This is a genomic window from Streptomyces sp. NPDC028722, from assembly GCF_040637655.1.
Taxonomy (GTDB): Bacteria; Actinomycetota; Actinomycetes; order Streptomycetales; family Streptomycetaceae; genus Streptomyces.
This window is the reverse complement of the sequence record NZ_JBEZWU010000005.1, coordinates 1-226,645: the sequence shown is the minus strand read 5'-3', so window position 1 is coordinate 226,645 and position 226,645 is coordinate 1. Positions and strand designations below refer to the sequence as shown.

203 protein-coding genes, 2 tRNA genes, 3 pseudogenes and 1 riboswitch (1 of these 209 cut by a window edge) are annotated in these 226,645 nt (G+C 72.2%); of the genes and pseudogenes, 127 read left to right on the top strand and 81 right to left on the bottom strand.

Going from position 1 to position 226,645, the window contains the following annotated elements; translation table 11 throughout:
* The 10 genes from AB0F03_RS10700 to AB0F03_RS10655 form a co-directional block, all read left to right on the top strand.
* A protein-coding gene (locus tag AB0F03_RS10700) for a TadE/TadG family type IV pilus assembly protein (protein ID WP_361988707.1) crosses the window boundary here: on the top strand, positions 1-225 show its 3' portion. 150 nt of this gene lie to the left of the window's left edge; only the last 225 of its 375 coding nucleotides appear in the window; its start codon lies beyond the left edge, outside the window; it ends in the stop codon at positions 223-225.
* Complete coding sequence (locus tag AB0F03_RS10695) at positions 222-1,559, top strand: CpaF family protein (RefSeq protein ID WP_361988705.1); 1,338 nt, start codon at positions 222-224, stop codon at positions 1,557-1,559. Before AB0F03_RS10700 ends, AB0F03_RS10695 begins: the two co-directional genes overlap by 4 nt.
* 4 nt (positions 1,560-1,563) lie before the next feature.
* A complete protein-coding gene (locus AB0F03_RS10690; RefSeq protein WP_361988701.1) occupies positions 1,564-2,508 on the top strand; it encodes a type II secretion system F family protein in 945 nt (314 codons plus the stop codon).
* Positions 2,509-2,518: 10 nt separating this feature from the next.
* Positions 2,519-3,406, top strand: a complete 888-nt coding sequence (locus tag AB0F03_RS10685) for a DUF5936 domain-containing protein (RefSeq protein ID WP_361988698.1) — start codon at positions 2,519-2,521, stop codon at positions 3,404-3,406.
* 602 nt (positions 3,407-4,008) lie between these two features.
* Positions 4,009-5,235 carry a histidine kinase gene (locus AB0F03_RS10680; protein ID WP_361989123.1) on the top strand — a complete coding sequence of 409 codons (1,227 nt, stop codon included), beginning with the start codon at positions 4,009-4,011 and terminating at the stop codon, positions 5,233-5,235.
* An 11-nt stretch (positions 5,236-5,246) separates the two neighbouring features.
* Positions 5,247-6,011, top strand: coding sequence for a response regulator transcription factor (locus tag AB0F03_RS10675; protein WP_361988695.1), 765 nt, complete (start codon positions 5,247-5,249; stop codon positions 6,009-6,011).
* Positions 6,012-6,136: 125 nt separating this feature from the next.
* Positions 6,137-6,334, top strand: a complete 198-nt coding sequence (locus AB0F03_RS10670; RefSeq protein ID WP_361988692.1) for a hypothetical protein — start codon at positions 6,137-6,139, stop codon at positions 6,332-6,334.
* Complete coding sequence (locus AB0F03_RS10665; RefSeq protein WP_361989121.1) at positions 6,331-6,939, top strand: pilus assembly protein TadG-related protein; 609 nt, start codon at positions 6,331-6,333, stop codon at positions 6,937-6,939. The genes AB0F03_RS10670 and AB0F03_RS10665 overlap by 4 nt, the downstream gene beginning before the upstream one ends.
* 20 nt (positions 6,940-6,959) lie before the next feature.
* Entirely contained in the window at positions 6,960-7,541 is a 582-nt protein-coding gene (locus tag AB0F03_RS10660) for a hypothetical protein (RefSeq protein WP_361988689.1), read from the top strand.
* Positions 7,542-7,548: 7 nt separating this feature from the next.
* Positions 7,549-8,169 (top strand): OmpA family protein, encoded by a 621-nt coding sequence (locus tag AB0F03_RS10655; RefSeq protein WP_361988686.1) that lies wholly within the window; start codon positions 7,549-7,551, stop codon positions 8,167-8,169.
* A gap of 46 nt (positions 8,170-8,215) precedes the next feature.
* On the opposite strand, the pseudogene AB0F03_RS10650 reads toward AB0F03_RS10655, so the two are convergent.
* Positions 8,216-8,644: pseudogene (locus AB0F03_RS10650) on the bottom strand (DUF192 domain-containing protein); the annotation flags it as partial.
* 89 nt (positions 8,645-8,733) lie between these two features.
* Here AB0F03_RS10650 and AB0F03_RS10645 point away from each other — a divergent pair.
* The 7 genes from AB0F03_RS10645 to AB0F03_RS10615 all read left to right on the top strand — a co-directional run bounded on the left by AB0F03_RS10645 (position 8,734) and on the right by AB0F03_RS10615 (position 16,704).
* Complete coding sequence (locus tag AB0F03_RS10645; RefSeq protein WP_361988683.1) at positions 8,734-9,606, top strand: LLM class flavin-dependent oxidoreductase; 873 nt, start codon at positions 8,734-8,736, stop codon at positions 9,604-9,606.
* A 40-nt stretch (positions 9,607-9,646) separates the two neighbouring features.
* On the top strand, positions 9,647-10,126 hold the full coding sequence (locus AB0F03_RS10640; protein ID WP_361988680.1) for a GNAT family protein: 480 nt from the start codon (positions 9,647-9,649) through the stop codon (positions 10,124-10,126).
* Positions 10,127-10,204: 78 nt separating this feature from the next.
* Entirely contained in the window at positions 10,205-10,993 is a 789-nt protein-coding gene (locus tag AB0F03_RS10635) for a methyltransferase domain-containing protein (RefSeq protein ID WP_361988677.1), read from the top strand.
* 563 nt (positions 10,994-11,556) lie between these two features.
* Positions 11,557-12,330 (top strand): isoprenyl transferase, encoded by a 774-nt coding sequence (locus AB0F03_RS10630; RefSeq protein ID WP_361988674.1) that lies wholly within the window; start codon positions 11,557-11,559, stop codon positions 12,328-12,330.
* A 401-nt stretch (positions 12,331-12,731) separates the two neighbouring features.
* Entirely contained in the window at positions 12,732-14,054 is a 1,323-nt protein-coding gene (locus AB0F03_RS10625; protein ID WP_361988671.1) for a PhoH family protein, read from the top strand.
* Positions 14,055-14,451: 397 nt separating this feature from the next.
* The gene (locus AB0F03_RS10620; protein ID WP_361988668.1) at positions 14,452-15,162 is read left to right on the top strand and encodes a transglycosylase SLT domain-containing protein; all 711 of its coding nucleotides are present in this window, start codon (positions 14,452-14,454) and stop codon (positions 15,160-15,162) included.
* A gap of 138 nt (positions 15,163-15,300) precedes the next feature.
* Positions 15,301-16,704, top strand: coding sequence for an AI-2E family transporter (locus tag AB0F03_RS10615; protein ID WP_361988665.1), 1,404 nt, complete (start codon positions 15,301-15,303; stop codon positions 16,702-16,704).
* A 24-nt stretch (positions 16,705-16,728) separates the two neighbouring features.
* On the opposite strand, the gene AB0F03_RS10610 is transcribed toward AB0F03_RS10615, so the two are convergent.
* Together AB0F03_RS10610 and AB0F03_RS10605 are read right to left on the bottom strand one after the other, a co-directional pair.
* The gene (locus AB0F03_RS10610; RefSeq protein ID WP_356818321.1) at positions 16,729-17,262 is read right to left on the bottom strand and encodes an alkyl hydroperoxide reductase; all 534 of its coding nucleotides are present in this window, start codon (positions 17,260-17,262) and stop codon (positions 16,729-16,731) included.
* Positions 17,263-17,265: 3 nt separating this feature from the next.
* Positions 17,266-17,820 (bottom strand): peroxiredoxin, encoded by a 555-nt coding sequence (locus tag AB0F03_RS10605; protein ID WP_121787155.1) that lies wholly within the window; start codon positions 17,818-17,820, stop codon positions 17,266-17,268.
* Positions 17,821-17,953: 133 nt separating this feature from the next.
* Here AB0F03_RS10605 and AB0F03_RS10600 point away from each other — a divergent pair, with 133 nt between their 5' ends.
* Positions 17,954-18,910, top strand: a complete 957-nt coding sequence (locus AB0F03_RS10600) for a LysR substrate-binding domain-containing protein (RefSeq protein WP_356818319.1) — start codon at positions 17,954-17,956, stop codon at positions 18,908-18,910.
* A gap of 67 nt (positions 18,911-18,977) precedes the next feature.
* Here the strand turns inward: AB0F03_RS10600 and AB0F03_RS10595 are convergent, their stop codons facing one another.
* The 5 genes from AB0F03_RS10595 to AB0F03_RS10575 form a co-directional block, all read right to left on the bottom strand.
* Positions 18,978-21,311: an FtsX-like permease family protein gene (locus tag AB0F03_RS10595; RefSeq protein ID WP_361988660.1), complete on the bottom strand. Its 2,334-nt coding sequence runs from the start codon at positions 21,309-21,311 to the stop codon at positions 18,978-18,980.
* A complete protein-coding gene (locus tag AB0F03_RS10590) occupies positions 21,308-21,997 on the bottom strand; it encodes an ABC transporter ATP-binding protein (protein ID WP_361988657.1) in 690 nt (229 codons plus the stop codon). The genes AB0F03_RS10595 and AB0F03_RS10590 overlap by 4 nt, the downstream gene beginning before the upstream one ends.
* On the bottom strand, positions 21,994-22,518 hold the full coding sequence (locus AB0F03_RS10585) for a PadR family transcriptional regulator (RefSeq protein ID WP_361988655.1): 525 nt from the start codon (positions 22,516-22,518) through the stop codon (positions 21,994-21,996). The genes AB0F03_RS10590 and AB0F03_RS10585 overlap by 4 nt, the downstream gene beginning before the upstream one ends.
* Positions 22,519-22,612: 94 nt before the next feature.
* Entirely contained in the window at positions 22,613-22,939 is a 327-nt protein-coding gene (locus tag AB0F03_RS10580) for a hypothetical protein (protein ID WP_361988652.1), read from the bottom strand.
* A complete protein-coding gene (locus AB0F03_RS10575) occupies positions 22,885-23,778 on the bottom strand; it encodes an SPFH domain-containing protein (protein WP_361989118.1) in 894 nt (297 codons plus the stop codon). The genes AB0F03_RS10580 and AB0F03_RS10575 overlap by 55 nt, the downstream gene beginning before the upstream one ends.
* Positions 23,779-24,049: 271 nt before the next feature.
* Between AB0F03_RS10575 and AB0F03_RS10570 the strand changes: the two genes are divergently transcribed.
* Positions 24,050-26,392, top strand: coding sequence for a transglycosylase domain-containing protein (locus AB0F03_RS10570; RefSeq protein ID WP_361988649.1), 2,343 nt, complete (start codon positions 24,050-24,052; stop codon positions 26,390-26,392).
* A gap of 77 nt (positions 26,393-26,469) precedes the next feature.
* On the opposite strand, the gene AB0F03_RS10565 is transcribed toward AB0F03_RS10570, so the two are convergent.
* The 4 genes from AB0F03_RS10565 to AB0F03_RS10550 all read right to left on the bottom strand — a co-directional run bounded on the left by AB0F03_RS10565 (position 26,470) and on the right by AB0F03_RS10550 (position 32,877).
* The gene (locus AB0F03_RS10565; protein ID WP_361988646.1) at positions 26,470-28,563 is read right to left on the bottom strand and encodes a SpoIIE family protein phosphatase; all 2,094 of its coding nucleotides are present in this window, start codon (positions 28,561-28,563) and stop codon (positions 26,470-26,472) included.
* Between the two features lie 307 nt (positions 28,564-28,870).
* Positions 28,871-29,560, bottom strand: coding sequence for a DUF402 domain-containing protein (locus AB0F03_RS10560; RefSeq protein WP_361988643.1), 690 nt, complete (start codon positions 29,558-29,560; stop codon positions 28,871-28,873).
* An 84-nt stretch (positions 29,561-29,644) separates the two neighbouring features.
* Positions 29,645-31,042, bottom strand: coding sequence for a class II fumarate hydratase (locus AB0F03_RS10555; RefSeq protein WP_361988640.1), 1,398 nt, complete (start codon positions 31,040-31,042; stop codon positions 29,645-29,647).
* A gap of 164 nt (positions 31,043-31,206) precedes the next feature.
* On the bottom strand, positions 31,207-32,877 hold the full coding sequence (locus AB0F03_RS10550; protein ID WP_361988637.1) for a fumarate hydratase: 1,671 nt from the start codon (positions 32,875-32,877) through the stop codon (positions 31,207-31,209).
* A gap of 212 nt (positions 32,878-33,089) precedes the next feature.
* Here AB0F03_RS10550 and AB0F03_RS10545 point away from each other — a divergent pair, with 212 nt between their 5' ends.
* Entirely contained in the window at positions 33,090-33,782 is a 693-nt protein-coding gene (locus tag AB0F03_RS10545) for a DUF1707 domain-containing protein (protein WP_361988634.1), read from the top strand.
* A gap of 122 nt (positions 33,783-33,904) precedes the next feature.
* A complete protein-coding gene (locus AB0F03_RS10540) occupies positions 33,905-34,279 on the top strand; it encodes a WhiB family transcriptional regulator (RefSeq protein ID WP_361988631.1) in 375 nt (124 codons plus the stop codon).
* 809 nt (positions 34,280-35,088) lie between these two features.
* Here AB0F03_RS10540 and glpX read toward each other — a convergent pair.
* On the bottom strand, positions 35,089-36,123 hold the full coding sequence (gene glpX, locus AB0F03_RS10535; protein WP_356818298.1) for a class II fructose-bisphosphatase: 1,035 nt from the start codon (positions 36,121-36,123) through the stop codon (positions 35,089-35,091).
* Between the two features lie 128 nt (positions 36,124-36,251).
* On the opposite strand from glpX, the gene AB0F03_RS10530 reads away from it, so the two are divergent.
* Complete coding sequence (locus AB0F03_RS10530; RefSeq protein ID WP_361988628.1) at positions 36,252-36,782, top strand: DUF4245 domain-containing protein; 531 nt, start codon at positions 36,252-36,254, stop codon at positions 36,780-36,782.
* A gap of 61 nt (positions 36,783-36,843) precedes the next feature.
* On the opposite strand, the gene AB0F03_RS10525 is transcribed toward AB0F03_RS10530, so the two are convergent.
* The 3 genes from AB0F03_RS10525 to xseA form a co-directional block, all read right to left on the bottom strand.
* Entirely contained in the window at positions 36,844-37,434 is a 591-nt protein-coding gene (locus tag AB0F03_RS10525) for a malonic semialdehyde reductase (RefSeq protein ID WP_361988625.1), read from the bottom strand.
* Between the two features lie 206 nt (positions 37,435-37,640).
* Positions 37,641-37,886, bottom strand: a complete 246-nt coding sequence (locus AB0F03_RS10520) for an exodeoxyribonuclease VII small subunit (protein WP_361988622.1) — start codon at positions 37,884-37,886, stop codon at positions 37,641-37,643.
* Positions 37,883-39,091, bottom strand: a complete 1,209-nt coding sequence (gene xseA / locus AB0F03_RS10515) for an exodeoxyribonuclease VII large subunit (protein WP_361988619.1) — start codon at positions 39,089-39,091, stop codon at positions 37,883-37,885. Before xseA ends, AB0F03_RS10520 begins: the two co-directional genes overlap by 4 nt.
* 244 nt (positions 39,092-39,335) lie before the next feature.
* Between xseA and AB0F03_RS10510 the strand changes: the two genes are divergently transcribed.
* Positions 39,336-40,352, top strand: coding sequence for a 4-hydroxy-3-methylbut-2-enyl diphosphate reductase (locus tag AB0F03_RS10510; RefSeq protein ID WP_361988616.1), 1,017 nt, complete (start codon positions 39,336-39,338; stop codon positions 40,350-40,352).
* A 29-nt stretch (positions 40,353-40,381) separates the two neighbouring features.
* Entirely contained in the window at positions 40,382-41,128 is a 747-nt protein-coding gene (gene ppgK, locus AB0F03_RS10505) for a polyphosphate--glucose phosphotransferase (RefSeq protein ID WP_361988614.1), read from the top strand.
* Between the two features lie 43 nt (positions 41,129-41,171).
* Here ppgK and AB0F03_RS10500 read toward each other — a convergent pair whose 3' ends face one another.
* Positions 41,172-41,543, bottom strand: a complete 372-nt coding sequence (locus tag AB0F03_RS10500; protein WP_361988611.1) for a DUF6542 domain-containing protein — start codon at positions 41,541-41,543, stop codon at positions 41,172-41,174.
* Between the two features lie 378 nt (positions 41,544-41,921).
* Here AB0F03_RS10500 and ychF point away from each other — a divergent pair, with 378 nt between their 5' ends.
* Positions 41,922-43,010: a redox-regulated ATPase YchF gene (ychF, locus tag AB0F03_RS10495; RefSeq protein WP_361988609.1), complete on the top strand. Its 1,089-nt coding sequence runs from the start codon at positions 41,922-41,924 to the stop codon at positions 43,008-43,010.
* 123 nt (positions 43,011-43,133) lie between these two features.
* Here ychF and AB0F03_RS10490 read toward each other — a convergent pair whose 3' ends face one another.
* The 4 genes from AB0F03_RS10490 to AB0F03_RS10475 form a co-directional block, all read right to left on the bottom strand.
* The gene (locus AB0F03_RS10490; protein ID WP_361988606.1) at positions 43,134-43,397 is read right to left on the bottom strand and encodes a type II toxin-antitoxin system RelE/ParE family toxin; all 264 of its coding nucleotides are present in this window, start codon (positions 43,395-43,397) and stop codon (positions 43,134-43,136) included.
* Positions 43,390-43,659, bottom strand: a complete 270-nt coding sequence (locus AB0F03_RS10485; RefSeq protein ID WP_361988603.1) for a type II toxin-antitoxin system prevent-host-death family antitoxin — start codon at positions 43,657-43,659, stop codon at positions 43,390-43,392. The genes AB0F03_RS10490 and AB0F03_RS10485 overlap by 8 nt, the downstream gene beginning before the upstream one ends.
* Positions 43,660-43,741: 82 nt before the next feature.
* Positions 43,742-44,059: a hypothetical protein gene (locus AB0F03_RS10480; protein WP_361988600.1), complete on the bottom strand. Its 318-nt coding sequence runs from the start codon at positions 44,057-44,059 to the stop codon at positions 43,742-43,744.
* A 202-nt stretch (positions 44,060-44,261) separates the two neighbouring features.
* The gene (locus AB0F03_RS10475; RefSeq protein ID WP_361988598.1) at positions 44,262-45,494 is read right to left on the bottom strand and encodes a serpin family protein; all 1,233 of its coding nucleotides are present in this window, start codon (positions 45,492-45,494) and stop codon (positions 44,262-44,264) included.
* Between the two features lie 474 nt (positions 45,495-45,968).
* On the opposite strand from AB0F03_RS10475, the gene AB0F03_RS10470 reads away from it, so the two are divergent.
* The 5 genes and pseudogenes from AB0F03_RS10470 to AB0F03_RS10450 all read left to right on the top strand — a co-directional run bounded on the left by AB0F03_RS10470 (position 45,969) and on the right by AB0F03_RS10450 (position 51,887).
* Positions 45,969-46,721, top strand: coding sequence for a GntR family transcriptional regulator (locus AB0F03_RS10470; protein WP_361988596.1), 753 nt, complete (start codon positions 45,969-45,971; stop codon positions 46,719-46,721).
* 461 nt (positions 46,722-47,182) lie between these two features.
* Positions 47,183-47,374 (top strand): SPOR domain-containing protein, encoded by a 192-nt coding sequence (locus AB0F03_RS10465; protein WP_356818250.1) that lies wholly within the window; start codon positions 47,183-47,185, stop codon positions 47,372-47,374.
* Positions 47,375-47,404: 30 nt separating this feature from the next.
* Positions 47,405-47,800: pseudogene (locus tag AB0F03_RS10460) on the top strand ((deoxy)nucleoside triphosphate pyrophosphohydrolase); the annotation flags it as partial.
* 823 nt (positions 47,801-48,623) lie between these two features.
* The gene (locus AB0F03_RS10455; RefSeq protein WP_361989115.1) at positions 48,624-49,031 is read left to right on the top strand and encodes an ATP-binding protein; all 408 of its coding nucleotides are present in this window, start codon (positions 48,624-48,626) and stop codon (positions 49,029-49,031) included.
* A 267-nt stretch (positions 49,032-49,298) separates the two neighbouring features.
* Positions 49,299-51,887 (top strand): SpoIIE family protein phosphatase, encoded by a 2,589-nt coding sequence (locus AB0F03_RS10450; protein WP_361988593.1) that lies wholly within the window; start codon positions 49,299-49,301, stop codon positions 51,885-51,887.
* 511 nt (positions 51,888-52,398) lie between these two features.
* Here the strand turns inward: AB0F03_RS10450 and AB0F03_RS10445 are convergent.
* Entirely contained in the window at positions 52,399-54,027 is a 1,629-nt protein-coding gene (locus AB0F03_RS10445; protein ID WP_361988590.1) for a hypothetical protein, read from the bottom strand.
* 80 nt (positions 54,028-54,107) lie between these two features.
* Between AB0F03_RS10445 and AB0F03_RS10440 the strand changes: the two genes are divergently transcribed.
* Positions 54,108-55,421, top strand: a complete 1,314-nt coding sequence (locus tag AB0F03_RS10440; protein WP_361988587.1) for a hypothetical protein — start codon at positions 54,108-54,110, stop codon at positions 55,419-55,421.
* A gap of 27 nt (positions 55,422-55,448) precedes the next feature.
* Here AB0F03_RS10440 and AB0F03_RS10435 read toward each other — a convergent pair whose 3' ends face one another.
* From AB0F03_RS10435 to AB0F03_RS10420, 4 genes are read right to left on the bottom strand one after another with little or no spacing between them, the layout of a single operon-like run.
* Positions 55,449-56,219, bottom strand: a complete 771-nt coding sequence (locus AB0F03_RS10435; RefSeq protein WP_361988584.1) for a succinate dehydrogenase/fumarate reductase iron-sulfur subunit — start codon at positions 56,217-56,219, stop codon at positions 55,449-55,451.
* Positions 56,216-58,147: a fumarate reductase/succinate dehydrogenase flavoprotein subunit gene (locus AB0F03_RS10430; RefSeq protein WP_361988581.1), complete on the bottom strand. Its 1,932-nt coding sequence runs from the start codon at positions 58,145-58,147 to the stop codon at positions 56,216-56,218. The genes AB0F03_RS10435 and AB0F03_RS10430 overlap by 4 nt, the downstream gene beginning before the upstream one ends.
* Positions 58,148-58,172: 25 nt before the next feature.
* Entirely contained in the window at positions 58,173-59,000 is an 828-nt protein-coding gene (locus tag AB0F03_RS10425) for a hypothetical protein (RefSeq protein WP_361988578.1), read from the bottom strand.
* A gap of 28 nt (positions 59,001-59,028) precedes the next feature.
* A complete protein-coding gene (locus tag AB0F03_RS10420) occupies positions 59,029-59,319 on the bottom strand; it encodes a hypothetical protein (RefSeq protein WP_361988576.1) in 291 nt (96 codons plus the stop codon).
* 314 nt (positions 59,320-59,633) lie between these two features.
* Here AB0F03_RS10420 and AB0F03_RS10415 point away from each other — a divergent pair, with 314 nt between their 5' ends.
* The 7 genes from AB0F03_RS10415 to AB0F03_RS10385 all read left to right on the top strand — a co-directional run bounded on the left by AB0F03_RS10415 (position 59,634) and on the right by AB0F03_RS10385 (position 70,690).
* A complete protein-coding gene (locus tag AB0F03_RS10415) occupies positions 59,634-61,808 on the top strand; it encodes an ABC transporter family substrate-binding protein (protein WP_361988573.1) in 2,175 nt (724 codons plus the stop codon).
* 193 nt (positions 61,809-62,001) lie between these two features.
* A complete protein-coding gene (gene typA / locus AB0F03_RS10410) occupies positions 62,002-63,909 on the top strand; it encodes a translational GTPase TypA (protein WP_361988570.1) in 1,908 nt (635 codons plus the stop codon).
* Positions 63,910-64,473: 564 nt separating this feature from the next.
* Positions 64,474-65,508 carry an ABC transporter permease gene (locus tag AB0F03_RS10405; protein ID WP_361988567.1) on the top strand — a complete coding sequence of 345 codons (1,035 nt, stop codon included), beginning with the start codon at positions 64,474-64,476 and terminating at the stop codon, positions 65,506-65,508.
* A gap of 75 nt (positions 65,509-65,583) precedes the next feature.
* Positions 65,584-67,392 (top strand): ABC transporter substrate-binding protein, encoded by a 1,809-nt coding sequence (locus AB0F03_RS10400; RefSeq protein WP_361988564.1) that lies wholly within the window; start codon positions 65,584-65,586, stop codon positions 67,390-67,392.
* A gap of 85 nt (positions 67,393-67,477) precedes the next feature.
* The gene (locus AB0F03_RS10395) at positions 67,478-68,458 is read left to right on the top strand and encodes an ABC transporter permease (protein ID WP_361988561.1); all 981 of its coding nucleotides are present in this window, start codon (positions 67,478-67,480) and stop codon (positions 68,456-68,458) included.
* Positions 68,459-68,468: 10 nt separating this feature from the next.
* Complete coding sequence (locus AB0F03_RS10390) at positions 68,469-69,533, top strand: ABC transporter ATP-binding protein (RefSeq protein ID WP_361988558.1); 1,065 nt, start codon at positions 68,469-68,471, stop codon at positions 69,531-69,533.
* Between the two features lie 29 nt (positions 69,534-69,562).
* The gene (locus AB0F03_RS10385; RefSeq protein WP_361988555.1) at positions 69,563-70,690 is read left to right on the top strand and encodes an oligopeptide/dipeptide ABC transporter ATP-binding protein; all 1,128 of its coding nucleotides are present in this window, start codon (positions 69,563-69,565) and stop codon (positions 70,688-70,690) included.
* Between the two features lie 73 nt (positions 70,691-70,763).
* On the opposite strand, the gene AB0F03_RS10380 is transcribed toward AB0F03_RS10385, so the two are convergent.
* From AB0F03_RS10380 to AB0F03_RS10345, 8 genes are all read right to left on the bottom strand, one after another.
* Positions 70,764-71,306: a DUF1707 domain-containing protein gene (locus AB0F03_RS10380; protein ID WP_361988554.1), complete on the bottom strand. Its 543-nt coding sequence runs from the start codon at positions 71,304-71,306 to the stop codon at positions 70,764-70,766.
* A complete protein-coding gene (locus tag AB0F03_RS10375; protein WP_361988551.1) occupies positions 71,303-72,067 on the bottom strand; it encodes a methyltransferase domain-containing protein in 765 nt (254 codons plus the stop codon). Before AB0F03_RS10375 ends, AB0F03_RS10380 begins: the two co-directional genes overlap by 4 nt.
* 161 nt (positions 72,068-72,228) lie before the next feature.
* A complete protein-coding gene (locus tag AB0F03_RS10370) occupies positions 72,229-72,708 on the bottom strand; it encodes a hypothetical protein (RefSeq protein ID WP_361988549.1) in 480 nt (159 codons plus the stop codon).
* 259 nt (positions 72,709-72,967) lie between these two features.
* A complete protein-coding gene (locus tag AB0F03_RS10365; RefSeq protein WP_361988546.1) occupies positions 72,968-74,011 on the bottom strand; it encodes a dipeptide ABC transporter ATP-binding protein in 1,044 nt (347 codons plus the stop codon).
* 26 nt (positions 74,012-74,037) lie between these two features.
* A complete protein-coding gene (locus tag AB0F03_RS10360) occupies positions 74,038-75,075 on the bottom strand; it encodes an ABC transporter ATP-binding protein (protein ID WP_361988543.1) in 1,038 nt (345 codons plus the stop codon).
* A 67-nt stretch (positions 75,076-75,142) separates the two neighbouring features.
* Positions 75,143-76,123, bottom strand: a complete 981-nt coding sequence (locus AB0F03_RS10355) for an ABC transporter permease (protein ID WP_361988541.1) — start codon at positions 76,121-76,123, stop codon at positions 75,143-75,145.
* 101 nt (positions 76,124-76,224) lie between these two features.
* On the bottom strand, positions 76,225-77,979 hold the full coding sequence (locus tag AB0F03_RS10350; RefSeq protein WP_361988539.1) for an ABC transporter substrate-binding protein: 1,755 nt from the start codon (positions 77,977-77,979) through the stop codon (positions 76,225-76,227).
* Between the two features lie 79 nt (positions 77,980-78,058).
* Positions 78,059-79,087, bottom strand: coding sequence for an ABC transporter permease (locus AB0F03_RS10345; protein WP_361988536.1), 1,029 nt, complete (start codon positions 79,085-79,087; stop codon positions 78,059-78,061).
* Positions 79,088-79,560: 473 nt separating this feature from the next.
* On the opposite strand from AB0F03_RS10345, the gene AB0F03_RS10340 reads away from it, so the two are divergent.
* The 5 genes from AB0F03_RS10340 to AB0F03_RS10320 are packed head-to-tail and all read left to right on the top strand — an operon-like array spanning position 79,561 to position 85,158.
* A complete protein-coding gene (locus AB0F03_RS10340; RefSeq protein ID WP_361988533.1) occupies positions 79,561-81,192 on the top strand; it encodes an ABC transporter substrate-binding protein in 1,632 nt (543 codons plus the stop codon).
* 6 nt (positions 81,193-81,198) lie between these two features.
* Positions 81,199-82,125 carry an ABC transporter permease gene (locus AB0F03_RS10335; RefSeq protein ID WP_361988530.1) on the top strand — a complete coding sequence of 309 codons (927 nt, stop codon included), beginning with the start codon at positions 81,199-81,201 and terminating at the stop codon, positions 82,123-82,125.
* Positions 82,118-83,107 (top strand): ABC transporter permease, encoded by a 990-nt coding sequence (locus AB0F03_RS10330; protein ID WP_361988527.1) that lies wholly within the window; start codon positions 82,118-82,120, stop codon positions 83,105-83,107. The genes AB0F03_RS10335 and AB0F03_RS10330 overlap by 8 nt, the downstream gene beginning before the upstream one ends.
* Positions 83,108-83,114: 7 nt before the next feature.
* On the top strand, positions 83,115-84,089 hold the full coding sequence (locus AB0F03_RS10325) for an ABC transporter ATP-binding protein (protein WP_361988524.1): 975 nt from the start codon (positions 83,115-83,117) through the stop codon (positions 84,087-84,089).
* Positions 84,082-85,158 carry a dipeptide ABC transporter ATP-binding protein gene (locus AB0F03_RS10320; RefSeq protein WP_361988522.1) on the top strand — a complete coding sequence of 359 codons (1,077 nt, stop codon included), beginning with the start codon at positions 84,082-84,084 and terminating at the stop codon, positions 85,156-85,158. The genes AB0F03_RS10325 and AB0F03_RS10320 overlap by 8 nt, the downstream gene beginning before the upstream one ends.
* A gap of 110 nt (positions 85,159-85,268) precedes the next feature.
* On the opposite strand, the gene AB0F03_RS10315 is transcribed toward AB0F03_RS10320, so the two are convergent.
* A complete protein-coding gene (locus AB0F03_RS10315) occupies positions 85,269-87,401 on the bottom strand; it encodes a prolyl oligopeptidase family serine peptidase (RefSeq protein WP_361988519.1) in 2,133 nt (710 codons plus the stop codon).
* Between the two features lie 166 nt (positions 87,402-87,567).
* On the opposite strand from AB0F03_RS10315, the gene AB0F03_RS10310 reads away from it, so the two are divergent.
* The 8 genes from AB0F03_RS10310 to AB0F03_RS10275 all read left to right on the top strand — a co-directional run bounded on the left by AB0F03_RS10310 (position 87,568) and on the right by AB0F03_RS10275 (position 95,373).
* Positions 87,568-87,762 (top strand): hypothetical protein, encoded by a 195-nt coding sequence (locus AB0F03_RS10310; RefSeq protein WP_361447744.1) that lies wholly within the window; start codon positions 87,568-87,570, stop codon positions 87,760-87,762.
* A gap of 46 nt (positions 87,763-87,808) precedes the next feature.
* Entirely contained in the window at positions 87,809-88,663 is an 855-nt protein-coding gene (gene mshB, locus AB0F03_RS10305; protein ID WP_361988516.1) for an N-acetyl-1-D-myo-inositol-2-amino-2-deoxy-alpha-D-glucopyranoside deacetylase, read from the top strand.
* Positions 88,660-89,076, top strand: a complete 417-nt coding sequence (locus AB0F03_RS10300; RefSeq protein WP_361988513.1) for a DUF6113 family protein — start codon at positions 88,660-88,662, stop codon at positions 89,074-89,076. Before mshB ends, AB0F03_RS10300 begins: the two co-directional genes overlap by 4 nt.
* 198 nt (positions 89,077-89,274) lie before the next feature.
* A complete protein-coding gene (locus AB0F03_RS10295; RefSeq protein WP_361988510.1) occupies positions 89,275-91,770 on the top strand; it encodes a hypothetical protein in 2,496 nt (831 codons plus the stop codon).
* A 135-nt stretch (positions 91,771-91,905) separates the two neighbouring features.
* Positions 91,906-92,835 (top strand): ABC transporter ATP-binding protein, encoded by a 930-nt coding sequence (locus tag AB0F03_RS10290; RefSeq protein WP_361988507.1) that lies wholly within the window; start codon positions 91,906-91,908, stop codon positions 92,833-92,835.
* On the top strand, positions 92,832-93,572 hold the full coding sequence (locus AB0F03_RS10285) for an ABC transporter permease (protein WP_361988504.1): 741 nt from the start codon (positions 92,832-92,834) through the stop codon (positions 93,570-93,572). Before AB0F03_RS10290 ends, AB0F03_RS10285 begins: the two co-directional genes overlap by 4 nt.
* A gap of 5 nt (positions 93,573-93,577) precedes the next feature.
* Positions 93,578-94,762, top strand: a complete 1,185-nt coding sequence (locus AB0F03_RS10280; protein WP_361989112.1) for a histidine kinase — start codon at positions 93,578-93,580, stop codon at positions 94,760-94,762.
* Positions 94,759-95,373 (top strand): response regulator transcription factor, encoded by a 615-nt coding sequence (locus AB0F03_RS10275; RefSeq protein ID WP_361988501.1) that lies wholly within the window; start codon positions 94,759-94,761, stop codon positions 95,371-95,373. Before AB0F03_RS10280 ends, AB0F03_RS10275 begins: the two co-directional genes overlap by 4 nt.
* Before the next feature lie 35 nt (positions 95,374-95,408).
* Here the strand turns inward: AB0F03_RS10275 and AB0F03_RS10270 are convergent, their stop codons facing one another.
* A complete protein-coding gene (locus AB0F03_RS10270) occupies positions 95,409-96,275 on the bottom strand; it encodes a transglutaminase-like domain-containing protein (protein ID WP_361988498.1) in 867 nt (288 codons plus the stop codon).
* A gap of 54 nt (positions 96,276-96,329) precedes the next feature.
* Positions 96,330-97,499, bottom strand: a complete 1,170-nt coding sequence (locus tag AB0F03_RS10265) for a GNAT family N-acetyltransferase (RefSeq protein ID WP_361988495.1) — start codon at positions 97,497-97,499, stop codon at positions 96,330-96,332.
* Between the two features lie 140 nt (positions 97,500-97,639).
* Here AB0F03_RS10265 and fdxA point away from each other — a divergent pair, with 140 nt between their 5' ends.
* Both fdxA and AB0F03_RS10255 read left to right on the top strand, forming a co-directional pair.
* Entirely contained in the window at positions 97,640-97,960 is a 321-nt protein-coding gene (gene fdxA / locus AB0F03_RS10260; protein ID WP_121787075.1) for a ferredoxin, read from the top strand.
* A gap of 130 nt (positions 97,961-98,090) precedes the next feature.
* Positions 98,091-99,188, top strand: coding sequence for a bifunctional succinyldiaminopimelate transaminase/glutamate-prephenate aminotransferase (locus AB0F03_RS10255; RefSeq protein ID WP_361988492.1), 1,098 nt, complete (start codon positions 98,091-98,093; stop codon positions 99,186-99,188).
* 99 nt (positions 99,189-99,287) lie between these two features.
* On the opposite strand, the gene AB0F03_RS10250 is transcribed toward AB0F03_RS10255, so the two are convergent.
* Both AB0F03_RS10250 and AB0F03_RS10245 read right to left on the bottom strand, forming a co-directional pair.
* On the bottom strand, positions 99,288-99,704 hold the full coding sequence (locus AB0F03_RS10250) for an ATP-binding protein (RefSeq protein WP_361988490.1): 417 nt from the start codon (positions 99,702-99,704) through the stop codon (positions 99,288-99,290).
* 287 nt (positions 99,705-99,991) lie between these two features.
* Entirely contained in the window at positions 99,992-100,981 is a 990-nt protein-coding gene (locus AB0F03_RS10245; protein WP_361988487.1) for a heavy metal transporter, read from the bottom strand.
* 93 nt (positions 100,982-101,074) lie between these two features.
* On the opposite strand from AB0F03_RS10245, the gene dapE reads away from it, so the two are divergent.
* Together dapE and AB0F03_RS10235 are read left to right on the top strand one after the other, a co-directional pair.
* Entirely contained in the window at positions 101,075-102,154 is a 1,080-nt protein-coding gene (dapE, locus tag AB0F03_RS10240; RefSeq protein WP_361988484.1) for a succinyl-diaminopimelate desuccinylase, read from the top strand.
* 100 nt (positions 102,155-102,254) lie between these two features.
* Positions 102,255-103,013 (top strand): TIGR00730 family Rossman fold protein, encoded by a 759-nt coding sequence (locus AB0F03_RS10235; RefSeq protein WP_361988481.1) that lies wholly within the window; start codon positions 102,255-102,257, stop codon positions 103,011-103,013.
* 196 nt (positions 103,014-103,209) lie between these two features.
* On the opposite strand, the gene uvrA is transcribed toward AB0F03_RS10235, so the two are convergent.
* Positions 103,210-105,678: an excinuclease ABC subunit UvrA gene (gene uvrA, locus AB0F03_RS10230; RefSeq protein ID WP_361988479.1), complete on the bottom strand. Its 2,469-nt coding sequence runs from the start codon at positions 105,676-105,678 to the stop codon at positions 103,210-103,212.
* A gap of 100 nt (positions 105,679-105,778) precedes the next feature.
* Positions 105,779-106,639 carry a dihydropteroate synthase gene (gene folP / locus AB0F03_RS10225; RefSeq protein WP_361988476.1) on the bottom strand — a complete coding sequence of 287 codons (861 nt, stop codon included), beginning with the start codon at positions 106,637-106,639 and terminating at the stop codon, positions 105,779-105,781.
* Between the two features lie 137 nt (positions 106,640-106,776).
* Here folP and AB0F03_RS10220 point away from each other — a divergent pair, with 137 nt between their 5' ends.
* Together AB0F03_RS10220 and AB0F03_RS10215 are read left to right on the top strand one after the other, a co-directional pair.
* The gene (locus tag AB0F03_RS10220; RefSeq protein ID WP_361988473.1) at positions 106,777-107,133 is read left to right on the top strand and encodes a DivIVA domain-containing protein; all 357 of its coding nucleotides are present in this window, start codon (positions 106,777-106,779) and stop codon (positions 107,131-107,133) included.
* Positions 107,130-107,717: a DNA-3-methyladenine glycosylase I gene (locus tag AB0F03_RS10215; RefSeq protein ID WP_361988470.1), complete on the top strand. Its 588-nt coding sequence runs from the start codon at positions 107,130-107,132 to the stop codon at positions 107,715-107,717. Before AB0F03_RS10220 ends, AB0F03_RS10215 begins: the two co-directional genes overlap by 4 nt.
* Before the next feature lie 21 nt (positions 107,718-107,738).
* Here the strand turns inward: AB0F03_RS10215 and AB0F03_RS10210 are convergent, their stop codons facing one another.
* Entirely contained in the window at positions 107,739-108,542 is an 804-nt protein-coding gene (locus AB0F03_RS10210; protein ID WP_361988467.1) for an enoyl-CoA hydratase-related protein, read from the bottom strand.
* Between the two features lie 375 nt (positions 108,543-108,917).
* Here AB0F03_RS10210 and AB0F03_RS10205 point away from each other — a divergent pair, with 375 nt between their 5' ends.
* Positions 108,918-109,085 carry a DUF3117 domain-containing protein gene (locus AB0F03_RS10205; RefSeq protein ID WP_018544333.1) on the top strand — a complete coding sequence of 56 codons (168 nt, stop codon included), beginning with the start codon at positions 108,918-108,920 and terminating at the stop codon, positions 109,083-109,085.
* A 148-nt stretch (positions 109,086-109,233) separates the two neighbouring features.
* Here the strand turns inward: AB0F03_RS10205 and AB0F03_RS10200 are convergent, their stop codons facing one another.
* Positions 109,234-109,929, bottom strand: coding sequence for an O-methyltransferase (locus AB0F03_RS10200; protein WP_356825875.1), 696 nt, complete (start codon positions 109,927-109,929; stop codon positions 109,234-109,236).
* 235 nt (positions 109,930-110,164) lie between these two features.
* Between AB0F03_RS10200 and sigE the strand changes: the two genes are divergently transcribed.
* The 4 genes from sigE (at position 110,165) to AB0F03_RS10180 (ending at position 113,385) form a co-directional block, all read left to right on the top strand.
* On the top strand, positions 110,165-110,875 hold the full coding sequence (gene sigE, locus AB0F03_RS10195) for an RNA polymerase sigma factor SigE (protein WP_361988464.1): 711 nt from the start codon (positions 110,165-110,167) through the stop codon (positions 110,873-110,875).
* The gene (locus AB0F03_RS10190; RefSeq protein WP_361988461.1) at positions 110,872-111,909 is read left to right on the top strand and encodes a zf-HC2 domain-containing protein; all 1,038 of its coding nucleotides are present in this window, start codon (positions 110,872-110,874) and stop codon (positions 111,907-111,909) included. The genes sigE and AB0F03_RS10190 overlap by 4 nt, the downstream gene beginning before the upstream one ends.
* Before the next feature lie 113 nt (positions 111,910-112,022).
* Positions 112,023-112,478 carry a sec-independent translocase gene (locus AB0F03_RS10185; RefSeq protein ID WP_361988458.1) on the top strand — a complete coding sequence of 152 codons (456 nt, stop codon included), beginning with the start codon at positions 112,023-112,025 and terminating at the stop codon, positions 112,476-112,478.
* 241 nt (positions 112,479-112,719) lie between these two features.
* The gene (locus tag AB0F03_RS10180) at positions 112,720-113,385 is read left to right on the top strand and encodes a hypothetical protein (protein WP_361988455.1); all 666 of its coding nucleotides are present in this window, start codon (positions 112,720-112,722) and stop codon (positions 113,383-113,385) included.
* 76 nt (positions 113,386-113,461) lie between these two features.
* On the opposite strand, the gene AB0F03_RS10175 is transcribed toward AB0F03_RS10180, so the two are convergent.
* From AB0F03_RS10175 to AB0F03_RS10165, 3 genes are read right to left on the bottom strand one after another with little or no spacing between them, the layout of a single operon-like run.
* Positions 113,462-114,595 carry an Mrp/NBP35 family ATP-binding protein gene (locus AB0F03_RS10175; protein ID WP_361988452.1) on the bottom strand — a complete coding sequence of 378 codons (1,134 nt, stop codon included), beginning with the start codon at positions 114,593-114,595 and terminating at the stop codon, positions 113,462-113,464.
* A 43-nt stretch (positions 114,596-114,638) separates the two neighbouring features.
* Positions 114,639-115,244: a DUF1003 domain-containing protein gene (locus AB0F03_RS10170; protein ID WP_361988449.1), complete on the bottom strand. Its 606-nt coding sequence runs from the start codon at positions 115,242-115,244 to the stop codon at positions 114,639-114,641.
* Positions 115,234-116,523, bottom strand: coding sequence for a CBS domain-containing protein (locus AB0F03_RS10165; protein ID WP_361988446.1), 1,290 nt, complete (start codon positions 116,521-116,523; stop codon positions 115,234-115,236). Before AB0F03_RS10165 ends, AB0F03_RS10170 begins: the two co-directional genes overlap by 11 nt.
* Before the next feature lie 208 nt (positions 116,524-116,731).
* Here AB0F03_RS10165 and AB0F03_RS10160 point away from each other — a divergent pair, with 208 nt between their 5' ends.
* Positions 116,732-117,496 (top strand): hypothetical protein, encoded by a 765-nt coding sequence (locus AB0F03_RS10160; protein WP_361988443.1) that lies wholly within the window; start codon positions 116,732-116,734, stop codon positions 117,494-117,496.
* A 274-nt stretch (positions 117,497-117,770) separates the two neighbouring features.
* On the opposite strand, the gene AB0F03_RS10155 is transcribed toward AB0F03_RS10160, so the two are convergent.
* Positions 117,771-118,286, bottom strand: coding sequence for a hypothetical protein (locus AB0F03_RS10155; RefSeq protein ID WP_361988440.1), 516 nt, complete (start codon positions 118,284-118,286; stop codon positions 117,771-117,773).
* Between the two features lie 33 nt (positions 118,287-118,319).
* A complete protein-coding gene (locus AB0F03_RS10150; protein ID WP_361988437.1) occupies positions 118,320-119,444 on the bottom strand; it encodes a magnesium and cobalt transport protein CorA in 1,125 nt (374 codons plus the stop codon).
* 490 nt (positions 119,445-119,934) lie between these two features.
* Between AB0F03_RS10150 and AB0F03_RS10145 the strand changes: the two genes are divergently transcribed.
* Positions 119,935-120,519 (top strand): suppressor of fused domain protein, encoded by a 585-nt coding sequence (locus AB0F03_RS10145; RefSeq protein ID WP_361988434.1) that lies wholly within the window; start codon positions 119,935-119,937, stop codon positions 120,517-120,519.
* A gap of 40 nt (positions 120,520-120,559) precedes the next feature.
* On the opposite strand, the gene AB0F03_RS10140 is transcribed toward AB0F03_RS10145, so the two are convergent.
* Positions 120,560-121,783 (bottom strand): MFS transporter, encoded by a 1,224-nt coding sequence (locus AB0F03_RS10140; RefSeq protein WP_361988431.1) that lies wholly within the window; start codon positions 121,781-121,783, stop codon positions 120,560-120,562.
* 171 nt (positions 121,784-121,954) lie between these two features.
* Between AB0F03_RS10140 and AB0F03_RS10135 the strand changes: the two genes are divergently transcribed.
* The 3 genes from AB0F03_RS10135 to AB0F03_RS10125 all read left to right on the top strand — a co-directional run bounded on the left by AB0F03_RS10135 (position 121,955) and on the right by AB0F03_RS10125 (position 124,333).
* Positions 121,955-122,596: a DUF6758 family protein gene (locus AB0F03_RS10135; RefSeq protein WP_361988428.1), complete on the top strand. Its 642-nt coding sequence runs from the start codon at positions 121,955-121,957 to the stop codon at positions 122,594-122,596.
* Between the two features lie 203 nt (positions 122,597-122,799).
* Entirely contained in the window at positions 122,800-123,657 is an 858-nt protein-coding gene (locus tag AB0F03_RS10130) for a PHP domain-containing protein (RefSeq protein ID WP_361988426.1), read from the top strand.
* Between the two features lie 70 nt (positions 123,658-123,727).
* The gene (locus AB0F03_RS10125; protein ID WP_361988423.1) at positions 123,728-124,333 is read left to right on the top strand and encodes a MarC family protein; all 606 of its coding nucleotides are present in this window, start codon (positions 123,728-123,730) and stop codon (positions 124,331-124,333) included.
* A 76-nt stretch (positions 124,334-124,409) separates the two neighbouring features.
* On the opposite strand, the gene AB0F03_RS10120 is transcribed toward AB0F03_RS10125, so the two are convergent.
* Complete coding sequence (locus AB0F03_RS10120; protein WP_099054875.1) at positions 124,410-124,562, bottom strand: hypothetical protein; 153 nt, start codon at positions 124,560-124,562, stop codon at positions 124,410-124,412.
* A gap of 218 nt (positions 124,563-124,780) precedes the next feature.
* On the opposite strand from AB0F03_RS10120, the gene AB0F03_RS10115 reads away from it, so the two are divergent.
* Positions 124,781-125,677, top strand: a complete 897-nt coding sequence (locus tag AB0F03_RS10115; RefSeq protein ID WP_361988420.1) for an NYN domain-containing protein — start codon at positions 124,781-124,783, stop codon at positions 125,675-125,677.
* A gap of 37 nt (positions 125,678-125,714) precedes the next feature.
* On the opposite strand, the gene AB0F03_RS10110 is transcribed toward AB0F03_RS10115, so the two are convergent.
* Together AB0F03_RS10110 and AB0F03_RS10105 are read right to left on the bottom strand one after the other, a co-directional pair.
* The gene (locus AB0F03_RS10110) at positions 125,715-126,605 is read right to left on the bottom strand and encodes an alpha/beta hydrolase (protein ID WP_361988417.1); all 891 of its coding nucleotides are present in this window, start codon (positions 126,603-126,605) and stop codon (positions 125,715-125,717) included.
* Positions 126,606-126,753: 148 nt separating this feature from the next.
* Entirely contained in the window at positions 126,754-129,462 is a 2,709-nt protein-coding gene (locus AB0F03_RS10105; RefSeq protein WP_361988414.1) for a DEAD/DEAH box helicase, read from the bottom strand.
* Between the two features lie 501 nt (positions 129,463-129,963).
* On the opposite strand from AB0F03_RS10105, the gene AB0F03_RS10100 reads away from it, so the two are divergent.
* Positions 129,964-130,710: a ferritin-like fold-containing protein gene (locus AB0F03_RS10100; RefSeq protein ID WP_361988411.1), complete on the top strand. Its 747-nt coding sequence runs from the start codon at positions 129,964-129,966 to the stop codon at positions 130,708-130,710.
* A gap of 97 nt (positions 130,711-130,807) precedes the next feature.
* On the opposite strand, the gene AB0F03_RS10095 is transcribed toward AB0F03_RS10100, so the two are convergent.
* The 4 genes from AB0F03_RS10095 to AB0F03_RS10080 form a co-directional block, all read right to left on the bottom strand.
* On the bottom strand, positions 130,808-131,077 hold the full coding sequence (locus AB0F03_RS10095; RefSeq protein WP_361988408.1) for a hypothetical protein: 270 nt from the start codon (positions 131,075-131,077) through the stop codon (positions 130,808-130,810).
* A gap of 169 nt (positions 131,078-131,246) precedes the next feature.
* Positions 131,247-131,474 (bottom strand): DUF3107 domain-containing protein, encoded by a 228-nt coding sequence (locus tag AB0F03_RS10090; RefSeq protein ID WP_353602052.1) that lies wholly within the window; start codon positions 131,472-131,474, stop codon positions 131,247-131,249.
* Positions 131,475-131,640: 166 nt separating this feature from the next.
* Positions 131,641-132,282 carry a TetR/AcrR family transcriptional regulator gene (locus AB0F03_RS10085; RefSeq protein ID WP_361988405.1) on the bottom strand — a complete coding sequence of 214 codons (642 nt, stop codon included), beginning with the start codon at positions 132,280-132,282 and terminating at the stop codon, positions 131,641-131,643.
* A 156-nt stretch (positions 132,283-132,438) separates the two neighbouring features.
* Positions 132,439-132,663: a hypothetical protein gene (locus AB0F03_RS10080; protein ID WP_361988402.1), complete on the bottom strand. Its 225-nt coding sequence runs from the start codon at positions 132,661-132,663 to the stop codon at positions 132,439-132,441.
* A gap of 197 nt (positions 132,664-132,860) precedes the next feature.
* On the opposite strand from AB0F03_RS10080, the gene AB0F03_RS10075 reads away from it, so the two are divergent.
* From AB0F03_RS10075 to moeZ, 11 genes are all read left to right on the top strand, one after another.
* On the top strand, positions 132,861-133,907 hold the full coding sequence (locus tag AB0F03_RS10075; protein ID WP_361988399.1) for an alpha/beta hydrolase: 1,047 nt from the start codon (positions 132,861-132,863) through the stop codon (positions 133,905-133,907).
* Between the two features lie 632 nt (positions 133,908-134,539).
* A complete protein-coding gene (locus AB0F03_RS10070) occupies positions 134,540-135,829 on the top strand; it encodes a DUF3152 domain-containing protein (RefSeq protein ID WP_361989109.1) in 1,290 nt (429 codons plus the stop codon).
* 56 nt (positions 135,830-135,885) lie between these two features.
* Positions 135,886-135,981 carry an Ms4533A family Cys-rich leader peptide gene (locus AB0F03_RS10065; protein ID WP_356825865.1) on the top strand — a complete coding sequence of 32 codons (96 nt, stop codon included), beginning with the start codon at positions 135,886-135,888 and terminating at the stop codon, positions 135,979-135,981.
* Positions 135,982-136,160: 179 nt separating this feature from the next.
* Positions 136,161-137,879, top strand: coding sequence for an ABC transporter substrate-binding protein (locus AB0F03_RS10060; RefSeq protein ID WP_361988395.1), 1,719 nt, complete (start codon positions 136,161-136,163; stop codon positions 137,877-137,879).
* A gap of 4 nt (positions 137,880-137,883) precedes the next feature.
* Positions 137,884-139,068 (top strand): ABC transporter permease, encoded by a 1,185-nt coding sequence (locus AB0F03_RS10055; protein ID WP_361988392.1) that lies wholly within the window; start codon positions 137,884-137,886, stop codon positions 139,066-139,068.
* Positions 139,065-140,063, top strand: a complete 999-nt coding sequence (locus tag AB0F03_RS10050) for an ABC transporter permease (protein WP_361988389.1) — start codon at positions 139,065-139,067, stop codon at positions 140,061-140,063. Before AB0F03_RS10055 ends, AB0F03_RS10050 begins: the two co-directional genes overlap by 4 nt.
* The gene (locus tag AB0F03_RS10045; RefSeq protein WP_361988387.1) at positions 140,060-141,670 is read left to right on the top strand and encodes an ABC transporter ATP-binding protein; all 1,611 of its coding nucleotides are present in this window, start codon (positions 140,060-140,062) and stop codon (positions 141,668-141,670) included. Before AB0F03_RS10050 ends, AB0F03_RS10045 begins: the two co-directional genes overlap by 4 nt.
* A gap of 273 nt (positions 141,671-141,943) precedes the next feature.
* On the top strand, positions 141,944-143,701 hold the full coding sequence (locus tag AB0F03_RS10040; RefSeq protein WP_361988384.1) for a DUF3492 domain-containing protein: 1,758 nt from the start codon (positions 141,944-141,946) through the stop codon (positions 143,699-143,701).
* A gap of 647 nt (positions 143,702-144,348) precedes the next feature.
* Positions 144,349-145,491 carry a hypothetical protein gene (locus AB0F03_RS10035; protein WP_361989106.1) on the top strand — a complete coding sequence of 381 codons (1,143 nt, stop codon included), beginning with the start codon at positions 144,349-144,351 and terminating at the stop codon, positions 145,489-145,491.
* Between the two features lie 187 nt (positions 145,492-145,678).
* Positions 145,679-146,638 carry an NAD-dependent epimerase/dehydratase gene (locus tag AB0F03_RS10030; protein WP_361988381.1) on the top strand — a complete coding sequence of 320 codons (960 nt, stop codon included), beginning with the start codon at positions 145,679-145,681 and terminating at the stop codon, positions 146,636-146,638.
* A 149-nt stretch (positions 146,639-146,787) separates the two neighbouring features.
* On the top strand, positions 146,788-147,966 hold the full coding sequence (gene moeZ, locus AB0F03_RS10025; RefSeq protein WP_361988378.1) for an adenylyltransferase/sulfurtransferase MoeZ: 1,179 nt from the start codon (positions 146,788-146,790) through the stop codon (positions 147,964-147,966).
* 611 nt (positions 147,967-148,577) lie between these two features.
* Here the strand turns inward: moeZ and AB0F03_RS10020 are convergent.
* The 3 genes from AB0F03_RS10020 to AB0F03_RS10010 form a co-directional block, all read right to left on the bottom strand.
* Positions 148,578-150,137, bottom strand: coding sequence for an alpha/beta hydrolase (locus tag AB0F03_RS10020; RefSeq protein ID WP_361988375.1), 1,560 nt, complete (start codon positions 150,135-150,137; stop codon positions 148,578-148,580).
* Positions 150,138-150,286: 149 nt separating this feature from the next.
* Positions 150,287-151,831 (bottom strand): alpha/beta hydrolase, encoded by a 1,545-nt coding sequence (locus AB0F03_RS10015; protein WP_361988372.1) that lies wholly within the window; start codon positions 151,829-151,831, stop codon positions 150,287-150,289.
* A 96-nt stretch (positions 151,832-151,927) separates the two neighbouring features.
* Positions 151,928-154,777 (bottom strand): lysylphosphatidylglycerol synthase domain-containing protein, encoded by a 2,850-nt coding sequence (locus tag AB0F03_RS10010; RefSeq protein ID WP_361988369.1) that lies wholly within the window; start codon positions 154,775-154,777, stop codon positions 151,928-151,930.
* Positions 154,778-154,939: 162 nt separating this feature from the next.
* Between AB0F03_RS10010 and AB0F03_RS10005 the strand changes: the two genes are divergently transcribed.
* The 5 genes from AB0F03_RS10005 (at position 154,940) to nudC (ending at position 165,488) form a co-directional block, all read left to right on the top strand.
* Positions 154,940-155,326: an MGMT family protein gene (locus AB0F03_RS10005; protein WP_361988367.1), complete on the top strand. Its 387-nt coding sequence runs from the start codon at positions 154,940-154,942 to the stop codon at positions 155,324-155,326.
* Between the two features lie 257 nt (positions 155,327-155,583).
* Positions 155,584-159,198: a UvrD-helicase domain-containing protein gene (locus tag AB0F03_RS10000; RefSeq protein WP_361988364.1), complete on the top strand. Its 3,615-nt coding sequence runs from the start codon at positions 155,584-155,586 to the stop codon at positions 159,196-159,198.
* Between the two features lie 113 nt (positions 159,199-159,311).
* Positions 159,312-162,929, top strand: a complete 3,618-nt coding sequence (locus AB0F03_RS09995; protein WP_361988361.1) for an ATP-dependent DNA helicase — start codon at positions 159,312-159,314, stop codon at positions 162,927-162,929.
* A gap of 52 nt (positions 162,930-162,981) precedes the next feature.
* Positions 162,982-164,385 carry a dipeptidase gene (locus tag AB0F03_RS09990; protein WP_361988358.1) on the top strand — a complete coding sequence of 468 codons (1,404 nt, stop codon included), beginning with the start codon at positions 162,982-162,984 and terminating at the stop codon, positions 164,383-164,385.
* A gap of 158 nt (positions 164,386-164,543) precedes the next feature.
* Positions 164,544-165,488: an NAD(+) diphosphatase gene (gene nudC / locus AB0F03_RS09985; RefSeq protein WP_361988355.1), complete on the top strand. Its 945-nt coding sequence runs from the start codon at positions 164,544-164,546 to the stop codon at positions 165,486-165,488.
* Positions 165,489-165,584: 96 nt separating this feature from the next.
* On the opposite strand, the gene AB0F03_RS09980 is transcribed toward nudC, so the two are convergent.
* A complete protein-coding gene (locus AB0F03_RS09980) occupies positions 165,585-165,827 on the bottom strand; it encodes a mycoredoxin (protein WP_356819894.1) in 243 nt (80 codons plus the stop codon).
* A 347-nt stretch (positions 165,828-166,174) separates the two neighbouring features.
* Here AB0F03_RS09980 and AB0F03_RS09975 point away from each other — a divergent pair, with 347 nt between their 5' ends.
* The 5 genes from AB0F03_RS09975 to AB0F03_RS09955 all read left to right on the top strand — a co-directional run bounded on the left by AB0F03_RS09975 (position 166,175) and on the right by AB0F03_RS09955 (position 170,072).
* Positions 166,175-168,370, top strand: coding sequence for an ATP-dependent DNA helicase UvrD2 (locus AB0F03_RS09975; RefSeq protein WP_361988352.1), 2,196 nt, complete (start codon positions 166,175-166,177; stop codon positions 168,368-168,370).
* Between the two features lie 166 nt (positions 168,371-168,536).
* Entirely contained in the window at positions 168,537-168,860 is a 324-nt protein-coding gene (locus AB0F03_RS09970; RefSeq protein WP_361988349.1) for a hypothetical protein, read from the top strand.
* Between the two features lie 173 nt (positions 168,861-169,033).
* The gene (locus AB0F03_RS09965) at positions 169,034-169,402 is read left to right on the top strand and encodes a WhiB family transcriptional regulator (protein WP_121787029.1); all 369 of its coding nucleotides are present in this window, start codon (positions 169,034-169,036) and stop codon (positions 169,400-169,402) included.
* The gene (locus AB0F03_RS09960; protein ID WP_361988346.1) at positions 169,399-169,722 is read left to right on the top strand and encodes a hypothetical protein; all 324 of its coding nucleotides are present in this window, start codon (positions 169,399-169,401) and stop codon (positions 169,720-169,722) included. The genes AB0F03_RS09965 and AB0F03_RS09960 overlap by 4 nt, the downstream gene beginning before the upstream one ends.
* Before the next feature lie 137 nt (positions 169,723-169,859).
* Positions 169,860-170,072, top strand: a complete 213-nt coding sequence (locus tag AB0F03_RS09955; RefSeq protein ID WP_361988344.1) for a hypothetical protein — start codon at positions 169,860-169,862, stop codon at positions 170,070-170,072.
* Positions 170,073-170,247: 175 nt separating this feature from the next.
* On the opposite strand, the gene AB0F03_RS09950 is transcribed toward AB0F03_RS09955, so the two are convergent.
* On the bottom strand, positions 170,248-171,618 hold the full coding sequence (locus AB0F03_RS09950; protein WP_361988341.1) for an AarF/ABC1/UbiB kinase family protein: 1,371 nt from the start codon (positions 171,616-171,618) through the stop codon (positions 170,248-170,250).
* Entirely contained in the window at positions 171,611-172,825 is a 1,215-nt protein-coding gene (locus tag AB0F03_RS09945) for a TOMM precursor leader peptide-binding protein (RefSeq protein ID WP_361988338.1), read from the bottom strand. Before AB0F03_RS09945 ends, AB0F03_RS09950 begins: the two co-directional genes overlap by 8 nt.
* A gap of 383 nt (positions 172,826-173,208) precedes the next feature.
* Here AB0F03_RS09945 and AB0F03_RS09940 point away from each other — a divergent pair, with 383 nt between their 5' ends.
* The 4 genes from AB0F03_RS09940 to AB0F03_RS09925 all read left to right on the top strand — a co-directional run bounded on the left by AB0F03_RS09940 (position 173,209) and on the right by AB0F03_RS09925 (position 177,078).
* The gene (locus AB0F03_RS09940) at positions 173,209-173,814 is read left to right on the top strand and encodes a M48 family metallopeptidase (RefSeq protein WP_361988335.1); all 606 of its coding nucleotides are present in this window, start codon (positions 173,209-173,211) and stop codon (positions 173,812-173,814) included.
* Between the two features lie 135 nt (positions 173,815-173,949).
* Positions 173,950-175,611, top strand: a complete 1,662-nt coding sequence (locus tag AB0F03_RS09935; RefSeq protein ID WP_361988333.1) for a TerD family protein — start codon at positions 173,950-173,952, stop codon at positions 175,609-175,611.
* Between the two features lie 11 nt (positions 175,612-175,622).
* Positions 175,623-176,303, top strand: a complete 681-nt coding sequence (locus AB0F03_RS09930; RefSeq protein WP_361988330.1) for an AIM24 family protein — start codon at positions 175,623-175,625, stop codon at positions 176,301-176,303.
* Positions 176,304-176,322: 19 nt separating this feature from the next.
* Positions 176,323-177,078, top strand: a complete 756-nt coding sequence (locus AB0F03_RS09925; protein ID WP_361988327.1) for an AIM24 family protein — start codon at positions 176,323-176,325, stop codon at positions 177,076-177,078.
* 52 nt (positions 177,079-177,130) lie between these two features.
* Here the strand turns inward: AB0F03_RS09925 and AB0F03_RS09920 are convergent, their stop codons facing one another.
* Both AB0F03_RS09920 and AB0F03_RS09915 read right to left on the bottom strand, forming a co-directional pair.
* The gene (locus tag AB0F03_RS09920) at positions 177,131-177,652 is read right to left on the bottom strand and encodes an NUDIX hydrolase (protein WP_361988325.1); all 522 of its coding nucleotides are present in this window, start codon (positions 177,650-177,652) and stop codon (positions 177,131-177,133) included.
* The gene (locus tag AB0F03_RS09915) at positions 177,649-179,118 is read right to left on the bottom strand and encodes a zinc-dependent metalloprotease (protein WP_361988323.1); all 1,470 of its coding nucleotides are present in this window, start codon (positions 179,116-179,118) and stop codon (positions 177,649-177,651) included. Before AB0F03_RS09915 ends, AB0F03_RS09920 begins: the two co-directional genes overlap by 4 nt.
* Positions 179,119-179,310: 192 nt before the next feature.
* On the opposite strand from AB0F03_RS09915, the gene AB0F03_RS09910 reads away from it, so the two are divergent.
* The 4 genes from AB0F03_RS09910 to AB0F03_RS09895 all read left to right on the top strand — a co-directional run bounded on the left by AB0F03_RS09910 (position 179,311) and on the right by AB0F03_RS09895 (position 182,763).
* On the top strand, positions 179,311-180,423 hold the full coding sequence (locus AB0F03_RS09910) for an SDR family oxidoreductase (protein WP_361988320.1): 1,113 nt from the start codon (positions 179,311-179,313) through the stop codon (positions 180,421-180,423).
* Between the two features lie 409 nt (positions 180,424-180,832).
* Positions 180,833-181,294: a molybdenum cofactor biosynthesis protein MoaE gene (locus tag AB0F03_RS09905; protein ID WP_361988318.1), complete on the top strand. Its 462-nt coding sequence runs from the start codon at positions 180,833-180,835 to the stop codon at positions 181,292-181,294.
* Between the two features lie 147 nt (positions 181,295-181,441).
* Positions 181,442-181,615, top strand: a complete 174-nt coding sequence (locus AB0F03_RS09900) for a hypothetical protein (protein WP_361988315.1) — start codon at positions 181,442-181,444, stop codon at positions 181,613-181,615.
* A gap of 50 nt (positions 181,616-181,665) precedes the next feature.
* The gene (locus AB0F03_RS09895; protein ID WP_361988312.1) at positions 181,666-182,763 is read left to right on the top strand and encodes a PDZ domain-containing protein; all 1,098 of its coding nucleotides are present in this window, start codon (positions 181,666-181,668) and stop codon (positions 182,761-182,763) included.
* A 66-nt stretch (positions 182,764-182,829) separates the two neighbouring features.
* On the opposite strand, the gene AB0F03_RS09890 is transcribed toward AB0F03_RS09895, so the two are convergent.
* Positions 182,830-183,372, bottom strand: coding sequence for a PPA1309 family protein (locus tag AB0F03_RS09890; protein WP_356819925.1), 543 nt, complete (start codon positions 183,370-183,372; stop codon positions 182,830-182,832).
* A 163-nt stretch (positions 183,373-183,535) separates the two neighbouring features.
* On the opposite strand from AB0F03_RS09890, the gene AB0F03_RS09885 reads away from it, so the two are divergent.
* The 4 genes from AB0F03_RS09885 to AB0F03_RS09870 all read left to right on the top strand — a co-directional run bounded on the left by AB0F03_RS09885 (position 183,536) and on the right by AB0F03_RS09870 (position 189,183).
* Entirely contained in the window at positions 183,536-186,427 is a 2,892-nt protein-coding gene (locus tag AB0F03_RS09885; protein ID WP_361989103.1) for a UPF0182 family protein, read from the top strand.
* Positions 186,428-186,480: 53 nt separating this feature from the next.
* Positions 186,481-186,554 (top strand) — tRNA-Met (locus AB0F03_RS09880).
* Positions 186,555-186,760: 206 nt separating this feature from the next.
* Positions 186,761-188,572 carry a tetratricopeptide repeat protein gene (locus AB0F03_RS09875; protein ID WP_361988308.1) on the top strand — a complete coding sequence of 604 codons (1,812 nt, stop codon included), beginning with the start codon at positions 186,761-186,763 and terminating at the stop codon, positions 188,570-188,572.
* A 537-nt stretch (positions 188,573-189,109) separates the two neighbouring features.
* Positions 189,110-189,183, top strand: a tRNA-Met gene (locus tag AB0F03_RS09870).
* 114 nt (positions 189,184-189,297) lie between these two features.
* Here the strand turns inward: AB0F03_RS09870 and AB0F03_RS09865 are convergent.
* Complete coding sequence (locus AB0F03_RS09865) at positions 189,298-189,714, bottom strand: Fur family transcriptional regulator (protein WP_361988305.1); 417 nt, start codon at positions 189,712-189,714, stop codon at positions 189,298-189,300.
* 146 nt (positions 189,715-189,860) lie between these two features.
* Here AB0F03_RS09865 and AB0F03_RS09860 point away from each other — a divergent pair, with 146 nt between their 5' ends.
* Positions 189,861-191,315, top strand: a complete 1,455-nt coding sequence (locus AB0F03_RS09860; protein ID WP_361988302.1) for a catalase — start codon at positions 189,861-189,863, stop codon at positions 191,313-191,315.
* 67 nt (positions 191,316-191,382) lie between these two features.
* Here AB0F03_RS09860 and AB0F03_RS09855 read toward each other — a convergent pair whose 3' ends face one another.
* Both AB0F03_RS09855 and hisN read right to left on the bottom strand, forming a co-directional pair.
* Positions 191,383-191,778, bottom strand: a complete 396-nt coding sequence (locus AB0F03_RS09855; RefSeq protein ID WP_361988299.1) for a CBS domain-containing protein — start codon at positions 191,776-191,778, stop codon at positions 191,383-191,385.
* Positions 191,779-191,952: 174 nt separating this feature from the next.
* The gene (gene hisN, locus AB0F03_RS09850; protein WP_361988297.1) at positions 191,953-192,753 is read right to left on the bottom strand and encodes a histidinol-phosphatase; all 801 of its coding nucleotides are present in this window, start codon (positions 192,751-192,753) and stop codon (positions 191,953-191,955) included.
* A 232-nt stretch (positions 192,754-192,985) separates the two neighbouring features.
* On the opposite strand from hisN, the gene AB0F03_RS09845 reads away from it, so the two are divergent.
* Positions 192,986-193,591: a TetR/AcrR family transcriptional regulator gene (locus AB0F03_RS09845; protein ID WP_361988296.1), complete on the top strand. Its 606-nt coding sequence runs from the start codon at positions 192,986-192,988 to the stop codon at positions 193,589-193,591.
* A 511-nt stretch (positions 193,592-194,102) separates the two neighbouring features.
* Here AB0F03_RS09845 and AB0F03_RS09840 read toward each other — a convergent pair.
* From AB0F03_RS09840 to AB0F03_RS09820, 5 genes are all read right to left on the bottom strand, one after another.
* Positions 194,103-194,528, bottom strand: a complete 426-nt coding sequence (locus tag AB0F03_RS09840; protein ID WP_361988294.1) for a multidrug efflux SMR transporter — start codon at positions 194,526-194,528, stop codon at positions 194,103-194,105.
* A 49-nt stretch (positions 194,529-194,577) separates the two neighbouring features.
* Positions 194,578-194,898, bottom strand: coding sequence for an SMR family transporter (locus AB0F03_RS09835; RefSeq protein WP_121790555.1), 321 nt, complete (start codon positions 194,896-194,898; stop codon positions 194,578-194,580).
* 156 nt (positions 194,899-195,054) lie between these two features.
* Entirely contained in the window at positions 195,055-195,717 is a 663-nt protein-coding gene (locus AB0F03_RS09830; protein WP_361988292.1) for a DsbA family oxidoreductase, read from the bottom strand.
* On the bottom strand, positions 195,714-196,202 hold the full coding sequence (locus AB0F03_RS09825; protein WP_361988291.1) for a nucleoside deaminase: 489 nt from the start codon (positions 196,200-196,202) through the stop codon (positions 195,714-195,716). Before AB0F03_RS09825 ends, AB0F03_RS09830 begins: the two co-directional genes overlap by 4 nt.
* Positions 196,203-196,215: 13 nt before the next feature.
* Positions 196,216-196,500, bottom strand: coding sequence for a hypothetical protein (locus AB0F03_RS09820; RefSeq protein WP_361988289.1), 285 nt, complete (start codon positions 196,498-196,500; stop codon positions 196,216-196,218).
* Between the two features lie 134 nt (positions 196,501-196,634).
* Between AB0F03_RS09820 and AB0F03_RS09815 the strand changes: the two genes are divergently transcribed.
* The 12 genes from AB0F03_RS09815 to AB0F03_RS09760 all read left to right on the top strand — a co-directional run bounded on the left by AB0F03_RS09815 (position 196,635) and on the right by AB0F03_RS09760 (position 207,260).
* Entirely contained in the window at positions 196,635-197,081 is a 447-nt protein-coding gene (locus AB0F03_RS09815; RefSeq protein ID WP_361988287.1) for a MarR family transcriptional regulator, read from the top strand.
* Positions 197,082-197,554: 473 nt separating this feature from the next.
* Positions 197,555-199,009, top strand: coding sequence for an AMP-binding protein (locus tag AB0F03_RS09810; RefSeq protein WP_361988285.1), 1,455 nt, complete (start codon positions 197,555-197,557; stop codon positions 199,007-199,009).
* Complete coding sequence (locus tag AB0F03_RS09805) at positions 199,006-199,263, top strand: acyl carrier protein (RefSeq protein WP_356819948.1); 258 nt, start codon at positions 199,006-199,008, stop codon at positions 199,261-199,263. The genes AB0F03_RS09810 and AB0F03_RS09805 overlap by 4 nt, the downstream gene beginning before the upstream one ends.
* 153 nt (positions 199,264-199,416) lie before the next feature.
* Positions 199,417-199,791, top strand: a complete 375-nt coding sequence (locus AB0F03_RS09800) for an ectoine synthase (RefSeq protein ID WP_361988283.1) — start codon at positions 199,417-199,419, stop codon at positions 199,789-199,791.
* An 82-nt stretch (positions 199,792-199,873) separates the two neighbouring features.
* Positions 199,874-201,019, top strand: a complete 1,146-nt coding sequence (locus AB0F03_RS09795) for an acyl-CoA dehydrogenase family protein (RefSeq protein WP_361988282.1) — start codon at positions 199,874-199,876, stop codon at positions 201,017-201,019.
* A gap of 25 nt (positions 201,020-201,044) precedes the next feature.
* Complete coding sequence (locus tag AB0F03_RS09790; RefSeq protein WP_361988281.1) at positions 201,045-201,731, top strand: transglutaminase-like domain-containing protein; 687 nt, start codon at positions 201,045-201,047, stop codon at positions 201,729-201,731.
* Positions 201,732-201,779: 48 nt separating this feature from the next.
* The gene (locus AB0F03_RS09785) at positions 201,780-202,589 is read left to right on the top strand and encodes a maleate cis-trans isomerase (RefSeq protein WP_361988280.1); all 810 of its coding nucleotides are present in this window, start codon (positions 201,780-201,782) and stop codon (positions 202,587-202,589) included.
* The gene (locus AB0F03_RS09780) at positions 202,586-202,831 is read left to right on the top strand and encodes a DUF6253 family protein (protein WP_361988279.1); all 246 of its coding nucleotides are present in this window, start codon (positions 202,586-202,588) and stop codon (positions 202,829-202,831) included. The genes AB0F03_RS09785 and AB0F03_RS09780 overlap by 4 nt, the downstream gene beginning before the upstream one ends.
* Positions 202,828-203,844, top strand: a complete 1,017-nt coding sequence (locus AB0F03_RS09775) for an FkbO/Hyg5 family chorismatase (RefSeq protein WP_361988277.1) — start codon at positions 202,828-202,830, stop codon at positions 203,842-203,844. The genes AB0F03_RS09780 and AB0F03_RS09775 overlap by 4 nt, the downstream gene beginning before the upstream one ends.
* On the top strand, positions 203,841-205,034 hold the full coding sequence (locus AB0F03_RS09770) for a 3-deoxy-7-phosphoheptulonate synthase (protein ID WP_361988275.1): 1,194 nt from the start codon (positions 203,841-203,843) through the stop codon (positions 205,032-205,034). The genes AB0F03_RS09775 and AB0F03_RS09770 overlap by 4 nt, the downstream gene beginning before the upstream one ends.
* 43 nt (positions 205,035-205,077) lie before the next feature.
* The gene (locus tag AB0F03_RS09765; protein WP_361988273.1) at positions 205,078-206,064 is read left to right on the top strand and encodes an LLM class flavin-dependent oxidoreductase; all 987 of its coding nucleotides are present in this window, start codon (positions 205,078-205,080) and stop codon (positions 206,062-206,064) included.
* 17 nt (positions 206,065-206,081) lie between these two features.
* Positions 206,082-207,260 carry an MFS transporter gene (locus tag AB0F03_RS09760; protein ID WP_361988271.1) on the top strand — a complete coding sequence of 393 codons (1,179 nt, stop codon included), beginning with the start codon at positions 206,082-206,084 and terminating at the stop codon, positions 207,258-207,260.
* A 308-nt stretch (positions 207,261-207,568) separates the two neighbouring features.
* Here the strand turns inward: AB0F03_RS09760 and AB0F03_RS09755 are convergent, their stop codons facing one another.
* The 4 genes from AB0F03_RS09755 to AB0F03_RS09740 all read right to left on the bottom strand — a co-directional run bounded on the left by AB0F03_RS09755 (position 207,569) and on the right by AB0F03_RS09740 (position 211,068).
* The gene (locus AB0F03_RS09755) at positions 207,569-207,892 is read right to left on the bottom strand and encodes a multidrug efflux SMR transporter (protein ID WP_356819966.1); all 324 of its coding nucleotides are present in this window, start codon (positions 207,890-207,892) and stop codon (positions 207,569-207,571) included.
* Between the two features lie 84 nt (positions 207,893-207,976).
* On the bottom strand, positions 207,977-208,987 hold the full coding sequence (gene rsgA / locus AB0F03_RS09750) for a ribosome small subunit-dependent GTPase A (RefSeq protein ID WP_361988269.1): 1,011 nt from the start codon (positions 208,985-208,987) through the stop codon (positions 207,977-207,979).
* A gap of 13 nt (positions 208,988-209,000) precedes the next feature.
* Positions 209,001-210,317, bottom strand: coding sequence for a 3-phosphoshikimate 1-carboxyvinyltransferase (aroA, locus tag AB0F03_RS09745; protein ID WP_361988267.1), 1,317 nt, complete (start codon positions 210,315-210,317; stop codon positions 209,001-209,003).
* A 28-nt stretch (positions 210,318-210,345) separates the two neighbouring features.
* Entirely contained in the window at positions 210,346-211,068 is a 723-nt protein-coding gene (locus AB0F03_RS09740; RefSeq protein WP_361988266.1) for a M50 family metallopeptidase, read from the bottom strand.
* Between the two features lie 105 nt (positions 211,069-211,173).
* On the opposite strand from AB0F03_RS09740, the gene AB0F03_RS09735 reads away from it, so the two are divergent.
* From AB0F03_RS09735 to AB0F03_RS09690, 10 genes are all read left to right on the top strand, one after another.
* Positions 211,174-211,989 (top strand): SOS response-associated peptidase, encoded by an 816-nt coding sequence (locus AB0F03_RS09735; protein ID WP_361988264.1) that lies wholly within the window; start codon positions 211,174-211,176, stop codon positions 211,987-211,989.
* Between the two features lies 1 nt (position 211,990).
* The gene (locus AB0F03_RS09730; RefSeq protein ID WP_361988262.1) at positions 211,991-212,620 is read left to right on the top strand and encodes an alpha/beta family hydrolase; all 630 of its coding nucleotides are present in this window, start codon (positions 211,991-211,993) and stop codon (positions 212,618-212,620) included.
* Positions 212,621-212,876: 256 nt separating this feature from the next.
* Positions 212,877-213,566 carry a sigma-70 family RNA polymerase sigma factor gene (locus tag AB0F03_RS09725; RefSeq protein ID WP_356819976.1) on the top strand — a complete coding sequence of 230 codons (690 nt, stop codon included), beginning with the start codon at positions 212,877-212,879 and terminating at the stop codon, positions 213,564-213,566.
* Complete coding sequence (gene rsrA / locus AB0F03_RS09720) at positions 213,563-213,874, top strand: mycothiol system anti-sigma-R factor (protein ID WP_361988260.1); 312 nt, start codon at positions 213,563-213,565, stop codon at positions 213,872-213,874. Before AB0F03_RS09725 ends, rsrA begins: the two co-directional genes overlap by 4 nt.
* A gap of 110 nt (positions 213,875-213,984) precedes the next feature.
* Positions 213,985-215,289 carry an HD-GYP domain-containing protein gene (locus AB0F03_RS09715; protein ID WP_361988258.1) on the top strand — a complete coding sequence of 435 codons (1,305 nt, stop codon included), beginning with the start codon at positions 213,985-213,987 and terminating at the stop codon, positions 215,287-215,289.
* On the top strand, positions 215,286-216,581 hold the full coding sequence (locus AB0F03_RS09710; protein WP_361988256.1) for a metal-dependent phosphohydrolase: 1,296 nt from the start codon (positions 215,286-215,288) through the stop codon (positions 216,579-216,581). The genes AB0F03_RS09715 and AB0F03_RS09710 overlap by 4 nt, the downstream gene beginning before the upstream one ends.
* Before the next feature lie 99 nt (positions 216,582-216,680).
* On the top strand, positions 216,681-217,661 hold the full coding sequence (locus AB0F03_RS09705; protein WP_361988254.1) for a hypothetical protein: 981 nt from the start codon (positions 216,681-216,683) through the stop codon (positions 217,659-217,661).
* A gap of 64 nt (positions 217,662-217,725) precedes the next feature.
* Complete coding sequence (def, locus tag AB0F03_RS09700; RefSeq protein WP_361988252.1) at positions 217,726-218,376, top strand: peptide deformylase; 651 nt, start codon at positions 217,726-217,728, stop codon at positions 218,374-218,376.
* A 286-nt stretch (positions 218,377-218,662) separates the two neighbouring features.
* A complete protein-coding gene (gene cyc1 / locus AB0F03_RS09695) occupies positions 218,663-219,748 on the top strand; it encodes an epi-isozizaene synthase (protein WP_361988250.1) in 1,086 nt (361 codons plus the stop codon).
* Positions 219,745-221,115 carry a cytochrome P450 gene (locus AB0F03_RS09690; protein WP_361988248.1) on the top strand — a complete coding sequence of 457 codons (1,371 nt, stop codon included), beginning with the start codon at positions 219,745-219,747 and terminating at the stop codon, positions 221,113-221,115. Before cyc1 ends, AB0F03_RS09690 begins: the two co-directional genes overlap by 4 nt.
* A 21-nt stretch (positions 221,116-221,136) precedes the next feature.
* On the opposite strand, the gene AB0F03_RS09685 is transcribed toward AB0F03_RS09690, so the two are convergent.
* On the bottom strand, positions 221,137-222,099 hold the full coding sequence (locus tag AB0F03_RS09685; RefSeq protein ID WP_361988246.1) for a helix-turn-helix domain-containing protein: 963 nt from the start codon (positions 222,097-222,099) through the stop codon (positions 221,137-221,139).
* 93 nt (positions 222,100-222,192) lie between these two features.
* Here AB0F03_RS09685 and AB0F03_RS09680 point away from each other — a divergent pair, with 93 nt between their 5' ends.
* On the top strand, positions 222,193-222,432 hold the full coding sequence (locus AB0F03_RS09680; protein WP_361988244.1) for a hypothetical protein: 240 nt from the start codon (positions 222,193-222,195) through the stop codon (positions 222,430-222,432).
* Here the strand turns inward: AB0F03_RS09680 and AB0F03_RS09675 are convergent.
* The 3 genes and pseudogenes from AB0F03_RS09675 to AB0F03_RS09665 form a co-directional block, all read right to left on the bottom strand.
* A complete protein-coding gene (locus AB0F03_RS09675; RefSeq protein WP_356819991.1) occupies positions 222,345-223,358 on the bottom strand; it encodes a ribonucleotide-diphosphate reductase subunit beta in 1,014 nt (337 codons plus the stop codon). The two genes, AB0F03_RS09680 and AB0F03_RS09675, sit on opposite strands and share 88 nt — an antisense overlap.
* Complete coding sequence (locus AB0F03_RS09670; RefSeq protein ID WP_361988242.1) at positions 223,358-225,715, bottom strand: ribonucleoside-diphosphate reductase subunit alpha; 2,358 nt, start codon at positions 225,713-225,715, stop codon at positions 223,358-223,360. The genes AB0F03_RS09675 and AB0F03_RS09670 overlap by 1 nt, the downstream gene beginning before the upstream one ends.
* Positions 225,716-225,858: 143 nt before the next feature.
* A riboswitch (cobalamin riboswitch) is annotated at positions 225,859-225,937 on the bottom strand.
* Positions 225,938-226,246: 309 nt separating this feature from the next.
* A pseudogene (locus tag AB0F03_RS09665) lies at positions 226,247-226,645 on the bottom strand (sodium:solute symporter); the annotation flags it as partial.

Below are 226,645 nucleotides of genomic sequence, written 5' to 3'. Positions count from 1 at the left end.
GGGGCGCGGGCGGCGTCCCTGGGGCAGGACGCGCAGCAGGCGTGCGCGCAGGCGGTCAGCGGCGCGCTCTCGGTGTCGTGCGGCCCGGACGGCGGTGGCGCCGGCTCGGTGACCGTCACCGCCACCGTGTCCATCCCGCAGATCGTCCCCGGCTGGCACTTCGACCCCGCCCGGAAAGCCGCCACCATGCCGCTCGACCACCAGGCGAGGAGCAGCACCCCATGAGCCTGCGGGCACGCATCAGCACCCCCGAGGACCACGGCAACCGGGGCGGGGACGGGCACCTCGTCGCCTCCTACCGGGCCAAACTCCTCGAGGAGATCGACCTCGCCGAGATGAGCGCGCTGGCCGCCGCCGAACGCCGGGCCCGGCTGGAACGCGTCCTCGGGCACATCATCAGCCGCGAGGGCCCGGTCCTGTCCACCGTCGAACGGGCCCAGCTGATCCGCCGGGTCGTGGACGAGGCGCTCGGCCTCGGCATCCTCGAACCGCTCCTGGAGGACACGTCGGTCACCGAGATCATGGTCAACGGCCCCGACGCGATCTTCGTGGAACGCGGCGGCCGGGTCGAACAGCTGCCGCTCCGCTTCGTCTCCACCGACCAGCTGATGCAGACCATCGAACGGATCGTGTCGACGGTCAACCGCCGCGTGGACGAGTCCAACCCGATGGTGGACGCCCGCCTGCCCTCCGGCGAACGCGTCAACGTCATCATCCCGCCGCTGTCCCTGACCGGGCCCATCCTCACCATCCGCCGCTTCCCGCGCTCCTTCACCCTCCAGGAGCTGATCGGCTTCGGCTCGCTCGACGAACACATGGTGTACCTGCTGGCCGGGCTGGTGCAGGCCAAGTTCAACATCATCGTCTCCGGCGCGACCGGCACCGGGAAGACGACCCTGCTGAACTCCCTGTCCGGGCTGATCCCCCCGCACGAGCGCATCATCACCATCGAGGACTCCGCCGAACTCCAGCTCCAGCAGACCCACGTGGTCCGCCTGGAGTCGCGCCCGCCGAACGTGGAGGGCAAGGGGCAGATCACCATCCGCGACCTGGTCCGCAACTCCCTGCGCATGCGCCCCGACCGGATCGTGGTCGGCGAGGTCCGCGGCGGCGAGTCCCTGGACATGCTCCAGGCCATGTCGACGGGCCACGACGGCTCCCTGGCCACCGTGCACGCCAACAGCGCCGAGGACGCCCTCACCCGGCTCCAGACCCTGGCCTCCATGTCCGACGTCGAGGTCCCCTTCGTCGCCCTGCACGACCAGATCAACAGCGCCGTCGACGTCATCGTCCAGCTCACCCGGTTCGCCGACGGAGCCCGCCGCATCACCGAGATCGCGCTGCTCGACAGCCACGGCGGGGAGCCGTACCGGCTGGCCACCGTCGCCCGGTTCGACGCCCGGCCCATGACGCCCGACGGCCGCGTCCACGGCACCTTCCAGTACTTCCCGCTGCCCCGCCGCACCGCCGACCGCCTCTACATGGCGAGCCAGCCCGTCCCCCAGGCCTTCGGCGTCGCCCACTCCGCGGACCAGCTCGCGACCCGAGAAGCCAGGTAGGCCCATGGAACTGCACACCCTCGTCCGGCTCACCATCGGTGTGACGCTGCTGACCTGCGTCCTGGCGGTGGCCGGCATCCACGCCTACGCCTCGGGCCGGGCCCGGCGCGCCGCCCTCGTGGACCGCCTCGCCCACACCGGCGCGCTCCCGGCGACCGGCCGCCGGCGCCACTTCCGCGACCTGGACCGGCGACTGCGCCGCACCCGCCCGGGCCGCCGGCTCGAACTGCGTCTCGCGGCGACCGGCCTCGACGTCACACCCGGCGAGTTCTTCGCCGGTGTCCTCTTCACGGTCGCCGCGCTCTGGCTGGTCGGCCAGGCCACCCTGGCCCCCTTCTTCGGCCCCCTCGCCGGACTCGTCGGCATCTGGGCGGCCGTCCAGTTCCTCAACTGGCAGCGCCGCAAACGCATCGAACGCTTCATCGGCCAACTCCCCGAACTCGCCCGCATCCTGGCCAACGCCACCCAGGCCGGCCTGGCCCTGCGCACCGCGATCGGCATGGCGGCCGAGGAACTGGAGGCCCCGGCGGGCGAGGAACTCGGCAAGGTCGCCGACCAGCTGGCCATCGGCCACTCGCTCGACGACGCCCTCGGTGAACTCGCCGACCGGCTGCCCTCCCGCGAACTGGTCGTCCTGGTCACCACGCTCGTCCTGTCCAACCGGGCGGGCGGCCAGGTGGTCTCCGCCCTGCGCAACCTCACCGACACCCTGGAGGAACGCAAGGAGACCCGGCGCGAGATCCGCACCCAGCTCTCCCAGGTGACCATGACCTCGTACGCCGTCCCCGTCCTCGGGATCGGCGCGCTGTTCCTGATGAACGGCGTCAAGGACGGCGCCCTGGACCGCATGACCGGCTCACCGGTCGGCCAGGCCAGCGTGATCATCGCGTTCGCCATGTACGCCGTCGGTTTCGTCCTCATCCGGCGCCTGAGCCGGATCGACGTCTGAGGAAGGCACCATGGCACTGCTGCTCGCCCTGCTGACGGGCCTCGGCGTCTGGGGCGCCTTCGCGGGCCTGCGCATGTACCGCGCGGACGCCCGCCTGCCCGCCGACCTCGCCGTCGCCCTGGAGGTCGGCGCCACCCGCACCGGCGCGGTGGGCTCGGCCGTCGACCGGATGGGCATGCGCTACGCCCCCACCGTCCTGCGCCTCATGGGCCCGCGACGCGTGGCCAGGTACCGCCGCAGGATCGACCTCGCGGGCAACCCCGGCGGCCTGACCATCGACCGCTACGCCGCCCGCCGCGCGGTCTACGGCGCGCTGGGCGGCGTGGGCTTCCTGGTCTTCCTGCTGCGTGGCCAGTGGTTCGTGGCCCTGCTCCTGCTGGCCTTCGGCGCGTTCTGGACGGAGGTCGGCATCTGGTCGGCGATCCGGGTCCGCCGGGACGTCATCGAGCGCACGCTGCCCGACTTCCTGGACGTCCTCGCGGTGGTGGTCAGCGCGGGGCTCGGCTTCCGCCAGGCCCTGGAACGGGTCGCCGCCCGCTACGAGGGCCCGTGGGCCGACGAACTGCACATCACCCTGCGCCAGATGGACCTCGGCATGAGCCGCCGCCAGGCCTTCACGGAACTCCGGCGCAGGAACGACTCCGAACAGGTGGCCATGTTCGTCACCGCACTCCAGCAGGGCGAGGAACTGGGCGCCCCGATCGTGGACACCCTGGTCTCCCTGGCCAGGGACATGCGCCGCACCGACGCCCAGAACGCCCGCCGCAAGGCCGCGCGCGCGGTGCCCAAGGCCACGCTGATGATCACCACGTTCATGGTGCCGGCCACGATGCTCCTGCTGGGCGCGGGCCTGCTGCTGGGCTCCGGGGTGGACTTCGGCTCGCTCACGGGGAAGTGAGGACGGCCATGACGGTGACACTGCCCGGCCACACCGGCCGCACCGGCTCCACCGCAGCCTGGCGCCGCTTCACCCACCGCGCCAGGAACACGACCGGGGGTACGGGAGCCGCCGGAGGTGAGGCGGTGGGCGGCGCGGGCCCCTCCGGGGACACACCCGACGGGGGCGAGGCGGACGGGGCCGGGCCCGGGGCCGCCGGAGGTGAGACCGGGGCTGCCGGAGGTGCGGGGGCGCGGGCGGACGGGGGCCGGGAGGCGGCTGCCGGGAGTGGGACGACCGGTGGCGCAGCCGCCGGGGGCAGGGGCGGCGGGGCTGGAGTCGTTGGCGGTGCGGCTGCCCGAGGTGCGGGGGCTGTGGCCGGTGGAGGTGAAACCGCCGGAGACGAGACGGCGGGGGCAGAGGCGGCTCGAACGGCCGACGGCGCTGCCTCGCCGGCCGAGGCGTTCGACGGCGCGGTGCCGCGGGCCGAGGAGGCCGGAGACGAGGCGCCGTGGGTCGAAGGGGCCGACGACGCGGCGCCGCGTGGTGAGGCGTTCGGCGGTGCCGAGGGGGCCTCGCCGGGGCAGGCGGTCGTACCCGCCGAGCCGTCCGAGAAGCTTCAGATCCGTGCCCTACAGGCGCTGTGCCGGCAGGTCTTCGGCTTCCGTCTGGCGATGACCGTCGTGTCGGCCCCCGCCGCCCTCCTCAACGCCGCCCCCGGCCTGGGCGCCCGCCTGGTCGGCGCGGCCGTCGTCGTCACCTTCATGGTGTCCTACGTCCTCTTCCGCGACTGGGAACGCTTCGGCCCCCTCCTCCTGCGCCACCCCAGCCTCCTCGCCGCCGACACCCTGTGCGGCGCCTTCCTCCTCGTCTCGGCGGGCCCGGACACCACCCTTGCCTACGTCAGCGTCTGCACCCCGCTCCTGGCCGGCCTGGTCTACGGCTGGCGCGGCGCGGCCGGCTTCGCCTCCCTGGAAGCCCTGATCCTGCTCCTCGTCCACACCACGCTGAAGGCCGGCCGGCACGCCCCCGTCGCCGAGGCCCTCCTCCTGCCCGGCCTGTGCGTCATCACCGGCGCGATGGGCTCCACCCTGCGCGGCCTGATGCTCCGCTTCGGCGCCGCGACCCAGGCCCTGACGACGGTCCAGGCCCGCCTCGCGGCGACGGAGGCGGTGGACGCGGAACGCGCCCGGCTGGCCCGCGAGATGCACGACTCCGTCGCCAAGACCCTGTACGGCGTGGCCCTCGCGGCGGACGGCCTGGCGGTCACGGCCGCGGCGGAGGCGCCCGACCCGGTCCGCGTCCGGGAGCAGGCGGCCCTGGTGTCCCGCTCGGCGCGCAGGGCGGCGGCGGAATCCCGGGAACTGCTGACGGACCTACGGCGGCACCAGCCGGACCCGACGGCACCCGTCCCCCTGTGGCACGCCCTGTCCGGCCATGCGCGGGCCTTCACCACGCGCACCGGCCTGCCGGTGACATGCCACTGGCCCGAGGACGCCGCCGCCCTGCCCTCCCTGCCCGCCGCCGTCGCCCGGCCCGTCCTCTCCATCGCCACGGAAGCGCTGGAGAACGCCCACCGCCACGCCTCCGCGACCCGGGTGGACATCCGTGCCACGGTCCACGGCGGCCTGCTCCGCCTCACCATCCACGACGACGGCACCGGCCTCCCGCCCGGCACCACCCTGGAACGCCTGCGGGACTCCGGCCACTTCGGGCTGCTCGGCATGGTCGAACGGGCCGCGCAGACGGGCACCCGCATCCGGATCGGGCCGGGCGGCCACGAACACGGCACGGAGGTACGCCTGGACCTCCGCCTGCCGGCAGCCGACCCCGTTTCCCAGGAAGCCTGAGAGGAGGCACCATGCGGGCCTCGCACAGCGAACCCCGGCCGGACTTCCCGCCGCCGGCACCGGCTCCACCGCCGCTGCGGCTGCTGGTCGCCGACGACAACCCCGTGGTCCGGGCGGGACTGACGGCCCTGCTGTCGGACCGTCCGGACACCACGGTGGTGGCGGAGGCCACGGACGGCCGTGAGGCGTACGAGGCGGCTCTGCGGCACCGGCCGGACGTCATCCTCCTCGACGTCCGGATGCCCGGAGTCGACGGAATCTCGGCGTTGCCCCACCTGGTACGGCTGGCCCCCGTCATGATGCTCACCTACAGCCACGAGACGGAGACCGTGCGAGAGGCGCTGCGGCTGGGAGCGGGGGGATACCTGGTGCACGGCGAGTTCACGACGGAGCAGCTGGTGACGGCGGTACGGGACGTACGGGAGGGACGGCCGCACGTCACGCCGGGCGCGGCACGCGCACTCCTCCTTGCCCTCAGCGAAGGTGCATCAGCACACGACCCCGATCAACCCTCCCCAAAATTAAACGATTTCTCGGCCGAATCGCTTTCGCAGTTGCAACGCCCTGTGGGACAGTCGTTCCGACGACGGTTCCGGCTGAGTGCGAGGGAGGCGGAGATCATGGACCTCATCGCGTCCGGCATGACCAACCAGCAGATCGCCGCAGCCTGCTTCATCAGCGAGAAGACGGTCAAGAACCACATCAACCACATCTTCGCCAAGCTCCACAGCACCACCCGCTCCCAGGCGACGGCGAAATGGCTGGGGGTGTCCTGACATGCCCCACCCGCCGAACACCCCCCGGCAGATTTGGGCCCACCCCTGGGCCCTGGGACCCTCCGGCCGGCCGGGGGAGGCGCCGTACGCTGCCGCCGTCCGAGGCCGAGCTGGAGGGGAAAACCGTGAGCAGATGGTTCAACACCACCGTCGCGTACCTGCGGTCCCGTACGGCCCGCGACGACCGGGGCCAGACCGCGGTGGAGTACCTCGGCATCATCGCCGTGGTGGTCGCGATCGTGCTGGCGATCACCGGTACGAGCATCGGTCAGTCGATCTACGACGCGATCACCCAGAAGATCGCCCAGGTCACCGGCGGCTGACTCCCCCACGACACGACTCGGGGCAGGCCTTCCCCATCTACCTCACGGTGGTGGCGGGCCTGCTCTTTCTTGCTCTGGCCTACCTCGCGGTCGGTCAGGGCGCGGTGAACCGCAGCGGTGCCCAGACGGCTGCCGACGCGGCGGCGCTCGCGGCGGCCCAGAACGCCCGGGCCCAGCTCACCGACGACTGGGTGCGGGTGCTGTCCGACCCGAAGAAGTGGCAGGACATCTTCGACGGCAGGGCCGCGATCGACGACCCGTGCTGGCGGGCCGGTCAGCTCGCCGCGCAGAACGACGCCCGTCTGAGTGCCTGCCGGTCCCCGGAGTCGCTGACCTTCCAGGTCGACGTGAAGACCAACAAGTCCGTCGGCCGTTCCGTCGTACCCGGCACGGAGGACGTCAGGTCCACGGCGTCCGCGACCGCCGTGGTGGACCCGCTCTGCATCGTCGACCTCCCCGCCGGGGGGGCCGAGGGCGACGCGCTGCCCCGGCTCAGCTGCGACGGCGGCACCACCTGGGATCCGGACCCGCACGACCCGTCGGGGCTGCCGAAGCCCGAAGACCTCTTCGACGTCCATCTGGGCCGGCTGACAAGCGAACGATGAGTGACGAAGGAAGCGGAGCGATGAGCATGCGGTTGACTGCGAAGGTCCGCAGGGGGGTGGTCGCGTGGTCGGTCGCGGCCGGCCTGGCCGTCGGTGCGGCCGGCTGCGGGGGGAGCGGCGGTGACGACGAGAAGCCGCACAGTTCGGCGTCCGCCTCCGAGGCGACCGGCTCCGGTCCGAGCGCCCAGGAGGGGCAGTCGGACGAGCCGCTGGCCGAACTGAAGGGCTCGGACGGTCTCCTCCTGCGCATCACCTCCGCGCAGCGGGATTCGGGGGGCTTCGTCACCGTCAACGGCACCCTGAAGAACGACGGCGCCGGCAGCGTCGTGGTCCCCTCCGCCCTGAGCGGCAACGAGACCGAGATCCTCAGGAACGGCAGATCTCTGGGCGGCGCCACGCTCATCGATCCCCAGGGCAAGAAGCGGTACTACGTCCTGCGGGACACCGAGGGCCGTCCCCTGACGACCACGGGCTTCTCCACACTCAGGGCGGGCGAGAGCCTGGCGGTCTTCATGCAGTTCCCGGCGCCCCCCGCGAACGCGACCGAGGTGGACTTCCAGCTGCCGACCTTCTCCTCCGCCACCATCAAGATCTCCGGGTGAGGCAGCCGTGACCCCCACACCCCGGCTCGCGCTGACGGCCGCTGTCCTTCTGCTCACGGTGTACGCGCACGGCGCCACGGCGGTCGCCGACGACGCCGGTCCCAGTTCCCCTCCCGGTGCCGCCCCCTCCGCCGCCGCCGTGAAGGTCGACCCCACCGATCCGGATCTGAAGCTTCCGGAGGGGGCCACGCTGGCGGGGGCCAAGGTGCTGGACATCAAGTCGGTCGTGGAGGACCAGAGCGGGGACGAACGGCGGGAGGACACCAACGCCGACGTGACCTTCGCGCTCCAGGCCGAGGTGCTGTTCGGCAAGGACAGCGCCGAACTCGGCGGTGAGGCGAAGGCCCGCGTCTCCGTCATCGTCGAGGAGATCAGGAAACAGCACGCGACCCGCGTCCGCGTCTTCGGCTTCACCGACGACCTCGGCTCCTCCGCCCACGGCGACATCCTCTCCAGGAAGCGCGCCGACGCCGTACAGGCCGTCCTCGACCAGGATCTGAACGATCCGGCCGTCACCTTCGACGTCCGCGGCTACGGCGAGCAGTACCCCATCGCCGACAACTCCACCGAGGCCGGCCGGAAGAAGAACCGCCGGGTCGAGGTGTCCTTCCCGCGCACCCAGCAGTGAGCCCGTCCGTCCCTCGGCGCGCCTCCTCCGGTCCCCTGTCCCTCTCCACGTCCACCCGCACCCCGGCCCGCAGCCCCCACCCCGCCATCGCCCCGGCCTCCGCCTCCAGTACGTGCCGTGCCCGCAGGCGGGGCAGGCCCAGGCGGCCCGGGGGCATCGTGCGGACGGCCAGGACGGTCAGACGGCGGTCCAGGTAGGCGACGTCGATCGGCATCCGCATCCCGAACGTGTGCACCCCGCTCGCCGGTGACAGCAGCAGCGCCCCGTCGACCGAGTCCCGGCCCAGGAGTCCCCGCGTCCGCGCCCGGTAGGAGGCGGCGATCTCCAGGGGGACGGGCGCGCCGAGCGCCTCCCCGGTCCCCGACCGCAGGACCAGCCGCCCGCGCCCGTCCCGCCGCCACCCTCCCCGCGCCCCGCCCCCGGCCGAGCTCCCGGTGCCCTGCGCGTCCCCGCCCCTGCCCGCGTCCGTGTTCATGCCGGGTTCCCCCCCTCCGCGGGGAGCGGCAAGTCCCCCCGCGCGTAATCGTGTTGTCTTTTCCTGTCCTCCCCACTACGAAGAGCCTCATGACTGCACTCGGTGTCGTGTTCCGTCCCCAGCTCCCGCCCGAGCGGCTGCGGGCCGTCGCCCGCCTCGCGGACGAGGTGGGGCTGGAGGAGCTGTGGCTGTGGGAGGACTGTTTCCTGGAGGGCGGGGTGTCCACGGCCGCCGCCGCGCTCGCCTGGACCGAGCGGGTGCGGATCGGGATCGGCCTGTTGCCCGTGCCGCTCAGGAACGTGGCCGTCACCGCCATGGAGGCCGCCACCCTGGAGCGCCTGTTCCCCGGCCGGGCCGTCCTGACCGTGGGTCACGGGGTGCAGGACTGGATGGGACAGGTCGGGGCCCGGGCCGGCTCGCCGCTCGGTCTGCTCGGTGAGCATCTCGACGCCCTGCGTGCCCTGCTGCGCGGGGAACGGGTCAGTGCGCGCGGCCGGTACGTCCGGCTGGACGACGTAGCCCTGGACTGGCCTCCGGAGCGCCCGGTCGACGTACTCGCCGGCGGCACCGGTCCCCGCACGCTCCGGCTCTCCGGGGAGAAGGCCGACGGCACCCTCCTCACGGCCGCCACCTCCGTGGACGGGGTACGGCGGGCCCGGCGGCTCGCCGAGGAAGGGCGGCGGGCGGCCGGGCGCGGCGGCCACCACCGGGTCGTCGTCTACCTCCTGGCCGCCACGGGGGCGGGCGCCGAAGCCCGGCTGCGTGCCGAACTCGACGCCGAGGGCGTGGCGTCGGTGCCGGACGTGGGGGTGGCGGGGGACGCCGCCGCGGTGGCCGCGGCCGTGCGGCGGCTGGCGGAGGCCGGAGCGGACACCGTCGTCCTCCAGCCGACGGCGGACGAGCCCGACCCGGAGGGCTTCGTGCGGTTCGCCGCCGAGCAGGTCCGGCCCCTGGTGCCCTGACCCGGGGGCGTTGTCAGTGGCGGCTGTCACACTGCGCCGCATGACCGACGTACACGACACGGTGGCCCTGCGGGACGTCCTGGACGAGGACCTGGAGGTCCTGTTCGCCTACGAGCACGACCCGGAGGCCGTCCGGCGCTCGACGTTCGTCCCCCGGCAGCGGGACGACTTCTTCCGGCACTGGCGGGAGCGGGTGCTCCCCGACCCCGACTGCCTGGTGCGGACGGTCACGGTCGGCGGGGAGGTGGCCGGGAGCGTCGTGTCGTGGACCGCCGACGGGCGCCGGTTCGTCGGGTACTGGCTCGGGCGGCCCTACTGGGGCCGCGGCATCGGCACCCACGCGCTCCGCCTCTTCCTGGAGCTGGAGCCCGTACGTCCGCTGTACGCCGACCCGTTCTCCGGCAACACCGCCTCCGTCCGGCTGCTGGAGAGACACGGCTTCGAGCGGGTCGGCACGGTCCGGCACGAGGAGCGGGAGTACGTGCTGCTGGTCCTCGGGGAGCCCGCCACGGCGACCTGAGGAACCCGCCGGCCCGCCCACCCGGCCGGCGACGGCGAGCGGCCGGTTCCGCCGGTCGTGGGCTGGGATCATGGCGGCATGACAGTGCACCGCTCGTTCGAGGACCTCGTGGCCGAAGGGGCCGCCGTGCCCACCGAGGGGTGGGACTTCTCCTGGTTCGAGGGGCGGGCCAGTGAGGCGCGGCCCTCGTGGGGGTATGCCCGGTCCGCGGGGGAGCGGCTGGCCGATGCCGAGGCCGCGCTGGACATCCAGACCGGCGGCGGGGAGGTGCTGGACTTCGCGCTGAGCCGGGCGGAACCGGCCCGGCCGGTCCTGGTCGCGGCGACGGAGGGCTGGCCGCCGAACGTGGCGAAGGCGACGGCGCTGCTGCGGCCACGCGGTGTCGTGGTGGTCGCCGCGCCGGACGACGCGCCGCTGCCCTTCACCGACGAGGCGTTCGACCTGGTGCTCAGCCGGCACCCGGTGCGCCCGGACTGGGCGCAGATCACCCGGGTGCTGCGGCCCGGCGGCACGTACTTCGCCCAGCACGTGGGTCCAGCGAGCGTCTTCGAACTGGTCGAGTACTTCCTCGGACCACAGCCGGCCCGGGTGCGGGCCGCGCGCGACCCGGAGCGGGAGCGGGCCGGGGCCGAGGCGGCGGGCCTGGAGGTGGTGGGGCTGCGGGCGGAGCGGCTGCGGATGGAGTTCCATGACATCGGCGCCGTCGTCCACTTCCTGCGCAAGGTGGTCTGGATGGTCCCCGGTTTCACCGTCGAGGCGTACGAGCCCCGCCTGCGGGAGCTGCACACGCTCATCCGGACGCGGGGTCCGTTCGTCGCGCACAGCACCCGGCACCTCCTCGACCTGCGCAAGCCGGTCCGCCGGTGAGAACACGCGCGGGCCGGCAGCGGAACCGTCAAGTCACCGCTCGCTGACGGCGTCGCCCGGCGGGGGGATCCCCGGGCAACGCCCCGACACACCCCCACAATGGCTCAATCCTTACGAATGCACGTGCATTCGGCTGGATTTCCCTGGGATTCCGCTGCGAATCGGCCACGCGACACCGCTGAATCCATCATTCCGCGGCCACCGGCCCGTTGCCGGGCGATTCCGGAGAGTAGTTGTTCCGCGTCGATGCACCCACCATCACTTACGAAGGGTTATGGTGGAAACCCCCCCTCGGGCCGGTCCGTCTCCCCCCCCACGGACCGGCCCGTTTTTTCTTCCCCACGCCGGAACCTCACCGCACCGGAACCTCCCGGCGCGGGTCCGGCGTCCTCACCGGCGGGCACCGCGCCGCGCGGCAGCGGCCGGCCCGGCCGACGCGCCCGGCGGCGAGACCGTACGAACGAACCCCGTCCCCCAAGCCCCGGGCCGGAACCAGGCCTTCGGCAGAGGTAGGCTCAACGGCTCCGGCACCCCTGCTCCGCGCCCAACCCCCGGAGGGTCACGTGAACCTGCGCGACAAGCTGCGCGGCCTGCTCGTCAGGCTCTACGCACGCCGGGTGGAAGGCCACCTGGACCACGCTCAGGTGCCCAAGCACATCGGCGTCATCATGGACGGCAACCGTCGCTGGGCGAAGGCGAGCGGCTCCAGCACCGTCCACGGGCACCGGGCCGGTGCCGAGAAGATCGAGGAGTTCCTCGGCTGGTGCTCCGAGACCGACGTCGAGGTCGTCACCCTGTGGCTGCTGTCCACCGACAACTTCGACCGGCCGCGGGACGAGCTGGTCCCCCTGCTCGGCATCATCGAGGACGTCGTCCGCACCCTCGCCGCCGACGGCCGCTGGCGCGTCCACCACGTGGGCACCCTGGACCTGCTGCCCGCGGGCATGCAGCGCACCCTGAAGGAGGCCCAGGAGGCCACCGCCCACATCGACGGCATAGTCGTCAACGTGGCCATCGGCTACGGCGGCCGGCAGGAGATCGCCGACGCCGTGCGCTCCATGCTGCTCGACGCCCAGGACAAGGGCGTGCCGCTGGCGGAACTCGCCGACTCCGTCGACGTCGACATGATCGGCCGGCACCTGTACACCGGCGCCCAGCCCGATCCCGACCTGGTGATCCGCACCAGCGGCGAGCAGCGGCTGTCCGGATTCATGCTCTGGCAGACCGCGCACTCCGAGTACTACTTCTGCGAGGTCTTCTGGCCGGCCTTCCGCAAGGTCGACTTCCTGCGCGCCCTGCGCGACTACGCCGCACGTCACCGCCGCTACGGCGGCTGACCCACCGGCCCCGCCCCGTCACCCTCGGTGACGGGGCGTTGTCGTGTGTTCCGGTTGGGGCGCGCGTAAGAAGGAGTTCACCGTCGCGCTGTTGGCCGCATTTGCATGGCGGCGCGCGTTCGAGGGCATAGTCCAGACAGGTCGACACCCGAACCACGGGTGTCGGATCTCAGCGGGCGGCTCGGGGCCGTCCGCCCGGGAGGCCCCTTGCACCAGCCCGATCGTGCGATCACGGCACGGACGAAGAGGCGGAGGGCCGGTCGCCGGCCCCACGCGGGGCGGCCGTGGACCGGCATGGATCCTTCCGCCCTGCCGGGCCGTATCTCCCCGCCTTCCCCGCCCTCCCGGCACTGCTCCCACTCCGTCGCTCCCCGACCTCATCCGAGGGGGTACGTCCTTCCGTGGTGACCAGCACAAAGCGCCACAAGCCAGACCGGCGCACCTATGTCCTCGACACCAGCGTCCTGCTGGCCGACCCGAACGCTCTGACCCGCTTCGACGAGCACGAGGTCGTGCTCCCCATCGTGGTGGTCACGGAACTGGAGGCCAAGCGGCACCATCCCGAACTCGGCTACTTCGCCCGCCAGGCGCTGCGCCTGCTGGACGACTACCGGGTGAAGCACGGCCGCCTCGACGCCCCCATCCCGATCGGGGAACTCGGCGGGACGGTCCGTGTCGAGCTGAACCACTCGGACCCCAGCGTGCTGCCCAGCGGCTACCGCCTGGGGGACAACGACTCGCGCATCCTCGCGGTCGCCCGCAACCTCCAGGCCGAGGGGTACGACGTCACCGTCGTGTCGAAGGACCTGCCGCTCAGGATCAAGGCATCCTCGGTCGGCCTCCTCGCCGAGGAGTACCGGGCCGAGCTCGCCATCACGGAGAACTCCGGCTGGACCGGGATGTCCGAACTCACCCTCCCCGGTGAGCAGGTGGACATCCTCTTCGAGGAAGGGCACGTGTACGTCCCGGAGACCGACCTCCCCGTGCACACCGGGCTGACCATCCAGTCCGAGCGCGGCAAGGCGCTCGGCCGGGTCACCGCCGACGGCAGCATCCGCCTGGTGCGCGGCGACCGGGAGGCGTTCGGCATCAAGGGCCGCAGCGCCGAGCAGCGCATCGCGCTCGACCTGCTGCTCGACCCGGACGTCGGCATCGTCTCGATGGGCGGCCGGGCCGGCACCGGCAAGTCGGCGCTGGCGCTGTGCGCGGGCCTGGAGGCGGTCCTGGAGCGCCGTCAGCACCAGAAGGTGATGGTCTTCCGTCCGCTGTACGCGGTCGGCGGTCAGGAGCTGGGCTATCTGCCGGGTTCCGAGGCCGAGAAGATGAGTCCCTGGGCGCAGGCCGTCTTCGACACCCTCTCGGCGGTCACCAGCCGCGAGGTCATCGAGGAGGTCACCGCGCGCGGGATGCTCGAGGTCCTCCCGCTCACCCACATCCGCGGACGCTCGCTGCACGACGCGTTCGTGATCGTGGACGAGGCGCAGTCGCTCGAACGGAACGTGCTGCTGACCGTCCTGTCGCGGATCGGCGCCAACTCGCGGGTGGTGCTGACCCACGACGTGGCGCAGCGGGACAACCTGCGCGTCGGCCGTTACGACGGCGTGGTCGCCGTGGTCGAGAAGCTGAAGGGGCACCCCCTCTTCGCGCACGTCACCCTCACACGCAGCGAGAGGTCCCAGATCGCGGCACTCGTGACCGAAATGCTGGAGGACGGTCACATCTGATCCGGTAACGCACACTTGGCGCCGTCCGGCAAAGGCATAGGAGCCTAGCCGGGCGGCGCCTTCGTGTGTGGCGGTTTCCTGAAATCACTGGGCGCAAACGGGATGTGAGCTTTCACACGCAACACAGAATTGCCACCCGCCCTGGGGTTACGGCAGAGTCTCAGTCCTGTCAGGCCCCGCATACGGCACACGTGTACCCCCAGCGGTATGGCACAACAGCAGCATCTCCAACTCCATAACGACGCCGTATGCCGCCCGAGCACCACGCGGCGCTCCCTTCCGGGGAGTTGCCCACCGGGCCCGCGCCTCCCGTGACCCCGCAGTTGGGAGGCCAGTGTCAGGGGCACGATCGCGTCCGCCAGGGTCACCGAAGCGGACGGTGCTGGAAGGAAACCGTGTGAGCCGGATTTCGGTCCGGGGATTCGCAGTGGCCTCGGCCACCGCGGTCACCGCTGTCGGAAGCGTCGTCGGTGTTGCCTCGGGCAGCACCGCGCAGACCAACGACGCCGAGGCGACGGCAGCCGACGCGACGCTCCTCGCGGACATCCCCGCGTCTCAGCAGGCGCAGGTGCAGACCGCGTCCCTCACGCAGCAGGCCGACGCACAGGCCATCGCCGCGGACACGAGCGCCAAGAAGGACGCGGAGGCAGCGGCCCGCAAGGCCGCCGCCGAGACCGCGATCGCGAAGAAGGAGGCCGCCGAGCAGGCGGCCAAGGCCGCTGAGAAGCAGGCCAAGGAGCGCGCCGAGACGAAGGCGGCGGCGGCCAGCCGCGACGACGTCCGCGACTCCTCCTCCTTCCCCACCCAGACCAGCTACAGCGCGGCGCAGATCCAGGCGATGGCGCGTCAGATGGTGGCCGGCGACCAGTTCCAGTGCTTCAGCAACATCGTGGACCACGAGTCCAGCTGGAACTACCAGGCGGTGAACGCCTCCTCCGGCGCCTACGGTCTCTTCCAGGCCCTGCCCGCCGGCAAGTACGCCTCCGCCGGTGCCGACTGGCGCACCAACCCGGCCACCCAGATCAAGTGGGGCCTCAACTACATGAACGAGCGCTACCACAGCCCCTGCCAGGCCTGGTCGTTCTGGCAGGCCAACCACTGGTACTAGGCCCGCCGGCACACGTTCTTCCCAGCGCAGCCCCTCCCCGTCCTCGGGGGAGGGGCTTTCGCCCTGTACGGTCGTACCCGGAACGACTCCAGGGGGGAGTGGTGGCTAGCACCCGGGGCGCGGGGGAAGAGGACGGACATGTCGCGAGTACCAGGGTGGCTGGGCCGGCTCGGAGCCGGCCTCACCGAGATGAGCGAGCGCCTCGACGAACGCCGCGCGGAGGTGGAGAAGGACGGCACCGGGTCCGCCCGGCGCAGGCGGGCCGAGGTGCCCGCCGAGGAGCCGGTCCCGGCCCCGCGCCGGCCCGTGGCTCCGTCGGGCCCGCGTCCCGACCCGGCGCAGGCCGTGCCCTGGGGGGTGCGGGTCGCCGCCGAGGCCGGCTGGCGGCTGCTGGTGCTGGCCGGCACCCTGTGGGTGCTGATGCGGGTCATCAGCGCCATCCAGCTGGTGGTGTTCGCCTTCGTCATCGCCCTGCTGGTCACCGCGCTGCTCCAGCCCACGGTCGCCCGGCTCAGACGCCGCGGGGTGCCGCGCGGCCCGGCCACCGCGATGACCGCCGTCGCCGGCTTCGTCGTGATCGGCCTGATGGGCTGGTTCGTGACCTGGCAGGTGATGGAGAACATCGACACGCTCTCCACCCAGATACAGAGCGGCATCGACGACCTGCGCAACTGGCTGCTGAAGAGCCCGTTCCACGTCACCGACAAGCAGATCAACCAGATCGCCAAGAACCTCCGTGAGGCGATCGGCGCCAACGCCGACCAGATCACGTCCGCGGGCCTAGAGGGCGTCCAGGTCATCGTGGAGGCCCTCACCGGCATACTGCTGGTGTTCTTCTCGACGCTGTTCCTGCTCTACGACGGCGAGCGCATCTGGCAGTGGTTCCTGAAGCTGGTGCCCTCCGCCGCCCGTCCGGGTGTGGCCGGCGCCGGTCCGCGCGCCTGGCGCACCCTGACCGCCTACGTCCGCGGCACGGTCCTGGTCGCCCTCATCGACGCCGTCTTCATCGGCATCGGCATCTACTTCCTCAACGTGCCGATGGCCGTTCCGCTGGCCGTCTTCATCTTCCTGTTCTCCTTCATCCCGCTGGTGGGCGCGGTGGCCTCCGGTGCGCTCGCGGTGATCGTGGCGCTGGTGACGCAGGGTGTCTTCGCCGCCGTCATGACTCTCGCCGTGGTCCTCGCGGTCCAGCAGATCGAGGGACACGTCCTCCAGCCGTTCATCCTCGGCCGCGCGGTCCGTGTCCATCCGCTGGCGGTCGTGCTGACCGTGGCGGCCGGTGGCATGGTGGCCGGCATCGGCGGTGCCGTGGTGGCCGTACCGCTGGTGGCGGTGACGAACACGGTGGTCGGATACCTGCGGACCTACGCCCAGGAGGTCCAGGACGGTCCGGCGTCCGAGGACCAGCCGGCCGAGTCCGCCGGGTCCGCCGAGCCCGCCGGGTCCGCCGAGCCCGGCGGGGAGTCCGGCGACGGGACGGCCGAGGTCTCCCCCGAGGACATCCCCCTCGAAGACGCGCAGAACCCCGCCCACCGAGGGTGAGCGGGGTTCCGGTGAGCGGCTGTCCTACTCGGACAGCACCGCTTCCGCGTCGAGGGTGACGCCGACGGCCTGCACCACGGAGGCGATCTTGAACGCCTCCTGGACGGTCTCGCGCTCCACGCCGGCCTTGCGCAGCACCTGCTCGTGAGAGTCCAGGCACATGCCACAGCCGTTGATCGCGGAGACCGCGAAGGACCACAGCTCGAAGTCGACCTTCTCCACGCCCGGGTTGCCGATGACGTTCATCCGCAGGCCCGCGCGCAGGGTGCCGTACTCGTGGTCGGACAGCAGGTGCCGGGTGCGGTAGAAGACGTTGTTCATCGCCATCACCGCGGCGGCGGCCTTGGCGGCCGTGTACGCCTCGGGCGACAGGTTGGCCTTCGCCTCGGGCTCCAGCTCACGCAGCACGATCGGGGAGCGGGAGGCGATGGCGGTGGCCAGCACCGTGCCCCACAGCTGCTGCGCGGGCAGCTCGGAGTTGCCGATGACCGAGCCCAGGTTGAGCTTCAGGTCCTTGGCGTAGTCCGGTACCCGGGACTTCAGGGAGTCGAGCGACATGGGTCACTCACCAGCCAGCAGCGCGACCGGGTCAAGGGTCTCCTCGCCCTTGCTCCAGTTGCACGGGCACAGCTCGTCGGTCTGGAGGGCGTCCAGGACCCGCAGGACCTCCTTGGGGTTACGCCCCACGGAGCCGGCGGTGACCATCGTGAACTGGATCTCGTGGTTCGGGTCGACGATGAAGACGGCACGCTGCGCGAAGCCGTCCTCGCCCTCGATGCCCAGCGCGCGCATCAGCTCGTGCTTGGAGTCGGCCATCATCGGGAACGGCAGGTCGGTCAGGTCCGGGTGGTCCTTGCGCCACGCGTGGTGGACGAACTCGGAGTCACCGGAGAAGCCGAGGATCTGGGTGTCGCGGTCGGCGAACTCGTCGTTCAGCTTCCCGAACGCGGCGATCTCGGTGGGGCACACGAACGTGAAGTCCTTGGGCCACGCGAAGACGACCAGCCACTTGCCCTCGTAGGACTTGTGGTGGATCTGCTCGAACTCCTGACCCTTCTCCAGCGAGACGCAGGAGGTCAGTTCGAACTCGGGGAACTTGTCACCGACAGTGAGCACACGCTCTCCTTGCAGCGAAGGAACTTCCCTTTTGGGGTCGTTTCCCATGGGTTGGACGTGATTGATGTTGGCACAGGGTGCATTGATTAGGGAAATAGCTACACTCGGTCGTGTTGATCGGAGGCGGCTATCAGTGACCATCAGTAACGGAACCAAGCGGCGGCAGCCCAGCCTGGCGCAGCTGCGGGCCTTCGCCGCCGTGGCGGAGCACCTGCACTTCCGGGACGCCGCGGCGGCCATCGGGATGAGCCAGCCCGCCCTGTCCGGCGCGGTCTCGGCGCTGGAGGAGACCCTCGGTGTGACCCTCCTCGAGCGTACGACCCGCAAGGTGCTGCTCTCGCCCGCGGGGGAGCGGCTGGCCGTACGGGCCAGAGCGGTGCTGGACGCGGTCGGGGCGCTGCTGGAGGAGGCCGAGGCGGTCCGGGCGCCCTTCACGGGCGTGCTGCGGCTCGGGGTGATCCCCACGGTCGCGCCGTACCTGCTGCCGGCCGTGCTGCGGCTCGTCCACGAACGCTACCCGCACCTCGACCTCCAGGTGCACGAGGAGCAGACCGCCAGCCTGGTCGACGGCCTGCATTCCGGCCGGCTCGACCTGCTGCTGCTGGCCGTGCCCCTCGGTGTCCCCGGGGTCGTCGAACTGCCCCTTTTCGACGAGGACTTCGTGCTCGTCACCCCGCTCGACCACGCGCTCGGCGGCCGGGAAGGCATCCCGCGCGAGGCACTGAGGGAGCTGAACCTGCTGCTCCTGGACGAGGGCCACTGCCTGCGCGACCAGGCCCTGGACATCTGCCGGGAGGCCGGCCGCGCGGACGCGCCGGTCACCACCACGGCCGCCGGACTGTCCACGCTGGTCCAGCTGGTGGCGGGCGGCCTGGGCTGCACCCTGCTGCCGCGCACCGCGCAGAAACTGGAGACCACCCGCAGCAGCCAGCTGCTGACCGGCTACTTCGCCGAACCCGCCCCCAGCCGCCGCGTCGCCTTCGCGATGCGGGCCGGCGCGGCCCGCGCCGCCGAGTACGAGGAGCTGGCCGCGGCCCTGCGCGAGGCGCTGCGCGCCCTGCCGGTGCGAGTCGTGGACGACGACGCCTGAGACACGGAAGGGCTCCTTCCCGGGGGAACGATCCCCCGGGAAGGAGCCCTGACGCGGTCCGGTGCGCCTACTCCGTCCGCAGCCCCTCCGGCCGCATCAGCCGTGCCAGCGGCGGCAGGCTCAGCAGAGTGACCGTGAGGACCACGGCCGCGCCGACACCGGTCATCGACAGCACGCTCGCCCAGTCGACCGACACCGGGGTGTCCGTCATCCTCAGCAGCACCGCGCCGAGACCCAGGCCCACCCCCGCGGCCAGCAGCAGGCCCAGCGTGATGGGCACCGCCGTCTGCCACAGCACCGACAGGCCCAGCGTGCGGCGCCGGGTGCCGAAGGCGACCAGCGACGACAGCAGCTTGCGCCGCTCGCGCAACTGCTCCAGCTGGGAGACCAGCAGGCTGGCCCCGATCAGCGCCAGCACCCCGGCCGCGCCGATGAACAGGCCGGTGCGCAGCGAGGTGTACTTCCGGGACTGCTGGGTCGAGGACCACTGCCACGCGTTGGCCAGGGGGTCCACCCGCGCGGCCGTGTTGCGCGCGTACTCCTCCGCGTCCGGCACCGACGGGTCGGTACGGATGTATACCTGGCTGTACAGCGTCGGGGTGGCCGCGGCGGGCAGGGCGGAGGGGGTGGCCAGCAGGCCCCCGACGCCGGTGTTCAGAGCGTCCTTGCGGACGGTGACCTGCGGCAGTCCGGCCGGCACCCTCCAGGGGATCTCGCGTCCGGGATCGGCGTCCGAGTAGGTGGGGTCGAGGAAGCCGCGCCCGCCCGACCGGCGCAGGGCGCGCAGGCCTTCGTCGCCGTTGCCGCCGTGCACGCTGAACAGGTCGCCGTCCCGGCAGGACGGCAGATGGGCCAGCTCGCGCAGCGCCGCGCAGTCGCCGACGGTGACAACCGTGGTGTCCTGGGGGTCGCGGCGCCGGTCGCCGAGCCCGCCGGTGGAGATCGCCACCGCCGCCCTGACGCCCTTGGTCCGCGCCAACTCCCGCCCGGCGACCCGCACCGGCGTCCGGCCGGAGAGGTCGACCTCCATCTGCACCCGCCCGGGGTCGCGGCCGGTCTCCTTCGTGTACTGGCCGTCCACGCCCGCGAACAGCATCTGGAGGGCGATCGCCCCGGCCACCGCCACGGCGATGCCGTTGACCATCCGGGCCGCCGAGCCGCTGCTCACCTGGAGCCGCCGGACGGCCAGCTGCCAGGACACCGAGCCCGGGCCGAGCCGGGCCACGACCGCCTCCACCAGCCAGGGCAGCAGCGCGGTCACGCCGACGAGGAGCAGCATCACCCCGCCGACGACCAGGTACTGGTTGAAGTCGCCGTGGGAGCGGCCGTTCCCGATCATCGGGTACAGCATCGCCAGGCCCGCCAGCGGCAGCAGCAGCCGCCACCACAGGCGCCGCCGGGCCGGCCTGGCCGCCCGCACCACGCCGAGCGGTTCGACGACCACCCCGCGCATCGCCAGCAGCGTCACCAGCACCGCGGACGCCGGGACCGCGACCGCCACCAGCGCGACCAGCGCGGGCGAGGGGTTCAGGTAGCTCGGGAAGAAGCTCTCGCCCAGCACCTCGACGGAGCCCGCCACCTGACGTCCGATCAGGAAGAACACCGTACCGACGACCAGTCCGAGCAGTGCTCCGGCCAGCGCCTCGCCGGCCGCGATCCGGCGGGTCATCCGGCTGTCGGAGCCCACCAGCCGCAGCGCGGCCAGCCGGCGGTCGCGCCGTTCGCCGCCGAACCGTACGGCCGCGGCGATGAACACGGCGACCGGCATCAGCAGCACCACGAACACGACCAGCATCAGCAGGATGAGCACCGGGTCGGCCCGCTCGGTCGTCGGGTGCGGGTCCCCGAACGCGGTCAGCCGCTGCACCTGCGAACTGTTCGGCTTCACCGCCAGGCCCTTCGCGCCGGCGTAGTAGGCCAGTTCGTGCGACCCGATCAGGCCGGGCTCGGTGATCGTGCCGGTGATCCGGTACGGGATCCGCTCCCGCAGCAGCTTCGCCCCGTCCGAGGCGAGCAGCTCCTTCAGCGCGGGGGAGGCGGCCATCTCACCCTTCGCCGGGAAGTGGTCCACCCCCGGCGGCAGCGGCGCCCGGGGGCCCTCGGCCTCCAGCAGCCGGCCCCGGATGTCCTTCGTTCGCCACTTGGTGTCGGTGGTGGCGACCAGGACGGTGTGCTCGCTCCTGGGCGGTACGGCCGCGTTGTAGGTGAGGTCCTGGCGGGCCTGCTCGCGCTGGTGGCGCACGGTCAGCACGTTCGGCAGCGCGGTCGTCAGCAGCAGCAGGGCCACGCCCAGGCCGACGCCGACCGCCGTCAGGAGCATCCGGACCCATCCCTCGCGCCCGCCGGTGCAGGCGAACCGGATACCCATGCCGAGGTCCCGGGCCCACTGCCGCACGTTCATACGGCGCGCTCCATGTCGCGTGACTTCCCGTCGCGTACGACGATCTCCCGGTCGGAGTAGGCGGCCACCCGGGCCTCGTGCGTGACCAGCACGACGGCCGCGTTGGTGGAGCGGGCGGCGTCGGTCAGCAGTTCCATGACGCGCTCGCCGTTCAGGGAGTCCAGCGCGCCGGTCGGCTCGTCGGCGAACAGCACCCGCGGCTGGGTGACCAGCGCCCGCGCGACCGCGACCCGCTGGCCCTGGCCGCCGGAGACCTCGCCGGGCCGCTTGCCCCCGAGGTCGTCGACCTCCAGGCGTTCCATCCAGGTCAGCGCGGCCCGCTCGGCGGCCTTGCGGGGGGTGCCGTTCAGGCGCAGCGGCAGCGCCACGTTCTCCACGCAGGTCAGTTCGGGCACGAGCTGGCCGAACTGGAAGACGAAGCCGAACTCGCTGCGGCGCAGCGCGCTGCGCCGGGCGTCGCTCAGGCCGGCCAGTTCACGGCCGTCGTAGGTGATGGAGCCGGAGTCGGGCGGCACGATGCCGGCGAGGCAGTGCAGCAGCGTCGACTTGCCGGACCCGGACGGGCCCATCACGGCGACGACCTCGCCGGGGTGGATGGAGAATTCGGCGCCGTCGAGCGCGACCGTGGGGCCGTAGGACTTGCGCAGGTTCTCGGCGGCGAGCAGGGAGCCGGGCGGCGGGGTCATCGGGCCACCTCCTCACGGAGCTTGTCCAGGCGTGCCGCGGTCAGCTCCAGCCAGCGCAGGTCGGCCTCCAGGTGGAACAGGGCGTGGTCGCAGATCAGCTGGTCGGCGAGGTCGCCCCGGCGCTTGCGGTCGGTCAGGATCCGCATGCTGCGCAGGTGCTCGGCGCGCTGGGTGTCGAGGACGGTGGAGGCGTCCCGGTGGGTGAGGAGGGCGAGGACGACCTTGGTGTAGAGGGTCGACTGGAGGTATTCCTCCGGCTTCTCCGGGGTGGCGAGCCAGTGCTCCACGTCGGTGACGCCGGCGTCGGTGACGGCGTACCGCTTGCGCTCGGGCCCGCCGCCCGCCTCGATCCCGTCGACTTCCACGAGGCCGTGCTTCAGCAGCCGCGACATCGTGGAGTAGACCTGGCCGTAGTGCAGCGGCCGGTCGTGACCGAACTTCTCGTCGAAGGCCCGCTTGAGGTCGTAACCATGGCGCGGGCCGGACTCCAGGAGTCCTAGGAGGGTGTGACCGATGGACATGTGGAGCACTGTACACACGGTGTATACGCGGGATGTATACACCGCGTGGACAGCTCGTGGCAGGCGGTACGGGGCCGCAGGTGGGGGGCGATTGTCACGGTTCTGACACAGGCGGCCGGCCCCGGCGGGGCAGCGGCCCGGTGTCCTTGGGCAGCCGCCCCGCGTCGGCCAGCGCCTGGCGCAGCAGGAACTCGATCTGCGCGTTGGCCGACCGCAGCTCGTCCCCGGCCCACCGGGCCAGCGCCTCGTACACCGACGGGTCCAGCCGCAGCAGCACCTGCTTGCGCTGTCGCGGCCGGCGCTTCGGGGTCTCCGGCGTCTCGGGGGAGTCCGGGGAGTCCGGGGGGTCCGGGGCCGTCCGGTCCGTCACTGGTAGAGCGTTCCGGTGTTGAGGACGGGCTGCGGGGCGCGGTCGCCGCACAGCACCACCATCAGGTTCGACACCATCGCCGCCTTCCGCTCGTCGTCCAGCTCCACGATGTCCGCCTCCGCGATCCGGGCCAGCGCCGCCTCGACCATGCCCACCGCGCCGTCGACGATCTGCCGCCGGGCCGCGACGACCGCTCCCGCCTGCTGCCGCTGGAGCATCGCCGAGGCGATCTCGGGGGCGTACGCGAGATGCGTGAAGCGCGACTCGATGACCCTCACCCCGGCCGCCTCCACCCGCGCCTGGAGCTCGACGGCCAGCTTCTCGGTGATCTCCTCGGCGTTGCCGCGCAGCGACAGGCCGTCCTCCTCGTGGGCGTCGTAGGGGTACTCGATCGCGATGTGCCGCACGGCCGTCTCGGTCTGCGTGGCGACGAACTCGGCGAAGTCGTCCACCTCGAAGGTGGCCTGCGCGGTGTCCTGGACCTTCCAGACCACGACCGCGGCCAGCTCGATCGGGTTGCCGTAGGCGTCGTTGACCTTCAGGACCGCCGTCTCGTGATTGCGCACCCGGGTGGAGATGCGGGTGCGGGAGGTGAAGGGGTTCACCCAGCGCAGGCCGTCCTGCCGGATCGTGCCCCGGTAGCGCCCGAAGAGCTGGACGACCCGGGCCTGGCCCGGCGCCACCGTGTTCAGGCCGCGCATCGCGACGAGGGCCGCCAGCAGGACGAGGACGCCGGCGGTGATCAGGCCGCCGCGGGTGCCGGGGGAGGAGGTCGCTCCGGAGGCGGCGAACAGGGCGACCGCGGCGCCGAGGCCGAGCAGCCCGAACAGCAGGGCGAGCCCGCCGCCGATGCTGTGGGCGGCGAACTCCCGCACCTTCGGGGCGGGCATCTCGGGGATGTCGGCGGTGGCGGCCGGCTCGGATATGGACACAGGGGACCCCCGGTTCTGGTGCGGCCGGGCACGGTGTGCGCCCAGACCTCTATCTAAGTGATAGCACTTTAAGTCGCCAGGCAACCCTGCACCACCCATTTGTCGTCGGTTCCTTGGGAGTGGGTGCTGATTGTCACGTCCGTAAAAGAACGGATCAGACGCCCTTTGTCATATAGAGGGGTGTTAGCTTTCGGAGCTGACCCCGAGACGGAAGCGAGCGTAGGGACCCATGGGACGAGCGGAAGAGAGACGAGCGCGACAGGGCGGCCACCGCGCGGCGCCCCGGCGCCGCCCCACGCCCGGCCCCACGCCCACCGACTCGACCCGCATCGGGCCCGCCCCCGGCGGCAAGCCCGCCCGGGGCCTCATACGCCGGATATTCACCTGGAAGAAGATCCTCGGGACCTTCTTCGGCATGTGCCTGCTGGTGATCGCGGGCTTCATCGGGCTCTACCTGTACGTGGACATCCCGGCCGGCAACGCCGCCGCCCAGCAGCAGAGCAACGTCTACAAGTTCAGTGACGGCACGGTCCTCGCCCGCGACGGACACGTCAACCGCGAGATCGTCAGCCTCGCCAAGGTGCCCCGCAAGGTCCAGCTCACCTTCGTCGCCGCCGAGAACAAGAGCTTCTACCACGACTCCGGCGTCGACTTCCGAGGCACCGCCCGCGCCCTGGTCAACACGCTCTCGGGCAAGGGCAGGCAGGGTGGTTCCACGATCACCCAGCAGTACGTCAAGAACTACTACCTCAACCAGGACCAGACCGCCACGCGCAAGCTGAAGGAACTGGTCATCGCGCTGAAGGTGGACCGCGAGAAGTCCAAGGACGACATCCTCGCCGGCTACATCAACACCAGCTACTACGGCCGCAACGCCTACGGCATCCAGGCCGCCGCCCAGGCCTACTACCGCGTGGACGCCCAGGACCTCACCGTCGAGCAGGGCGCCTACCTCGCCGCGCTGCTCCAGGCCCCGAGCCAGTACGACTGGGCGGTCGCCACACCCACCGGCAAGCGGCTGGTCACCGCGCGCTGGAACTACGTCCTGGACAACATGGTCGAGGAGGGCTGGCTGCCCAAGGCCAAGCGCGCCGCCCTGCACTTCCCCGTGCCGAAGGAACCCAAGGGCGCCCCCGGCCTCGGCGGACAGAAGGGCTACCTCGTCGAGCTGGCCAACCAGCAGCTGGAGCAGCAGCTCATGACGCAGCAGGGACTCACCCCGTCCCAGGCGGAGAACGCGGTCGTCCACAAGGGCTGGACCATCACCCTCAACGTCGACCGCAAGAGGCAGGCCGCGCTGGAGAGGGCCGTCAAGACCCAGCTCACCGGCAAGCTCGACAAGAAGAAGCGCAAGGTCGACGGCGCCATCCAGGCCGGCGCGGTCTCCGTCGACCCCGGGACGGGCAGGATCGTCGCGCTGTACGGCGGCAGGAACTACTACGACCACTACTTCGACAACGCCACCCGCCGGGACTACCAGCCCGCCTCGACGTTCAAGCCGGTCATCCTCGCCGCGGCCCTGGACGGCGCCGCCACCACGCAGGACGGCACGCGGATCAACGCCGACACCCTCTACGACGGCACCAGCCGCCGCCCGGTCGTGGACCACGGCTCCCGCGTCGGCTTCGCCCCGCCCAACGAGGACGACGTCAGTTACGGCAAGATCACCGTCCAGCAGGCCATGAACAAGTCCGTCAACTCCGTCTTCGCGCAGATGGGTGTGGACGTGGGCATGGAGAAGGTCATGAGCACGGCCGGCAGGCTCGGCATGGACACCAAGGGCATGCAGGCGGTGCCCGCACAGACCCTGGGCTCGATGGGCGCCAGCCCGGTGGAGATGGCCGGCATCTACGCCACCTTCGCCAACCACGGCCACAAGGTGACGCCGACGATCATCAAGGCGGCCGAGAACAGGGGCCGTCCGGTCCGGATACCGGACCCGCTCGGCGGCCCGGTGATCAGCCGTACGGCCGCCGACACGGTCACCTCGGTGCTCACCGGCGTGGTGGACGACGGCACGGCCAAGCGGTCCGTGGCGGACAACCCGCTGCGCGACGGCCAGGAGGTGGCGGGCAAGACCGGCACCTCCGACGAGAACAAGTCGGCCTGGTTCACCGGCTACACCCCGGACCTGGTCACCTCGGTCGGCTTGTTCGGCGAGGACCCGAAGACCCGGGCCCATGTGTCGATGACGGGCGCGACCGGCCTGCTCCCGGCGCCTGGCCGGATCAACGGCGGCGGCTACCCGGCGCAGATCTGGGCCGCCTACACCTTCGGCGTGACGGACAGGGCCACGTTCGACCTGGAGACCACCCAGGGCGCGGCCGTCGAGCCGACCCCGACGACGCCGACATGGACGCCCACCACCCCGACCCGGACGCCGTCGCAGACGCCGAGCAGCGCGCCCCCGACATCCTCGACGCCGTCGCACAGCCCGTCGCAGACGCCGTCCACGACCCCGTCGCAGACGCCGTCCGAGACCCCGAGCCGGACGCCGACGAGCCGGCCACCGACCACCCCCACCACACAGGACCCGCTCGACCCCGCCCCCGACGCCGGTCTCGGCGGATAGCGGCGCGGGACACGCGACGGCGAAGGGCGCCCGGAACTCTCCGGGCGCCCTTCGCCGTCAGCGGCGTCCGCGGGGCCTCAGCCCCGGTTCAGCTCGAACCACACCACCTTGCCGGTGCTCAGCCGGGTCGCACCCCAGCGCCGGGCCAGCCGGTTGACCAGGTACAGACCGCGCCCGTCCTCGTCCGTGGCCCGTGCCTGCCTCAGCCGCGGCAGCTGCGGCACGTCGTCGCCGACCTCGCAGCGCAGCACGTCCGTGCGCAGCAGCCGCAGGGTCACCGGCCGGGACGCGTACCGTACGGCGTTCGTCACGACCTCGCTGACCAGCAGCTCCACCGAGTCCGTCAGGTCCTCCAGGTCCCAGCGGGACAGCGCGCGCCGGGCCAGCCGGCGGGCCTGCCCGGGGGCGGAGTCCTCCGGCTGCAACGTCCAGTACGCGACATCGCTCGGCGCGATCCCGTCGAAGCGGGCGGCGAGCAGCGCGATGTCGTCGTCCCGGTCGCCCGGGCCGAGCATGTCCAGCACCTCGTCGCACAGCGCCTCAAGCGGCGGCGGATGGTCCGGGCCGGTCAGCTGCGCGGTCGCGGCCAGCTTCTCCCGCAGCTGCTCTATGCCGGTCCACACGTCCCGCAGCCGGGACTCCACCAGCCCGTCGGTGTACAGCAGCAGGGTCGCGCCCGCCGGCGCGTCCAGCTCGACCGCCTCGAAGTCCACCCCGCCGACACCGATCGGCGCGCCCGGCGGCACCCGCAGCACCTCGGCGCGCCCGCCCAGGTGCAGCAGCACGGGCGGCGGATGACCGGCGTTGGCGATGGTGATGCGGTGCGTGACCGGGTCGTATACCGCGTACAGGCAGGTCGCCATGCGGTCGGTGCCCAGCCGCTGCGCCTGCTCGTCCAGGTGGTGCAGCACCTCTTGCGGGGGCAGGTCCAGCCCGGCCAGCGTCTGCGCGGTCGTGCGCAGCTGGCCCATGATGGCCGCCGAGGTCATGGAGTGCCCCATCACGTCGCCGACGACCAGCGCGACCCGGCTGCCGGGCAGCGGGATCGCGTCGTACCAGTCGCCGCCGACCCGCGCGGTCTCCGCCGCCGGCAGATACCGGGAGGCCAGCCGGACACCGGTCGGGCGGGGCAGGGTCTCGGGCAGCATGGTGCGCTGGAGCTCGTCGGCGATGTACGCCTCACGGCCGTACAGCACCGCCTTGTCGATGCCGAGCGCGCTGTGGGTGGCCAGCTGCGCGGCCACCAACAGGTCGTCCGCCTCGAACGCCGGCCGGTCCGGGCGGCGCAGGAACAGGGCCGCCCCGATCACCCGGCGCCGGCCGCGCAGCGGCGCCAGGATCGCGCGCTGCCCGCCCGGCACAACCGCCTCGCCGCCCTCACCGAGCAGTTCCGGCAGCGCGGCCCGGGCGGCGGGCGCGTCCGCGAACACCGGGCGCACCCCGCGCAGCACCTCGTTCAGCGCGCCGCCCGGCCGCACCTCGCACAGCTCGGTGGTCAGCGACGACAGCTCCGCCAGCGCGGTCGGCTCCGGCTCCGGATCGAACGCGGGCGGCAGCAGCGCCCCTTCGGTGTCGCGCTCCTCCGGGATCCGGTCGGTGCGGCGCAGCCGCAGCACCACCGGGCCCGTGGGCCGCTCGTCACCGACCGGCAGCGGGTCGCGCAGATAGACCAGGATGGCGTCGGAGAACGTCGGCACGGTGGCCCGGCACAGGCCCATCACGATCTCGTCCAGGTCGAGTCCGCGGGCGATCCGCCGGGTGGCGGCGCCCACGAACCGCAGCCGGTCCCCGTCCCGCCGCATCGGCATCGGCCGCCCCGGCGGCAGCCCCCGTCCGGTACGGCGCTCCTCACCGGCCGGCGTCCGTTCCTGCTCGGCGCCGGGCTGCGCCGGGATGGCCTCCGGCGCGGGCCGCGGGCGATGGGCGCCGGGCTCGGCGGTGGCGGGCTGGGAGTGCTCGGGGCCGTTGACTGGGGGCTCCTTCCCCTTGCCGTCCTGTCCCTTGCCGCGGGGCGTGGCCGTGCCCGCGGCGGACGGCGTTCCGTCGGCCCGGGTCTGCACCGGTAACGCCGGGGCGCCGAGGGGCTCCGGGGAACGCAGGAGTGCCCCGCGGCGCTCCGCGGGGTCGACGCCCGGCTGGGGGCGTTCGAAGGAGGTGGGCTGCTCCGTCACGCGTGTCGCATCCATCCGTCCGGGGCCAAGGGCAGTTGGACCCGCCGAAATTCCGATACCCGCAATACGTGCCCCAGGAACGGAATTCCCGCGTGGTCGGGGGTGGTACCTGTGCCGGCGGCGAGGTCTGCGCGGCCCGCGGCGGTGTCGCCGCAGGTCCTCGCGGTGGTGCCGTGGTGCCCCTCGCTCACGTCCTGCCGCCCCTCGGTGACGTTCGGTCAAGCCCGGCGATCGTTCCGGGAATTGGTGTGGTGCGCCCTTGCGGAGGACGATCCTACGTTTCTTGCCGGGGGGCGCATCAAGGGTCTCATGAGGACACGTGCGCAGGCGTACGGTCCCAGTCCTCGGGGAGAGAAGGTACCGTCCAGGACGGGTCCGGGCGCCAGTGCTCCCAGCCGTCCGAGAACGGCGCCCCCCAGGCGCGGATCACCTCGACCGCCTGCCGGCCGGCCGCCCGCACCCGCTCGGCGGTCTCCGCGTCCATCAGCCCGTCGCGCTGGGCCTGCGCGAACTCGTCCTCGTCCCGCCAGTGCCAACCGCGGTCCGGGTGCACGGAGATGTCCAGGAAGTGGTCCTCGGAGTCCACCCCGTGCGCCCAGCGGGCCAGCGGCTGCTCCAGGTTCACGTACCAGTTCTTGAACCGCCAGCCCGGATCCCAGAACAGCCACACCGACCACGGCCGGCCGGGCTGGGCCAGCTTGAGCACGCCCGTGCCGAACCAGCGGTCCCGCTGGACCGTACGCGGCTTGGTGTAGCGGGACTCCAGCGGCTCCAGGTGCACGGGCGTACCGTCCGCCAGGACCGGCTTCACGCACTCGGTGCCGGGAGCCAGCCACACCGCGAGGAGTTCCGCGTCATCCCGTACGACGGTGACGGGCCGGGCGATGTGGACGTGTTCCCCGGCGTTCTCCCGGTACCGCCACAGGATCTGTGTCCCGGGTGTCCAGTACGCCGCAGGTTCCGCCGCCGCTCGTGTCATCGCTCCGTCGTCCGCCATGGACAGATATTAGGTGCCCCGCTCATGCGATGCTGCGGCGCACGTCACGGTGGTACGGCCGTGGCCGGAAAGGTGCGCCCGCGGTCAGGGGCGCGTCATCCGCAGCACGTCCAGCGCCTCGTCGAGCTGCTCCAGGGTGAGGTCGCCGCGCTCCACGTACCCGCCCTCCAGGACGACTTCGCGGATCGTCCTGCGTTCGGCGAGGGACTTCTTGGCGACCTTCGCGGCCTCCTCGTAGCCGATGTACTTGTTCAGCGGGGTCACCACGGACGGCGAGGACTCGGCGTACTCGCGGGTGCGTTCGCGGTCCGCGGTGATGCCGTCGACCGTCCGGTCGGCCAGCAGCCGCGAGGCGTTGGCGAGCAGCCGGATCGACTCCAGGACGTTCTTGGCGATGACCGGGAGCATCACGTTCAGCTCGAAGTTGCCGGCGGCCCCGGCGGTGGTGATGGTGACGTCGTTGCCGATGACCTGCGCGGCCACCATCAGCACGGCCTCGGGGACGACCGGGTTGACCTTCCCCGGCATGATCGAGGAGCCGGGCTGGAGGTCGGGCAGCCGGATCTCGGCGAGACCGGTGCGCGGCCCGGACGACATCCAGCGCAGATCGTTGGCGATCTTCGTCAGACCGACCGCGATGGTCCGCAGCTGCCCGCTGGTCTCGACGACCCCGTCCCGGGCACCCTGCGCCTCGAAGTGGTCGCGGGCCTCGGTCAGCGGCAGCCCGGTGACCCGCGCGACCTCCTCGATGACCGCGGCGGAGAAGCCGGGCGGGGTGTTGATGCCGGTGCCGACCGCCGTGCCGCCCAGCGGCAGTTCCGCCAGCCGGGGCAGCGAGGCGCGCAGCCGCTCGACGCCGTACCGCACCTGGGCCGCGTAACCGCCGAACTCCTGACCGAGCGTCACCGGCGTCGCGTCCATGAGGTGGGTGCGGCCCGACTTCACCACGTCGGCGTACTCCCCGGACTTGCGCTCCAGGGACGCGGCGAGGTGCTCCAGGGCCGGGATCAGGTCATGGGTGACGGCCGAGGTCGCCGCGATGTGCAGGGAGGACGGGAAGACGTCGTTGGACGACTGCGAGGCGTTGACGTGGTCGTTGGGGTGCACGTCCCGGCCGAGCCGCTCGCTCGCCAGCGTCGCGACGACCTCGTTGGTGTTCATGTTGGACGAGGTCCCCGAGCCCGTCTGGAAGACGTCCACCGGGAAATGCTCGTCCCACCGGCCGTCGGCGACCTCCCCGGCCGCCTCCTGGATCGCCTCCGCGACCTCCTTGTCCAGCACACCCAGCTCGGCGTTCACCTTCGCCGCCGCCGCCTTGATGCGGGCCAATGCCTCGATGTGCGCCCGCTCGATGCGCTGCCCGGAGACGGGGAAGTTCTCGACGGCACGCTGGGTCTGTGCCCGCCACTTGGCATGGGCCGGTACCCGGACCTCACCCATCGAGTCGTGCTCGGTCCGGTACTGCGGCTCTTCGCTCGTCATCGTCCTACCTCCGCACACGTGAGCAGCTGACGCGGAACCCGTATTCCCCGCCGGCCCCCACGAGTACACCCCGCCGGCGGCGACCGCTCCGCGAGACGCCGTACGGGACGCGGGGAGCCCCCGGCCGGCGGCCGGGGGCTCCCGTCACACGTCGCGTCACCGGGTCAGCCGAGGCCGGGCCCGCGCACCGGGATGGACGTGAAGGTCGGCTGCGGCGCCGGGTCCTGGAAGAAGTCGTTGCCCTTGTCGTCCACCACGACGAACGCCGGGAAGTCCTCGACCTCGATCTTCCAGACGGCCTCCATGCCCAGCTCCTCGTACTCCAGGACCTCGACCTTCTTGATGCAGTCCTGGGCGAGGCGGGCGGCGGGGCCGCCGATGGAGCCGAGGTAGAAGCCGCCGTGCGTGTGGCAGGCGTCGGTGACCTGCTTGCTGCGGTTGCCCTTGGCGAGCATCACCTTCGAGCCGCCCGCCGCCTGGAACTGCTCGACGTAGGAGTCCATGCGGCCGGCCGTCGTCGGGCCGAAGGAACCGGAGGCGTAGCCCTCGGGGGTCTTCGCCGGGCCCGCGTAGTACACCGGGTGGTCCTTCAGGTACTGCGGCATCTCCTCGCCCGCGTCCAGCCGCTCCTTGATCTTGGCGTGCGCGATGTCGCGGGCCACGACCAGCGGGCCGGTCAGGGACAGCCGGGTCTTCACCGGGTACTTGGACAGCTCGGCGAGGACCGTGTCCATCGGCTGGTTCAGGTCGATCCGCACGACGTCGCCGGCCTCGTCGAGGTGCTCGTCCGTCGTCTCCGGCAGGAAGCGCGCCGGGTCGGTCTCCAGCTGCTCCAGGAAGACGCCCTCGGCGGTGATCTTCGCGACGGCCTGGCGGTCGGCCGAGCAGGAGACGGCGATCGCGACCGGGCAGGACGCGCCGTGGCGGGGCAGGCGGACCACCCGCACGTCGTGGCAGAAGTACTTGCCGCCGAACTGCGCGCCGATGCCGATCCTCTGGGTCAGCTCGAAGACCTTCTCCTCCAGCTCCTTGTCCCGGAAGCCGTGGCCGAGCGGTGAGCCCTCGGTGGGCGCGTTGTCCAGGTAGTGCGCGGAGGCGTACTTCGCGGTCTTCAGCGCGTACTCGGCGCTGGTGCCGCCGACGACGATCGCCAGGTGGTACGGCGGGCAGGCGGCCGTACCGAGCGAACGGATCTTCTCCTCCAGGAACTTCATCATGGAGGCCTCGTTCAGGACGGCCTTCGTCTCCTGGTACAGGAAGGACTTGTTGGCCGAGCCGCCGCCCTTCGCCATGAACAGGAACTTGTAGGCGCCGCCGTCCGTCGCGTACAGCTCGATCTGGGCGGGCAGGTTGGAGCCGGTGTTCTTCTCCTCCCACATGGTGAGCGGAGCCATCTGCGAGTAGCGCAGGTTCAGCTTGGTGTAGGCGTCGTAGATGCCGTGCGAGAGGTGCTTCTCGTCCTCGCCCCGGGTGAGGACGTTCTGCCCGCGCTTGCCCATGACGATCGCCGTGCCGGTGTCCTGGCACATCGGCAGCACGCCGGCCGCCGCGATGTTCGCGTTCTTCAGCAGGTCCAGCGCCACGAACTTGTCGTTGCCCGACGCCTCGGGGTCGTCGATGATGCGGCGCAGCTGCGCGAGGTGGGCCGGGCGCAGGTAGTGCTGGATGTCGTGGATCGCCTCCTCGGCCAGCTTGCGCAGCGCCTGCGGCTCCACCGTGAGGAACGTCCGCCCGTCGGGCCCCTCCACCGTGGAGACGCCCTCGGACGTCACCAGCCGGTACGGAGTGGTGTCCTCTCCTTGCGGGAGCAGATCGGTGTACGCGAACTCAGGCATCTCTCAGCCCATTCCTCACTCTGACGGACGGCCGCCCGCCGACGCTGGCGGGCCTCACCAGCCTAGAACCTGCCGCCGGCACGGAACCTGTGAGGTGAGGCTCAGCGGCTGTGACCTGACGCTCACCGCGGCGACGTACGGCGCAGTCGCGACACAACCGGGGTCGTCCACACCCCTGGTCGCGATCTATCGCGTTTCGGTACGCTGCTGCCGTGGACCTTCAGAAGCAGGCTCAGCCCCGGGACACCGCGCCGCGCGTCGCCGAGCTGCGCGCCTCGGACGCCGACCGTGACCGCACCGCCGACATCCTCCGCGAGGGCCTCGCGGAGGGCCGGCTGACCGCCGAGGAGCACGCCGAGCGGGTGGAGGGCGTGCTGCACGCCAAGACGGTGGGTGAGCTGGAGGTCTTCGTCCGGGACCTGCCCGCAGCCCACGAGCGGCCCGCCGCCCCCGCCTACGCGCCCCGCCCCGTGCCGGGCGCGATACCGGAGGAGGCCGACGCCGGCGTGGTGGCGGTGTTCAGCAGCGCCGTGCGCCGGGGCCGCTGGCGCGCGGGGCGCCGGCTGCACGCGTACGCGGTCTTCGGCAGCGTCGAGATCGACCTCAGCGAGGCGATCTTCGAGTACCAGCAGGTGGTGATCAAGGCGGTCTCCGTCTTCGGTGACGTCCAGATCCGCGTCCCGGAGAACGTCTCGCTGCGCGGCACCGGGGGCGGCGTCCTCGGCAACTTCGAGGTGAGCCCGCTCGACTCGGCCGACTCCCGGGCACCGGTGGTCTACGTCGACGGCTGGGCCGTCCTCGGCAACGTGGAGGCGCGGCCCCGGCGGGGCAGGCTGGTCGCGGACATCCTGGAGCGCGTCCAGGACAAGGTCGACCGCAAGCTCCGCAGACACCTGGGGCATTGACCCGGGGGCGTGAAGGAGACGCCGCGCGCCCGCTGTCGGGAACTCTGTGCATAGGCGCGCGCACAGCGGGTAGGCCTTGCTGCATCGTCTCTCGCTCGCGAAGCCGTCGTCAGGAGTAGACCGTGCAGCAACCGCCGCATTCGTCTGTGCAAGTAGCTGCCGTCCCGGCGCAGCGGCTGCCGGCGCGGGACAGGGACCAAGACGCCGCCTGGCACACCGAGGCGGTGTGCCGGCGCGACGAGGCCGGCCTGTTCTTCGCCCCGTCGAAGGAGCCGACCGCCGCCCGGCTCTCCCGCGAGGACGCGGCCAAGCGCGTCTGTTCCCGCTGCCCGGTCATGGTCGAGTGCCGCGAACACGCACTCCTCCAGCCCGAGCCCTACGGCGTCTGGGGCGGCCTCACGGCGGCCGAACGCCGTGTGGTCCTCGCCCGGCGCCGCCGCCGCGACATGGACCTCAAAAAGACGGCCCGCCCCGCCCCCAACCGCATAGCAGGCTGACCGCCACCAACAGGGGCGCCCCCTCACCCAGGGGGCGCCTTGTCGTTCGCGCACGTGCTGGGGGCGGCTTCGGCGCGGAGCGGGGCGTTCAGGCGGGTGGCTGGGCGGCGCGGGGTGCGCGTGGCGCTGGGCCAGGGGCCGGGCCGGGCTGTGCCGGCAGGCGGCTGGGGGGCGGGGCGTGTGCGTCGCCGTTCCGCCCGGCGCCCGGTCCCGCCGACCGGGCGCGGCTGGGCCGTGGGTCGATCCCCGGTACGCGGTCGTGCGGTGGGCCGCGCCGAGGCCGCGGTTGGGGCGTGGCCGTAACCAGGTGACGGGCGACCGACGCCCGCCGGGCCGCACGGCCGGACCACAGTGCCGGCCCGCACCCGCCGGCCGACGCCCGCACGCGGCGGCCGGGGTGCGACATGTCCGGCCGCGCCCGGACCCTTCAGTTGGCGCGCGGCCCCTCCGGTCAGGTGTGGCCCCTGCGAGGCTGCGCCGGCACACGGCCGGGGCTTGGCCGCGGCCAGGCGATGGGCGGCCGACACCCGCCGGACCACAGTGCCGGCCCGCACCCGCCGGCCGACGCCCGCACGCGCCTGCCGGAGGGTGCGACTGCCCGGCCCGCACGCGCGCCCGCACCCTCCGGCAGGCGCGCGGCCACTCCAGCCCGGCGTGGCCACTCCGACGTGGCGCGGCCACTGCGACCCGGCGTGGTCAATCCGGCCAGGCGTGGCCGGTCGGGCCGGGGTGCGGGACGGCCGGGTGACTCGCGGCCCGTCGGACGGGCGCGGCTGTTCCCGGCCGCGGGGCGGCGTCCGGCCGGGGCTCTACTTCGCCCGGTCGAAGTCGATCGCGCTGTAGGCCCGCAGCTTGCGCAGCCGGTGCTCGGAGTCGATCCTGCGCACCGTCCCGGACTTCGACCGCATGACGATCGACTCGGTCAGCGCGGTCTCCGACCGGTACCGCACGCCCCGCAGCAGTTCACCGTCGGTGATGCCGGTCGCCACGAAGAAGACGTTCTCCCCGGAGACCAGGTCGTCGGTCGTGAGCACCCGGTCGAGGTCGTGCCCGGCGTCGATGGCCCGCTGCCGCTCCTCGTCGTCCTTGGGCCACAGCTTGCCCTGGATCGTCCCGCCCAGGCACTTCACGGCGCAGGCCGAGATGATGCCTTCGGGGGTGCCGCCGATGCCGAGCAGCAGGTCGACGCCGGTGCCCTCGCGCAGCGCGTACACCGAGCCGGCGACATCGCCGTCGGAGATGAGCTTGATACGGGCGCCGGCCTCCCGGACCTCCCGGATCAGGCCCTCGTGCCGCGGCCGGTCCAGGATGACGACGGTGACGTCCTCCGGCGCGGACCGCTTGGCCTTGGCGATCCGCCGGATGTTCACGCCCACGGGCGCGTCGATGTCGACGAAGTCCGCCGCCTCGGGGCCGGTGACCAGCTTGTCCATGTAGAACACGGCGGACGGGTCGAACATGGCGCCGCGCTCGGCGGCGGCGAGGACGGCGATCGCGTTCGGCATGCCCTTGGCCGTCAGCGTGGTGCCGTCGATCGGGTCGACGGCGATGTCGACCTCGGGGCCGGTGCCGTCACCCACGTGCTCCCCGTTGAAGAGCATCGGGGCTTCGTCCTTCTCGCCCTCGCCGATGACGACGACGCCGTTCATCGAGACGGTGGAGACGAGGGTCCGCATGGCGCGCACCGCGGCCCCGTCGGCGCCGTTCTTGTCACCGCGCCCCACCCAGCGGCCCGCCGCCATCGCGGCGGCTTCGGTCACCCTGACGAGTTCCAGGGCGAGGTTGCGGTCGGGAGCCTCCGAGGGAACGTCGAGTTCGGACGGCAATTGATGATTTTCGGTCATCGGAGCGCACCTTTCTGATACGACGACGGCCGGATGAGGGTATTGGACACTGACTCTATCGCCGACCAGACAATATGAGCAGGGGACCCCACGGATGAGCGCTTGGGGCACCTGCGACGATAGTGGGCGTGGCAGGTTCGAACGGCAAGCAGAAGACGGCCCGGGACATGATCATCTCCCTGGCCCTGATCGGTATCGCGGCGGCGGTCGTCTACTTCCTCGCCATCCCGCACAACGATCACTCTCCCGACCTCAAGCGGGTCGACTACCGGGTCGAGCTGATCACGGCCCGGCGCGCGGTGAGCTATCCGGTGGCCGCTCCCGAGGGCCTGCCGGACACCTGGAAGGCGACCTCCGTGCGCTTCCAGGGCCAGAACTCCGACCACTGGCACCTCGGCTTCCAGACTCCGGACGGCCAGTACGCGCAGGTCGAGCAGTCGTCCGCGGAGAAGCCCGCCGAGTTCATCGAGCAGGCCAGCCAGGGCGCGTCGGCGACGCGGCGGACCGAGACGGCCGGCGGCCGTACCTGGACCCGTTACACCGGCGGCCGCTACGACGCCCTCGTGCTCCAGGACACCCCTGGCTCCACGACGGTGGTGGCCGGCACCGCCTCGTTCAAGGAGCTGACGGCGATGGCGGCGGCGCTGCGGATGAAGTGACCGTCACCGCACGCGAAGAGGCCCCCGGCGCTTGCCGGGGGCCTCTTCGCGTGCGGGCCGCTCAGACGGTCGTGACGACGTCCTCGTACGCCAGGCGCGGCGAGCGCGGGTACCAGGCGTCCGGGCCGGGCCGGCCGATGTTGACGATCATCAGCGGGGTGTGGTCGTCGTCCAGGAACTCCTTGCGGACGCCCTCGAAGTCGAAGCCGGTCATCGGGCCGGCGGCCAGGCCGGCGGCGCGGACACCGACGACGAAGTAGGCGGCCTGCAACGCGGCGTTGAACGCGGCGGCGCTCTCACGGGCCGGACGCTCGGCGTAGAAGAGGTCCTTGGCCTGCGGGAAGGCCGGGAAGAGGGCCGGCAGCTCCTCGTGGAACTCGTTGTCCGCGGAGAGGATGGCGACCAGCGGGGCGGCGGCGGTCTTGGGCCGGTTGCCCTCGGCCATGTGCGGCAGCAGGCGCTCGCGGGCCTCGGCGGAACGGACCAGGGTGATGCGCAGCGGGGTCTGGTTGAAGGCGGTGGGGCCGTACTTGACCAGGTCGTAGATCGCCTGGACCTGCTCGTCGGTCACCGGCTCGTCGGTGAAGGTGTTCGCGGTGCGGGCCTCGCGGAACAGCAGGTCCTGGGCGGCGGGGTCAAGAACGAGAGACATGCGTGCCTTCCTCGGGTGTGCGACGGTCCGGGATCCGGACCGGCTGACAGCACGACCCTACGGCAGTTGAGGTTTAACATTCAACAAAAACCGGGGTGTGGTGACTTGCCTCACAGCCCCGGTGAGATCGCCCGGCCTGCTCGCGGCCCTCCGCTCGCCGGCCTGCCCCCGCTCCCTCGCCTACCGGCCCGCTCCCGCCGCGGCGGCTACCCGGCCCGCTCCCCGCCCTCCGCGGCCCCCTCCGCGTCCTCCTCCTCGGCCAGCGCCGCGTCCAGCCGGGCCCGGGCCCCCTCCAGCCAGCGCCGGCACACCCTGGCCAGCTCCTCGCCGCGCTCCCACAGCGCCAGGGACTCCTCCAGCGTCGTACCGCCCGCCTCCAGCCGCCGTACGACCTCGACCAGCTCGTCGCGCGCCTGCTCGTACGAGAGCGCCTCGTCCACCTTGCCCGTCATTCGCCCACCTTCACCGTGAATTCACCGTCGGCGACGCGAGCACGCAGCGTCTCGCCCTCCGCCACTTCTTCCGCGTCCCGCACCACATGCCCGTCGGCCCGCTGGAGCACCGCGTAACCGCGCTGGAGCGTCGCCGCGGGGGAGAGGGCCACCACGCGCGCGTGCGTGTGCGTCAGTTCCGAGTCCGCGCGGTCCAGCAGGTGCCCCACGGTCCGCCGGCTGCGGTCGACCAGCGAGCCGACCTGGTCCGCGCGCACGTCGATCATCCGGTGCGGGTCCTCCATCGAGGGCCGCGCCAGCGCGTGCGCCAGCCCCCGCTCCTCCCGCTCCACGGACGCGTTCACGCAGCGCCGCGCCCGGTCCCGCAGCATCCGCACCCGCTCCAGCTCCTCGCCCACGTCCGGTACGACCTTCTTGGCCGCGTCCGTCGGCGTCGAGGCACGCAGGTCGGCGACGTGGTCGAGGAGCGGGTTGTCCGGCTCGTGCCCGATCGCGGACACGACCGGCGTCCGGCACCCGGCCACGGCCCGCACGAGCTGCTCGTCGGAGAACGGCAGCAGGTCCTCCACGCTGCCCCCGCCCCGGGCGACGATGATGACGTCCACCTCGTCGGCCGCGTCCAGTTCCTTGACGGCCTGGACGACCTGGGGGACTGCGTGCACGCCCTGCACGGGGACGTTGCGCACCTCGAAGCGGACGGCGGGCCAGCGGTGCCGGGCGTTCTCCAGCACGTCCCGCTCCGCGGCTGAGGCCCGGCCGCACACCAGCCCGATCAGCTGCGGCAGGAACGGCAGCGGCTTCTTCCGCTCCGGCGCGAACAGGCCCTCGGCCGCGAGCGCCTTCTTCAGCTGCTCCAGCCGGGCCAGCAGCTCACCCACGCCCACGGGTCTTATCTCGGCGGCGCGCAGGGACAGCTGGCCCCGGGGGGCGTACCACTCGGGTTTCGCCAGGACGACGACGCGGGCGCCCTCGCCGACGACGTCCGCGACCGCGTCGAACACCTGGCGGTAGCAGGTCACGCCGACGGAGATGTCGTGCGAGGGGTCGCGCAGGGTGAGGAACACGACGCCGGCGCCCGGACGCCGCGACAGCTGGGTGATCTGTCCCTCGACCCACACGGCGCCCAGCCGGTCGATCCAGCCCCCGATCATGCGGGACACCGCGCCGACGGGGAGCGGGGCCTCGGGGGACGTGTTCACAGCCATGCGCCCGAGCGTAACGGTCGGTACCGACAACCCGGACGACCCGGACGACGCCGACGACCCCGGCAACCCGGAGACGACCCCGGCGACCCCGGCAACCCGGAGACGGCCCCGGCGACCCCGGCGAAGTGACGACACCGCCGACGCCGGCGGGCGACGGCTTCCCGCCCACCGGCCGGCGTCCGGCCGCCGGTTCTCCCGTGTGGCCCGGGCGCGTGATCTCCGGGCCACCGGACGCGGCCTTACGATGGGTCGCATGACCGCTTCGCCTGGCCGCCGTGTCCTGCTCGCCGCCCCCCGGGGCTACTGCGCCGGTGTGGACCGCGCCGTGATCGCCGTCGAGAAGGCCCTGGAGCAGTACGGGGCCCCGATCTACGTCCGGCACGAGATCGTCCACAATAAGTACGTCGTGCAGACCCTGGAGAAGAAGGGCGCCGTCTTCGTCGAGCGCACGGACGAGGTGCCGCCGGGCAACATCGTGATGTTCTCGGCGCACGGAGTCGCCCCCGCCGTGCACGACGAGGCCCGTCAGGGCCGGCTCGCCACGATCGACGCGACCTGCCCCCTGGTCACCAAGGTCCACAAGGAAGCCGTCCGCTACGCCAACGACGACTACGACATCCTCCTGATCGGGCACGAGGGCCACGAGGAGGTCATCGGCACCTCCGGCGAGGCGCCCGACCACATCCAGCTGGTCGACGGCCCCGAGGACGTCGCCAAGGTCGAGGTCCGCGACCCCTCCAAGGTGGTCTGGCTCTCCCAGACCACCCTCTCCGTCGACGAGACCATGGAGACCGTCGACGCCCTGACGGCGAAGTTCCCCGGTCTGGTCTCCCCGCCCAGCGACGACATCTGCTACGCCACGCAGAACCGTCAGCTCGCCGTGAAGCAGATGGGCGCCGAAGCCGAGCTGGTCATCGTCGTCGGCTCGCGCAACTCCTCCAACTCCAAGCGCCTGGTCGAGGTCGCCAAGCTGGCCGGCGCCCGCGAGGCCTACCTGGTGGACTTCGCCGACGAGATCGACGAGGCCTGGCTGGAGGGCGTCCGCACGGTCGGTGTCACCTCCGGCGCCTCCGTCCCGGAGGTCCTCGTCGAGCAGGTCCTGGAGTGGCTCGCCGGGCGCGGCTACGCCGACGTGGAGATCGTGAAGGCCGCCGAGGAGTCGATCACCTTCTCGCTGCCCAAGGAACTCCGCCGTGACCTGCGCGAGGAGGCGGCCACGCTGGCCGCCGAGCGCGGCGGGACCGGTACACCCGGGGTATGACTGTCAGTCGTCCGTCGTAACGTGGAGCCATGCAGATCTTCGGCGTGGACATCGGCGGATCCGGCATCAAGGGTGCCCCTGTGGATCTGGACCGGGGCGACCTGGTCCAGGAGCGCTGCAAGGTGCTCACCCCGCATCCGGCGACACCCGACGGCGTGGCCGACGGGGTCAAACAGGTCATCGAACACTTCGGCTGGACCGGCCCGGTCGGCCTGACCTTCCCGGGGGTGGTCACCGGCGGTGCCACGGTCCGTACGGCGGCGAACGTCGACAAGAGCTGGATCGACACGGACGCGCGCGCGTTGTTCAGCGGCAGACTCGGCGGCCTCCCGGTGACCGTGGTCAACGACGCGGACGCGGCGGGCGTCGCCGAGATGCAGTTCGGCGCCGGGCAGGGCCGCCGGGGCACCGTCATCCTGCTCACCTTCGGCACCGGCATCGGCAGCGCCCTCTTCGTGGACGGCGTCCTCGTCCCGAACACGGAGCTGGGCCACCTGGAGCTGCACGGCCACGACGCCGAGAAGCGGGCCTCCAGCAAGGCCAAGGAGGACCACGACCTCAGCTGGGAGGAGTGGGCGCAGCGCGTGCAGCAGTACCTGGCGCACGTGGAGATGCTGTTCTCGCCGGAGCTGTTCGTGATCGGCGGCGGGGTCAGCCGCAAGGCGCACAAGTTCCTGCACCTGATCGAGGGCGTCAAGGCGGAGATCGTCCCCGCGCAGCTCCAGAACAACGCGGGGATCGTGGGAGCGGCGATGAGAGCGGCCCAGCAGGCGTAGCCGTTCGGGCCGCCCGGAATTCACTTCCGGGCGGCCCGGCCGCTCAACTCTGCCGCCGGCGCTGCCCCGCCCACCGCATCCGGCGTACGAGCACGGTCACGCCGGCGGTGAGCGTCCCCGCGTACAGCCAGCCCGCCTGTGTGGCCAGCCCGGTGAACAGCCCCATCAGCCTGCCGGCGAGCCCTCCGGTGCCGTCGGTGACGGGCAGCAGCCCCACCGTGAACGCGATCGGCGCGACCACCGGGGCGGTCAGCACGTCCCCGTCGCGCACCCACAGGGCCGTGAGCAGGCACACCGGCAGGAACAGCAGCCCGTACACCGTGCCGGAGGCCCCGAAGAGCAGCTGGTCCAGATAGCCGAGCAGGAACATCGCCGCGATGCAGAACAGCCCGCTGCCGAGCCCGGTGAGCTTCATGTCGGCCGGCCGCCCGCCGGCTCCCGCCGGTCGGGCGGGCCGCGCCGTACGGCGTGTCCGCGCCGCGCGGGCGGTTCCCGGGGTGGGCCCGCGCTCACCGGCCGGCCCGCGCCGGGCCTGCGGTGGCAGCGGGGCGGGCGGTTGTGCGCCTCGTCGCGGCCGGTTGTGCGGATGTCGCGTCCTGCGTTGCTCCATCGGACCAACTTAGGTCTGTTTATGTGCCCAATCAGCCCTCAGACACGCCGACGGGGGACGGTCGGCCGGCCGTCCCCCGCTCCCGCGAGCCGGCCGCCCCGGACGCCGTAAACTGGTGGATCGGCCAGTGTCGGTCTCTGGCCTGGCAGCCCCTGGCCCACTCATTCAACGGGAAGTCGCAACGTGTCGCTCACGATCGGAATCGTCGGCCTGCCCAACGTCGGCAAGTCGACCCTGTTCAACGCCCTGACCAAGAACGACGTGCTCGCGGCCAACTACCCGTTCGCCACGATCGAGCCGAACGTCGGCGTCGTCGGCGTGCCCGACGCCCGCCTCGCGCAGCTGGCCTCGATCTTCAAGTCGGACCGCATCCTTCCGGCCACGGTCGACTTCGTCGACATCGCCGGCATCGTGCGCGGTGCCTCCGAGGGCGAGGGCCTCGGCAACAAGTTCCTCGCCAACATCCGCGAGTCGGACGCGGTCTGCCAGGTCATCCGCGCCTTCAAGGACGAGAACGTCGTCCACGTCGACGGCAAGGTCTCGCCGAAGGACGACATCGAGACGATCAACACCGAGCTGATCCTCGCCGACCTCCAGACCATCGAGAAGGTCCTGCCCCGCCTCCAGAAGGAGTCGCGGATCAAGAAGGACATCGCGCCCAAGGTCAAGGCGGTCGAGGAGGCCAAGGAGATCCTGGAGAAGGGCGACACGCTCTTCGCGCACGGCATCGTCCAGGGCAGCGAGCGTGCGGAACTCCTCCACGACCTGCACCTGCTCACCGCCAAGCCGTTCCTCTACGTCTTCAACGTCGACGAGGACGAACTGGTCGACGAGGACTTCAAGAACGACCAGCGCGCCCTGGTCGCCCCGGCCGAGGCGATCTTCCTCAACGCCAAGCTGGAGGCGGACCTCGCCGAGCTGGACGAGGACGAGGCCCTCGAACTCCTCCAGTCCGTCGGCCAGGAAGAGCCCGGCCTCGCCACCCTCGCCCGCGTCGGCTTCGCCACCCTCGGCCTCCAGACCTACCTGACGGCCGGCCCCAAGGAGTCCCGCGCCTGGACGATCAAGAAGGGCGCCACCGCCCCCGAGGCCGCCGGCGTGATCCACACCGACTTCCAGAAGGGCTTCATCAAGGCCGAGGTCATCTCCTTCGACGACCTCGTCGAAACCGGCTCGGTCACCGAGGCCCGCGCCAAGGGCAAGGCCCGCATGGAGGGCAAGGACTACGTCATGCAGGACGGGGACGTGGTGGAGTTCAGGTTCAACGTGTGACGCGTCCGGAGTCCGCCAGTGGACGCCGAGTGTGATGAAAGGGCCGGTTCCTTCGGGAGCCGGCCCCTTTGCCGTCACCGTGCTGCGGGGGAGCTGGAGGATCTGCCGTCGGTTCAGTCATGATCAGGTCTCGTAGACGGTGGAGCGATGTCCGACGTGCACGACCCACACCACCAGCTCTCCGTTGTCGAGCGTGTAGACGACTCGGTAGTCGCCGACTCGCAACCGACGGCGCTCCGGCTGTGACACGAGCGCGGTGGTGTTGAAGCCCAGGGGATCGCTCTCCAGCTCCGTCAGCTTGGCCAGGATGCGCAGTGCCGTGCCGCGGGGAATCTTCCGGAGTTCGGCCTGCGCCTCGGGTCGGAAGACGGTGCGGTACTCACTCACTGCGCGCCAGCGTCTCCCTCATGATGTCCTCGATCGGGATGCCGGGCGCCGGGCTGGCCATGCGCTCGTCGATGATCCGGTTGATCTCGCGCTCTTCCCACTCCTGGTACTTGCGCAGGACCTCGACGGAGACGACGGCGGCGACTTCCTTGCCTCTGCGTGTGATGACCGTGGGTACATCGTCACGGTCGGCGCGCTCCACGACCTCTGCCAGGTGGGCGCGCACCTCGCGGATGGACTCTATGGGCAGCGGCTGCGTCATGCGCTCAAGGGTACCGAGTGTCCCATGTGTACACCATTCGCCGAGGCGCCCTGCCGCAAGTTGATCGACGGAGCTCTCGTCTTCATGACCTCCCCAACAGCGGTCCAGTGGTTCGGCGAGGTCCGGCCCCCGAGATCGACCACGGGCCCCGGTGCGGTTCAGGCGTGTGGGCCCGCGCCAGCAGGAGGGTGTCGATCACGAGCGTGGCGAGCCTGTCGGGGTCCTGGGCGTCGGTGTCGTCGTCCGGGGCGGGGAGTCCGTCGTGCCGGGCCCGGATCAGCGAATCCTGGGTGCGGGCGTTGATGTCGGCCCAGACGGCCTCCGCGGCGGCGGTGTGCGCGGTGGCGTGGCTGAGGGTGAAGCGCCAGGTGCGCTTGACGCGGAGCACGTTCGCCGTCACCCGGTACAGCGCCACGAGGGCGGGCGCGGAGTCGGGCCGGGCGTCCTCGATGGCGTCGGGAAGTCGCCCGCCTCGCCGAAGGAGCGTACGAGATCCTCGCGGACGACCTCAGCCGCCAGGTCCGCTCGGGGCCGGCGGAAGGCGTCGCCGGGCTGTATCCGCAACCCGTGAGTGCGGGCGCGTGGCACGGGTCGCCCCGGTGTCACCGTGCGACCGGTCCGTAGCCCGGAGCCGGATACGGTGCCGGTTCCGTCACCCAGCCCGCCACCAGCACCAGCCGGGACTCGCGGTCGGTGGCGAGGAAGCCGAAGGGGCGGTCGAAGGCGACCCGGACGACCGTCGTCTCGTAGCGGTACGACGGGACCCCGCCGGCCGGTGCCGGCATGACCGCCGTGACCGCCGCCGCCCGGAAACCGAGCGCGCCGAACTGGGCCACCGCCGACTGGCGGGCCTCGCCGACGGCCAGCGGGTGGGGGCTCACGCCCGGGAAGTGGCCGGCCCGGGTGTCCATCGCCGTCGCGAGGCCGAACAGGGCGGGCCGGGCGAGCAGGTCGTGATCGGCCCGTACCTCGTACGACACGGTCGTCACGTCCAGCGTCCTCGGTTCCGGCTCGACGGCCGGCTGCTGTTCCACGTGCAGGCCGGGGCCCACGTGCCCGTGCGGCAGCCCGCCGCCCCCGGTGAGCGGCAGGCCGCGTTCCACCACGCCCACGCCGGCCGCCAGCACCTGACCCGGCGTCATCCGTTCCTCGCCGAGCACCAGGTGGACGTCGATGCCGTGGTCCCCGGGCACCGTCAGCGCGGTGACGAAGCCGTCCGGGGTGCCCGCCACCCCGACGCGGTCCGGCCGGACGCTGCGCCGGTGCAGTCCGCGCAGGGTACGGCCCTGCCAGGGCCCGGCGGCGGGCCGCAGCGGCAGCTCGGTGAACGGCTGGCGCCAGTTCGTGCGCAGGGTGAGCGCGGTGGCCAGCACCATCCGCGCCTCCCGGGTCAGCGTCACCGGCATGCGCTCGACCAGGCCGCCGGTCCGCTCGGCCGCCCAGCCGTCCAGCCGCTCCTGCGCGGTGACCAGGTCGTCCCCGAAGACGCCGTGGGTGCCGGCGGGCAGCCCGGCCCGCCACTCCTCGCGCAGGGGCAGGCCGTGGTGCGCCCACAGGCCGAGCGCCGCCTCCAGACCGGACACCGACGCGAGTCCCGCCAGCAGTTCCCGCGCCGCGCCGGCCGCCTGCTCGGCGGGGACGCCCAGCGCCCCGGCCAGTTCCGCCCGTGCCGGGCCGGCCGCGCCGTCGGCGAGGAAGGCCAGCAGGGGCCAGACCCCGGTCGCGGAGAAGACCGCGCCGTCGTGCGCGGTCGCCGCCCATCGGGCCGTGAGCCCGTTCACCGCGCGGACGACCTCGTCGCCCACCCGGCCGTCCGGCCTGGTCTCCACCCTCATTCCGCCCCCGTTCGTGTCCCGCTCATCATGCGTCCGGCTCCCGCGCCGGCCGGCCTCTGGCCGGCCACCGGTCGTGCGCTGTCGCCGCCCCCGCCCCAGGAGCACGGTACCGGTGTCCCCGTCCGCAGCTCCCGTCCCCCGCCGGTCGCACCGTCCGCGCGAGCGGGGCCGTACGTCCCCGTGGAAGCCGTGCTGGCGCCGACAACTGGCAGTCATCCAAGCATAGTTGACTGATTGTCAGCTGGGCTTGGGGTGCGCTGCGTCACCGGCTCCGGACTCGTCGTGCCGGCCCGGGTGATCGCCGTGCGGGCCGGTCTCCAGGTGTGAGTCCGGCCGTTCGGGGGAGGAAGTGCCTGGGTGAAGCGCTCCCCAGCCGTTTGTCATCACATCGAGTGATTCTCTGGCCTTTGCTTGCACGGTGGAACCCAGGGTTGCCAGGCTCTTGCTGTCTGTACAACCTGATGGGAGCGGCCAGTGACTTTCGGTGAGCAGCCGGCGTACCTGCGTGTCGCGGGTGATCTCCGCAAGAAGATCGTCGACGGTTCGCTCCCGCCCCACACCCGGCTCCCCTCCCAGGCCCGCATCCGCGAGGAGTACGGCGTCTCGGACACGGTCGCGCTGGAGGCACGCAAGGTGCTGATGGCCGAGGGGCTGGTCGAGGGCCGCTCCGGTTCGGGGACGTACGTGCGCGAGCGGCCCGTGCCCCGGCAGGTGGCCCGTTCCGGCTTCCGTCCGGCCGGCGGTGCCACGGCCTTCCGGCAGGAGCAGGCCGACGCCGCCGTGCGCGGCACCTGGGAGTCCAGCAGCGAACAGGCCGAGGCCGGCGTGGCGCTCGCCGAGCGGCTCGCGATCCAGCCCGGCGACCGGGTCATGCGCACCAAGTACCTCTTCCGGCAGGCCGGCGAGCCGATGATGCTCTCCACCTCCTGGGAGCCTCTCGCCGTCACCGGCCGCACCCCGGTGATGCTCCCCGAGGAGGGGCCGCTGGGCGGGATGGGCGTGGTCGAGCGCATGCGGGCCATCGACGTCATCGTGGACAACGTCACGGAGGAGGTCGGCGCCCGGCCCGGCCTCGCCGAGGAGCTGCACCTGCTCGGCGGTGTCCCCGGGCATGTCGTCCTGGTGGTCCAGCGCACGTACTACGCCTCGGGCCGCCCGGTCGAGACCGCCGACGTGGTGATCCCGGCCGACCGCTACCGGGTCGCGTACCACCTGCCCGTGAAGTGACCGCCGGAGTACGGCCGTTCCGGCGGTGGGCCGTCATGGTGACGGATCGCGTGACGGGCCGCGTGACGGGCCGCCGGGCGTATGGCGTGTGCGCCGCCGCGTGAGGTAGCGCACACTCCGGCGCGCCGGGTGGGCGGAAAACGCGCCCTCGCCGGCCGTCACCGGCGGCCGGGAGCCGCAGCGATCCGGCCGTTCTCGCAGGTGGCCCGGGTGAGTCCGGCACGACCCCGACCCGGTGTCGCCGTGTTCGCGACGGCGCGTTCGGCCCGGTGCGCCCCCGGCGGTCTGGCTGGTTGCGTACCTCTTTGTGAAAAGCCGTATGCGCAGCGTGAAGGTTGGGCGTACGCTCGGGCATATGCGGATTGCGGTTTCCTTAGGCGGTGCGCGACGGGGGCCCGAGAGCGCAGCCGAACGTGGGGGAGGGCGGGGCGGTGCGGGAAGGAACGCGGGCGGTGGGGGCCATGAGTGAGGGCACGGTCTCACTGCCCTGGATCGTGATACGGCAGGACGACAACGGCAACCGCTACCGCGTCGGCCGGTACGCGACCCGCGCGGAAGCGCAGAAGATCGCCGACAGCTTCGACGACCGGGGGCACAAGCAGCTGTACTGGGTCGAGCGCATCGGCCAGAACGGGGACGGCGCGCACAACTGACCGTCAGCGCGCTGACGTAGGCTCCCCTTCATGACGCGCACGCCGTCCGGGACGGAACGGATCGTCGTGGTGGGAGCCGCCCTGTTCGACGGCGGCCGGCTGCTCGCCGCGCGCCGCAGTGCGCCCGCCGACCTGGCCGGGCGCTGGGAGCTGCCCGGCGGCAAGGTGGAGCCGGGTGAACGGCCCGAGGATGCCCTGGTGCGCGAACTGCGCGAGGAACTCGGCATCGACGCCGAGCCCGTCCGGCGGGTGCCGGGGGAGTGGTCGCTGCGCGCGCCGTACGTCCTGTGGGTGTGGACCGCCCGCCTGCGCCCCGGTTCGCCCGGGCCGCGCCCCCTCCAGGACCACGACGAGCTGCGCTGGCTGACTCCCGCCCAACTCTGGGACGTCCCGTGGCTGGACCAGGACGTCCCGGCGGTCCGGGAGACCGCAAGACTCCGCCCGCCCGAGTTCACGGACGCGGCCACCTCCGGGCCGGCCGAGCCCGTCGACCCGGCCACCTTCCGCCCGCCCGAGTCCACGGACGCGGCCACCTCCGGGTCGGCTGAGTCCGCCGGTGCGGTCACCTCCGGGCCGGCGGGGCCTGCCGACGCGGCCACTTCCCAGCCGCCCGAGCCCGCCGATGGGGCCGCCTCCGGGTCGACGGACTTCGCCCATGGGCAAGCCTCCCCGCCGGCCGGGTCCATGGATGGGGCCTCCTGGTCGGCCGAGCCCGCGCACGGGACGGCCTCCCCGCCGGCCGGGTCCACGGACCGCCCCTCCCGACCGGACTGCTCCGCCTTCCGGCCCGACGGGTCCGCTGATGGGTCCGCCCTCCGGCCCGACGGGTCTGCCGATGGGTTCGTCTCCCCGTCGGGTAGGTCTGTCGATGGGGTCGTCTCCCCGTCGGACAAGTCCGTCGACCGGTCCGCCTAGCCCTCGGGCAAGTCTGTCGACGGGTCCGCCTCGGGCGGGTCCGTCGACTGGTCCGTTTCCACCGCGCGCAGGGCCGTCGACGGGCCCGCATCGTCGCCCGCCGGTTCCGCCGGTGGGTCCGGCTGTGCCGGGACCGCAGGGGGCGGAGTGCCCGCGCGGGGTCCCGGATGTCGCCGTTCTCGAGGCACGCGGCGCTCGCGCCGGTCCCGCGGAGCGCCGCATACGCCGTTCGTGCCACAGTGCGCCCTCACGCGCGGTACTGCCCGCCGGATATCGGGTATGTGCCCATTAACCCCATGAAAACGGACATGGGCGGGCTCTGTTGGCCGGGGAAGTGATCGGCGTGATCGACACCGACGGTGACTGCGCCGAGTGGTTCTTCCCCGCGGAACCGGGCGCCGTGCGCAACGCCCGCGCGGCCGTCCGGGGCCAGCTGCGCGGCTGGGACCTCGACTGTCTGGCCGACCTCGCGGCGCTACTGGTCAGTGAGCTGGTCACCAATTCCCTGCGGCATGCCACCGGCCCCATCGGGGTACGGCTGGTCCGTCCCGCCGCACTGGGCGACACGCTGCGGGTGGAGGTCTCCGACCCGCTTCCCGACCCGCCGCGTGAGCGTGTCGCGCGGCCGGAGGACGAGAGCGGGCGCGGCCTGCAACTCGTCGCCGGATCCTCACGCCGCTGGGGCACCCGGCCCGGCGCCGGCGGAAAGACCGTCTGGTTCGAACTGGCGGTGCCCGGGTGAGGCGGCGGCCGTGGGCGCACGGGGGTGTACAGCCGCCGGTGCGCCGTCCAGGTGCGCGCCGGGCACGCGCCCGGTCCCGAGTGGGTGATTCGGCGGCGTGTTCCCTGGTTAGAAGAGTGGGAGTGTTGTCACGGACCGGTCCGAAAAACACCTGGACCGTGCTGTGATCGTGAACACCGTGTCGTGCGGCGCCGTAGTGCTGGATACTGCGGGCAGCCGCCCCCGGTGACCGGTGCCGGGTGCGGTGAGCTGGAGGGGACGGTTCGCGTGAGCGAGATACCAGCGAAGGCCACGGAGTCCGAGGACCCGTCGGACGGCGCGAGGAACCAGGCCGCGGAGGCGGCCGCGGCACCCGGCGACGCCATGTGGCAGAGCAGTCCGCCCGGTTCGATCTACGACTACATCAAGGTCGCGTCCTTCTCCATCAGTGCCGGCGGGCTGGTCGAACAGTGGAGCCTGCGCGCCGAGCAGCTCTTCGGTATCCCCGCCGCACGCGCCGTCGGCATGGACCCCATCGAGGCGTTCATCGACCCCGACCTGCGCGACCGCGGCCAGCGGAAGATGGCCGAAATCCTCGACGGGCGCGAGTGGACCGGAGTGGTTCCCTTCCGGATGCCGGACCTGCCGGACGGGACGCGCGGCGAGGAGGGGCTGGCCGAGGTCTACGTCATGCCCACCCGCACCGCCGAGGGCGACAAGGCCGCCGTCTGTATCGTCGTGGACGTCCGCACGCTCCGCAGCATCGAGACCGACCTCGCCGCCTCGCAGGCGATATTCGGCCAGTCCCCGTTCGGTTTCCTGCTGATCGACGACGACCTGAGGGTCCGTCGGGCCAACCACCGTTTCGCCTCCATCTTCGGCGGAACCCCGGACGACCACCGGGGCAGGGGAGTTCACGACTATCTGCCGCGCGCCGAGGCCGAGCGGGTCTCGGCCACCCTGCGGCGGGTCCTGGAGACCGGCGAGTCGATCACCGACATGCACGTCTCCGGGTTCGTCCCGGGCTCCGAGGAACGCCGGCACTGGGCCATCAACCTCTACCGCGTGCAGAGCGGCAGCGGCCGGCCCATCGGCGTCGCCTGGCTCGGCACCGACATCACCGCCCGCCGTGAGGCCGCCCGTGAGGCCGCCGCCGCCCGGCGCAATCTCGCCCTGCTCAACGACGCCGGCGCGCGCATAGGCAACTCCCTCGACCTGGAGACGACGGCCCGTGAACTCCTCGACGTCGTCGTCCCCGGCTTCTGCGACCTCGCCACCGTCGACCTCTACCAGGGTCTGCTGACCGGGGACGAGGCCCCGCCCGGCCTCGCCGACGGCAGCGCCGAACTGCGGCGCGTCGCCTTCGCCAGTGCCGTCGCCGGTGCCCCCTTCACCAGCTCGGGGCAACCCGTCGAGGTCGGCGCGGTCCACCACTTCCCCTTCAGCTCGCCCTGCGCGGACGCCCTGCGCACCGCCCGCCCGCAGCGCGTGCCCGCGGAGGAGGGCGGACTCGTGCAGTCCACGCTGGCCGTGCCGATGGTCGCCCACGACACGGTCGTCGGCATCGCCCAGTTCGCCCGGACCAAGGGCAGCGAGCCGTTCGGCGACCGGGACCGGGACCTGGCGGTGGAACTGGCCGCACGGGCCGCGGTCTGCATCGATAACGCGCGCCTGTACCGGCGGGAGCACGAACGGGCGTTGATACTGCAACGGTCCCTGCTCCCGCCCGGCGACCCCGAGGCGTCCGGCCTGGACATCGCCTGCCGCTATCTGCCCGGCAACGCGGCCACCGAGGTGGGCGGCGACTGGTTCGACGTCATAGAACTGCCCGGTCACCGCACGGCACTGGTCGTCGGGGACGTGATGGGGCGGGGGCTGCGCGCGGCCGTGGCGATGGGCGAACTCCGTACGGCCGTACGCACTCTGGCCCTGCTGGACCTGGAACCGGCCGAGGTCCTCTCGGCGTTGGACGAGATCGCGCGGGGGCTCGGCACGCCGGGCGGGGTCCAGCAGGCCACCCGCACCGCCCGTCAGCCCCGGGACGCCGACCTCTCCGAGGTGTACCTCGCGACCTGCGTGTACGCCGTGTACGACTCCGTGACCCGGCGCTGCACGTTCGCCAACGCCGGCCACCTGCCGCCGGTCCTGGTCGAGCCCGGCGAGACGGCCCTGATGCTGGACGTGCCGCCGGGGATGCCGCTCGGTGTGGGCGGCGAGCCCTTCGAGGAGGTCGAGGTCGAACTTCCCGAGGGGGCGCTCCTCGCGCTGTACACCGACGGCCTCGTCGAGTCCCGCCACCACCCCCTGGACGAGGGCCTCCAGGCCTTCGTCGGCGCGCTCACCGACCCCTCCCGCCCTCTGGAGGACGTCTGCGACCACGTCCTCAACACGCTCGACACCCACCACGGCGAGGACGACATCGCGCTGCTGATGGCCCGGGTGCAGGGGCTGCCCGAGGAGTCCGTCGGCGACTGGACGCTGCCCCGCGAGCCGCGCAGCGTCGGACGGGCCCGGGAGTACGCCCGCGGGCAGCTCGCCGACTGGGGCCTGGAGCCGCTGATCGACACGACGGAACTCCTGGTGAGCGAGCTGGTGACGAACGCGCTGCGGTACGGCGAGGGGGACATCAGGCTGCGGCTCCTGCTGGACCGCACGCTGGTCTGCGAGGTCTGGGACTCCGGGCTGGTCCAGCCACGCAGACGGCGGGCCCGGGACACCGACGAGGGCGGACGGGGACTGCAACTCGTCGGGCTGCTCAGCGCGGCCTGGGGCTCCCGCCGGACGCCACGCGGCAAGACGGTGTGGTTCGAGCTGCCCCTGCCGGGCGGCGAGGGAACCCTCACGGACCCGGCGGAGGCGCTGCTGAGCCTCTTCTGACGACACCCCGGCCGGCCTGCCGATCCGGCACCGACCCACTCGGACCCGGACTTCACCGGGGCTCTGCCGGACGGCCGGGGACGGTCCCGAGGCGACGGAGCGGCCTTCTCGCCGGCGGTCGGGGCCCGTCAGGGGGTATCGGGTGCGCGGCCCGGTGGGGCCGGGGCCGGCTGCGCCGGTGGCAGGGGGCCTCGCAAGCATTCCGCCGACTGTGGAACGCACCCGCGGGAGGGCTCGGCGGCCAGCCGGCCGTGCAGTGAACGCGCGGGAGCTCTCGGCGGGTTCCGCCGACCGTGCAGTGAACGTGCTGGGTTCCTGGCCGTGTTCCACCGGTCGTGCAGTGAACGCGCGAGAGGCCTGGGCGGGTTCCGCCGGTCGTGCAGTGAACCCGCCGAAGGCTTGGACGGGTTGCGTCGGCCGGCGTTGGCGAACCCGCTGTCGGGCTTCGGTGGGTCTGACCCGGCGGACCGGGAAGGGGGCCGGGGCCGGGACCGGCGCTGCACCGGGTGGGTCACAGGTGGTGGCGGGAGCGGGTGAGGGGGCCGCCGTAGGCCGCCGGGGGTCCGCCGTCCGGGTCCTCGGCCAGGAGGACGCCGCCCAGCACGGCACCGGCGAGACCGGCCGCCTCCCCTTCGGCACCGGCGTACGGGCTGCCGTACGCCCGGACATCCCGCTCGCCCAGCTCCCGTGCCTCCCGGGCCACCGAGTCGGCCCGGGAGGCGCGGCCCGCGCCCAGCTCCCGCACCGCCTCCGCCAGCCGGGCCCGGGCCGGCGTGCCCACCGCTCCCCGGTGCGCCGCCACGAATTCCTCCGCCCCGGCGACGGAACACCGCGCCACGAGCAGCGTCGCGACGCCCAGCACACCGGACCGCGCTCCGCCCAGCCGCTCCACCGTCCGGCCGATCCGGCGCAGCGCGTCCAGCGGGTCGTACGGTCCGCCGGTCAGCTCCTCGCGGACCGCCGCCAGCACGCCGTCCGCGTGGGCGAGGCGGGCACGCGGCTCGTCCGGGGGCGGCGAGGCCCGCTCACCGCCCCGGACCGCCGCCAGCTCCGCCTCCGCGCCGGTCAGCGCCGCCGGCACCAGTCCGGCCGCCTCCCGCAGGTGCGCCGCGAGCCGCTCCACCGCGCCCACCAGGGTCTCCGCCTGAGCCACCGCGCCTTCCCCGGCACGCAGGTGCCGGGCGGTCCGTTCCCCGTCGTCCATGTCGGCGGCCTGGCGGGCCTCGTTGAGCCGGGCCGTGGCGAACACCAGCCGGTCCTTGGCCTGTTCGACGTACCCGGCGACGGGTGCCGAGGCGGTGGACGCGTAGCGCTCCCGGAGCGCGGCCAGGGTCTCCTGCGCGGTCACCGTCCGGGCCGCGGCCTCCCGGAACCGTCCCTCGGCCACCTCCAGCGCCGCGCTCGCGCCGCTGCGCCCGCCGGCTCCCGGCCCGTCCGCCTCCGTCCCCCGCACCACCGGCCGGGGGGCCGCCCCCGGCCCGCCGAGTCCGCGCAGCCCGTCCAGCGCCCCCGCCTCCGCGTCCAGGCGGCGGCCGGCCTCCGCGCAGCGGCCGATCACGCCCACCAGGGCCTGCCGCCGGGAGCCCGCGTCCTCCGGGACGCCCTCCTCGTACCGCCGCCAGATCGCGAACGCCGCCGACAGTTCGGTCTCGGCGGCCCGCAGCGCCCGCGTGAACGGTTCCGTCCGTTCCTGCCCGAACAGGTCCCGCACGAAGGACAGTTCCTCCCGGCTGGTCCGCACGCACTCGTCGGCCAGCAGCAGTGCCGCCCGGGCCTGCCGTTCGGAGTCGGCCCGGGTGGGCGCCGGCGGTTGCGCGGAGACCGTCCCCGGGGTCGTCCGGGTGCGGGCGCGCCGGGTGCGGCGCAGGTAGCCGTAGCCGGCCAGGGACACGGCCGTGGCACCGGCGACGAGCGGCAGCACGAGGTCGGCCGAGGACGTCTCGTCCTGACGCTCGGCGGCACCGGCCACCGGGCCGGCCGCGGCTGCGGCCGCGGGAACCGGATCGTGCGCCGTCATCGTCATCACCGGCAACATCAGCCACCCGGCCCCGGCCAGGCCGCCCAGTACCGCATGCGCCACCCGCACCCTGGTGCGCGCCGTGGCACGCCGGGGTCGGCCCCGCATCAGGGAGGACGTCACCTTTCGGAGCGTATGGGCAGGTCGGCGGCTCCGCGACCGGGACGGGGGCGGGTGGGGGACGAGGCGGACAGGGGGACGCGATGGACGAGCACCGGGACCGTCACGGTGGCGAGGACCGGCGTGATCAGGCCACGGACGGGGACTCCCGGGCCGACGCGGTCCAGGACGCGGCCCCTCAGGCCGGCCCACGCCAGGCGGACGAACCCCAGGCCGACGAAACCGGAACGCCAGACGCCCCCGGAATCCCCGACCCCTCTGAGGCCCCCGAGACCCCAGACGCGCCCCAGCTTCCCGACACCCCGGAGACCCCGGAAACCCCCGCCACCCCCGAAAACCCTGTCACCCCCGACCCCGCGCACCCCCCGGCGGCCCCGCGGAGCCCGTCCCGTTCGTGGCGGCGCCGGACGGTCCGCTGTGTCTCCGCCGCCCTCGTCCTCCTCCTGCTCCCGGTCCTCACCGCCGAGACCGCCCTGCGGCTCGACTACACCGGCGACCCGGCCCCCGGCACCCGCACCCGGCACCACGACGCGCTGTGGCTGGGGCACGCCTGGGTGGACGGGCGGAAGAGCGGGAAGGAGGTCACGGCGCTGGCCGCACGGCTGCGGAGCAGCGGAATCCGGGATCTGTACGTGCACTCGGGACCGCTGGAGCACGACGGCACCCTGCCATCGTCCGCCTACCGGAAGGCCCGGTGGCTGATCGGGGCCCTGCACCGGGAGCTGCCCGGCGTCCGGGTCCAGGCCTGGCTCGGCGACACGCTGGCCAGCGAGAGCCCGGACGGGCTGCGGCTGGAGCGGCCGGCGACGCGGGCCGCGATCGCCGCCTCCACCCGCCGGATCCTCGACGCCGGTTTCGAGGGCGCCCACTTCGACCTGGAGCCCCTCCACTCGGGCGACCGTGACTATCTGCGCCTCCTCGACGACCTGCGGGCCCTCACCCGCTCCCGGCACGCGCTGCTCTCCGTCGCCGCCCACCAGATCGACCCGCTGCCCGCCTTCCACTCCTTCTGGGGTGCGACGACCGGCCACCCCAAGTGGTGGTCGCAGTCGTACTTCGGGCAGGTGGCACGCCGGGTGGACCAGATCGCCGTGATGTCGTACGACACCATGCAGCCGCTGGCGAGCCTGTACGGCGGCTATGTGGCCCAGCAGACCGCTCTCGCCCTGGAGGTCACCCCGAAGACCACCGATCTCCTGATGGGTCTGCCCTTCTTCCACGAGAACCGTTTCGGCCACCGGGCCCGCGCGGAGACGGTCCCGGCCGCCGTACGGGGCGTCCGGCTCGGACTGTCCCGCACCGACGCCGGCCGGGCCCGTTTCGGCGTCGCCCTGTACGTCGACTTCGCGGCGACGGAGGCGGACTGGCGGGCCTACCAGGAGGGCTGGGCCGGCTGATCCGGGGGTCGGGGGGTCGCTCACGGCCTAGGGGGACCGCCTCCGGATCTTCGAGCCCAGCCACACCAGCGGGTCGTACTTGCGGTCGGCCGCCCGTTCCTTCAGCGGGATCAGGGCGTTGTCCGTGATCCGGATGCCCTCGGGGCAGACCTCCGTGCAGCACTTGGTGATGTTGCAGTAGCCGAGGCCGTGGTCGTCCTGGGCCGTGCGCGCGCGGTCCAGGCCGGTCCCGGCCGCCGCGTCCAGGGGATGCATGTCGAGTTCGGCGACGCGCATCAGGAAGCGCGGGCCGGCGAACGCCGTCTTGTTCTCCTCGTGGTCGCGCACGACGTGGCAGGTGTTCTGGCAGAGGAAGCACTCGATGCACTTGCGGAACTCCTGCGAGCGGTCCACGTCCTCCTGCATCATGCGGTACTCGCCGGGTCCCACCCCGGCGGGCGGCACGAAGGCGGGAACCTCCCAGGCCTTCTGGTAGTTGAAGCCGACGTCGGTCACCAGGTCCCGGATCACCGGGAACGCGCGGAGGGGGGTCACCGTGATCGTCTCCGAGCGGTCGAAGACCGACATGCGGGTCATGCACAGCAGCCGCGGCCGGCCGTTGATCTCCGCCGAGCACGAACCGCACTTGCCCGCCTTGCAGTTCCAGCGCACGGCCAGGTCGGGTGCCTGGGTGGCCTGGAGCCGGTGGACGATGTCCAGGACCACCTCGCCGTCGTTCACCTCGACCGTGTAGTCCGTCAGGCCGCCGCCCTGTTCGTCGCCCCGCCACACCCTGAAGCGGGCCTCGTAGCTGCTCACTCGTACAGCTCCTCCTCGGCGAGGTACTTGACCAGCTCCTCCTTCTCGAAGAGGGCGAGCAGGTCCGGGCGGATGGGGTCGGTTGTCTCGCGGGTCAGCCTGATCTGGCCCCGGGTGGGGTCGGCCGCCGCGAGACCGCCGGTGGGGTCGGCGAGGGCGCACAGCAGGTTCACGTTGCGCCAGGCGCGGTCCATCGCCGGGTGGTCCTCGCGGGTGTGCCCGCCGCGCGACTCGGTGCGTTCCAGCGCGGACCGGGCCACGCACTCGCTGACCAGCAGCATGTTCCTGAGGTCCAGGGCGAGGTGCCAGCCGGGGTTGAACTGGCGGTGGCCCTCGACGCCGGCCCGCCGGGCCCGGGCCCGCAGCTCGGCCAGCCGGTGGAGGGCCTGTTCCATCTCGCCCTCGCGGCGGATGATGCCGACCAGGTCGTTCATGGTCTGCTGGAGTTCCTGGTGCAGGGCGTACGGGTTCTCCGGCGCGTCCGTGCCGCCCTGGGCCTCCGCGGAGAAGGGGCGCAGGGCCTCCGCCGCGGCCGTGTCGACCTGGGCGTCGTCCACGGGCGGACGCCGGTGGGCCAGCCCCTGCGCGTACTGCGCCGCGTGCCGGCCCGCCCGGCGGCCGAACACCAGCAGGTCGGAGAGGGAGTTGCCGCCGAGCCGGTTGGAGCCGTGCATGCCGCCGGCCACCTCACCGGCCGCGTACAGCCCCGGCACCCCGCGGGCCGCCGCCGTGTCGGAGTCGACGGCGATGCCGCCCATCACGTAGTGGCAGGTCGGCCCGACCTCCATGGCCTCGGCCGTGATGTCGACGTCGGCCAGCTCCTTGAACTGGTGGTACATCGACGGCAGCCGGCGCCGGATCACCTCGGCGGGCATCCGGGTCGACACGTCCAGGAACACCCCGCCGTGCGGGGAGCCCCGGCCCGCCTTCACCTCGGCGTTGATCGCCCGGGCCACCTCGTCGCGGGGGAGCAGTTCGGGGGGCCGGCGGTTGTCGTCCGGGTTCTCGTACCACCGGTCGGCCTCGTCCTCCGCCTCGGCGTACTTGTCCTTGAAGACGTCCGGGACGTAGTCGAACATGAACCGTCTGCCGTCGGAGTTCCTGAGCACCCCGCCGTCCCCGCGCACGGACTCGGTGACGAGGATGCCCTTCACCGACGGCGGCCAGACCATGCCCGTCGGGTGGAACTGCACGAACTCCATGTTGAGCAGCGGAGCGCCCGCCAGGAGCGCCAGCGCGTGGCCGTCGCCGGTGTACTCCCAGGAGTTCGACGTGACTTTGAACGACTTGCCGATGCCGCCGGTCGCGAGGACCACGGCGGGCGCCCGCAGGACGAGGAAGCGGCCGGTCTCCCGCTCGTACGCGAAGACCCCCGAGACCCGGTCGCCGTCCTTGAGGATCCGGGTGACCGTGCACTCCTGGAAGACCTTCAGCCGGGACTCGTGGTCCCCGGTCGCCGCGAAGTCCTCCTGTTGCAGCGCGACGGTCTTCTGCTGGAGGGTGCGGATCAGCTCCAGGCCGGTGCGGTCGCCGACGTGCGCCAGCCGCGGGTACTCGTGCCCGCCGAAGTTGCGCTGCGAGATGCGGCCGTCCTTCGTCCGGTCGAACAGCGCGCCCCAGGTCTCCAGCTCCCACACCCGGTCCGGGGCCTCCTGCGCGTGCAGCTCGGCCATCCGCCACTGGTTGAGGAACTTGCCGCCGCGCATGGTGTCGCGGAAGTGGACCTGCCAGGTGTCGTGCTCGTTGGCGTTGGCCATCGCCGCCGCGATACCGCCCTCGGCCATCACCGTGTGCGCCTTGCCGAACAGGGATTTGCAGATCACGGCCGTACGGGCGCCCCGCTCGCGTGCCTCGATCGCGGCCCGCAGCCCGGCGCCGCCGGCACCGACCACGACGACGTCCCACTCCTGCCGGTCCACCACGGACATCAGTTCAGTTCCCTCACTGGAGTCTCTAGAAGAAGCGCGGGTCGTCGAAGACGCCGGACGCGACGAGATAGACGTAGAAGTCGGCGAGCGCCACGCTCAGCAGTGACGCCCAGGCCAGCTGCATGTGGCGGGCATTGAGCCGCCCGACGAACTGCCACGCCCGGTAGCGCGCGGGGTGCCGGGAGAAGTGCTTGAGCTTGCCGCCGACGATGTGCCGGCACGAGTGGCAGGAAAGGGTGTAGGCCCAGATGAGCGCGATGTTGGCCAGGAAGACCAGGGTGCCCAGGCCCATGTGGCCCCAGCGGTAGTGCGTGTCGCGGAAGGCCAGCGCGGTGTCGTAGGTCAGTACCCCGGCGACCAGCAGGGCGGCGTAGAAGAAGTACCGGTGGATGTTCTGGAGGACCAGCGGGAAGCGGGTCTCGCCGGTGTACCTGCGGTGCGGCTCGGCCACCGCGCAGGCGGGCGGGGACGCCCAGAACGCGCGGTAGTACGCCTTGCGGTAGTAGTAGCAGGTCAGGCGGAAGCCGAGCGGGAAGATCAGGATGATCAGCGCGGGGGAGAGGCCCCACCAGCCGCCGAGGAGGCCGGCGTTCGGCCCGGCGCGCATGGTCCGGCAGTTCTCCGCCAGACACGGCGAGTAGAACGGTGAGACGTAGGGCGCCGCGTAGTAGTGGGCGTTGGAGAAGGCCCGCCAGGTGGAGTAGACGACGAAGGCGAACAGGCCGGCCGCGGTGACGGCGGGCGCCAGCCACCAGCGGTCGGTCCGCAGGTGCGGGGCGGCGATCGCGGCGCGCGGACGGGCCCGCACGCCGCCGCTGTCTTCGTCCGGTCGGGGTTCCGTACCAGTGGCCAAGTCAGGACTCCGGTTCGGTAGGGGTTTCTCAGGGGGCGCGGCGGTCGCGGGCGCCCAGGCCCTCGTCGTCCGAGTCCGTCCACAGGCTGATGTCGTAGGGCGTGTCGGAGATGGTCACGAGGTCCGGCCTGCGGGCCGCGTCCGGGGCCGCGGCCGCCGCCCGCAGCAGTGCCAGGCTCTCCCGTAGATGATCGGCGTCCAGCCGGACCCGGCGCATCTCGAGGCTCCCGCGGTCGAGGTGGTGCTCCAGGCGTCCCAGCGACCGGAGCAGGTCGTCGAGGGAGCGCTGGGCCGAGGTGATGTCGTCGTGCACGGTCATGACTTGCCCCTCGCTGTGACGGGCCCGTGGGCCCTGGGCGGCAACGTTCATGCGCCTTGGAGTCTCGCGCGTCACACGTGCCGGTGGGAAGGCGTGTGCAGCGATTGACGGAGGCGCACGGATGCATCTCCGGGGGTGTTGCGCCGCACGGGTGGGGTTACCGCCCGTCGTCGCCGTGTCGCCTGCTGTGGCCGGAACCTTTCCTCTTCAGTGGCCGCATAGATCTGATCAGCTCCATATACCGCCGAAAGTGATCAGCTCCATAACGCTACAAAAGTGAGCATAAGCCCCGCGGCTTCCCGGAGGTAGCAGAGATGTCCCACCACGGCGTCGGCCCGCGCGCGGTCAAGCGCTCGGTCGCCTTCCTCACCGCGGGCGCGCTCGCGGTGCCGCTCCTGGCCGGCTGCGGCTCCGACGACGAACCCGCCGGTCCCCTCGCCGGGCAGGACATCGTCCCCGTCGCCCGCGCCCAGGTCGCCGACGGGGGCACCCTGAAATGGGCCGTGGACGCCGTCCCGGAGACCCTGAACACCTTCCAGGCCGACGCCGACGCCGGCACCACCCGCATCGCCCAGGCCGTGCTGCCCGCGATGTTCCGGTTCGACGCGAACGGCCGCCCGGTGGCCGATCCGGCCTATCTGGAGTCGGCCAAGGTCATCGAGACCGAGCCGCGCCAGGTCGTGCTGTACAAGCTGAACCAGCAGGCCGTCTGGAGCGACGGCCGGGAGATCGGCGCGGCCGACTTCGCCGCCCAGTGGCGCGCCCTGTCCGGCAAGGACAGCGCCTACTGGACCGCCCGCAACGCCGGCTACGACCGCATCGCCAAGATCGAGCGCGGCGCCAACGACCTCCAGGTCCGGGTCACCTTCTCCCGCCCCTACGCCGACTGGAAGTCGCTGTTCTCCCCGCTGTACCCGAAGGACGTCATGGGCACCCCCGACGCCTTCAACGACGGCGCCCGCCGCAAGCTGAAGGTCACCGCCGGGCCCTTCCGGGTGGAGAAGGTCGACACCGCCGAGAAGGACGTCGTCCTCGCCCGCAACCCGCGCTGGTGGGGCAAGCCGGCCAAGCTGAACCAGATCGTGCTGCACGCCGTGTCCCGCGACAAGCGGGCCGCCGCGCTCGCCGACGGCAGCGTCGACCTCGCCGAGGTCGACTCCGGCGATGCCCAGCGGATCGGCCTCGCCAACCGGCAGAAGGGCACCGGCACCCCGCTCCAGGGCTCCGGGAAGACGTCCGTGAAGAAGCTGCGCGCCTGGGCGCTCGCGCACGGCTTCGACTCCGACAAGGTGCCCAGGGGGCGGAAGAAGCTGAGCAAGGTCATCAAGCGGTACCTGGAGCAGCAGCAGGAACTGCGCGACTTCGACCTCCGCAAGTCCCTGGAACCCGCCTACACCCAGCTCGCCCTCAACGGCTCCTCGGGCCCCCTCGCCGACGAACGGGTCCGCCGGGCCGTCGCCCGCGCCCTGGACCGGGCCGAACTGGCCCGGCTGGTCCTCACCCCGCTGGGCCTGCCCGCCGTACCGGTCGGCAGTCACCTTGCCCTGTCCGGGCAGGCCGCCTATGCCGACAGCAGCGGCGCGATCGGCGACCAGGACACCAAGGAGGCGCAGGCGCTGCTCGCCGACGCCGGGTGGGTGGCCGGCGGCCCGGTCAAGGCGGAGAAGAAGACCGAGAAGGCGGCCGGTCCCCAGAAGCCCTCCCAGGACGTCTCGGGCGGCGGCCAGGACGGCCAGTACATCGTCGGCGAGGACGACAACGACGACAACAAGGAGCAGCGGCGCGCGTCCGGCGACGACAAGCGCGAGCACGGCGACAAGGACCTCGCGCGGGAGAGCAGGCACGGCGGCGCGCCCGGCGCGTACGCCCCCCGGGGCACGGCCGCCCCGGCCGCCGCGCCGGCCGGACCGCTCGCCAAGGACGGCAAGGCGCTCGCGCTCCGCTTCGTGCTGCCCTCCGGGCCCGGCTCGGACACCCTCGGCTCGGTCGCCGCGCGGATCTCCGCGATGCTGGAGCGGGTCGGCATCCGCACGACGATCACCAAGGTGTCGGACCAGAGCTACTTCAAGGACCACATCGCCTCCGGCGACTACGACCTCGCCCTGTACTCCTGGCCGTCCTCGGCCTTCCCCGCCACCGACGCCCGGCCGGTCTACGCCAAACCGGTCCCGGCGGCCGACGGCTCGGTGAACGTCGAGCAGAACTTCACCCGGGTGGGCACCGACCAGGTCGACCAGCTCTTCGACCGGGCCGCGACCACCCTGGACGAGGACGAGGAGCGGGACCTGATCAGGAAGGCCGACGCCCGCATCTGGGCGGCCGCCGGCTCGATCCCGCTCTACCAGCGGCCGCAACTGGTGGGGGTGCGCAAGAACCTCGTCAACGCGGGCGCGTTCGGATTCCAGACGCCGGTGTACGAGGACATGGGCTTCCTGAAGAAGGGCGTGAAGGTCTCCCCGAGCCCCGCGAGCGGCAGCCCGGACAAGTGACGGCGGAGGCGGGTGACGGCCCGCGGACGTGAGGGGGGCGACGCCGTCCTGCGCCCCTTACGTCGGCCCGGCGCGCCCCCGCCGCGAAGGACACGTACCATGGGGTGAGGCCGTGGCGTGTCAAGCCCGGCAGGCCCGCGTCACACGGACGTCAGAGCAGGGCCTTCTCACCACTCCGGGAGTAAGCCGCAATATGGCCACGCGCCACGACATCCGCAACGTCGCTATCGTCGCCCACGTCGACCACGGCAAGACCACCATCGTCGACGGCATGCTGAAGCAGGCGGGCGCGTTCGCCGCCCACCAGCTCGAGGGCGTCGACGACCGCATGATGGATTCGAACGACCTGGAGCGTGAGAAGGGCATCACGATCCTCGCCAAGAACACGGCGGTCAAGTACCACCCGAAGTCCGGCGGGGACCCGATCACCATCAACATCATCGACACCCCCGGCCACGCCGACTTCGGTGGCGAGGTCGAGCGTGGTCTGTCGATGGTGGACGGTGTCGTGCTGCTGGTGGACGCCTCCGAGGGCCCGCTGCCGCAGACCCGCTTCGTGCTGCGCAAGGCCCTCCAGGCCCGGCTGCCCGTCATCCTGTGCATCAACAAGACGGACCGCCCCGACGCCCGGATCGACGAGGTCGTCAACGAGACCTACGACCTCTTCCTCGACCTGGACGCCGACGAGGAGCAGATCGAGTTCCCGATCGTCTACGCCTGCGGCCGTGACGGCATCGCCTCGCTGACCAAGCCGGAGAACGGCACGGTCCCGGCCGACAGCGACAGCCTGGAGCCGTTCTTCTCCACGATCCTTGACCACATCCCGGCCCCGACGTACGAGGAGGACGCGCCGCTCCAGGCCCACGTCACCAACCTCGACGCCGACAACTTCCTCGGCCGTATCGCGCTGCTCCGCGTCGAGCAGGGCGAGCTGCGCAAGGGCCAGACGGTCGCCTGGATCAAGCGGGACGGCTCGATCGGCAACGTCCGCATCTCCGAGCTGATGATGACCGAGGCGCTCACCCGCAAGCCCGCCGAGAAGGCCGGCCCGGGTGACATCTGCGCGGTCGCCGGTATCCCCGACATCATGATCGGTGAGACCCTCGCCGACCCCGAGAACCCCATCCCGCTGCCGCTGATCACGGTCGACGAGCCCGCGATCTCGATGACGATCGGCACCAACACCTCGCCGCTGGTCGGCCGCGGCGGCACCGGCAAGGGCGCCGACGCCAAGGCCGCCGTGAAGGACCGCAAGGTCACCGCGCGCCAGGTCAAGGACCGGCTGGACCGCGAGCTGATCGGCAACGTCTCCCTGCGGGTCCTCGACACCGAGCGTCCGGACGCCTGGGAGGTGCAGGGCCGTGGTGAGCTGGCGCTGGCCATCCTGGTCGAGCAGATGCGCCGCGAGGGCTACGAACTGACCGTCGGCAAGCCGCAGGTGGTCACCAAGGACGTCGACGGCAAGGTCTACGAGCCGGTCGAGCGCATGACGATCGACGTGCCCGAGGAGCACATGGGCGCGGTCACCCAGCTCATGGGTGTCCGCAAGGGCCGCATGGACAACATGTCGAACCACGGTTCCGGCTGGGTCCGCATGGAGTTCGTCGTGCCCTCGCGCGGCCTCATCGGCTTCCGTACCGAGTTCCTGACCCAGACCCGGGGCACGGGCATCGGCCACTCCATCCACGAGGGCTTCGAGCCCTGGTTCGGCACCCTGACGACCCGTAACAACGGTTCGCTGGTCGCCGACCGCTCCGGCGCCGTCACTGCGTTCGCGATGACGAACCTTCAGGAGCGCGGCGTGCTCTTCGTGGACCCGGGCACCGAGGTGTACGAGGGCATGATCGTCGGCGAGAACTCCCGCGCCGACGACATGGACGTCAACATCACCAAGGAGAAGAAGCTCACGAACATGCGGTCGTCGTCGGCCGACTCGTTCGAGGCGATCGTCCCGCCGCGCAAGCTGTCGCTGGAGCAGTCGCTGGAGTTCTGCCGCGACGACGAGTGCGTCGAGGTGACCCCGGAGGCCGTTCGCATCCGCAAGGTCAAGCTCGACCAGCGGGAGCGCGCCCGCGCCGCGAGCCGCGCCAAGCACGGCTGATCCCAGGACAGTTGAGCCCGGGCATCCCCATGATGGGGGTGCCCGGGCTTTTTGCAACCCGTTTTTCGGGGGCCGGCGGGCGGTCACGGGCCCGCGGTGTCCGGATTGCGGAGATCCCGGACCGATACCCATGTAACACGTCCGTTTCGCGGCCTTCTCCCGGCGAACAGTTTGTCCAGTTATTGGAAGTTCTTCGCGTCAGCTGTGACTGAATTGAGATTTAAAGACAGTGGTCGCCACCTGCCTCATGGCAGATAGTTAGCCGCGTAGCGCTCGGGTCAATGGGTCACGCGCTGTGGGGACAGCGCCGACTCGCGAGCACCAGAGGGTGTCTGACCCTCCGTCAGGGGTGTCGGAGGGAAGACGGAAACCCTCTCCTGTTGGTGAACACGTGGAGTCATGAGGAGGAACCCCCATGCGTGGTGTCACGAACACCAAGTGGGTCAGTTCGTCGCTTCCAGCGGTGTGATTCGGCTGTAGAACTACGCGCGTCCGGCTGCGGTCACGCGCGTCCTCGGAGTACCCGGGCACCTCTCACACTCATACCTGTGAAACGGACGAACCGTGACAAGTCCTATCGACATCGAGGACGGCGGGACTTCGGTCGTCGTCGGCGGCGAACCAGGGCCGCCGGCGAAGAACGAACCCGTCCGGCTCGAAGGCCGGTCCCCCGGCCAGCTGATGTGGACGCGCTTCAAGCGCGACCGCACGGGAATCATCTCGGCCTACGTCGTGGGCTTCTTCTTCCTGATCGGCCTGCTCGCCCCGCTGATCTCCAAGGTGTACGGCAAGGACCCGTACACCGTGTACGCGGACGAGCGCCCCGAACTCTTCGACAGCGCCGGCGTACCGGTGCAGCCGAACGGCGGCATCAGCGGCGAGTTCTGGTTCGGTCTCGAACCCGGCAACGGCTACGACGTGTTCACCAAGCTGCTCTACGGCATCCGCACCTCGCTGATGATCTCGGTCGCCGTCACGGTCGCGGTCGTCGTGACCGGGATCCTGCTCGGTGTCAGCGCCGGCTACCTCGGCGGCAAGGCCGACTACGCCATCGGCCGGCTCACCGACTTCCTGCTCGCCTTCCCGGCCCAGCTGTTCTTCATCGCGAGCATGCCGGTCGTGGTCTCCCTGTTCGTCAGCCCGCGTGACGAGACACCCACGTACGTCCGCGTGGTGGCGCTGATCCTCGTCCAGTGGCTGCTGGGCTGGATGGGCCTCGGCCGCATCCTGCGCGGCACCGCACTCTCCCTGCGGGAAAGGGAGTTCATCGAGGCGGCCAGGGTCAGCGGGGCCTCGCCGTGGCGGATCATCCGCAAGGAGATCCTGCCGAACATCGTCACCCCGCTGCTGGTGCAGTCGACGTATCTGCTGCCCGGCTTCGTGACCGCCGAGGCCGGACTGTCCTTCCTCGGCGTGGGCATCGTCGAACCGACGCCGGACTGGGGGCAGATGTTCTCCAAGGCGTCCACCGAACTGGTGATGCAGAACGACATCACCTACATGTTCTTCCCCGGCATTTCGATGATCATCTTCGTCGTCGCGTTCAACCTGCTCGGGGACTCGGTCAGAGACGCCTTCGATCCCAAGACCGCGCGCTGACCTAAGCAGGCTCTCTTTCGCACTGGTGACACACAGATCGCACTGGTGACACACAGATGGGTGGGAATCTTCGTGATGAGTAGGGGCGGACGCCACGCCTACGGCGCACTCTCCGTGCTCGCGGCCGGGGCTCTTGTGCTCACCGGTTGCAGCAAGGGCGGCAGCGACGGCGGCGGTGACGACAAGAAGCAGCAGGAGAACGCCAAACGCCAGCAGGCGTCCATCGAGTTCGGCGACGCGGCGGCCTCCACGGGCCCCGCGGCCGACGTGCCCGGCGCCAAGCCCGGCGGCACCATGGAGGTACTCCAGCGCGACAGTTACGCCCACCTCGACCCGGGGCAGATATACGTCTCCAACGAGGGCTCCCTCGCCTCGCTGATCCACCGGGGCCTGACGGGTTACAAGGCCACCAGCAACGACGGCAGCAAGCACGAGGTGGTCGGCGACCTCGCCACCGACTCCGGCACCACCACCGACGGCGGCAAGACCTGGAAGTACACCCTCAAGGAGGGCGTCAAGTTCCAGGACGGCTCCCCGGTCACGGCCAAGGACGTACGGCACAGCATCGAGCGGCTCTTCGCGCCGTTCATCAACCAGGGCCCCACCTACCTCCAGCAGTGGCTGGCCGACCAGCCCGGCACCGCCTACCGCAACCTGCTCAAGGGCGGCCCCTACAAGGGCAAGCACCTGCCCGACTCCGTCTTGGAGACGCCGGACCAGAAGACCGTCGTCTTCCACTTCAAGACCCCGCACCCCGACCTGCCCTACGCACTGGCGATGGCCGGCTACGCGGTGGTCTCCGAGAAGGGCGACACCAAGCAGCGGTACGACAAGGCGCCCGTGGTGACCGGCCCGTACAAGATCCAGTCGTTCAAGTCCGGCAAGTCGATGGTGCTGGTCAAGAACACCAACTGGGACCCGAAGACGGACCCGATCCGCCACCAGTACGTGGACCGGTTCACCATCACGTTCAACCAGCAGTACGAGACCTCCACCAAGGCCCTGCTCGCCGACAGCGGCGCGGACAAGACCGGCCTCAGCCTCAACAACCAGGTCGACGCGGGCAACCTGTCCAAGGTGCTCAAGGACCCGAGCCTGAAGTCCCGCACGGTCTCCGGCTACCAGCCGTACGTGGGCCAGATGAACATCAACATGAGCCACCCGGCCATGAAGGACAAGACGGTCCGCGAGGCCATCGCCTACGCCCTGCCGATCACCCCGTTCGTGCGCGCCTACGGCGGCAACGACGCCATGGAGGTCGCGGGCGGAGTGATCTCCCCGACCGTCTCCGGCTACGACGCCGCCTTCGACCCGCGCGGCAAGAAGAAGAAGCCCTCCGGTGACCCGGACAAGGCCAGGGAACTGCTGAAGAAGGCCGGCAAGCTCAACCTGAAACTGACCTTCGGCTACATCAACACGCCCGAGGGCCAGCAGTACTCCACCGCCATGGCGGCGGGCCTGGAGAAGGCCGGCTTCAACGTCCAGCGCCAGGAGATCCCGGCCGAGACCTACTACGACCAGGTCTCCAAGCTGGACAACAACTACGACATCTTCCACACCGCCTGGGGCGCCGACTGGCCGTCCGCCTCGACCGTGATCCCGCCGCTGTACGACGGCCGCCTGATCGCCGAGGGCGCGCAGAACTACTCGCAGGTCAACGACCCGAAGGTCAACAGCGAGATCGACCGGATCAACAAGATCACCGATCCGGTCAAGTCCGCCGCCGCGTGGGAGAAGCTGGACCAGTACCTCGTCAAGGACGTCGTCAACGTCGTCCCCACCGGGTACTACAAGCAGACCCAGATCGCCGGTTCCAAGGTCGGCGGCCTCGTCTACGACGACGTGCTGGGCGGCATCGACCCGCGTCGCCTCTACATCAAGTAACCGTCCCTGCCCGGTGCCCGGCGTGCCGCACCCGCGGTGCGCCGGGTACCGCCCGGACCGCCGACGTCAGAGAGCTGCCCCTGCCATGCTGCGCTTCCTCATGCGCCGGACCCTCGGTGCCGTCGTCATCCTCTTCCTGCTGAGCATCGTCGCGTTCCTGCTGTTCTTCGGGGTGCCCCGGGACCCGGCGCTGCTGATGTGCGGCAAGACCTGCAACCCGGACAGCATCGCGAACATCCACCACGTGCTCGGCCTGGACAAGTCCATCCCCGAGCAGTACTGGATCTTCCTGCACAACCTCCTGGTCGGCAGCGACCAGTTCGCCCAGGGCCCCTGCCCGGCCCCCTGCTTCGGATACTCGTACCACACCAACGAGCAGGTCTGGGCCACCCTGATGGACCGTCTGCCCACCACCGTCTCGCTCACCCTCGGCGCGGCCGTGTGCTTCCTGATCGTCGGCCTCGGCACGGGACTCCTCGCCGCCTGGCGGCGGGGCACGCTGATCGACAAGGCGGCCACCGGAGGCGCCATGGTCGTCAGCTCGCTACAGATCTACTTCCTGGGCCCGCTGGCCCTGGCGATCCTCGTCTACCAGACGCACTGGTTCGACAAGCCGGCCTACAACGAGTTCACCCACGACCCGGGCACCTGGTTCACGGGCCTGATCATCCCCTGGGTGGTCCTCTCCACGATCTTCGCGGCGCAGTACACCCGTATGTCGCGGTCCTCGATGATCGAACAGTTGCAGGAGGAACACGTCCGCACCGCCCGCGCCAAGGGCATGTCCCGGCGGTACGTCTTCTTCCGCTACGCCTGGCGCGGCTCGCTGATCCCGATCGTCACCATCTTCGGCATCGACCTCGGCTCACTGCTCGGCGGCGCCATCATCACCGAGTTCACCTTCTCCCTGCCGGGGCTCGGACAACTCGCCGTACAGGCCGTCAGCTTCAGCGATCTGCCGCTCCTGCTCGGCGTGATGCTGTTCTCCGCCAGCATGATCCTGCTCTTCAACATCGTCGTCGACGCCGCGTACGCCTTCATCGACCCGCGCGTGCGGCTGTCCTAGGAGCACTGTCGTGACCACTGTGACCAAGGAAGCCGCCGCTGAGAACCCGGCCGGTGCCGGTCCCCTGCTCTCGGTGCGGGACCTGCACGTCAGCTTCACGACCGAGGACGGCGTCGTACGAGCCGTGGACGGGCTCTCCTTCGACGTGGAGCGCGGCAGGACGCTCGGCATCGTGGGGGAGTCCGGCTCGGGCAAGTCGGTGACCAACCTGACCATCCTCGGCCTGCACAACCCGATGTTCACCACGGTCGAGGGCGAGATCCTGCTCGACGGACGCGAGTTGACCTCCGCCCGGGAGCCGGAGCTGGAGAAGCTGCGCGGCAACAAGGTCGCCATGATCTTCCAGGACCCGCTCACCGCACTGTCCCCGTACTACACCGTCGGCCGCCAGATCGCCGAGCCGTACCGCAAGCACACCGGCGCCTCCAAGAAGGCGGCCTGGGACCGGGCCGTGGAGATGCTCGGAAAGGTCGGCATCCCCCACCCCCGGGAGCGGGCGAAGGACTACCCGCACCAGTTCTCCGGCGGGATGCGCCAGCGCGCGATGATCGCCATGGCGCTGATCTGCGACCCCGACCTGCTCATCGCCGACGAGCCCACCACCGCCCTGGACGTGACGGTCCAGGCGCAGATCCTCGACCTGCTGAAGAACCTCCAGCAGGAGTTCGGCTCGGGCATCGTCTTCATCACCCACGACCTCGGGGTGATCGCCGACATGGCCGACGACATCATGGTGATGTACGCGGGCGGCGCGGTGGAGCGCGGAACCACCGAGGAGGTGCTGCGGGCACCCCAGCACCCGTACACCTGGGGCCTGCTGAACTCGATGCCGCGGCTCGACTCCGACCTGGGCGCCCAGCTGTCGCCGATCCCGGGCGCCCCGCCCTCGCTGCTCACCCCGCCGTCCGGCTGCCGCTTCCATCCCCGCTGCACCTTCCAGGACCGGGTGGAGGGCACGGACCGCTGTGTGAACGAGCGCCCGGCGGCGGGCCCCGGCCGGGCGTCGGCGTGCCACCTCACCACCGACCAGAAGCGGACCATCTTCATCGAGGAGATCAAGCCCCGACTGGGCTAGGTCGTCAGTCGTCCTAGGAGGACACCGTCATGAAAGAGGACCTGGTCCTCCCGGCCCCCGCCGAGCGGAGCGCCGGCCCGGAGGGGGAGCCGCTGCTCCGGGTCTCGGGGCTGGCCAAGCACTTCCCCGTCAAGGGCGGCTTCCCGATCCGGCGCACCATCGGTGCGGTGCAGGCCGTCGACGGCGTCGACCTGACCGTGTACGAGGGCGAGAGCTTCGGCCTGGTCGGCGAGTCGGGCTGCGGCAAGTCGACCACGGGCCGGCTGATCACCCGTCTGATGGAGCCGACGAGCGGCACGATCACCTACCGCGGCCGGGACATCAGCCGTGCGACGCGCAGGCAACTGGCGCCGATCCGCTCCGAGATACAGATGATCTTCCAGGACCCGTACTCGTCGCTGAACCCGCGGCAGACGGTCGGCAAGATCATCGCGGGACCGATGGAGATCAACGGCATCGACCCGGCAGGCGGCCGTGAGGCGCGGGTCCGTGAGCTGCTGGAGATCGTCGGTCTCAACCCCGAGCACTACAACCGTTTCCCGCACGAGTTCTCCGGCGGCCAGCGCCAGCGCATCGGTGTCGCCCGCGCGCTCGCCCTGGAACCGAAGCTGATCGTCGCCGACGAGCCGGTCTCCGCCCTGGACGTCTCCATCCAGGCCCAGGTGGTCAACCTGCTCCAGAAGGTGCAGCGGGAACTGGGCATCGCGTTCGTCTTCATCGCCCACGACCTGGCCGTCGTGCGGCACTTCTCACAGCGCGTCGCGGTCATGTACCTCGGCAAGATCATCGAGGTGGGCGACCGGGACTCCATCTACGCCCGCCCGCGCCATCCCTACACCCACGCCCTGCTGTCCGCCGTCCCCGAGGTCAGCCTCACGGAGGGAGGGGCACCCCCGCGTGAGCGCATCCGCCTCGCCGGCGACGTGCCGTCCCCCATCTCCCCGCCCTCCGGCTGCCGCTTCCGCACCCGGTGCTGGAAGGCGCAGGACACGTGCGCGACCGAGGAACCCCCGCTCGTCCAGATCTCCGGCAACCACGACGGCCACCTGACGGCCTGCCACTTCCCGGAGGATCCGACGATCGAGGCCCGGGACGAGGACATCATCCTGGACCCGGCGCTGGCGGCACTGGAGGAGGGGAAGCCCGGACAGCCGTAGGGGAGTGGCCCGCGCCCGGCCTTGCCCCGACCGGGAGGCGGCGCAGATGACTGCCCGTCGGTCGTCGGCGGCCTCACTGCCGCGCGTGGCGGATCTTCAGTCGTCCGTAGCCCATGGTTCCGGTGATCCGGATCTTCGGCCCGCCGGGGCGGGGATGGGGGTGGGGCTTGTAGAGCGTGTCCTTCCACTCCGTCCGGAGGCCCTCGGCGTCGACGGTCGCGTCGCGCGGCAGCGTGATCCGGGCCCTGCCGGTGCCGAGTTGTAGCTCGATGTCGACCACCGCATGCTCGATGACCGCCCGGGACAGGTCCAGATGCACCCTGGCGAACGCGGACTCGACCTTCAGTGTCCGAGGTACCCGCCATGCGCCGCGCCGGCGGATCCGTCCGCCGGCGGCGGCGATCGTGGACGTGGTGCCCGCGTTCTCCTCCGGGAGCGAGGCCAGTGCCGACTTCAGCTCGCTGTGCGTCCTGACGGTGAGCACCTGGTGGAGTCGGCCGTCCAGATCGTCGTGCGCGATGTGCCCTTCGGCATACGCGTCCTGTAGGCGCCGCACGGCCGCGTCGCGGTCGTCCTCGCTGATCAGCGGCGTCCGGTCGTCCGGCAGAGGGCTCACCGATTCACCCCGCTGCCGGGCTGGGCGCGGCGGGCCACGGTGATGATCTCCGGGGCGGTGCCGGTGAGCGGCCCCCGCTCCCAGTCACCGTACCGTTCGGCCACCGTCAGGCCCGCCTCCGCGAGGAAGCCGTCCAGGGTCCCGGTGTCCAGGAAGCGCAGGACGCCGTGGTGGGCCTGGGGAGCCGGCCAGCGGGGGCCGGCGTAGGTCTCGGTGTAGTGCACCCGGTCCCGCCGGAGCCCGTCGCCCTGCACCTCGTGCCACACCCGTACGGGCGAGCCGTCGGCGGCGGTGACCTCACGCACCCGGTCCGGGGTCCACCGCTCCCAGGCACGGGCGCCGGGGTTGCGGGTCTCGAACACGAACCGCCCCCCGTCCCGCAGGGCCGCGCGCACGGCCCGCAGGCAGTGCCGGATCTCTTCGTCGGTCACCAGCTCCTGGAAGGCGTGGCCGGTCATGACGACGAGGTCGAACTCCTCCTGCCACTGCCGCACCCGTACGTCGCCGAGCACCCACTCGACGTCGGGCCGGGACCGCCGCGCCTGGACGAGCATGGCGGCGGCCGGATCGAGCCCCATCAGCCGGCCCCGGTGCCCCTCGCCCCGGGCCCGCCTCAGTAACTGCCCGGTGCCGCAGCCGATGTCCAGCACGGACCCGGCCTGCCGCACCAGGCCGAGGTAGAAGTCGTCACCCGGTCCCCAGGGGTTGAGGCTGTCGTACAGCGCGGCGAGCGAGAGATCGGCAAAGACGTGATCCACCACCGCGGCAGTGTGCCACACGATGCTGAACGGCGCGTCAGTTTTCACCTCACTTCGCGCACTCCCGTCTCCGGATCACGTTGGTGCTGCCCACGGGAGGACGCGCGAGACCCCGCCCGTGCGAGGGGCGGGGTCTCTATGCCTCGGGGTGAGAATGCGAAGGCTCAGTACTTGATGATCCACATCATCTTCGGTGAGTACTTGTGCCCGTGGTCGATCAGGATGCGCTTTCCGCACGAGACCTTACCGCTGACGACCTTGAAGTAGCCGCACTGCAGAGCCCCGATGGTGGTCTGCGCGTTCGGGTTCAGGCTGGAGAAGAAGAGCTGAGGCGCGTCGCTGTAGTGTCGGCCGTAAACAGGCTTCTCGCGGCCGGCGTCGCCCAGGCAGAAATCACCGCCGGGGGAGACGTAGTTACACAGCTTCGCGGACTTGTTGTTCCACCACTGCCACTGCGTCCTCTTGCACTTCTCCTGGGTGATCTTCTTGTTGTAGCCGTTCCATTCGAGGCACTTTCCGGTGTCCTTGTTCACGATGTAGAAGGTGTGTTGTGGTGCGGCCTGGGCCGGCGAGGCCGCGCCAAGGAACGAGAAGGCGAGCGCCAGAATGGCCGCGATGAGCCCCGATTTCTGCATGTGCTTCATTAACGAATACCCCCAACTCGCAGTGTGTGGTCAGTCACTGTGGGATCAAGTATTCCTTGACGCCATAAGCATGTACACGAACTTGAGCGAAAGTTGAGCCGGGTGATCGCGCTGCGGCCGACAGCTTGCCTCGGGGAATGAGAAAGGCCCGCACCTGGGAAGGTGCGGGCCTCATCCCCTGGAGCGGACGTTCATGGGCTCGGGTCAATGGGCCGGTGAAGGTCCGTCCGCAAGGGGGCGGCTGACGGAAAGGGGTGTGTCAGACCGCCGCCTCGGGGTCCTTGGAGAGGCGCGGGCCGGGGACGGTGTCGGCCGTCTCCGGGTAGTGACACGCCGTCAGGTGGCCCGGTTTGTTGCCCTCCACCTGCACCAGCGGCGGAGCCTCGGTGGCGCACTTCTCGGTCGCCTTCCAGCACCGGGTGCGGAAGCGGCAGCCGGAGGGCGGGTTGATCGGGGACGGCACGTCTCCGACCAGGCGTATGCGCTCCCGCGGCTCCTCGTCGACCGTCGCCTCGGGGACGGCGGAGAGCAGGGCCCGCGTGTAGGGGTGGCGGGGGTTGTCATACAGGTCCTCGCGGTCGGCGATCTCCACGATCTTGCCGAGGTACATGACCGCGACGCGCTGGGAGAAGTGCCGCACGATGGCGAGGTCGTGGGCGATGAAGACGAACGCGATGCCCAGCTCGCGCTGCACCTTCTGGAGCAGGTTGACCACCTGCGCCTGGATGGAGACGTCGAGGGCGGAGACCGGCTCGTCGGCGACGATCAGTTTCGGGTCCAGGGCGAGGGCGCGGGCGACACCGATGCGCTGGCGCTGGCCGCCGGAGAACTCGTGCGGGAAGCGGTTGTAGTGCTCGGGGTTGAGGCCGACGATCTCCAGCAGCTCACGGACCCGCGCCTCACGGCCGCCTGCCGGGTTGATGTCGTTGATCTCCATCGGACCCGAGATGATCTTGCCGACCGTCTGCCGCGGGTTCAGCGAGGCGTACGGGTCCTGGAAGATCATCTGTATCTCGGAGCGGATCGGGGCCAGGCCCCTGCGACCCGCGTGCGTGATGTCCTGGCCGCGGTAGGTGATCTTGCCGCTGGTCGGCTCCAGCAGGCGGGTGATCAGTCGGCCGGTGGTCGACTTGCCGCAGCCCGACTCGCCGACCAGGCCCAGGCTCTCGCCCTCGGCGACCTGGAAGTCCAGCCCGTCCACGGCCTGCACCGCGCCGACCGTGCGGCGGATCGGGAAGCCGCCCTTGATCGGGAAGTGCTTCGTCAGCCCCGAGACGTCCAGGAGGGGGTTCGTGTTGCTCATGTTCGTGAAGTCCGCTCTCGTGTCCGTCAGTTGTGCCGGGTCGCGGCGTAGTCGGGGAAGAGTTCCCGCTTCTGCTCCGTGGTGAGGTGGCAGGCCGAACCGCGGCCGTCGACCACTTCCAGCAGCGGGCGTTCACCCGAGCACCGCTCGCCGGCGACCTCGTCGGTGAAGGCGCACCGCGGGTGGAAGCGGCAGCCCGACGGCGGGTTGAGCAGCGAGGGCGGCGAGCCGGGGATCGGCGTCAGCGGCACGTCGACCGGCCCGGTCAGGCTCGGCATCGAGTTGAGCAGACCCACGGTGTAGGGGTGCTGCGGGTCGCGCAGGACCTCCTGCTTGGTGCCGCGCTCCACGCACCGGCCGCCGTACATCACCAGCACGTCGTCCGCGATGTCGGCGATGACGCCGAGGTCGTGGGTGATGAAGATGATGGCCGTGCCGAACTCCTGCTGGAGGTCCTTGAGCAGGTCCATGATCTGAGCCTGGACCGTCACGTCGAGCGCGGTGGTCGGCTCGTCGGCGACCAGCAGCTCGGGGTCGCAGACCAGCGCCATGGCGATCATCGCGCGCTGGCGCATACCGCCGGAGAACTGGTGCGGGTAGTCGTCCACCCGCATGTCCGGCTGCGGGATGCCCACCCGGCGCAGCATCTCCACCGCGCGCTTGCGGGCCTCGGACTTGGAGGCGCCGGTGTGCTTGCGGTACGTCTCGCTGATCTGCGCGCCGATGGTGTGGTACGGCGACAGCGAGGCCAGCGCGTCCTGGAAGATCATGGACATCTTGTTGCCGCGCAGCCGCTCCAAATCCTTCTCGGAGGCGGTGAGCAGCTCCTTGCCGTCCAGCACGATCTCGCCCTCGATCGCGGTGCGCTCGCGGTCGTGGAGGCCCAGGATCGTCAGGTTGGTGACGGACTTGCCCGAGCCCGACTCGCCGACGATGCCGAGCGTCTGGCCCTTGGCGAGGTCGAAGCTGAGTCCGTCGACGGCCTTGACGATGCCGTCCTCGGTGGAGAAGTGGACCTTGAGGTCCCTGATGGAGAGGAACGGCTGCTGATCGGTGCTCGTCACGGGGACGCTCCTGGGGGGTGATGCGAGGTCGCCGGGTGGGGCGGTGGGGAAGGGGGCGGGGCGGAGGTCAGGCGAGCCGGATCCGCGGGTCGATGAGGGCGTAGACGGCGTCCACGATGATGTTGAAGAAGACGATGGCGCCGGCCGACAGGACCGTTACGCCGAGCAGCATGGGCAGGTCGCTCTTGTTCACCGAGTCCACCGCGAGGCGGCCGACGCCCTGGATGCTGAAGGTCGATTCGGTGATGATCGCTCCGCCGATCAGCGTGCCCAGGTCGATGCCGAAGACCGTGACGATCGGGCCCATCGCACCGCGCCAGGCGAACCGGAAGAAAACGTTCGCACGGGACAGACCCTTGGCGCGGGCGGTACGGACGTAATCCTCGCTGAGCTGCTCGACCAGTTGGGAGCGGGTCATACGGGTGTAGTTGGCGGTGAAGATGATCGCCAGGGTCAGCCAGGGCAGCAGCAGCCCGGAGAACCACGCCGCCGGGTCCTCGGTGAGGGGCGTGTACGACGGCTGCGAGAACAGGTTCAGCTTCGAGACCAGGAAGAACATCGCGACGTAGCCGACGAAGTAGATCTGGAGCGAGGAGCCGAACAGCGAGGCCGAGCTGGCGAACTTGTCCAGGAATTTGCCCTGCTTCAGGGCGGCCACCATGCCCGCACCGACGCCGAAGATCAGGAAGACGATGGCCGCGCCGAAGGCGAGCGACAGGGTCGTCGGCAGCCGGTCCATGATCGTGCCGAGGACCGGTTCGCGGTTGGCGAAGGAGTAGCCGAGGCACGGCGCGTTGCAGTTCCCGAAGCCCGCGTAGTCACGCCCGACGAATACGCCCTTGAGCCAGTACCAGTACTGCACCGGGATCGGGTGGTCGATGCCCAGATTGTGCCGGATCTGCGCGAGCATGTCGGGCGTGCAGTTCTTGCCACAGGACATCATCGCCGGGTCACGCGGGATGGCGTAGAAGAGGCCGAAGGTGATGGCACTGATGATCAGCAGGATGACCAGTGCGCCGAGGACTCGGCGGATGAGAAAGCGGGGCATGGGGGCGTGACTTTCCGGACGGGGCGCCGTCGCCGGGGGCGTGAAGGGGAGAGAGCCGGAGGGGGCGGCCGGGCGAAACGGCCGCCCCCCTGGTCGTGCGGTTACTTCATTGCGTAGAGCTTGCAAAGCGCGACGCACGTGTTGCCGCTGTCGTACACGACGTTGCCGACCTTGGATCCGTGCATCCAGTTGCGGATCTTGTGGTAGTCGGGGACGACCGGCGCCAGTTCCATGATCTGACGATCGACGTTGCCCCAGGCCTTGTTGGCCGCGGCCGTGTCCGCGATCTTGGCGGCCGCGTCGATGGCCCTGTTGATGCTCGGGTCGTTCAGCTGAGCGTAGTTGCTGCGGCCGTCGCCGATGTTCTTGCCGCTCCAGCAGGGGTAGAAGACCGAGTAACCGTTCGGCCAGTCCGGGCTCCAGCCCGCGCCGAAGAGGTCGAAGTCGTTGTCGATCTTACCGATCTGGGTGTAGAAGGTCGACTTGTCGACCTGCTTGGTGACGACCTTGAAGCCGGCCGCCTCCAGGGCGTTCTTGACGGCGACGGCGACCTTCTGCTGTGTGTCCGACGCCTGGAAAGCGATGACCAGCTTCTGGCCGACCTTGCCGGCCTCCTTCAGCAGGGCCTTGGCCTTGACCGGGTCGCCACCGGGCTTCTTGGTGGTGCCGTAAAGGTCGAACTTCTGGTACCCGGGGGTCACCGGGGCGAGGATGGTGGTGGCGATCTCGGTGGTCGCGGTGCCGCCGTTGATGGTCTGAATCTGCTGGTGCGGCCACGCGTAGTTGATAGCCTGACGGACCTTGACGTCCTTGATGCGGGTCATGTTGATCGGCCAGTAGTAAGTGACCGTGTCGACCTCGGTGAGGACACGCTTCTTGAGCGTGGCGTTGGTGAGGACCTGGGCGATGCGCTCGGGGGCGACCTCGTTGAAGATCGACATCGCGTACTGGTCGTTGCCCCTGTCCGAGATGTAGCGGTCGGTCGAGGCCAGCAGTTCGAAACCGAACTGGAAAACGTACTTGTCCGGGTAGGCGTTCCGGATCGGGTCGGTCTTCGGGTCCCAGTGCTCGTTGCGCACGTAGGTCAGTGACTTGCCGATGCTACGGGCACCGATCTTGTACGGGCCACACGCGAAGGGTCGCTTGTCGTACTTTTCCTTGGTGTCATGCTTCTTGTTCACCAGGGCGTAGCCCCGCATGGCGAGGGTGAAGTTGAAGTCCGTTCGCGCCTCGGTGAGGTGGAACGTGATGGTCTTGCCGTCGACCTCGATGGAGTCGAGCTTCTTGCCGTCGTAGGGGCCCTTGTACTTGTCGCCACCGACCAGCCACTGCTGCACGTAGCGGGGGCCTTCGGTGATGAACGGGGCGAAGAGGCGCTCGAAGGTGTGGCGGAGGTCGTCGGAGGAGATCTCCGAACCGTCCTCCCACTTCAGGCCGTCCTTCAATGTGAAGGACCAGGTCTTGCCGCCGTCCTTCATGGTGCCCGCGTCCGTGGCCGCGTCGCCGACCAGCGTGGCGCCGCCCTTTTCGTCGATCTTGTAGCCGGTGAGGCCACGCAGGATCGGGACGGTGATGGCGGCCTCGGTGGAGACGTAGATCTGCGCCGGGTCCAGGTGGTCCATGTCGAACTGGTCGAGCGAGTAGATCGTTCCGCCCTTGACCGCTCCCTCGACCTCCGGCGCCGGCCCGGTCGAGTCGGCCTTGGTGCCGACCAGGATCTCCTGGGTCTTGGAACCGCTGACCGAGGGGGCCTTGCTGTTGGACTTGCTGTCGCTCCCGCCGCACGCGGTGAGCACCGACGACGAGGCAGCAGCCACGCCGGTGGCGATCAGGAAGTTTCTACGGGAGAAAGACATGGATGAACCTGCCTTAAGAGGACGATCGGGACGGATGGCCGGCCGCGAGACACTGCACGGGCCGGGTGGAACGTGATGGCTAGCGCCTGGACTTCGGGTCGAGCGCGTCGCGCACCGAGTCGCCGAGCAGGTTGAAGGCGAGAACGAAGATCACCATGGACAGGCCCGGGAAGAGCATGAAGGTGATGTCCTCGGTGTAGAACTTGGCGCCGCTCTGGATCATCACGCCCCAGTCCGGGGTCGGGTCGATGATGCCGACGCCGAGGAAGGCCAGGCCGGCCTCCGCGGTCACGTAGGCCGGGAGCATCAGCGTGGACTGGATGATGATCGGCGTCCACAGGTTGGGCAGCAGTTCCTTGAACACGATGCGCATCGGTGACGCGCCCGTGACCTTTGCCGCCTCGATGTACTCCCTCTCGCGCAGGCCGAGTACCTGACCGCGCAGCAGACGGGCGATGGAGGCCCAGCCGAAGGACGAGAGCACCAGGATCAGGGAGATGGCCCGCAGGGAGGTGGGGATTTCGTCGTCGGGGGCGACGAACAGTCCGTAGACGACCGGCATGAAGGCGATGAAGAAGAGCGTGGACGGGAACGACAGCAGGATGTCGATGACCCGGCCGACGAGGTAGTCGGCCTTGCCCCCCAGATAGCCGGCGGTGACGCCGATGATCACGCCGACGACGGTGGTCAGCAGGGTGGCGGCCACGGCGATGCCCAGCGAGGTACGGATGCCGTACAGCAGGAAGGTGAAGACGTCCCGGCCCAGTAGCGGCTCGACGCCGAACCAGAACTCCGAGTTCATCCCGCCGTTCGGGCCGGCCGGGTACGAGAAGGCGTCCAGGAGTTCCGGACGCTGGCTCGCGTAGGTGGTGTAAGGGTTCTTGCCGTACAGCTTGGCGATCAGCGGTGCCGCGATGCCGATCACGAAGAAGAAGATCACGATGAACGCGGATGTCACGCCCGTCTTGTCACGCTTGAAGCGCTTCCAGGCAAGCCGTCCCGGAGAGCGGCCTTCGCTGCCTTTCGAGACGCCCGAAGTGGTCGACTTCGCGACGGCCTCGTCGGTCACCTCTAGCGGGGCAGCCGCGGATGGAGTTGGGGGGGTCATGGTGCTCCTGGCCCACGGGAGGATCTGATGACTCCGCAGGGCGCTCCCCTACGGGCTACGCCGGACTTTTTCAACGCAATTCATTCAAGGTCAATAAATTCTCGGTCGGCTTGGGTTTCTCTTTACCTTCTTTGCCGGTACTTGGCCATTCCGTAGCTACGCGGGTAGCACGCCGTAATCAATCCGTGCTTCACATCGGACTAATGGGACCAAACGGCCAATGAGTTCGATATGCGGACGGTGGAGTGTCGAAATGCGTACATCGCCGCGTGCGAATCCAACGTTTCCGCATCGTTGCGCAGAGATCCGTTGCACTCCACACGCAAGATCATCAAGGCGGCGGACGGGGCGTGCCTGCATTCGGATGACCTGTACGGCCAAAGGGCCCTCAATCGGACTGAGGGTGTGCAATGGCGGTCATATCACCTGATATTTGCTTTTACCGGATCGGTGTTCATGGAGGAGGCACGCCCATGCGGGGAACCGCCCACACCCGAGGGGTCGCCTGCGCGACGGCGGTGGTGGTGGCGCTCGCCGCCGCGGGCTGCGGGGGCGGCGGCTCGGCCGGCGGCACCGGCGGCGCCGTGCTCAGCTCCTCCTGGGGAGACCCGCAGAACCCGCTGGAGCCCGCCAACACCAACGAAGTGCAGGGCGGCAAGGTGCTCGACATGATCTTCCGGGGGCTGAAGAAGTACGACCCGAGGACCGGCAGGGCCACCGACATGCTCGCCGAGTCCATCCGCACCGGCGACTCGCGCACCTTCACGATCAGAGTGAAGGACGGCTGGACCTTCTCCGACGGCGAGAAGGTGACCGCCCGCTCCTTCGTGGACGCCTGGAACTACGGGGCGAGCCTGCGCAACAGCCAGAAGAACGCCTTCTTCTTCGCCTACATCGACGGGTACGACAAGGTCCACCCCGCCCACGGCAAGCAGAGTGCCGACACCCTGGCGGGCCTGAAGGTCGTGGACGAGCGCACCTTCACCGTCCGGCTCAACCAGAAGTTCTCCGCCTTCCCCGACACCTTCGGCTACCCGGCCTTCGCCCCGCTGCCCCGGGCCTTCTTCACCGACCACGCGGCCTGGCTGGCGAAGCCCGTCGGCAACGGCCCCTACGCCGTCGAGTCCTACACGAAGGGCTCGCAGATGTTCCTGCGGAAGTGGGACGGCTACCCCGGGGCCGACAAGGCGCTCAACGGCGGGGTGACCCTGAAGGTGTACACGGACAACAACACCGCCTACACCGACTTGATGGCCGGCAACCTCGACCTGGTGGACGACGTGCCCGCCGCTCAGCTGAAGAACGTCGGCAGCGACCTCGGCGGCCGCTACCTCAACACCCCGGCCGGCATCATCCAGACCCTGTCCTTCCCCTACTACGACAAGGCGTGGAACCGGCCGGGCTCGGAGAAGGTCCGCACGGGCCTGTCCATGGCGATCAACCGCCGGCAGATCACCGAGACGATCTTCAACCGGACCCGCACCCCGGCCACCGACTGGACCTCCCCGGTGCTCGGCCCGGCCGGCGGCTACAAGGCCGGGCTGTGCGGCAGGGCCTGCGAGTACCACCCGGACGAGGCCAGGAAGCTCGTCGAGGAGGGCGGCGGCATCCCCGGCGGGCAGGTCAGGATCACCTACAACGCGGACACGGGCTCGCACAGGCAGTGGGTCGACGCGGTGTGCAACTCCATCAACAACGCCCTGGGCAACGGCAAGGCCTGCGTCGGCAACCCGGTCGGCACCTTCGCCGACTTCCGCAACCGGATCGGCCGGCACGAGATGACCGGCCCCTTCCGGGCGGGCTGGCAGATGGACTATCCGCTGATCCAGGACTTCCTCCAGCCGATGTACTACACCGACGCCCCCTCCAACGACGGCAAGTTCTCCGACCGGAACTTCGACAAGCTCGTCGACCGGGCCAACGCCGAGACGGACCAGGCCAGGGCCGTCCGGCTGTTCCAGCGGGCCGAGGAGGTCGTCCGGGACCACATGGCCGCCATCCCGCTCTGGTACCAGAACGGCAGCGCCGGCTACTCCCAGCGGCTGTCCGGCGTGACGCTGAACCCCTTCAGCGTCCCCGTGTACAACGAGATCAAGGTCAGCTGAGCCGCCATGGGACGCTACGTCGTCCGGCGACTGCTCCAGATGATCCCGGTGTTCATCGGCTCCACCCTGCTGATCTTCCTCATGGTGAACGTGATGGGCGATCCCGTCGCGGGCCTGTGCGGCGAACGGCAGTGCGATCCGGCGACGGCCGCCCAGCTTAAGCAGGAGTTCGGCCTCGACCAGCCGGTCTTCCCGCAGCAGTACCTCGCCTACATGGGCAGGGTCTTCACCGGCGACTTCGGTACCGCGTTCAACGGGCAGAAGGTCACCGAGCTGATGGCCACGGCGTTCCCCGTCACCATCCGGCTCACCGTCGTGGCGATCCTCCTCGAGGTCGTCGTCGGCATCACCCTCGGCGTGCTCAGCGGCCTGCGGCGCGGCCGGCCCGTCGACACCGGCGTGCTGCTGCTGACGCTGGTGGTGATCTCCGTCCCCACCTTCGTCACCGGCCTGGTGCTCCAACTGCTCCTCGGCGTCAAGTGGGGCTGGATCAGACCCTCCGTCCCGCCGGACGCCGGCTTCGGCGAGCTGTTCGTGCCCGGCCTGGTCCTCGCCTCCGTCTCGCTCGCCTACGTCACCCGGCTGACCCGCACCTCCATCGCCGAGAACAAGCGCTCCGACTACGTCCGCACCGCCGTCGCCAAGGGGCTGCCCCGGCGCCGGGTCATCACCCGGCACCTGCTGCGCAACTCCCTGATCCCGGTGGTCACCTTCATCGGCTTCGACATCGGCGCGCTGATGGGCGGTGCGATCGTCACCGAGCGCATCTTCAACATCCACGGCGTCGGGTACCAGCTCTACCAGGGCATCCTGCGGCAGAACACCCAGACGGTCGTCGGCTTCGTGACCGTGCTCGTCCTCGTCTTCCTGGTCGTCAACCTCCTCGTCGACCTGCTCTACGCCGTACTCGACCCGAGGATCCGCTATGCCTGAGCAGCCGTACGAGCCCGAGCGCGTGATCGCCGGCACCGGCATGGGCGGGGCGATGGACCTGGGCGCGAGCGAGGCCGTCACGCTGGAGCGGGCCCCGGGCGGGCCGGGCGGCCCCGACGGCACCGGACCGCCCGGCCGGCCGCGCTCGCTGTGGTCCGACGCCTGGCGCGACCTGCGCCGCAACCCCGTCTTCCTGCTCTCCACCCTGGTCATCGTCTTCCTGGTCGTCATCTCCGTGTGGCCCTCGGCGATCACTTCCGGCAACCCCCTGACGTGCGACCTCGCCAAGGCCCAGGAGGGCGCCCAGCCCGGCCATCCCTTCGGCTACGACGGCCAGGGCTGTGACGTCTACACGCGCACCGTCTACGGCGCCCGTACGTCCGTCACGGTCGGCGTGTGCGCCACCCTCGGCGTCTCCCTGTTCGGCTCGGTGCTCGGCGGACTCGCGGGCTACTTCGGCGGTCGATGGGACGCGGTGCTGTCCCGGATCACCGACGTCTTCTTCGCCATCCCGGTCGTCCTCGGCGGTCTCGTCCTCCTCTCCGTGGTGACCAGCAATACGGTCTGGCCGGTCATCGGGTTCATGGTGCTGCTCGGCTGGCCGCAGATCTCCCGCATCGCACGCGGTTCGGTCATCACCGCCCGGCACCACGACTACGTCCAGGCCGCCCGCGCCCTCGGCGCCTCCGACTCGCGCATCCTGCTGCGGCACATCGCGCCCAACGCGGTGGCCCCGGTCATCGTCGTCGCGACCATCGCGCTCGGCACCTACATCGCCCTGGAGGCGACCCTGTCCTACCTCGGCGTCGGCCTCAAACCGCCCAGCGTCTCCTGGGGCATCGACATCTCCGCCGCGTCCCCCTACATCCGCAACGCCCCGCACGCCCTGCTGTGGCCCTCGGGCGCCCTCGCCGTCACGGTCCTGGCCTTCATCATGCTCGGCGACGCGGTCCGCGACGCCCTCGACCCGAAGCTGAGGTGACGCCGTCGTGCTGCTGGAAGTAACGGACCTGCACGTGGAGTTCCGGACCCGGGACGGGATCGCGCGCGCCGTCAACGGCGTCGGCTACCGCGTGGACGCCGGTCAGACGCTCGCGGTGCTCGGCGAGTCCGGGTCGGGCAAGTCCGTCACCGCGCAGGCCGTGATGGGCATCCTGGACACGCCGCCGGGGCGGATCACCGGCGGACGGGTCCTCTTTCAGGGCCGGGACCTGCTGACGCTGAAGGGGGAGGAGCGGCGCAGGGTCCGGGGGAGCGCGATGGCGATGATCTTCCAGGACGCGCTGTCCGCCCTCAACCCGGTCATGACGGTGGGGGACCAGCTGGCGGAGATGTTCGTCGTCCACCGCGGGATGCGGAAGAAGGACGCCCGGGCCAGGGCGGTCGGGCTGATGGACCGGGTGCGGATCCCGGCCGCCGCCCAGCGCGCCCGGGACCACCCCCACCAGTTCTCCGGCGGGATGCGCCAGCGCGTCATGATCGCCATGGCGCTGGCGCTGGAACCGGCGCTCGTCATCGCCGACGAGCCGACCACCGCCCTGGACGTCACCGTCCAGGCCCAGATCATGGACCTGCTGGCCGAGCTGCGGCACGAGTACCGCATGGGCCTGATCCTGATCACCCACGACCTGGGCGTGGTCGCGGACGTCGCCGACCGGATCGCGGTGATGTACGCCGGGCGGATCGTGGAGTCGGCGCCCGTGCGCGACCTCTACAAGGCCCCCGCCCACCCCTACACCCGCGGCCTGCTGGACTCCGTGCCCCGCCTGGACCAGAAGGGCGGGGAGCTGTACGCCATCAAGGGCCTCCCGCCGAACCTGACGCGCGTCCCGCCGGGCTGCGCCTTCCATCCGCGCTGCCCGATGGCCCGGGACGTGTGCCGCACCGAGGTGCCGCCGCTGTACGAGGTGTCCGAGGAGCGGCGCAGCGCCTGCCACTTCTGGCGGGAGTGCCTGCATGACTGAGCCGATCCTGGAGGTCGGCGGCCTCGTCAAGCACTACCCGCTCACGCGGGGCGTCCTGTTCCAGAAGCAGGTCGGCGCGGTGAAGGCCGTCGACGGCGTCGACTTCACGCTCGGCAGGGGGGAGACCCTGGGCATCGTCGGGGAGTCGGGCTGCGGCAAGTCGACGGTGGCGAAGCTGCTCTGCAACCTCGAACGGCCGACGGCCGGCTCGATCCGGTTCAAGGGCGAGGACATCACCCGGCTGTCCGGCCGGGCCCTGAAGGCGGTCCGCCGCAACATCCAGATGGTCTTCCAGGACCCGTACACCTCCCTCAACCCCCGGATGACGGTGGGCGACATCATCGGGGAGCCCTACGACATCCACCCGGAGGTCGCCCCCAAGGGTGACCGGCGCCGCCGGGTGCGGGAGCTGCTGGACGTGGTCGGCCTCGACCCGGACTACGCCGACCGCTACCCGCACCAGTTCTCCGGCGGCCAGCGCCAGCGCATCGGCATCGCGCGCGGGCTGGCGCTGCGTCCCGAGGTGATCGTCGCCGACGAGCCGGTGTCCGCGCTGGACGTCTCGGTGCAGGCCCAGGTGATCAACCTCCTGGACCGGCTCCAGTCGGAGTTCGACCTCAGCTACGTCTTCATCGCGCACGACCTGTCGGTCGTCCGGCACATCTCGGACCGGGTCGCGGTCATGTACCTGGGCCGGATCGTGGAGACCGGCCGGGACACCGACATCTACGGCCATCCGACCCATCCCTACACCCAGGCCCTGCTGTCCGCCGTGCCCGTGCCCGACCCCGAGGCCCGCGCGCACCGGACGCGGATCATCCTCACCGGTGACGTGCCCTCGCCGACGGACATCCCCTCCGGCTGCCGCTTCCGCACCCGCTGCTGGAAGGCCCGGGACCGCTGCGCCCGGGAGGTCCCGGCCCTGGCGGTCCCCGCCGTCTTCCGGGACACCTCCGGTCCCGCCGCCCACCCCTCGGCGTGTCATTTCGCGGCGGAGGCGGTGCCGGGGGAGCGGGTGGGACCGGGGGAGCCGGTGGGGCCGGGGGCGAACGGCGACGGGCCGGGGTGACATCGCGCACCCCGGCCCGTTTACGGCACCCGCACGGCCGTACGCTGTTCAGCCTCCCGTGTCCGTATATCGGTGCCGCTACCGTCAAGTTGCCTGCTTGTTAACCCCGTTCACGAGGGCCGGCCCGGCTGCGGCAGGGAGCGCCGGAGGAAGTCCAGCTGGAGCCGGAGCAGGTTCTCCGCGACCGTCTCCTGCGGGGTCATGTGGGTCACGCCGGACAGGGGGAGCACCTCGTGCGGGCGGCCCGCGGCCAGGAGGGCGGAGGACAGGCGCAGCGAGTGGGCGACGACCACGTTGTCGTCCGCCAGCCCGTGGATGATCATCATCGGGCGGTGCGGCTCGGCCGGGGCGACCAGACCCGCGTCGTCGATCAGCGAGTTGCGGCGGTAGACCTCCGGCTGCTCGTCCGGGTGGCCCAGGTAGCGCTCCTGGTAGTGGGTGTCGTACAACCGCAGGTCGGTGACGGGGGCGCCGACCACCGCCGCGTGGAACACGTCCGGGCGGCGCAGCACCGCGAGGGCCGCCAGATAGCCGCCGAAGGACCAGCCCCGGATCGCCACCCGGCCCAGGTCCAGCGGGTACCGCTCGGCGAGGCCGTGCAGCGCGTCCACCTGGTCCTGGAGCACCACGTCCGCCAGCTCGTCGCGGACCGCCTTCTCCCAGGCCGGTGAGCGGCCCGGGGTGCCCCGGCCGTCGGCGACGACCACCGCGAAACCCTGGTCGGCGAACCACTGGGAGGTCAGATGGGCGTTGTGCGCGGCGACGACCCGCTGGCCGTGCGGGCCACCGTAGGGGTCCATGAGCACGGGCAGGGGAGTGTCACCGTGGTAGTCCCGTGGCATAAGCACGGCGCACGGAATTCGGCGTGCGCCCCCCTCGGTGAGGGACACCCGGGGGGACAGACCGGGATGTTCGGCGTACGAGCGGACAGTCAGCGCCGGTTTTCCGTCAGCCAGCACCTGGACCCGGGTGCCCGGCCGGTCCAGCGCGGCGGACACCAGGACGGTCACGCCCCCGGAGCGCACCGCCCCGTGCACGCCGGGCTCCTGGGACAGCCGTTCCAGGCCCAGTTCGTTCACCCGGTACACATGGACTTCGCCAATCTCGGGCGACCGGGCCTCCGGACCGGAAGAGGCGGAAACCAGTACGTCGTCCGCCCCCACGTCCAGTACCGCCCGGATGTGCAACTGACCGCTGGTCAACGGGCGTTCTCCGACCGCCAGGACCCGCGCGCCGCCCTCGTCGGCGATCCGGACGAGATGCCCGGACGGGCTCCAGCAGGGCACTCCGGCGAAAAGTTCCAGCCAACTTGGATCTTCATCGGCGTGCACCATCCGCGTGGCGCCCGTGTCCGGGTCCACCGCCAGGAACAGCTGGCTGCGCTGGTCCCGCGCCTGGACGAGCAACAGCGGCGCACCCGCCTCTGACCAGTGCACTCGCGCCAGATACGGGTAGCGCGACCGGTCCCAGGCGACCTCCGTGCGCGCCCCGTCCAGCCCGTACACGAACAGGCGTACGTCGGCGTTCGCCGTACCCGCCGCCGGGTACCTGACAGGGAGCGGCTCGCGCTCCGGGTGGGCCGGATCCGCGATCCACCACCGCCGTACCGGCGTGTCGTCCACCCGCGCCACGAGCAGCCGGTCCGACCCCGGCGCCCACCAGAACCCCCGGGAGCGGGTCATCTCCTCGGCCGCGACGAACTCCGCGAGGCCGTAGGAGACCTCCGCCGACTCCGGCTCGGCCAGCACCCGGTCGCCGTCGCCCTCTGCGTCCACCACCCGCAGCGCCCCCCGGGCGACGTAGGCGATGTGCCGTCCGTCGGGCGAGGGGCGGGGGTCGATCACCGGTCCCGGAACGACCAGTTCACGTGCCCCGCCGGTCCGCAGCCCGGCCGTGAACAGCCGCCCTGACAAGGCGAAAGACGCCAACTCCAGGGCGCCGTCGGTGGCATAGCCGACGATGCCGGCGCCGCCCTCCCGGCTGCGCTCCCGGCGGGCCCGCTCCTCGGCCGACAGTTCTTCGGAAGCGCCCCGCAGGAGCGCGCGCGGATCGGCCGCGAGGCGCTCGGCGCCCCCCGGCAGATCCAGGACCCACAGGGAGTTGGCCCGGTCGGTGCCGGAGCCGGAGCGCAGGAACGCGACACGTGAACCGTCGGGCGCCACGCTGAAGGCACGCGGCGCGCCGAGCGTGAACCGCTGGGTCCTGGCGTGCCGACGGGGGAAGGAGTCAGCCTCGGTCGTCATACCCCGACCATATTGGCCATGCGCCCCCTTGTGCGGCCGTGCGCCGAGCGATGCGCGAGTACGGATAGTTATGATCACTACCGCTGTGTGGGTATGAACCTGCTGGCGTCTGCATGGAGTTGCTCTACACCCCCCGCGTCCCTGGGATCTTTGGAGGTGAGCCGCCGTGGCACTCTCGATTTCGGCGGTGGTGCTGCTGGCGATCATCGTTTTCCTGCTGGTCAAGAAGTCAGGGCTGAAGGGCGGCCACGCGGTCGTCTGCGTCCTGCTCGGCTTCTATCTCGCCTCCTCGACCGTCGCGCCGACGATCAGCGAGCTGACCACCAACGTCGCCAGCATGATCGGCAGCATCAAGTTCTGACGGCGGCTGTCGCGGGCACCGGCGCGGAGCCTCGTAGGGTGGTCCCATGACGGAACTGCCAGCGCGGCGTCTGCTGCTGGTGCACGCGCACCCGGACGACGAGTCGATCAACAACGGCGCGACCATGGCCCGGTACGCCGCCGAAGGTGCCCACGTGACCCTGGTCACATGCACCCTCGGGGAGCGCGGGGAGGTCATCCCGCCGGAGCTGCGGCAGCTGACGGGCCCCGCGCTGGGCGCGCACCGGCGCGGCGAGCTGGCCGCCGCCCTCGGCGCGCTCGGGGTCACGGACGCCCGGCTGCTCGGCGGCGCCGGGCGCTACGGCGACTCCGGGATGATGGGCATCGCCGACAACGACGACCCCGGCTGTTTCTGGCAGGCCGACGTCGACGAGGCCGCCGGTCATCTCGCCGAGGTGATCCTGGAGGTCCGCCCGCAGGTCCTCGTCACGTACGACGACAACGGCGGCTACGGCCACCCGGACCACCTCCAGGCCCACCGCGTCGCCATGCGCGCCGTCGAACTGGCGGACGAGCGAGGACACCGGGTCGCGAAGGTGTACTGGAACCGCGTCCCCCGCTCCGTCGCCGAGGCCGCGTTCGCCCGCCTCCACGACGACCTGCCCGCACTGCCCTTCGGCGAGGGCGCGGCCGTGGACGACGTGCCCGGCGTCGTGGACGACGAGCGGATCACCACCACGGTCGACGGCACCGCGTACGCCGCCGCCAAGGCCGCCGCGATGCGCGCCCACGCCACGCAGATCGAGGTGGCCGAGCCCTACTTCGCGCTCTCCAACGCACTCGCCCAGCCCCTGTTCACCACCGAGTACTACGAGTTGGTCCGCGGGGACGGGCAGCGCGGCGAGAGCGACCTGTTCGCCGGCGTCGAGGAGACGGCATGAGCGACACCCGACCGGGCTCCCTGCTCGCCCAGCCGCTGCGCCCGCCGTCCGCCGGGCGGGCCGCCGCCCACGCCGGCCTCTTCCTGCTCGGCGCGGTCGTGGGCCTCGCCGGCGCCCTGGTCCAGGCCGGCTGGTTCCCCGGCGGGCTGCTGCTCGCCCTCGCGGGCGCCGGCGGACTGTTCCTCGGCGGGGCGCACGCCACCGGCGGCCGGGGCGGAGCGGTCGCGCCGGCGGCCGGCTGGATCGTCGCCGTCATCCTGCTCACCACCTCGCGCCCCGAGGGCGACTTCCTGTTCGGCGCCGGCGTCGGCTCGTATCTCTTCCTGCTCGGCGGCATGGCACTCGCTGTGATCTGTGCCACCGTCGGCTTCGGACGGCAACCCGGTGGCGGCTCCGCCCGACTTGGCAAGTGACGTACCACTTCGCCGTGGGGCGCGGGTGCGGGTCCGGTGGGGGTTTAGTCGGCGGTCATGGGATACGCGCCAGAAGTGGCCAGTATGGTGGTGCGCGCCGCCGAGCCTCCCCCAAGCGCTCGACTTCGCTCGTGCCGGGGGACCCTCACCGCGCAGTGAGGTCGTAACGGGCGGCGGAGCCAACCGGGAGAACCTGCCTTGAGTCGTGAAACTGACACTCCGTCCTCCGGGCCCAGCGGGCGCGGCGGAGCCGCATACCCCTCCGGCACGCCGCCGTACGGGACCCCCTTGGCTCCCGACGACGCCACGGGCGCGGGCCGTTCGGGCACGCGGCCGGAGGAGAAGAAGACCGAGACCACGTTGACGACCCGGATCCGGATCAACATCCCCGGATCGCGGCCCATCCCGCCGGTCGTCATGCGCAAGCCCGTCGGGGACGGCGAGAGCGCCGGCCAGGAGCAGCCCGCCGCCGAGCCGGCTCCCGCGGCCGAGCGGACCCCCGCTGGTCCCGCCGAGGCCCCGGCCGAGCCCGCGGCCCCGGGGGACGAGAAGGCCAGCGACTGGTTCGCGCCCCGCAAGTCCGCGCCCGGCAAGGGCGCTCCGGGCGGCGGCGGCACGAACGGTGCGGGGACGCCGGGCGGTTCCGCCGCGCCCACCGCCGCCCCAGCGGCCCCCGGCGTGCCGGGCGCCCGTACGGGTGGTCCGGGCGCGCCCGGCGCGGCCGGTACCACCGGCGCACGTCCCGGCGGCGGCCGTCCCGGCGGGGTGGTCGGCTCCATGAGCGTGCCGGGCGCCCGTTCCGGCGGCACCAACGGCAAGGGCCTGCCCGGCGCCACGGGCGGCCCCGTCGCTCCCGGCCACGGCGGCGGCACCGGCTCCTTCGACGTCACCGAGGCGCTGACCGCGGGTCAGCCGAGCGGCGGCTCACGCCCCGGCCCGTCCGGCTCCGGCGAGCCCCGCCGCGACGACCTGCCGTACTTCGCGGAGAACGGCACCCAGGACGGCTACGGCGGTGCCGCGGGCCCGGGCGGCGCGAGCGGCCGCGACGGTTACGGTGGCGCCGGTACGGCGGGCACGGGCGGTCAGGACGGCCTCGGCGGCGCCGCGGGTGTGAGCGGCGCGGGCGGCCGGGACGGCTTCGGTGCCGGTGCGACGGGTGCGGGCGGCCGGGACGGCTTCGGCGGCGCCCCGGGCGCGGGCGGTGCCAACGGGCACGGTGGTCCCGGCGGCCCCAGCGGCTTCAGCGGTCCGGGTGGACACGGCGGCCCCGGCGGCCCGCAGAGCCCGGCCGGCCCCACCAGCGGTCCGGCCACCGGTGACGGCACCCTCGTCCCGCGGGCCGGCGAACCCTTCGACGGCCCCGCCGGCGCGGGCGGTCACGGCACCCCGGGCGGCCAGGGCACCCCGGCCGCCCGCAGCGCCCTCGCCGGCCTCGACGGGCCCACCGGCCCGGGCGGCCCCGGTGGTCCGCGGGCCACCCCCGGCGGTCCCGCGGGGCGCGGACCCGGCGGGCTCAGCGACGACACCGCGGTCCTCACCCCGCAGAAGCCGGCCCCGGAACCGGGCACGCCCGGCTACCGTTCCCCGGCCGCCGACAACGTCTCCGGACACACCGTCACCAGCGGCATCCCGGTCGTCCCCAGCACCGGGAAGTCCCCGTTCGGCAGCCACGGCGACGGCGGCCCCGCGGCGCCCGCCGCGCCCCGGCCGGAGCCGGCCCCCGCTCCCAAGGCGGCGGCCAGGCCGAAGAAGAAGGGCCGCAGCAAGCTGGTGCTGCTCGCGGTCGGCGTGATCGTCGTCGCGGGCGGTGCCTACGGCGCCGGACTGCTGATGAACCACACCGACGTGCCCAAGGGCACCACCGTGCTCGGTGTCGACATCGGCGGCGGCACCCGCGACGAGGCCGTCAGGAAGCTGGACGACGCCTTCGGCAGCCGGGTGAACAAGCCGCTGAAGCTGGCCGTGGGCGGCCGGACCGTCGCCCTCACCCCCGAGAACGCCGGACTCCAGTTCGACTACCAGGCCACGGTGAGCGAGGCCGCCAAGAGCGACTACAACCCGGTCCACGTGGTCGGTTCCCTGTTCGGGCAGAAGCGTGTGGTCCAGCCGGCCATGCCGGTGGACGAGGAGAAGCTCCAGGCCGCCCTCCAGCAGGCCGGCGGCGGCTCCGGCTCGGTCACCGACGGCACCGTCAGGTTCGACCACGGCCGGGCGGTCGCCGTCTACGGCAAGCCGGGCAAGGCCATCGACGCCGCCCGGTCGACCCAGGCGGTCGAACAGGCGTACCGCACCCTGGTGGAGACGGGCACCGCGTCGTCGGTCGCGGTGCCGACGACCACCAAGGAGCCGACGGTCCCGAACGCCGAGGTCGACCGGATGATGAAGGACTTCGCGAAGCCGGCGATGTCCGGGAACGTGACCGTGCAGACGGACGCGGCGCACTCGGTCCCCATGAGCCCGCAGAACTCGCTGTGGAAGTTCCTCAGGGTCACCGCCGTCGACGGCAAGCTGGTCGACAAGCCCGACCTGGCCGCGCTCAGGCAGCTGTACGGGCAGGCCTTCGACGGGGTCCTCATCACCCGCGGCAACGGCAAGAAGACACCCGTCACCCCCGAGGACGTCTACGCCGCCCTGCGCCAGGCCCTCATCAGCAGGACCAACCGGGTCGCGGTGATCGACACCAACCCCAGCTAGCCGCCCTCACCCCGGGGCGCCCCCTGCCGGGGCGCCCCGCGGGCCGTGTCGTCCGGGCCGCATGACATCTGTCATCCGGCACACAGGACCCGCGGCACTGCCGGGCCCGGTGCCCTCTCCGCCAGCATGGACGGCATGACGACGACAGCGGCACCGGCCACCACCACCCCGGTGGTCGGGTTCGACCAGGTGACCAAGACATACGGGAGCGTGCGGGCCGTCGACGGCCTCTCGCTGCGGCTGTACCCGGGCGAGACCGTCGCCCTCCTCGGCCCGAACGGAGCCGGCAAGTCCACCACCCTGGACCTCCTCCTGGGCCTCAAGCAGGCCGACACCGGCGCGGTGCGCCTGTTCGGCACCAGCCCGCGCGAGGCGATCGTCGCGGGACGGGTCGGGGCCATGCTCCAGAGCGGCGGGCTGATGGACGAGGTCACCGTCGCCGAACTGGTGAAGCTGGCCTGCTCGCTGCACCCGAGGCCGTACCCCGTGGCCGACGTGCTCGCCCGGGCGGGCGTCACGCAGATCGCCGGCCGCAAGGTCGACAAGCTCTCCGGCGGCCAGGCCCAGCGCGTCCGGTTCGCCCTCGCCACCGCCGGTGACAGCGACCTGATCGTGCTGGACGAGCCGACCACCGGCATGGACGTCTCCGCCCGGCAGGCGTTCTGGGCCACCATGCGCGAGCAGGCCGACCGGGGCCGTACGGTCCTCTTCGCCACCCACTACCTCGAAGAGGCCGACGCCATCGCCGACCGGGTGCTGGTGCTGCACCGGGGCCGGCTCCTCGCCGACGGCACCGCCGCCGAGATCAAGGCCCGGGCCGGTGCCCGCCGGGTCTCCTTCGACCTGGCGGGCGAGATCGACGAGAGCGCCCTGCGCACCCTGCCGCACCTCACGTCCCTGGACGTGTCGGGGCAGACCATCCGCATCCAGTCCGCCGACGCCGACGCCACCGTCCACGCCCTGTACGGCCTCGGCGTCTACCCCCGCAACCTCGAAGTCGCCGGCCTCGGCCTGGAGCAGGCCTTCGTCGCCATCACCGCCGCCGAGGAGGCGAAGCAGTCGTGAACAGCCTGATCAGACTGGAACTCACCCGCGCCCTGCGCAACCGCAAGTTCCTGTTCTTCTCCGTGATCTACCCCTCGGGCCTGTTCCTGCTGATCGCGGGCAACGCCGACAGCCACACCAAGATCGACGGCACGGGCCTGACCCTGCCGACGTACATGATGGTCTCCATGGCGTCCTTCGGCGCGCTGACGGCCGTCCTGATGGGCAACAGCGAGCGCATCGCCAAGGAACGCGAGAACGGGTGGGTACGGCAGCTGCGCCTGACCACCCTGCCCGGGCGTGGGTACGTCCTCGCCAAGACCGCCGGCGCGGCCGTGGTCAGCCTGCCGTCCATCGTGATCGTGTTCGTGGTCGCCGCGGCGGTGAAGGACGTACGTCTGGAGGCCTGGCAGTGGCTGGCGCTGAGCGGCGCCATCTGGGCCGGCAGCCTGGTCTTCGCCGCGCTCGGCGTCGCCATCGGCTACCTCGCCAGCGGGGACGCGGTCCGTCCGATCACCATGATCACCTACTTCGGGCTGTCCATGCTGGGCGGCCTCTGGATGCCGACGACCACCTTCCCGCAGTGGCTCCAGGACATCGCCGAGTGGCTGCCCACGCACGCGTACGCTTCCCTCGGGCGGGCGATCGAACAGAGCCAGACCCCGCACGCCCGCGACATCGCCGTCCTCGCCGTCTCCTTCGCGGTCTTCGCGGGCGGTGCGGCCTGGCTGTACCGGAAGGACACGCTGAAGGCGTGAGCGCCATGACGGAAGACCGGCAGGCAGGAACCGCGCGGCCCGCCCCCGTGGGCCGGCCGCCCCGCAACCGGCGCGAACTGCTGGTCAAGACGCTCTGGATCGGGGTCTGGCTGGTCTTCCTCAGTTCCCCGGTCGGCGACCTGGTGCACGGCGACCACACCACCGCCGCCAGGGTGGCCGGCTCCCTGGGCCTCACCGCGTTCGTGGGGGTCTACCTGGCGCTGGTCTTCCGCAACATCGGCCGCCCGTTCGCCCCGCGCGTCGTGCTCACGCTGGGCGGGATCCTCGGTGTCCTCGCCCCCGTGCTGGCCCTCACCCTCGGCAGCGCCTGGCTGGGTCTGTTCGTCTACCTGTCGGTCGCCTGGGGGGCCACCCTCCCGCTGCGGGCGGCCTACTGGGCCATCCCGGCCTCCGCGCTGGTGATGTACCTGATCGGCCTGCGCACCGACGAGAACGAGGCGCGGGGGCTGCTCCTGCTGGTGCTGCTCATCGGGTTCGCGATGACCGGCGTCGGCCAGCTGGTGCGCACCACGATCGAGTTGCGCAAGGCCCGGGCGACCGTCGCCCAGCTCGCCGCCAACGAGGAGCGCCTGCGCCTCGCCCGCGACCTGCACGACCTGCTCGGCCACTCGCTGTCGCTGATCACGCTGAAGAGCGAGCTGGCCGGCCGCATGCTGCCCGCCCGGCCGGACCAGGCCGCCCAGCAGGTAGCCGACATCGAACGGGTCAGCAGGCAGGCCCTGGTCGACGTCCGGGAGGCCGTCACCGGCTACCGGCGGCCCCGGCTCGCCGCCGAACTCGCCGGTGTCCAGGTCGCCCTGACCGCCGCCGGCGTCACCGCCGACCTGCCCGCCGAACCGGACCTGACCGCAGTCCCCGAGGAGGCCGAGTCCGCGCTGGCCTGGGCGCTGCGCGAGGCGGTCACCAACGTGGTCCGGCACAGCGGCGCCGACCGCTGCGCCGTCCGGCTGCTGCGCCGCGAGACCCTGGACGGGCCGGTGCTCGAACTCTCCGTCGAGGACAACGGAACGGGCGGTTCCGGCGGCGGCCCCGGCAACGGCCTGGCCGGACTGACCGAGCGTCTGGAGAAGGCCGGCGGCAGCCTGGAGGCGGGCCGGGTCAGGCACGGGTTCCGGCTCGTCGCCCGCGTGCCCACGGGCGCCGCGGCGGACGTAGGATCCGGGGCATGACGAGCAAGATCAGAGTCCTGCTGGCCGAGGACCAGTCGATGGTCCGCGAGGCGCTGGCGGCACTGCTCGGTCTGGAGGACGACATCGAGGTCGTCGCCCAGGCCGCGCGCGGCGACGAGGTGCTCGCGGCCGTCGGCGCGCACGGCGTGGACGTCGCCCTGCTCGACATCGAGATGCCCGGCTGCACCGGCATCGAGGCCGCCGCCCAGGTCCGCCGCGCACATCCGCGGGTCAAACTGGTCGTCCTCACCACCTTCGGCCGGCCCGGCTATCTGCGCAGCGCCATGGAGGCGGGCGCGGACGCCTTCCTCGTCAAGGACGCCCCGGCCGCCCAGCTCGCCGACGCGGTCCGCCGGGTGCTGGCCGGGGAACGGGTGATCGACCCGACCCTGGCCGCCGCCGCGCTGGCCGACGGCGCCAACCCGCTCACGGAGCGGGAACGCGAGGTGCTCCGCGCGGCGGCCGACGGCTCCACCAACGCCGAACTGGCGCGCGCCCTGCACCTGTCCCAGGGCACGGTCCGCAACTACCTCTCCACCGCCATACAGAAGCTGGCGGTGCGCAACCGCGCGGAGGCCGTGCGGATCGCCCGGGAGAAGGGCTGGCTGTGAGGACCCCCGCCGGGTGACGGCGGTAGGGGGCGGCCTCAGTTGAGCTTGGACCGCGCGATGCGCGCCTCCTGCCGTACCTTCTCGGCGGCCGGCTCGTCGACCACCTCGATCAGATCGGCGTAGGTGTCCAGTTCGTCGGCGCCCGCGGTGAACTGGCCGCGCTGCACCAGCAGCTGTCCGCGTTCGTAGCGCAGCCGCGCCGGATGCGCGGGGATGAGCAGCCCCAGTTCCACGGCCCGCAGGGCGACGTCCGAGCGTTCCGGCCGGGCCGCGGCCCACGACCGGATGTTGTTCAGGACGCGCTGCACGACCTCCAGGGGCGCCGCCGGTTCCAGTGCGGACGGTTGCAGCGACGCCCCCGTGGCGCCCGCCACCAGCAGCTCCGCGTCCTCCCCGGTCAGCATCCGGCCCTCGTCGAACGGATCGGCCAGCACCTGTTCCCCCGCCGCCCCGAACCCGACCACGAAGTGCCCCGGCAGCGCGACGCCGTACACCGGGGCCCCGGCCCGGCGCGCGACCTCCAGCCACACCACCGACAGCAGGATCGGCAGCCCGCGCCGCCGCCGCAGCACCTCGTGCAGCAGCGAGGACTCCAGCCGCTGGTAGTCGCCGGGCGTCCCGTGGAACCCGTGGCGGGCGCCGAGCAGCCGTTGAACGGCCTCCGCCCAGGCGCGCGGGCCGCCCGGCCGGTACGGCAGCTCGCCCGCCAGCCGGTCCAGCTCCGCCTGCGCGGCGTCGATGCCGGTCTCGTCCAGCGAGCCGTCCGCCTCCGCGCCGATCAGCAGGCACAGGGCGGACAGGTCCGGCCGCTCGGACCGGGCCTCCTCGGTGAACCGCTGCCGCAGTTCGGCGGAGCGCTCCGGCGGCGGTGGGTACGGGGGCGGCAGATACGGGTGATGCATGGCAGGCTCATGCCCTTCCCATGGAGGTTCTACGAGCGTCTCACCACGGCAGTTCTAGGATCTTCCGTTCGGATCGGACCCCGCTCCCTGATCCGGGTCCGATCCGGACGACAGGCCCTGAGGCCGTCCGGGACCGGAGGGCGGCCGGGGCCCCGACGGCGCCCGGTAGTGGTGGTACGCGTGGTGCGGGGTGAAGCCGAGCGCGGCGTACAGCGCCCGCGCGGCCTCGTTGTCCGTCTCGACCTGGAGCCAGGCCGCCGACGCGCCCTCGTCCAGCGCGCGCCGGGCCAGCGCGGCCATCACCTCGGTGGCCAGCCCCTGCCGCCGCCGGCCGGGGGCCACCTCGACCGCGGCGAACCCGGCCCACCGCCCGTCCACGACACACCGCCCGATCGCCGCCGGGGGCTCACCGGCCGCCGTACCGGGGACGGACGCGAACCACACCGACGGCCCTCCACCCCCCTCGGCCTCGCTCGCGCGGGAGGACCCCGAGCCCAGCACCCGCAGGGCCGCCTCGCCCGCTCCCGCGCGCCCGTACCGCGCGAGCCACGCCTCGTCCACCGTCCGGGACAGCGCCACACCCGCCCCCTCGGCCCGGTCCGCGACCGGAGCCAGGGCGGCGGTCCACAGCTCGGCGGTCACCTCCCGGGTCCAGCCGCGCCGCTCCAGCTCGGCGCTCAGCAGCTCCTGCGTGCCCTCGGCGCCGGTCGCGGTCTGCACGTAGGCGGGCAGGCCGCGCTCGCCGTACCAGCGTCGTACGGCGTCCAGAGCGGCGTCGAGCGGGAGACCGGGATCACCGAGCGGCAGCACGCTGTTGGCCCGCCGGGTGAAGCCCGTCCGCGGCCCGGACGCCGGGCCGCCCGGCGCGTCGTCCGCCGCCGCCCGCAGCTCCCACTCGCCCAGCCGCTCGCTCTCCACCGGCCGCCACGCGCGCGCGGCGACGTGCGCCAGCTCCGGATAGGAGGCGGCGGGCCCCCGGCGGCGCGCCGGCGCGGCCGGGACCACCTTCCCCGCCACCAGCGCGGATTGCGGGATTCTGACCCGTTCCCCGTCCCGACGTGTGATCATGAGCACGCCATCGTCCCATGATGTGAGAACACCGATCGTGTCGGTGAACTTCTCGGGCGCCGCACCGGGGTCGCCCAGGCGCCTGACGGAGACTCGTTTTCCCACGTCAGCTGGGGTGATACGGACTTCGAGGCGTCCACTCGCCGAGATTTCCACTGGTCAGTTCACCCCTCCTGTTCGGATCATGCTCCGGAACGGAGATACTAGGGGCGGGCATCGACGACGCCGCGCTCCCGCGCGCCAGGCGGCGGAGCCTGAGGAGGCCCGCCGGCGCCCTATCGAGGAGGAACGACAGCGTGACCTACGTCATCGCGCAGCCTTGTGTCGACGTCAAGGACAAGGCGTGCATCGAGGAGTGCCCGGTCGACTGCATCTACGAGGGCCAACGGTCCTTGTACATCCACCCGGACGAATGCGTCGACTGTGGTGCCTGTGAGCCGGTCTGCCCGGTCGAGGCGATCTTCTACGAGGACGACACTCCGGAGGAGTGGAAGGACTACTACAAGGCGAACGTCGAGTTCTTCGACGACCTGGGCTCGCCCGGCGGTGCCAGCAAGCTGGGGCTGATCGAGCGCGACCACCCCTTCGTCGCCGCGCTGCCGCCGCAGGGCGAGTGACCGTCTGAGCGCCTGGCGGCCCTCGGGGTGACCCCCGGCGCCGCCCCGGTCCCGTACGGCCCGATCGTCCCGATCACCGCCGTACGGGACCGAGGCGTTCGGCCGCCCCGACGAAAGTGAGCCACCCATCGTGTCCGCAGTCACCGACCGCCTTCCCGACTTCCCGTGGGACCGGCTGGCCCCGTACAAGCAGAAGGCCGCGGCCCACCCGGACGGCATCGTCGACCTCTCCGTCGGCACCCCCGTCGACCCGGTCCCCGAGCTGATCCAGAAGGCCCTCGTCGACGCGGCCGACTCCCCGGGTTATCCGACGGTCTGGGGCACCCCCGCGCTGCGCGACGCGATCACCGGCTGGCTGGAGCGCCGCCTGGGCGCCCGCGACCTCACCCACCGCCATGTGCTGCCGGTCGTCGGCTCCAAGGAACTGGTCGCCTGGCTGCCCACCCAGCTCGGTCTGGGCCCCGGCGACACGGTCGGTCACCCCCGCCTGGCCTACCCGACCTACGAGGTCGGCGCCCGCCTGGCCCGCGCGGACCACGAGGTCTACGACGACCCGACCGAGCTGGACCCGTCGCGGCTGCGGCTGCTGTGGCTCAACTCCCCGTCCAACCCGACCGGCAAGGTCATCCCCCGGCAGGAGCTGGCCCGGATCGTCGCCTGGGCCCGCGAGCACGGGGTCCTGCTGGTCGCGGACGAGTGCTACCTGGAGCTGGGCTGGGAGGCCGACCCGGTCTCGGTGCTGCACCCCGACGTCAACGGCGGCTCCTACGACGGCATCCTCGCCGTCCACTCCCTGTCCAAGCGCTCCAACCTGGCGGGCTACCGCGCGGCGTTCGTCGCCGGCGACCCGGCCGTGCTCGGCCCGCTGCTGGAGATCCGCAAGCACGGCGGCATGATGACCTCCGCACCGACGCAGGCGGCGGTCGTGGCCGCCCTCGGGGACGACGCCCACGTCCAGGAGCAGCGCGCCCGCTACGCGGCCCGCCGCGAGGTCCTCCGGGCGGCCCTGCTGTCCCACGGCTTCCGCATCGAACACAGCGAGGCGAGCCTCTACCTCTGGGCCACCCGGGACGAGTCCTGCTGGGCCACCGTGTCCCGTCTGGCCGACCTCGGCATCCTGGTGGCCCCGGGTGACTTCTACGGCCCGGCGGGCGGGAACTTCGTCCGCGTGGCCCTGACGGCGACGGACGAACGCGTCCAGACGGCGGCGGCCCGCCTCACCGCGTAGCCGCCACAGCCGCCACAGCCGCCACAGCCGCCACAGCCGCCGCACAGGCCGAAGGGGCCCAGGAGGGACCCTGGACCCCTTCGGCGCCGAGGCGGACGCTCAGCCGAGCGGCAGGCCCTTGGCCGGCAGGGACGACGTCGGCAGGGACGAGGTCGGCAGGGACGACGTCGGCAGGCCCTTGGTCGGCAGGCCGCCCTTGGCGAGGGACCCGGCCGGCAGCCCGCCCATGGTGAGCGAGCCCGCCGGCAGCCCGCCCTTCGTCGCGCCGGCCGCGGCGTCCCCGAGGACACCGCCCGCGCCGCCGGCCCCGCCCGCGAGTGAGGTGGTGCCCTGCGCGGCACCGTCGACGGTCTTGCCGACGTGCGCCCCGTCCAGGGCGGTCAGGCCGCCCAGGTTCGGGGTGGCCGGCAGGTCCGTGGCCGCACCGGCGGAGCCGGCCGCACCGACCCCGGCAGCCGCCCCCGCTGCGACGAGCAGCGCGACACGGGCGATCCGGCGGGTCAGAGGGAGGGACATGATGCTCCATTCGACGGGAGGAAAACGGTGTGTCCGGGACGGAGGTGTCCGGGCCCGTACGCCGTGACTACCGCTCGAGGGCCGCGAAGGTTGCGGACGGCCCAGGTAAAGAATGGATAACGCATCGCATTATCAGGTGTGGATAAAAACGGGCAAACAGCATGGTCCGTGTGGTCCGCAGAAAGCTTCCGCCCCTTGCGTCCCAAGGGTCCCTCCGCCCCGCACATCCCCCGGCCGGGCCGCCGGGCGGCCCGGCACCGCGCAACCCGCCAGGGTGATCCGCCGAACTACTGTCCGGTCTCGATCCGCACGGCCCCCACGGCCCGCTCCGCACCGCCGGCCCCCTCCGAACGGGCCCTGCCCCACGCCGCACCACCGCTTCCCGCGGTCCACACCCGCCCCGCGTACGACACCCGCCGGATGTGCAGCGCCGAGGAGTTGGCGACCGCCCACTGCGCCAGCTGCCAGCCCCGCGCCAGCTCACCGCGCCCGTTCGCGTCCCGCTTCGCGCCCCGCGGCACCGGAACGGTCACCGTCCGCCCGTGCGCGCTCGCCGTCACGCTCGGCGAGGGGGACGGCGACGGCACGGGCGTCCCGCCCACCTCCGCCCCGGTCTCCTGGAGCGCGTCACGCCCGAAGTCCCGCACCAGCGCCGCCCGCACCGCGTCCGGACCGGTCGCCGGCGCCGTGCGCTCCGGGCTGCCGTCACAGGTCAGCGTGGCCGCCGCCCGGCCGGTCAGGGCCGCCGCCAGCAGCGCGGCGTCCGGCTCGTGCTTGGCGTACGCCTCCGGGTAGCCGCTGCGCTGCACCCGCTGCGCGGCCACCGTCAGCGGCAGGCCGGTGTAGTCCGGCACCTTCGCCAGGTGCGCGTAGAAGATGCCCGCCGCGTACGCGGGGTCCATGATCTGCCGCTCGGTCCCCCAGCCCTGCGAGGGCCGCTGCTGGAACAGGCCCAGCGAGTCCCGGTCGCCGTGCCCGATGTTGCGCAGCCCCGACTCCTGGAGGGCGGTCGCCAGCGCGATCGTCACGGCCCGCTCGGGCATCCCGCGCCCGGTGCCGACGGCGGCGATCGTCGCCGCGTTCACCGCCTGCTCCGGCGTGAACTCGTACGACGCCCCGTCACCCGCGGCCGGGACCACCTCACAGCCGCGCGCCCCGCCGCCGGTCACGTACTGCACGACGAGGTACGCGGCGACACCGCACAGGACCAACAGGGCCGCCGCGAAACGCAGGAGGCGGCCGCGACGCTGCGGACGGGTGGGGGACGGCTCTGACACGCGTACAAGGTACTGGAGCCCGTCACCGGCCCGATCAGTGGTCGGCTCCGCGCGTCCGGCCGGCCCGGCGGCCGGCGCGCTAGGGTCGTGGCCATGGCCGACACCTCGCTTGACCTCACGCTGGACGCCGCCGCGCTCACCGCGCGGCTCGTGGACCTCCCCTCGGAGAGCGGCACCGAGAAGCCGCTCGCGGACGCGATCGAGGCCGCCCTGCGCGCGCTGCCGCACCTGACGGTCGACCGCCACGGCAACAACGTGATCGCCCGTACGGACCTGGGCCGGGCCGAGCGTGTCATCCTGGCCGGCCACATCGACACCGTCCCGATCGCCGGCAACGTGCCCTCGCGGCTCGACGAGGACGGCGTGCTGTGGGGCTGCGGCACCTGCGACATGAAGTCGGGCGTGGCGGTCCAGCTGCGCATCGCGGCCACGGTCCCGGCCCCCAACCGCGACCTGACCTTCGTCTTCTACGACAACGAGGAGGTCGCCGCCGACCTCAACGGCCTCAAGCACGTCGCCGAGGCCCGTCCCGAGTGGCTGGAGGGCGACTTCGCGGTCCTGCTGGAGCCCTCCGACGGGGAGGTCGAGGGCGGTTGCCAGGGCACACTGCGGGTGCTGCTGAGGACCACGGGCGAGCGGGCGCACTCGGCGCGCGGCTGGATGGGCTCCAACGCCATCCACGCGGCGGCCCCCGTCCTGGCCCGGCTGGCGTCCTACGAGCCCCGCCGGCCGGTGATCGACGGCCTGGAGTACCGCGAGGGCCTGAACGCGGTGGGGATCAGCGGGGGAGTGGCCGGCAACGTCATCCCCGACGAGTGCGTGGTCACCGTGAACTTCCGCTACGCCCCCGACCGCACCGAGGAGGAGGCGATCGCGCACGTCCGCGAGGTCTTCGCGGACTGCGGGGTCGCGGAGTTCGTGGTGGACGACCACAGCGGCGGCGCGCTGCCCGGCCTGTCCCACCCGGCCGCGGCTGCCTTCATCGAGGCGGTGGGCGGCCTCCCGCGGCCCAAGTACGGCTGGACGGACGTGTCCCGCTTCTCCGCGCTCGGCATCCCCGCGGTCAACTACGGCCCCGGCAACCCGCACCTGGCCCACAAGCGCGACGAGCGGGTGGAGACGGCGAAGATCCTGGCGGGCGAGGAACGCCTGCGCACCTGGCTCACCGCGTAGCGCGCACGGCGCACGCGCGGCGGACACGCGTACGTCCCCCCTCCGTAACCCGGGTGGATCTAGGCTGACATCGAACTACCGGCAAGCGGAGGGAGCTCACATGGCTACCGGAAACCCCGAGGGGAAGAAGCAGCCGCCGGACGAGCAACGGCTCGGACCGGTCCTCCGACGGCGGGGACAGGTGACGGCCAGTACGACCGACCAGCGGCTGCTGGACGAACGCGCCCCCACCGACTGGGTGCACACCGATCCCTGGCGGGTGCTGCGCATCCAGTCGGAGTTCATCGAGGGCTTCGGCACCCTGGCCGAACTCCCGCCCGCCATCAGCGTGTTCGGCTCGGCGCGGACGGCGGTGGACTCGCCGGAGTACGAGGCGGGCGTCCGGCTCGGCCGAGGGCTGGTGGAGGCCGGCTGGGCGGTCATCACCGGCGGCGGCCCGGGCGCGATGGAGGCGGCCAACAAGGGCGCGTGCGAGGCGGGCGGCATCTCGGTCGGCCTCGGCATCGAACTCCCCTTCGAGCAGGGGCTGAACCCCTACGTCGACATCGGCCTGAACTTCCGCTACTTCTTCGTCCGCAAGATGATGTTCGTGAAGTACGCGCAGGGCTTCGTGGTCCTCCCCGGCGGCCTGGGCACCCTCGACGAACTCTTCGAGGCCCTCACCCTGGTCCAGACCCAGAAGGTCACCCGCTTCCCGATCGTCCTCTTCGGCAGCGCGTACTGGGGCGGCCTGCTCGACTGGCTGAAGAACACCCTGATCGCCGAGGGCAAGGCCGCGGAGAAGGACCTGCTGCTGTTCCACGTGACGGACGACGTGGAGGAAGCGGTGGCCCTGGTCTCGAAGGAGGCGGGCCGCTGAGGACGGCCCCCCGGCCGCCCCGCCCCGGACCCGCTCTTCCGGGCGGGCCCGGGGCGGAGCGGGGAAGCTGTGCCAGAGCCCGTCTCGTGGACGAAGCCACGAGCGGTGTCCGCCACAAGCCGGAACGCGGCATGGCGACGCGCGCGACCCTGCGTCCCGAACCCGGTTGACCGGTGCTCAGTCCCTCGCGCCGTCGTCAGGAGCGCGCGAGCCGGGCCGCGAGGTAGGGCGCGGTGGCGCTGCGGCGGGCCCTCGCCACCTTGGCCGGCGGGCCCGCCGCGACCACCCGCCCGCCCGCGTCGCCCCCGCCCGGACCGAGGTCGATGACCCAGTCGGCGGTGGCGACCGTGTCCAGGTCGTGTTCGACGAGGACGACCGTGTTGCCGGCGTCGACGAGCCGGTGCAGCTGTCGCAGCAGCAGCGCGATGTCCGAGGGGTGGAGCCCCGCCGTCGGCTCGTCGAGCAGGTAGAGCGCGTGCCCGCGGCGGGCTCGCTGTAGTTCGGTGGCCAGTTTGATGCGTTGCGCCTCACCACCGCTGAGTTCCGTCGCGGGCTGGCCCAGCCGCAGGTACCCCAGTCCCACCTCGCGCAACGTCTCCAGACTGCGGGAGGCGGCCGGGACGGCGGACAGGAACTCGGCGGCGGCGTCGACGGACAGCGCCAGCACTTCCGCGATGTTCTTGCCGCGGTGGGTGACTTCCAGCGTTTCGGCGTTGTACCGGGCACCCCGGCAGGTCGGGCACGGCGCGTGGGTGCCGGGCAGGAACAGCAGTTCAACCGCGACGAATCCTTCGCCCTGGCAGGTCTCGCACCGCCCTTCGGGCACGTTGAAGGAGAACCGCCCGGCCGAGTAGCCGCGCGCCCTGGCCTCGTCCGTCGCCGCGTACAGCTTGCGCACCGCGTCGAACATTCCCGTGTACGTGGCCAGGTTGGACCGGGGAGTTCGGCCGATGGGCCGTTGGTCGACCCGGACCAGCCGGTCGAACGACTCGACCCCCGACGCGTCCTGGACGTCGACCTCCAGCTGCGCCTCGTCGGGCTCCTCGGGTACGAGTCCGAGGTGGCCGCGGACGACCTCGGCGAGCACCTGCGTCACCAGCGTCGACTTTCCGGAACCGGACACGCCCGTCACGGCCGTCAGGACGCGGAGCGGTACGTCGACGGACACGTCGTGCAGATTGTGACGGGAGACGCCGCACAGGTGCAGCCAGCCGTGCGGTGTGCGCGGGCGGTGATCGAGCGGCTGGGCGCGCCCGAACAGGTACTGGCCCGTGGCCGACTCCCCGACCCGCTCGAGACCGGCGACCGGGCCGCTGTACAGCACGCGTCCGCCGCCCTCGCCGGCGCCGGGGCCGATGTCGACCACCCAGTCCGCCCGCCGTACGACGTCCATGTCGTGCTCCACGACGAACAGCGAGTTGCCTGCCGCCTTGAGGCGGTCCAGCACGTCCAGCAGCGGTTCCGCGTCAGCCGGGTGCAGGCCCGCGGAGGGTTCGTCGAGGACGTAGACGACGCCGAACAGCCCCGAGCGCAGCTGGGTGGCGATCCGCAGGCGCTGCGCCTCGCCGGGCGACAGGGTCGTCGAGCGGCGCCCGAGGCTGAGATACCCGAGGCCCAGGTCGAGCAGTACCTCGATCCGCGCGACCAGATCGCCGCAGATCCGGACCGCGACCTCGGTCGTCTCCCCGGATCGGGCGGTCGACGTGGTGGCGTCGGCCTGGGACCGCCCCGCGACGGGCCGCAACAACGCCACGACCTCGGTGAGCGGCATCGCGTTGATCTCGGCGATGGAACGTCCGGCGAAGGTCACGGCGAGCGCCTCGGGCCGCAGTCCGCTGCCGTGACACTCGGGGCAGGGCACGCTCCTGACGAACCGGAGCGCCCGTTCGCGCATCTTCTCGCTCTTGGAGTCGGCGAGGACGTGCATGACGTGCTTGCGGGCACTCCAGAACCTGCCCTGGTAGCCGTAGTCGACGCGGTCCTCCTCCGGCTCGATGTACACGGAGGGCTGCTCCTCCGTGTACAGCAGCCAGTCCCGGTCCTTCTTCCTGAGCCTGCGCCACGGTCGGTCGATGTCGATCCCCAGGCCGCTCACGACACTGCGCAGGTTGGCGCCCTGCCAGGCGCCCGGCCAGGCGGCGATCGCCCCCTCGCGGATGCTCAGCGAGGGGTCCGGGACGAGCAGGTCCTCGGCGACGTCGTGCACGACGCCCAGTCCGTGGCACACCGGGCAGGCGCCGGCCGCGGTGTTGGGTGAGAACGACTCGGCTTCCAGCCGTGCGGCCCGGGGCGGATAGGTGCCGGCGCGGGAGTACAGCATGCGCAGCAGATTGGACAGGGTGGTGATGGTGCCGACCGTCGAGCGTGAACTGGGCGACCCGCGTCGCTGCTGAAGGGCCACGGCGGGTGGCAGTCCGGTGATGTCCTGCACGTGCGGTGCGCCGACCTGTTGCAACAGCCTTCGGGCGTACGGTGCGACGGACTCGAAGTAGCGCCGCTGGGCTTCCGCGTAGAGCGTGCCGAACGCGAGCGAGGACTTGCCCGAACCGGAGACGCCGGTGAAGGCGACCATCGCGTCCCGCGGAACGTCGACATCGATGTTCCTCAGGTTGTTCTCACTGGCGCCCCGGACATGCACGAAGGGGTCGCTCGCGTCCTTGTTCACCGTTCCTGACTACCTGAACGCGCCGGGAACCGCGCGACAGGGAGAGTCCCGGTATGAACCGTGGTCATTCACAGCCCGAGATCCATCTTCGATACACGGCCTAGGCCAGGCCCCGGCGGGCCACCGCGGGGGGCCGGTGGCCGGCGATGGACGCCACCATGTCCAGTACCTGACGGGTCTCGGCGACCTCGTGGACCCGGTACACCCGTGCCCCGAGCCACGCGGACACCGCGGTCGTCGCCAGCGTGCCGATCAGGCGCTCCTTGACCGGCCGGTCCAGGGACTCGCCGACGAAGTCCTTGTTGGACAGCGACACCAGCACCGGCCACCCCGTGGCGACCATCTCGTCCAACCGCCGCGTCGCCTCCAGACTGTGCCGCGTGTTCTTGCCGAAGTCGTGCCCGGGGTCGATCAGCACGGACTCCCGCGGCACCCCCAGCGCCACCGCCCGCTCGGCCAGCCCCAGCGTCACCGCCAGGATGTCGGCCACCACGTCGTCATAGGTCACCCGGTGCGGACGGGTCCGCGGCTCCGCCCCGCCCGCGTGCGTGCACACCAGCCCGGCCCCGTACCGCGCCGCCACCTGCGCGAGCCCCGGGTCGACCCCGCCCCACGCGTCGTTCAGCAGATCCGCGCCCGCCTCGCACACCGCCTCGCCGACCTCGGCCCGCCAGGTGTCGACGCTGATGACCACGTCCGGGAAGCGGCGCCGTACCTCCGCCACGAAACCGACCGTGCGCCGCGCCTCCTCCTCGGCCGTGACCTCCTCGCCGGGCCCCGCCTTGACCCCGCCGATGTCGATGATCGCGGCGCCCTCGGCCACCGCCTGCTCCACGCGTGCGAGGGCCGGTTCGTCGCGGAACGTGGCTCCGCGGTCGTAGAAGGAATCCGGTGTCCGGTTCACGATCGCCATGATCACCGGCTCGTGCGGTCCGAATTCCCGCCTGCCCAGCCTGAGCATCCGCTGTGCCCTCTCCTAGTACGTCCCGCAGTACGGCCGCCTGCGACCCTAACCGCCGGGCGCGCATGGCACGATCGGACCCTGACACATTCAGCTTCCGGCACAGCGTCCGGTAACGAGCGTGGGGATCCCTCGCGATGGTGATGTTCTTGTTCCTGGTCGTCGCGCTGGCCGTCGTGGTCGCCGCGGTGTCCCTGGCCGTGGTGGGCGGCGGAGAGAGCGGCCCGCTGCCCGAGGCGGCGCCGGAGCGGCTGTGGGACCCGCTGCCCGCGGACCGCCCGGTGGACCGCGCGGACGTGGAGACCCTGCGCTTCCCGGTCACCCCGCGCGGCTACCGCATGGCGGACGTCGACGACGCGCTCGGCCGCCTCGCCGCCGAGCTGGCCGAGCGGGACGCCCGTATCGCCGACCTGGAGTCCGCGCTGACCGGCGCGAGAGCCGCCGCGGCGCACGCCCGCACCGACAAGAGCGGCGAGGGGGAGGAGCAGCGATGACCGCCTCAGCCGCCCTGGCCGGGCCGGACGGCGCGCTGCGCTGCCCCTGGGCCCTGTCCACCGAGGACTACGTGTCGTACCACGACGAGGAGTGGGGCCGCCCGGTCCGCGGCGACGACGCCCTCTTCGAGCGGATCAGCCTGGAGGCCTTCCAGTCGGGCCTGTCCTGGATCACGATTCTGCGCCGCCGCCCGGGGTTCCGCGCGGCCTTCGCCGGTTTCCGCATCGAGAAGGTCGCCACCTTCACCGACGAGGACCGCGCGCGGCTGCTGGCCGACCCCGGCATCATCCGCAACCGCGCCAAGGTCGACGCGACCCTCGCCAACGCGCGCGTCCTCGCCGGCTGGCCGGAGGGCGAGCTGGACGACCTCGTGTGGTCCCACGCCCCCGACCCGGCGGACCGCCCGGCCCCCAGGACCCTCGCCGACGTCCCCGCGATCACCCCGGAGTCCACGGCCCTGTCCAAGGCGCTGAAGAAGCGCGGCCTCAGGTTCGTCGGCCCGACGACGGCGTACGCCCTGATGCAGGCGTGCGGCCTGGTCAACGACCACCTGGAGACGTGCGTGGCCAGAGGCGCTTCCTGAGGGGCGCGGGAGCGCCTGCGGCTACCGGCCCAGGTACTTCGGCCGCTCCTTGTCCACGAACGCCTGTACGGCGATGGCGTGGTCCTCGGAGCGCCCGGCGCGGGTCTGGAGCTCGTCCTCCTTCTCCAGCGTCTCGGTCAGCGAGTGCGTCAGCCCGTACGCCACCGCCTCCTTGATCGCCGCGTACGCCACCGTCGGTCCCCCGGCCAGCGCCCGCGCCGTCCGCTCCGCCTCGGCGCGCAGCTCGGCGGCGGGGACGACCCGGTTGGCGATGCCCAGCTCCAGCGCCTCCTGGGCGCTGATGCTGCGCGGGAAGAGCAGCAGGTCGGTGGCGCGGCTCGGGCCGATCACCCGGGACAGGGTCCAGGAGATGCCGGAGTCGGCGGTCAGCGCCACACCCGCGAACGACGTGTTGAACGCGGCCGTGTCGGCCACCACCCGGTGGTCCGCGGCGAGCGCGAAACCGAACCCGGCGCCGGCCGCGACGCCGTTCACCGCCGCGACCACCGGCTTCGGCGCCCCGGCGAGGGCCCGCACGATCGGGTTGTAGTGCTCCCTGACCGTGCTCATCGTCTGCCCGGACCCGGTCTCCCGGTCACCGGCCAGCAGACCGATGTGCTCCTTGAGGTCCTGGCCCACGCAGAACGCCCGGTCCCCGGCGGCGGTCAGCAGGATCGCCCGTACGGCCGTGTCCGAGGCCGCTGATTCCGCGGCCTCCCGGAGGGCGGTCTTCGTCGCGATGTTCAGCGCGTTCATCGCCTCCGGGCGGTTCAGCGTGATCGTCGCGAGTCCGTCGCTCACCTCGTAGAGCACGGTGTCGGCCATGGCGGTCCCCTCCGGTGTCGCGGCTGGTGACGTACCGCTCAGTACGCCCGCGTATGAGGACAGCATGACGGAGATCGCCGCCCGGGAGCCGGACCGGACGTGTGACCTGCGTCAAAGAAAAACACGGCGGAGCCGGGCGGCGGAGGTCCGTGCGGTGGCGCAGTATCGCAGTCACATCGCCGAATTGAGTGGTTTTGCTCGCGCGCGTTGCCCAAGCGATGCCGACCGATGTTGGTCATCGGGTCCTGCGATGCGGGATAATGGCCTGGAAGCAATGTGTTCGATGCCGGTGTCGCGTGTCCGTTCCGGACGGCGGGTGCCTCCCTCCGGGAGGTATCGGCAGACGATGAGCTGGTTTCAGGAAGGGGAACGAGCATGGCGGCCATGAAGCCGCGGACGGGTGATGGCCCGCTCGAGGTGACCAAGGAGGGGCGGGGCATCGTCATGCGCGTTCCGCTCGAAGGCGGCGGTCGACTCGTCGTCGAGCTGACCCCTGACGAGGCCGAGGCGCTCGGAGACGCCCTCAAGAAGGTCGTCGTCTGAGGTCCCAGCGATCAGTCCTTCCGGCTGCCCCGGCATCGTACGCGGTGTCGGGGCAGCCGCGTTCCGGGGCTCCCACCTGCGGCTTCACCGTCCGGGGCGGCTGCGGCGGCGCGTTACGCGGGAGGGCTCGTGAGCCGGGCCGTGCCGCTCACCGCTTGACCGCGCAGAGCAGCCCGTCGCCCACCGGCAGCAGCGAGGGGATCAGCTCCGGGCTCTCCCGCACCGCGCGCAGCAGTTCCCGCAGCCGCAGCACCTCGGTCGGCTGCGGCCCCGAGTCGACGGTACGGCCGTTGGCGAAGACGCCCTCGAAGACCACCAGGCCGCCGGGGCGCAGCAGACGCAACGATTCAGCGAGATAGTCCAGGTACTCCAGCCGGTCCCCGTCGCAGAAGACCAGGTCGTAGCCGGCGTCCGCGAGACGCGGCAGGACGTCCAGGGCGGGGCCGGGGATGAAGCGGGCCCGGTTGCTGGCGAAACCGCAGATGCGGAAGGCCTGCCGCGCGGACTGCTGGTGCTCCGGCTCCGGGTCCACCGTCGTGAGCACCCCGTCCGGCCGCATCCCGTGCAGCAGATGCAGCCCGGACACTCCGCAGCCCGTGCCGATCTCCGCGACCGCCTTCGCGTCCACCGAGGCGGCGAGCAGTCCGAGCGCGGCGCCCGTGGCCGGCGACACCGAGCGCAGCCCTGCCTCGCGGGCCCGGTCGCGGGCCCAGCGCAGCGCTTCGTCCTCGGCGACAAAGGCGTCGGCGAACGCCCAGCTCGTCTGCCGGTTGCCGGTAATGACCCTCTCCTGTCCCCTGGTTGCCTGGGCGTGACTGTATCCGTTGGCGTCGGGAACCCGCAGATGGGACCGGGCGTTTACAGGGAGGAGCCGGTGGCCGGGGATGTGACGGGGGGCAGAGATGGCGCAGGAGGCCGAGCAACTGCTGACGCAGCAGTATGAGCCGTATCAGCGTGTATCAAATTCTCGTAAAACCGCTTATCCGGAGCTAACGGGCGAGGTGGCTATGGTAGGGGCTCCACTGGACACCACCAGAGCCGACAGGGGAGGTGCGGCCGCACCCGGGGACCGGGCCGGAGTGCTGCGGCGCTTCCTAGGGTCGGCGGGCAGGCCGAAATCCGTGACCGACACCGCTGACAGCCACGCCTCCGGTCCCGCCGCGGGCAGGACCCAGACCGCCACCTTCGCCACCGACGCGGACGGGCAGGCGTGGACCCCGCCGACGTGGGACGAGATCGTCAGCACGCACAGCGGCCGCGTCTACCGGCTGGCCTACCGCCTGACGGGTAATCAGCACGACGCCGAGGATCTCACCCAGGAGGTCTTCGTCCGCGTCTTCCGCTCCCTGTCGACGTACTCGCCGGGCACCTTCGAGGGCTGGCTGCACCGCATCACCACCAACCTCTTCCTCGACATGGTGCGGCGCAAGCAGCGCATCCGCTTCGACGCCCTCGGCGAGGACGCGGCCGAGCGCCTGGCCAGCCGCGAGCCCAACCCGCAGCAGCTCTTCAACGACGCGCACTTCGACGCCGACGTCCAGCAGGCCCTGGACACCCTCGCACCCGAGTTCCGGGCCGCCGTCGTCCTGTGCGACATCGAGGGACTGTCCTACGAGGAGATCGCCGCCACCCTGGGCGTCAAGCTCGGCACGGTCCGCTCCCGTATCCACCGCGGCCGGTCCCAGCTCCGCAAGGCCCTCGCGCACCGCTCCCCGGAGGCCCGCGCGGCCGAGCGGCGCTCCTTCCGGGCCCGGGTCCCCGCTCTGGGAGGAGGGGGCGCGACCGCGTGAGTGGATCTCGGCCGAAACCTGTCGGGGAGCCGCACCTCGCAGAGCAGCATTTGGGAGACCGGCTCTCCGCCCTGGTGGACGGCGAGCTGGGTCATGAGACGCGTGAGCGGGTCCTCGCCCACCTGGCCACCTGCGCCCGGTGCAAGGCGGAGGCGGACGCCCAGCGCGCCCTGAAGAACGTGTTCGCGGAGGCGGCCCCGCCCCCGCCCTCGGCGAGCTTCCTGGCCCGTCTCCAGGGCCTCCCCGGGGGAGGTGACGGAGACGGCGGCACGCCGTCCCCCGGGGGCGGACGCCACGGAGCGGGTCCCGACGCCTCCGGCGACCGCGCCTTCGGTGTGAGGCGCGGCGAGCACCTCCCGTTCGGGTACGTCCCCGCGCGCGCCCACGGCTGGCTGCCCGCCCCCGAGGACCGGGCCGCCTCGCCCGTGGACCGCGGTTTCCGCGTCCATCCCGTCGGCCGCCCCGACGACGGCCGCCCGGCCTCGCGCGGGCTGCGGTTCGCGTTCGCCGCCGCCGGCGCGGTGTCGCTGGCCGCCGTCGCCCTCGGCGGCGTGACCACCACCATCCCCGGTGACCTGACCACGGACGCCCGCGGCGGCCCCGGCACCGGCAGCGTGACCCCGGCCCGCTCGGCGGGCACCGGTGCGGGCGCGGCCACGCCGGACAGCCAGCGCCGCCGCCCGGTGGGACCGCTGTTCGCCCAGGGCGGGGCCCTGCTCGCACCGGCCCCGGCCTCCCTGTCCGCGCCGCTGCTGCCCGGACTGCCGTCACCCGGCCCGGCGCCGGCCCGGACCGGTGCGGCGGGGGGCCTGACGGCGCCGGTGCTGGCCGGCATGGCCGCCGTGTCCCCGCTGATACGCCCGCTGGACCGGACCCTGGCCTTCCCCGGCCTCCCGCTCGCCGGCCGGTCGGCACCGCTCGGGGCCACGGGCTCCGGCCCGCTGTCCACCGCCGACGCCGCCGTTCCCGACACCGCCCCCGCGACTCCCGCCACGCCGTCCTCCTTCCCCGTCGGGCCTCACCCCTCGCCCTGACCGGTCGTCGTGCCCCGGCACGGAACTGACCGAAGTCTCACCTCGCAGCGGTACCGGTCCGGCGGGAACGCCGGGTACCGTTGAGCGACCGAGGACATCGCAAGGAGCGTCAGGTGTTCAATGACATAGGACCACTCGAGCTGGTCACGATCATCGTGCTCGCCGTGCTCGTCTTCGGTCCGGACAAGCTCCCGAAGGTCATCCAGGACGTGACGCGCACGATCCGCAAGATCCGCGAGTTCTCGGAGAGCGCCAAGCACGACATCCGCCAGGAACTGGGCCCCGAGTTCAAGGACTTCGAGTTCGAGGACCTCAACCCCAAGACCTACCTCCGCAAGCAGCTGGACAACGACGACCTGGGGCTGAAGGAGATCCGCAACGGCTTCGACCTGAAGAAGGAGATGGCCGAGGTCACGGACGCGGTCAACGGCCACGACAGCGGCTCGTCCACCCCGTCGTCGTCCTCGTCGTCCTCCTCCGTGTCGTCCGGTGGGCGCATCGACATGACCAAGAAGCCCGAGGTGGCCGGCGCGGACGAACGCCCGGTCTTCGACGCGGACGCCACCTGACGACCGCCTCCCCGCGCCGACACGCGCATGCGGGGGCATCCCGCGCACGTGACGCGTGTCATAGAGCACACCCTTCGCACACGGCCTGAACAGGCCGTTCACGCGACCCACGCGGTCGGCGCCTGCCCTGCCGCCGTCAGCGGTGTGGATATGCTGCCGAGTTGTTGTGCGGACCGGACGCGTACGCCCGAAGGGGGGCGGGCGACCCCGGTCCGACGAGAGCGAGGAGGCGTCCGGGCAGATGGAGACGACGAGTCGGGTGGGCGCGCAGCCGCCGGCCGCGGAGGGCGGACAGCAGCTCCCCTCCGCCCGGCGTACGGTCGACGGTTACCTGCGGGCGCCCTTCCCCTGGTACGGCCTGGACGAGGCGTTCACGGGGCCGCGCTGGCTGATGCAGGTCGGCACGGCGGCCGACGGCGCCGTCGAGCACGGTTCGATCGGGCACGGCGACGAGCCGTCCGTGCGCGGTGATTCCGGTTCCGCCGGTGAACCGCGGGAGAAGTTCGCGGTCGTGGTGACCGTCGCCGCGCAGCCGTCCCGGCGCAGCGCCGACGGCACGGGGCTGCTGGAGGCGACGTCGGTGTCCTCGGCGGCGTGGCTGGCCGGGGTGGGGCTGCTGTCCTTCACCTGGCCCGGTCAGATGGACCACACCCTGCGGGACGACTGGCTGGACCAGCAGACCGAGACCGCGTGGGCGCTGGCCGACGACCTCGACGGACCGGAGTGGTCCAGACTCTCCCTGCCGGTGGACGGGGCCGCGGCCTCGTTCTGTTACCGGGAGTCGGAGTTCGGCTGGGTGCTGGCCGGCACGACCGGGGCGGGCGTCCATCTGGGCGCGTACGGGCGGGGGATGAGCGCGTACGGGCTCGGGTTCGCCGTGGTGAAGGACATCGGCGCCTACGCATGACGCAGGGGCGCCGGCCGGAACCGGCGCCCCTGCGCCCTGGAACACACGGGAGCCCGCCGTGCACCGGCGGGAGCCGTCAGAACTTGTTCTTCGGCGTGATCCCCAGGGACAGGCCCGACAGCCCCCGCTGCCTGCCGCCCAGCTTCCCGGCGATGGCCCGCAGCGCGCTGCCCGCCGGGGAGGCGGGGTCGGTCAGGACCACCGGCTTGCCCTCGTCGCCGCCCTCGCGGAGGCGGACGTCGATCGGGATGCTGCCGAGGACCGGCACGGCCGTACCCGTCGTCCGGGTGAGGCCGTCGGCGACCCGCTGGCCGCCGCCCGTGCCGAAGACGTCGACCATCTCGCCGCAGTGCGGGCAGGGCAGGCCGGACATGTTCTCGACCACGCCGACGATCTTCTGGTGGGTCTGCACGGCGATGGAACCCGCGCGCTCGGCCACCTCGGCCGCCGCCTGCTGCGGGGTCGTCACCACAAGGATCTCGGCGTTGGGGACCAGCTGGGCCACGGAGATCGCGATGTCACCGGTGCCCGGCGGGAGGTCGAGCAGGAGCACGTCGAGGTCGCCCCAGTAGACGTCCGCGAGGAACTGCTGGAGCGCGCGGTGCAGCATCGGGCCGCGCCAGACGACGGGGGCGTTGCCCGGGGTGAACATGCCGATCGAGATGACCTTCACGCCGTTCGCGGACGGCGGCATGATCATGTTCTCGACCTGGGTGGGACGGCCGTCGGCGCCCAGCATGCGCGGCACGCTGTGGCCGTAGATGTCGGCGTCGACCACACCCACCTTGAGCCCGTCGGCCGCCATCGCCGCCGCCAGGTTGACCGTCACGGAGGACTTGCCGACGCCGCCCTTGCCGGAGGCGACCGCGTAGACCCGGGTGAGGCTGCCCGGCTTGGCGAAGGGCACCTCCCGCTCGGTCTGGCCGCCGCGCAGGGCGGTCGCCAGCTCCTTGCGCTGCTCGTCGCTCATCACGTCGAGGGTGACGCCGACGCGGGTGACCCCCTCGACCCGGGAGACCGCCTCGGTGACGCGCTGCGTGATGGTGTCGCGCATCGGGCAGCCGGACACGGTCAGGTACACGGTGACCGCGACCGCTCCGTCCGCGCCGATCTCCACCGACTTGACCATCCCCAGTTCGGTGATCGGGCGGTTGATCTCGGGGTCGTTCACCGTCGCCAGTGCCTCGCGCACCGCGTCTTCCGTAGCCATAAGGACGATGGTACGGCGCGCCGAGGGGCTCGCGGGTAGCCCCTCAGCGGTCGTCTGCGTCACGTCCCGGCGACCGTTCCGCCCGCTCTGCCGGGAATACGACGTGACTGTCGTGGCGTCTGCGCTCCTCCAGCTCCTTCACCAGGTCCTGGAGCTCCGAGCGGATCCAGTCGCGGGTGGCGACCTCGCCGAGGCCCATGCGCAGCGCGGCCACCTCCCGGGTCAGGTACTCGGTGTCGGCGATGGACCGCTCGTTCTGCTTGCGGTCCTGCTCCAGGTTGACCCGGTCGCGGTCGTCCTGCCTGTTCTGCGCCAGCAGGATCAGCGGGGCCGCGTAGGACGCCTGGAGCGACAGCATCAGCGTCAGGAAGATGAACGGGTAGTTGTCGAAACGCAGATGGGCGGGCGCGGAGATGTTCCACACCACCCAGGCGATGATGACGATCGTCATCCAGACGATGAAGCGTCCCGTGCCCAGGAACCGGGCGATCCGCTCCGACAGCCGGCCGAAGGCCTCCGGGTCCCACTCGGGCAGCATCCGGTGGCGCGGCGTGCGCGGCTGGTCCAGCCGGGCACCGCGGGGCCGGCCGGCGGCCGTGGCGCCCGCCGGATGACGCTCCCGGGTCCCGGCGTCGCGCTCAGGAGCCATGCGTGGGCGCCTCCTCTCCCTCGTCCAGGTGGAACTCCGTCTCCCGCCAGTCGTCGGGCAGCATGTGGTCCAGTACGTCGTCCACGGTCACCGCGCCGAGCAGCGAGCCGGACTCGTCCACGACGGGCGCGGCCACCATGTCGTACGTGGCGAAGAACCCGGCGATGACCGGCAGCGCGGCACCCGGGGCCAGCGCCTGGAGGTCGTCGTCGACCAGCGAGCTGACCAGCGTGTACGGGGGGTCGCGCAGCAGCCGCTGGAAGTGCACCGTACCCAGGTACTTGCCGGTCGGGGTCTCGTCCGGCGGGCGGCAGACGTAGACCTGGGCGGCGAGGGCGGGGGAGAGGTCCTGGTTGCGGACCCGGGCGAGCGCGTCGGCGACGGTGGCGTCCGGGCGCAGCACGATCGGTTCGGTGGTCATCAGACCGCCGGCCGTGTGCTCCTCGTACGACATCAGGCGCCGCACGTCGGCCGCGTCGGCGGGCTTCATCAGACTCAGCAGCCGCTCCTTGTCCTCCTCGGGCAGTTCCGAGAGCAGGTCGGCCGCGTCGTCGGGGTCCATCGCCTCCAGCACGTCCGCCGCGCGCTCCTCCTTCAGTTTGCCGAGGATCTCGATCTGGTCGTCCTCGGGCAGCTCCTCCAGGACGTCCGCGAGCCGGTCGTCGTCCAGGGCGGCCGCGACCTCGGCGCGCCGCTTGGAGGACAGGTGGTGCAGGACGTTGGCGAGGTCGGCGGGGCGCAGCTGCTCGAAGGTGGCGAGCAGGCTCTCGGCGCCCTGCCCGTGCTCCTCCAGGGAGAACCCGGTGACGGCCGACCACTCGACGGTCAGCGTCTCGCCCTTGGCGCGCCGGAACGCCCCGGCCTTGCGTCCCTTGCGCAGGAAGACCCGGTCGACCTCCCAGTCCCGGCGGGCGGGCAGCTGCTGCACGGACACGTCGAGGACGGTGACCTCCTCACCGGTCTCCACCAGGGTCACGCGCCGGTCCAGCAGCTCGCCGAAGACCAGCCGCTCGGTGGGCCGCTGCTCGAAGCGGCGGACGTTGAGCACGCCGGTGGTGATGACCTGACCCGACTCCACGCCGGTGATCCGGGTCATGGGCAGGAAGATGCGGCGCCGGGTGGACAGCTCGACGACCAGGCCGAGGACGCGTGGGGGCCGTCTGCCGACGCGCAGCATGACGACCATGTCGCGGACGCGGCCCACCTGGTCGCCGGCCGGATCGAAGACGGGGACCCCGGCGATGTGCGAGACGAAGATCCGGGGGACGCCGGCTGCCATGGCTCTGCTTCCTTTGCCTGGGAGTCGCGGGGGGACTGCTGGGGGTGTGATCTGCTCGGATCCACCCGCTCGGGTGCGCTTCAGGCTAGCTCGTACCGATCGGATACGCCCTGGTGGGCAGTCCGGACGGTCCGGCTCCGTGGGGTGGACGGGGCACCGGTACGCTGCCGTACGCCGCTCAGGAACCGTCAGAAAGGCAGCTCCACCCGTGACTGCGATTCCCCGGGGCCGTACCCGCCGCACCGCGCTGGTGACCGCGACCTGCGCCCTGGCCGTGACCGGGGCGATGGCGCTGACGGCATGCGGTGGCGGTGGCGGTGACGATCCGGACGCGGGGACCAACGGGGTGGGCAAGCTGCCCGCCGGCCGGATCGAGTCCAGGACGCGGGCGGCGGCGGACGGAGCGGCGGCGGTACGGCTGTCGGGGACCGTGGTGACCAGCGGCCGTACGTACCGGCTGGACATGCGGCTCAAGGCCGACGGCGGAACCGGGTCGGTGACCTCGCAGGGGGCGGCCTTCTGGCTGCTGCGGATCGGGCAGGAGCTGTATCTGAAGGCCGGCGCGGACTTCTGGGACCACGGCAACGGCAACGGCAACGGCGGCGGCGACGGCGCGGTCGGCAAGCTCGACGGCAAGTACGTGAAGGTGCCGCAGGCCGACCCCGCGTACAAGAAGTTCAGCGGCTTCACGGACAAGGACGTCCTCCTCGACGGTCTGCTGACGCTGCACGGCACGCTGGCGACGGAGGGCCACCACGACCAGGCGGGCGTCCCCACGATCCGCATCACCGGCGACAAGGGGTCCGGCGGCACGCTCGACGTGTCCCTCCGGGGCACGCCGTACCCGCTGCGCCTGGTCCGCGCCGGCGGCGCGGGCACGCTCCGCTTCTCCGACTGGGGCCGGAACTTCGCCCTCACCAAGCCCGCCACGTCGGACACGGTGGACTACGGCAAGCAGCTGCCGACGTCCTGACCGCGCGGCCCCGGTCTCATGTGCGGTCCGGGCGAGGCCCCGCGGCGCCGACGGCCACCGACGCCCTGTGGCGCCCGGCCGCCCCGCCCGGGCGGGCCCGGGCCGAACAGCGGCGCACCCGGGACCTGTCCCGCGGAGCCTGCCGGGGCTCCGGGCGCGGCCGACCGGATCCGGCCTGATCCGCGAGGACGGCCCCCGGCGTGGCACCGGCCGCGCGGTCCCGCGGTGCCGGACCCGGCCCGGCTCGCGGTGGGCACGGGCCGCCGCCCGCGCCTCACTTCCTCTTCCGTCGCTTGAGCAACAGCTTCGGCAGGCCCGCCGGGGCCGGTCTGCGGGTCGTCGCCGGGGTCGGGACCGGGCGTTCCGCCAGACTGCCGGACGGCAACGGCTCCCCGGCCCCCGCCGGCACCAGGCGCAGCACCCGGCATTCGCGGGCCCAGCGGGCCGGCATCCGCTCGCCGTCGGCGGCGTTCAGCCGCTTGCCCTTCAGTTCGGCGACGGCGGCCTCCCACTCCGGGGACCCGGACGCCAGTTCGGTCACGGCCGCCGGGAACGTCACGAGCCGGCCGCCCTTGTCCTTGCTGCGTACGGTCACCTCGGCGGTGCCGCCGTCGGCCAGCGCCTCCAGCGGCTGTTCACCGGGCCCGTCGCCGACCAGGCACACCGCGCCCTCGTGCCACACATGCCACAGCGCTCGCGCGGCCGGCGCACCGGCGCCCCTGACCCAGACGAGGCCGGACTTCTTCACGGCCTCCTCGATGAGGGCCCGGTCGAGCAGCTCACTAGTCATGCGCCCCAGCCTATCCAGGCCGCCCGGGCCCGCTCACAGCCAGCCGTTGCGCTTCAGCGTGCGGTGGATGCCCAGACACAGGACGACCGTGACGCCCATGATCACCGGGTAGCCGTACTTCCAGTGCAGCTCGGGCATGTGGTCGAAGTTCATGCCGTAGACCCCGCACACCATCGTCGGCACGGCGATGATGGCCGCCCACGCGGTGATCTTGCGCATGTCCTCGTTCTGCGCGACGGACGCCTGGGCGAGGTTGGCCTGGAGGATGGAGTTGAGGAGTTCGTCGAAGCCCATGACCTGCTCCTGGACCCGGGCCAGGTGGTCGGCGACGTCCCGGAAGTACTTCTGGATGTCCGGGTCGATCAGCCGCATGGGCCGCTCGCTCAGCAGCTGCATCGGCCGCAGCAGCGGCGCCACCGCGCGCTTGAACTCCAGCACCTCGCGCTTGAGTTGGTAGATCCGCGCCGAGTCCACACCGCGCGAGACGCCGCCCTTGCGGCCCGGTGAGAAAACCTCGGTCTCCACCTCGTCGATGTCGTCCTGCACCGCGTCGGCGACGGCGATGTAACCGTCCACGACATGGTCGGCGATGGCGTGCAGCACGGCCGACGGGCCTTTGGCGAGCAGCTCGGGGTCGTCCTGGAGCCGGCGCCGCAGGGCTCGCAGGGAGCCCTGGCCGCCGTGCCGGACGGTGATGAAGAAGTCCCGGCCGGTGAAGCACATGACCTCGCCGGTCTCGACGACCTCGCTGTTCGCGGTGAGCCGGTCGTGCTCGACGTAGTGGATGGTCTTGAAGACGGTGAACAGCGAGTCGTCGTACCGCTCCAGCTTGGGCCGCTGGTGGGCCTGCACGGCGTCCTCGACGGCCAGCGGGTGCAGCCCGAACTCGCCCGCGATACCGGCGAATTCGGCCTCGGTCGGCTCGTGCAGACCGATCCAGACGAAGCCGCCGTCACGGCGCACCAGCCGCATCGCCTCGTGCGGGGTCAGCGGCGTGGGGGTGGGCACCCGGGCGCCGTCGCGGTAGACCGCGCAGTCGACCACGGCCGAGGGCGTGCCCGGGTCGCGCGTCGTGTCGTACGAGGTGCCCGCGTCCTTGCGCAGCGAGACACGGGACGACGGGCGGACCACGGCGCGCAGGTCGCGGATCATCGACATGGGCGGGCTCCTTCGCAGGCGGGCAGCGAAAGCGCGCGGCGACGGGTGGAACTACCCGGAATGGGGACGTCCTGACTGCGGATGTTTGGCACGTCCACAAAGCGGGGAGCACCGCACCGTCGCGGTGGCGGCTTCGCTACTGATGCAGAACTGATTTCAGGTCAGACAGATCAGGCAAAGCGAGACGAAGTGCTCTTCCGAACGACGACGCGAAAGGGAGGCGACGGCCAGCCGGTAATCAGATCAGCAGCCGGAAGAGCGAGTGGTACTGCACGGTCGACTTCGATCCATGACAGCCCCACCTCCTCCGGCCGGTCCCTCGTAAGGGAGTCTCAACGGCGCCGGGACTCGACAGCGAGTCCGCCGGCGCCTGGAGGGCCTGGGGACACTCCTGACGGCGTGCTGCCCCGAACCACCGGCTCAGAGTACCAGCCGCCCGTACTGTCAAGGCGCCGCTTTGCCCGCAGCTGACGAGTTCTATGCTCGGCACATGGCTGACGTTCTTCCTCTGGTCGAGGCCCGGTTGAGCAGCGCGCTGGGCGAGCCGGACGCCCGGGCCGCGGTCACCTTCCTCGGCACGGACCGCATCGAGGTGCTCCGCTTCCACGAGGGGGACGTCGTCCGGTACGCCACCTGTGGCATGTCCGCGCACCCCATGACCGATCCCACGGCGATGCTCGCCGACCCGGTCGCGGGGCCCCGCGCCGAGCTGGTCCTGTCCGTTCGCGCGGGCCGCGCCGACACCGACAAGGTGCTCCGCCCGCTCGCCGTGCTGGCCGCCTCCCCCCAGGTGGAGGGCCTGGTGGTGGCGCCGGGCGCCTCGCTGGACGTGGGCGCCCCGCTGTGGCCCGGCGCCCCCTTCACCTCGGTGCTGGTGGGCGAGTCGGGCGGGCTGGTCGAGGACCTGGAGCTGGATGCCCCGATGGATCCCGTACGGTTCCTGCCGCTGCTGCCGATGACCCCGAACGAGGCCGCCTGGAAGCGGGTGCACGGCGCCCAGGCCCTCCAGGAGCGCTGGCTCACGCACGGGACGGACCTGAGGGATCCCGCCCGCCGGTCCGTCCCGCTCGACTGACACCGCGTGCGCCGCTCCGCCGGCGCAAGGCCGGATCCGGTCAGTCGGCGAAGACGGTGACGCCGTCCTCGGTGGCGTGCTCCGGCACCAGTTCCTCGGCCTCGTGGGTGAGGGCCCGGCGCCGTACGACGACCACGAGCGCGCCCAGCACCGCGGTGACCGCCGCGACGGTGAACGGCGTGTGGACGTCGCTCCACTCCTCGATCTTCGGCGCGAAATAGGGCGCCGCGGCGGCGGCGAACCAGCGCACGAAGTTGTAGCCCGCGCTCGCCACCGGGCGTGGCGCGTCCGACACCCCGAGGGCCAGCTCGGTGTAGACGGTGTTGTTCACGCCGATGAAGGCGCCGGACAGGACGGTGCAGACGACCGCCGCGGTGTGGCTGCCGTAGCCGAGCACGAGGACGTCCGCGGCGAGCAGCACCAGCGAGCCGCCGAGCACCTTCAGCGAGCCGAACCGTGCCTGCATGCGCGGGGCGACGATCACCGAGAAGACGGCGAGCAGCACACCCCAGGCGAAGAACACCGCGCCCGAGCGGTACGGCGTCATGTCGAGCACGAACGGCGTGAAGGCCAGCACGGTGAAGAACGTGTAGTTGTAGAAGAACGCCGAGACCGCCGCCGAGGCCAGGCCGCCGTGGCCCAGCGCCCGGAGCGGGTCCAGGACCGAGGTCTTGCGCGCCGGCCGGGGCTGCTCCTTCAGGAACGCGGTGATGCACAGGAAGCCGACCGCCATCAGCGTGGCCGTGCCGAAGAAGGGGTAGCGCCAGCTGAGGTTGCCGAGGACCGCGCCGAGCAGCGGTCCGCAGGCCATGCCGAGGCCGAGCGCGGACTCGTACAGCAGGATCGCCGCCGCGCTGCCGCCGGCCGCCGCGCCGACGATGACCGCGAGGGCGGTGGAGACGAAGAGCGCGTTGCCGAGGCCCCAGCCGGCCCGGTACCCGACGAGTTGGCCGACGGTGTCCGAGGTGCCGGCGAGGCCCGCGAAGACGATCACGAAGGCCAGGCCGAGCAGCAGGGTCTTCCGGCCGCCGATGCGGCTGGAGACGAAGCCGGTCAGCAGCATCGCGACGGCAGTGATCAGGAAGTACGAGGTGAAGAGCAGGGACACCTGGCCGGCGGTGGCGTGCAGGCCCTGGGCGATGGAGGGCGGGATCGGGTCGACGAGGCCGATGCCCATGAAGGCCACGACCGAGGCGCCGGCCGTGGCCCAGACCGCCTTGGGCTGCCGCAGGAGGCCGCCGGCTCCCGCGTCGAAGGGGTCCATGTGCTTCTCCCATTCTCGGGCGCAAGTGGTTGGTATATGCACATAGTAAGTTAGGGCATCTAATTAATGCAGCTACATCTATATCGTGCCGGCCCGGCCTCGGCCGGCACTTCCGTCCGGACGGGTGATCGTCCTTGACGCGGGCGGGCCGGGGTAGGACCGTGGAGCCCTATGAGGGGCGAACCCAGTTGCCCGAGGTGTGGTGGCCGGGTCAGGGCTCCCGGCCTCTTCGCCGATTCGTGGCAGTGCGACGTGCACGGCACGGTCCATCCGCTACAGCCCGTGATCCCGCCCAGCGTCGAGGCGCTCAACGTCGTGGTGCACCGCACCCAGGTGCCGGTCTGGATGCCGTGGCCGCTGCCGGTCGGATGGCTCTTCACCGGTGTCACGTATGCCGGGGACGACCGCAGCGGCGGCCGTGCGACCGCGGTGGCCTGCTCGGGGCCCGGCCCGCTCGGCGGCCCGGGCGAGATGATCCTGATCGCCGAGGAGCTCGGCGTCGGCCTCGGCGCGCGCTACGCCGGCATCGACGGCCCGGACCCGGGGTCGTACATGAACGTGGAGAAGCCGCCCCAGGCCAAGGTCCTGGCGGCGGGCCGCCCCACCCCCCTCTGGCATGTCTTCCGCACCCCGGACGACCGTGCCGTCTTCGCCGGCGAGGCGCTCGGGATGTGGGTGTGGGCGGTGATGTGGCCCGAGCAGTCGGGCCTGCTCATGTACGACGAACTGGTGCTGACCGATCTGCGGGACGCGGGGGCGGAGATCGACCTGGTGCCGTGCGGAGCGTTGTCGCCGCGCTTGCTCCAGCCGTGACGTCCGCCCGTCCGGGGCGGGTTTCCGTTCGAGGGCGACTGCGGGTCCGGGGTGGGCCGGCCGCGTGGCTCCCCGCTGTGGGTGCGGCGCCCTGAGGGTGATGCCGTAGGGGGCACCAGGGGCCTGCGGGTGTGACAGACAGGTCCGGAAACCCGGCTATCCTTAGGCGTCCCGTTCTCTTCCGTCACCTGCCTGGAGTCGTCGTGCGCATCGATCTGCACTGTCACTCCACGGCCTCCGACGGTACGGACACACCGGCCGAGCTGGTGCGGGGCGCCGCCGCGGCCGGTCTCGACGTCGTCGCGCTGACCGATCACGACACCACGCGTGGCTACGGCGAGGCGATCGCCGCGCTGCCCGAGGGGCTCACGCTGGTCACCGGCGCCGAGCTGTCCTGCCGGATCGACGGCGTCTCGATGCACCTGCTGGCCTACCTCTTCGACCCCGAGGAGCCCACCCTGCTCGCCGAGCGCGAGCTGGTCCGGGACGACCGGGTGCCGCGCGCGCAGGGCATGGTCGCCAAGCTGAACGCGCTGGGCGTGCCGGTCACCTGGGAACACGTCGAGCGGATCGCCGCCGGCGGCTCGGTGGGCCGTCCGCACGTGGCGTCCGCGCTGGTCGAGCTGGGCGTCGTACCGACGGTGAGCGACGCGTTCACCGAGGAGTGGCTGGCCGACGGCGGGCGGGCGTTCGTGGCGAAGCACGAGACCGACCCGTTCGAGGCGATCCGGCTGGTCAAGGCCGCGGGCGGGGTCTGCGTGTTCGCGCACCCGGCCGCCGCCAAGCGTGGCCGGACCGTGCCGGAGGCGCGCATCGCGGAGCTGGCCGAGGCCGGTCTGGACGGCCTCGAGGCCGACCACATGGACCACGACCCGGACACCCGGGTCCGGCTGCGGGACCTCGCCAAGGATCTGGGACTGCTCGTCACGGGCTCCTCGGACTACCACGGCAGCCGCAAGACCGTGACGCTCGGCGCGTACACGACCGACCCCGAGGTGTACGGGGAGATCACCCGGCGGGCGACGGGCGCCTTCCCGGTGCCGGGCACCGGCGGAGCCTGACGGCCCGAAGGGCCCGCCCGCACCACCTCACGCCCGTACTTCCTCTTCCCGCAAGGCCTGTACTTCCCCCATGTTCGACGTCGCCGTCTTCGGCTCCCTGTTCCTGACCCTTTTTGTCATCATGGATCCCCCTGGGATCACCCCGATCTTCCTCGCCCTGACCGCCGGCCGGCCGGCCAAGGTGCAGAAGCGGATGGCCTTCCAGGCCGTCTGCGTGGCGGGCGGGGTCATCGCCGTCTTCGGCGTCCTCGGCCATCAGATCCTGAACTACCTGCACGTCTCGGTGCCGGCGCTGATGATCGCGGGCGGGCTGCTGCTCCTGCTGATCGCGCTGGACCTGCTCACCGGTAAGACCGACGAGCCGAAGCAGACCAAGGACGTGAACGTCGCGCTCGTACCGCTGGGCATGCCGCTGCTGGCGGGGCCCGGTGCCATCGTGTCCGTGATCCTGGCCGTGCAGAAGGCCGGCAGTGTGGCCACGCAGATCTCCGTGTGGTCCGCGATCCTCGCGATCCACGTCGTGCTGTGGCTGGTGATGCGTTACTCGCTGCTGATCATCCGGGTCATCAAGGACGGCGGTGTGGTCCTCGTGACGCGGCTCGCCGGCATGATGCTGTCCGCGATCGCGGTGCAGCAGATCATCAACGGGGTCACTCAGGTGATCCGGGGGAGCTGAGCCGTCGTCGGCTCGGCTCCCCCGGAAAGCTTGAGTGGCGAACGCCCGCCGATGCCGGCGAACGCCGGAGCCCGGGCTACGAGGCCTGGGTCTCGGCCGGGCGGATCCACAGGCGCTGTCCGATGGCGGCGGCCTGCTGCACGATCCGGTTGACGGAGGCGGCGTCCACGACGGTGCTGTCCACGGTGGTGCCGTCGACCTCGTCGAGACGCATGATTTCGAAGCGCATGGGCTTCTCCCTTCGTCTGGTCATCCTCCTGCGGAGAACTACTCGAGAGCACCGGACGTGTATCCGGTCTCGTACAGAGTCAACGGGCTGCGTGTTACAAACATTCCCTACGCTAAAGAAATTTTTCGAACAACTAATTACTGACCGGTAAGCGGCACTCGTGGGACCGACCGGGACCGGTTGTGTTCGCAGCGTGACCACCGGGACAATAGGTGGCGATGAACGACGACCTGGCTGCCCTCGGCGCCCGCATCAACCGCACGAACGAGCTGCTGGAACGCATGCTCGCCGAGGTGGCCAAGACCCCCTCCACCCACGCGATCTTCGTGGACGCCGGCTACCTGTACGCCGCCGCCGGCCGGCTGGTCGCCGGCACCGAGGACCGCCGGGCCTTCGACGTGGACGCCGAGGGCCTGATCGACGCGCTGATCGACAAGGCCCGCACGATCTTCGCGGACAGCCGGCTGCTGCGCGTGTACTGGTACGACGGCGCCCGCCGCCGCATCCACACCGCCGAGCAGCAGACCATCGCCGAGCTGCCCGACGTCAAGATCCGGCTCGGCAACCTCAACGCCAACAACCAGCAGAAGGGCGTCGACTCCCTGATCCGCACGGACCTGGAGTCACTGGCGCGGCACCGCGCGATCAGCGACGCGGCCCTCCTCGGCGGCGACGAGGACCTGGTCTCGGCGGTCGAGGCGGCCCAGGGCTACGGCGCCCGCGTGCACCTGTGGGGCATCGAGGCCCCCGAAGGACGCAACCAGGCCGAGCCGCTGCTCTGGGAGGTCGACAGCCAGCGCACGTTCGACCTGGAGTTCTTCAAGCCGTACGTCTCCCGGCGCACGGCCGCCGCCTACGACGCCACCGCCGGCACCCGCCCCACCCGCGAGGACGTCCGCTTCGTCGGTGCCCAGATCGCGGCCAAGTGGCTCGTCTCCCGGGGCCGCGAAGCACTGGTCGAACTGTTCCCCGGCCATCCCTACCTGCCGGGCTCCGTCGACCAGGACCTGCTGGTCGAGGCGGAGGCACTGCTCCAGTACTCCCTGCGCGGCCAGGCCGACCTCCGTCGCGCTCTGCGGGACGGATTCTGGGACCACCTCCAGGGACAGTACTGAGCCCGCGCGGCCCTACCGCCGCCGGAGCGCGCGGGTCCTACCGCGGCCGGCGCGCGCTCGCGGCGCCGTCCCAGAAACCGGCGATCGCGCGGGCCGTCTCCAGCGGACGGTCGGTGTTGGGGGAGTGCTCGGCGCCCTCGACGACCGTGCGCCGGGCCCCCAGCCGCACCGCCATGTCGTCGAGGAGCGGCAGCGGCCAGGTGTCGTCCCGCGAGCCCGACAGGACGTGGAACGGCAGCCCGACGGCCGCGAGTTCCGCGACCCGGTCCGGTTCCGTGCACAACTGGCGGCCGGTGGCGAGCAGCTGGGCCGGCTTGGTGCCCAGCCAGCGGCGGCGCAGGTCGTCCCGGTCGTCCAGCCCACCGTCGAGCGAGGGCGTCCCGGTCTCCTCCGGCGGCTCCAGCCCCTGGATCGCCTGCCACACCTCCGGCATGCCCAGCACGGCCAGCGCGTCCCGCAGCAGCTTCACCCGCTCCTGCTGGGCGGTCGAGATCTGCGCCGGGCCGGAGGCCATCAGGGTGAGTGACAGGAAGGGCGTGTGGTCGAACAGAACGGCCGCGCGCGCGATCTGGCCGCCGAGGGAGTGCCCCAGCAGATGGACCGGGCCCCCGATCGCCTCCGCCTGCGCCAGCACGTCCCGCGCCAACTCCTCCTGCGCGTAGGCGGACTCGTCCGTCTCGGGGCCGTCCGACTCGAACTGGCCCCGCCCGTCCACGGCGACGGTCCGGTACCCGCGCTCGGCGAGCGGCACGTGCAGCGGGTTGAAGTCCTCCTTGCTGCCGGTGAACCCCGGCAGCAGCAGCGCCACGCCCCTGGGCTCGACGCCGCCGGCCACGGGCGCGTCCACCACGGCGAAGTCACCACGAGCCGTGCGCAGCGCGTACGCGCGTGCCCCGGGAGGCGGCACGAAGGAGGGAGGCCTGCTCATGGGGAGAGGTTATGCGGAACGCTGGCGGGGCGGGGCGGTGGGGGCAGGGGACACGGGCGTGTGGGCGGGAACGCCGATGGCCGGGTCCACCGCTGTGAACCCGGCCATCGGACCGGCTGACACTGCCGCTGGGGTCGCGGCGCCCGGGTCAGGCCTCGGAGGCCTCCACGGACGCCGTGGCCTTGCGGGTCCGGCGCGCCTTGGGCGTCGCGGCGCTCTCACCGGCCGCCTCGGCAGTGGACACCGCGGTCTTGCGGGTCCGGCGCGGCTTGACCTCCGGCCCCTGGGTGGCCTGCGCCGGAATCTCCGGAGCGACCGCCTCGGCAACGGCCTTGCGGGTGCGGCGGGCCTTCGGGGCGGTGGCTTCGGCCGTGTCGGCGCTCGCGTCGGCGGCAGTGGCTGCCGTCTTGCGGGTGCGGCGCGGCTTGGGCTCGGCCTCGGTTTCGGCCTGGGGTGCCTCCGGGGCGGCTGCGGCGGTCTTGCGGGTCCGGCGCGGCTTGGCTTCGGTGGTTTCGGCGGTGTCGACGGCGCTCTCGGCGGCAGCCGCGCTCTTGCGGGTGCGGCGGGCCTTCGGGGCGGTGGCTTCGGCCGTGTCGGCGCTCGCGTCGGCGGCAGTGGCTGCCGTCTTGCGGGTGCGGCGCGGCTTGGGCTCGGCCTCGGTTTCGGCCTGGGGTGCCTCCGGGGCGGCTGCGGCGGTCTTGCGGGTCCGGCGCGGCTTGGCCTCGGTGGCTTCGGCGGTGTCGACGGCGCTCTCGGCGGCAGCCGTGGCCTTGCGGGTGCGGCGGGCCTTGGGAGCGGCGGCCTCGGCCTCAGGGGCGTCCGGCGTGACGACCGGCTCCGCGGCCTTGCGGGTACGGCGACGCGGCTTGACCTCGGTGGCCTCGGCCGGCTCCGCCACGGTCTCCGCGGCGACCGCGGCGGTCGCGGCCTTGCGGGTGCGGCGGGGCTTGGCTTCGGTGGCCTCGGCGGTGTCGACGGCCGTGTCGGCGGAAGCCTCGGCGGCGACCGCGGTCTTGCGGGTCCGGCGGGGCTTCGCCTCGACGGGCTCGGCGCTGGCCTGCGTCGGCTCCGTCCCGGCGACCGGCTCGGCCGTCTTGCGGGTGCGGCGGCGCGGCTTGGTCTCCGCGGCCGGAGCGGCCTCGGGCGCCGGCTCCGCCACCGGGCTGTCGGCGACCACGGGCTCGGTCACCGGCTCGGACGTCACCGCTTCCGTCGTCGCCGACTTGCGGGTGCGGCGGCGGCGCGGCTTGTCCGAGTCCGCCGGGGTGTCCAGGACGGCGGTGCCCTGCGCGGCGGCCACCGTCTCGGCGACGACATCGGCGGTGTCGGCCACGTCAGCGGCCTCGGCGGCCGTCGCGGTGGCCGTCACCGGCTCCGGCGCCGCTCCGCCGCGGGTGCGGCGACGGCGGCGCGGGGTACGGGACCCGGCCGGAATCTCCTCCGCGGGCACGGCCGCGGGTGCGGCCGTGGGCGTGGCCGTGGGCTCGGTCACCGGGGTGCTCGGGGCGCCCTGGGCGATGTCCAGCGGTGTGCCGTTGCGCGTGCGGCGGCGACGGCGCGGCGTACGGGCCGGACGCTCGCGCTCGGCCGGGGCCGGGGCCGACTCGGCACGGCCACCGCGGTCGGTACGGTCGGTGCGGCCACGGCCGCGCGCGCCCCGTCCGCCGGTCTCGCCCAGGTCCTCCAGGACCTCCGCTCCCAGACCGGCACGGGTCCGCTCCGAGCGCGGCAGGGTGCCCTTCGTGCCCGCGGGGATACCGAGCTCCGCGAACAGGTGCGGAGAGCTGGAGTACGTCTCCACCGGGTCGTTGAAGTCCAGCTCCAGCGCCTTGTTGATGAGCTGCCAGCGAGGGATGTCGTCCCAGTCGACGAACGTGATCGCCGTACCCTTGGCGCCCGCGCGGCCCGTGCGGCCGACGCGGTGCAGGTACGTCTTCTCGTCCTCGGGGGACTGGTAGTTGATGACGTGGGTCACGCCCTCGACGTCGATGCCGCGCGCGGCGACGTCGGTGCAGACGAGGACGTCGACCTTGCCGTTGCGGAAGGCCCGCAGGGCCTGCTCGCGCGCGCCCTGGCCGAGGTCGCCGTGGACCGCGCCGGAGGCGAACCCGCGGCGCTGGAGCTGCTCGGCGATGTCGGCGGCCGTGCGCTTCGTACGACAGAAGATCATCGCCAGCCCGCGGCCGTCGGCCTGGAGGATGCGGGCGATCATCTCCGGCTTGTCCATGGAGTGCGCGCGGTAGACGAACTGCTTGATGTTCGCGACCGTCATGCCCTCGTCGTCCGGCGCGGTGGCGCGGATGTGCGTGGGCTGCGTCATGTAGCGGCGCGCGAGGCCGATGACCGCGCCGGGCATGGTCGCGGAGAACAGCATGGTCTGGCGCTTGGCCGGCAGCAGCTTGATGATCTTCTCGACGTCGGGCAGGAAGCCCAGGTCGAGCATCTCGTCGGCCTCGTCGAGGACCAGGCTCTTGATGTGGCCCAGGTCCAGCTTCTTCTGGCCCGCGAGGTCCAGCAGCCGGCCCGGGGTGCCGACGATGACGTCGACGCCCTTCTTCAGGGCCTCCACCTGGGGCTCGTACGCCCGGCCGCCGTAGATCGCCAGGACGCGGACGTTGCGGACCTTGCCGGCCGTCAGGAGGTCGTTGGTGACCTGCGTGCACAGCTCGCGCGTGGGGACGACGACGAGGGCCTGGGGCGCGTCGGTGAGGGCGGCGGGGGCGGCGCGTCCGGCCTCCACGTCGGCGGGGACGGTGACGCGCTCGAGGAGCGGCAGACCGAAGCCCAGCGTCTTGCCGGTGCCCGTCTTGGCCTGGCCGATGACGTCCGTGCCGGTCAGGGCTACGGGGAGCGTCATCTCCTGGATGGGGAAGGGGGTGATGATACCGACGGCTTCGAGGGCCTCGGCGGTCTCGGGAAGGATTCCGAGATCTCGGAAGGTCGTAGTCAGGGTTATGCCTCTTCTGTGTGCGCGGTGCGAGGCGAGCGCGGGGGTCATGTCTGACCGTGCCGGGACGTCGGCTGCCGTACGGGCGAACCACTCGGGCAAGCCGTAAGGCACGGGACCTCTGCCGACGCTCTAGCGCTCGTACCGCTGAGGGTGTCCCTCCTGTCGTCGTACGATCACTGCCGTACGGCCAGGGAGGGCTGTCGGGTCGGAGCCGATCGGGCCACCGACCGGGCATCCTCATGCGTGCAGCCTGTCGGGACACGTCGAGAACCGTCGACGCACTCAGCAGGCGCATTACCACCATACCCCGGATTGCCGCACATGCGATGGCCGATTCGGTCACGTAGTAGTGGCCACCGTGATCGACCAGGCCTCGAGTGCCGCGAGGAGCGGGCTATTGTGCGCCTCATGACTAGCTCTGACAAGCCTGAGAACGCGTCCGCCGCACCCGCCGGACCCACCGGTGTCGCCGCCCAGGACTGGGCGCAGGCGTCCGCCGACCCCCAGTACCGCGCCGCGGTCGTGGACCTGCTCGGCGCCCTCGCGTACGGAGAGCTGGCGGCGTTCGAACGCCTCGCGGAGGACGCCAAGCTCGCGCCGACCCTCGCGGACAAGGCGGAGCTGGCGAAGATGGCCTCGGCCGAGTTCCACCACTTCGAGCGGCTGCGGAACCGGCTGACCGAGGTCGGCGAGGAACCGACGGCTGCCATGGACCCGTTCGTCGCCGCGCTGGACGGCTTCCACCGGCAGACCGCGCCGTCGGACTGGCTGGAAGGCCTGGTCAAGGCGTACGTCGGCGACTCGATCGCGAGTGACTTCTACCGAGAGGTCGCGGCCCGGCTCGACTCCGACAGCCGCGAGCTGGTGCTCGCCGTCCTCGACGACACGGGGCACGCCGGGTTCGCGGTGGAGAAGGTGCGCGCCGCCATCGACGCCGACCCGCGCGTCGGCGGCCGGCTGGCGCTGTGGGCGCGGCGGCTGATGGGGGAGGCGCTGTCGCAGTCCCAGCGGGTCGTCGCCGACCGGGACGCGCTGTCCACGATGCTCGTGGGCGGGGTGGCCGACGGGTTCGATCTCGCCGAGGTCGGGCGGATGTTCTCGCGGATCACGGAGGCGCACACGAAGCGGATGGCCGCGCTGGGCCTGGCCGCGTAGCACTCGGCGGGCGTGGTGCCGCTGTCCCGTGGCCGCACGTGCGGTGTGGTCGCCCGCGCGGCTCCGCGCCCCTGCGGGCTCGGCCGCGCCGCCTCCCTTACGCCGGTGCCGAGCGCCGGCCGAGGCGGCCGGCGGGACGCAGCAGCAGGGACAGCGACGCCACCGCGATGATCGCGGCGCCCAGGAGGCTGAACGGGCCCGCGCCGGGGCCCAGGGCGGTGTGGGTGACGAAGTCGCCGAAGAGGGCGCCGGCGACGCCCGTCGAGTACACCAGCGGGCGGGTCGGCAGCCGGTGGGCGAAGCGCTGGGTCGCCGCCCAGGCGAGGATCAGACCGAGTGCGGCGGAGCCGAGTGCTTCGAGGATCATGTCGGGGGGTCCCTCCCACGGCCGGTCTGGCTCGACGGTCGTAGCCCGTCATACCCGTGACCTGCGGATGGCAATCATCGGCTGTGGCGGACGTGTGTGCCGTCTGTGCGCACCCCATGGAAAAGGGCCCGGCGGCACACGGCCGCCGGGCCCCTCTCACGCCTTCGGCCTACAGCGTGCCGAACCCCACCTTGCGCACGGTGGGCTCGCCGATCTCCACGTACGCCAGACGTTCCGTCGGCACCAGGACCTTGCGGCCCTTCTCGTCCTGGAGGCTCAGCAGCTGCGTCTTCCCGGACAGCGCGTCACTCACGAGGCGCTCGACCTCCTCGACGCTCTGACCGCTCTCCAGAACGATCTCGCGGGGCGCGTGCTGCACGCCGATCTTGACCTCCACGGCTATGTCCCTCCGACGGTCAGTGATTGCGCGATCTTCCGCGCCGTACCCAGCACACATTAGCCCGGTGAGGGGACGTACACGCTGCGGGCCCGAACGCCAGGAGCGAACACCGGACGGGAACGGACCGGCGTCGGTGGTGCAGTGGTGCAGTGGTGCAGTGGTGTCAGTGGGGATCGATGCCGTGCAGCGGGAAACCGGCGATGCCCCGCCAGGCCAGCGAGGCCAGCAGCTGCACCGCCTGGTCGCGCGGGACGCTGCGGTCGCTGTGCAGCCAGGACCGGGCCACCACCTGGGCGAGCCCGCCGAGGCCGGAGGCGAGCAGCATCGACTCCGCGCGCGAGAGGCCCGTGTCCTCGGCGATGACGTCGCAGATGGCCTCGGCGCACTCGTTGGTGACCTTGTCGACGCGCTCGCGCACCGCGGGCTCGTTCGTCAGGTCCGACTCGAAGACCAGCCGGAACGCGCCGCCGTCGTCCTCCACGTACGCGAAGTAGGCGTCCATGGTCGCCCGCACGCGCTGCTTGTTGTCGCTCGTCGACGCCAGTGCGCCGCGCACGGACTGGATCAGCGACTCGCAGTGCTGGTCCAGCAGGGCGAGGTAGAGGTCCAACTTGCCGGGGAAGTGCTGGTAGAGCACCGGTTTGCTCACACCGGCCCGCTCGGCGATGTCGTCCATCGCCGCCGCGTGGTATCCCTGCGCGACGAAAACCTCCTGGGCGGCGCCCAGCAACTGGTTCCGCCGGGCGCGGCGCGGCAGACGGGTGCCACGCGGGCGTACCGCCTCAGTTTGCTCGATGGCTGTCACGCCGCCTCCCAAAGTCGTCCACATGCGGTGTCGGCCGCGCGGCCATCGTACTTTTCGGTAACCCTGGTGTGCGCGGTGCGAGCGCAGAATTTCACGTACCGGACGACGGCGAAAGCCGTGCGGCGCCCCCGGAGCGGCCCGGCGACTCCCGTGAGGTCAGCGGTAGTCGTCCTCGTCGAGCGTGACCACGCGCGCCTGTTCGACCAGATCGGCCTCGTTCGCACGGTCCGGGTCGACCGCCGTCAGCGGGTCGTCGCGGTCCGGCCGGACCGGGGCGTGCTGCTCGACGGCGTCGGCGTCGGGCGCCTCGACGTCGATCTCCGGTTCCGCGTCGGCTTCGAGGTCCTCGAACGCGTCGGGTTCGGTGGGGTCATACGCCATGATGGGCTCCCTTCCTACGAACGTCCCTGGAAAATGCAGGGGCCACACGAGGGTGCCCTCTGTACGAGCCTAGGAGACACCTGATGGGGACGCCATGCCATCAGGCCGGCCCGCTGTCCGGTTCTCCGGGCGCCCGCGGTTCACGCTGTGACGGCGAACACACGAATCCCGGCGTGATCACCTCGTAACATTGCCGCATGTCTTCGACCGAGTCGCCGACCGTATCGGCCGCCAGTGTGCTCCCGAGGGTGGCGCCCGTCCGGCTCGGCGAGGGCGAGCGGCTGCGGTCCGTGTCTCTGCCCGGCGTCACCCTGACGGTCCGTTCCCGGCCCGCGACGCGCGAAGGCCTGGCACCCGCACTGTACGTCCACGGGCTCGGCGGTTCCTCGCAGAACTGGTCGTCCCTCATGGCCGAGCTGGACGGCGTCGTCGACAGCGAGGCGGTGGACCTGCCGGGCTTCGGCGACTCCCCGCCCCCGGACGACGGCGACTACTCCGTCACCGGGCACGCGCGCGCGGTGATCCGCCATCTCGACGCGGCCGGCCGCGGGCCGGTCCACCTCTTCGGCAACTCGCTCGGCGGCGCGGTCGCCACGCGCGTGGCCGCCGTACGGCCCGACCTCGTCCGTACGCTCACCCTCGTCTCGCCCGCCCTGCCCGAGCTGCGCGTGCAGCGCTCGGCGGTGCCGACGGGACTCCTCGGTGTGCCCGGCGTCGCCGCCCTCTTCACCCGGCTCACCCAGGAGTGGACGGCCGAGCAGCGGGTGCGCGGCGTCATGGCCCTCTGCTACGGCGACCCCGGGCGGGTCGAGCCCGAGGCGTTCCAGCAGGCCGTCGAGGAGCTGGAGCGGCGGCAGCGGCTGCCGTACTTCTGGGACGCGATGGCCCGCTCCGCGCGCGGGATCGTCAACGCCTACACGCTCGGCGGCCAGCACGGGCTGTGGCGGCAGGCCGAGCGGGTGCTCGCCCCCACGCTGCTGGTCTACGGCGCCCGGGACCAGCTGGTCGGCTTCCGCATGGCCCGCAAGGCCGCCCGCGCCTTCCGCGACTCGCGTCTGCTGACCCTGCCCGAGGCGGGCCATGTCGCGATGATGGAATACCCGGACATCGTCGCCGGCGCCTTCCGTGACCTCCTGGCGGACACGGGCGCGTCCGCCGGGGCCGCCGGCCCGGCCCCGCGCGGCGACACCGGCGACGCAGGCAACACCGGCGGCGGCACCGCCGCCGTGGACGCGAGGAGCTGAAGGCCAGGGTGGGACGCCACAGCCGCCGCGGACCGGTCCCGAGGGACGAGTCCGCGGACATAACCGCCCGGCCGGAGCCCCGGCGGAACGACCACCGGGACCGGGACCCCGACGACGGAGGGGACGCACATCCGGACGACCGGCGTGCCCCGGACGCCGACGGCCGGCGGGACGTGCGCCCGGACGACCGCCGGGAGATGCGCTCCGACGGTCGGCGGGACGCGCCCCCGCACGGCCGGCGCGCCCCGGACGCCGACAGCCGCTGGGACGGGCGCCCTGACGACCGGCGGGACGGGCACTTGGACGACCGGCGCGCCCCGGACGCCGACGGCCGGCGGGACGTGCGCTCGGACGACCGCCGGGACGGGCGATCCGGCGACCGGCGGGACGTGCGCTCGGACGACCGCCGGGACGGGCGATCCGGCGACCGGCGGAACGCACCTCCGGACGACCGCCGGGGTACGCACCCGGACGCGCCCGCCGACGGCCGCCGGAACGCACCCCCGGACGGCCGTCGGGTCGACGCGCCGCGCCCCCGGGCCGGAGCGCCCGCACGGGAGGCGTCCCGTTCGCCCGACGGGACGCCCGCACGCGGTGTGCCCCGGCGCCCGGACGCCGCTTCCCCGCAGACCGTGCCGGGACGAGCGGGCGGCGGTGAGGAGCGCGGCAGGCCGCGCTCCGCCGACGGCACCCCGGCGCAAGGGACGCCGCGACTCCGGGACGGTGCCGCCGCGCAGGGCGTGCCCCGGCCGCCCGACGGCACCCCCGCGCGCGGTGTGCCCCGGTCGCGGGAGGGCGCGTCCGCGCGGGGCGGGCATCCCGAGCAGCGGGAGACCGGGGGCGGCTGGGGTGAGTTCGGGGGCCGGCCTGCCGGTGCCGGCGGGACCGGCGTGGTGCTGCCGCGGCAGCGGCAGGCGGGACCGGACGGCCCGGGACGCGGCCCCGGGCCTCGGCAGGAGTACCTCCAGGCCTTCGAGAGACACGCCGGCGCCACCGGGGACGCGCAGGACGACGGCGGCTCCGCCGCGCGCGCGGGACGGACCCGCCGTACAGGCCCGCGGCGGCCGGCCGACGAGCCGCAGACCGTCGCCCCCACGGGCGACGGCGTCGTGGTGCCCGCCCAGCGCGGCGGGAGCAGGGGACGGGCCTTCACCGGCATCGCGGCGGCGGCCGTCACGACCGTGCTCGCGGTCGTCGTCGCCGGGCAGGTCACCAGGGGCCGGGACGACGACGCCGTGAAGTCCCCCTCCGCCGGGCAGGCCGCCGGGGCGAACGCCTCCGGGGTGCCCGCGCCGTCCACCGCGCCGGACGTGACGGCGCTGTCGTACGACCAGAAGATGAACCGGACGTACCCGCTCGGCGCCGAGCTGAAGGGCTCCGGGAAGTTCGACGCCGTGCCCGGGTCCGCCAAGGCGCCCGGCACCGGCCAGAAATACCGGTACCGCGTGGACGTGGAGCAGGGACTGGGGCTGGACGGCGAGCTGTTCGCCGAGGCCGTGCAGAAGACCCTGAACGACGACCGCAGCTGGGCCCACGGCGGTGCCCGCACCTTCGAGCGCGTGTCCTCCGGCAAGCCCGACTTCGTGATCACGCTGGCCAGCCCCGGCACCACCGCCACCTGGTGCGCCAAGTCCGGCCTGGACACCACGGAGGACAACGTCTCCTGCGACTCCGCCGCCACCGAGCGGGTGATGATCAACGCGTACCGCTGGGCGCAGGGAAGCCGGACGTACGGCAGTTCCGCCATCCACGCGTACCGGCAGATGCTGATCAACCACGAAGTCGGTCACCGGCTCGGCCACGGGCACGTGAGCTGCCAGAAGAACAACGAGTTGGCGCCGGTCATGCAGCAGCAGACCAAGTTCCTGGACCACGACGGGATCCACTGCCGGCCCAACCCGTGGCCCTACCCCAGGAGTTGACCCCACTCACTTATGTCACATTGACACGAGTCGCAAGTTCGTTCATATTTCTGCCCATGTGGTCCCGTCATGCCGTCTCTCACAGCGCCGCCATCGAGCTGGCGCTGATCGGCGTGACCGCGCTCTGCGTGGCCGACATCGACTGTCGCTGACACCGCCTCCCTGGCGCTCGCGTCGCGACCCTTTCTTCCCTTTTCGTCCGTGACCGTGTCACGGACGTTTCGACGACCCGGCGCCGGGGCTGACGACTGTCCGCAGTCGTCTCATTCCTCGTCCGCATGTCTCACTCTTCGAGAAATCCTCGATCAGTTCCCGAGAGGTCGTCATTCCGATGCATCAACCGTCCGTCATAGCGCGCCGCGTGGCAGCGGCATCCGTCAGCCTGGTCGTGGCAGCGGGCGCCGCCGCCTGCGGCCCGAAGGACAGCGATGCCAAGGGCTCCGGCGGCGACTCCACGCCCCACAAGGGCGGCACGCTCACGGTTCTGAACTCCCAGCCGCAGAGCGACTTCGACCCCGCGCGTCTGTACACCTCCGGCGGCGGCAACGTCCCCTCACTCGTCTTCCGCACGCTGACCACGCGCAACCGCGAGAACGGGGCGGCCGGCGCCAAGGTCGTCCCGGACCTCGCCACCGACACCGGGCGCCCCAACAAGGACGCGACCGTGTGGACGTACACCCTGAAGAAGGGCCTGCGCTACGAGGACGGCACGCCGATCACCTCCGCCGACATCAAGTACGGCGTCGAGCGCTCCTTCGCCCCCGAACTCTCCGGCGGAGCCCCCTATCTGCGCGACTGGCTGGTCGGCGCCGCCGATTACCAGGGCCCGTACAAGGACAAGAAGGGCCTGTCCGCGATCACGACGCCGGACTCCCGGACCATCGCCTTCCACCTGAACAAGCCCGAGGGCGAGTTCCCGTACCTCGCCACGCAGACGCAGTTCACCCCCGTGCCCAAGGGCAAGGACACGGGCACCAAGTACGAGTCGCACCCCGTCTCCTCCGGCCCCTACAAGGTGGTCCGCAACGAGAACGACGGCGAGCACCTCGTCCTGGCGCGCAACACCAACTGGTCGGCGGCGACGGACCCCGAGCGCAAGGCCTACCCGGACCGGATCGACGTCCGCTCCGGCCTGGACTCCTCGGTGATCAACCAGCGGCTGTCCGCCTCCCAGGGGACGGACTCCGCCGCCGTCACCACCGACACCAACCTCGGCCCGGCCGAACTCGCCAAGGTGACCGGCGACAAGAAGCTGGCCGCGCGCGTGGGCACCGGTCACTTCGGCTACACGAACTACATCGCCTTCAACCCGAGGGTGAAGCCGTTCGACGACCCCAGGGTGCGCCAGGCGATCTCGTACGCCATCGACCGGTCGTCGGTGGTCAACGCGGCCGGCGGCAGCGCCCTCGCCGAGCCCGCCACCACCTTCCTGCCGGACCAGAAGTCCTTCGGCTACACGCCGTACGACCCGTTCCCGGCCGGCCGGACCGGCAACCCGGCCAAGGCCAGGCAGCTGCTCGCGCAGGCGGGTCACAAGAACGGGCTCACGGTCACCCTGACCCACTCCAACAACAAGGACTTCGAGACCAGCCCGGAGATCGCCACCGCCCTCCAGGACGCGCTCAAGAAGGCCGGCATCACGGTCACCTTGCAGGGCCTGGAGGACAACGACTACCGGGACAAGATCCACAGCGTGAAGACCGAGCCCGGGTTCTTCCTCGCCCACTGGGGTGCCGACTGGCCCTCCGGCGGCCCGTTCCTCGCCCCGATCTTCGACGGCCGGCAGATCGTCGAGGACGGAGCGAACTTCAACACGGGCCTGCTCGACGACAAGTCGGTCAACGACGAGATCGACCGGATCAACAAGCTGACCGACCTCACCGCCGCCGCCGCGCGGTGGGGCGCTCTCGACAAGAAGATCGGCGGGAAGGCCCTCGTCGTGCCGCTGTTCCACCCGGTCTACAAGCGTCTGTACGGCTCGGACGTCAAGAACATCGTCATCAGCGACTGGACCGGCGTCCTGGACATCTCCCAGGTCGCGGTGAAGTAGCACCGTGAGCGAGGCACTTGCCGCCGTCGGGGCCGCCGGGACGGACACCTCCGTCCCGGCGGCCCCGGGGGCCCGTCAGTTCTGGCGGCGGCTGCGGGCGCAGCGCGCCGCACTGGTCGCCGCGGCCGTCGTCGCGCTGCTCGTCCTGGTGGCGCTCGCCGCGCCCCTGCTCACCGCCCTGGAGGGCCAGGACCCCACCACGTACCACCCCTCGCTGATCGACTCCGCGCGCGGAGGCGTGCCCCTCGGCTCCTTCGGCGGCGCCGGCGCCGGCCACTGGCTGGGCGTCGAACCGCAGACCGGCCGCGACATGTTCGCCCGGCTCGTGTACGGGGCGCGGGTGTCGCTCGGCGTGTCGCTGGGCGCCACGGTGGTGCAGGTGGCCCTCGGCGTCGCCGTGGGCGTGGCCTCCGGGCTCGGCAACCGCTGGGTCGACGCGGTCCTGAGCCGCATCACCGACATCTTCGTCGCACTTCCGCTGATGGTCATGGCGCTCGCGCTGCTGGCCGTCGTGTCCAGCGGCTTCCCGCGGCCCGTCCTCGTCGCGCTGATCATCGCCCTGGTGTCCGGCTGGAGCACCACGGCGAAGATGGTGCGCGCGCAGACGCTCACCCTGAAGAACCTCGACTACGTCGCCGCGTCCCGGCTCAGCGGCTGGAGCATCGGGCGGACCGCCGTACGCGAACTCCTCCCGGGCCTCGCCGCACCGGTCATCACGTACGCCGCGCTGCTGATCCCGCAGAACATCAGCGCCGAGGCGGCCCTGTCCTTCCTCGGCGTCGGCGTGAAGCCGCCCACGCCGTCCTGGGGGCAGATGCTCACCTCGGCCGACGTCTGGTACCAGGCGGCCCCGCAGTACCTGCTGCTGCCGGCGCTCGCCCTGTTCGTCACCGTGTTCGCGATGACCGTCCTCGGTGACGGCGTCCGCGTGGCCCTCGACCCGCGCGCGGCCTCGCGCCTGCGCGTCGGCACCGGCCGCAAGCGGGAGGCCCGCGCGCAGACGGCCGTACCGGGTGTCGTACCGGGCGTCGTACCGGATGCCGCTGCGGTCCCCGCCCCGGACGCCGCTGTCGTCCCCGCACCGAGCCCCGCTCCGGACGCCGCTCGGGACACTGCACCGAGCCTCGCTCCGGACGCCGCCCGGGACGCCGCACCGAGTCCCGCACCGAAGAAGGAGGAGCGCGCGTGAACGGCTTCGCCGGCTTCGTCCTGCGCCGGGCCGTCGGCGCACTGATCACCCTGTTCGTGCTCTCGGTGATCATCTACGTCGTCTTCTACGTCACCCCCGGCAACGTCGCCCAGATCACCTGCGGCCCGCGCTGCTCCCCGGCCCAGGTCCACCAGGTCGCCGAACAACTCCACCTGGACGACCCGCTGTACGTGCGCTACTGGCACTTCCTGCAAGGGCTCCTCGCGGGCCAGGACTTCTCCACGGGCACCTCCGTGGAGCACTGCCCGGCGCCCTGCCTCGGCCAGTCCTACCAGACCGACCAGCAGGTCACCGACATCATCCTGACCAAGCTGCCCGTGAGCTTCTCCCTCGTGTCCGGCGCGATGGTGATCTGGCTGCTGCTCGGCGTCGGCACCGGCGTGCTGTCCGCCTGGCGGCGCGGCCGGCTCTCCGAGCGCGTCCTGACCGCGGTCACCCTTGCGGGCACGGCCACCCCCGTCTTCGTCATCGGCCTCGTCCTGATGATCGTCGTCTGCGGCGAACTGCAACTGCTGCCCTTCCCGCAGTACGTGCACTTCACCGACGACCCCGAACAGTGGGCCTGGAACCTGCTGCTGCCCTGGTTCTCCCTCGCCCTCATCGAGGCGGCCAACTTCGCCCGGCTGACCCGGGCGTCGATGCTGGAGACGCTGGCCGAGGACCACATCCGCACGTTCCGCGCCTACGGCGTCAGCGAGCGGGCGGTGATCACCCGGCACGCGCTGCGCGGGGCGACGGCGTCCGTCATCGCGCTCAACGCGGTCACCTTCGGCTCCGCCGTCGGCGGCGCCGTCCTCACCGAGACCCTCTTCGGCCTGCCGGGCATCGGCCAGGAGCTGGTGCACGCGGTGAAGGTCGTCGACCTGCCGGTGGTCGTCGGCATGGTGCTGGTCACCGGCTTCTTCGTGATCCTCGCCAATGCCGTCGCGGACGTGCTGTACGCGGTGGCCGACCGACGGGTGGTGCTCGCATGAGCCTGGTGGACGTCAGGGACCTGACCGTGGACTTCGGCTCCCTGAGAGCCGTCGACGGGCTCTCCTTCAGCCTGGAGGAGGGCGCCGCCCTGGCCCTCGTCGGCGAGTCCGGCTCCGGCAAGTCCACGGTCGCGGGCGCCCTGCTGGGCCTGCACCGGGACACCGGGGCCCGCGTCGGCGGCTCGGTCCGGGTGGCCGGTACCGACGTACAGGCCGCCTCCGACGAGGAACTGCGGCGGCTGCGCGGTGCCAAGGCCGCCATGGTCTTCCAGGACCCGCTGTCCTCACTCGACCCGTACTACGCCATCGGCGACCAGATCGCCGAGGTGTACCGCGTCCACGCGCGCGTGCCGCGCCGCGCCGCACGCGCGCGTGCCGTCGAGGTGCTGGACCGGGTGGGCATCCCGGACGCGGTCCGCCGGTCCCGGTCCCGCCCGCACGAGTTCAGCGGCGGCATGCGCCAGCGCGCTCTCATCGCCATGGCCCTCGCCTGCGAGCCGAGCCTGCTGATCGCCGACGAGCCGACCACCGCCCTCGATGTCACCGTCCAGGCCCAGATCCTCGACCTGCTGCACACGCTGCGCGAGGAGACCGGCATGGGTCTGCTGCTCGTCACCCACGACGTCGGCGTCGCCGCCGAGAGCGTGGACGACGTCCTCGTCATGCGGTACGGCAGGGCCGTCGAGCACGGCCCCGTCGGCGCGGTCCTCGCGGCACCCGCCGAGGCGTACACCCGCGCGCTCCTGGACGCCGTCCCGCGCGTGGACGCCCGCCGGACCGGCTCCCCGGCCACCGACGAGGTCGTGCTGGAGGCCACCGGCGTGCGGCGCGAGTTCGGGCGCGGCAAGGGCGTGTTCGCGGCCGTCGACGACGTCTCGCTGACCGTGCGCCGCGGGGAGACCCTCGGCGTCGTCGGCGAGAGCGGCAGCGGCAAGACCACGCTCGGCCGCATGCTCGTCGGGCTGCTGGAGCCGACCGCCGGCACGATCCGCTACGAAGGACGCCCGCACACCGGCGTGAACCCGTCCGTCCAGATGGTCTTCCAGGACCCCGTCTCCTCCCTCAACCCCCGCCGCAGCGTGGGCGAGTCCATCGCCGATCCGCTCCGCGCGCGCGGGACGGGCGGCCGGGAGCGGGGGAGGGACGAGGCGCGCATCAGGGGGCGGGTGACGGAACTCCTGGAGCGCGTGGGCCTCGAAGGGGCGCACTACGACCGCTACCCGCACGAGTTCAGCGGCGGACAGCGCCAGCGCATCGGCATCGCCCGGGCGCTCGCCGCCGAACCGCGCGTCATCGTCTGCGACGAACCGGTCTCCGCGCTGGACGTCACCACGCAGGCCCAGGTGGTCGCCCTCCTCGGCGAACTCCAGCGGGAACTGGGCCTCGCCCTGGTCTTCATCGCGCACGACCTCGCGGTGGTCCGCCAGGTGAGCGACCGGGTCGCGGTGATGCGGCGCGGCCGGCTCGTCGAGTACGGGCCCGCCGACGAGGTGTACGACACCCCGCGCGAGCCGTACACCAGGCAGCTCCTGGCCGCCGTACCCGCGCTCGACCCCGAACTCGCGGCCCGGCGCCGCGCGGCCCGGCGCGAACCGGCGGCGGCGTAGCGCCGGCCCGCTCGGCTCCTCACCGGGTATTACTGGGGATCACCGAGGAGCACCGGGGATCACCCGGGATCACTGGCGACCACCGGGTGATCGCATGGTGCTTCCTTAGCGCGACGTGACGCGACCCGCACGCGAAAGTCACGACCGTTCACCCCTTCTGGTGGTGCGACGGACAACCGTCCATCGCACCACCGCCTTGTCCGCTTACGTTCGTCCCGCCGCGAGCCGCCGGGACAACGGCGGCTCCCCAGAGGGGAGATCGGGGGTGCACACGTGCGCGTAGGACTACTTACGGAGGGTGGCTATCCGTATGTGAGCGGTGACGTCGGGCTCTGGTGCGACCGGCTCGTGCGCGGGCTCGGGCAGCACGAGTTCGACGTCTACACGCTCGGCCCCGGCCGGTGCCAGGAGGGCGACGAGCACCCCGTCCCACTCCCCCCGCAGGTCAGCCGGGTGCGTACGGCGCCACTGCGGACAGCCGAGCCCGACGGGGTCGCGTACGGACGGCGCGCGCGCCGGCGCTTCACCGAGTGCTACGGCGAACTGGTGGGAGCGGTGTCCGCCGGGGCTGTCGGCACCGGCGCCGACAGCGCGTCCGGTGTTCCGGCGGACACGGTGTCCGGCGGGGCTCCCGACATCGGCGCCGACGGCGTGTCCGACGAGTTGGCGGACCGTTTCCGCAGCGGGCTGTACGGGCTCGCCGAACTCGCCCGCGAGAAGGGCGGACTGGTCGGCGCCCTGCGCTCCGACTCCGCCGTACGCGCCCTGGAACGCGCCTGCCGCGCACCGGGCGCCCTGCGCACGGCGCGCGAGGCGCGCGTACCCGAGCTGCTCGCCGTCACCGCCCACCTCGAACGCGCCCTGCGCCCCCTCTCCCTCGACTGGTATGACGACGACGGCCTTGGCGCGGCCGACCTCTGCCACGCCACCACCGGCGGCCCCGCCGCCCTCTCCGGGCTGCTCGCCCGGCACTTCTGCGGCCTGCCGCTGCTCGTCACCGAGTACGGCGTCCGACTGCGCGCGCACTACCTGGGCGCGGGCCCCGACACCGCCACCCCCGCCGTACGCGCCCTGCTCGCCGCCTTCCACGGCCGGCTCGCCGCCGAGGTGTACCGCGCGGCGGCGCTCCTCACCCCGGGCAACGCGCACGCCCGCCGCTGGCAGGAGCGGTGCGGCGCCGACCGCGCCCGCATCCGCACGGTGTACCCGGGCATGGAGGCCGCCCGCTTCACCGAGGCCGGCGAGTCCCCGGACCGCGCCGACCCGCACACCCTGGTCTGGATCGGGCGCGTCGAACCCGCCAAGGACCTCGTCTCGCTGCTGCACGCTTTCGCCGAGGTCCGCAGGGAGAGACCCGAGGCCCGCCTGCGCATCCTCGGCGCGCCCCTGGACGTCCACGGAGCGGCCTACCTCGGGCAGTGCCGGGCGCTCGCCGCGCAGCTCTTCCCGGACGAGGCCGACGGTGTGCACGCCGTCGGTGACAACCCCGTCTCCTTCGAGGAGATCGGCGGCCCCGAGGCACCCACTCTGGCCGACGCGTACGCCGCCGGCGCGGTCGTCGTCCTCTCCAGCGTCGTGGAGGGCTTCCCGGTCAGCCTCGTCGAGGCCATGTTCTGCGGCCGGGCCACAGTGTCCACGGATGTGGGCGCGGTCGTGGAGGTCATCGGCGGCACGGGACTCGTCGTACCCCCGCGCAACCCCAGGGCGCTCGCCGAGGCGTGCGTCGGGCTGCTGCGCGACCCCGAGCGCCGTGCGCGCCTCGGCGCCGCCGCACGCGCCCGCGCACTCGAACTGTTCACCGTCGAGCAGAGCATCGCGGCATTCCACGCCATTTACCTGGAGATCGTCTCGCACAGCCCGGTCCGCCGGGTCGTCCTCGACAAGGCCGGCGCCCCGCTGCCGTTCGCCACCCCCGCCGAATCCCGCGTCCCCGGCCACTGGACCGGCCCCACGCCCCGCGCCCTGCCCGGCTGGGCCACGGCCACCCCGGTACGGGCGACACGGCCGGCGACCCCGGAGGGAGCGCGATGAACGACGTGGACAGCCGGCACCCGGGAACGGGGGGCATGAGACTTGGTTCGGCGGACGGACTCGGGGGGTTGGGCTCCGGTTCGGCGGGCGGACCTGGCGGTGCCGGCCCCGGTTCGCCGCGTGGGCGGGCGGATGAGTCGGGCGGGCCGGGATCCCTCGTTGTGCGCGCGGCGGTTGTGGAGGACGCCGGGAGCGGAGCGGAGCGTACCGGGGCGGACCGCCCGGGAATGCCCGGGGGAGCCGATCCGTGGAACGCGCGGTCGGGAGAGTGGCTGACGAACGAACCGGCCGGCTCACGATCACCGGCCGACCCCTTCGACGAGCCCGACCGAAGCGGCCCCGGTATGCCTGCCGATCTCATCAGCGACTCCGCCCTGAGCGGCGCCGGACCGACGACCGCCGCCGTCGCGGATCCAGGGCCCGTCTCCGGGCCGCCGGCCGGTCCCGCCGGGGCACCAAGGGCACGCCGACTCGCCCCTGGTTCGCCCGCCGACCCCACCGCACAGTCCCCGAGGTGCGTTCCGGCACCACCCGGGACCCGGGATGCGGCGGACGGCGCCAGGCGGCGGGCGTCCGAGCCCGTGGACGCGGTGGAAGCGGTGGACGCGGTGGGCGGTGCCCGCGACGCGGTGGCCGGCCCCCGCGTCGTGACGGACCCGGCCCTCGACCGGAGGTCTGAGTCTCCGGCTCGGCGCGGACCGGCTGACCCCGTGAAAGTCCTGCTGCACCAGCACCGTGAGCTGTGTGAGCGGGCCGTGGACCCGTTGGAGATCGCCGCCGGACTGGAGGCCCACGGCGTGACCGACCGGACCGCCGCCCGCTTCCGGCACCGTGACGTCTTCTCCCTCGCCGAGGAGCTGTACGCGCGCGTGCCGCGCACCGGCGAACCGCACCTGGCACCCGAGTTCCTGCCCGTGCCCCGCGCCCGTGCGAGCTGGGCCCTGCTCAGCCTCCTGCCCGGGACACTCGGCGCGGCCACCGTGACCGGACTGCGCCTCACCCACGGACACCCCCGCCTGTTGGTGGCCCTCGGTGGCGTCCTCGCCGTGGCCCTCGCCACGCGTGTGGCACTGCGCCACGGCCCGCTCGCCGATCCGCCCGGCACGCGTGCGCGGCGATCCGCGTACGCCGCGCGGGCGTGGACCCTGTGGCTGGTCGCGTACGCGCTGGTCGGCGACGGCCTCCTCCACCGCGTCGTGACAGGCGGCCCGGACGTACCGCTCGCCGTCCCCGCGAGCGCTCCCTGGCCCACGGCCACCGCCCCCGTCCTCGCCCTCCTGCTGGCCTGCGCCCCCGCGGCCTGGTGCGCCCACCTCCTCACCGCCGGCGCCCGCCGCGGGCTGGCCGGCAGCCGGGGCCTCGGGGATTTCACGGCCGCCGCCAAACCGCTGCTGCTCGGCACGTTCGCCCTGTTCCTGTGCGCCTTCGCCGGTCTGCTCCAGCTGTGCGCCACGGTCCTGCACGAACCCGCGGCCCGCCCGCAGGCCCTCACCCTGGGCGCCCTGCTCCTGCTGGGCCGTCTGCTCACCGTGCACCGCCACCGGCGTGCCCCCGTGCTCGCGCTCGGCGCCGCGGCGGTGGCACAAGCGGCGGCCCTCGCACTGCCGTTGGCCGCCCGGCTGCCCGGCTGCGCCTTTCTCGCGGCCCCGGTACGGACCGTTGTCGGCGCCGCGGGGGAGGCCGCCGTACCGGTCCTCGCCTGCGGCACCGCGGCCCTGGCCCTGCTGCTGCACGCCGGCCGCACCCTCACCCAGGCCTCGGCCCACGCGCCCACGGGAGCAGTCGAGTGACTCTTCTGCCCACCGGTCCGACCCACCGCCGGAGGCACCCGCATCACCCGTTTGAAGGAGAACACCAGATGACCACCTCCCGACCCGGAGCGTCCGGCGCCACCGGAACCGCCGGAGCGGCCGGAACAGCCGCAGGGACCCCCGAAGCAGCCGCTACCACCGGCGCGCACACCCCGGGAGCCGCCCGATGAGGATCCTGCTGATCGGAGCCAACGGATTCATCGGACGCTTCGTCGCCGACCGTCTGCTCGCCGACCCGGCCGTCCAGCTCACCGCGCTGGGCCGCGGCGATGACGCCGATGTCCGCTTCGACCTCGCCACCGGCAGTCCGGGCGCCCTCACCCGCTTCCTGGACGCGGTCCACCCCGGGGTCGTCGTCAACTGCGCGGGCGCCACCCGCGGCGGTGCCCGCGAACTCACCCGGCACAACACCGTTGCCGTGGCCACCGTCTGCGAGGCGCTGCGGCGCAGCGGCTGCGGTGCCCGGCTGGTGCAGGTGGGGTGCGGTGCGGAGTACGGCCCGAGCCAGCCCGGCTCCTCCACGGCCGAGGACGCCGTACCGCGCCCCGGCGGCCCGTACGGTGTCAGCAAGCTCGCCGCGACCGAACTGGTCCTCGGCTCCGGTCTGGACGCCGTCGTCCTGCGCGTCTTCTCGCCGGCCGGTCCCGGCACCCCGGCCGGTTCTCCGCTCGGCCGGCTCGCCGAGGCGATGCGCCGGGCGATGCAGTCCGGCGACGGCGAGCTCAAACTCGGCGGTCTCGGCGTACAGCGCGACTTCATCGACGTCCGCGATGTCGCCCGGGCCGTGCACGCCGCCTCGCTCTCCGCCGCACAGGGCGTGATCAACATCGGCTCCGGCCGCGCCGTCCGCCTCAGGGACGCCGCCGCCGTCCTCGCGCGCGTGGCCGGGTACGGCGGCGCCCTCCACGAACTCGACGTCCCGCCCGGGCCGCTGCGCGGCACCATCGGCCACCCGCGCGCGGAATCCGACCACACGGCCCCGATGGCGTACCCGTACCCGGACGGCTGCGGCAGCTGGCAGCAGGCCGATGTGCGCACCGCCCGCGACCGGCTCGGCTGGCGGCCCCGCATCGCCCTCGAGGAATCCCTGGCCGACATCTGGATGGAGGCGGCCTGCCGCATCTGAGAGGGCGGCGGCACGCCGGCGCGCGGACGATGCCCGGTTACTGGGACGACTTCGTCTCGCCGGTCGGAACGGGTGTCTCGGAATGAAGAAGGCCGTGGCAGTGTTACGGGGAGAACAACCGTAGTGATTGACCGATCAACGGAGCCCCCGTGTCGCTGCCACCCCTGGTCGAGCCAGCTACTGAGCTCACCGTAGACGAGGTCCGCAGGTACTCCCGCCACCTGATCATCCCCGACGTGGGCATGGACGGGCAGAAGCGGCTGAAGAACGCCAAGGTGCTCTGTGTCGGCGCCGGCGGCCTGGGCTCGCCGGCGCTGATGTACCTGGCCGCCGCGGGCGTGGGCACCCTCGGCATCGTGGAGTTCGACGAGGTCGACGAGTCCAACCTCCAGCGTCAGATCATCCACAGCCAGGCCGACATCGGCCGCTCCAAGGCCCAGTCCGCGCGCGACAGTGTCAAGGGCATCAACCCGTACGTGAACGTGGTCCTTCACGAGGAGCGGCTCGAAGCCGACAACGTGATGGACATCTTCAGCCAGTACGACCTGATCGTCGACGGCACCGACAACTTCGCGACCCGTTACCTGGTCAACGACGCGTGCGTGCTGCTGAACAAGCCGTACGTCTGGGGTTCGATCTACCGTTTCGACGGTCAGGCGTCCGTCTTCTGGTCGGAGCACGGCCCCTGCTACCGCTGCCTCTACCCGGAGCCCCCGCCCCCCGGCATGGTCCCGTCCTGCGCCGAGGGCGGCGTCCTGGGCGTGCTGTGCGCGTCCATCGGCTCCATCCAGGTCAACGAGGCGATCAAGCTCCTCGCCGGCATCGGTGAGCCGCTGGTCGGCCGCCTGATGATCTACGACGCCCTGGAGATGCAGTACCGCCAGGTCAAGGTCCGCAAGGACCCTGAGTGCGCGGTCTGCGGCGAGAACCCGACCGTCACCGAACTCATCGACTACGAGGCCTTCTGCGGCGTCGTCTCCGAAGAGGCCCAGCAGGCCGCCGCCGGCTCGACGATCACTCCCAAGCAGCTCAAGGAGTGGATCGACGAGGGCGAGAACATCGAGATCATCGATGTCCGTGAGCCGAACGAGTACGAGATCGTCTCCATCCCGGGCGCCAAGCTGATCCCGAAGAACGAGTTCCTCATGGGCACCGCCCTCGGGGGTCTCCCGCAGGACAGGAAGATCGTCCTGCACTGCAAGACGGGTGTCCGCAGTGCGGAAGTCCTGGCGGTCCTGAAGTCCGCGGGCTTCGCCGACGCCGTTCACGTCGGCGGCGGCGTCATCGGCTGGGTCAACCAGATCGAACCGGACAAGCCGGTCTACTGATCGGCCAGGTCGGCCGGCGAGGACACACCGACCGACGAGGGAACAGGCCCACGGCCCTGACCGGTTCAGGCGCCGTGGGCGGGCCGGCCCCGGGGTCCTCAGGCGACGCAGTGGTGGTTTCTCCACCCCGCCGCGTAGCCGGCCCGGTAGCCCGCCCTGAAGGTATGTGTGCCATGGACCGGGGGCACGTGCAGGTAGCAGCTGTAGTCCCCGGACCCGTCGTCGTACCCCGCTCGGTAGCCTCGCCGATACTCCTGCCGCGCATCGCTCTGTCTCGAGGCCGGACTCGACGCGTCCGCGACTGCCCTGGATGGCGCCGATGGCGGGGCGACGCCGGCCTCCGCAACGGCCGGTGAGAGCGCCAGTGAGGCGAGGAGGAGCGGAGCGAGAACGCCGAAGCATCGCCTGAAGTCGCGTCTTGCCATGTTCATGGTTGCCGCCCGCGGTGATGTGTGGATCTCCGGACGTGCGGGTGGTGAGAGGGTGACCCGCCCTTCGATGGTCCCCCTCCGTTCCCTCGCACGCCACTTGTCGGCCCCGCCGGTTCGCGATGGGACTCCGCGGCTTCTCCGGAACCGGCAACGGCGCCCGCTCGTGGGGAAGTTCTGCCCTCAGGAGCAGACCTTGCCGTCCTTCGGCACCGTGCCGTACAGCAGGTAGGCGTTGACCGTCGAGTCGACGCAGTCGCTGCCGTTGCCGTACGCCCCGTGGCCCTCGCCCTTCCAGGTCAGTTCGACGCCCACGCCCCTGCCCAGTTCGTCGGCCATCCTGCGGGCGCCCTCGTAGGGGGTCGCCGGGTCGCCGGTGTTGCCGACCAGCAGGATCGGCGCCGCGCCGGGTGCGCTCACCTCCGGCGTGTCGAACTGGCCCGGCACCGGCCAGTCGTGGCACCAGCCCGCCGTGTCCCATCCGAGGAAGTCCCCGAACACCGGGGAGATACGCTCGAACTCCGCCAGTCGCCGCCTGGTTGCCGTGAGCGTCGGCCGTTGGCGGTCGTCCAGGCACGATATGACCCGTTGGGAGTGGGACGTCGTGCCGTAGTGGCCCGAGGAGTCACGGTCGTCGTACGCGTCGGCGAGCGCGAGCAGCTCCGAACCGTCGCCGTTCTCCGCCGACTTCAGCGCACTGGTCAGCCGGGGCCAGCTCGACTCGCTGTACAGCGGCAGGATGATCCCGGTGGTCGCGAGCGTCTGGTTCAGCTTCCGCCCGGAGGACGTCGGCAACGGCTTCGCGTCCAGCCGCTTCAGCAGGTCGGCGATCTTCCTCGAACCCCGCGCCGGGTCCTGGCCGGTGGACTTCAGATAGTCGTCCAGTGCCCGCTGGAAGCCGCGGGCCTGGTTCTGCGCGTGGCCCACCGTGTCGGCGGCCGGGTCGACCACGGCGTCGAGCACCAGCCGTCCCACCCGCTTGGGGAACAGGTGGGCGTAGACGCCGCCGAGTTCGGTGCCGTAGGAGATGCCGAAGTAGTGCATCTTCTCGTCGCCGAGGACCTGGCGCATCAGGTCCATGTCGCGGGCGGTGTCGGTGGTGGACACGTGGGCCAGCAGCGAGCCGGCGGCCTTCTGGCAGCCCTTGCCCAAGGCGGCGGCGTCCTGGAAGTACGCCTTCTCCTCGGCGGGACTGTCCGGTGTGGTGTCCACGGCTTCGGCGGCCTCGATGGCCCGGTCGTCGCGGCAGCGGACGCCCTCGCTCCCGCCGACCCCGCGCGGGTCCCAGCTCACCAGGTCGTAGCGCTCGTGAAGTGCGGAGACGGTCGCCGAGTAGTACGGCATCGTCGAGACTCCCGAGCCGCCCGGGCCGCCGAAGTTGAACAGCATCGAGCCGATGCGGTGACCGCCGGTCGCCCGCGCGCGGATCAGGGCGAGGCCGATCGTCTCGCCGCCCGGCTTAGACCAGTCCAGCGGCGCTTTGAGCGTCGCGCACCGCCAGTCGTCGCCGGGTGCGGCGGAACTCCCGGTGGCCTTGCAGCGTCGCCAGTCCAGGTGCTGCGCGGTGAGTGAGGAGGGAAGGTCCACCGGGGAGACAGGCGCGGAGGACGGCGACCCCGGGGGCGCCGGCGAACCGGATCCCTTGCCCTCGTCACCGCTTCCGCCCCCGCCGGACGAGCCGCCGCAGCCGGCCAGCAGCAGTGCTGCGGCCACCGCGGCAGTCCCTCGCAGAAATCGCCTCATGCGTCCCCCTCACAGGCCCTCCGCGTCGTGCCGCGCCGGGCGTCAGGCCATGGTAGGCGTCCCCGGCCCGGCCCGTGACAGCCTGTGGATAACCAGCTGACCTGCGGGTTCTTGCGATTCCTGGCCCTGTCGGGACGCGACCGGTCCCGTCAGGAGCAGACCGTGCCGGTCTTCGGCACCTTGCCGTCCAGCAGGTAGCGGTTCACCGCGCTCTGGACGCACCGGTTCTTGCTGTCGTAGGCGCCGTGCCCCTGGCCCTTGTACGTCAGCTCGACGGCCACGCCCTTGCCGAGCGCGTCGGCCATCTTCTTCGCGCCCTCGTACGGGGTGGCCGGGTCACCGGTGTTGCCGACGACGAGGATGGGTGCCGAGCCGGGTGCGCTGACGTCGGGATGGTCGGCGGCCCCCGGCACCGCCCAGTCGGTGCAGCCGACCAGGCTCCAGGCCAGGTAGTGGCCGAACAGCGGGGAGGCGGCCCGGAACTCGGGCAGCTTCCGCTGGACGTACTCCGTGGTGTACCGCGGTTTCTCGTCGGAGCAGTTGATGGCGATGTTCGCCGCGGTGATGTTGCTGTACTCGCCGTTCTCGCTGCGGCCGTTCATCAGGTCGGACAGCAGCATGAGGGTCCTGCCGTCGCCGTCGTACGCCTCCTCCAGCCCCTCGGTGAGGTACTCCCAGAAGTCCTTCGAGTACAGGGATTGCGCGATGCCGTTGGTGGCGGCGGTCTGGGTCAGCCGGCGCGGGAGGATCCCGGGGATCGGCTTCTTCTCCAGGTCGGCCAGCAGCTTCGCGATGCGGTCCTTCACCTCCTGCTCGGTGTCCCCGACCGGACATTCCGTGGTCTTGGAGGTGCAGTCCTTCGCGAAGTTGTCGAGGGCGAGCTGGAAGCCCCGCGCCTGGCCGAGCGCGCTCTGCTCGGGGTTCTGGGTGGGGTCCACGACACCGTCGAGGACGGCCCGGCCGACGTTCCCGGGGTACAGGTGGGCGTAGACGCCGCCGAGTTCGGTGCCGTAGGAGATGCCGAAGTAGTACAGCTTGCGGTCGCCGAGGACCTGGCGCATCAGCTCCATGTCACGGGCGGCGTCGGTGGTGCGCACATGCGGCAGGACCTTCCTGGAGTTCTTCTCGCAGGCCGCGTTGAACTGCTGGGTGCGCTTCAGCAGATCGGCGCGTTCGGCGCTGTCGTCGGGGGTCGCGTCCTGCTGGAAGTACGCGTCCAGCTGGGCGTCGCTCTCGCACTCCACCGGCGCGCTGAGGCCGACCCCGCGTGGATCGAAGCTGACCAGGTCGTAGCGGGTACGCAGGGCGGTGTAGTCCTCGCCGAACGACGGCAGCGCGGTCACTCCGCTGCCGCCCGGGCCGCCGAAGTTGAACACGAGCGAGCCGATCCGGCTGCTCGCGGGGCCACTGGCCCGGGCCCGGATCAGGGCGATACCGATCGTGTCGCCCTTGGGCCTGCCCCAGTCCAGGGGCGCCTTCATGGTGGCGCACTGCCACGCGGTGCCGTTCGGCAGCGGGGAGGGAGCGCTGCCGCCGCCCTCCGCCTCCGACGGGGCCGTACAGTCCTTCCAGTCCAGCTTCTGCGCCGTGAGATCCCCGTCCTCGGCGTGGCCGCCGCATCCGGCCAGTACGGCGGAGAGCAGCACGGCGGTGGTGGTCAGGGCGCCGGCGCGCAGCCGGAAGGGATTCGCCATAGCCCCATCCTGGGTGCGCGCACGCAGGGGCGCGCGGGGCGCGGGCCGTCCGGAGTACCGCACCGCGGGGGTGGCGGCAGCCACCCGGCAGGGGCCCTACAGGGCTCCCTTGCGGCTGAGATGGCCGAAGGCGAACCAGCCCGGCAGCACCGGCAGCCACAAGGTCAGCAGCCGGAACAGCAGCACGGCCGGGGCGGCGACCTCCTTGGGCAGGCCCACGGCGATCAGGCCGACGGTCAGCGTCGCCTCGACCGCGCCGACGCCGCCGGGAGTGGGCGCCGCCGAGCCGAGCGCGTTGCCGGCGAGGAAGACTACGGCGACGCTGGCGATGCTCAGCGACACCGAGCCGTCGCCGAAGGCCCGGATGGAGGCGTCCAGGCACATCACGAAGCAGGTGGTCAGCAGGAGCATGCCGCCGATGCCGGTGACGAGCTTCTGGGGCCGCTGGAGCACGTCGAGCATGCGGGGCACGACGCCGGCGAACAGCGACCTCACCCGCGTGACGACGAACTTCCGCAGGAACGGCACCGAGGTGACGACGAGGATCAGGACGGCCACGGTCAGCAGGCCGGCGATGACCGTGCGGGAAGGCGACAGCGACGGCGTCTTCTCGGTCCCGGTCAGATAGCCGAAGGACAGCAGCATCAGGATGTGACAGCCGAGGCCGAACAACTGGGAGGCGCCGACGCTCGCGACCGCCAGTCCCGGCCGTACACCGGCGCGTTGCAGGAAGCGCGTGTTGAGGGCCACACCGCCGACGGCCGCCGGTGCGACGATCTTCACGAACGATCCGGCGACCTGCGCCGCCACCGTCCGCAGGAACGGCACCCGTTCCGGCACGAAGCCCAGCAGCGCCATCGCGGCGGCGACGTAACTGAGCGCGGAGAAGAGCACCGCGGCGGCCACCCAGCCCCACTGGGCCTGCGCGAACAGCGTGCCGAACTCGATGTGGGTGAGCTGCGTCAGCAGGTAGTACGCGCCGATCGCACCGGCGATGAAACTGATCAGCGTGCGTGGCCTGACCCGTTCCAGCCGGGCCGGTTCCACGGGCGCCTGCGGCCTGATGAGCAGCACCTGGTGCCGGATCTGGGTGAGCAGATCCTCCTCGCGGGCCTCGTCGAGGGCTTCGTCGATGGCCCGCTTCTCCGCGCGCTGCTCGGCGCGGACGGTCTTCTTGTCGGGCTTCTCCAGGGCGGGCGCCGTCGCCTCGGACGTCTCCTCCGGGCGGGCCGGCTTGCTCTGCCGGGAGGCCTCGAGCACCGCCTCGCGTTCGCGCTGTGCCCGCTCGCGCGCCAGCCGGCGCAGCGTCGCGCGCGTGGAGCGCGTCAGCGCGATCGGTTGCAGCATCGGCAGACAGTCGGCGACCGCGTCCGGACCGAGCACCCCGACGGCCGAGGCCACCGCCCGCCGGGCGCCGACCCGCAGGCCGAGCGTGGTGACCAGCTGGGCGACGTCCATGCGCAGCAGCAGTTCGCCGGCCGCGATCTCGCCGCCGCGCAGCTCGGTGAGGATCACCCTGCCGGAACGATCCACCAGGATGGCGTCACCCGCCAATCTGCGGTGCGCGATGCGGCGCGACTGGAGCGCCTGCACCTGGTGCCAGGTGTTGCGCAGCAGGTCGTCGGTGATGTCCTCGTCGGCCAGCGAGTCCAGCGTGCGCCCGCCGGTGTGCTCGTAGACGAGCATGACCGCGTCGGGGCCGAGTTCGGAGGTGGCGATCAGCTTGGGCGCGTTGGCGCCCGCCGCGATCGCCGCGTACGCCAGCAGTGCCTCCTGCTCCAGTGCCTGGCGCAGCGACTGGAGGCTGGAACGGGTGGCGAAGCCGCGCAGGGTCAGATTGCGCCACGCGCGGTAGAAGAAGCCCTGCGCCTGCTGCTCCCGGTCGACGACCGTGACGTCCAGCGGCGGGCCGTCCTCCAGGGTGACGAAGTAGCGCCGGCCCCGGTCGCCGTTCTCCGTCTCCACGGCCTCCTCGCGGGCCGCGGAGACGGGATGGAAGCCGACGTGCGCGAGGCCCGCCATCAGCGTCTGCCCGGTGGGGCGGATGTTGGGGGAGCCGACCGCGTACAGAGTGCCGTAGGCGATGGTCCAGCCGATCAGCACCGTGAGGATGATCGAGAAGGGCGTCGTGTAGCCGGTGACCAGCATCGAGAACGCGTCCAGCATCAGCACGATCCACAGCACCGCACGCCATCGGGGTCTGCGGGACATGCCGACGGCCGTCATGTAGGCGATGACGGGTGCCAGATAGCCGTGCACCGGGTCGGTCAGGGCGTGGATGTCACCCGGCGAGGGCTGGGTCAGCGCGTCCTGGATCGAGTTGGGGGCGGCCCGGGCGACCCACAGATCGGTGGCGAGGGTCACTCCGTGGGCGAGGACGGCGGCGAGGACGCCGTCGGCGATGCGCAGGCCGTCCCGTTTGATCAGCCGTTCGATGGCGAAGGCGACCGGGACGAGGAGGATCGCGATGCTGGACCCCAGGCCCGCGATCTTGATGAGCAGGTCCGGGGCCTGCCCGGTGCCCTTGTTGATGTCCTGTTCGAGGCCCGAGGTGGTGCCGTGCGCGAACGCGGCGATCGAGAGGAGCACCGCGATGGCCAGCACGCCCACCAGGAGCCGTACGAGGTCGGAGGGGCGGTGCACGCGCGCGGGGAGCAGCGGTTCGTCGCCCTCCACCTGCTCGGCGTGCGGGTCGTCGTCGGCGCGCGCGCGGTGGTCGCCGGGGACGTGCGCTCCGTCGGCGCCGCTGTCCGCACCGGCGCCTTCGCCGCTCTCCCGCGCGCGCGTGCCGTCGCCCTCGTGGGTTTCGGCGCCGTCCTGCCGCGCGCCGGTGCCGCCCTCGTCCGCCTGGGCGGCGTCGGGGCGCGCGGAGGCGTCAGGGGTGCCCGCCGCTCCTTCGGGGTGCACGCCCTGCTCCTTCGTGGTCTCTTCTTGGTCTCGTATCACCAGTCACCGCCCGCACGATGGTGGCATGTCCCACCGGCACACACGGGCATCAGGGTGCGCATGCGCGGGCGCACAGTCTGCCCGAAGGACCGCGCCGGGGCGAGAGGAGCGCCCATCGCGGATCCGGCCGGAACGCCCGGGGAGTGCGGCAGGATGGGACGAATGAGCGAGCAGAGCCCTGCCGACGAGGCCCGCGAGGGGTACGAGGACGCGCTGCCGGAGTACGCCGAGCGGGTTCTCGCGGTCGCCGAGCTGATCCCGCCCGGCCGGGTCATGACGTACGGAGATGTCGCCGAGTGGCTCGAGGAGGGCGGCCCCCGCCAGGTCGGCCGGGTGATGGCTCTCTACGGAGGCGCCGTCCCGTGGTGGCGGGTCGTACGGTCCGACGGCGTGCTGCTGCCCGGCCACGAGCTGCGCGCGCTCGCGCACTACCGCGCGGAGAGCACGCCGCTGAAGCAGGCGGGCAGGAGCGCGGCGGGCCATGTGCCGAGGCTCGACATGCGGCGGGCCCGGTGGGACGGCGGTGCGGACGCGGAGGGTCACATCTGACAGCTTCCGCCATCGGCTGCCGGTACGGAGGGCCTGTGGCCCGTACGGGTGACAGGGGGGACGTCCGTGGCATGCCGTACGTTCGTGGGATGAGGGACGCACGTGGCCCGAGCGCCGCGAGGGAAGAACCGGAAGTTCTGCTTCCGTCCGAAGCGGCGGCGTAGCGTCGGCAGCACGTGTCCCCCTCACCCCGCGGCCACCGCCACGCACGCGTGACCGCCCGCCCATCAGCACAACCACCAGGACCGGCCGATCACGTGAGCTCCTCTTCCTCCACCAGGCACCTGCCGCACCCCCCGGTGCGGCAGGGGAACCGTGGCGCTTACCGGCTGGTGCGCACACCCCCGGCCACCGTGGCTCCCCCTCGTCTGGACGCGGCACAGCGCGCCGTGGTTGACCACCGGAGCGGACCGCTGCTCGTCCTCGCCGGCCCCGGCACCGGCAAGACCACCACCCTGGTCGAGTCCGTGGCCGCGCGGATCGCCCGGGGTGCCGACCCCGAGCGGATCCTCGTGCTGACGTTCAGCCGCAAGGCCGCCGTCGACCTGCGCGACCGCATGGCCCTGCGCATGGGCGCGGCCCGCGCGCCCAGGGCGACCACGTTCCACTCGTACTGCTACGCGCTGGTCCGTGCGCACCAGGACAGCGGCCGGTTCACCGAGCCGCTGCGCCTGCTCTCCGGACCCGAGCAGGACGTCACCGTCCGCGAGCTGCTCGCCGGCCAGCCCGAGCTGGAGCGGCTCGGGCTGGCCCATGTGCGCTGGCCCGACGAACTGCGCGCCTGCCTGACCACGCGCGGCTTCGCCGACGAGGTCCGTGCCGTCCTCGCCCGCAGCCGTGAGCTGGGCCTCGGTCCGGACGCCCTGGACGCCTTCGCGCGCCGCACCGGCCGCCCCGACTGGCGCGCGGCGGCCGCGTTCCTCGCCGACTACCTCGACACACTCGACCTCCAGGGCGTGCTCGACTACGCGGAACTGGTCCACCGCGCCGTTCTGCTCGCCCACCGCCCCGACGCCGCCGCACGGCTCGCCGCCCAGTACGACGCCGTGTACGTCGACGAGTACCAGGACACCGATCCCGCCCAGGTCCGGCTCCTGCACGCCCTGGCCGGCGGCGGGCGCACCCTGGTCGCCTTCGGTGACCCCGACCAGTCGATCTACGCCTTCCGGGGCGCCGACGTGAACGGCATCCTCGATTTCCCGGCCGCCTTCGCGCGCGCGGACGGCCGCCCCGCCTCCGTCGAGGTGCTGCGCACCTCCCGCCGCTCCGGCGCCGCGCTGCTGGCCGCCACCCGCCTGATCACCCAGCGGATGCCGCTGCCCCGGCTGCCCGCCGACAAGGTCCGCGCCCACCGGGAACCGGCCGCCGTACGGGACGGCGGCCGGGTCGAGGTCTACACGTACCCGACGTCCGGCACCGAACTGGACAACATCGCGGACATCCTGCGCCGCGCGCACCTGGAGGACGGCGTCCCCTGGAGCGACATGGCCGTCCTGGTACGTGCCGGATCCCGCTCCCTGCCGACCCTGCGCCGCGCCCTCACCTCGGCCGGCGTCCCGCTGGACATCGACGGCGACGACCTGCCCCTGCGGCACGAGCCGGCGGTGGCACCACTGCTCACGGCCCTGCGCGCGGTCGCCACGGCGGAGGCGCGACGCCGCGAGGAGGAGCCCACCGCACCGGCCGCGGACCAGCCCGCCGAGCCGTTCGTGGCGGAGGAGCCGACCGTGCCCGCCGAGCCCCTCACGGACGCAGAGCCCACCGCACCGGCCCCGGCGCAGACCGTTGCGGACGCAGAGCCCACCGCATCCACCCCGGCGCAGAGCGTCGCGGACGCAGAGCCCACCGCACCGGCCCCGGAGCACCCCGCCGAGCCCCTCCCGGACGAGCAGCCCGCCACGGCGGTCGAGCCGTCGGTGGAGCCGGCCGACGACGACGGTGAGCCGTCCGTCGGGCACACGGCCGCCCAGGAGACACCGGCACCGGCCCCGGACACCTGCTGGCTCGACACCGAGACCGCCCTCACCCTGCTCGCCTCCCCCCTCGCCGGCATGGACGCCGCCGACCTGCGCCGCCTCGGGCGCGCCCTGCGCGAGGAGGAACGAGCCGCCGGCAATCCGCTGCCGCCGCCGTCCGACGAGCTGCTCACGCGGGCGCTCGCCGAGCCCGAGCGCCTGGCGGTGCACGACCCGGCGTACGCCCGCGGTGCGCAGCGCCTCGGCGCGCTGCTCCGCAAGGCGCGCGAGCGCCTCGCGGGCGGCGGTACGGCCGAGGACGCGCTGTGGGACCTGTGGGAGGGCACGCCGTGGCCCGCGCGCCTGGAGCGGGCCGCCCGGCGCGGCGGCGCGGCCGGCCGCAACGCCGACCGGGACCTGGACGCCGTGTGCGCCCTGTTCGCCACCGCCGCGCGCGCGGAGGAGCGCACCGGCGGCCGTGGCGCCCTGAACTTCCTGGCGGAGATCGAGGCCGAGGACATCGCCGCCGACACGCTCACCCGCCGTGCGGTGCGCCCCGACGCCGTCCGCCTGATGACCGCGCACCGCTCCAAGGGCCTGGAGTGGCGGCTGGTCGTCGTCGCCGGCGTCCAGGAGGGCCTGTGGCCGGACCTGCGCCGCCGCGGTTCGCTGCTGGAGGCCGACCGCATCGGCCGCGACGGACTCGCCGAGCCGCTCACCCCGGGCGCGCTCCTCGCCGAGGAGCGCCGTCTGTTCTACGTCGCCGCCACGCGCGCGCGTGAACGGCTCGTCGTCACCGCCGTGAACGCACCGGCCGACGACGGGGACCAGCCCTCCCGGTTCCTGACGGAGCTGGGCGTCGAGCCCAAGGACGTCACCGGCCGCCCCCGGCGCCCGCTGTCCGTCGCCGCGCTCGTCGCCGAGCTGCGCGCCACCACGGTCGACCCGCGCGCGTCCGCCACGCTGCGGGAGGCCGCCGCCCGCCGGCTGGCCCGGCTGGCGGCGCTCGCCGACGAGGACGGTCGCCCGCTGGTCCCGTCCGCGCACCCCTACCGCTGGTGGGGCATGTTCGAGCCCACCGAGAGCAAGGTGCCGCTGCGCGACCGGGACCAGCCCGTCGTGCTCTCCGGCAGCGCCCTCGACCAGCTCGCCAACACCTGCGCGCTCCAGTGGTTCCTGGGCCGCGAGGTGAAGGCCGACGCGCCCGCGACCACCGCACAGGGCTTCGGCAACGTCGTCCACGTCCTCGCCGACGAGGTCGCCTCCGGCCGTACCGCGGCCGACCTCGACGTCCTCATGGAACGCCTGGACTCCGTGTGGAACGCGCTCGCCTTCGACGCGCCCTGGAAGTCGCAGCAGGAGAAGGACAACGCGCGCGTGGCGCTCGAACGCTTCCTGAACTGGCACGTGCTGGCCCGCGCCGGCCGCACCGCCGTGGCCAGCGAGCAGGACTTCGACGTCACCCTCGGAGCGGGCGACTACGAGGTCCGCATCCGCGGCCAGATGGACCGCGTCGAGACCGACGGCGACGGCCGGGCCTACGTGGTCGACTTCAAGACCGGCAAACAGGCACCCACCGCGCGCGAGGTGGAGCACCACCCGCAGCTCGCCGTCTACCAGCTCGCCGTCCGCGAAGGCGCCGTCGATGCGGCCTTCGACGGCGCACGCCCCGAACCGGGTGGCGCGGAACTGGTCCACCTCAGGCAGGGCGCCGCCAAGCGTGAGGGGGGCGACGGCCTGCCCCGGGTGCAGGGCCAGGAGCCATTGGCGGGGGAGTGGGTCGGCGAGCTGCTGGCCACCGCCGCCGGCAAGGTCCTCGACGAGCGGTTCACGCCGAGCACCGGCCAGCACTGCACGCACTGCGCCTTCCGCGCCTCGTGCAGCGCCCGTCCCGAGGGACGCCACGTGGTGGAGTGAGACCCGGCCCGAGCGGGGTGACGTACCGCACCCCGCGTGCTGACCTGCCCTTTCCCGCCCTCGGCGGTCGATTCGTCCGAGACTGTCAGTGGCCGCCGCTAGCCTCTTTCGACATGCCAGCCCGTATCACCGACCCCGAGCAGCTCAAGCAGCTCCTCGGCATCCCGTTCACCCCGGAGCAGATGGCCTGCATCACCGCGCCGCCCGCCCCGCAGGTGATCGTGGCCGGCGCCGGGTCCGGCAAGACCACCGTGATGGCGGCCCGTGTGGTCTGGCTGGTCGGCACCGGCCAGGTCGCCCCCGAACAGGTCCTCGGCCTGACCTTCACCAACAAGGCCGCCGGTGAGCTGGCCGAACGCGTCCGCAAGGCGCTGATCGCGGCCGGCGTCACCGACCCGGACGTCATCGACCCGGACAACCCACCGGGCGAGCCGGTCATCTCGACGTACCACGCCTTCGCCGGCCGCCTGCTCACCGACCACGGCCTGCGCATCGGCCTGGAACCCACCTCCCGCCTCCTCGCCGACGCCACCCGCTACCAGCTCGCCGCGCGCGTGCTGCGCGAGGCCCCCGGCCCCTACCCGGCGCTGACCCGCTCCTTCGCCGACCTGGTCAGCGATCTGCTCACCCTCGACTCCGAACTCGCCGAACACCTAGTCGACCCGGAGCGGGCGCGCGCCTGGGACGCCGGTCTGCTGCGCGCCCTGGAGGGCGCCAAGCTCACCAACGCCGACCTGCGTAAGGTCCCCGAGACGGCCGCGGCCCGCCGGGAACTCACCGACCTCGTCCGGCGCTACCGGGCCGCCAAGCGCGAGCGCGACCTGCTCGATTTCGGTGACCAGATCGCCCTGTCGGCCCGCCTCGCCGGCATCCCGGAAGTGGGCCGCCTGCTGCGCGAGGAGTTCCGTGTCGTGCTCCTGGACGAGTACCAGGACACCTCCGTCGCCCAGCGCGTACTGCTGGCGGGCCTCTTCGGCGGTGGCACCGGCCACCCGGTGACCGCGGTCGGCGACCCCTGCCAGGCCATCTACGGCTGGCGCGGCGCCTCAGTCGCCAACCTGGACGACTTCCCGGAACACTTCCCCCACGCCGACGGGCGGCCCGCCACCCGGCAGGCGCTCAGCGAGAACCGCCGCAGCGGCGGGCGCCTCCTCGACCTCGCCAACGGCCTCGCCGAGCCGCTGCGCGCCCTGCACGCGGGTGTGGAGGCACTCCGGCCGGCCCCCGGCGCCGAGTACGACGGCACGGTCCGCTGCGCCCTGCTGCCCACGCACGCCGAGGAGATCGACTGGATCGCCGACTCCCTCGCGCACCTCGTCCGCACCGGCACGCCCCCCGGCGAGATCGCCGTGCTGTGCCGGACCGCGACCGACTTCGCCGAGATCCAGGGCGCCCTCGTCGCCCGTGACATCCCCGTCGAGGTGGTCGGGCTGTCCGGGCTGCTGCACCTGCCCGAGATCGCCGACCTCGTCGCCGTCTGCGAGGTGCTCCAGGACCCCGGCGCCAACGCCTCCCTGGTGCGCCTGCTGACCGGCCCGCGCTGGCGCATCGGCCCCCGCGACCTCGCCCTGCTGGGCCGCCGGGCCCGGCTGCTGGTCGCCCACGCGCGCGTGGACGGCACCGACGACCCCGACCGCCGGCTCGCCGCCGCGGTGGAGGGCATCGACCCGGCCGAGGTGATATCGCTCGCGGACGCCCTGGACACCTTCCTCGAGACACCGGCGGCCGGTGCCTTCGGCGAGGGCGCCGACGACGGGCTGCCGTTCTCGCCGGACGCGCGCGTGCGCTTCGCCCGGCTGGCCACGGAACTGCGCGACCTGCGCCGCTCGCTGTCCGACCCGCTGATGGACGTCCTGCACCGGGTGCTGGCCGTCACCGGCCTGGAGGTGGAGCTGTCCGCGTCCCCGCACGCGCTGGCCGCCCGCCGCCGCGAGACCCTGTCCAACTTCCTGGACACCGCCGCCTCCTTCGCCGCGAGCGACGGCGAGGCCACGCTCCTGGCCTTCCTGGGCTTCCTGCGCACCGCCGCCCAGTACGAGAAGGGCCTGGACAACGCCCTGCCCGGCGGCGAGAACACCGTCAAGGTGCTCACCGCGCACAAGTCCAAGGGCCTGGAATGGGACGTCGTGGCCGTCCCCGGACTGGTTACCGGCACCTTTCCCAGCGCCCAGGGCCGCGAGAAGTGGACCGCCCAGGCCAAGGTGCTCCCGCACGCCCTGCGCGGCGACCGAGACACCCTGCCCGACATCGGCTCCTGGGACTCCCGGGGCATGAAGGCCTTCCACGAGGCCATGAAGGACCACCAGCACACCGAGGAACTCCGCCTCGGTTACGTCACCTTCACGCGTCCCCGCTCCCTCCTGCTCGGTTCCGGCCACTGGTGGGGCCCCAGCCAGAAGAAGCCGCGGGGCCCGTCCGACTTCCTCCAGGCCCTGTACGACCACTGCGCCGCCGGACACGGCGAGATCGAGGCGTGGGCGGACGAGCCCGCCGAGGACGAGGTGAACCCGGCCCTGCACACGGCCACCGCCGACCAGGTGTGGCCGCTCCCGCTCGACGCCGGCGCCCTGGCCCGCCGCCGCGCCGCCGCCGAGACCGTTCTGGCCCACCTGGACAGCCTCGCCGCCGAGCCCGAGAGCCGCCGGCCGGCCCGCCACGACCCCGCCGGTGCCGAGGACCCGGACTGGCCCGCACCCCCGGCCGACCCGTACGGCGAGGAACCCGGTGCCCAGGACCCGTACGGCCGAGGACCCTACGACGAAGGGCCCTACGACGAAGAGCCCTACGACGAGTCGTACGAGGACGCCCTGGCCGACGCGGTCTTCCCCCTCGAGGACGACTTCCTCCACGAGCCGGACCTCCCGTACGACGAAGCCGTCCCGGACGAACCCTTCCCCGACCGGACGCCCCCGGCCGGTGCCGGCCGGGACTCCTGGAGCGCCGGGCGGCCGACGGTCCCCCACCAGGCGTCCGCCCCGCAGAACCACCCCCGCCCCCGCCGGTTGCCGCGCGCCGCGTCACTCACGCCCGAGGAGGCCCGCACCATCGCCTCCTGGGACCGCGATCTGGACGCCCTCACCGGCGAGCTGCTGCGCGCCCGGCAGGCCGTCACCGACGTCCCCCTGCCCGCCACGCTCACCGCGACGCAGCTGCTGCGGCTCGCCGAGGACCCGGACGGACTCGCCCAGGAACTGGCGCGCCCCATGCCGCGTCCCCCGCAACCGGCCGCGCGCCGCGGCACCCGGTTCCACGCCTGGGTGGAAGCCCGTTTCGAGGAGCTGACCCTGCCCCTGCTGGAACCGGAGGAGCTGCCCGGCGGCGACGCCGAGATCGCCGACGAACGCGACCTGGAAGACCTCAAGGAGGCCTTCGAACGCACCGAGTACGCCCGGCGCACCCCCTACCGGATCGAGGCACCCTTCCAGCTCACCCTGGCCGGCCGCGTCGTACGGGGCCGCATCGACGCCGTCTACAAGAACGACGACGGCGAGGGGACGACCTACGAGATCGTGGACTGGAAGACCAGCCGCACCCGTACCGCCGACCCCCTCCAGCTCGCCGTCTACCGGCTCGCCTGGGCCGAGCAGCAGGGCGTACCGCCCGAGTCCGTCACGGCCGCCTTCCTGTACGTGCGCGGCGGCGAGGTCGTCCGCCCCGGGGGTCTGCCGGACCGGGCCGCGCTGGAGCGGCTGCTCACCGGGGAGACGGAGAGCACACCGGAGGCGAGCTGAGTGTGACGAACCCCCGCCGACGATGCCGGTGCGGGCGGATAGGCTCGTGAGCATGAGCCAGACCCCGGACAGCGCCGTCCGCGCGTACATCGAGCGGCAGCGCGCCGCCTTCCTCGACGACCTCACCGCATGGCTGCGCATCCCCTCCGTGTCGGCCCAGCCCGATCACGCGCCCGACGTACGGCTCAGCGCCGACTGGCTCGCCGCCAAACTCCTGGAGACAGGCTTCCCGGCCGTCGAGGTCTGGCAGACACCGGGCGCCCCGGCCGTCTTCGCCGAGTGGCCCTCGGACGACCCGGAAGCACCCACGGTCCTCGTCTACGGCCACCACGACGTGCAGCCCGCCGCCCGCGAGGACGGCTGGGACAGCGACCCCTTCGAGCCGGTCGTCCGCGGAAACCGCCTGTACGCGCGCGGTGCGGCTGACGACAAGGGCCAGGTGTTCTTCCACACACTCGGTGTCCGCGCCCACCTCGCCGCCACCGGCCGCACCGCCCCCGCCGTCCACCTCAAGCTGCTCGTCGAGGGCGAGGAGGAGTCCGGCTCCCCGCATTTCCGGGCCCTGGTGGAGGAGCGCGCCGAACGGCTCGCCGCCGACGCCGTGATCGTCTCCGACACCGGCATGTGGTCCGAGGACACCCCGACCGTCTGCACCGGCATGCGCGGCCTCGCCGAGTGCGAGATCCGGCTGTACGGCCCCGACCAGGACATCCACTCCGGCTCCTTCGGCGGTGCCGTGCCCAACCCGGCCACCGCCGCCGCCCGCCTGGTCGCCGCCCTCCACGACGAGCACGCGCGCGTGGCGATACCCGGCTTCTACGACGGCATAGTGGAGCTGACCGACCGCGAGCGCGAACTCTTCGCGGAGCTGCCCTTCGACGAGGAGCGCTGGCTGAGCACCGCCAGGTCCCACGCCGCTCACGGCGAGGCCGGTCACACCACCCTGGAACGCATCTGGGCCCGCCCGACCGCGGAGGTCAACGGCATCGGCGGCGGCTACCAGGGCCCCGGCAGCAAGACGATCATCCCGTCGACGGCCATGGTGAAGCTGTCGTTCCGGCTGGTCGCCGGCCAGGAACCCGGCCACATCGAGAAGGCCGTCCGGGACTGGGCCGCCGAACAGGTGCCCGCCGGGATCCGGTGCGAGATCGACTTCGGTTCGGCCACGCGCCCGTGCCTGACCCCGCTCGACCACCCCGCGCTGCGGTCCCTGGTCCGCGCCATGGGCCGCGCCTTCCAGCAGCCGGTCCGCTTCACCCGCGAGGGCGGCTCCGGGCCCGCCGCCGACCTTCAGGAAGTCCTCGGTGCCCCCGTGCTCTTCCTGGGCATCTCCGTCCCTTCCGACGGCTGGCACGCCCCCAACGAGAAGGTGGAGCTGGACCTCCTCCTCAAGGGCGTCGAGACCAGCGCCTACCTGTGGGGTGACCTGGCCGAGAACTGGCGCCCCGCACCCTGACCGGCCGGGGCCGCACGGCAGGGCACCGCGCGCGGGGCACACTGGAAGAACCGCCCCGCCCGGCTCACCCCGCCCACGCCCGGCCCGGTGCCCTCCGCCCGACGTCCCGCCGAACCGCCCGCCGAACGAACCGCTGCTCTGGGGGAGTGGAACCACCCGTGACCACCTCGACCGACCACACAGCCGACCGACCCATCTCGCTGACCGCCCCGAGCGGCATCGACCGCGCCGCCCACCACCGGCTGGACGAGGCCTGGCTCGCGGCGGCGTGGAGCCACCCCACGACCCGGGTTTTCGTGGTCTCCGGCGGCCAGGTGCTCATCGACGAAGCCCCGGACGGCCGGACCGAACTCGTCATGACGCCCTCCTTCGAGGCGCCGCTCACCGAGGCGCACCGTTACTTCCTGGGCATCGACGAGGACGGCGTCAGCTACTTCGCCCTCCAGAAGGACGCGCTGCCCGGCCGCATCGACCAGTCCGCGCGCCCGGCGGGCCTGCGCGAGGCCGGCCTGCTGCTGTCGCCGCGGGACGCCGGGCTCATGGTGCACGCGGTCGGCCTGGAGAACTGGCAGCGCACCCACCGCTTCTGCTCCCGCTGCGGTGAGCGCACGGTCATCGCCGCCGCCGGCCACATCCGGCGCTGCCAGGCCTGCGGTGCCGAGCACTACCCGCGCACCGATCCGGCCGTGATCATGGCCGTGACCGACGAGGACGACCGCATCCTGCTCGGCCGCCAGGTCCACTGGCCCGAGGGCCGCTTCTCCACGCTCGCCGGCTTCGTCGAGCCGGGAGAGTCGATCGAGCAGACGGTGCGCCGCGAGGTGTCCGAGGAGGCCGGCATCACCGTCGGTCCGGTCGAGTACGTCGCCAGCCAGCCCTGGCCGTTCCCGTCGAGCCTGATGCTCGGCTTCATGGCCCGTGCCACGTCCACCGAGATCGAGGTGGACGGGGACGAGATCCACGAGGCGCGCTGGTTCTCCCGCGAGGAACTGCACGCGGCTTTCGAGTCCGGCGAGGTGCTGCCGCCCTACGGCATCTCCATCGCGGCCCGCCTGATCGAGTTGTGGTACGGCAAGCCCCTGCCGACGCGCGGCTTCTTCTGAGCGCGCCACCCCGGTGAGGGACGACATACGACAGGGCGGCCCCGGAGCGATCGGGGCCGCCCTGTCGGGCGTGTCACCGCGCGGGCGCGCGGAACGTCACGCGGCGAGCTTCTGCTTCACCTGAGCCAGCGACGGGTTCGTCAGCGTGCTGCCGTCCGCGAACAGCACGGTCGGAACCGTCTGGTTACCGCCGTTCGCCTTCTCCACGAACGCGGCGGACTCGGGGTCCTGCTCGATGTTGATCTCGCTGTACGCGATGCCCTCGCGGTCCATCTGGCTCTTCAGCCGCCGGCAGTAGCCGCACCACGTCGTGCTGTACATCGTCACAGTGCCCTGCATGTCTCGCGCTCCTCAGGCAGCTCGGGATACATCGTCGGAGGTAGAACGCACCGGCCCGGGTCCCCATTCCCGCCCGGTACGCCCGCCTACCGCACGGATACAAGAACAGACCCCAGGGGCCGCTTGCGTTGTCTGCTGCCCCGCCCGCCGCGGTCCACCACCGGTCGTGAGGACCGCCACACCCCGTCGCGCCGGCCGCGGAGCGCGCCGCGCACCGGGCCCACGCCGACTGCCAGGCCCACCGCCCCGGTACGCCCTTCGTCACGACCGCCGCATTAGTACGACCGCGTGCCCCCGCCTGTGGACAACCGGCACAGCCGTCCCGGGCGACCTGGCAGCATGGCGGTGTGACAGCAGCAACGCACTCCACCCTCATCCCGCAGGTACCGCACTCGGCCGACGCGGTGCTCGAAGGGCTCGACCCCGAGCAGCGCGAGGTCGCCACCGCCCTGCACGGTCCGGTGTGCGTGCTGGCCGGGGCGGGCACGGGAAAGACCCGCGCGATCACCCACCGCATCGCCTACGGGGTGCGCGCCGGCATCCTGCCGCCGTCCAGCGTGCTCGCCGTCACCTTCACCAACCGCGCCGCCGGGGAGATGCGCGGCCGGCTGCGCCAGCTCGGCGCCCAGGGGGTCCAGGCCCGCACCTTTCACTCCGCCGCCCTGCGCCAGCTCCAGTACTTCTGGCCGAAAGCGATCGGTGGCTCCCTGCCGCGGCTCGTCGACCGCAAGGTCCAGCTCGTCGCCGACGCGGCCGCCGCCCTGGGCACCCGGCTCGACCGGAACGAGCTGCGGGACGTGACCGCCGAGATCGAATGGTCGAAGGTCACCCAGACCGTTCCCGCCGACTATCCGTACGCGGCTGCCAAGGCCGGCCGCGAGACCCCCCGCGACCCCGCCGAGATCGCCCACCTCTACGCGGCCTACGAGGACGTCAAACGCGACCGCTCGCTGATCGACTTCGAGGACGTCCTGCTGCTGACGGTCGCCGTCCTCCAGGACCGGCGCGACATCGCCGAACAGGTCCGCGCCCAGTACCAGCACTTCGTCGTGGACGAGTACCAAGACGTCAGCCCCCTCCAGCAGCGGCTGCTGGATCTGTGGCTCGGCGACCGCGACAACCTGTGCGTCGTCGGCGACGCCAGCCAGACGATCTACTCGTTCACAGGTGCAACGCCCGACCATCTCCTCGACTTCCGCACCCGGCACCCCGGTGCCACCGTCGTGAAACTGGTCCGTGACTACCGCTCCACGCCCCAGGTGGTCCGCCTCGCCAACGGCCTGCTCGCCCAGGCCCGGGGTCGCGCCGCCGACCACCGGCTGGAACTCGTCTCCCAGCGCCCCCCGGGACCCGAGCCCGTCCACACCGAGTACACGGACGAGCCCGCCGAGGCCGAGGGCGCCGCCCGCCGTATCCGCGAGCTGATCGACGCGGGCGTCCCGGCCGCCGAGATCGCCGTCCTGTTCCGCACGAACTCCCAGTCCGAGACCTACGAGCAGGCTCTCGCCGACGCCGGCGTCCCCTACCAGCTGCGCGGCGCCGAGCGCTTCTTCGACCGGCCCGAGGTGCGCAAGGCCGGCATCGCCCTGCGCGGCGCGGCCCGCTTCGGCGGCAACGACTCCCTCCTCGACGACGTCGTGGACCTGCCCTCCCAGGTGCGCGCCGTCCTCTCCGGCGAGGGCTGGACCAGCGAACCCCCGGCCGGATCCGGCGCCGTCAGGGAACGCTGGGAATCCCTGGCAGCCCTGGTCAACCTCGCCCACGACCTCGCCGCCGCCAGACCGGGCGCCGCCCTCGCCGACTTCGTCGCGGAACTGGACGAGCGGGCGAACGCCCAGCACGCCCCGACCGTCCAGGGCGTCACCCTCGCCTCCCTGCACGCCGCCAAGGGCCTGGAATGGGACGTCGTCTTCCTGGTCGGCGTCGCCGAGGGCATGCTCCCCATCACCTATGCCAGGACCGACGAGCAGATCGAGGAGGAACGCCGCCTCCTCTACGTCGGCGTCACCCGCGCGCGGGAGCGGCTCCATGTCTCCTGGTCGCTGTCCCGCTCACCCGGTGGACGCGCCCACCGCAGACCGAGCCGCTTCCTCGACGGGCTGCGCCCCGGCACCACCGCCACCGTCGGCCCCGCCGGCACCGGTGCCGGCGGCGGCGTCGAACGCGGGGCCGTGGGCGGCGCCGCCCCGGTCCGGCGCCGCGCCCCGCGCACCCCCGCCCGCTGCCGGGTCTGCGGCCGGACACTCACCGACGCGGGCGAGATGAAGCTGATGCGCTGCGAGGACTGCCCCTCGGACATGGACGAAGGGCTCTACGAGCGGCTGCGGGAGTGGCGTGCCGTCCAGGCCGGGCGCAGCGGTCAGCCGGACTTCTGCGTCTTCACCGACCGGACCCTGATGGCCATCGCCGAGGCATGCCCGGAGAGCCCCGCCGAGCTGTCCCGCATCCCCGGCGTCCTCAGCCGCAAGCTGCGCAGCTACGGGGCCGATGTTCTGGCCATCTGCGCAGGCCAGGAGCCCGGCGGAGGCGGTCCGGGCGAGTGATGCGAACTCGTCGGAAAAATAGTTTGCACATGCCCCGGCAATCCCCATAGGTTCTAGGCACGGAAGCCGCGGCCTTCTCGAAGGCACTGGTTCCGTGTTGTACTTGCACACCCCAACGGGCTGGGTTTCATCCCAGTCCCAGAGACGCCGAGAGGAGGCGAGTCCAGTGATCAGCATCAACATCAACACCACCGTCAGCGCGGCCAAACTGACCGATCGCTCGACCGTCTCCACGTGCATGCTCGGCGCCTCGAACCAGGGCACCGGTCTGTCCGGCATCCGTGCCGCGCGCCCGGCGTCCTCCTCCGCCCTCACGGGACTTCCCGTCCGTGAGCGCAATGAGCGACCGACCAAGGCACTGGAAGCGGTAACGGCACAGGCGCATGCCTATGCCTTTGCGGCGGCCGGTGCCGGATTCCGGAAGCAGACGAAGCAGTACCACCTGATGTGGGCCTTCCGTGGGCCAGAACCCTGGAGTGATCCAGCCTGATCATCGATCAGGCCGGCGCCTTCAGGGCCGCGGAACCCCATCCGGGATCCGCGGCCCTTCTGTTTGCCCCGAACGGGGAGGACGGAGCGAAGGGGCCTCGGGACAAGGAAGAACCCGGTACCCAGCCGACACCCGGTCAACAGGCCGGACCGACCAGACGAGGAAAACCCACCGTGCAACTCGAAGCGCACGCCCCGTCCGTACCGCCTTCGCAAACGATCCCCCCGCCCGGCCTCACGGAGGACTCCGCCTTGATCCCCCTCACCGCGCTCACCGCGCTCGACGACGCCATCGAGAACCTCGGCGTACCCGTTCCCTGCCGTTCCTACGACCCCGAGGTCTTCTTCGCCGAGTCGCCGGCCGACGTCGAGTACGCCAAGTCCCTCTGCCGCACCTGCCCGCTGATGGAGGCCTGCCTCGCCGGCGCCAAGGAGCGACGCGAGCCCTGGGGCGTCTGGGGTGGGGAGCTGTTCGTCCAGGGTGTCGTCGTCGCCCGGAAGCGGCCGCGTGGCCGCCCGCGGAAGAACCCGGTCACAGCATGAACATCGCAGGAACGATCGACCGCCCCCTCACGCACGACCCCAAGAAGCAGGCCCCGATGAAGCCGTCCACCAGCGAGCGCACAGGCTCCGCGACCCCAGACTTCACCACCACCGGCGCGACCGAAGCGCGCCAGAACAGGAACCGTGAGATGCAACTCATGCAAGAAGCCCTGGCTCGTGCGCATATGCACGAGCGGCTCCATGACGCCGCACAAGAACGCCGGGCCGTGCGCCTGGCCACCGCCCGGCGGATGCAGCGCCGGGCCGAGCGCGCCTCGATGCGCGCCCGCCGCGCGCTCGCCATGGCGGTCATGCAGTAACGATCACTTTTCCACAAGCGGTGGCCTCCCGGCGCGGGGGGCCAAGCCTTCCCGCGGGGGCCGGTCCGGCCGAACGGACCGGCCCCCGCGGTGCGCTCCGCACGGCGTCCCCCGGGGCGCGGGGTTATCGTCGCCGGGTGACGAGTCTTCCCGGAGCAAGTGATCAGGGCGGCTCCATCGCGGAGCGCGGCCCCCTCGTGTGCGCCCGCTGTGGCATCCCGTCCGACGGCCCCCAGCCGGCCACCTGGACCTGCTCCGTGGAGAACGGCGACCGGCAGTACTTCTGCGACGCCTGCTCCCGCGAGAACCTGCGGGCCATCGAGGGACGGCTGGACTCGGCCTGGTGGTGACCGGGCGGCGTGCGGGAGCCGGTAGGGGAGCGAGCATCTCGGCGCCGACGGGACCGACCACACCTGCCGGCCCACGCCCCGGCCCGAGCCCCGGCCCCCGACGCCGCGTGCCGCGAGGCGTCATCGCGGGGTCGGGGGGCGGGGGCCGTTCGTGCCGGGCCGGTCAGGCCGGGGCTCACGCACCCGCTGCCGGCTTCTCCTCCCCGGCCGGGTCGTCGGCCACGAAGCCCGGAAGCCACTCCTCCAGCTCCTGCCGCAGTCGTACCGTGGCGCCCAGCTGGCACAGCACACCGATCGTGCTCAGCGTCACCCGGTGTATCAGCAGATACGCCGGCGGCAGGTTGAGCTGCTTGCCGAGCTGGTAGGCCGGGGAGCGCGGGTCGGCGATGCGCGCGGCCTGGCTGCGCATCCACGAGCGGGTGAAGGTGAACGCATCGACCCGGGCCGGTTCGATGATCGGCAGCAGATAGTCGAGGACGGCGTCGGGGTCCAGCTCTACGGTTTCCTTCACGAACCCTTCCGAGCGCAGCAGTTCGTACACCGACTCGGCGTCGCCGTCCAGCGTGAACCGCAACGAGACGCCGATCGGCAGCGGCAGACCGCCGGAGAGCCGGTCGACCGTGCCGAAGTCCAGGACCCCCAGGCGCCAGTCGTCCTCGCCGGCGGGGCCGCCGGGCAGCAGCCGGAAGTTGCCGGGGTGCGGGTCGGCGTGCAGCAGGCCGGTGCGGGCCGGACCGGAGAACAGGAAGCGGGCCAGGAGCTGGCCGGCCCGGTCGCGTTGCTCCGGGGTGCCGTCCGTGATGATCTCCGACAGCGGGATGCCGTCGATCCACTCGGTCACCAGGACCTGCTCGCACTGGTGCACGACCGCCGGGACCACCACATCCGGGTCGTCCGCGAACTCCTCGGCGTGCGCGGTCTGGGCCTGGGCCTCCAGCCCGTAGTCCAGCTCCTCGGATACGCGGTCCTTCAGCTCCGCGATCAGCGGTTTGATGTCCATGCCCGGGATGAGCGGGCCCAGCAGCCGGGCGAAGCGGCCCAGTTGTCCCAGGTCGGACAGCAGGGCCTCGCCGGCGCCGGGATACTGCACCTTGACCGCGACCTCGCGGCCGTCGTGCCACACCGCCCGGTGCACCTGTCCGATGGAGGCCGCGGCGGCCGGCTTGTCCTCGAACTCCTCGAACAGGTCGCGCCAGTCCGGGCCCAGCCGCTCCTGGAGCACCGCGTGCACCGTGCGGATCGGCATCGGCGGCGCGGCCTCCTGGAGCTTGGTGAGGGCCGCGCGGTAGGGGCCGGCGATCTCCTCCGGCAGTGCCGACTCGAAGACGGACATGGCCTGCCCGAACTTCATGGCGCCGCCCTTCAGCTCCCCGAGGACCTTGAAGAGCTGGTCCGCCGTCCGCTGTTGCAGCTCACGGCCGACGATCTCCGCGGACTCGCCCACGATCCGCTTGCCCAGCCCCCAGGTCGCCCGGCCGGCGAAGCCGAGCGGGAGCGCGGCGAGCTTGGCGGTCCGGGTGACCGCCTTGCGGGGAAGATCAGACATGCGCCCTCCAGGTCCCAGTCGGCCGCGCCGCGCCTGCCGCGCGTCGGCGCTCCGTCGACGGCCGTTGCACCGCCATTGTCGCGCGTGGCGCCTCCATGGTTGAGGAGTCCTCCCTTTTTGCCCTCTCCGCGGCTCCGCAACCGCATGCCGGATGCGGCCAGACCGGCCGGGCGTGCCAGTTCAGGCCGGGTGCGGAGACCTCCCAGCGGGCTCCCGCGCTGGACGGCGACTCTCCGTCCAGGAAGGCCAGGGCGTGCGCCGCGGCGAGACCGGCGACGGTCGTGGCCAGGGCCATGTCGCAGGCCCCGACCCGGCGGGCCCTGCCGGAGCGCCACTGGGCGATGAGCCGGGGCCAGACCGGGTCCCGGTCCGTACGGTCCTCGTGCAGACAACGGGCGCAGCCCGACTCGCCGGGCAGCACGAGCGGGCCGACGACACCCGTGCCCTCCACGACACCGGCGTACAGATGAGGGGTGCCGGAGGCCATGAGGGGTTCGGCGGTGAACGGGTCCGGTGCGTGCACGGCGACGTCGTCCCGGGGCGCGAGGACCACCAGGGAGAGACCGGGTTCCTCGGCGCCGGGCCCGGGGGAGGGGGTGCGGCGCGGTGCGCGGTCCGGCGCCGCGCGGCGGACGGCGGCGCGCGCCGCCGCGTCCCGGCGGGTGCCGAGTGCCTCGGCGGCCAGCCCGCCCGGCGCCACGTCCCACGGCTCCACGCGTCCCACGTCCCGTACGTCGACCTCCCCGACGCCGGCCCCCGACAGGACCGACGCCAGCAGCGCGCCGACCCGGCCGGCGCCCCGCACCTGCACCCGCCGGGCCCGCCGGGCTGCGAGACGGGCCAGCGCGCCGCCCGGTTCCGGCGTGGTCAGCGACAACGAGGCGAGGTCGGGCCGCAGGCGCTCCAGGACGTCCGTCCTCTCCCGCAGGGCGTCCGCGTCCGGCCCGCCGCCGCGCGCGTCGTCGACGAGGCCCGCCCGGGTCAGCCGCTCCACCAGCGCGTCGACATGGCCGTCCGGCACGTCCATGCGGCGGCCCTCCTCGCGCAGCAGGGGCAGGCCCCGGGTGCCGTCGAGCAGCTCCAGGAAGCTGCCCGTCGCCGTGGCCACCGGGCCCAGCGTCAGCGCGTGCGCCGGGGTCATCCCGAACTGCACCGTGTTGAGATCACGCCAGCCGCGCCGCAGCGCGGGCTTCATCACCGGATGCATGCCGGCCCCCGTTCCCGTTGTGACCCCCCAGGACTCCGGGGTGTCCGTCCTGCCGGCGGAACCGGTCGCGCTCCGCCGACACCTGCCAGCATGCCCGGCCCCGGGCGCCGGGCGCCGACGGTTGTCCACAGGCTGAGGAGTTCGTCGTACAAAGGAGTTCGTCGTACAAATTCGGGGCATGCCGGTAGGACGTGGACATGCCGGACCTTCGGCAGTCGGCCGAACCGGTGGGAGCCGAACCGGTGGGAGTCGAACCGGTGAAGTCGAACCGGTGGGAGCCGGACCGGCGGGCCGGTCCTACGAATCAAACACATGGTGGGGGATCAGCAGCGAACCGTCCCGCAGCCGGGACTTTGCCCCGGCGCACCGGGTAACGTCGGGGCGTGTCCGCCGACCCCCTGCACAGCGCCGGAACGCCACCGCGCAGCACGACGAGCCCGCCGCCCGGTGGCACGGGGGCGAGCGCGATCGAGGTCCGTAGAAGCGCCCGGCGCCGCCGGACCGTCTCCGCGTACCGCGAGGGCGATCGCACCATCGTGCTGATCCCCGCCCGGATGTCCAAGGCGGAGGAGCAGCGCTGGGTGACCGTCATGCTGGACAAACTCGCTGCTCAGGAGAGCAGGCGGGTGCTGGGCGACGCCGAGCTGGGCGAGCGCGCGGAGCGGCTGTCGGCCCAGTACTTCGCCGGCCGCGCCCGGCCGGCCTCCGTGCGCTGGGTCACCAACCAGAACACGCGCTGGGGCTCGTGCACCCCGGCCGAGGGCAGCATCCGGCTCTCGCACCGCTTGCAGGGGATGCCGGACTACGTCGTCGACTACGTGCTCTGCCACGAGCTGGCGCACCTGCTGGTCCCCGGTCACGGGCCCGACTTCTGGCGGCTGCTCGAGGCCTATCCGCGCACCGAGCGGGCCCGCGGCTACCTGGAAGGGGTCGTCGCCGCGGGACGACTGCCGCACGTGCCCGGCGCGCGCGACGAGCGGGAGGCCTGAGCCCGGTCGTGCGAGCGGGCGGGCGTGGTTGTGTACCGGGTTCGTACCGACGACGGCCGCCCGGAGCCGTTGTCGGTCTTTGCCGTTAGCCTGGCGCGACGCACTCACATTCGGGATGGGGGACGGTCGTAACGCATGGCCAGGGAATTCCAACGCGGCCACAAGGCCAGGATCAGTGACCTCACGGCGGGCACGGATCTGTACGTAGGCGTGCAGATATCCGCCCCCGGACTGACCTTCGACATCAGCTGCTTCGGCCTGGACGCCGACGAGCGTCTCTCGGACGACCGTTACTTCGTGTTCTTCAACCAGCCGAAGTCCCCGGAGGAGTCCGTCCAGCTGCTGGGCGCCCAGGCGGGCGACACGGAGTCGTTCCGGGTCACGCTCGACCGTGTCCCCGAGCACATCCGGAGGCTGTCCTTCACGGCGACCATCGACGGTGCCGGGCAGATGTCGCAGGTCGCGCCCGGTTATCTGCGGATCGTGGCGGGCGGCGAGGAGGTCGCGCGGTACTCCTTCAGCGGCGCGGAGTTCTCCACCGAGCGGGCCGTGATGCTCGGTGATTTCTACTTCAAGGACGGATGGCGCTTCGCCGCCGTCGGGCAGGGCTTCGACGGCGGTCTGGAAGCGCTGCTGAAGAACTTCGGCGGCGAGGTGGCGGAGGAGGAGGCCGAGACCCCCGCCCCGCAGCAGCCGCAGCCCGGCGCGACCCCCGGCTTCGCGCCGCCCGCCCGGGCCACGGCCCCGCCCGCGTTCGGGGCCCCCGCCGCACCCGCCCCCGCCCAGGCGCCCGCACCGGCCTTCGAGCCCGCCCCGGCACCCGCCCCGCAGGGCTTCGCCCCGCCGCCCGGCCACACCCCGCCCCCCGCCCCGGCCCCGGCACCCGCCCCGAACATGCACGGCGCGCCGACGGTCATCGCCCCGATGACCCCACCCGCGGCCGGCATCGTCCCGCCGCCCGCCCCCGCGCCCTACGGCCGGCCGCCCCAGCAGTCGTCGTACGGCGGCGGGCCCGGCGCGCCGCTGCCCCCGGGGTACGGCGGCCAGCCGGCCCCGCCCATGCCGCCCGGCTACGGCCAGGTACCCGGCCAGCAGGCGGCCCCCTACGGAGTGCCCCAGGGCGCGCCCCAGGGCGGCGCCGGGGTGACGGCCGCGCTCCAGGCGTTCAAGGAGACGCCGACCGGGCAGCGCTGGACGCAGCAGAACAAGAAGCTGATCCGCGTCGACCTCGGCATCGGCGGCCAGCCCGTGCTGGCCCGGCAGGGCAGCATGGTGCTCTACCAGGGCAAGGTCGACTTCAGCTACAAGGGCGCCGGTTTCGCCGGGCGGATCGTCGGCAACGCCACCGGCCAGGAGATGCAGCTGATGCGCTGTACCGGCCAGGGCCAGGTGTTCCTCGCCGACAACGCCACCCATCTGCACCCCGTCGAACTCCAGGGCGACGCCATCTGCGTGTCGGCCGAGAACGTCCTCGCCTTCGACGAGAGCCTCCAGTACGAGGTCCGCCGCGTCGAGGGGCACGGCATCCCGGGCGGTGCGCTCTTCACGATGCAGTTCCAGGGCACCGGCACGATCGTCGTCAAGACGCACGGCACGCCCGTGGTGCTGCCGGTCACGCCGACCACCTTCGCCGACTGCAACGCCGTCGTCGCCTGGTCGGCCGCCTCCCAGGTGATCGTCTCCAGCCAGGTCCGGATGCGCCGCAACGCCTACCCGGGCGACACCGGCGAGAGCGTCAACCTCCAGTTCCGGGGCGCGCCCGGCAACTTCATCGTCGTCCAGCCGTACGAGGTCTGAGGGAGCCCGTCATGAACCAGCCGCTCGCGGGCTTCGCCCCCGCACCCGTCACCGCCCGCATGGAGAACCACGGCAGTCACATGCTGAAGGTCGCCCTACAGACCGGGAACGACCTCCTCGCGCGCGTGGGGTCGATGGTCGCCTACGAGGGTTTCGTCCAGTACGAGCCCAACCCGCCGGCCGTCCGCCAGATCGCCCGCGACTGGGTCACCGGCGAGGGCGCGCCGCTGATGAAGTGCTCCGGTGACGGCCTGCTCTATCTCGCCGACTACGGCGCCGACGTCGTCGTGATCAACCTCGACGGCGACGGCATCTCCGTCAACGCCACCAACCTCCTCGCCTTCGACGCGCACCTCACCTGGGGCGTCGAGCGCGTGAAGGGGCTCGCCAAGTTCGCCGGACAGGGCCTGTGGAACACCAGGATCTCCGGTCAGGGCTGGGTCGCGCTGACCTCCCGGGGCAAGCCGATCGTCGTCGACTGCGGTGGCGGCGAGGACGAGACGTACGTCGACCCGGACGCGCTCGTCGCCTGGTCACCGAACCTGAAGGTGAAGGGCAAGCGCAGCTTCAAGGCCCAGTCGCTGATCGGCCGGGGCAGCGGTGAGGCCTATCAGATGGCCTTCTCCGGCCAGGGCATCGTCGTCGTCCAGCCCAGCGAGGACAGCACCGACCGGCTTCGGTTCCGGGGCTGAGGGGGAGTCAGAGAACGCCATGCAGAGTCCGCTTTTCGCGCACAACGATTCCCAGACCCGGGACCGCTGGAGCCTCCAGAACACACAGATGCTCCGGATCACCCTGGAGGGCCACGACGACCTCCTCGCCCGCAAGGGCACCATGGTCGCCTACCAGGGCCTGGTCGAGTTCGACGCCGAGTACCGCGCCAACGGCCAGGCACGCGCGCGTGCGTACACCGGCGAGGGCCTGGACCTGATGCGCTGCCACGGGCAGGGCACCGTCTACCTGGCCAACCTCGCCCAGCACGTGCACATCATGGACGTGGAGCAGGACGGCCTGACCGTCGACAGCTCCTACGTCCTCGCCATGGACTCCTCGCTGCACCACGAGGTCATCGCCGTCGACAGCCTCTACGGCATCTCCGGCTCCGGGAAGTACCAGCTCAACATCACCGGGCGCGGCAAGGTGGCCCTGATGACGTCGGGGGCGCCGCTGCTGATGCGGGTCACACCCGACACGTACGTCAACTGTGACGCCGACGCGATCGTGGCCTGGTCGACCGGGCTGCGCGTGCAGATGCAGGCCCAGACGCACTCATCCGGGGTGTGGCGCCGGCGCGGCAGTACGGGCGAGGGCTGGGAGCTGAGCTTCATGGGGTCCGGGTTCGCGCTCGTCCAGCCCAGCGAGCTGCTGCCGCCGCAGAACGCCCAGATCGGACAGGGCCTCGCCGCCCAGTTCGGTATGGGGCAGCAGGGCGCGCGCGGCCAGAACCAGGGGAACGTCTGGAGCTGAGCCACGGCGGGCGCGGGGGGTGACCGCCACGGCGGTCACCCCCGCACCGCCGTCAGAGCCTCGCGCGGGTGGCGTCCAGCAGGCGCACGACCGACTCGTCCGCCACGCCCGCCACCTCGCCGTAGGCGTACCAGCGCAGGTCGAGCGACTCGTCGCTGATCTCGTGCACCGCGCCGGGCGGGGCCAGCACCGCGTACTGGACGTCGAAGTGCCAGTGGCACGGCGCGGGAATCGGATGCCGGTCCAGGCGCACCGGGCCGCCGGGCAGCGGCGTCAGCCCGGCGATGCCGGACTCCTCGGCCGCCTCCCGCAGGGCTGCCTCCCGCAGTGTGGCGTCGCCCGGTTCGCAGTGGCCGCCCATCTGGAGCCACATCCGCAGCTTCCGGTGCAGGGTGAGCAGCACCCGGCCGTGCTCGGGGTCGATCACCAGGGCGCTGGCCGTGATGTGGCCCGCGTGGCAGGCCTTCCACATGCCGTCCGGATGCGCAGCCAGGTGGTCCAGGTAGGCCCGGCGCAGCTCGGGCTGGTCCTCGTACCCCTTCAGGACGAGGACCGCGTCGTCGTACAGGCTCACTCCGCGTCGTCGCCCTTGCCCTCGTCGCCCTTGCCGTCGTCCTTCGCGTCGTCGTCCTTCTTGCGCAGGTCGGGGCCGCCCGCCGAGCCGTGCGCGGCCTCGCCGAGCATCTTGTCCAGCTCGGAGAAGTCCAGCTGCTCGCGGTGCACGAAGCCGTCCGGGTCGTCCAGGTCGGTCGCGGTCGGCAGCATGTCCGGGTGGGCCCACAGGCCGTCCCGGCCGTCGACCCCGCGCGCGTCCGTGAGCGAGGCCCACAGGCGCGAGGCGTCACGCAGCCGGCGCGGGCGCAGCTCCAGACCGATCAGCGTCGCGAACGTCTGCTCCGCCGGCCCTCCGGTGGCCCGGCGGCGGCGCAGCGTCTCGCGCAGGGCGTCGGCGGACGACAGACGCGGTTTCGCGGCCGCGTGGACCACCGCGTCCACCCAGCCCTCCACGAGCGCCAGAGCGGTCTCCAGACGGGCCAGCGCGGCCTTCTGCTCGGGCGTGTCCTCGGGCTGGAACATGCCCTGCTGGAGCGCGTCCTGCAACTGCTCGGGGTTCTGCGGGTCGAACTGGCCGACCACGTCCTCCAGCTTCGCCGTGTCGACCTTGATGCCGCGCGCATAGCCGTCGACCGCGCCGAACAGGTGCGAGCGCAGCCACGGCACGTGCGCGAAGAGACGCTGGTGAGCGGCTTCCCGCAGGGCCAGATACAGCCGCACCTCCTCCTGCGGCACGCCCAGGTCCTTGCCGAACGCCTCCACGTTCGCCGGGAGCAGGGCGGCCCGCCCGGACGGGCCCAGCGGCAGGCCGATGTCGGTCGAACCGACGACCTCGCCCGCGAGTACGCCGACGGCCTGCCCGATCTGCGTGCCGAACATGGCGCCGCCCATCGAACGCATCATGCCGATCAGCGGGCCCGCCATGGCCTGCATCTCCTCCGGCAGGACGTCGCCCATGGCCGCGCCGACGCGCTCGGCGACCGGGTCCACCAGCTCCTTCCAGGCGGGCAGGGTCGCCTCGACCCACTCCGCGCGGGACCAGGCCACCGCCGAGGCGGAACCCGACGGCAGGGACGTGGCGTCGTCCAGCCACAGATCGGCCAGGCGGACGGCCTCCTCGACCGCCCTGCGCTCGGCCGGACCGACGCTGGCGTCCTTCGTGCCGTCCGGCGTGCCCTGGGAGACCGTCTGGCGGGCGATCTGCTTGGCCATGTCCCAGTTCACCGGGCCGCCCTCGTACGAGAGCATCTGGCCCAGCTGCTGGAAGGCCGCGCCCAGGTCGGTGGGGTTCAGGGAACCGAACATGGCCGCGAGCGGATTGTCGGCGCCGGGGCCGCCGAAGCCCCCGGCTCCGGGCAGGTCGCCGAAACCGAACGGACCGCCCGGTCCCTGCCCACCACCGCTCTGCTGGTCCTTCTTCTTGCCCTCGTCGCCGTCCTCCGGCTCCTCCGGCGGAAGGCCGAAACCGAATGGGGTGTCACTCACAGGATTCCTCGGCTGGTAAGGCCACCGGTTTCGCTCCGGCGGCGCGGCTGCCCGACAACACCACCCAGCGTAGACACCCGGACCCGATCGGGCCTCGGTGCTTGGCCCACGGAAGGCCTGCGGCAGGATGGATGCACCTGGTACGTACGCGTCAGTCGCGCCCGTACTGAAGACAACCGCTGGAGACGCCCGGTGAGTTCCCCAGATCCACAGGTTCGCGCAGCGCGAAACCCCTCAACCACTCCCGCCGCGCGCGGCCCCGTCGTCGCGGTGACCGGCGCCGCCGGCGGGGTCGGCGCCCTGCTCACCGAGCGGCTCGCCGCGTCCGAGGAGGTCAGACAGGTCCTCGCCATCGACGAGCGGCGCGGCGAGTGCGCCGACGCGCAGTGGCACATCCTCGACGTGCGCGACCCCGCGATCGCGGACAAGCTGCGGGGCGCCGACGTGGTCGTCCACCTCGCGCTCGACATCGATCTGGAGACCGATCCGGCGGCGCGCACGGCTTACAACGTCCGGGGGACGCAGACCGTCCTGACCGCCGCCGCGGCGGCCGGCGTCCACCGGGTGGTGCTGTGCACCTCGGCGATGGTCTACGGCGCCCTGCCGGACAACGAGCTGCCGCTGTCGGAGGACGCCGAGCTGCGTGCCACCGCCGAGGCGACCGGGGTCGGGGACCTGCTGGAGATCGAACGGCTGGCTCGGCGGGCTCCGCGCGCGCACCCGGGACTGAACGTCACCGTGGTACGGCCGGCCGTCCTCGTCGGCGGGACCGACACCGCGCTGACCAGGTACTTCGAGTCGCCGCGGCTGCTCGTCGTCGCCGGGTCGCGGCCCGCGTGGCAGTTCTGCCATGTCGAGGACCTGTGCAGCGCTCTGGAGTACGCCGTCCTGGAGAAGGTCGACGGGGAGCTGGCCGTCGGCTGCGACGGGTGGCTGGAGCAGGAGGAGGTCGAGGAGCTGAGCGGGATCCGGCGGATGGAGCTGCCGTCGGCGGTCGCGCTCGGCGCGGCGGCCCGGCTGCACCGGATCGGGCTCACCCCGTCCCCGGCGGGGGACCTGGCCTACACGATGTACCCCTGGGTGGTCAGCGGGAGCCGGCTGCACGACGCCGGGTGGCGGCCGAAGTGGGCCAACGAGGAGGTGCTCGCGCAGCTCCTGGAGGAGGTGTCCGGGCGGCACACGGTGGCCGGACGGCGGCTGGGACGCAAGGACGCGACGGCCGCGGGCGCCGCGGGGGCGACGGTGGCCCTGCTCGGCGCGGCGGCTGTCGTACGGCGTGCCCGGAAGGCGCGGCGCCGGGTGTGAGCCCCGGGGCACCGGCTCTGGGAGCCCCCCCGGCGGGCTCCGCTCCGTCAGCCCGCGTGCCCGCCCGCTCTCGCCTCCTGGCCCATTGCCAGCCCGGCTCTCGCCTCCTGGGCCCGGTTCATGCCCGCCCGGCTCCCGCTCCCGCTGCCTGGGCCCGGCTCCTGCCCGCCCGCACTCGCCTCCTGGACCAGGCCGGTGCCGGTCAGGCTGCCGCCTGCTGGGGCTCGTCCGTGCGCACCCGGTTCCGCGTCCTGGCCGCCGGCCTGTGCCCGGCTGCTGCCTCCCCCGGCCCCGGACCCGCCTCGCGACCCCGCCGGGGCGTGGCTGTAGGAGCATCCAAGGTGGCACGCGCGTGTGACGGGTGAACCTCGTATTCCCCGATGCCGGGTGGGTGCGGCACGATGGGGCCATGGCGCACACGAACGACCATCCCGGTGAGCAGGCCGCCCCGGATCCCATCAGGCTGATCGGCATCCGGGAGACCGCGCTCTCCGTGGACGAGGTGTTCCGGGCCGTCGGGGACGACGCGGCCGGGGGCATCGCGTTGTTCGTGGGTACCGTGCGCAACCACGACGGGGGCGCCGACGTGGACGCCCTCGGCTACTCGTGCCATCCCAGCGCCGAGGCCGAGATGCGACGGATCGCCGAGAAGGTCGTCGCCGGTCACCCCGTGCGGGCGCTGGCCGCCGTCCACCGGGTGGGCGACCTCAGGGTCGGGGACCTCGCCGTCGTCGTCGCCGTGGCCTGCCCACACCGCGCGGAGGCCTTCGACGCCTGCCGGCAGCTGATCGACGACCTCAAGCACGAGGTGCCGATCTGGAAGCACCAGAGTTTCTCGGACGGCACCGAGGAGTGGGTCGGCGCCTGCTGACCCGTTCGGCGGCGGCCGTTCCCCCGATCGCCGTCACGTCCGGCGCATCCGGTTGCGTAACCGGCACCCGCGCGTGAGCGTTGTCCCTGCGGACGGTTAATCTGCTGATCAGTTAGTTGCGGACGCTCATGGGTACGGGAGGTCGGCATGGCAGTCCTTGTCTGGCTGCTGATCCCGCTGGTGGCCGCGGTCGGCGGCGGCCTGTGGGGCAGTTGGGCCAATCGGACGCGCAAGGCGCGCAGTGACGGGCCTGAGCTGGACGGATACGCCCGTTTCCGCGAGGCGATGGAGCGGTCCCGCACGGGCGCGGGCAAGGCGTGACGAGGGTGCCCTGACGGTGCGCTGACACAGCTGTCCCGTACTGTCGTGACATGCCACGCCGCACCGCGACGATGCTCGCCTCCACCCTGATGCTGATCGCGCTTCTGTGCGCGGGAGTGCTCATCCCCGTGCCGTACGCGGAGATGTCCCCCGGCCCGACCGTGAACACGCTCGGAGACCACGACGGCGAGCCGGTGCTACAGATCTCCGGGCACACGACCTATCCGACGGACGGTCACCTGAACATGACCACCGTCCGGGTCACCAGCGCCGACTTCCGGATGAACCTGGTGGAGGCCGTCCACGGCTGGCTGTCGCGCGACAGCAAGATCGTCCCGCACGACACGCTCTACCCGGACGGCAAGACGGAGGAGCAGTCGACCCAGGAGAACGCCGAGGAGTTCAGCCAGTCCCAGGAGAGCGCCAAGGTGGCCGCCCTGAAGAAGCTGGGCATCCCGGTGCGGTCCTGGGTGATCGTCTCCACCGTCGTCAAGGACTCCCCGGCGCAGGGCAGGCTGCACGCCGGTGACGTGATCAAGGCCGTCGACGGTACGAAGGTGAAGCAGCCGGCCGACGTCGCCAAGCTCGTGACCAAGCACAAGCCCGGTCAGGACGTCGTCTTCACCGTCGTCCCGGCCAAGGAGCAGGCCGCCGCGGAGAAGGCGCACCGGACGGCGAGCGGGACGCGGGACGTCACCCTCACGACCGCGACGTCCGCCGACGGCGGCGCCAAGCGGGCCATCGTCGGGATCTCCGCCGGGACCGACCACACCTTCCCGTTCACCATCGACATCAAGCTCGCCGACGTGGGCGGCCCGAGCGCCGGTCTGATGTTCGCGCTCGGGATCTACGACAAGCTCACCCCGGGCAGCCTCACCGGCGGCACGTTCGTCGCCGGCACCGGCACCATCGACGACAACGGCACGGTCGGCCCGATCGGCGGCGTCGAGATGAAGACCGTCGGCGCGCGCAGCAGGGGCGCGCGGTACTTCCTGACGCCCGCCGACAACTGCGCGGCAGCCGCCAAGGACACCCCGAGCGGGCTCACCCTGGTCAAGGTCAGAACGATCGGGGACGCGCTGGAGGCGCTGAAGGACATCCGCGGCAAGGACACCGCCGCGCTGCCCACGTGCACCGCCAAGGGCTGAGCGGGCCGGTACGCGGAAGGGGGCGCCCCATGTGCTCACGGGGCGCCCCCTTCCGCGTACGGGACGTCAGTCCGCGAAGGTCGCCGCCAGGGCCTCCGCCAGGCCGGGCACCAGGGCGGGGCCGGTGAGGACCTCCGTCGGGGTGTCCTTCTCGCGCAGCCGGAGCGCCGACTCGCGGCTGCCGTCGCGCAGCACCGCCACCGTCATCCGCACCTCCTGGCGCTCCGGGTGCTGGGCCACCCACCTGGTCAGTCCGGCCTCGTCCAGGCCGGACGGGACCTGGGCCTCGGCGGACGGCGGCAGCATCAGGCGCTCCACCGTGAGCGCGCAGCCGACGACGGCGTCGGGCCAGGCGATGGTGCCGAGGAACTCGTCCAGCGGCTTGCCGGACGGGATCTCGTCCTGCTCGATCGGGGTGAGACCGGTGGTCTCGGGCTCGTCCTGGAGGCCCAGCTGGGCCGCGAGCGAGGGTTCCTGAACCCGCAGCCGTGCGGTGTCGACGAGGGCGAAGAGGCGGGCGGGCTGGTCCCAGCCGAGGCCGGAGGCGTACTCGTCGATCTCGAGTACGGCCCGGGTGAGCGGGCTCGCTGCCATGGGAGTGTTGGACATGGTCACAATCCTGCCTCGTTCACGGCCGGAATCGGGAACCGAGTAAACCGTGAGTAAGTTGCATAGGTGTGGGCCCACGATCACGGGGGGCCACGGCGGGCCCGCGAACACGGGGGTCTGACGGATCGACAGCGACTTCGAGGTGCGCACCTTGGCTTTCCAGATGCCGGACCGCGGCGGAGGCCCGACAGGGCCGCGGATGAGAGCGGGCCGCCCGTCCCGGCGTGTCCGGACCCTGCTCATGACCCTGGGCGTCCTTGCCGTCCTCGGCATGGCGTTCACCATGTTCGCGGGCTTCTGGACGGACTGGCTGTGGTACCGGTCGGTGCACTACTCGTCCGTGTTCACCACCACCCTGTGGACCAAGATCGGGCTGTTCTTCGTCTTCGGCCTGCTGATGGCGGTCGCGGTCGGGGTCAACATCTGGCTCGCGCACCGGCTGCGGCCCCCGCTGAGCGCCATGTCCATGGAGCAGCAGAGCCTGGACCGCTACCGGATGGGCATCGCGCCGTACAAGAAGTGGCTGCTCCTCGGGGTCACCGCACTCGTCGGGCTGATCGCCGGCGCGTCGGCGGCGGGCCAGTGGCGGACCTGGCTGATGTGGGTCAACGGCGTGCCCTTCCACCAGAAGGACCCGCAGTTCCATCTCGACGTCTCCTTCTACGCCTTCGACCTGCCCTGGTTCCGCTTCCTGCTGGGCTTCGGCTTCGCCGCGGCCGTCCTGTGCCTGATCGCCGCCGCGCTGACCCACTACCTGTACGGCGGGCTGCGGGTCACCAGCCCCGGCGCGCGGGCCACCGCCGCCGCGACCGGGCACCTGTCGGTACTGCTCGGCATCTTCGTGGCGCTGAAGGCGGTCGCCTACTGGCTCGACCGGTACGGCCTCGCCGTGAAGTCCAGCGACTTCAAGGCGACGGACAACTGGACGGGCCTGCGCTACGTCGACGCCAACGCCTATCTGCCGGCCAAGACGATCCTGTTCTGCATCGCCGTCATCTGCGCGCTGCTGTTCTTCGCCACCCTCTGGCGGCGCACCTGGCAGCTGCCGGTCATCGGCTTCGGCCTGATGGTCCTGTCGGCGATCCTGATCGGCGGGCTGTACCCGGCGATCGTGCAGAAGTTCCAGGTCCAGCCGAACGAGCAGGCCAAGGAAGCGCCGTACGTCCAGAAGAACCTGAAGGCGACCCGCGAGGCGTACGACATCGACGACACCCAGGTCACCGAGTACCCGGGCAAGTCCACCACGCAGGACCGGACCACACTGCGCGACGACGCCAACGACGCGGCCAGCATCCGCATCGTGGACCCGAACATCGTCTCGCCGACGTTCCAGGTCCTCCAGCAGATGAAGAACTATTACGGGTTCCCGACCAACCTGGACGTCGACCGGTATCCCGCCAAGGACGGCGAGGACGGCAAGAACGGTAAGGATCAGGACACCGTCCTCGGTCTGCGCGAGCTGAACCTCAGCGGCATCCCGAAGAACAACTGGATCAACGACCACTTCCGCTACACGCACGGCTTCGGCGTGGTCGCCGCCAAGGGCACCGAGGCGAACCCGAACGGCGAACCGGTCTTCACCGAGTACGACCTGCCGTCCCGGGGCGACCTCGGCGCGTACCAGCAGCGGGTCTATTACGGCGAGAAGACCACCACCTACTCCATCGTCGGCGGTCCCCAGAAGGAGATCGACTACTCCGACAACGACGGCGAGAAGACCACCAGTTACCGGGGCGGCAGCGGCGTCAACCTCGACAACCCGGTCAACCGGGCCGCGTACGCGGTGGCGTTCAACGAGCCGCAGATCCTCTACTCGGGCGCGATCGGCAAGGGCTCGCGGATCCTGTACAACCGCACCCCCAAGGAGCGCGTGGAGGCGGTCGCCCCCTGGCTGACCATCGACGGTGACGCCTACCCGGCGGTCGTCAACCACCGCATCCAGTGGATCGTCGACGCGTACACCACCACGAACGGCTACCCGTACGCCTCCCGTACGACCCTCGGGGACACCACGGCCGACTCGCTGACGGCGACGAACAACTCGCGCGCGGTGGTGGCCCAGCAGAACCAGGTCAACTACATCCGCAACTCGGTGAAGGCGACCGTCGACGCGTACACCGGTGACGTCAAGCTCTACCAGTGGGACACCAAGGACCCCGTGCTGAAGACCTGGATGAAGGCCTTCCCCGGCACGGTGAAGCCGAAGAACACCATCTCCCCGGACCTGCTGGACCATCTGCGCTACCCGCAGGACCTGTTCAAGGTCCAGCGCGAGCTGCTCACCCGCTACCACGTGACGGACGCGCAGACGTTCCTCACCGGCAGCGAGGTGTGGCAGGTGCCGGACGACCCGACCAACAAGTCGGGCAACGCGGTACCGCCGTACTACCTGAGCATGAAGATGCCCGACCAGACCAAGCAGGCGTTCTCGCTGTCCACGACGTTCACGCCCAACGGCCGGTACAACCTCAGTGCGTTCATGTCGGTCGACGCGGAGGCGGGCAGCAGCGAGTACGGCAAGATCAGACTGCTGAAACTGCCGACCAGTACGACCGTCGACGGCCCCAAACAGGTACAGAGCCAGTTCAACTCCGAGCAGGACATCGCCGCCGCGATCAAACTCCTCAAGGGCGGCGACTCCGACATCGAGTACGGCAACCTGCTGACCGTGCCGCTGGACGGCGGCCTGCTCTATGTGGAGCCCGTCTACGTACGCGGTGGCGGGCTGAAGTACCCGCTGCTGCGCAAGGTGTTGGTCACCTACGAGGGCAGAACCGCGTTCGAGAACACGCTCGAAGGGGCGCTCGACAAGGTCTTCGGTACGAAGAGTTCGGCGACCAGGCCACCGGACACCGGCACCACCAACCCGCCCGACACCGGCAACCCGACGGTGAAGCAGGCGCTCCAGGACGCCCAGAAGGCCTTCGACGCCGGACAGCGGGCGCTGAAGGAGGGCCCCGACTGGGGCGCGTACGCCACGGCGCAGAAGGACCTGAAGGACGCGCTGAAGCGGGCCGAGGACGCCCAGTCCAAGGCCGGCGGGACCAGGGGGTAGAACGGCGGCTGATCAGGCACCCCCCGCGCCGTGGTACGGTTGACCTGCAACGGCGCGGGGTGGAGCAGCTCGGTAGCTCGCTGGGCTCATAACCCAGAGGTCGCAGGTTCAAATCCTGTCCCCGCTACTGCATCGAAGGCCCGGATCCCATCAGGGATCCGGGCCTTCGTGGTGTGCGAACGCAGATACGGGGGCAGAGAAACCGCCGCGCCGCCGTGGGGAGTTGGGCGATATGTGTTTGACTTGTCTCCCTGTGGGCATGTCGACAAAACGCTGAAGTGACCTTACGGGTTGCGGTATACCGGGTGTACCCAGGTTGCGGGTGGTGCGACGATGGACGTTATGGGGGACAAGGGAACTCTGTTCGAGACAGGGCGATTTGTGCAGCCTTCCGGCGCGGAGCCGGTCCGCGACGAGCTGGGCGACATGGGGGAAGCCGCCGAGGAGACCCGCCTCGCGCTCGCCGCGCAGAGCGGCGACGCCGAGGCGTCGAGCGTCCTCGGAGCCATGCTGCTGCGCCGCGGCGACCTCGACGCGGCCGAATCCCACCTGCGTGCGGCCACCGCGGCCGGTGACCGTGCCGCCGCCAACAACCTGGGCGTCCTGCTGCACCAGCGCGGTTACGCCGACGAGGCGGCCGGCTGGTGGCGGATCGCCGCCGTCGCCGGCTCCGCGGCCGCCGCGCACGCCCTCGGCCGCCACCACCGCGAGCGCGGCGACGAACCGGCCGCCGAGTACTGGCTGCGCCAGTCCGCCGAGCAGGGCCACGTCCTCGGCGCCTACGCGCTCGCCGACCTGCTGGAACACCGCGGGGACGTCGGCGCCGAGCACTGGATGCGGGCCGCCGCGGAACGCGGGCACCGGGAGGCCGCCTACCGGCTGGCGCGCGCGCTGGACCGTACGGCCGGGCACGGTGAGGAGACCGCCGCCGACAACGCTGTCGCGGAGGCCGAGCAGTGGTACCGGCAGGCCGCCGCGCGCGGCCACCGCCGGGCCGCGCTGCACCTCGGGGCCATCCTGGAGAAGCGCGGGGAACTCAAGGAGGCCGGGCGCTGGTACCTGACCTCCGCCAAGGACGGCGAGCCGCAGGCCGCCTGCGCGCTCGGATTCCTGCTGCGCGACGCCGGGGACACCGAGAGCGCGGCCGTGTGGTGGCTGCGCGCCGCCCAGGACGGCGACGGCAACGCCGCCAACGCGCTCGGCGCGCTGCACGCCGAGCGCGGCGAGACCCAGACCGCGGAGCGCTGGTACCGGGCCGCGCTGGACGCCGGCGACGACAACGGCGCGTACAACCTGGGGCTGCTCTGCGCCGCGCAGGGGCGCACCGCGCAGGCCGAGCAGTGGTACCGGCGGGCCGCCTACGCCGGGCACCGGGAGGCCGCGAACGCCCTCGCCATCCTGCTGCTGCGGGGCGGTGACACCACCGGGGCCGAGCCGTGGTTCTCCAAGGCCGCCGAGGCCGGCAGCGTCGACGCCGCGTTCAACCTCGGCATCCTCTACGCCGGGCGCGACGAGGACGTCATGGCGCTGCGCTGGTACGAGCGGGCGGCCGCCGCCGGGCACGCCGAGGCCGCGCTCCAGGTCGGGATCGCCCGGCTGCGCGAGGGGGACGAGCAGGAGGCCGAGCGGCACCTGCGCTGCGCGGCGGGCGGCGGCAGCGCGGAGGGCGCGTACCGGCTGGCCGCCCTGCTCGACGCGCGCCGACCGCTGGAGCCCGCGCACGAGCTGGGCGAGATCGTGCACGAGAAGACCGAGTGCGAGGAGTGGTACGAGCGCGCAGCGTCCCAGGGGCACCGACGGGCGCAGGTGCGGGTCGGCATGCTCGCCGCGGCACGGGGCGACGTGGTGGAGGCGGCGCGGTGGTACCGGGCGGCGGCCGAGGCCGGGTCGCGCAACGGCGCGTTCAACCTGGGGCTGCTGCTGGCACGGGAGGGCAGCGAGCCGGAGGCCGCCGTCTGGTGGGCCCGCGCCGCGAACGCCGGGCACGGACGGGCGGCCCTTCGGCTGGCCCTTGTCTACGCGCGTCGCGGTGAGCTGGCGGAGGGCCAGAAGTGGGCCGACAGGGCCGTCGCCCTGGGCCCGGCGGAGGTCGCGGAACGAGCGGGCCGACTGCGGGACGCACTCCGGGAAGAACTCTCGGCCTGACCGACACCGCGGGCCGTGTCCGCTGGCACCGAACGGGGCTGCCGGATGGGTGGGTGCCGGGTGCCGGGTGCCGGGGGGTGGGGGGCCGGGGTGGTGGCGCGGGTCGTCCGGCCCGTCCCCCCAGGGAGTGCCGGCCGCGCATTCCCGCCTGGGCGGGTGCGGGAGTGCCGGGGTGGTGGCGCGGGCCGCCCGGCCGGCCACACGGGGTGCCGACCGGATCGCCGTCTCGCGGGTGCCGGCGCGGCGGCGCGAACGCCTGCCGCGACGCCTGGTGCCCGCGCTGTGGCGTGGATCGCCTGCGGTGCCGGCCCCGGCCCCACGCCGAAGCGGGCGGGGCCGGGGGAGTCGGAGCCCGGCAGGCGCGCCACGGCTCAGGGCGGAACACCGGCATCGGTGTACCCCGGGGCGGCGCAGGCGATCCGCGCCGCGGGGATGCGGGGACCGTCGCCGGGGGAGTGGCTGGTGGGCGGGGGTGTGGGTGGCGTGGGAAGGGATTTGCATCGTACGGGTGGGGTCGCGTACTGTCGTGTTTACCGACGCGGGGTGGAGCAGCTCGGTAGCTCGCTGGGCTCATAACCCAGAGGTCGCAGGTTCAAATCCTGTCCCCGCTACTCAAGGCCGAGGGCCGGAACCCAGAGATGGGTTCCGGCCCTCGGTGTTTTCCTGGTCGACAGAAAAAGCCCCGGTGCCGGGTCAGGGCATCGGGGCTCTCGGCCGGCGTCTCGTCAGATGCTCACGCAGTTGGGGCACAGGCCCCGGTACGTCACCTCTACGTCCGACACCGTGAAGCCGAACCGCTCGGAGTCGGGGAGATCGGCGAGGGGGTTGCCCGTCGGGTGGACGTCACGGATCGAGCCGCACCGGGCGCAGACCAGGTGGTGGTGCGGCTGGTGCGCGTTCGGGTCGTACCGCTTGGCGCGCTTGTCCGTCGTGACTTCCAGCACCTCACCGAGGGTGACCAGCTCGCCCAGCGTGTTGTACACGGTCGCCCGGGAGATCTCGGGCAGCTTCGCGACGGCCCGCGCATGGACCTCGTCGGCGGTCAGATGGACGTGCTCGCCGTTCAGGACCTCGGCCACCACGCGCCGCTGCGCGGTCATCCGCCATCCGCGTCCACGCAGCCGTTCCAGTAGGTCGCTCATAGCTACCAGCCTAACAGGAAGCAGGACCAGGTCGGGAATAGGTGTGACTTTGGAATGACGTTTGACTTAGACAAAGTCCATTGTAGGATCGAACCCGGCTTCGGGCTACAGGACAGGACGAGTCAGTGATGACGCAGGAGGCGCACGTGACGCAGGGACCGCTCACCACGGAGGCCGGTGCCCCGGTCGCCGACAACCAGAACAGCGAGACGGCGGGCGTCGGCGGGCCGGTCCTCGTCCAGGACCAGCTGCTGCTGGAGAAGCTGGCGCACTTCAACCGGGAGCGCATCCCGGAGCGCGTGGTGCACGCCCGCGGCGCCGGCGCCTACGGCACCTTCACGGTGACCGCCGACGTCACGCCGTACACCCGCGCCGCGTTCCTCTCCGAGGCCGGCAAGCAGACCGAGGTCTTCCTGCGCTTCTCGACCGTGGCCGGCAACCTCGGTGCGGCGGACGCCGTCCGCGACCCGCGCGGCTTCTCGCTGAAGTTCTACACCGAGGAGGGCAACTACGACCTCGTCGGCAACAACACCCCGGTGTTCTTCATCCGGGACGCGATCAAGTTCCCCGACTTCATCCACACCCAGAAGCGCGACCCGTACACCGGCTCCACGGAACCGGACAACGTCTGGGACTTCTGGAGCCTCTCGCCAGAGTCCACACACCAGGTGACCTGGCTGTTCGGCGATCGCGGCATCCCGGCGTCGTACCGCCACATGGACGGCTTCGGCTCGCACACCTTCCAGTGGAACAACGAGGCCGGCGAGGTCTTCTGGGTCAAGTACCACTTCAAGACCGACCAGGGCATCAAGTGCCTGACCGCCGACGAGGCGGACGTCCTGGCCGGCAGGGACCCCGACTCCCACCAGCGCGACCTGCGCGAGGCGATCGAGCGCGGGGAGTACCCGAGCTGGACCGTGGGTGTGCAGATCATGCCGGCGGCGGACGCGGCGGCCTACCGCTTCAACCCGTTCGACCTGACCAAGGTGTGGCCGCACGCGGACTACCCGGTCGTCGAGATCGGCAAGCTGGAGCTGAACCGCAACCCGCGCAACGTCTTCGCCGAGGTCGAGCAGTCCGTCTTCTCCCCGGCGCACTTCGTGCCGGGCATCGGCCCCTCGCCCGACAAGATGCTCCAGGGCCGGCTGTTCGCGTACGGCGACGCCCACCGCTACCGCGTCGGCATCAACGCCGACCACCTGCCGGTGAACCGTCCGCACGCCACCGAGGCACGCACCAACTCCCGCGACGGCCACCTGTACGACGGCCGGCACGGCGGTGCGAAGAACTACGAGCCGAACAGCTTCGGCGGGCCGCAGCAGACCGGCCGGGCGCTGTGGCAGCCGTACGGCGGCTTCACCGGCGGCACCGGCGACCACCCGACGCCGGTGCACGCCGAGGACAACGACTTCGTGCAGGCCGGCAACCTCTACCGGCTGATGACGGAGGAGGAGAAGGAGCGTCTGATCGCCAACCTAGCCGGCGCGATCTCCCAGGTCTCGCGCCAGGACATAGCCGACCGCGCGATCGGCAACTTCCGCAACGCCGACGCCGACTTCGGCAAGCGGCTGGAGGCCGCGGTGCAGGCGCTGCGCGGCTGAGCCGGCCGCCTTCGCGGCCGGGCGGGCCGGACCCCACGGTGCTCGGGGTCCGGCCCGCTTCGTGTGCTCAGAGGGCGGGTGCGGGCTCGCGGGCCGGCGCCCAGCGGCGGATGATGTCGCGGACCGAGACGATCCCGGCCACCTCGCCGCGGTCCAGGACGACCAGGTGCCGGAAGCCGCCGTGGGCCATGGCGCGGGCCGCCTCCTCCAGGGTCCAGGTCGGAGTGGCGAAGACGACGTCGGTGGTGGTGTGGGCGTGGATGCGTTCGGCGTCCGGGTCCTGGCCGAGGCCGACGGAGTTGAGGATGTCGCGTTCCGTGAGGATGCCGACGCCGCCGGCGTCCGGGTCCAGGACCACGGCGGCGCCTATGCGGCGCGCCGACATCAGGGCTGCTGCCTGGCGGAGGGTGTGGGCGGGGCCGAGGGTGAGTACCACCGTGCTCATGGCGTCACGGACGAGCATGAAGGGGCCACCTCCTGAGGATGTCCTGCCTGTGTGCACGCCCGGCGCCGGAGGCGCCCGTGCGTCGCTGCACAAGTTCACAAGCGGGGGTGGACCCAGAGTGCCAGGCAAAGGGAGGGTCAACAAGGGGGCGCGCGACGCCCGTCGACGGCGTACGCGCGCTTTTCCCGTGTGTCAGCCGCGCTTGGCGAGATACCCCAGCAGCTCGTCGTGGAGCAGTCCGTTGGACGCCGCCGCGTTGCCGCTGTGCGGGCCCGGACGGCCGTCGAGGCCGGTGAAGGTGCCGCCCGCCTCCGTCACGATGATCGCGGTCGCGGCCATGTCCCAAAGGGACAGCTCCGGCTCGGCACAGATGTCGACGGAGCCCTCAGCGACCATCATGTACGGCCAGAAGTCGCCGTACGCCCGGGTGCGCCACACCTGGCGGCTGAGGTCCAGGAAGCCGTCCAGGCGGCCCTGCTCCTCCCAGCCGGTGAGCGAGGAGTAGGCGAACGAGGCGTCCGCGAGCCCGCCGACCCGGGAGACGTGGATACGGGACGCGGCGGTGAGGTTGCGGCCGGTGAAGGCGCCGTGGCCCTTGGCGGCCCACCAGCGGCGGCCGAGGGCGGGGGCGGAGACGAGGCCGACGACCGGCTCGTAGCCGCCCTCCCCCGCTTCCATCAGGGCGATGAGCGTCGCCCACACCGGGACTCCCCGGATGTAGTTCTTGGTCCCGTCGATCGGGTCGACCACCCAGCGGCGGGGGCCGGTGCCCTCGACGCCGTACTCCTCGCCGAGAACGGAGTCCCTGGGGCGGGCGCGCTGGAGCCGGCTGCGGATCACTTCCTCCGCCTCCTTGTCGGCTTCGCTCACCGGGGTCATGTCCGGCTTCGTCTCCACCTTGAGGTCGAGAGCCTTGAAACGGGACGTGGTGGCGGCGTCGGCCGCGTCCGCGAGGACGTGGGCGAGTCCGAGGTCGTCGAGGTAGTCCGGCATGTGAGGAACGGTATCCGCCAGGTGGGCACAGGGGCTACCAGGACTCGGGTGACCGGGTGCGGCGCACGGGTGACAGTCGGCTGCGCGCCCGCCCGCGCTCCCGCGGCGGACCGGTCGCGGGAGCGTGGGCTCCGACGGCCGAAGCCCGCCCCCCTGCCGTCGGGGACCCTTGACAGTGCGTACGGGCGCGTCAAATCTGGGCGCAGAGTCGCTGTGCCCCAGGGAGGCGAGGATGCCTGCTGCCCGGGAGTCCCTGCTGGACGCCGCCTACACGGCGCTCACGCGCCGGCCGTGGTCCGCGGTGCGGATGGTCGACGTCGCCGTGTCGGCCGGAGTGTCCCGGCAGACCCTGTACAACGAGTTCGGCAGCAAGGAAGGACTGGCCAGGGCGCTGGTGCGGCGGGAGGCCGACGGATATCTGGCCGGGGTGGAGCGGGCGCTCGGCAGTGCGGCCGAACCACGGGACCGGCTCACCGCCACCGCCGAGTGGACTGCCGTCGCGGCCCGGGAGAACGCCCTGGTCCGGGCCATGCTCACCGGCAGCTGGACGGAGCGGCTGCCCGACCCGCCGCTCGCCCCCGTCCCCTCCTCCAGCGCGGTGCCGGCGCAGCGCCGGGCGGACGGGCCGCTGCCGGCGCCCTCCGATTTCGTACGGATGGTCCGGGACCGCGCGGTGACCGTGCTGGCCGGTCCCGGCGCCTCCCCGGCCGACACCGCCGAACTGCTCGGCTGCTGCGAACTGGTGGTACGCCTCGCTCTGTCCTGCGTCGCGGCCCCGCCCGGGGAGGGTGGCATCGCCGGGCTGGTACGGGCGGTCCTGCCCCGGCACCTGGTGTGAGCCCGGTTGGTCCCGGTGCCGGGAGCGGCTTCCCGGGCCCGTTGCCGCGGCCTGTGCCGGAGCGGGCATCGGAGGCGTGATGCCGGGGCCTGTGCCGGAGTGGGCTCCTGAGCGTGATGCCGCGCTCCGTGCCGGAGCGGCTCCCGGCTCGATGCCGCACCCCGGGTGGGAGCGGGCTCCCCGGCGGGACGCCGCGCCTCCGGTCGCCTGTCGGCGGAAGGGTCGCGATGCTCACCCGGCTCGCCCCTACGGCCTTCCCCGGCGCGGCCTCCCTGGTCCGCCGACGCCGGACCGCACTCCCGCTGCCCCACCCGCCCCCTGCGCCGGCCCCGCGCGTGACCTGCGCCGGTCCCCGCGCGTGACCCCGCGCCGCCCCCCGCGCCCGTGACCACCTGATCCCCGCCCCCGCCGTGAGGGACGGTCGCCGACGCCGCCGGCCCCCGGCCCGGGTTCACGGGGCCGCGGGCCGGCGGCGCCGGCGCGGGTGGTGCGGGGTGTGCGGGGCGGGGGTTCAGGCGCCCTGGGTCTCGCGGGGGCCGGCGGGGACCTCCTGGGTGCCCTGCGGCACGGCGGTGGGCTCGGCACCGCCCTCCGGCCGGTCGGCGAGCTTGAGCCAGACCACGCCGACGATGATCAGGCCCAGCCACATCGCCTGGGTGGCGGTGAGGGTCTCGTCGAAGAAGACCGGGCCGAGCAGCGCCGCGCCCGCCGAGCCGATGCCGGCCCAGACGGCGTAGCCGAGAGCGACGTCGATGGTGCGCAGCGCGGCGCTCAGCGCCCACAGCGTCAGGAGGAAGAACACGACGGCGACCAGCGACCACGTCAGGCGGGTGAAGCCGTGGCTGCCTCCGACGGAGAGGGCGTAGCCGACCTCGAACCCGCCGGCGAGGAGGAGCATCAGCCAGGAGTTGGCGGAGGAGGGGCTGGTGTCGGACATGTGCGTGGGTCCTTTCGGGAAGTGGAGGGGGCGGGCGGCGGCGTGCGGCTCAGGCGGCACCACTGAGCTGGAGGCCGACGACGCCGACGATGATGGCGAGGATGCCCAGCGCCTTGCGCCAGGTCAGACGCTGGCCGAAGAGCAGCGCGCCCAGCAGGGTGATGCCGATACCGGCGACGGAGGTCCAGATGGCGTAGCCGACACCGACGTTGAAGGTCAGCAGCGCCTTGCTGAGGAAGTAGGTTCCGATGGCACCGCTGACCAGGGTCGCGATGGTCCACTTGCGGTTCTTGAAGCCCTCGGCCTTGCCGGCCGCGATGGCGACGGCGATCTCGAAGATGTCGGCGATGGCCAGGTAGAGCCACTGCATGGCGGGTCCCTTCGTTCGTGTGCGGACCGGCGCGGCGGGGGCGGCGCGCCGTGGGGTGCGCCGTACCGGGTGAGCGGTCGCGGGCACGGGGAAGCGGGGGTGGGCCGGGGTGTCAGGGCACGCGCCGGCCGGTGGGCGAGGAGGCGGGTGGTGTGCTCAGCATCCGTCGATGCCGCAGGCGGCACCGCTGGCGACGGCCTGCTCGGCCTGGATGTCGAGCACGGCCTTGCGGATCTGGGCCGTGGAGGGGACGCCCTCGATGCGGTGGCGTTCGCCGATGACGAGGGTGGGGGCGACGGAGACGCGGTAGGCGGCGGCGGTGCGCAGCGCCTCCTGGTGGGCGGCGGTGTAGGTGCCGTCGGTCAGTGCCTGGGCGAATCCGTCCCCGTCCAGGCCCAGTTCGCGGGCGATGTCGGTGAGGACGTCCAGCCGGCCGATGTCCCGGTTCTCCTGGAAGAACGCGCGCAGCATGCGCGGGGTGTACTCGGCGGCACGGCCGTGCTCGGCGGCGTACTGGTAGCCCTCGAACGCCAGCCGGGTGTAGGGCTGCGGCGAGACGGTGGGCAGGGTGATGTCCACGCCCATCCGGCGGGCCATCGGGTAGACCGAGCGGGCCCAGATCGCCGGCAGGTACTCGTCCTCCGGCCGCAGGGTCGGGGTGGGGTGGGGCCGCAGTTCGAAGGGCATCCACTCGATCTCGACGTCCAGGTCGCGGGTGGCCTCGTGCAGCGGGCCCTCGGCGAGCATGCAGAACGGACAGACGTAGTCCGACCAGACCTTGATGGCGACCGTGCTGGTTCGCGTCTCGTTGTCGTTCACATCCGCCTCCGGTTCAGGGCGAGGAATTCTTCGAACGGCTCCGTCCCCTCCGGGACCGGCAGCGAGGTGACCTTGACCGGCCACTGGGCCGGGTCCTGCGCGAAGATCGAGTACGACCCCGAGTAGTCGAAGCCGTAGCGCGCGGCCGTCTTGCGGTCCACCACGTGGACGATGTGGCTGACGTTGAAGTACAGCGAGGCCATGTAGCACAGGGCACAGGGCTCGCCGGAGGCGAACAGTGTGGCCCCGGCGGTGGCGTGCAGCCCGTACCTGGCGGCGGCCTCCCGCAGCGCCACCACCTCGGCGTGCGCGGTGGGGTCGTTGTCCTCGCGCACCCGGTTGAAGCCGGTGCCCAGGATGCGGCCGTCGTTGACCACCACGCCGGAGAACGGGATGCCGCCCTTGGCGACGTGCTCGCGGCTGATGCGGACCGCCTCGCGGGCGTACTCGGTCAGCTCGCTCTGTGAGATCTCGTAATGGGACATCGTCGCTCCCGACTCAGACCGTGGCCGGGCGGGGCCCCGCGGCGCCGCCGATGACCGAGGTGGCGGAGATCGGCCGGAAAACGCTGATCCCCTTCCGCATGTTCCGCTCGGCGGCCCCGCTCGTCGCGGCGGCCACGGGCGTGCCCGCCGCGGCGAGCGGGGCCGCCATGCGGGCCGGCGGACCGGCGTCCCCGCCGGCGGCGGGCACCGGGGCGGTCCCCGGCGGCGGCGGTCCCGGCGGCCGGACGCGGCCCCCGGGAGGGGAGCCGTCGGCGACAAGCGCGGTGGTATCGGGCATGAAGCCCCCAATACTTGTTTGTACGTGCATCTTTTTGGACTTCAGGAGATCCGATGCAAGAGTCGGGTGGGCGGTGAAAGCTTGCATGAACATGTATCTTGTTGTCAACGCGCCGCCTGAAAGGGAGCTGCCTCATGACCACGATCTCCTATACGCCGGCCGCCTCGTCCGACCAGGCCATGTGGGGCAGGGTCCTCACCCTGCACGCGCAGGTGGAACGCCAGCTCACCCAGGCACTGCAGCGCAAGCACGGAATAGGACTCTCCGAATACCGTGCCCTGGAGTGTCTCGTCCAGGCGAAGGACAGCGAGCTGCGCATGCAGGAGCTCGCCGAGAAGGTGGGGCTCGGGCAGAGCTCGGTGACCCGGCTGGTGGGCCGGCTCTTCTCGGCCGGGTTCGCCTTCCGTGACCTGTGTCCGGACGACAAACGCGGTGTCTACGCCGTCATCACCGACGACGGCAGGCAGCGTTACGCCGATGCGCGCGGCACCTATGCCGAGATCCTCAGCGCGGCGCTGAACACCGCCGGCGCCGACCCCGAACTGGCCGGTACGGTCCGGTCGCTGCGCAGCGGTCTCTGAGCGCTGCCGGCCCGCATGTCCGGCCCGCCCCTTCGCGGGGGCGGGCAGCAGGAGCCGCCCCCGGGCAGGGGCGGCTCCTTCCGTGTTCGCGGGTACCGGCCGGGCCGCCGGGGAGGAACGGCCGCAGCCGTGCGGCGCGTCCTTCCGTAAGCTCCGCGACGCATGCGCGGAAGGCGTGACAGGAACGCGAAACCCAGAGTTCATCAAGCATGCGGCGCCCCGCCGGACCGCTTCCGGTGAGTGATGTGCATCACGGGTACGGAGCCAGATATATGCTTGACTCTGCATGCACCGCCGGTACGGTTGGTCACGGCTCGATCACGGGGGAGTGATGCGGGGCCGGCCGGGCAGCCACGCATGCCGGGCTCCGCGGTTCCATCGGCGCGACTCGTGCGCCATCACCCTCCCCCAGCATGATCACATTGTCATGTGCATGAACAGGGGGAATTGTGCCGCTTTCAAGCTTTCTCGACGTGCTGACCGCGCACGTCCGGCTCCGACCCGATCAGGTGGCCCTGATCCACGGCGAGCAGCGGGTGACCTACCGCCGGCTGGCCGCCCTCGCCGAGGAACTCTCCGGCGCCCTGGAGGCGGGCGGGCTCGACCGTCGGCAGCCGCTGTGCATACCGGCCCACAAGACACCCGCCACGATCGCCCTGCTCATCGGCGCCTTCAGCGCCGGCTACGCGGTTCTGGCACCCTCGCCCGCCCTGGGCGCCGACGCCCGGGCGACCATCGCCGCGCAAGCCCGCTGCTCGGCCGTGCTCACCGTCGACGACCGGGCGGTGCTCGACATCGCCCCCGTCACCGCCGACCCGCGGGCCGCCGAGGGCTTCGACGCCGCGGACCCCGCGACCGCGCCCCTGATGCTCACCACCTCCGGCTCCACCGGCACCCCGAAGATCGTGCCCATCCCGGCCGAGGGTTTCACCCGCTTCGCCCGCTGGGCGGCCGACCGGTTCCGCCTCACCGAGCGGGACACCCTGCTCAGCTACGCCCCGCTGAACTTCGACCTCTCCCTGCTCGACGTGTGGACCGCGCTGCACCTGGGCGCCCGCGTCGTGCTCGTCGAGACGGAACTGAGCACCGACGCCCGTCACCTACAGGACCTGCTCGCCCGCCACGAGGTGACCTTCGTCCAGGGCGTGCCCATGCTGCACCGGCTGCTCACCCAGGACGGTGCCGTCCACCCGCACGTCCGCACGGTGATCTTCACCGGGGACGCGATGCCCCGGACGCTGCTGGACCAGCTCGGCACGGCCTTCCCCGCCGCCGGTTTCCACAACGTCTTCGGCTGCACCGAGACCAACGACAGCTTCATCCACGACGCCGACCCGGCCCGCGCCGGCGAGCAGACCCCCATCGGCAGGCCGCTGCCCGGGGTGCGGGCCCTGCTGCTGGACGCCGACGGCGAGATCCTCACCGGCCCCGGCAGCGGTGAACTTCTCGTGACGACACCGTTCCAGACGCACGGGTACCTGCAACGCTCCCGCAACGAGGGCGTGTTCGTGCCCGCCCCCGACGGCGGCGGCGAAGTCTTCTACCGCACCGGCGACCTCGTCACCCGCGACCCCGACGGCCTGTACTGGCTCCAGGGCCGCACCGACTTCCAGGTCAAGGTCCGGGGCGTGCGCACCAACGTCCAGGAGGTCGAGAACGTCCTCGCCTCCCACCCGGAGGTCGCCGAGGCCGCCGTCGTGGCGATCCCCGACACCGAGGCCGGCTACCGGCTGCACGCCCAGGTGACCCGCCGGCCCGGCACCTCGCTGACCTCCCTGCGGCTGCGCTCGCACAGCGCCGCGCGCCTGCCCCGCCACGCCATCCCCTCCTCCGTGCACGTGGGCGACACCCCGCTGCCGCGCACGTCCACCGGAAAGCCCGACCGCAACCTCATCAAGGCAGCACGACAGAAGGGAATTCCCGCATGACCTCCCTGGTGGAAGAGATCCGCGGCTATGTCGTCACCGAGTTCCTCGACGGCGAGGACAGTGCCGATCTGACTCCCGACTACGACCTCATCGACAACGGCGTCGTCGACAGCCTGGGCGTGGTCCGCGTCGTCTCGCACCTGTCGCGGGCCTATGCCATCCCGATCGACGACATCCCGCTGAACCCGGACAACTTCCGCAGCATCGGCGCCATCTCGGCGTTCGTCGAGGACGCGACGAAGACGGCCGTCTGAGAGGCCGCGCGAAGAACCGCGGAGCCCGGAGAACCGGCGGGAGACCGCGGCCCGAAAACAGCACGAACTCATAGCCCCGCAGCGAACCGGACGCCGAAATACGGACGTTGCGCACAGTTCTCCCGAAGGACCCTATCACACAAGGAGATAGTCGTGATCGTACGCAGCACCGGCGACGTCGCCCCCGTCCAGTGGGGCAACGGCACCAGCTACCGCTTGCTCACCGAGGCCGACGGCATGGGCTTCACCGTCTGCGAGACCCTGGTCCGCAAGGGCACCTCCAGCGCCCTCCAGTACCGCCGGCACCTCGAGGCCTGCTTCTGCACCGGTGGCTCCGGTGAGGTCGTCACCGCTTCCGGCGAGCGCCACAAGATCACCGAGGGCACCATCTACGCCCTCGACAAGAACGACGCGCACTACCTCATAGCCTCCGACTACGAGGACCTGAGACTGATCTCCGTCTTCAGCCCGGCCCTGCGCGGCGACGAGAAGCACACGCTGTCCCCCGACGGCTTCTCCCAGTACTGAGTTACGCGCACCGGGGCCCGTCCCGCCCTCCGCGGCACGGGCCCCGGCCCCGACCAGCGACGTACCGGAAGGCAGCACACACATGACCCCCGCACCGCGGACCGCCGGCACCGCACCGGACCCCTACACCCTCACCGCCGCCTGGGCCGAGGAACTCAACCTGGACGTCGAAGAGTGGGACGCCCGCGCGGAGTTCCCCTGGGAGAAGTGGAAGACGATCCAGCGCTCGGGCCTGCTCGCCGTGCCCTTCGAGACGCGGTACGGCGGCCACGGCGGCACCCTGACCGACACGATGCGCGCCCTCCAGGGCCTCGGGCACACCTGCCGTGACGCCGGCCTCGGCTTCTCCGCCTCCACCCAGATCGTCAGCGTCGGCGTCCCGCTCCAGGCGTTCGGCTCCGAGGAACTGAAGTCCCGCTTCCTTCCCCCCATCATCAACGGCGAGCTGATCACCGCGCACGCCATCACCGAACCCGACAACGGCTCCGACGCCCTGAACATCTCCACCACCGCCACCCGCGACGGCGGCGACTACGTCATCGACGGCGGCAAGATGTTCATCACCAACGCGCCCATCGCCGACCTGTTCCTGCTCTACGTCCGCACCGGCAAGCCCGGTCCGTTCGCCCTGAGCGTCTTCCTGGTCGAACGCGACACCCCCGGTCTGACCGTCGGTGAACCGCTGTCCAAGATGGGACTGCGCACGTCCCCGCTCAGCGCGGTCACCTTCGACGGGCTGCGCGTGCCCGCCTCCCGCCGTATCGGCCAGGAGGGCGCCGGCTTCCTGATCCTCGACCACGTGATGAAACGGGAGATCCTCTTCTCCTTCTCCCTCACGCTCGGCGAGATGGAGCACCGCTTCGAGCGCGTCCTCGCCTACGCCAAGTCCCGCCGCCAGTTCGGCGCACCCATCGGCGCCTTCCAGGGCGTCTCCCACAAGATCGCGGACATGAAGATCGCCGTGGAGAGCGCCCGCAAGTGGCTGACCGACACCGGCGTGAAGGTGGAGGCCGGCCAGGACGCCGCGATCGACATCGCCGCGACCAAGACGGTGGTCAGCGAGGCCAACAAGCAGACCGCTCTCGACGCCGTCCAGATCTTCGGCGGCCAGGGCTACCTCACCGCCACCGGCCTGGAGCGGGACGTCCGCAACGCCGTCGCCGGAACCATCTACTCCGGCACCAGCGAGATACAGCGCAACCGCATCGCCTCCCTCCTGGGCCTGTGAGCCGAACTCCGACGAAAGAGTCACCATGAACGCACTCAGCCCCGAGGACCTGCGGCGGCTCACCGCGCCCACCGACTTCCTCGACTACGACAGCGACGCCGTCCAGAGCTTCATCGACGAGGCCGTCGCCGACCGTGCCGCGGACAAGCGCCGGCTGGCCGTCGAGCTGTACTACGCCGTCCGCGACGAGGTGTTCTACGAGGTGTACGGCGCCGACCTGTCCCCCCAGGGGCTCAGGGCCAGCCACACCGCAGGCACCCGCAAGGGTTTCTGCCTGCACAAGTCCGCCCTGTACGCGGCGGTCTGCCGCGCCGTGGGCATTCCCGCCCGCGTCCACTACGGCGACGTGCGCAACCACCTCGCCTCCGACCGGCTGCGCGCCCACATCGGCGGCGACATCTTCTTCCACGGCCTCAACTCCGTCTACATCGACGGCACCTGGGTCAAGGCCACCCCCGTCTTCAACAAGATCCTGTGCCGGCTGTACGGGATGAAGCCGCTGGAGTTCGACGGCACCGCCGACAGCCTGCACCACCCCTTCGACGACGAGGGCCGCCAGAACATGGAGTTCCTCACCGACCACGGCGGCTTCGACGACGTCCCCTACGAGTTCGTCATGACGAACATGCGCCGCAAGCACCCCGCCTTCCTCGACGACCGGGGCACCGGCACCGTCCGCGGCGGCTCCCTGGCCGCCGAAGCCACCACCTGACCCCGGCGGCGACCGCCCCCACCCGACCCAGACGAAGGAGACAGCCAGATGAGCAGCATCCGAGCCCAGAAGGACGGCTGGGAGGCCCGGGCACGCATCGGCGTGGTGGTCCCGCACGCGGACGTCGGCCCCGAATCGGAGTTCCAGGCGATGGCCCCCGACGACGTGTTCGTCCACGGCTCGCGCGTCCACTTCGGCGCCATGCGCGCCGGCGGCGAGATGGACCCCAAGATCCCGCACGACCCGGTCCGCGCCTTCGTGGAACCCCCGCACATCGACCACGCCGTCGAGCTGCTCGCCGCCTCCCCGCTCGACGTGATCGCGCTCGGCTTCACCAGCTCCGCCTACGTGCTGGGAGCCGACGGCGAGAAGAAGCTGTTCGACCGGCTCGCCCGGTACACCCGCGGCCTGCCGCTCACCGGCACCACCACCGCGGCCGTCGCCGGCTTCACCGCCCTCGGCACCCGGCGCATCGCCCTCGTCAACCCCCCGTGGTTCGACGACCGCCTCTCCACACTCGGCGCCGACTACTTCACCGAGCAGGGCCTGGAGGTCGTCCACCACGGCCCCTGCGGGCTGCCCAGCAACCAGAAGCTGATCACCCCCGACGCGCTGTCGCAGTGGATCCGCTCCACCGTCGCCGAACACCGCCCCGACGCCGTGCTGGTCGCCGGCAACGGCATCCGCGCCGTCGGCGTCATCGACGCCCTCGAACAGGAACTCGGCTTCGCGGTCCTGACCGCCAACCAGGTCCTGTTCTGGCACGCCCTGCACCTGGCCGGGGCAGCCGAAGCCGCCCGCTCCCTCACCGGGTACGGCCGCCTGTTCACCGCCGAGCCCGCCGGCGGCCGGGTATGAGCCTGCTGCCGGCCGACGGCCACGTCTCCCTCTTCGTCACCGACGACGGAGACGCCCACAGCCTTCCCCTCGTGTGCTGGCGCGACGACGGCACCACCGTCCACGGCATGGTCCTGTACCGGGGAGCGCTGCGCCGGGCCGAGCACGTCCCCGGCTTCCGCCGCTACGCCCACTCCCTGGAGGACGACACCCCCGTGCGCGGCACGGACACGTCCTCCCACTCCCGAAAGGCACACCTGTGACTCAGCAGCGCCCCTCCTTACAGGCCTACTTCGCCCCCCTGGCCGGCACCCCGCAGCCCGCCCTGGGACGGCACGTCCTGGGCACCGTCGCCTTCGGTGACCGCTTCGGCCTCGCCCTCGACGCCGAGGGACACCCCGAGCTCTCCGTCCCCATGACCTCGCCCGGCTTCGACGCCTTCCGCGAGGTGTGGACCACCACCACCCGGCCCGTCTCCGGCACCCGCGACGGCCTGCACTTCGCCCACGACGGCGAACACCTCTTCGTCAGCGGCACCATCACCCCGCGCCCCGTGTACGCGCCCACCGTCCGCACCACCTACGAGGCGGCGTTCTCCCTCGTTACCGAACTCGGGTACCCGCACATCTTCCGGATGTGGAACTTCGTCGGCGACATCATCGGCCCCAACGCCGAAGGAATGGAGATATACCAGGACTTCGTGGCCGGCCGCGCCGAGGCCTTCGCCGCCCACCACGGCGACGGCACCGCGCACATGCCCGCCGCCACCGGCATCGGCACCCGCGGTGAAGGCATCTCCTTCGTCCTGCTCGCCGCCCGCACCTCCACCCCCCGGCACGTGGAGAACCAGCGCCAGACGCCCGCCTACCACTACCCCGAGCAGTACGGCCCGAAGCCGCCGAGCTTCGCCCGCGCCACCCTGCTCGACCCCGGCGGCACCCTCTACGTCTCCGGCACGGCCAGCATCCTCGGCCACGAGACCGTCCACCGGGGGGACGTCGGCGCCCAGACCGACGTCGTCCTGGAGAACATCGCCGAACTCATCAGCGGCCCCAACCTGAGCGCGGCGGGACTCGACGGCGGCCACGAACTCAAGGACCTGCGCCTGGTCAAGGTCTACGTCCGCCACGAACGCGACCTGCCCGTCGTCCGCGCCCACTGCCGCGAAGCCCTCGGCCCGGACGCCGAACCCATCTACCTCAACGTCGCCGTGTGCCGCGACGACCTCCTCGTCGAGATAGAAGGACTCGTCCCCGGTCCGGAGTGGACCCGATGAGCGAGCCCTCGCCGCTCACCCTGCACGAGGACCGCACGCCCGCGGTGTGGGAACTGCTGCCCGCCGAGCAGCAGCCCGACTGGGGCGCCCACCCCGACCTGAGCGACATCCTCGGCGAACTGCGCAGCACCCCCGCGCTCACCACCGCGTCCGACGTCAGGGTCCTGCGCCACCAGCTCGCGCAGGTCGCCCTCGGCCACGCCCGGCTGCTCCAGACCGGCGACTGCGCCGAGGACCTGCGCGAATGCACCCCCGAGCACACCGCGCCCAAGGCCGAGGTACTGGACGAACTCGCCGACCGGCTCGCCCTGCACACCGGCCGGCCGGTGGTGCGGGTGGGCCGCATGGGCGGACAGTTCGCCAAACCGCGCAGCAGTCCCACGGAGCGGCACGAAGGGCAGGACCTGCCCGTCTTCCGCGGCCACCTCGTCAACGCACCCGAGCCGACCCCGGCCGCCCGCCGCCACGACCCGCACCGCATGCTCACCGCCTACCGGGCCAGCGCCCGTGTCCTGCGCGAACTCGACCTGCGCCGCACCGGCCCCCTGGGCCCCTGGGCCAGCCACGAGGCACTCGTCATGGACTACGAGAGCTCCCTGGTGCGCCGCGACGTGCAGACCGGCGCCCCCTACCTGGCCTCCACCCACTTCCCCTGGATCGGCGAACGCACCCGCCAACCGGGCCTCGGCCACGTCGAACTGCTCGCCGCGATGGCCAACCCCGTCGGCTGCAAGATCGGTCCCTCCGCCGCGCCCGAGGACGTGGTACGGCTGTGCGAGATCCTCGACCCGCTCCGGCTGCCCGGCCGCCTCACCCTGATCCTGCGCATGGGGGTGCGCGCCGCCGAGACGGCCACCCCCGCCGTCGTCCGCGCCGTCCGCCGCGCCGGCCACCCCGTGGTCTGGCTCAGCGACCCGCTGCACGGCAACACCGTCCGCACCGCCTCCGGCCTCAAGACCCGCCACCTCGCCGACGCCATCTGCGAGGCGGCCACCGTCCGCCACGCCCTGGAGGACGAAGGACTGCACGTCGGCGGCCTGCACCTGGAGACCGCCGCCACCGACATCACCGAGTGCGTCGGCGGCCCCGTCACCGGCGAACACCTGGTCCCCGAACGCTACGAGACCCTCTGCGACCCGCGGCTCAACCCGCGCCAGGCCCGCGAACTGGTCGACGCCGTCTTCGGCTGAACCGCACCCGCCCCCGCAGACACCCCCCATCCCGAGGAACCCCATGTCCCAGTCACCCGCCGCCCTGCGCGTCGGCGTCGTCATGCCCGGCCGCGAATCCGTCGTCGAACGTGGCGACTACCCCCGCCACCTCGGCCAGCTCGCCCAGCAGGTCGAGCAGTCGGGCTACGACTCGATCTGGGCCGGCGAGTCCCCGCTGGCCCGCTCCCGCATGAACCCGCTGCTCGCGCTGACCGCCGCGGCGACCACCACCGAACGCGTCGAACTCGGCACCGCCGTCCTGCTGCCCCTGCGCCCGCCGGTGCACCTCGCCCACGAACTCGCGTGCCTGGACCGCATCTCCGGCGGACGCCTGATCACCGGCATCGGCTCCGGCTTCAACTCGCCCGCCGCCGAGGCCGAGTTCCAGGCGTACGGCATCCCGTTCACCGAACGCGTGGGCCGGATGCGCGAGACCCTGGAGATCTGCCAGGCCCTGTGGCACGCCCAGGGAGACCCCGTCTCCTACGAAGGCCGGTACCACAGCCTCCAGGACGTGGCGCTGCTGCCCGTGACCGAACAGCCCGCCGGCCCGCCGGTGTGGATCGCCCACGGCGGCGAGAAGATGCTGGAACGCACCGGCCGTCAGTACGACGGCTGGATGCCCACCAGCACCACCGCCGGCGGCTATGCCAAGGGCTGGCTGCGCGTGCAGGAGGCCCGTGAGGCCGCCGGCCGGCCGGAGGACGACGTCACCGCCGCCGTCTACCTGTCCGTCGCCGTCGACGACAGCTTCGAGAAGGCCGAGGACACCCTCCAGGCCTACTTCCGCGCCTACTACCGCCTGGACCTGCCCACCATGCGCACCACCCAGGGCATCTTCGGCGGCACCGCCGAGCAGGTCGCCGAATGGCTCAGCGGCTACATAGACGCCGGCGCCCGCCACCTGGTGCTCCGCCTGCCCACCGCCGACCTGCACGAACCCCGCTACCGCGCGGCCCTGGAACGCACGGCGCAGGAACTGCTGCCGCTGCTGCGCGGCCTCGCGTGATGGGAACGGCCGACCCGATGGCGGCAGCCACCCGGCGGCCGGCGCGCCAGAGCGACCTCTGGCGCGCCGCCTGGCCGCTGACCGCCGTCTTCATGCTCTCCAACGTGCCCACCCCGCTGTTCGTGGTCTGGCAGCACCGCATCGGCTTCGGCACCGGCACCCTGACCGTCGTCTTCGCCCTGTACATCGGCGGCCTGCTCCTCGCGTTGCCCGTGGCGGGCGCCGTCTCCGACCGCTACGGGCGGCGCACCGTCCTGTTCCCGGCCGTGCTGTCGGCCCTGCTCGCCTGCCTGCTCTACGCGACCGCCGAGAGCGTCGCCGCCCTTCTCGTCGCCCGGCTGCTCACCGGCCTGGCGGTGGGCGGCACCGTCGCCGCCGGCATGGCGGCCGTCGCGGACGTCGGCGGACCCGACCGCCGTCGGCAGGCCTCGCTCGCCGGCTCGGTCGCCATGGGCGCCGGCCTGGCCATCGGCCCGCTGCTGTCCGGCTGCTTCGCCCAGCTCCTGCCCGCGCCCACCCACACGGTCTTCGTCGTCGAAGCGGTACTGCTGCTGTCCGTGCTGCCCGTCGTCCGCTCCCTGCCCAACGTGCGCAGAGCCGGCGCCGGCACCTGGCTGCGCCCGCCCTCCGTACCCCGCGGCAACCGGCGTGACCTGCTGCTCGGCCTGGCCGCCTACATGCCGGGCATGACCGGTACCTCGTTCCTGCTCGCCCTGGGTCCCACCCTGCTGGCGACCCTGCTGGGCACCGGCAACCGGATCGTGGCGGGCGGTTCGGCCTTCGTGATGTTCGGCGCCTCCACCGCCGTGCAGTTCGCCGTCAGCCGCTGGCCCACCCGCAGGCTGCTGACCACCGCGACCGCGGCCACCGCCACCGGCATGGTGCTGGTGGTCCTGGCCGTGCGCGCCGAGTCGGTCACCACCCTGCTCGCCGCCGCCGTGTGCGCCGGCACCGGACAGGGCATGGCCCAGCTCGGCGGGTTCTCGCTGCTCAACGCCCGGGTGCCGACGGCCCGCCTGGCCGAGTCGAACGCGGCGCTCAGCGCCTGGGGTTACCTGTTCGCCGGAGTGCTGCCGGTGGCCACGGGATACCTCGCCGACGCCACCAGTGTCGGCTTCGGCGCGACCGTGCTGGGCCTGGCGGTGGCCGCGGCGGCCGGCGTGGCCGGCCTGGCCGTCGCCCGCGCCCGTCCCTGACCGGGGAAGCCGTGGTCGCGCCGTCCGGCGCGTCAGGAGCCGCCCTCGTACGGACCGCCCCGGAAGCACGGCGCGCGGTACGGCCGGGGGCGGTCACCGCGTTCGTGGACGGCGTCGGACCGGCCGGCGGGAGCCGAGCGCCCCGATCGCTCGCGCAGCCGGTCCGGGCCCGCCGGCACCTCGGCGCGACGACCGGACGCCTCGTCCGGCGCGGCAGCCGCGCGAACACCGCCCGCCTCGGCGTGCCGTTCGTCGTACGCCCACGGGACGTGCCCGGCGCCGCCCGAGGAAGGGCTCCTCGCCGTCGCCTAGTGCGCCGACCCCGACAGCTGGAGTCCGATCACCCCGAGGATGACCAGGCTGATCGAGACGATCTTCAGGGTGGACACCAGGTCGCCGAGGAAGACCATGCCGTAGATGGCGGTGCCCGCCGCGCCGATGCCGGTCCACACCGCGTACGCGGGACCGACGTCCAGCTTCCGCAGGGACAGGGTCAGCAGGCCGAAGCTGCCGAGGGCGAACGAGGCGAAGGCGATCGTCGGCCACAGCCGGGTGAACCCGTGGGAGAGTTTCAGGCACACGGCGAAGCCGGTCTCCAGAAAACCGGCCACGATGACCAGCAGCCACGCCATGTGCGGTCCTCCCGTTGGTCCGGATCTCCGGCTCGGTGTGATTATGCACTTACCGGCCGCAGGCCCGGGCGCACAACGCGGTGCTCAGTCGCCTTCCGTGGCCTCCCGCGTGGCCAGCAGCCGGCGCAGCGAGTACAGCCGTGCCGGGTCCGCGTGGCCGTCCTCGACCCACTGGTCCAGCGCGCAGTCCGGCTCGTCGTGGCTGCACGCCCGCGGGCAGCCCTCCGTGCCGGGCACGAGGTCCGGGAAGGCCAGGATCACCCGCGAGGGGTCGACGTGCGCGAGTCCGAAGGACCGGATGCCCGGGGTGTCGACGACCCAGCCGTCCACCCCGCTCAGCGGCAGCGCGAGGGCGGACGTCGTGGTGTGCCGGCCGCGTCCCGTCACCGCGTTGACGTGTCCCGTCGTGCGCCGGCGGTCCTCGGGTACCAGCGCGTTGACCAGCGTCGTCTTGCCGACGCCCGAGTGACCCACGAACGCGGTGATCTTGCCGTCCAGGTGGGCGCGCACCCGGTCCGCCGCGTCCCCGCTCTCCAGCTCCGCACGGCTGGTGACGACGTGGGGGATGTCCAGGGCGCCGTACAGCTCCAGCAGCGAGTCCGGTGGGGCCAGGTCCGACTTGGTCATCACCAGCAGCGGTGTCAGACCGCCGTCGAAGGCCGCGACCAGGCAGCGGTCGATCAGCCGGGGGCGGGGTTCGGGGTCGGCCAGCGCCGTCACGATCGCCAGCTGGTCGGCGTTGGCCACGACCACCCGCTCGTAGGGGTCGTCGTCGTCGGCCGTGCGGCGCAGCACCGACGTGCGCCCCGCGATCCGCACGATCCGCGCGAGGGTGTCCTTCTTCCCCGACAGGTCACCCACCAGGGCCACCTGGTCGCCGACGACGGCGGCCTTGCGGCCCAGCTCGCGGGCCTTCATCGCCAGGACGACCCGGTCGTCCACCAGGCAGGTCAGCCGTCCCCGGTCGACGGTGAGGACCATGCCCTCGGCCGCGTCCTCGTGCTTGGGCCGGATACTGGTCCGCGGCCGGTTGCCCTTGCGGTTGGGGCGGCTGCGGATGTCGTCCTCGTCGGTGTGCTTGCCGTAGCGGCGCATGCTGTTCGTGTCCCTACTGCCCGAGCATCCCGGTCCACAGCCCGGGGAAGTCCGGCAGGGTCTTCGCGGTCGTCGCCACGTTCTCGATCCGCACCCCCGGTACGGCCAGGCCGATGACCGCGCCGGCCGTCGCCATCCGGTGGTCCTCGTAGGTGTGGAACACCCCGCCGTGCAGGGGGCGCGGGCGGATGTGCAGGCCGTCGGCCGTCTCCGTGACGTCACCGCCTAGTTCGTTGATCTCCTTGGTGAGCGCGGCCAGCCGGTCCGTCTCGTGCAGCCGCAGATGGGCCACGCCCCGCAGGGTGGACGGCGAGTCGGCGAGCGCCGCGACCGCCGCGATCCCCGGGGTCAGCTCGCCCACGTCACCCAGGTCCACGTCGATGCCGTGGATCGCACCGGAACCGGTGAACACCAGCCCGTAGTCGGTGAGTTCGCAGGAACCCCCCATCTCGGTGAAGATCTCCCGCAGCCGGTCCCCCGGCTGGGTGGTGCGGGCCGGCCAGTCCGGGACCAGCACCTTGCCGCCGGTGACCAGGGCCGCCGCCAGGAACGGCTGCGCGTTGGAGAGGTCCGGCTCGACGGTCAGGTCCCGGCCGAGCAGCGCCCCCGGCGTCACCCGCCACACGTTGGGCTCGCCGCCCGACTCGGGGGTGTCCACCTGGGCGCCCACCGCGCGCAGCATGTCGACCGTCATCCGGATGTGCGGCAGGGACGGCAGGGTGGCACCGGTGTGCCGGACCTCGACGCCCTGGTTGAAGCGCGGGCCGGACAGCAGCAGCGCCGAGACGAACTGGGAGGACGAGGAGGCGTCGACCGACACCGGGCCGCCGTCCAGGGCGCCGCCGCCGTGCACGGTCAGCGGCAGCGCGCCCCGGCCGTCGTCGTCGATCCGGGCGCCGAGCGCCCGCAGCGCCCCGATCACCCCGTCGAGGGGACGCTCGTAGGACCGCGGGTCCCCGTCGAACCGGATCGGGCCGTCGGCCAGCGCGGCCACCGGCGGCAGGAACCGCATGACCGTGCCCGCGTTGCCGACGTCGACCGTGGCCGGGCCGCGCAGGCCCGTGGGCAGCACCCGCCAGGCCTCACCGGTGCCGTCGGGGCCCACTCCCTCCTCGATCTCCACGCCCATCGCGCGCAGCGCGCCGGCCATCAGCAGGGTGTCCCGCGAGCGCAGCGGGCGGCGCAGCCAGCCAGGCTCGGAGGCCAGGGAGGCGAGGACCAGGGCGCGGTTGGTGACCGACTTGGAACCCGGCACGTGGACCGTGGCGTCGACGGCCCCGCTCGCGTGCGGGGCGGGCCAGAGGGCGGTGGGAGCGGAGTTCGGGGCCATGGGGCCACTTTATAAGCAGGGCCCGGCGTCAACCTTCCAGCAGCCAGCGGCCCCCGCCGATCAGCGAGGACAGGGACACCGCGTGGAACAGGAACAGCCACAGCCCCGCCGGCACGTGCGCCAGCCGGGACAGCTGGTCCGCGTCCGAGTCGCCCGCGCCCGCCCGTGACCGCTTGGCCTGGAGCTCGAACGGCGGCCGTACCCCGCCGGCCAGCAGGAACCAGACCACCGCGTACGCGAACGCCGCCTGCACCTGCGGCCCCGCCAGCCAGGACACCAGCAGGAACGCGCCCCCGGCCAGTACCACGGTGAGCACGCCGTAGGCGTTGCGGATCATCACCAGCATCGCCAGCAGCAGGGCCGTGGCCACCCACAGCAGGAGGGTGATCCGGCCCGTGGCCAGCAGCGCGGCCCCGCCGAGCCCCAGCAGGGAGGGCGCCGTGTACCCGGCCGCCGCCGTGAGGATCATGCCCAGCCCGTACGGCTTGCCCCGGCTGAGGGTGAGCCCGCTGGTGTCCGAGTGCAGCCGGATGCCGGTGAGCTGCCGGCCGGTGAGCAGGGCGACCAGGCCGTGGCCGCCCTCGTGCGCGATGGTGATCGCGTTGCGGGATATCCGCCACACCGGGTGCGGGACGACGACGGCGAGCGCCGCGGCCAGGGTGGCCAGCACCACCCACAGGTGGGGATCGGGCTGGGTGCCGGTGAGCCGGTCCCAGAGTCCGGGCAGTGCGGTGGCGGCGAGGCTGTCCATGTGTCCGAGTGGCTCCCTGTCCTGGTGATCGATAGGGGTCGGCGCGGGGCGCCGTCGTGGCGGGGTGGTGGTCGGGTGACGGGTCGGCCTGGCAGTGTGGCACGTATGTGCGGACGGTATGCATCGAGTCGTGGGCCCGAGGATCTCGCGGGAGTCTTCGGGGCCGAGCGCCGGGATCCCGAGGAGACCCTGGAGCCGGACTACAACGTGGCCCCCACCAAGGAGGTGCACGTCGTCCTGGACCGCCCCCTGAAGGACGCGGACTCCCCGCGCCCGGTTCGCCAGCTGCGCCGACTGAAGTGGGGCCTGGTCCCGTCCTGGGCGAAGACACCCGAGGGCGGCGCCCGGATGATCAACGCCCGCGCGGAGACCGTGCACGAGAAGCCCGCCTACCGGCGTGCCTTCGCCGCCCGCCGCTGCATCCTGCCCGCCGACGGCTACTACGAGTGGGTCACCGGCGGCCAGGAGCGTGAGCTGGAGGTGGAGGGCAGGAAGAAGCGCCCCCGCAAGCAGCCGTACTTCGTGCTCCCCGCCGACGGCTCGGTGTTCGCGATGGCCGGCCTGTACGAGTTCTGGCGCGACCGGACCCTGCCCGACGACCACCCGCGCGCCTGGTGGGTCACCTGCTCGGTGATCACCACCGAGGCCGAGCGGACCCCGCTGGCCGTCGCCCCCGCCGAGGGCCCCCGCTCCCTCGCCGACATCCACCCCCGGATGCCGCTGATGCTCACCCCGGACCGCTGGGACGCCTGGCTCGACCCCTCCCGCACCGACCCCGACGAACTGCGCGCCCTGCTGGCCCCGCCCCCGCCCGGCCTGATGCGCGCCTACCCGGTCCCCACCGCCGTCAGCAACGTCCGCAACAACGGCCCGGAGCTGCTGAAGGAGCTGGAGGCACCGGAAGAGGGCACACTCTTCTGACGTGAGCACAGAGACCGTCGACACGGACACCGGACCGGCCCGGATCACCTGGCACCCGGCGCGCGAAGCCCGTCTGGTGCTGGCCGCCGGCCATGGCGCGGGCGGCGGCATCGAGGCCCGCGACCTGCACGTACTCGCCCGGACGCTCCCCGCGCGGGGCATCACGGTCGCCCTGGTCGAGCAGCCCTGGCGGGTCGCGGGCAAGAAGGTCGCGCCCGCCCCGAAGACCCTGGACACCGGATGGCGCGGGGTGTGGTCCGCGCTCGCCCGGCCCGGTCTGCCGGTGATCTCCGGCGGGCGCAGCGCCGGCGCCCGCGTCGCCTGCCGTACGGCCGTGGAGCTGGGCGCGCACGCCGTGCTCGCGCTGAGCTTCCCGCTGCACCCGCCGGGCCGGCCGGAGCGCTCCCGCGCCGGGGAACTGCTGGGCGCCGGGGTGCCCACGCTGGTCGTGCAGGGCGGGAACGACCCCTTCGGCCGGCCGGAGGAGTTCCCGGCGGGCGATTTCGAGCTGGTCGAGGTGCCCCACGCCGATCACGGTCTCGCGGTACCCCGGCGTGCGGACCTCACCCAGGAACAGGCCCTGGACCTCATCGCCGCCCGTGTCGCCGGGTGGGCCCTGTCACTCGGGTGACGCCAGGGAATGCGGCGCGGGGGCCCGCTGTTGTGCCGGACAGAAGTGCTGACGCCTCGGCACCGATGTCGTGGGAAAGGAAGTCCGCCGCATGGGTTCGACCATCTGCCCGGGCCGCAGCAGCCGCACCGACCTGGACTGGACGGTGCTGCACGCGGCCAGGACCGCTCCTATTCGAGCGGCGGCAGGCACGGGTCGTGTTCTATCCTCCGAAACGAGTGGGACCGGTTCTGGTCCCGCCCGAAACTTCGAGGAGGTGGGTCAGGTCACTGGGACCGACGCAGGGACCGACAACGGCCAGGCGGAGCCGCCCGAGGGCGTCAGCGCGGAGGCGTCCGCCGAGACGACCGTGGAGCGCAGCGCGCGCTTCGAGCGGGACGCGCTCGAGTTCCTCGACCAGATGTACTCGGCCGCGCTGCGCATGACGCGCAACCCGGCCGACGCCGAGGACCTGGTGCAGGAGACGTACGCGAAGGCGTACGCGTCCTTCCACCAGTTCCGCGAGGGCACCAACCTCAAGGCGTGGCTGTACCGGATCCTCACCAACACCTTCATCAACTCCTACCGCAAGAAGCAGCGCGAGCCGCAGCGCTCCGCCGCGGAGGAGATCGAGGACTGGCAGCTCGCCCGCGCCGAGTCGCACATGTCGACGGGTCTGCGCTCCGCCGAGTCGCAGGCGCTCGACCACCTGCCCGACTCGGACGTGAAGTCGGCGCTCCAGGCGATCCCCGAGGAGTTCCGCATCGCCGTCTATCTCGCGGACGTCGAGGGCTTTGCGTACAAGGAGATCGCGGACATCATGGGGACACCCATCGGAACGGTGATGTCCCGGCTGCACCGGGGCCGCCGTCAACTGCGCGGCATGCTGGAGGACTACGCCCGTGAGCGGGGTCTGGTCCCGGCCGGTGCCGGAGAGTCGAACGAAGCGAAAGGCTCGGGCTCATGAGCTGCGGAGAGCCGCACGAGACGGACTGCAGTGAGGTCCTGGACCACCTGTACGAGTTCCTCGACAGCGAGATGCCGGACATCGACCGCGACAAGTTCCAGCACCACTTCGAGGAATGCTCGCCGTGCCTGGAGAAGTACGGCCTGGAGCAGGCCGTGAAGAAGCTGGTCAAGCGGTGCTGCGGCCATGACGACGTGCCCGCCGACCTGCGCGCCAAGGTCATGGGGCGGATCGACCTGATCCGCTCCGGCCAGGCGGTGCCCGGCCACGACGTGACCCGGACCCCGACGGCGCCCCAGGAAACCTGACACGCCGGGTCGTATCACCCGAACGTGCTAATCCTCAGGTCATAGGCCCCGCATCCCCCGATCCCCGCCCTAGGCTCCCAGCCGGGACGGGCAGGGTCGGGAGGGGCGTGATGGACGCGGTACCGGCGAGAGCACGCGGCTGTGTGGCCGTCGCCGCCCTGCTCGCCGCCCTCACCCTGCTGCGCCTGCCGGCCGCCGACGTCCCCTGGTGGATGCCGGTCCTCCTCGCCGCGCTCTACGCGGCCTGCGAGCACGTCGTGCGCCGGGGCCTCGGCGGGACCTTCTACCCCGTCCTGCTCGCCGGGGCGTTTCTGCTGCCGCCGCCGGCCGCCGCGCTCGTCCCGCTGCCCGCCCTCCTGCTCCCCCCGGCCGGGCCCGGGACCGCCCTGTCCCGGCGCGTGTGGCGGGCCGCGCGGCCCGCGCTCGCCGTGTGGAGCGCCGCGCAGGTGCACCGGGGGCTCGGCGGCCGTGACGCCGTCGCCGGCTCCGACTTCCCCTACGCCCTGCTGCCCGCCGGTGCCGCCGTCCTCGCCTTCTGCCTCGTGCTGACCCTGCTCGACGGCGGTCTGCGCGCGGCGGCCGGGCTGGTGCCGGCGCGGCGCGCCTGGCGCGGGCTGCTGGCCCGCTCCCTCGCGCCCGTCGCCGTGCACGGCCTCGGCGGGCTGATGATGGCCGTGCTCTGGCGCAGCCCGTACGGCCCGGTCGCCGCCCTGCTCGTCCTGCTCCCGATGTGCGTCTCGTGCTGGGTGTTCGCCCAGTACCACCGCGAACGCGCGGCCCACCAGGCCACCATCCGCGCCCTCGTCCAGGCCGTCGACATCAAGGACGGCTACACCCGCGGCCACAGCGAACGTGTCGGCCAGGCCTCCGTGCTGATCGCCCGCGAACTCGGCATGGACGACGACCGCGTCGAGACGCTGCGCTTCGCCGGCATCCTGCACGACGTCGGCAAGCTCGGCGTGCCCACTCGGCTGCTGCGCAAGGACGGACCGCTCACCCCCGAGGAACGGCGGATCATCGAGCTGCATCCCGAGTACGGCCACGAGATGGTCCGCGGGATCTCCTTCCTCGGCGAGGCCCGCGCGGCGATCCTCCACCACCACGAACGGCTCGACGGCAGCGGCTACCCGTACGGCCTGGCCGGCGACCAGATCCCCGAGTGCGCCCGGATCGTCGCCGTCGCCGACGCCTTCGACGCCATGACCTCGACCCGCTCCTACAGCAGGGCCCGGCCGGTCGAGGCGGCCGTCACCGAGCTGGAGCGCTGCGCGGGCGCCCACTTCGACCCCCGGGCGGTCGGCGCCCTGGTCCGCGCCGTGCGCCGCTGCGGCTGGCGGCCCACGGTCACCGCCGAGGAACCCGCGCACGGCACCGCGCCCGCCGAGCGGGTCCCGCGCACCGGGGCAGCCCGATGAGCCCCCTGCGGCTCATCCACGGCGCGGCCGCCCTCGTCGCGGCCGGCTCCCTCGCCGTCACCCTGTGGACCGGCCTGGAGGACCGGGGCGTCGCGCTCGCCTTCGGGACGCTCATCACCGTCGGCGAGCTGACCCGGTGGAGCGACGACCAGGCCCGGCAGGCCGCGCCCCTGGGCGCCGCCGGCTCCCTGTCGTACGCCCTGCTGGGCGCCGACGCCGGGCGGCCCGCCCAGCACGGCGCCGCCCAGGTCGTCACCGTGGTCCTCGTCGCCGCCCTGCTCGGTGCCGTCCCGCACATCTGGTCCGGCGGCACCCCGACCGCCGATCACCTGGCCCGCCGCGTCCTCACCGTCGGCTTCGCCGCCGTCTGCTTCCAACCCCCCTACGACAACCGGTTGTTCGCCTCCTGGACCGGCCCCGCCTACCCCTTGCTCCTCCTCGTCCTGCTCGCCCTCACCTCCCTGTGCGGGGCCGTCCTGGCCGCCACGCTCGCCCACTGCCGCACCGGCTGGCCGTTCGGCCCGCTGCTGCGCGAGGAACTGCGCGGCCTGCTCGGCATCGGCTCCGCGGTCGGTGCCACCGGCGCGGTGATGGCACTGGGGGTCGCCGTCGCCGGGCTGTGGGCGCTGCCCGTGTTCTGCCTGCCGCTGCTCCTCGTCCAGCTGACCGTCCGCCGGTACGCGGCCGTGCGCGCCACCTACCGCCAGACCATCGCCTCCCTCGCCCGCGCCACCGAGATCGCCGGCTGCACCCCCGCCGGGCACGCCCACCGGGTCGCCGCGCTCAGCGTCGCCGTCGGCCGCGACCTCGGCCTGACCGGGCCCGAGCTGACCGTCCTGGAGTACGCGGCCCTCATGCACGACATCGGCCAGCTCAGCCTGGTCGACCCCGTGCCGGCGGGTGCCACCGCCGCCCTGCCCGCCGCCGAGCAGCGGCGCATCGCCCTGCTGGGCGGGGCCGTCGTCCGGCAGACCGGCGTGGACGCGGCCGTCGCCGTCGTCGTGGAGCGGCAGGCCGACCCCTGCCCGGAGCAGCCGCTCGCCGCCCGCGTCGTGCGGGCCGTGAACGCCTACGAGGAGAAGGCCCGGGACGCCGGCGGCCCCGAGGGCCCGCTGCGGGCGCTGGAGGAGCTGCGGCTGGGCACCGCCGGTGACTACGCTCCCGAGGTCGTGGAGTCGCTCGCCCGGGTCCTGGCCCGGCCCCGCGGCTGGCGCGCGACCGTACCGGCCCACGGCGGGGCGAGACGAACGGAACTGTCTGACCCCGCTCCCGGCTGGGTAACCCATGGGTAATGAGCGACTCTCCCGCCGTACGTGGTTGGATGCGAGGGAGAGGGTGTCCGGGGGCACAAGCCAGCCCACAGCGGGAAATGGAACTGGCAGGCGGGAATCGTGAGGATCTTCGGCAAGGCACGGCACCGGCCCTCCGCCTCCTGGCGGCAGGCCACCGACCGCGCGTTCACACTCATCGGCGACGGCCGGTACGAGGACGCGGGCGAGCTGCTGACACGCGCCGCCGACCTGGAGCCCTGGCTGGCGGAGTCCTGGTTCAACCTCGCCCTGCTGCACAAGTTCCGGCACGACTGGGAGCAGGCCCGCGCCGCCGGTCTGCGTGCCGTCGCCCTGCTCGACCGGGAGGCCGGCGCTCCGGACTGGTGGAACGTCGGGATCGCCGCGACCGCCCTCCAGGACTGGCCGCTGGCCCGCCGCGCCTGGCAGGCGTACGGGCTGAAGGTGCCCGGCGGGGCCGCCGTCCCCGGTGAGCCGCTCGGCATGGAGCTGGGCAGCGCGGCCGTACGGCTGTCCCCGGAGGGCGAGGCCGAGGTCGTGTGGGGCCGCAGGCTGGACCCGGCGCGGATGGAGGTGCTGTCCATCCCGCTGCCCTCGTCCGGGCGGCGCTGGGGCGAGGTCGTGCTGCACGACGGCGTCCCGCACGGCGAGCGCACGACGTCCGCCGGGCACACCTACCCGGTCTTCGACGAGATCGAGCTGTGGGCGCCGTCCCCCGTCCCCACCTGGGTGGTCCTGCTGGAGGCGGCCACCGAGGCGGACCGGGACGCGCTGGAGCAGCTGGCCTCCGACGCAGGGTTCGCCGCGGAGGACTGGTCGTCGTCGGTGCGGCTGCTGTGCCGGACGTGCTCGGAGTCGCGGATGCCGTCCGACGAGGGCGACGGGGTGCACCTGGACCCGCACGACCACAGCGAGCCGGGGCACCCCGGGCCGCTGGGGCACCGGACGGACGGGCAGTTGTGGGTGCCCGAGCGGGAGTGCGGGGTCGCGGCGCCGGCCTCGCTCGTGCGCGGGCTGCTGGACGGCTGGGTCGCGGACAGCCCGGACTCGCGGGACTGGCGGGATCTGGAAGAGGTCTGCTGACCGGTCGCCGTACCCTGTATCAGCAACATCTCCCCCTGTTCTTTGAGGAAGGCGTACGTCGGTCATGGCGCACCAGGACACCGATCAGCAGCACGCGGGCGTGCTCCCCGTCGACGACGAGGGGTACGTCGTCGACACGGAGGACTGCGAGGAGCGCGAGCAGACCTGGCGCGGGCGCGGCACCTCGCGGCCGATCACGGTCGTCGGCAATCCGGTGCTGCACAAGGAGTGCCGGGACGTCACCGAGTTCGGCGAGGAGCTCCAGCAGCTGGTCGCCGACATGTTCGCCAGCCAGCGCACCGCCGAGGGCGTGGGCCTGGCCGCCAACCAGATCGGTGTCGACCTGAAGGTCTTCGTCTACGACTGCCAGGACGACGAGGGCGTCCGCCACGTCGGCGTGATCTGCAACCCCAAGCTGGTCGACCTGCCCGCCGAGCAGCGCCGGCTGGACGACAGCAACGAGGGCTGCCTGTCCGTGCCGGCCGCCTACGCGTCCCTCGCGCGCCCCGACTACGCCGAGGTGACCGGCCAGGACGAGCAGGGCAATCCGGTCAAGGTCCGCGGCACGGGCTACTTCGCACGCTGTTTGCAGCACGAGACCGACCACCTCTACGGCTACCTGTACATCGACCGGCTGTCGAAGCGGGACCGCAAGGACGCGCTGCGGCAGATGGCCGAGAACGAGCCCCGCTACCCCGTGGTCGCCAACGACTGACCAGCGCGGGGCACATGGGCGCCCGGCCGGGATCTTTCCCGGTCGGGCGCCTTCGCGTTGCCGCCCCTCGCTCGTCCGTGCGTCGCACACCCGCTCCCTTGCGGGCCCATGGTGATCCTTAACCAGTCACCCAAGGGGGATTCTCGGCACCTTGGGGTAGTGATGGAGCAAATCCGTTCCCAACGCGGTCAGTTGTGGTGCTGAATAGAAGTACGGGGATACGCATGGCGCACGCCCGGCGCATCAGCGGGGGCGTGCGCTCCTGGCGGCTGGAAGGGGTTTGTACGTGCAGGCTTTCCCGCACAGCACCACAGCGACCCGGACGGCGGTCGCGGTCCCGCCCTCACTGGCGCTCCCGGTGATCGAGTCGGCCTTTCCCCGGCGACTGCATCCGTATTGGCCGAGGCTCCAGGAGAACACGCGGCTCTGGCTGCTGGAAAAGCGGCTCATGCCGGCGGACAAGGTCCGTGAATATGCCGATGGCCTGTGCTACACGGACCTCATGGCCGGCTACTACACCGGCGCCGCCGACGAGGTCCTCCAGGCCATAGCCGACTACAGCGCATGGTTCTTCGTCTGGGACGACCGCCACGACCGCGACATCGTGCACGGCCGGGCCGGCGACTGGCGGCGGCTGAGACACCGGCTGCACGCGGCTCTCGACGCGCCCAGGCACCATGTGCACCACCCCGACCCACTGGTCGCGGGCTTCGCCGACAGCGTGCTGCGGCTGTACGCCTTCCTGCCGCGCACCTGGAACCTGCGGTTCGCCCGGCACTTCCACGCGGTGGTCGAGGCCTACGACCGCGAATTCCGCAACCGCACCGAAGGATACGTACCCGGCGTCGAGGAATATCTCGCCCTGCGCCGCCTCACCTTCGCCCACTGGATATGGACGGATCTGCTCGAACCCAGTGCCGGGTGCGAACTCCCGGACGCCGTGCGGAAAGACCCGGCCTATCGCCGGGCGGCCCTCCTCAGTCAGGAATTCGCCGCCTGGTACAACGACCTGTGCTCGCTGCCGAAGGAAATAGCGGGCGACGAGGTCCACAATCTCGGGATCAGCCTCATCACCCATGAGGGGCTGACTCTCGAAGAAGCGGTGGACGACGTCAGGCGGCGCGTCGAGGAATGCGTCGTGGAATTCCTCGACGCCGAACGGGACGCCCTGCGGCTCGCCCACGACATCGACGACGGAACCGCCCGCGGCAGAGAACTCGGCGCCGCCGTCCGCAGTTGCGTCGGCGCCATGCGCAACTGGTTCAGCTCCGTCTACTGGTTCCACCACGAGTCCGGCCGGTACATGGTCGACAGCTGGGACGACCGGTCCACGCCCCCGTACGTCACGAACGAAGCGGCAGGTGAGAAATGACCGTCGAGTCGGTGCAACCCGCGACCCCCGCAACGGCCGCGCTGCGCGAACCGCCCCTGGCCCCGGGCGCCGTGCCGGTCCTCGGACACGGCCTGAAACTGGTGCGCGACCCGCTCGCCTTCATGTCCGGGCTGCGCGACCACGGCGACATCGTGCGCCTGCGGCTCGGCCCCAAGACGGTCTACGCCGTCACCACGCCCGCGCTCACCGGCGCTCTGGCCCTCAGCCCCGGCTTCAGCATCGCCGGCCCCCTGTGGGAGTCCCTCGAGGGCCTGCTCGGCAAGGAGGGCGTGGCCACCGCCAACGGCTCCCGGCACCGCCGCCAGCGGCGCACCATCCAGCCCGCGTTCCGACTCGACGCGATACCGCAGTACGGGCCGGTCATGGAGGAGGAGGCGCACGGGCTCACCGAACGCTGGAAACCCGGTGAGACCGTCGACTGCACCTCCGAGTCCTTCCGGGTCGCCGTCCGTATCGCCGCCCGCTGCCTGCTGCGCGGCGACTACATGGACGAGCGCGCGGAACGGCTCAGCATCGATCTCGCCACCGTCTTCCGCGGTATGTACCGCAGGATGGTGATCCCGCTGGGACCGCTCTACCGGCTGCCGTTTCCGGCCAACCGGGAATTCAACCGGGCGCTGGCCGATCTGCATCTGCTGGTGGACGAGATCGTCTCCGAGAGGAGGGCATCTGGTCAAAAGCCGGACGATTTGCTGACGGCATTGCTGGAGGCGAAGGACGACAATGGCGAGCCCATCGGGGAACAGGAGATCCACGACCAGGTCGTCGCGATCCTCACCCCCGGCAGCGAAACAGTCGCGTCCACGGTCATGTGGCTGCTCCAGGTCCTCGCCGCGCATCCGGAACACGCCGAGAGGGTACGGACCGAGGTCGAATCCGTGACCGGTGGCCGGCCGGTCGGATTCGAGGACGTGCGTGCGCTGAGGCACACCAACAATGTCGTCGTCGAGGCCATGCGGCTCAGGCCCGCCGTATGGATATTGACGCGCCGCGCGGTCACGGACGCCGCTCTCGGTGGCTATCGCATTCCGGCCGGGGCGGACATCGTCTACAGCCCGTACGCCATCCAGCGCGACGCCCGTTCCTACGCCCGGCACCTCGACTTCGACCCCGACCGCTGGCTGCCCGAGCGGGCCGGTGAGGTGCCGAAGTACGCCATGAGCCCGTTCAGTGTGGGCAACCGCAAGTGCCCCAGCGACCACTTCTCCATGACGCAGCTGAGCCTGATCACCGCGGCGATCTCGGCGAAGTACCGCTTCGAGCAGGCGGCCGGGTCCGACGAGAGCACCCGGGTGGGCATCACGCTGCGCCCACAGAACCTGCTGCTGCGGCCGACGCCCTGGTAGGCCGCCGGTACCGGCGCGCGGTCAGGCGGCCTGCGGGCCCCGGAACGCGCGCCGGTAGGCCTGGGGGGTCGTGCCCAGCGCCCGCACGAACTGGTGACGCAGCGCCGCGGCCGTACCGAACCCCGTCCGCCAGGCGATGGCGTCCATGGTCTCGTCCGTGCCCTCCAGCAACTCCTGGGCCAGCAGCACCCGCTGGCGCAGGATCCACCGGTACGGAGTGGTTCCCGTCTCCTGCTGGAAACGCCGGGCGAAGGTGCGCGGCGCCATGTGGGCACGGGCGGCGAGCTGCTCGACGGTCACCTCCCGGTCGAGGTGCGCCTCCATCCACGTCAGCACCTCCCCGACCGTGTCGCAGGGAGCCTTCGGCAGGGGGCGCTCGATGAACTGCGCCTGGCCGCCGTCCCGGTGCGGGGGCACCACCATCCGGCGGGCGATCTTGTTGGCCACCTCCGGGCCCTGTTCCTTGCGCACGATGTGCAGACAGGCGTCGATGCCCGCGGCGGTGCCGGCGGAGGTGATGACCGGGTCCTCGTCCACGTAGAGCACGTCCGGCTCGGCCCGGAGCCGGGGATGGGCCCGGGCGAGCTGGTCGGCGTGGTGCCAGTGCACCGCACACCGCCGTCCGTCCAGCAGTCCCGCCGCGGCCAGCACGAACACGCCGGAGCAGACGCTGAGCACCCGGGTGCCCCGGTCGACGGCCCGCCGCAGCGCCGCCAGCAGTTCCTCCGGGAACGCGCGTTCCGCGTAGGCCTGCCCGGCGGGGACGGCGATCAGGTCGGCCTCCTCCAGCCGCTCCAGCCCGTACGGGGTGGACACGGTGAACCCGCAGTGGGTGGCGAGCGAGGGCCCCTCCGCGGAGACCACGGCGAAGTCGTACACGGGCAGCCCGTCGTCACTGCGGTCGATGCCGAACACCTCGCACACGACACCCAGCTCGAAGGGCTGCACCCCGTCCAGCAGCACGGCGGCCACGTTCTTCAGCATGCCGCCAGTGTGCCTCACCGGTGGCAGTAATTCGAGGGTCTACGGCAGTCCTGCCACTCCCGGTCAGGAGTGTCCGGCGCGACAGTGGTGTCCATGAACGGAAACCAGATCGAAGGTCTCATCGGACTGCTCACCACCCTCGGGATCCTGGTCCTCCTGGCCCTCCCGTCCGCGCTCGGCGTCGTGCGCGAGCGGCGCATCGACCGACAGCTCAGGGAGGCCCAGGAGGCCCGGGACGGGAGGGATCAGAAGTCCTCGTCCAGGTCGACCGTGCCCTCCACCGCCACCTGGTACGCCGACGGACGGCGCTCGAAGAAGTTCGTCAGCTCCTGAACGCCCTGGAGCTCCATGAAGGAGAAGGGGTTCTGCGAGCCGTACACCGGGGCGAAACCGAGGCGCGTCAGGCGCTGGTCGGCGACGCACTCCAGGTACTGGCGCATGGAGTCGGTGTTCATGCCGGGGAGGCCGTCACCGCACAGGTCACGGGCGAACTGGAGCTCGGCCTCGACGGCCTCCCCGAGCATGTCGGTGACCTCCTGCCGCAGCGCGTCGTCGAACAGCTCCGGCTCCTCCTTGCGGACGGTGTCGACGACGTCGAACGCGAAGGACATGTGCATCGTCTCGTCGCGGAACACCCAGTTGGTGCCCGTGGCCAGGCCGTGGAGCAGACCGCGGCTGCGGAACCAGTAGACGTAGGCGAACGCGCCGTAGAAGAACAGGCCCTCGATGCAGGCGGCGAAGCAGATCAGGTTCAGCAGGAAGCGGCGGCGGTCGGCCGCCGTCTCCAGCCGGTCGATCTTCTCCACCTCGTTGATCCACTTGAAGCAGAACCCGGCCTTCTCCCGGATGGAGGGGATGTTCTCCACGGCGGCGAACGCGGCGGTGCGGTCGTCCGGGTCGGGGAGATAGGTGTCCAGGAGGGTCAGATAGAACTGGACGTGGACGGCCTCCTCGAAGAGCTGCCGGCTCAGATAGAGCCGCGCCTCGGGGGAGTTGATGTGCTTGTAGAGCGTCAGCACCAGGTTGTTGGCGACGATCGAGTCGCCGGTCGCGAAGAAGGCGACCAGCCGGCCGATGAGGTGCTGCTCCTCCGGCGTCAGCCGGGCCAGGTCGGCGACGTCGGAGTGGAGGTCGACCTCCTCCACGGTCCAGGTGTTCTTGATGGCGTCCCGGTAGCGCTCGTAGAAGTCGGGGTAGCGCATGGGGCGCAGCGTCAGCTCGAAGCCCGGGTCGAGGAGCCGGGTGGTACGGGTGGTCATTACTGGCAGGCCTCGCAGGACTCGGGGTTCTCCAGGGAGCAGGCGACCGCGTCGGGGTCGGCGGCCTGCTGCACGGGGATGGCGGGCTGCGCCTGGGCGGCGCGGGCGATGCGCGTCGCGGGACGCGAGCGCAGGTAGTACGTCGTCTTCAGCCCGGACTTCCAGGCGTACGCGTACATCGAGGAGAGCTTGCCGATGGTCGGCGTCTCCAGGAACAGGTTCAGTGACTGGGCCTGGTCGAGGAACGGGGTGCGGGCGGCGGCCATGTCGATGAGGCCGCGCTGCGGGATCTCCCAGGCCGTGCGGTACAGCCGGCGCACCTCCTCGGGGATCCAGGCGAAGTCCTGCACCGAGCCGTTGGCGTCGCGCAGCGCCTCACGGGTGCGGGCGTCCCACACGCCGAGCTCCTTCAGCTCCCGCACCAGGTAGGAGTTGACCTGGAGGAACTCACCGGACAGCGTCTCGCGCTTGAACAGGTTCGACACCTGCGGCTCGATGCACTCGTACACCCCCGCGATCGAGGCGATCGTGGCCGTCGGAGCGATGGCCAGGAGCAGCGAGTTGCGCATGCCCGTCCGCGCGATGCGCTCGCGCAGCGCGTCCCACCGCTCCGGCCAGGTGAGGCCGGTGTCGTAGTGGTCGGGGTGGAGCACCCCGCGGGCCGTGCGGGTCCGCTCCCAGGCGGGCAGCGGGCCGTTGCGCTCGGCCAGTTCGGCGGAGGCCTCGTACGCGGCGAGCATGATGCGCTCCGCGATCCGCGTGGACAGGGCCCTGGCCGCGGCGGAGTCGAAGGGCAGGCGCAGCTTGAAGAAGACGTCCTGGAGGCCCATCGCGCCCAGGCCGACCGGGCGCCACCTGGCGTTGGAGCGGCCCGCCTGCTCGGTCGGGTAGAAGTTGATGTCCACGACCCGGTCGAGGAAGGTGACGGCCGTCCGGACCGTCTCGTCCAGCCGCTCCCAGTCGATGTCCCCGTCGCGCACGAAGGCGCCGAGGTTGACCGAGCCGAGGTTGCAGACGGCCGTCTCGCCGTCGTCGGTGACCTCCAGGATCTCCGTGCAGAGGTTGGAGGAGTGGATGACGCTGCCCGGCTCGGCGGTCTGGTTGGCGGTGCGGTTGGCGGCGTCCTTGAACGTCATCCAGCCGTTGCCGGTCTGGGCGAGGGTGCGCATCATCCGGCCGTACAGGTCGCGCGCCGGGATCGTCTTCCTGGCCAGCCCGGCCGCCTCGGCCCGGCGGTAGGCGGCGTCGAACTCCTCGCCCCACAGGTCGACCAGCTCGGGCACGTCGGCGGGCGAGAACAGCGACCACTGCTCGTCGGCGTTGACCCGGCGCATGAACTCGTCCGGCACCCAGTGCGCCAGGTTGAGGTTGTGGGTGCGCCGGGCGTCCTCGCCGGTGTTGTCGCGCAGCTCCAGGAACTCCTCGATGTCGGAGTGCCAGGTCTCCAGGTAGACCGCCGCCGCGCCCTTGCGCCGGCCGCCCTGGTTCACCGCGGCCACCGAGGCGTCCAGCGTCTTCAGGAACGGCACGATGCCGTTGGAGTGCCCGTTCGTGCCCCGGATCAGCGAACCGCGCGAACGGATGCGGGAGTACGACAGACCGATGCCGCCGGCGTGCTTGGAGAGGCGGGCCACCTGGTGGTAGCGGTCGTAGATGGAGTCCAGCTCGTCCAGCGGGGAGTCGAGCAGATAGCACGACGACATCTGCGGGTGCCGGGTGCCGGAGTTGAACAGGGTGGGGGAGGAGGGCAGGTAGTCGAGGCGGCTCATCAGCCGGTACAGCGCCGCCACCTCGTCCACGGCCCGGCTCGTGTCGTCCTCGGCCAGGCCGCTCGCCACGCGCAGCATGAAGTGCTGGGGCGTCTCGATGACCTTGCGGGTGATCGGGTGCCGCAGCAGGTAGCGGCTGTGCAGGGTGCGCAGGCCGAAGTAGCCGAACCGGTCGTCGGCCGTGCCGTCGACCAGCGCGTCGAGCCGCTCGGCGTGCAGCCGGACGAACGCGGCGGTGCGGTCGGCGATGAGGCCCTCGCGGTGCCCGACCGCGACGGACCCGGTGAAGGACGTCACGCCCTGCGAGGCGGCCTCGTCCCGGATCGCGAGGGTCAGCAGCCGGGCGGCCAGCTTCGAGTACGCGGGGTCCTCGGAGATCAGGCCGGCGGCGGCTTCCGTGGCCAGCTCCCGCAGCTCCGTCTCGTCGGCCCGCGCGGACCGGCCGCGCAGCGCGGCGGCGGCGACCCGGCCGGGGTCGGCGTCGGGCAGGTCGGCGGTCAGCTCGGTCAGGGTCCGCAGCAGCGCGGTACCGGGGCCGTCGGTCTTCAGTTCGGTGACTGAAGCCGGGTCGGCTGGCGCGATGGTCACGTGGGGCTCTCCCTCGCTCGGCACGGGGCCTGGCGGAGGGCAGGGGCAGCCACGAGCGCACACGGCGTCGCGTCCACCGGCCCACTCCACGAGGCCCGGACGTCACAGGCACCCGGACCGGACGGCCGGGCGCGCTGTCGGCAGGACCTCGGACTGGAACAGGCGTGCGGAAACACGCGAGTACACCGTTGCGGGACAGTTCCGGACTCGCACCGGATTCCCCTGCGGCGACAGCGAGCATGAGCATACATCTGGTGCCGGGCTGTCGTGTCACCCCCAGATGTTGTGTCGGTCCGGTGTCGGAGGGGCGACTCGCGGGGCGGCGGGCGGTCCCGCCGGGACCGGCCGGCGGGGGCGGGCGCGCACGGCGTCGGGCCACGGGGGAGGGCGCGCGGCGGCGGTCCGCGAGGGCTGCGGAGGCATCGGGGGAGGGCGCGCGGCGGCGGTTCGCGGGGGCGCGGGTACGGCAGCGGGCCGCCGGAGGGTGACCTCCGGCGGCCCGCCGGGTGTGCGGTGCTCTCCGCAGGAGCCTCAGTGGGCGGCGCCCGCGGTGGCCGGCGGCAGCTCCACCTGGACGCCCGGGTCGCCCGCGTCGGCCGTGTAGTCCTCCGGCCTGGTCTCGTCGACGCCCTCGGGGGCCTTGACGGCCTTCAGGACGAAGGTCAGGACCACGGTCACCACGACGTTGAGGACGAACGCCGTGAGGCCGATGTAGCCGATCTCGCCGATGCCGGGGATCTCCTTGGCGTTGCCGCCGAAGTGCTTCTGCGTCGGCGAGGCGATCCCGTACGCGGCGAGCGTGCCGTAGACCATGCCGACCGCCCAGCCGGCGAGCAGTGCCCAGCGGTGGAACCAGCGGGTGAACAGGCCGCCGACCAGGGCCGGGAACGTCTGGAGGATCCAGATGCCGCCCAGGAGCTGGAAGTTGAT

What these genes read in the sequence shown, in the direction of transcription:
- xseA (WP_361988619.1), bottom strand. Translation starts at nt 39,091, where the DNA reads ATGGCTGTGAACACGTCCCCCGAGGCCCCGCTCCCCGTCGGCGCGGTG.
- AB0F03_RS09865 (WP_361988305.1), bottom strand. Translation starts at nt 189,714, where the DNA reads ATGAGCGACCTACTGGAACGGCTGCGTGGACGCGGATGGCGGATGACC.
- AB0F03_RS10440 (WP_361988587.1), top strand. Translation starts at nt 54,108, where the DNA reads ATGGACGAGCACCGGGACCGTCACGGTGGCGAGGACCGGCGTGATCAG.
- AB0F03_RS10675 (WP_361988695.1), top strand. Translation starts at nt 5,247, where the DNA reads ATGCGGGCCTCGCACAGCGAACCCCGGCCGGACTTCCCGCCGCCGGCA.
- AB0F03_RS09980 (WP_356819894.1), bottom strand. Translation starts at nt 165,827, where the DNA reads ATGCAGGGCACTGTGACGATGTACAGCACGACGTGGTGCGGCTACTGC.
- AB0F03_RS10060 (WP_361988395.1), top strand. Translation starts at nt 136,161, where the DNA reads ATGCATCAACCGTCCGTCATAGCGCGCCGCGTGGCAGCGGCATCCGTC.
- AB0F03_RS10695 (WP_361988705.1), top strand. Translation starts at nt 222, where the DNA reads ATGAGCCTGCGGGCACGCATCAGCACCCCCGAGGACCACGGCAACCGG.
- AB0F03_RS10150 (WP_361988437.1), bottom strand. Translation starts at nt 119,444, where the DNA reads ATGTCGATGATCCGCGACCTGCGCGCCGTGGTCCGCCCGTCGTCCCGT.
- AB0F03_RS10370 (WP_361988549.1), bottom strand. Translation starts at nt 72,708, where the DNA reads ATGAAGCACATGCAGAAATCGGGGCTCATCGCGGCCATTCTGGCGCTC.
- AB0F03_RS09950 (WP_361988341.1), bottom strand. Translation starts at nt 171,618, where the DNA reads ATGTCTGATCTTCCCCGCAAGGCGGTCACCCGGACCGCCAAGCTCGCC.
- AB0F03_RS09780 (WP_361988279.1), top strand. Translation starts at nt 202,586, where the DNA reads ATGAGCCTGCTGCCGGCCGACGGCCACGTCTCCCTCTTCGTCACCGAC.
- AB0F03_RS10315 (WP_361988519.1), bottom strand. Translation starts at nt 87,401, where the DNA reads ATGACGACCGAGGCTGACTCCTTCCCCCGTCGGCACGCCAGGACCCAG.
- AB0F03_RS09760 (WP_361988271.1), top strand. Translation starts at nt 206,082, where the DNA reads ATGGCGGCAGCCACCCGGCGGCCGGCGCGCCAGAGCGACCTCTGGCGC.
- AB0F03_RS10430 (WP_361988581.1), bottom strand. Translation starts at nt 58,147, where the DNA reads ATGTCCGTGGTGGACCGGCAGGAGTGGGACGTCGTCGTGGTCGGTGCC.
- AB0F03_RS10420 (WP_361988576.1), bottom strand. Translation starts at nt 59,319, where the DNA reads ATGACCGTGCACGACGACATCACCTCGGCCCAGCGCTCCCTCGACGAC.
- AB0F03_RS10215 (WP_361988470.1), top strand. Translation starts at nt 107,130, where the DNA reads ATGACCGCCTCAGCCGCCCTGGCCGGGCCGGACGGCGCGCTGCGCTGC.
- AB0F03_RS09840 (WP_361988294.1), bottom strand. Translation starts at nt 194,528, where the DNA reads ATGTCCGACACCAGCCCCTCCTCCGCCAACTCCTGGCTGATGCTCCTC.
- typA (WP_361988570.1), top strand. Translation starts at nt 62,002, where the DNA reads ATGGCCACGCGCCACGACATCCGCAACGTCGCTATCGTCGCCCACGTC.
- AB0F03_RS10155 (WP_361988440.1), bottom strand. Translation starts at nt 118,286, where the DNA reads ATGACTAGTGAGCTGCTCGACCGGGCCCTCATCGAGGAGGCCGTGAAG.
- AB0F03_RS09675 (WP_356819991.1), bottom strand. Translation starts at nt 223,358, where the DNA reads ATGACCACCCGTACCACCCGGCTCCTCGACCCGGGCTTCGAGCTGACG.
- AB0F03_RS10575 (WP_361989118.1), bottom strand. Translation starts at nt 23,778, where the DNA reads ATGCCCGCCCCGAAGGTGCGGGAGTTCGCCGCCCACAGCATCGGCGGC.
- AB0F03_RS09755 (WP_356819966.1), bottom strand. Translation starts at nt 207,892, where the DNA reads ATGGCGTGGCTGCTGGTCATCGTGGCCGGTTTTCTGGAGACCGGCTTC.
- AB0F03_RS10465 (WP_356818250.1), top strand. Translation starts at nt 47,183, where the DNA reads ATGAGTGAGGGCACGGTCTCACTGCCCTGGATCGTGATACGGCAGGAC.
- AB0F03_RS09960 (WP_361988346.1), top strand. Translation starts at nt 169,399, where the DNA reads ATGAACATCGCAGGAACGATCGACCGCCCCCTCACGCACGACCCCAAG.
- AB0F03_RS09905 (WP_361988318.1), top strand. Translation starts at nt 180,833, where the DNA reads ATGGCGCACACGAACGACCATCCCGGTGAGCAGGCCGCCCCGGATCCC.
- AB0F03_RS10145 (WP_361988434.1), top strand. Translation starts at nt 119,935, where the DNA reads ATGGCTGACGTTCTTCCTCTGGTCGAGGCCCGGTTGAGCAGCGCGCTG.
- AB0F03_RS10280 (WP_361989112.1), top strand. Translation starts at nt 93,578, where the DNA reads ATGACGGAAGACCGGCAGGCAGGAACCGCGCGGCCCGCCCCCGTGGGC.
- AB0F03_RS10335 (WP_361988530.1), top strand. Translation starts at nt 81,199, where the DNA reads ATGGGACGCTACGTCGTCCGGCGACTGCTCCAGATGATCCCGGTGTTC.
- AB0F03_RS10585 (WP_361988655.1), bottom strand. Translation starts at nt 22,518, where the DNA reads ATGTCCATCGGTCACACCCTCCTAGGACTCCTGGAGTCCGGCCCGCGC.
- AB0F03_RS10075 (WP_361988399.1), top strand. Translation starts at nt 132,861, where the DNA reads ATGTCTTCGACCGAGTCGCCGACCGTATCGGCCGCCAGTGTGCTCCCG.
- AB0F03_RS10570 (WP_361988649.1), top strand. Translation starts at nt 24,050, where the DNA reads ATGGGACGAGCGGAAGAGAGACGAGCGCGACAGGGCGGCCACCGCGCG.
- AB0F03_RS09765 (WP_361988273.1), top strand. Translation starts at nt 205,078, where the DNA reads ATGTCCCAGTCACCCGCCGCCCTGCGCGTCGGCGTCGTCATGCCCGGC.
- AB0F03_RS10275 (WP_361988501.1), top strand. Translation starts at nt 94,759, where the DNA reads ATGACGAGCAAGATCAGAGTCCTGCTGGCCGAGGACCAGTCGATGGTC.
- AB0F03_RS10590 (WP_361988657.1), bottom strand. Translation starts at nt 21,997, where the DNA reads ATGACCCCGCCGCCCGGCTCCCTGCTCGCCGCCGAGAACCTGCGCAAG.
- AB0F03_RS10635 (WP_361988677.1), top strand. Translation starts at nt 10,205, where the DNA reads ATGACAGTGCACCGCTCGTTCGAGGACCTCGTGGCCGAAGGGGCCGCC.
- AB0F03_RS10020 (WP_361988375.1), bottom strand. Translation starts at nt 150,137, where the DNA reads ATGAGGCGATTTCTGCGAGGGACTGCCGCGGTGGCCGCAGCACTGCTG.
- AB0F03_RS10175 (WP_361988452.1), bottom strand. Translation starts at nt 114,595, where the DNA reads ATGGCTACGGAAGACGCGGTGCGCGAGGCACTGGCGACGGTGAACGAC.
- AB0F03_RS10115 (WP_361988420.1), top strand. Translation starts at nt 124,781, where the DNA reads ATGAACGACGACCTGGCTGCCCTCGGCGCCCGCATCAACCGCACGAAC.
- AB0F03_RS10560 (WP_361988643.1), bottom strand. Translation starts at nt 29,560, where the DNA reads ATGGCGGACGACGGAGCGATGACACGAGCGGCGGCGGAACCTGCGGCG.
- AB0F03_RS09890 (WP_356819925.1), bottom strand. Translation starts at nt 183,372, where the DNA reads ATGTCCAACACTCCCATGGCAGCGAGCCCGCTCACCCGGGCCGTACTC.
- AB0F03_RS10015 (WP_361988372.1), bottom strand. Translation starts at nt 151,831, where the DNA reads ATGGCGAATCCCTTCCGGCTGCGCGCCGGCGCCCTGACCACCACCGCC.
- AB0F03_RS09785 (WP_361988280.1), top strand. Translation starts at nt 201,780, where the DNA reads ATGAGCAGCATCCGAGCCCAGAAGGACGGCTGGGAGGCCCGGGCACGC.
- AB0F03_RS09885 (WP_361989103.1), top strand. Translation starts at nt 183,536, where the DNA reads ATGCCGGACCGCGGCGGAGGCCCGACAGGGCCGCGGATGAGAGCGGGC.
- AB0F03_RS10030 (WP_361988381.1), top strand. Translation starts at nt 145,679, where the DNA reads ATGAGGATCCTGCTGATCGGAGCCAACGGATTCATCGGACGCTTCGTC.
- AB0F03_RS10320 (WP_361988522.1), top strand. Translation starts at nt 84,082, where the DNA reads ATGACTGAGCCGATCCTGGAGGTCGGCGGCCTCGTCAAGCACTACCCG.
- AB0F03_RS10500 (WP_361988611.1), bottom strand. Translation starts at nt 41,543, where the DNA reads ATGAAGCTCACCGGGCTCGGCAGCGGGCTGTTCTGCATCGCGGCGATG.
- AB0F03_RS10525 (WP_361988625.1), bottom strand. Translation starts at nt 37,434, where the DNA reads ATGTCTCTCGTTCTTGACCCCGCCGCCCAGGACCTGCTGTTCCGCGAG.
- AB0F03_RS10095 (WP_361988408.1), bottom strand. Translation starts at nt 131,077, where the DNA reads ATGATCCTCGAAGCACTCGGCTCCGCCGCACTCGGTCTGATCCTCGCC.
- AB0F03_RS10595 (WP_361988660.1), bottom strand. Translation starts at nt 21,311, where the DNA reads ATGAACGTGCGGCAGTGGGCCCGGGACCTCGGCATGGGTATCCGGTTC.
- AB0F03_RS10180 (WP_361988455.1), top strand. Translation starts at nt 112,720, where the DNA reads ATGGAGACGACGAGTCGGGTGGGCGCGCAGCCGCCGGCCGCGGAGGGC.
- AB0F03_RS10350 (WP_361988539.1), bottom strand. Translation starts at nt 77,979, where the DNA reads ATGTCTTTCTCCCGTAGAAACTTCCTGATCGCCACCGGCGTGGCTGCT.
- AB0F03_RS10125 (WP_361988423.1), top strand. Translation starts at nt 123,728, where the DNA reads ATGTTCGACGTCGCCGTCTTCGGCTCCCTGTTCCTGACCCTTTTTGTC.
- def (WP_361988252.1), top strand. Translation starts at nt 217,726, where the DNA reads ATGGCGCACCAGGACACCGATCAGCAGCACGCGGGCGTGCTCCCCGTC.
- AB0F03_RS09685 (WP_361988246.1), bottom strand. Translation starts at nt 222,099, where the DNA reads ATGCTGAAGAACGTGGCCGCCGTGCTGCTGGACGGGGTGCAGCCCTTC.
- AB0F03_RS10330 (WP_361988527.1), top strand. Translation starts at nt 82,118, where the DNA reads ATGCCTGAGCAGCCGTACGAGCCCGAGCGCGTGATCGCCGGCACCGGC.
- rsgA (WP_361988269.1), bottom strand. Translation starts at nt 208,987, where the DNA reads ATGCGCCGCTACGGCAAGCACACCGACGAGGACGACATCCGCAGCCGC.
- AB0F03_RS10485 (WP_361988603.1), bottom strand. Translation starts at nt 43,659, where the DNA reads ATGACGCAGCCGCTGCCCATAGAGTCCATCCGCGAGGTGCGCGCCCAC.
- AB0F03_RS10220 (WP_361988473.1), top strand. Translation starts at nt 106,777, where the DNA reads ATGGTGATGTTCTTGTTCCTGGTCGTCGCGCTGGCCGTCGTGGTCGCC.
- AB0F03_RS09990 (WP_361988358.1), top strand. Translation starts at nt 162,982, where the DNA reads ATGAGCCAGACCCCGGACAGCGCCGTCCGCGCGTACATCGAGCGGCAG.
- AB0F03_RS09945 (WP_361988338.1), bottom strand. Translation starts at nt 172,825, where the DNA reads ATGCATCCGGTGATGAAGCCCGCGCTGCGGCGCGGCTGGCGTGATCTC.
- AB0F03_RS09895 (WP_361988312.1), top strand. Translation starts at nt 181,666, where the DNA reads ATGCCACGCCGCACCGCGACGATGCTCGCCTCCACCCTGATGCTGATC.
- AB0F03_RS09820 (WP_361988289.1), bottom strand. Translation starts at nt 196,500, where the DNA reads ATGCCCGATACCACCGCGCTTGTCGCCGACGGCTCCCCTCCCGGGGGC.
- AB0F03_RS10250 (WP_361988490.1), bottom strand. Translation starts at nt 99,704, where the DNA reads ATGTCCCTCCCTCTGACCCGCCGGATCGCCCGTGTCGCGCTGCTCGTC.
- AB0F03_RS09680 (WP_361988244.1), top strand. Translation starts at nt 222,193, where the DNA reads ATGAACGGAAACCAGATCGAAGGTCTCATCGGACTGCTCACCACCCTC.
- AB0F03_RS09900 (WP_361988315.1), top strand. Translation starts at nt 181,442, where the DNA reads ATGGCAGTCCTTGTCTGGCTGCTGATCCCGCTGGTGGCCGCGGTCGGC.
- AB0F03_RS09690 (WP_361988248.1), top strand. Translation starts at nt 219,745, where the DNA reads ATGACCGTCGAGTCGGTGCAACCCGCGACCCCCGCAACGGCCGCGCTG.
- folP (WP_361988476.1), bottom strand. Translation starts at nt 106,639, where the DNA reads ATGCTCAGGCTGGGCAGGCGGGAATTCGGACCGCACGAGCCGGTGATC.
- AB0F03_RS10510 (WP_361988616.1), top strand. Translation starts at nt 39,336, where the DNA reads ATGGGTCGCATGACCGCTTCGCCTGGCCGCCGTGTCCTGCTCGCCGCC.
- AB0F03_RS10395 (WP_361988561.1), top strand. Translation starts at nt 67,478, where the DNA reads ATGCTGCGCTTCCTCATGCGCCGGACCCTCGGTGCCGTCGTCATCCTC.
- AB0F03_RS10235 (WP_361988481.1), top strand. Translation starts at nt 102,255, where the DNA reads ATGGCTACCGGAAACCCCGAGGGGAAGAAGCAGCCGCCGGACGAGCAA.
- AB0F03_RS10080 (WP_361988402.1), bottom strand. Translation starts at nt 132,663, where the DNA reads ATGGCGTATGACCCCACCGAACCCGACGCGTTCGAGGACCTCGAAGCC.
- AB0F03_RS10550 (WP_361988637.1), bottom strand. Translation starts at nt 32,877, where the DNA reads ATGCCTGAGTTCGCGTACACCGATCTGCTCCCGCAAGGAGAGGACACC.
- AB0F03_RS10355 (WP_361988541.1), bottom strand. Translation starts at nt 76,123, where the DNA reads ATGCCCCGCTTTCTCATCCGCCGAGTCCTCGGCGCACTGGTCATCCTG.
- AB0F03_RS10690 (WP_361988701.1), top strand. Translation starts at nt 1,564, where the DNA reads ATGGAACTGCACACCCTCGTCCGGCTCACCATCGGTGTGACGCTGCTG.
- AB0F03_RS10520 (WP_361988622.1), bottom strand. Translation starts at nt 37,886, where the DNA reads ATGACGGGCAAGGTGGACGAGGCGCTCTCGTACGAGCAGGCGCGCGAC.
- AB0F03_RS10110 (WP_361988417.1), bottom strand. Translation starts at nt 126,605, where the DNA reads ATGAGCAGGCCTCCCTCCTTCGTGCCGCCTCCCGGGGCACGCGCGTAC.
- mshB (WP_361988516.1), top strand. Translation starts at nt 87,809, where the DNA reads ATGACGGAACTGCCAGCGCGGCGTCTGCTGCTGGTGCACGCGCACCCG.
- AB0F03_RS09855 (WP_361988299.1), bottom strand. Translation starts at nt 191,778, where the DNA reads ATGCTCGTCCGTGACGCCATGAGCACGGTGGTACTCACCCTCGGCCCC.
- AB0F03_RS10400 (WP_361988564.1), top strand. Translation starts at nt 65,584, where the DNA reads ATGAGTAGGGGCGGACGCCACGCCTACGGCGCACTCTCCGTGCTCGCG.
- AB0F03_RS09770 (WP_361988275.1), top strand. Translation starts at nt 203,841, where the DNA reads ATGAGCGAGCCCTCGCCGCTCACCCTGCACGAGGACCGCACGCCCGCG.
- AB0F03_RS10290 (WP_361988507.1), top strand. Translation starts at nt 91,906, where the DNA reads ATGACGACGACAGCGGCACCGGCCACCACCACCCCGGTGGTCGGGTTC.
- AB0F03_RS09735 (WP_361988264.1), top strand. Translation starts at nt 211,174, where the DNA reads ATGTGCGGACGGTATGCATCGAGTCGTGGGCCCGAGGATCTCGCGGGA.
- AB0F03_RS10640 (WP_361988680.1), top strand. Translation starts at nt 9,647, where the DNA reads ATGACCGACGTACACGACACGGTGGCCCTGCGGGACGTCCTGGACGAG.
- AB0F03_RS10415 (WP_361988573.1), top strand. Translation starts at nt 59,634, where the DNA reads ATGTCCCACCACGGCGTCGGCCCGCGCGCGGTCAAGCGCTCGGTCGCC.
- AB0F03_RS10005 (WP_361988367.1), top strand. Translation starts at nt 154,940, where the DNA reads ATGAGCGAGCAGAGCCCTGCCGACGAGGCCCGCGAGGGGTACGAGGAC.
- AB0F03_RS09715 (WP_361988258.1), top strand. Translation starts at nt 213,985, where the DNA reads ATGGACGCGGTACCGGCGAGAGCACGCGGCTGTGTGGCCGTCGCCGCC.
- AB0F03_RS09825 (WP_361988291.1), bottom strand. Translation starts at nt 196,202, where the DNA reads ATGTCCCATTACGAGATCTCACAGAGCGAGCTGACCGAGTACGCCCGC.
- glpX (WP_356818298.1), bottom strand. Translation starts at nt 36,123, where the DNA reads ATGACCGAAAATCATCAATTGCCGTCCGAACTCGACGTTCCCTCGGAG.
- AB0F03_RS09710 (WP_361988256.1), top strand. Translation starts at nt 215,286, where the DNA reads ATGAGCCCCCTGCGGCTCATCCACGGCGCGGCCGCCCTCGTCGCGGCC.
- AB0F03_RS09845 (WP_361988296.1), top strand. Translation starts at nt 192,986, where the DNA reads ATGCCTGCTGCCCGGGAGTCCCTGCTGGACGCCGCCTACACGGCGCTC.
- AB0F03_RS10475 (WP_361988598.1), bottom strand. Translation starts at nt 45,494, where the DNA reads ATGAGGGTGGAGACCAGGCCGGACGGCCGGGTGGGCGACGAGGTCGTC.
- AB0F03_RS09995 (WP_361988361.1), top strand. Translation starts at nt 159,312, where the DNA reads ATGCCAGCCCGTATCACCGACCCCGAGCAGCTCAAGCAGCTCCTCGGC.
- AB0F03_RS09930 (WP_361988330.1), top strand. Translation starts at nt 175,623, where the DNA reads ATGAACCAGCCGCTCGCGGGCTTCGCCCCCGCACCCGTCACCGCCCGC.
- AB0F03_RS10205 (WP_018544333.1), top strand. Translation starts at nt 108,918, where the DNA reads ATGGCGGCCATGAAGCCGCGGACGGGTGATGGCCCGCTCGAGGTGACC.
- AB0F03_RS10645 (WP_361988683.1), top strand. Translation starts at nt 8,734, where the DNA reads ATGACTGCACTCGGTGTCGTGTTCCGTCCCCAGCTCCCGCCCGAGCGG.
- AB0F03_RS10140 (WP_361988431.1), bottom strand. Translation starts at nt 121,783, where the DNA reads ATGGACCCCTTCGACGCGGGAGCCGGCGGCCTCCTGCGGCAGCCCAAG.
- AB0F03_RS10615 (WP_361988665.1), top strand. Translation starts at nt 15,301, where the DNA reads ATGTCGCGAGTACCAGGGTGGCTGGGCCGGCTCGGAGCCGGCCTCACC.
- aroA (WP_361988267.1), bottom strand. Translation starts at nt 210,317, where the DNA reads ATGGCCCCGAACTCCGCTCCCACCGCCCTCTGGCCCGCCCCGCACGCG.
- AB0F03_RS10065 (WP_356825865.1), top strand. Translation starts at nt 135,886, where the DNA reads ATGTGGTCCCGTCATGCCGTCTCTCACAGCGCCGCCATCGAGCTGGCG.
- AB0F03_RS10120 (WP_099054875.1), bottom strand. Translation starts at nt 124,562, where the DNA reads ATGCGCTTCGAAATCATGCGTCTCGACGAGGTCGACGGCACCACCGTG.
- AB0F03_RS09795 (WP_361988282.1), top strand. Translation starts at nt 199,874, where the DNA reads ATGACCCCCGCACCGCGGACCGCCGGCACCGCACCGGACCCCTACACC.
- ppgK (WP_361988614.1), top strand. Translation starts at nt 40,382, where the DNA reads ATGCAGATCTTCGGCGTGGACATCGGCGGATCCGGCATCAAGGGTGCC.
- AB0F03_RS10685 (WP_361988698.1), top strand. Translation starts at nt 2,519, where the DNA reads ATGGCACTGCTGCTCGCCCTGCTGACGGGCCTCGGCGTCTGGGGCGCC.
- AB0F03_RS09875 (WP_361988308.1), top strand. Translation starts at nt 186,761, where the DNA reads ATGGACGTTATGGGGGACAAGGGAACTCTGTTCGAGACAGGGCGATTT.
- AB0F03_RS09835 (WP_121790555.1), bottom strand. Translation starts at nt 194,898, where the DNA reads ATGCAGTGGCTCTACCTGGCCATCGCCGACATCTTCGAGATCGCCGTC.
- AB0F03_RS09790 (WP_361988281.1), top strand. Translation starts at nt 201,045, where the DNA reads ATGAACGCACTCAGCCCCGAGGACCTGCGGCGGCTCACCGCGCCCACC.
- AB0F03_RS10555 (WP_361988640.1), bottom strand. Translation starts at nt 31,042, where the DNA reads ATGACGAGCGAAGAGCCGCAGTACCGGACCGAGCACGACTCGATGGGT.
- AB0F03_RS10100 (WP_361988411.1), top strand. Translation starts at nt 129,964, where the DNA reads ATGACTAGCTCTGACAAGCCTGAGAACGCGTCCGCCGCACCCGCCGGA.
- AB0F03_RS10105 (WP_361988414.1), bottom strand. Translation starts at nt 129,462, where the DNA reads ATGACGCTCCCCGTAGCCCTGACCGGCACGGACGTCATCGGCCAGGCC.
- AB0F03_RS09925 (WP_361988327.1), top strand. Translation starts at nt 176,323, where the DNA reads ATGCAGAGTCCGCTTTTCGCGCACAACGATTCCCAGACCCGGGACCGC.
- AB0F03_RS10135 (WP_361988428.1), top strand. Translation starts at nt 121,955, where the DNA reads ATGAGGGGCGAACCCAGTTGCCCGAGGTGTGGTGGCCGGGTCAGGGCT.
- AB0F03_RS10270 (WP_361988498.1), bottom strand. Translation starts at nt 96,275, where the DNA reads ATGCATCACCCGTATCTGCCGCCCCCGTACCCACCGCCGCCGGAGCGC.
- AB0F03_RS09740 (WP_361988266.1), bottom strand. Translation starts at nt 211,068, where the DNA reads ATGGACAGCCTCGCCGCCACCGCACTGCCCGGACTCTGGGACCGGCTC.
- AB0F03_RS10345 (WP_361988536.1), bottom strand. Translation starts at nt 79,087, where the DNA reads ATGACCCCCCCAACTCCATCCGCGGCTGCCCCGCTAGAGGTGACCGAC.
- AB0F03_RS10165 (WP_361988446.1), bottom strand. Translation starts at nt 116,523, where the DNA reads ATGGCAGCCGGCGTCCCCCGGATCTTCGTCTCGCACATCGCCGGGGTC.
- AB0F03_RS10660 (WP_361988689.1), top strand. Translation starts at nt 6,960, where the DNA reads ATGAGCATGCGGTTGACTGCGAAGGTCCGCAGGGGGGTGGTCGCGTGG.
- AB0F03_RS10300 (WP_361988513.1), top strand. Translation starts at nt 88,660, where the DNA reads ATGAGCGACACCCGACCGGGCTCCCTGCTCGCCCAGCCGCTGCGCCCG.
- AB0F03_RS10365 (WP_361988546.1), bottom strand. Translation starts at nt 74,011, where the DNA reads ATGAGCAACACGAACCCCCTCCTGGACGTCTCGGGGCTGACGAAGCAC.
- AB0F03_RS10610 (WP_356818321.1), bottom strand. Translation starts at nt 17,262, where the DNA reads ATGTCGCTCGACTCCCTGAAGTCCCGGGTACCGGACTACGCCAAGGAC.
- AB0F03_RS09935 (WP_361988333.1), top strand. Translation starts at nt 173,950, where the DNA reads ATGGCCAGGGAATTCCAACGCGGCCACAAGGCCAGGATCAGTGACCTC.
- hisN (WP_361988297.1), bottom strand. Translation starts at nt 192,753, where the DNA reads ATGCCGGACTACCTCGACGACCTCGGACTCGCCCACGTCCTCGCGGAC.
- dapE (WP_361988484.1), top strand. Translation starts at nt 101,075, where the DNA reads ATGGCCGACACCTCGCTTGACCTCACGCTGGACGCCGCCGCGCTCACC.
- AB0F03_RS09815 (WP_361988287.1), top strand. Translation starts at nt 196,635, where the DNA reads ATGACCACGATCTCCTATACGCCGGCCGCCTCGTCCGACCAGGCCATG.
- AB0F03_RS10210 (WP_361988467.1), bottom strand. Translation starts at nt 108,542, where the DNA reads ATGGCCGACACCGTGCTCTACGAGGTGAGCGACGGACTCGCGACGATC.
- AB0F03_RS10340 (WP_361988533.1), top strand. Translation starts at nt 79,561, where the DNA reads ATGCGGGGAACCGCCCACACCCGAGGGGTCGCCTGCGCGACGGCGGTG.
- AB0F03_RS10170 (WP_361988449.1), bottom strand. Translation starts at nt 115,244, where the DNA reads ATGGCTCCTGAGCGCGACGCCGGGACCCGGGAGCGTCATCCGGCGGGC.
- AB0F03_RS09805 (WP_356819948.1), top strand. Translation starts at nt 199,006, where the DNA reads ATGACCTCCCTGGTGGAAGAGATCCGCGGCTATGTCGTCACCGAGTTC.
- AB0F03_RS10385 (WP_361988555.1), top strand. Translation starts at nt 69,563, where the DNA reads ATGAAAGAGGACCTGGTCCTCCCGGCCCCCGCCGAGCGGAGCGCCGGC.
- rsrA (WP_361988260.1), top strand. Translation starts at nt 213,563, where the DNA reads ATGAGCTGCGGAGAGCCGCACGAGACGGACTGCAGTGAGGTCCTGGAC.
- AB0F03_RS10045 (WP_361988387.1), top strand. Translation starts at nt 140,060, where the DNA reads ATGAGCCTGGTGGACGTCAGGGACCTGACCGTGGACTTCGGCTCCCTG.